Annotated in this window: 214 protein-coding genes, 1 tRNA gene, 1 pseudogene and 1 riboswitch (2 of these 217 cut by a window edge); of the genes and pseudogenes, 127 read left to right on the forward strand and 89 right to left on the reverse strand. The window is 65.0% G+C overall.

What is annotated here, in order from left to right; all coding sequences use genetic code 11:
- Positions 1-87, forward strand: partial view of a hypothetical protein gene (locus EAH75_RS12630; RefSeq protein WP_140805630.1) — the 3' end only. It extends 498 nt beyond the left edge of the window; the window shows 87 of its 585 coding nt (coding positions 499-585); its start codon lies off the left edge, out of view; its stop codon occupies positions 85-87.
- Between the two features lie 61 nt (positions 88-148).
- Here EAH75_RS12630 and EAH75_RS12635 read toward each other — a convergent pair whose 3' ends face one another.
- Positions 149-1,207, reverse strand: a complete 1,059-nt coding sequence (locus EAH75_RS12635; protein ID WP_170212698.1) for a glycerophosphodiester phosphodiesterase — start codon at positions 1,205-1,207, stop codon at positions 149-151.
- Between the two features lie 204 nt (positions 1,208-1,411).
- Between EAH75_RS12635 and EAH75_RS20170 the strand changes: the two genes are divergently transcribed.
- Positions 1,412-1,741 carry an HNH endonuclease gene (locus tag EAH75_RS20170; protein ID WP_428993514.1) on the forward strand — a complete coding sequence of 110 codons (330 nt, stop codon included), beginning with the start codon at positions 1,412-1,414 and terminating at the stop codon, positions 1,739-1,741.
- Between the two features lie 250 nt (positions 1,742-1,991).
- Here the strand turns inward: EAH75_RS20170 and EAH75_RS20055 are convergent, their stop codons facing one another.
- Both EAH75_RS20055 and EAH75_RS12645 read right to left on the reverse strand, forming a co-directional pair.
- Entirely contained in the window at positions 1,992-2,126 is a 135-nt protein-coding gene (locus EAH75_RS20055; RefSeq protein WP_277752537.1) for a hypothetical protein, read from the reverse strand.
- Positions 2,127-2,160: 34 nt separating this feature from the next.
- A protein-coding gene (locus EAH75_RS12645) for an IS3 family transposase (protein ID WP_140805636.1) occupies positions 2,161-3,313 on the reverse strand; the annotation gives its coding sequence in 2 pieces (ribosomal slippage) (positions 2,161-3,073 and positions 3,072-3,313; 1,155 coding nt in all).
- 84 nt (positions 3,314-3,397) lie between these two features.
- Here EAH75_RS12645 and EAH75_RS12650 point away from each other — a divergent pair.
- The gene (locus tag EAH75_RS12650) at positions 3,398-4,396 is read left to right on the forward strand and encodes a hypothetical protein (protein WP_140805638.1); all 999 of its coding nucleotides are present in this window, start codon (positions 3,398-3,400) and stop codon (positions 4,394-4,396) included.
- 184 nt (positions 4,397-4,580) lie between these two features.
- Positions 4,581-5,471: a hypothetical protein gene (locus EAH75_RS12655; RefSeq protein WP_140805640.1), complete on the forward strand. Its 891-nt coding sequence runs from the start codon at positions 4,581-4,583 to the stop codon at positions 5,469-5,471.
- Between the two features lie 169 nt (positions 5,472-5,640).
- Here the strand turns inward: EAH75_RS12655 and EAH75_RS12660 are convergent.
- A tRNA-Arg gene (locus tag EAH75_RS12660) sits at positions 5,641-5,717 on the reverse strand.
- Positions 5,718-5,884: 167 nt separating this feature from the next.
- A complete protein-coding gene (locus tag EAH75_RS12665) occupies positions 5,885-7,783 on the reverse strand; it encodes a M61 family metallopeptidase (protein WP_140805642.1) in 1,899 nt (632 codons plus the stop codon).
- Positions 7,784-8,096: 313 nt separating this feature from the next.
- Here EAH75_RS12665 and EAH75_RS12670 point away from each other — a divergent pair, with 313 nt between their 5' ends.
- Positions 8,097-9,188: a GGDEF domain-containing protein gene (locus tag EAH75_RS12670; protein WP_140805644.1), complete on the forward strand. Its 1,092-nt coding sequence runs from the start codon at positions 8,097-8,099 to the stop codon at positions 9,186-9,188.
- Here EAH75_RS12670 and EAH75_RS12675 read toward each other — a convergent pair.
- The 7 genes from EAH75_RS12675 to EAH75_RS12705 all read right to left on the reverse strand — a co-directional run bounded on the left by EAH75_RS12675 (position 9,170) and on the right by EAH75_RS12705 (position 18,968).
- Entirely contained in the window at positions 9,170-10,171 is a 1,002-nt protein-coding gene (locus EAH75_RS12675) for a DUF3667 domain-containing protein (RefSeq protein WP_161596301.1), read from the reverse strand. The genes EAH75_RS12670 and EAH75_RS12675 overlap by 19 nt on opposite strands.
- Positions 10,172-10,229: 58 nt before the next feature.
- Positions 10,230-11,753, reverse strand: coding sequence for an amino acid permease (locus tag EAH75_RS12680; protein WP_140805648.1), 1,524 nt, complete (start codon positions 11,751-11,753; stop codon positions 10,230-10,232).
- A gap of 117 nt (positions 11,754-11,870) precedes the next feature.
- The gene (locus EAH75_RS12685; protein WP_140805650.1) at positions 11,871-13,133 is read right to left on the reverse strand and encodes a sterol desaturase family protein; all 1,263 of its coding nucleotides are present in this window, start codon (positions 13,131-13,133) and stop codon (positions 11,871-11,873) included.
- On the reverse strand, positions 13,130-13,891 hold the full coding sequence (locus EAH75_RS12690; protein ID WP_140805652.1) for a lysoplasmalogenase: 762 nt from the start codon (positions 13,889-13,891) through the stop codon (positions 13,130-13,132). The genes EAH75_RS12685 and EAH75_RS12690 overlap by 4 nt, the downstream gene beginning before the upstream one ends.
- Positions 13,892-13,971: 80 nt before the next feature.
- Complete coding sequence (locus EAH75_RS12695) at positions 13,972-16,260, reverse strand: TonB-dependent receptor (RefSeq protein WP_140805654.1); 2,289 nt, start codon at positions 16,258-16,260, stop codon at positions 13,972-13,974.
- A gap of 127 nt (positions 16,261-16,387) precedes the next feature.
- Entirely contained in the window at positions 16,388-17,806 is a 1,419-nt protein-coding gene (locus EAH75_RS12700) for an alkaline phosphatase family protein (protein ID WP_140805656.1), read from the reverse strand.
- A gap of 97 nt (positions 17,807-17,903) precedes the next feature.
- A complete protein-coding gene (locus EAH75_RS12705) occupies positions 17,904-18,968 on the reverse strand; it encodes a glycerophosphodiester phosphodiesterase (protein WP_241668938.1) in 1,065 nt (354 codons plus the stop codon).
- 197 nt (positions 18,969-19,165) lie between these two features.
- On the opposite strand from EAH75_RS12705, the gene EAH75_RS12710 reads away from it, so the two are divergent.
- Positions 19,166-21,166, forward strand: a complete 2,001-nt coding sequence (locus EAH75_RS12710) for an alkaline phosphatase family protein (RefSeq protein WP_140805660.1) — start codon at positions 19,166-19,168, stop codon at positions 21,164-21,166.
- Between the two features lie 25 nt (positions 21,167-21,191).
- Here the strand turns inward: EAH75_RS12710 and EAH75_RS12715 are convergent, their stop codons facing one another.
- Positions 21,192-21,443 carry a hypothetical protein gene (locus tag EAH75_RS12715; protein ID WP_140648726.1) on the reverse strand — a complete coding sequence of 84 codons (252 nt, stop codon included), beginning with the start codon at positions 21,441-21,443 and terminating at the stop codon, positions 21,192-21,194.
- A gap of 227 nt (positions 21,444-21,670) precedes the next feature.
- Positions 21,671-23,383: an LTA synthase family protein gene (locus tag EAH75_RS12720; protein ID WP_241668939.1), complete on the reverse strand. Its 1,713-nt coding sequence runs from the start codon at positions 23,381-23,383 to the stop codon at positions 21,671-21,673.
- A 191-nt stretch (positions 23,384-23,574) separates the two neighbouring features.
- Between EAH75_RS12720 and EAH75_RS12725 the strand changes: the two genes are divergently transcribed.
- The 4 genes from EAH75_RS12725 to EAH75_RS12740 all read left to right on the forward strand — a co-directional run bounded on the left by EAH75_RS12725 (position 23,575) and on the right by EAH75_RS12740 (position 28,209).
- A complete protein-coding gene (locus tag EAH75_RS12725) occupies positions 23,575-25,596 on the forward strand; it encodes a bifunctional 2',3'-cyclic-nucleotide 2'-phosphodiesterase/3'-nucleotidase (RefSeq protein WP_140805662.1) in 2,022 nt (673 codons plus the stop codon).
- Positions 25,593-26,732 (forward strand): sensor histidine kinase, encoded by a 1,140-nt coding sequence (locus tag EAH75_RS12730; protein WP_140805664.1) that lies wholly within the window; start codon positions 25,593-25,595, stop codon positions 26,730-26,732. Before EAH75_RS12725 ends, EAH75_RS12730 begins: the two co-directional genes overlap by 4 nt.
- On the forward strand, positions 26,729-27,490 hold the full coding sequence (locus tag EAH75_RS12735; protein WP_140805666.1) for a LytR/AlgR family response regulator transcription factor: 762 nt from the start codon (positions 26,729-26,731) through the stop codon (positions 27,488-27,490). The genes EAH75_RS12730 and EAH75_RS12735 overlap by 4 nt, the downstream gene beginning before the upstream one ends.
- A 206-nt stretch (positions 27,491-27,696) precedes the next feature.
- On the forward strand, positions 27,697-28,209 hold the full coding sequence (locus EAH75_RS12740) for a nuclear transport factor 2 family protein (RefSeq protein WP_140805668.1): 513 nt from the start codon (positions 27,697-27,699) through the stop codon (positions 28,207-28,209).
- Between the two features lie 98 nt (positions 28,210-28,307).
- On the opposite strand, the gene EAH75_RS12745 is transcribed toward EAH75_RS12740, so the two are convergent.
- Together EAH75_RS12745 and EAH75_RS12750 are read right to left on the reverse strand one after the other, a co-directional pair.
- Entirely contained in the window at positions 28,308-29,594 is a 1,287-nt protein-coding gene (locus EAH75_RS12745; protein ID WP_140805670.1) for a cytochrome c, read from the reverse strand.
- Positions 29,591-30,355: a c-type cytochrome gene (locus tag EAH75_RS12750; protein ID WP_140805672.1), complete on the reverse strand. Its 765-nt coding sequence runs from the start codon at positions 30,353-30,355 to the stop codon at positions 29,591-29,593. The genes EAH75_RS12745 and EAH75_RS12750 overlap by 4 nt, the downstream gene beginning before the upstream one ends.
- A 151-nt stretch (positions 30,356-30,506) precedes the next feature.
- Here EAH75_RS12750 and EAH75_RS19635 point away from each other — a divergent pair, with 151 nt between their 5' ends.
- The 4 genes from EAH75_RS19635 (at position 30,507) to thrC (ending at position 34,226) form a co-directional block, all read left to right on the forward strand.
- The gene (locus EAH75_RS19635; protein ID WP_161596302.1) at positions 30,507-30,665 is read left to right on the forward strand and encodes a hypothetical protein; all 159 of its coding nucleotides are present in this window, start codon (positions 30,507-30,509) and stop codon (positions 30,663-30,665) included.
- 104 nt (positions 30,666-30,769) lie between these two features.
- Complete coding sequence (locus EAH75_RS12755) at positions 30,770-31,915, forward strand: homoserine dehydrogenase (protein WP_140805674.1); 1,146 nt, start codon at positions 30,770-30,772, stop codon at positions 31,913-31,915.
- A 38-nt stretch (positions 31,916-31,953) separates the two neighbouring features.
- Entirely contained in the window at positions 31,954-32,919 is a 966-nt protein-coding gene (locus EAH75_RS12760) for a homoserine kinase (RefSeq protein ID WP_194150619.1), read from the forward strand.
- Entirely contained in the window at positions 32,916-34,226 is a 1,311-nt protein-coding gene (gene thrC / locus EAH75_RS12765) for a threonine synthase (RefSeq protein WP_140805678.1), read from the forward strand. Before EAH75_RS12760 ends, thrC begins: the two co-directional genes overlap by 4 nt.
- A gap of 245 nt (positions 34,227-34,471) precedes the next feature.
- Here the strand turns inward: thrC and EAH75_RS12770 are convergent, their stop codons facing one another.
- Positions 34,472-34,666, reverse strand: a complete 195-nt coding sequence (locus EAH75_RS12770; RefSeq protein ID WP_140648707.1) for a hypothetical protein — start codon at positions 34,664-34,666, stop codon at positions 34,472-34,474.
- Positions 34,667-34,771: 105 nt separating this feature from the next.
- Here EAH75_RS12770 and EAH75_RS12775 point away from each other — a divergent pair, with 105 nt between their 5' ends.
- From EAH75_RS12775 to ilvA, 10 genes are all read left to right on the forward strand, one after another.
- The gene (locus EAH75_RS12775; RefSeq protein ID WP_140805680.1) at positions 34,772-36,370 is read left to right on the forward strand and encodes a 2-isopropylmalate synthase; all 1,599 of its coding nucleotides are present in this window, start codon (positions 34,772-34,774) and stop codon (positions 36,368-36,370) included.
- Positions 36,367-37,362 (forward strand): branched-chain amino acid transaminase, encoded by a 996-nt coding sequence (locus EAH75_RS12780; RefSeq protein ID WP_140805682.1) that lies wholly within the window; start codon positions 36,367-36,369, stop codon positions 37,360-37,362. The genes EAH75_RS12775 and EAH75_RS12780 overlap by 4 nt, the downstream gene beginning before the upstream one ends.
- Complete coding sequence (gene leuC / locus EAH75_RS12785; protein WP_194150620.1) at positions 37,362-38,774, forward strand: 3-isopropylmalate dehydratase large subunit; 1,413 nt, start codon at positions 37,362-37,364, stop codon at positions 38,772-38,774. The genes EAH75_RS12780 and leuC overlap by 1 nt, the downstream gene beginning before the upstream one ends.
- Complete coding sequence (gene leuD, locus EAH75_RS12790; RefSeq protein ID WP_140805686.1) at positions 38,771-39,358, forward strand: 3-isopropylmalate dehydratase small subunit; 588 nt, start codon at positions 38,771-38,773, stop codon at positions 39,356-39,358. The genes leuC and leuD overlap by 4 nt, the downstream gene beginning before the upstream one ends.
- On the forward strand, positions 39,355-40,452 hold the full coding sequence (gene leuB / locus EAH75_RS12795; protein WP_140805688.1) for a 3-isopropylmalate dehydrogenase: 1,098 nt from the start codon (positions 39,355-39,357) through the stop codon (positions 40,450-40,452). Before leuD ends, leuB begins: the two co-directional genes overlap by 4 nt.
- A gap of 175 nt (positions 40,453-40,627) precedes the next feature.
- The gene (locus tag EAH75_RS12800; RefSeq protein WP_140805690.1) at positions 40,628-42,334 is read left to right on the forward strand and encodes a dihydroxy-acid dehydratase; all 1,707 of its coding nucleotides are present in this window, start codon (positions 40,628-40,630) and stop codon (positions 42,332-42,334) included.
- A complete protein-coding gene (gene ilvC, locus EAH75_RS12805) occupies positions 42,331-43,341 on the forward strand; it encodes a ketol-acid reductoisomerase (protein ID WP_140805692.1) in 1,011 nt (336 codons plus the stop codon). The genes EAH75_RS12800 and ilvC overlap by 4 nt, the downstream gene beginning before the upstream one ends.
- Before the next feature lie 143 nt (positions 43,342-43,484).
- Positions 43,485-45,341, forward strand: coding sequence for a biosynthetic-type acetolactate synthase large subunit (ilvB, locus tag EAH75_RS12810; protein ID WP_140805710.1), 1,857 nt, complete (start codon positions 43,485-43,487; stop codon positions 45,339-45,341).
- 153 nt (positions 45,342-45,494) lie between these two features.
- Positions 45,495-45,743: an acetolactate synthase small subunit gene (ilvN, locus tag EAH75_RS12815; RefSeq protein WP_140648689.1), complete on the forward strand. Its 249-nt coding sequence runs from the start codon at positions 45,495-45,497 to the stop codon at positions 45,741-45,743.
- Entirely contained in the window at positions 45,740-47,296 is a 1,557-nt protein-coding gene (gene ilvA / locus EAH75_RS12820; RefSeq protein ID WP_140805712.1) for a threonine ammonia-lyase, biosynthetic, read from the forward strand. Before ilvN ends, ilvA begins: the two co-directional genes overlap by 4 nt.
- Positions 47,297-47,304: 8 nt before the next feature.
- Here the strand turns inward: ilvA and EAH75_RS12825 are convergent, their stop codons facing one another.
- Complete coding sequence (locus EAH75_RS12825) at positions 47,305-48,459, reverse strand: GGDEF domain-containing protein (protein ID WP_241668940.1); 1,155 nt, start codon at positions 48,457-48,459, stop codon at positions 47,305-47,307.
- Between the two features lie 375 nt (positions 48,460-48,834).
- On the opposite strand from EAH75_RS12825, the gene ubiA reads away from it, so the two are divergent.
- From ubiA to EAH75_RS12840, 3 genes are all read left to right on the forward strand, one after another.
- Positions 48,835-49,728 carry a 4-hydroxybenzoate octaprenyltransferase gene (gene ubiA, locus EAH75_RS12830; RefSeq protein ID WP_140805891.1) on the forward strand — a complete coding sequence of 298 codons (894 nt, stop codon included), beginning with the start codon at positions 48,835-48,837 and terminating at the stop codon, positions 49,726-49,728.
- A 330-nt stretch (positions 49,729-50,058) separates the two neighbouring features.
- On the forward strand, positions 50,059-52,590 hold the full coding sequence (locus EAH75_RS12835) for a TonB-dependent receptor (protein WP_170212699.1): 2,532 nt from the start codon (positions 50,059-50,061) through the stop codon (positions 52,588-52,590).
- 158 nt (positions 52,591-52,748) lie between these two features.
- Positions 52,749-54,308, forward strand: coding sequence for a CehA/McbA family metallohydrolase (locus EAH75_RS12840; RefSeq protein ID WP_140648685.1), 1,560 nt, complete (start codon positions 52,749-52,751; stop codon positions 54,306-54,308).
- Here the strand turns inward: EAH75_RS12840 and EAH75_RS12845 are convergent.
- Positions 54,289-55,017: a ComF family protein gene (locus EAH75_RS12845; RefSeq protein ID WP_193557764.1), complete on the reverse strand. Its 729-nt coding sequence runs from the start codon at positions 55,015-55,017 to the stop codon at positions 54,289-54,291. The two genes, EAH75_RS12840 and EAH75_RS12845, sit on opposite strands and share 20 nt — an antisense overlap.
- Before the next feature lie 12 nt (positions 55,018-55,029).
- The gene (locus EAH75_RS12850; RefSeq protein WP_140648683.1) at positions 55,030-55,236 is read right to left on the reverse strand and encodes a hypothetical protein; all 207 of its coding nucleotides are present in this window, start codon (positions 55,234-55,236) and stop codon (positions 55,030-55,032) included.
- Between the two features lie 152 nt (positions 55,237-55,388).
- On the opposite strand from EAH75_RS12850, the gene bioB reads away from it, so the two are divergent.
- From bioB to bioC, 5 genes are read left to right on the forward strand one after another with little or no spacing between them, the layout of a single operon-like run.
- Positions 55,389-56,432 carry a biotin synthase BioB gene (gene bioB / locus EAH75_RS12855; protein ID WP_140648682.1) on the forward strand — a complete coding sequence of 348 codons (1,044 nt, stop codon included), beginning with the start codon at positions 55,389-55,391 and terminating at the stop codon, positions 56,430-56,432.
- Positions 56,386-57,624 carry an 8-amino-7-oxononanoate synthase gene (bioF, locus tag EAH75_RS12860; RefSeq protein WP_140648681.1) on the forward strand — a complete coding sequence of 413 codons (1,239 nt, stop codon included), beginning with the start codon at positions 56,386-56,388 and terminating at the stop codon, positions 57,622-57,624. The genes bioB and bioF overlap by 47 nt, the downstream gene beginning before the upstream one ends.
- A 28-nt stretch (positions 57,625-57,652) precedes the next feature.
- The gene (locus tag EAH75_RS12865) at positions 57,653-58,429 is read left to right on the forward strand and encodes a sulfurtransferase (RefSeq protein ID WP_140805714.1); all 777 of its coding nucleotides are present in this window, start codon (positions 57,653-57,655) and stop codon (positions 58,427-58,429) included.
- On the forward strand, positions 58,426-59,214 hold the full coding sequence (gene bioH / locus EAH75_RS12870; RefSeq protein ID WP_140805716.1) for a pimeloyl-ACP methyl ester esterase BioH: 789 nt from the start codon (positions 58,426-58,428) through the stop codon (positions 59,212-59,214). The genes EAH75_RS12865 and bioH overlap by 4 nt, the downstream gene beginning before the upstream one ends.
- Positions 59,215-59,224: 10 nt before the next feature.
- A complete protein-coding gene (gene bioC, locus EAH75_RS12875) occupies positions 59,225-60,106 on the forward strand; it encodes a malonyl-ACP O-methyltransferase BioC (protein WP_140648678.1) in 882 nt (293 codons plus the stop codon).
- Positions 60,107-60,112: 6 nt separating this feature from the next.
- On the opposite strand, the gene EAH75_RS12880 is transcribed toward bioC, so the two are convergent.
- Positions 60,113-60,583 (reverse strand): hypothetical protein, encoded by a 471-nt coding sequence (locus EAH75_RS12880; RefSeq protein WP_140648677.1) that lies wholly within the window; start codon positions 60,581-60,583, stop codon positions 60,113-60,115.
- 228 nt (positions 60,584-60,811) lie between these two features.
- Here EAH75_RS12880 and EAH75_RS12885 point away from each other — a divergent pair, with 228 nt between their 5' ends.
- Together EAH75_RS12885 and EAH75_RS12890 are read left to right on the forward strand one after the other, a co-directional pair.
- A complete protein-coding gene (locus EAH75_RS12885; protein WP_140805718.1) occupies positions 60,812-61,777 on the forward strand; it encodes a hypothetical protein in 966 nt (321 codons plus the stop codon).
- A gap of 161 nt (positions 61,778-61,938) precedes the next feature.
- Positions 61,939-64,161: a glycoside hydrolase family 20 protein gene (locus tag EAH75_RS12890; RefSeq protein WP_140805720.1), complete on the forward strand. Its 2,223-nt coding sequence runs from the start codon at positions 61,939-61,941 to the stop codon at positions 64,159-64,161.
- Between the two features lie 70 nt (positions 64,162-64,231).
- Here EAH75_RS12890 and EAH75_RS12895 read toward each other — a convergent pair whose 3' ends face one another.
- Positions 64,232-64,705 carry an AtaL-like protein gene (locus EAH75_RS12895; protein ID WP_140648674.1) on the reverse strand — a complete coding sequence of 158 codons (474 nt, stop codon included), beginning with the start codon at positions 64,703-64,705 and terminating at the stop codon, positions 64,232-64,234.
- Positions 64,706-64,741: 36 nt separating this feature from the next.
- Complete coding sequence (locus tag EAH75_RS12900; RefSeq protein ID WP_140805722.1) at positions 64,742-65,611, reverse strand: SDR family oxidoreductase; 870 nt, start codon at positions 65,609-65,611, stop codon at positions 64,742-64,744.
- Positions 65,612-65,709: 98 nt separating this feature from the next.
- Here EAH75_RS12900 and EAH75_RS12905 point away from each other — a divergent pair, with 98 nt between their 5' ends.
- A complete protein-coding gene (locus EAH75_RS12905) occupies positions 65,710-66,600 on the forward strand; it encodes a LysR family transcriptional regulator (RefSeq protein WP_140805724.1) in 891 nt (296 codons plus the stop codon).
- A 221-nt stretch (positions 66,601-66,821) separates the two neighbouring features.
- Here EAH75_RS12905 and EAH75_RS12910 read toward each other — a convergent pair whose 3' ends face one another.
- From EAH75_RS12910 to EAH75_RS12925, 5 genes are all read right to left on the reverse strand, one after another.
- Positions 66,822-67,391 carry a YdeI/OmpD-associated family protein gene (locus EAH75_RS12910; protein WP_140805726.1) on the reverse strand — a complete coding sequence of 190 codons (570 nt, stop codon included), beginning with the start codon at positions 67,389-67,391 and terminating at the stop codon, positions 66,822-66,824.
- Between the two features lie 255 nt (positions 67,392-67,646).
- Complete coding sequence (locus EAH75_RS19945) at positions 67,647-67,823, reverse strand: integrase core domain-containing protein (protein ID WP_241668942.1); 177 nt, start codon at positions 67,821-67,823, stop codon at positions 67,647-67,649.
- Positions 67,796-68,248 carry a hypothetical protein gene (locus EAH75_RS12915; protein WP_241668943.1) on the reverse strand — a complete coding sequence of 151 codons (453 nt, stop codon included), beginning with the start codon at positions 68,246-68,248 and terminating at the stop codon, positions 67,796-67,798. Before EAH75_RS12915 ends, EAH75_RS19945 begins: the two co-directional genes overlap by 28 nt.
- Complete coding sequence (locus tag EAH75_RS12920) at positions 68,248-68,562, reverse strand: DUF1153 domain-containing protein (RefSeq protein WP_140648593.1); 315 nt, start codon at positions 68,560-68,562, stop codon at positions 68,248-68,250. The genes EAH75_RS12915 and EAH75_RS12920 overlap by 1 nt, the downstream gene beginning before the upstream one ends.
- Positions 68,559-68,861: a DUF1153 domain-containing protein gene (locus tag EAH75_RS12925; protein WP_140648592.1), complete on the reverse strand. Its 303-nt coding sequence runs from the start codon at positions 68,859-68,861 to the stop codon at positions 68,559-68,561. The genes EAH75_RS12920 and EAH75_RS12925 overlap by 4 nt, the downstream gene beginning before the upstream one ends.
- A 422-nt stretch (positions 68,862-69,283) precedes the next feature.
- Between EAH75_RS12925 and EAH75_RS12930 the strand changes: the two genes are divergently transcribed.
- Entirely contained in the window at positions 69,284-69,793 is a 510-nt protein-coding gene (locus EAH75_RS12930; protein ID WP_140652045.1) for a hypothetical protein, read from the forward strand.
- A 133-nt stretch (positions 69,794-69,926) separates the two neighbouring features.
- Here EAH75_RS12930 and EAH75_RS12935 read toward each other — a convergent pair whose 3' ends face one another.
- The 3 genes from EAH75_RS12935 to EAH75_RS12945 form a co-directional block, all read right to left on the reverse strand.
- Positions 69,927-71,009, reverse strand: coding sequence for an alpha/beta fold hydrolase (locus EAH75_RS12935; RefSeq protein ID WP_140805728.1), 1,083 nt, complete (start codon positions 71,007-71,009; stop codon positions 69,927-69,929).
- Between the two features lie 188 nt (positions 71,010-71,197).
- The gene (locus tag EAH75_RS12940; RefSeq protein WP_140652048.1) at positions 71,198-71,482 is read right to left on the reverse strand and encodes a hypothetical protein; all 285 of its coding nucleotides are present in this window, start codon (positions 71,480-71,482) and stop codon (positions 71,198-71,200) included.
- Between the two features lie 101 nt (positions 71,483-71,583).
- Positions 71,584-71,871, reverse strand: a complete 288-nt coding sequence (locus EAH75_RS12945) for a hypothetical protein (RefSeq protein WP_140805730.1) — start codon at positions 71,869-71,871, stop codon at positions 71,584-71,586.
- A gap of 372 nt (positions 71,872-72,243) precedes the next feature.
- On the opposite strand from EAH75_RS12945, the gene EAH75_RS12950 reads away from it, so the two are divergent.
- Complete coding sequence (locus tag EAH75_RS12950) at positions 72,244-72,822, forward strand: TetR/AcrR family transcriptional regulator (protein ID WP_140652052.1); 579 nt, start codon at positions 72,244-72,246, stop codon at positions 72,820-72,822.
- A gap of 162 nt (positions 72,823-72,984) precedes the next feature.
- Positions 72,985-74,235: a nitrilase-related carbon-nitrogen hydrolase gene (locus tag EAH75_RS12955; RefSeq protein WP_277752538.1), complete on the forward strand. Its 1,251-nt coding sequence runs from the start codon at positions 72,985-72,987 to the stop codon at positions 74,233-74,235.
- Positions 74,236-74,871: 636 nt separating this feature from the next.
- Here EAH75_RS12955 and EAH75_RS12960 read toward each other — a convergent pair.
- On the reverse strand, positions 74,872-75,066 hold the full coding sequence (locus EAH75_RS12960) for a YbdD/YjiX family protein (protein ID WP_140652057.1): 195 nt from the start codon (positions 75,064-75,066) through the stop codon (positions 74,872-74,874).
- A gap of 10 nt (positions 75,067-75,076) precedes the next feature.
- The gene (locus tag EAH75_RS12965) at positions 75,077-77,155 is read right to left on the reverse strand and encodes a carbon starvation CstA family protein (protein ID WP_140652059.1); all 2,079 of its coding nucleotides are present in this window, start codon (positions 77,153-77,155) and stop codon (positions 75,077-75,079) included.
- A 170-nt stretch (positions 77,156-77,325) separates the two neighbouring features.
- Between EAH75_RS12965 and EAH75_RS12970 the strand changes: the two genes are divergently transcribed.
- The 5 genes from EAH75_RS12970 to EAH75_RS12990 all read left to right on the forward strand — a co-directional run bounded on the left by EAH75_RS12970 (position 77,326) and on the right by EAH75_RS12990 (position 80,707).
- A complete protein-coding gene (locus tag EAH75_RS12970; protein WP_140805734.1) occupies positions 77,326-78,129 on the forward strand; it encodes a DUF4197 domain-containing protein in 804 nt (267 codons plus the stop codon).
- A gap of 141 nt (positions 78,130-78,270) precedes the next feature.
- Positions 78,271-78,807 carry a peptide deformylase gene (def, locus tag EAH75_RS12975; RefSeq protein WP_140652064.1) on the forward strand — a complete coding sequence of 179 codons (537 nt, stop codon included), beginning with the start codon at positions 78,271-78,273 and terminating at the stop codon, positions 78,805-78,807.
- Positions 78,807-79,088 (forward strand): DUF427 domain-containing protein, encoded by a 282-nt coding sequence (locus tag EAH75_RS12980; protein ID WP_140652066.1) that lies wholly within the window; start codon positions 78,807-78,809, stop codon positions 79,086-79,088. The genes def and EAH75_RS12980 overlap by 1 nt, the downstream gene beginning before the upstream one ends.
- A 69-nt stretch (positions 79,089-79,157) precedes the next feature.
- Positions 79,158-80,360, forward strand: coding sequence for an acyltransferase family protein (locus tag EAH75_RS12985; protein ID WP_140805736.1), 1,203 nt, complete (start codon positions 79,158-79,160; stop codon positions 80,358-80,360).
- Positions 80,361-80,473: 113 nt separating this feature from the next.
- A complete protein-coding gene (locus EAH75_RS12990; protein ID WP_140652072.1) occupies positions 80,474-80,707 on the forward strand; it encodes a hypothetical protein in 234 nt (77 codons plus the stop codon).
- 34 nt (positions 80,708-80,741) lie between these two features.
- Here EAH75_RS12990 and pyrF read toward each other — a convergent pair whose 3' ends face one another.
- From pyrF to EAH75_RS13015, 5 genes are all read right to left on the reverse strand, one after another.
- Positions 80,742-81,575 (reverse strand): orotidine-5'-phosphate decarboxylase, encoded by an 834-nt coding sequence (gene pyrF / locus EAH75_RS12995; protein WP_140652074.1) that lies wholly within the window; start codon positions 81,573-81,575, stop codon positions 80,742-80,744.
- 217 nt (positions 81,576-81,792) lie between these two features.
- Positions 81,793-83,454 (reverse strand): energy-dependent translational throttle protein EttA, encoded by a 1,662-nt coding sequence (gene ettA, locus EAH75_RS13000; RefSeq protein WP_140805738.1) that lies wholly within the window; start codon positions 83,452-83,454, stop codon positions 81,793-81,795.
- Positions 83,455-83,541: 87 nt separating this feature from the next.
- Positions 83,542-84,159 carry a TetR family transcriptional regulator gene (locus EAH75_RS13005; protein WP_140805740.1) on the reverse strand — a complete coding sequence of 206 codons (618 nt, stop codon included), beginning with the start codon at positions 84,157-84,159 and terminating at the stop codon, positions 83,542-83,544.
- Entirely contained in the window at positions 84,156-85,052 is an 897-nt protein-coding gene (locus tag EAH75_RS13010; RefSeq protein WP_140805742.1) for an NAD(P)H-binding protein, read from the reverse strand. Before EAH75_RS13010 ends, EAH75_RS13005 begins: the two co-directional genes overlap by 4 nt.
- A gap of 35 nt (positions 85,053-85,087) precedes the next feature.
- Positions 85,088-86,092, reverse strand: a complete 1,005-nt coding sequence (locus EAH75_RS13015; protein WP_140652083.1) for an aldo/keto reductase — start codon at positions 86,090-86,092, stop codon at positions 85,088-85,090.
- A 173-nt stretch (positions 86,093-86,265) separates the two neighbouring features.
- Between EAH75_RS13015 and glyA the strand changes: the two genes are divergently transcribed.
- From glyA to EAH75_RS13070, 11 genes are all read left to right on the forward strand, one after another.
- Positions 86,266-87,534 (forward strand): serine hydroxymethyltransferase, encoded by a 1,269-nt coding sequence (gene glyA, locus EAH75_RS13020; protein WP_140652085.1) that lies wholly within the window; start codon positions 86,266-86,268, stop codon positions 87,532-87,534.
- A 9-nt stretch (positions 87,535-87,543) separates the two neighbouring features.
- Entirely contained in the window at positions 87,544-88,242 is a 699-nt protein-coding gene (locus tag EAH75_RS13025) for a CTP synthase C-terminal region-related (seleno)protein (protein WP_140652087.1), read from the forward strand.
- Positions 88,243-88,244: 2 nt separating this feature from the next.
- Positions 88,245-88,766 carry a transcriptional regulator NrdR gene (gene nrdR, locus EAH75_RS13030; protein WP_140652089.1) on the forward strand — a complete coding sequence of 174 codons (522 nt, stop codon included), beginning with the start codon at positions 88,245-88,247 and terminating at the stop codon, positions 88,764-88,766.
- A 92-nt stretch (positions 88,767-88,858) separates the two neighbouring features.
- On the forward strand, positions 88,859-89,920 hold the full coding sequence (gene ribD, locus EAH75_RS13035; RefSeq protein WP_140652467.1) for a bifunctional diaminohydroxyphosphoribosylaminopyrimidine deaminase/5-amino-6-(5-phosphoribosylamino)uracil reductase RibD: 1,062 nt from the start codon (positions 88,859-88,861) through the stop codon (positions 89,918-89,920).
- A 107-nt stretch (positions 89,921-90,027) separates the two neighbouring features.
- Positions 90,028-90,220, forward strand: a riboswitch (FMN riboswitch).
- Positions 90,221-90,350: 130 nt separating this feature from the next.
- Positions 90,351-90,992, forward strand: coding sequence for a riboflavin synthase (locus EAH75_RS13040; RefSeq protein WP_140652091.1), 642 nt, complete (start codon positions 90,351-90,353; stop codon positions 90,990-90,992).
- Between the two features lie 142 nt (positions 90,993-91,134).
- On the forward strand, positions 91,135-92,226 hold the full coding sequence (ribBA, locus tag EAH75_RS13045) for a bifunctional 3,4-dihydroxy-2-butanone-4-phosphate synthase/GTP cyclohydrolase II (RefSeq protein ID WP_140652093.1): 1,092 nt from the start codon (positions 91,135-91,137) through the stop codon (positions 92,224-92,226).
- 83 nt (positions 92,227-92,309) lie between these two features.
- Positions 92,310-93,260: a muramoyltetrapeptide carboxypeptidase gene (gene ldcA, locus EAH75_RS13050; protein ID WP_140652095.1), complete on the forward strand. Its 951-nt coding sequence runs from the start codon at positions 92,310-92,312 to the stop codon at positions 93,258-93,260.
- Between the two features lie 45 nt (positions 93,261-93,305).
- Complete coding sequence (ribH, locus tag EAH75_RS13055) at positions 93,306-93,770, forward strand: 6,7-dimethyl-8-ribityllumazine synthase (protein ID WP_140652097.1); 465 nt, start codon at positions 93,306-93,308, stop codon at positions 93,768-93,770.
- Entirely contained in the window at positions 93,767-94,219 is a 453-nt protein-coding gene (gene nusB, locus EAH75_RS13060; RefSeq protein WP_140652099.1) for a transcription antitermination factor NusB, read from the forward strand. Before ribH ends, nusB begins: the two co-directional genes overlap by 4 nt.
- A gap of 42 nt (positions 94,220-94,261) precedes the next feature.
- Positions 94,262-95,230 carry a thiamine-phosphate kinase gene (gene thiL / locus EAH75_RS13065; RefSeq protein ID WP_140652101.1) on the forward strand — a complete coding sequence of 323 codons (969 nt, stop codon included), beginning with the start codon at positions 94,262-94,264 and terminating at the stop codon, positions 95,228-95,230.
- A complete protein-coding gene (locus EAH75_RS13070; protein ID WP_140652103.1) occupies positions 95,227-95,751 on the forward strand; it encodes a phosphatidylglycerophosphatase A family protein in 525 nt (174 codons plus the stop codon). The genes thiL and EAH75_RS13070 overlap by 4 nt, the downstream gene beginning before the upstream one ends.
- Before the next feature lie 39 nt (positions 95,752-95,790).
- Here EAH75_RS13070 and EAH75_RS13075 read toward each other — a convergent pair whose 3' ends face one another.
- Positions 95,791-96,768 carry an NAD-dependent epimerase/dehydratase family protein gene (locus tag EAH75_RS13075; protein WP_140652105.1) on the reverse strand — a complete coding sequence of 326 codons (978 nt, stop codon included), beginning with the start codon at positions 96,766-96,768 and terminating at the stop codon, positions 95,791-95,793.
- Between the two features lie 91 nt (positions 96,769-96,859).
- Here EAH75_RS13075 and EAH75_RS13080 point away from each other — a divergent pair, with 91 nt between their 5' ends.
- Positions 96,860-97,756, forward strand: coding sequence for a LysR family transcriptional regulator (locus tag EAH75_RS13080; protein WP_140652107.1), 897 nt, complete (start codon positions 96,860-96,862; stop codon positions 97,754-97,756).
- 176 nt (positions 97,757-97,932) lie between these two features.
- On the opposite strand, the gene EAH75_RS13085 is transcribed toward EAH75_RS13080, so the two are convergent.
- Entirely contained in the window at positions 97,933-98,532 is a 600-nt protein-coding gene (locus EAH75_RS13085; RefSeq protein ID WP_161596205.1) for a class I SAM-dependent methyltransferase, read from the reverse strand.
- 21 nt (positions 98,533-98,553) lie between these two features.
- Here EAH75_RS13085 and EAH75_RS13090 point away from each other — a divergent pair, with 21 nt between their 5' ends.
- The gene (locus EAH75_RS13090) at positions 98,554-99,027 is read left to right on the forward strand and encodes a TetR/AcrR family transcriptional regulator (RefSeq protein WP_161596303.1); all 474 of its coding nucleotides are present in this window, start codon (positions 98,554-98,556) and stop codon (positions 99,025-99,027) included.
- On the opposite strand, the gene ahr is transcribed toward EAH75_RS13090, so the two are convergent.
- Positions 99,028-100,044, reverse strand: coding sequence for an NADPH-dependent aldehyde reductase Ahr (gene ahr, locus EAH75_RS13095; protein ID WP_140805746.1), 1,017 nt, complete (start codon positions 100,042-100,044; stop codon positions 99,028-99,030).
- A gap of 136 nt (positions 100,045-100,180) precedes the next feature.
- On the opposite strand from ahr, the gene EAH75_RS13100 reads away from it, so the two are divergent.
- The 20 genes from EAH75_RS13100 (at position 100,181) to EAH75_RS13195 (ending at position 125,109) form a co-directional block, all read left to right on the forward strand.
- Entirely contained in the window at positions 100,181-101,155 is a 975-nt protein-coding gene (locus tag EAH75_RS13100) for a potassium channel beta subunit family protein (RefSeq protein WP_140805748.1), read from the forward strand.
- 217 nt (positions 101,156-101,372) lie between these two features.
- Positions 101,373-102,644, forward strand: a complete 1,272-nt coding sequence (locus tag EAH75_RS13105) for an efflux RND transporter periplasmic adaptor subunit (protein WP_140652469.1) — start codon at positions 101,373-101,375, stop codon at positions 102,642-102,644.
- Between the two features lie 70 nt (positions 102,645-102,714).
- The gene (locus EAH75_RS13110; protein WP_140652117.1) at positions 102,715-103,434 is read left to right on the forward strand and encodes an ABC transporter ATP-binding protein; all 720 of its coding nucleotides are present in this window, start codon (positions 102,715-102,717) and stop codon (positions 103,432-103,434) included.
- Positions 103,435-103,515: 81 nt separating this feature from the next.
- A complete protein-coding gene (locus EAH75_RS13115; RefSeq protein ID WP_140805750.1) occupies positions 103,516-104,823 on the forward strand; it encodes an ABC transporter permease in 1,308 nt (435 codons plus the stop codon).
- Between the two features lie 10 nt (positions 104,824-104,833).
- On the forward strand, positions 104,834-106,066 hold the full coding sequence (locus tag EAH75_RS13120) for an ABC transporter permease (protein WP_140805752.1): 1,233 nt from the start codon (positions 104,834-104,836) through the stop codon (positions 106,064-106,066).
- A gap of 51 nt (positions 106,067-106,117) precedes the next feature.
- Complete coding sequence (locus EAH75_RS13125; protein WP_140805754.1) at positions 106,118-107,431, forward strand: ABC transporter permease; 1,314 nt, start codon at positions 106,118-106,120, stop codon at positions 107,429-107,431.
- Positions 107,432-107,449: 18 nt separating this feature from the next.
- On the forward strand, positions 107,450-108,682 hold the full coding sequence (locus EAH75_RS13130; RefSeq protein ID WP_140805756.1) for an ABC transporter permease: 1,233 nt from the start codon (positions 107,450-107,452) through the stop codon (positions 108,680-108,682).
- A 142-nt stretch (positions 108,683-108,824) separates the two neighbouring features.
- Positions 108,825-110,150: an ABC transporter permease gene (locus EAH75_RS13135; protein ID WP_140652128.1), complete on the forward strand. Its 1,326-nt coding sequence runs from the start codon at positions 108,825-108,827 to the stop codon at positions 110,148-110,150.
- A 10-nt stretch (positions 110,151-110,160) separates the two neighbouring features.
- Positions 110,161-111,420: an ABC transporter permease gene (locus EAH75_RS13140; RefSeq protein ID WP_140805758.1), complete on the forward strand. Its 1,260-nt coding sequence runs from the start codon at positions 110,161-110,163 to the stop codon at positions 111,418-111,420.
- A 73-nt stretch (positions 111,421-111,493) separates the two neighbouring features.
- Positions 111,494-112,801: an ABC transporter permease gene (locus EAH75_RS13145; protein ID WP_140805760.1), complete on the forward strand. Its 1,308-nt coding sequence runs from the start codon at positions 111,494-111,496 to the stop codon at positions 112,799-112,801.
- Positions 112,802-112,808: 7 nt separating this feature from the next.
- A complete protein-coding gene (locus EAH75_RS13150; protein WP_140805762.1) occupies positions 112,809-114,041 on the forward strand; it encodes an ABC transporter permease in 1,233 nt (410 codons plus the stop codon).
- 26 nt (positions 114,042-114,067) lie between these two features.
- Entirely contained in the window at positions 114,068-115,372 is a 1,305-nt protein-coding gene (locus EAH75_RS13155; protein WP_140805764.1) for an ABC transporter permease, read from the forward strand.
- A gap of 7 nt (positions 115,373-115,379) precedes the next feature.
- Positions 115,380-116,609 carry an ABC transporter permease gene (locus EAH75_RS13160; RefSeq protein WP_140805766.1) on the forward strand — a complete coding sequence of 410 codons (1,230 nt, stop codon included), beginning with the start codon at positions 115,380-115,382 and terminating at the stop codon, positions 116,607-116,609.
- A 27-nt stretch (positions 116,610-116,636) separates the two neighbouring features.
- Positions 116,637-117,938: an ABC transporter permease gene (locus tag EAH75_RS13165; RefSeq protein ID WP_140805768.1), complete on the forward strand. Its 1,302-nt coding sequence runs from the start codon at positions 116,637-116,639 to the stop codon at positions 117,936-117,938.
- An 11-nt stretch (positions 117,939-117,949) separates the two neighbouring features.
- Positions 117,950-119,167, forward strand: a complete 1,218-nt coding sequence (locus EAH75_RS13170; protein WP_140805770.1) for an ABC transporter permease — start codon at positions 117,950-117,952, stop codon at positions 119,165-119,167.
- A gap of 67 nt (positions 119,168-119,234) precedes the next feature.
- On the forward strand, positions 119,235-120,548 hold the full coding sequence (locus EAH75_RS13175; protein WP_140805772.1) for an ABC transporter permease: 1,314 nt from the start codon (positions 119,235-119,237) through the stop codon (positions 120,546-120,548).
- 17 nt (positions 120,549-120,565) lie between these two features.
- Positions 120,566-121,819, forward strand: coding sequence for an ABC transporter permease (locus EAH75_RS13180; protein ID WP_140805774.1), 1,254 nt, complete (start codon positions 120,566-120,568; stop codon positions 121,817-121,819).
- An 88-nt stretch (positions 121,820-121,907) separates the two neighbouring features.
- On the forward strand, positions 121,908-123,248 hold the full coding sequence (locus tag EAH75_RS13185) for a sigma-54-dependent transcriptional regulator (RefSeq protein ID WP_140652153.1): 1,341 nt from the start codon (positions 121,908-121,910) through the stop codon (positions 123,246-123,248).
- A gap of 81 nt (positions 123,249-123,329) precedes the next feature.
- Positions 123,330-123,671, forward strand: a complete 342-nt coding sequence (locus EAH75_RS13190) for a hypothetical protein (protein WP_140805776.1) — start codon at positions 123,330-123,332, stop codon at positions 123,669-123,671.
- A gap of 31 nt (positions 123,672-123,702) precedes the next feature.
- A complete protein-coding gene (locus tag EAH75_RS13195; protein WP_140652157.1) occupies positions 123,703-125,109 on the forward strand; it encodes a sensor histidine kinase in 1,407 nt (468 codons plus the stop codon).
- A 213-nt stretch (positions 125,110-125,322) separates the two neighbouring features.
- On the opposite strand, the gene EAH75_RS13200 is transcribed toward EAH75_RS13195, so the two are convergent.
- Positions 125,323-126,390: a DMT family transporter gene (locus tag EAH75_RS13200; RefSeq protein ID WP_140805778.1), complete on the reverse strand. Its 1,068-nt coding sequence runs from the start codon at positions 126,388-126,390 to the stop codon at positions 125,323-125,325.
- Here EAH75_RS13200 and EAH75_RS13205 point away from each other — a divergent pair.
- The 8 genes from EAH75_RS13205 to EAH75_RS13240 all read left to right on the forward strand — a co-directional run bounded on the left by EAH75_RS13205 (position 126,389) and on the right by EAH75_RS13240 (position 135,958).
- The gene (locus EAH75_RS13205) at positions 126,389-126,859 is read left to right on the forward strand and encodes a hypothetical protein (RefSeq protein ID WP_241668944.1); all 471 of its coding nucleotides are present in this window, start codon (positions 126,389-126,391) and stop codon (positions 126,857-126,859) included. The genes EAH75_RS13200 and EAH75_RS13205 overlap by 2 nt on opposite strands.
- Positions 126,860-127,202: 343 nt before the next feature.
- Positions 127,203-128,309 carry an efflux RND transporter periplasmic adaptor subunit gene (locus tag EAH75_RS13210; RefSeq protein WP_140805780.1) on the forward strand — a complete coding sequence of 369 codons (1,107 nt, stop codon included), beginning with the start codon at positions 127,203-127,205 and terminating at the stop codon, positions 128,307-128,309.
- Position 128,310: 1 nt separating this feature from the next.
- The gene (locus tag EAH75_RS13215) at positions 128,311-131,394 is read left to right on the forward strand and encodes an efflux RND transporter permease subunit (protein ID WP_140805782.1); all 3,084 of its coding nucleotides are present in this window, start codon (positions 128,311-128,313) and stop codon (positions 131,392-131,394) included.
- Positions 131,387-131,689, forward strand: a complete 303-nt coding sequence (locus EAH75_RS13220; protein WP_140652170.1) for a DUF3240 family protein — start codon at positions 131,387-131,389, stop codon at positions 131,687-131,689. The genes EAH75_RS13215 and EAH75_RS13220 overlap by 8 nt, the downstream gene beginning before the upstream one ends.
- A complete protein-coding gene (locus EAH75_RS13225) occupies positions 131,686-132,927 on the forward strand; it encodes a TolC family protein (RefSeq protein ID WP_140805785.1) in 1,242 nt (413 codons plus the stop codon). The genes EAH75_RS13220 and EAH75_RS13225 overlap by 4 nt, the downstream gene beginning before the upstream one ends.
- 353 nt (positions 132,928-133,280) lie before the next feature.
- On the forward strand, positions 133,281-134,225 hold the full coding sequence (locus EAH75_RS13230) for an SPFH domain-containing protein (RefSeq protein WP_140652174.1): 945 nt from the start codon (positions 133,281-133,283) through the stop codon (positions 134,223-134,225).
- A gap of 9 nt (positions 134,226-134,234) precedes the next feature.
- Positions 134,235-134,681, forward strand: a complete 447-nt coding sequence (locus tag EAH75_RS13235; protein ID WP_140652176.1) for an NfeD family protein — start codon at positions 134,235-134,237, stop codon at positions 134,679-134,681.
- Positions 134,678-135,958, forward strand: coding sequence for a threonine/serine ThrE exporter family protein (locus EAH75_RS13240; protein WP_140805787.1), 1,281 nt, complete (start codon positions 134,678-134,680; stop codon positions 135,956-135,958). Before EAH75_RS13235 ends, EAH75_RS13240 begins: the two co-directional genes overlap by 4 nt.
- A gap of 103 nt (positions 135,959-136,061) precedes the next feature.
- Here EAH75_RS13240 and EAH75_RS13245 read toward each other — a convergent pair whose 3' ends face one another.
- The 3 genes from EAH75_RS13245 to EAH75_RS13255 all read right to left on the reverse strand — a co-directional run bounded on the left by EAH75_RS13245 (position 136,062) and on the right by EAH75_RS13255 (position 138,912).
- Positions 136,062-136,385, reverse strand: coding sequence for an H-NS family nucleoid-associated regulatory protein (locus tag EAH75_RS13245; protein WP_140652180.1), 324 nt, complete (start codon positions 136,383-136,385; stop codon positions 136,062-136,064).
- Between the two features lie 286 nt (positions 136,386-136,671).
- Positions 136,672-138,369: a proline--tRNA ligase gene (locus tag EAH75_RS13250; protein WP_140805789.1), complete on the reverse strand. Its 1,698-nt coding sequence runs from the start codon at positions 138,367-138,369 to the stop codon at positions 136,672-136,674.
- Between the two features lie 111 nt (positions 138,370-138,480).
- Positions 138,481-138,912, reverse strand: coding sequence for a DUF4124 domain-containing protein (locus EAH75_RS13255; protein ID WP_241668945.1), 432 nt, complete (start codon positions 138,910-138,912; stop codon positions 138,481-138,483).
- Positions 138,913-139,022: 110 nt separating this feature from the next.
- On the opposite strand from EAH75_RS13255, the gene EAH75_RS13260 reads away from it, so the two are divergent.
- The 3 genes from EAH75_RS13260 to rimI are packed head-to-tail and all read left to right on the forward strand — an operon-like array spanning position 139,023 to position 140,772.
- Positions 139,023-139,805 carry a CDP-alcohol phosphatidyltransferase family protein gene (locus EAH75_RS13260; RefSeq protein WP_140805793.1) on the forward strand — a complete coding sequence of 261 codons (783 nt, stop codon included), beginning with the start codon at positions 139,023-139,025 and terminating at the stop codon, positions 139,803-139,805.
- Positions 139,802-140,284 (forward strand): hypothetical protein, encoded by a 483-nt coding sequence (locus EAH75_RS13265; RefSeq protein ID WP_140805795.1) that lies wholly within the window; start codon positions 139,802-139,804, stop codon positions 140,282-140,284. The genes EAH75_RS13260 and EAH75_RS13265 overlap by 4 nt, the downstream gene beginning before the upstream one ends.
- 5 nt (positions 140,285-140,289) lie before the next feature.
- Positions 140,290-140,772 (forward strand): ribosomal protein S18-alanine N-acetyltransferase, encoded by a 483-nt coding sequence (gene rimI / locus EAH75_RS13270; protein WP_140652190.1) that lies wholly within the window; start codon positions 140,290-140,292, stop codon positions 140,770-140,772.
- Positions 140,773-140,850: 78 nt separating this feature from the next.
- Here rimI and EAH75_RS13275 read toward each other — a convergent pair whose 3' ends face one another.
- The 6 genes from EAH75_RS13275 to EAH75_RS13300 all read right to left on the reverse strand — a co-directional run bounded on the left by EAH75_RS13275 (position 140,851) and on the right by EAH75_RS13300 (position 147,583).
- Entirely contained in the window at positions 140,851-143,694 is a 2,844-nt protein-coding gene (locus tag EAH75_RS13275) for a valine--tRNA ligase (RefSeq protein WP_140805797.1), read from the reverse strand.
- A 433-nt stretch (positions 143,695-144,127) separates the two neighbouring features.
- Positions 144,128-144,478 carry a DUF3147 family protein gene (locus EAH75_RS13280; protein WP_140805799.1) on the reverse strand — a complete coding sequence of 117 codons (351 nt, stop codon included), beginning with the start codon at positions 144,476-144,478 and terminating at the stop codon, positions 144,128-144,130.
- Positions 144,479-144,501: 23 nt separating this feature from the next.
- Positions 144,502-145,572 (reverse strand): uroporphyrinogen decarboxylase, encoded by a 1,071-nt coding sequence (hemE, locus tag EAH75_RS13285; RefSeq protein ID WP_140652196.1) that lies wholly within the window; start codon positions 145,570-145,572, stop codon positions 144,502-144,504.
- Positions 145,573-145,576: 4 nt separating this feature from the next.
- Positions 145,577-145,837, reverse strand: coding sequence for a WGR domain-containing protein (locus EAH75_RS13290; RefSeq protein WP_113726054.1), 261 nt, complete (start codon positions 145,835-145,837; stop codon positions 145,577-145,579).
- 94 nt (positions 145,838-145,931) lie between these two features.
- Positions 145,932-147,029 carry a 3-dehydroquinate synthase gene (gene aroB / locus EAH75_RS13295; protein ID WP_140805801.1) on the reverse strand — a complete coding sequence of 366 codons (1,098 nt, stop codon included), beginning with the start codon at positions 147,027-147,029 and terminating at the stop codon, positions 145,932-145,934.
- A complete protein-coding gene (locus EAH75_RS13300; protein ID WP_140652200.1) occupies positions 147,026-147,583 on the reverse strand; it encodes a shikimate kinase in 558 nt (185 codons plus the stop codon). Before EAH75_RS13300 ends, aroB begins: the two co-directional genes overlap by 4 nt.
- A gap of 49 nt (positions 147,584-147,632) precedes the next feature.
- Between EAH75_RS13300 and EAH75_RS13305 the strand changes: the two genes are divergently transcribed.
- From EAH75_RS13305 to EAH75_RS13315, 3 genes are all read left to right on the forward strand, one after another.
- Complete coding sequence (locus tag EAH75_RS13305) at positions 147,633-148,466, forward strand: NAD-dependent epimerase/dehydratase family protein (protein WP_140652202.1); 834 nt, start codon at positions 147,633-147,635, stop codon at positions 148,464-148,466.
- A 37-nt stretch (positions 148,467-148,503) separates the two neighbouring features.
- Positions 148,504-148,848, forward strand: coding sequence for a YbjQ family protein (locus EAH75_RS13310; RefSeq protein WP_140652204.1), 345 nt, complete (start codon positions 148,504-148,506; stop codon positions 148,846-148,848).
- Positions 148,849-148,959: 111 nt separating this feature from the next.
- Entirely contained in the window at positions 148,960-149,163 is a 204-nt protein-coding gene (locus tag EAH75_RS13315) for a dodecin family protein (RefSeq protein WP_140652206.1), read from the forward strand.
- Between the two features lie 50 nt (positions 149,164-149,213).
- Here EAH75_RS13315 and EAH75_RS13320 read toward each other — a convergent pair whose 3' ends face one another.
- Entirely contained in the window at positions 149,214-150,044 is an 831-nt protein-coding gene (locus tag EAH75_RS13320; protein WP_140652208.1) for a kinase, read from the reverse strand.
- A gap of 227 nt (positions 150,045-150,271) precedes the next feature.
- On the opposite strand from EAH75_RS13320, the gene pdxH reads away from it, so the two are divergent.
- Together pdxH and EAH75_RS13330 are read left to right on the forward strand one after the other, a co-directional pair.
- Positions 150,272-150,859, forward strand: a complete 588-nt coding sequence (gene pdxH / locus EAH75_RS13325; protein ID WP_240046225.1) for a pyridoxamine 5'-phosphate oxidase — start codon at positions 150,272-150,274, stop codon at positions 150,857-150,859.
- Positions 150,860-150,870: 11 nt separating this feature from the next.
- Positions 150,871-151,671: a cobalamin-binding protein gene (locus EAH75_RS13330; protein WP_140805897.1), complete on the forward strand. Its 801-nt coding sequence runs from the start codon at positions 150,871-150,873 to the stop codon at positions 151,669-151,671.
- 106 nt (positions 151,672-151,777) lie between these two features.
- On the opposite strand, the gene EAH75_RS13335 is transcribed toward EAH75_RS13330, so the two are convergent.
- Both EAH75_RS13335 and proC read right to left on the reverse strand, forming a co-directional pair.
- Positions 151,778-152,353 carry a YggT family protein gene (locus tag EAH75_RS13335; protein ID WP_140652212.1) on the reverse strand — a complete coding sequence of 192 codons (576 nt, stop codon included), beginning with the start codon at positions 152,351-152,353 and terminating at the stop codon, positions 151,778-151,780.
- Complete coding sequence (gene proC, locus EAH75_RS13340) at positions 152,350-153,174, reverse strand: pyrroline-5-carboxylate reductase (protein WP_140805803.1); 825 nt, start codon at positions 153,172-153,174, stop codon at positions 152,350-152,352. Before proC ends, EAH75_RS13335 begins: the two co-directional genes overlap by 4 nt.
- 383 nt (positions 153,175-153,557) lie before the next feature.
- On the opposite strand from proC, the gene EAH75_RS13345 reads away from it, so the two are divergent.
- A complete protein-coding gene (locus EAH75_RS13345) occupies positions 153,558-154,595 on the forward strand; it encodes a type IV pilus twitching motility protein PilT (RefSeq protein WP_140652216.1) in 1,038 nt (345 codons plus the stop codon).
- 147 nt (positions 154,596-154,742) lie between these two features.
- Positions 154,743-155,912 (forward strand): PilT/PilU family type 4a pilus ATPase, encoded by a 1,170-nt coding sequence (locus EAH75_RS13350; protein ID WP_140652219.1) that lies wholly within the window; start codon positions 154,743-154,745, stop codon positions 155,910-155,912.
- Positions 155,913-155,983: 71 nt separating this feature from the next.
- Here the strand turns inward: EAH75_RS13350 and EAH75_RS13355 are convergent, their stop codons facing one another.
- The 7 genes from EAH75_RS13355 to gshB all read right to left on the reverse strand — a co-directional run bounded on the left by EAH75_RS13355 (position 155,984) and on the right by gshB (position 162,405).
- Entirely contained in the window at positions 155,984-156,361 is a 378-nt protein-coding gene (locus tag EAH75_RS13355) for a BON domain-containing protein (protein WP_140652221.1), read from the reverse strand.
- Positions 156,362-156,618: 257 nt separating this feature from the next.
- Positions 156,619-158,409, reverse strand: a complete 1,791-nt coding sequence (locus EAH75_RS13360) for a hypothetical protein (RefSeq protein WP_140652223.1) — start codon at positions 158,407-158,409, stop codon at positions 156,619-156,621.
- Positions 158,410-158,530: 121 nt separating this feature from the next.
- On the reverse strand, positions 158,531-159,457 hold the full coding sequence (locus EAH75_RS13365) for an aspartate carbamoyltransferase catalytic subunit (RefSeq protein ID WP_140652225.1): 927 nt from the start codon (positions 159,455-159,457) through the stop codon (positions 158,531-158,533).
- A gap of 36 nt (positions 159,458-159,493) precedes the next feature.
- Positions 159,494-159,940: a Holliday junction resolvase RuvX gene (gene ruvX, locus EAH75_RS13370; protein WP_140652227.1), complete on the reverse strand. Its 447-nt coding sequence runs from the start codon at positions 159,938-159,940 to the stop codon at positions 159,494-159,496.
- Complete coding sequence (locus tag EAH75_RS13375) at positions 159,937-160,506, reverse strand: YqgE/AlgH family protein (RefSeq protein ID WP_140652229.1); 570 nt, start codon at positions 160,504-160,506, stop codon at positions 159,937-159,939. The genes ruvX and EAH75_RS13375 overlap by 4 nt, the downstream gene beginning before the upstream one ends.
- A gap of 58 nt (positions 160,507-160,564) precedes the next feature.
- The gene (locus tag EAH75_RS13380) at positions 160,565-161,431 is read right to left on the reverse strand and encodes an energy transducer TonB (protein ID WP_140652231.1); all 867 of its coding nucleotides are present in this window, start codon (positions 161,429-161,431) and stop codon (positions 160,565-160,567) included.
- The gene (gshB, locus tag EAH75_RS13385; protein ID WP_140652474.1) at positions 161,428-162,405 is read right to left on the reverse strand and encodes a glutathione synthase; all 978 of its coding nucleotides are present in this window, start codon (positions 162,403-162,405) and stop codon (positions 161,428-161,430) included. The genes EAH75_RS13380 and gshB overlap by 4 nt, the downstream gene beginning before the upstream one ends.
- A 409-nt stretch (positions 162,406-162,814) precedes the next feature.
- Between gshB and pilG the strand changes: the two genes are divergently transcribed.
- The 7 genes from pilG to EAH75_RS13420 all read left to right on the forward strand — a co-directional run bounded on the left by pilG (position 162,815) and on the right by EAH75_RS13420 (position 174,719).
- A complete protein-coding gene (pilG, locus tag EAH75_RS13390; protein ID WP_189440842.1) occupies positions 162,815-163,180 on the forward strand; it encodes a twitching motility response regulator PilG in 366 nt (121 codons plus the stop codon).
- A 22-nt stretch (positions 163,181-163,202) separates the two neighbouring features.
- Positions 163,203-163,574, forward strand: a complete 372-nt coding sequence (locus EAH75_RS13395; protein ID WP_140652235.1) for a response regulator — start codon at positions 163,203-163,205, stop codon at positions 163,572-163,574.
- Positions 163,571-164,110 carry a chemotaxis protein CheW gene (locus EAH75_RS13400; protein WP_140652238.1) on the forward strand — a complete coding sequence of 180 codons (540 nt, stop codon included), beginning with the start codon at positions 163,571-163,573 and terminating at the stop codon, positions 164,108-164,110. Before EAH75_RS13395 ends, EAH75_RS13400 begins: the two co-directional genes overlap by 4 nt.
- Before the next feature lie 136 nt (positions 164,111-164,246).
- On the forward strand, positions 164,247-166,277 hold the full coding sequence (locus EAH75_RS13405) for a methyl-accepting chemotaxis protein (protein ID WP_140652240.1): 2,031 nt from the start codon (positions 164,247-164,249) through the stop codon (positions 166,275-166,277).
- A gap of 102 nt (positions 166,278-166,379) precedes the next feature.
- Complete coding sequence (locus tag EAH75_RS13410; RefSeq protein ID WP_140652242.1) at positions 166,380-172,427, forward strand: Hpt domain-containing protein; 6,048 nt, start codon at positions 166,380-166,382, stop codon at positions 172,425-172,427.
- Positions 172,420-174,186, forward strand: coding sequence for a chemotaxis protein CheB (locus EAH75_RS13415; protein ID WP_140652244.1), 1,767 nt, complete (start codon positions 172,420-172,422; stop codon positions 174,184-174,186). Before EAH75_RS13410 ends, EAH75_RS13415 begins: the two co-directional genes overlap by 8 nt.
- Positions 174,183-174,719 (forward strand): chemotaxis protein CheW, encoded by a 537-nt coding sequence (locus EAH75_RS13420; protein WP_140652246.1) that lies wholly within the window; start codon positions 174,183-174,185, stop codon positions 174,717-174,719. The genes EAH75_RS13415 and EAH75_RS13420 overlap by 4 nt, the downstream gene beginning before the upstream one ends.
- 23 nt (positions 174,720-174,742) lie before the next feature.
- Here the strand turns inward: EAH75_RS13420 and EAH75_RS13425 are convergent, their stop codons facing one another.
- Together EAH75_RS13425 and EAH75_RS13430 are read right to left on the reverse strand one after the other, a co-directional pair.
- Positions 174,743-175,477, reverse strand: a complete 735-nt coding sequence (locus EAH75_RS13425; protein ID WP_140652248.1) for a 16S rRNA (uracil(1498)-N(3))-methyltransferase — start codon at positions 175,475-175,477, stop codon at positions 174,743-174,745.
- Between the two features lie 30 nt (positions 175,478-175,507).
- The gene (locus tag EAH75_RS13430) at positions 175,508-176,872 is read right to left on the reverse strand and encodes an adenosylmethionine--8-amino-7-oxononanoate transaminase (protein WP_140652251.1); all 1,365 of its coding nucleotides are present in this window, start codon (positions 176,870-176,872) and stop codon (positions 175,508-175,510) included.
- A gap of 67 nt (positions 176,873-176,939) precedes the next feature.
- On the opposite strand from EAH75_RS13430, the gene EAH75_RS13435 reads away from it, so the two are divergent.
- From EAH75_RS13435 to EAH75_RS13460, 6 genes are all read left to right on the forward strand, one after another.
- The gene (locus tag EAH75_RS13435) at positions 176,940-177,725 is read left to right on the forward strand and encodes a type II secretion system protein N (RefSeq protein WP_140652253.1); all 786 of its coding nucleotides are present in this window, start codon (positions 176,940-176,942) and stop codon (positions 177,723-177,725) included.
- A gap of 15 nt (positions 177,726-177,740) precedes the next feature.
- Positions 177,741-178,517 carry an inositol monophosphatase family protein gene (locus tag EAH75_RS13440; protein ID WP_140652255.1) on the forward strand — a complete coding sequence of 259 codons (777 nt, stop codon included), beginning with the start codon at positions 177,741-177,743 and terminating at the stop codon, positions 178,515-178,517.
- Between the two features lie 23 nt (positions 178,518-178,540).
- Positions 178,541-179,098: an ADP compounds hydrolase NudE gene (gene nudE / locus EAH75_RS13445; protein WP_140652258.1), complete on the forward strand. Its 558-nt coding sequence runs from the start codon at positions 178,541-178,543 to the stop codon at positions 179,096-179,098.
- The gene (cysQ, locus tag EAH75_RS13450) at positions 179,095-179,910 is read left to right on the forward strand and encodes a 3'(2'),5'-bisphosphate nucleotidase CysQ (RefSeq protein ID WP_140652260.1); all 816 of its coding nucleotides are present in this window, start codon (positions 179,095-179,097) and stop codon (positions 179,908-179,910) included. The genes nudE and cysQ overlap by 4 nt, the downstream gene beginning before the upstream one ends.
- Before the next feature lie 29 nt (positions 179,911-179,939).
- Positions 179,940-180,752 (forward strand): nucleoside triphosphate pyrophosphohydrolase, encoded by an 813-nt coding sequence (mazG, locus tag EAH75_RS13455; protein ID WP_140652263.1) that lies wholly within the window; start codon positions 179,940-179,942, stop codon positions 180,750-180,752.
- Positions 180,753-180,866: 114 nt separating this feature from the next.
- Complete coding sequence (locus EAH75_RS13460; RefSeq protein ID WP_140652265.1) at positions 180,867-181,658, forward strand: DUF4097 family beta strand repeat-containing protein; 792 nt, start codon at positions 180,867-180,869, stop codon at positions 181,656-181,658.
- A 50-nt stretch (positions 181,659-181,708) separates the two neighbouring features.
- Here the strand turns inward: EAH75_RS13460 and EAH75_RS13465 are convergent, their stop codons facing one another.
- From EAH75_RS13465 to EAH75_RS13480, 4 genes are all read right to left on the reverse strand, one after another.
- Positions 181,709-182,842, reverse strand: coding sequence for an SLC13 family permease (locus tag EAH75_RS13465; protein ID WP_170212230.1), 1,134 nt, complete (start codon positions 182,840-182,842; stop codon positions 181,709-181,711).
- Between the two features lie 127 nt (positions 182,843-182,969).
- Positions 182,970-183,599, reverse strand: a complete 630-nt coding sequence (locus EAH75_RS13470) for a glutathione S-transferase family protein (protein ID WP_140652478.1) — start codon at positions 183,597-183,599, stop codon at positions 182,970-182,972.
- An 85-nt stretch (positions 183,600-183,684) separates the two neighbouring features.
- On the reverse strand, positions 183,685-186,168 hold the full coding sequence (locus tag EAH75_RS13475) for an ABC transporter permease (protein ID WP_140652267.1): 2,484 nt from the start codon (positions 186,166-186,168) through the stop codon (positions 183,685-183,687).
- The gene (locus EAH75_RS13480) at positions 186,165-186,866 is read right to left on the reverse strand and encodes an ABC transporter ATP-binding protein (RefSeq protein WP_140652270.1); all 702 of its coding nucleotides are present in this window, start codon (positions 186,864-186,866) and stop codon (positions 186,165-186,167) included. Before EAH75_RS13480 ends, EAH75_RS13475 begins: the two co-directional genes overlap by 4 nt.
- Between EAH75_RS13480 and EAH75_RS13485 the strand changes: the two genes are divergently transcribed.
- From EAH75_RS13485 to EAH75_RS13495, 3 genes are all read left to right on the forward strand, one after another.
- Positions 186,865-187,491: an arylesterase gene (locus EAH75_RS13485; RefSeq protein ID WP_140652272.1), complete on the forward strand. Its 627-nt coding sequence runs from the start codon at positions 186,865-186,867 to the stop codon at positions 187,489-187,491. The genes EAH75_RS13480 and EAH75_RS13485 overlap by 2 nt on opposite strands.
- Before the next feature lie 106 nt (positions 187,492-187,597).
- Positions 187,598-188,329 carry a response regulator transcription factor gene (locus tag EAH75_RS13490; protein ID WP_140652274.1) on the forward strand — a complete coding sequence of 244 codons (732 nt, stop codon included), beginning with the start codon at positions 187,598-187,600 and terminating at the stop codon, positions 188,327-188,329.
- Between the two features lie 28 nt (positions 188,330-188,357).
- The gene (locus tag EAH75_RS13495; protein ID WP_140652276.1) at positions 188,358-189,368 is read left to right on the forward strand and encodes a sensor histidine kinase; all 1,011 of its coding nucleotides are present in this window, start codon (positions 188,358-188,360) and stop codon (positions 189,366-189,368) included.
- A 32-nt stretch (positions 189,369-189,400) separates the two neighbouring features.
- Here EAH75_RS13495 and EAH75_RS19950 read toward each other — a convergent pair whose 3' ends face one another.
- Together EAH75_RS19950 and EAH75_RS19955 are read right to left on the reverse strand one after the other, a co-directional pair.
- The gene (locus tag EAH75_RS19950) at positions 189,401-190,033 is read right to left on the reverse strand and encodes a 3-oxoacid CoA-transferase subunit B (RefSeq protein ID WP_240046234.1); all 633 of its coding nucleotides are present in this window, start codon (positions 190,031-190,033) and stop codon (positions 189,401-189,403) included.
- 93 nt (positions 190,034-190,126) lie between these two features.
- Positions 190,127-190,762: pseudogene (locus EAH75_RS19955) on the reverse strand (CoA transferase subunit A); the annotation flags it as partial.
- 235 nt (positions 190,763-190,997) lie between these two features.
- Between EAH75_RS19955 and EAH75_RS13505 the strand changes: the two are divergent.
- The 7 genes from EAH75_RS13505 (at position 190,998) to EAH75_RS13535 (ending at position 198,127) form a co-directional block, all read left to right on the forward strand.
- Positions 190,998-191,996 (forward strand): sulfate ABC transporter substrate-binding protein, encoded by a 999-nt coding sequence (locus tag EAH75_RS13505; protein WP_140652280.1) that lies wholly within the window; start codon positions 190,998-191,000, stop codon positions 191,994-191,996.
- Between the two features lie 5 nt (positions 191,997-192,001).
- A complete protein-coding gene (cysT, locus tag EAH75_RS13510; protein WP_140652283.1) occupies positions 192,002-192,826 on the forward strand; it encodes a sulfate ABC transporter permease subunit CysT in 825 nt (274 codons plus the stop codon).
- A complete protein-coding gene (gene cysW / locus EAH75_RS13515) occupies positions 192,823-193,686 on the forward strand; it encodes a sulfate ABC transporter permease subunit CysW (RefSeq protein ID WP_140652285.1) in 864 nt (287 codons plus the stop codon). Before cysT ends, cysW begins: the two co-directional genes overlap by 4 nt.
- Before the next feature lie 10 nt (positions 193,687-193,696).
- Complete coding sequence (locus EAH75_RS13520; protein WP_140652287.1) at positions 193,697-194,857, forward strand: sulfate/molybdate ABC transporter ATP-binding protein; 1,161 nt, start codon at positions 193,697-193,699, stop codon at positions 194,855-194,857.
- Between the two features lie 256 nt (positions 194,858-195,113).
- Positions 195,114-195,482: a BlaI/MecI/CopY family transcriptional regulator gene (locus tag EAH75_RS13525; protein ID WP_140652289.1), complete on the forward strand. Its 369-nt coding sequence runs from the start codon at positions 195,114-195,116 to the stop codon at positions 195,480-195,482.
- On the forward strand, positions 195,472-197,028 hold the full coding sequence (locus tag EAH75_RS13530) for a M56 family metallopeptidase (protein WP_140652291.1): 1,557 nt from the start codon (positions 195,472-195,474) through the stop codon (positions 197,026-197,028). The genes EAH75_RS13525 and EAH75_RS13530 overlap by 11 nt, the downstream gene beginning before the upstream one ends.
- Positions 197,029-197,125: 97 nt before the next feature.
- A complete protein-coding gene (locus EAH75_RS13535) occupies positions 197,126-198,127 on the forward strand; it encodes an isoaspartyl peptidase/L-asparaginase family protein (protein ID WP_140652293.1) in 1,002 nt (333 codons plus the stop codon).
- A 15-nt stretch (positions 198,128-198,142) separates the two neighbouring features.
- Here EAH75_RS13535 and EAH75_RS13540 read toward each other — a convergent pair whose 3' ends face one another.
- The 7 genes from EAH75_RS13540 to EAH75_RS19960 all read right to left on the reverse strand — a co-directional run bounded on the left by EAH75_RS13540 (position 198,143) and on the right by EAH75_RS19960 (position 206,306).
- Complete coding sequence (locus tag EAH75_RS13540; protein ID WP_140652295.1) at positions 198,143-198,601, reverse strand: hypothetical protein; 459 nt, start codon at positions 198,599-198,601, stop codon at positions 198,143-198,145.
- Entirely contained in the window at positions 198,598-199,770 is a 1,173-nt protein-coding gene (locus EAH75_RS13545; protein ID WP_140652297.1) for a sialidase family protein, read from the reverse strand. The genes EAH75_RS13540 and EAH75_RS13545 overlap by 4 nt, the downstream gene beginning before the upstream one ends.
- A 67-nt stretch (positions 199,771-199,837) precedes the next feature.
- Positions 199,838-202,093: a TonB-dependent receptor gene (locus tag EAH75_RS13550; protein ID WP_140652299.1), complete on the reverse strand. Its 2,256-nt coding sequence runs from the start codon at positions 202,091-202,093 to the stop codon at positions 199,838-199,840.
- A gap of 180 nt (positions 202,094-202,273) precedes the next feature.
- The gene (locus tag EAH75_RS13555) at positions 202,274-202,858 is read right to left on the reverse strand and encodes a response regulator transcription factor (protein WP_140652301.1); all 585 of its coding nucleotides are present in this window, start codon (positions 202,856-202,858) and stop codon (positions 202,274-202,276) included.
- Positions 202,859-202,940: 82 nt separating this feature from the next.
- Positions 202,941-204,215 (reverse strand): ATP-binding protein, encoded by a 1,275-nt coding sequence (locus EAH75_RS13560; RefSeq protein WP_140652481.1) that lies wholly within the window; start codon positions 204,213-204,215, stop codon positions 202,941-202,943.
- Between the two features lie 64 nt (positions 204,216-204,279).
- A complete protein-coding gene (locus tag EAH75_RS13565; RefSeq protein ID WP_140652303.1) occupies positions 204,280-205,878 on the reverse strand; it encodes a peptide MFS transporter in 1,599 nt (532 codons plus the stop codon).
- Positions 205,879-206,015: 137 nt separating this feature from the next.
- Positions 206,016-206,306 (reverse strand): hypothetical protein, encoded by a 291-nt coding sequence (locus EAH75_RS19960; protein WP_240046237.1) that lies wholly within the window; start codon positions 206,304-206,306, stop codon positions 206,016-206,018.
- On the opposite strand from EAH75_RS19960, the gene EAH75_RS13570 reads away from it, so the two are divergent.
- From EAH75_RS13570 to EAH75_RS13585, 4 genes are all read left to right on the forward strand, one after another.
- Positions 206,236-206,553: a diacylglycerol kinase gene (locus tag EAH75_RS13570; RefSeq protein ID WP_240046235.1), complete on the forward strand. Its 318-nt coding sequence runs from the start codon at positions 206,236-206,238 to the stop codon at positions 206,551-206,553. The genes EAH75_RS19960 and EAH75_RS13570 overlap by 71 nt on opposite strands.
- 86 nt (positions 206,554-206,639) lie before the next feature.
- Positions 206,640-207,260, forward strand: coding sequence for a LemA family protein (locus EAH75_RS13575; protein ID WP_140652307.1), 621 nt, complete (start codon positions 206,640-206,642; stop codon positions 207,258-207,260).
- A 2-nt stretch (positions 207,261-207,262) separates the two neighbouring features.
- Positions 207,263-208,144, forward strand: a complete 882-nt coding sequence (locus EAH75_RS13580; RefSeq protein WP_170212232.1) for a TPM domain-containing protein — start codon at positions 207,263-207,265, stop codon at positions 208,142-208,144.
- Entirely contained in the window at positions 208,144-208,647 is a 504-nt protein-coding gene (locus EAH75_RS13585; protein ID WP_140652311.1) for a TPM domain-containing protein, read from the forward strand. The genes EAH75_RS13580 and EAH75_RS13585 overlap by 1 nt, the downstream gene beginning before the upstream one ends.
- 76 nt (positions 208,648-208,723) lie before the next feature.
- Here the strand turns inward: EAH75_RS13585 and EAH75_RS13590 are convergent, their stop codons facing one another.
- A complete protein-coding gene (locus EAH75_RS13590) occupies positions 208,724-210,682 on the reverse strand; it encodes an alpha/beta hydrolase family protein (RefSeq protein ID WP_241668946.1) in 1,959 nt (652 codons plus the stop codon).
- 232 nt (positions 210,683-210,914) lie between these two features.
- Between EAH75_RS13590 and lgt the strand changes: the two genes are divergently transcribed.
- The 4 genes from lgt to EAH75_RS13610 all read left to right on the forward strand — a co-directional run bounded on the left by lgt (position 210,915) and on the right by EAH75_RS13610 (position 214,162).
- The gene (lgt, locus tag EAH75_RS13595; RefSeq protein ID WP_140652314.1) at positions 210,915-211,742 is read left to right on the forward strand and encodes a prolipoprotein diacylglyceryl transferase; all 828 of its coding nucleotides are present in this window, start codon (positions 210,915-210,917) and stop codon (positions 211,740-211,742) included.
- Between the two features lie 3 nt (positions 211,743-211,745).
- The gene (locus EAH75_RS13600) at positions 211,746-212,540 is read left to right on the forward strand and encodes a thymidylate synthase (protein ID WP_140652316.1); all 795 of its coding nucleotides are present in this window, start codon (positions 211,746-211,748) and stop codon (positions 212,538-212,540) included.
- A 168-nt stretch (positions 212,541-212,708) separates the two neighbouring features.
- Entirely contained in the window at positions 212,709-213,197 is a 489-nt protein-coding gene (locus tag EAH75_RS13605; RefSeq protein ID WP_140652319.1) for a dihydrofolate reductase, read from the forward strand.
- Positions 213,197-214,162: a Nudix family hydrolase gene (locus tag EAH75_RS13610; protein ID WP_240046227.1), complete on the forward strand. Its 966-nt coding sequence runs from the start codon at positions 213,197-213,199 to the stop codon at positions 214,160-214,162. Before EAH75_RS13605 ends, EAH75_RS13610 begins: the two co-directional genes overlap by 1 nt.
- 25 nt (positions 214,163-214,187) lie before the next feature.
- Here the strand turns inward: EAH75_RS13610 and coaE are convergent, their stop codons facing one another.
- The 5 genes from coaE to pilB all read right to left on the reverse strand — a co-directional run bounded on the left by coaE (position 214,188) and on the right by pilB (position 219,272).
- On the reverse strand, positions 214,188-214,802 hold the full coding sequence (gene coaE / locus EAH75_RS13615; RefSeq protein ID WP_140652321.1) for a dephospho-CoA kinase: 615 nt from the start codon (positions 214,800-214,802) through the stop codon (positions 214,188-214,190).
- Positions 214,799-215,656 (reverse strand): prepilin peptidase, encoded by an 858-nt coding sequence (locus EAH75_RS13620; RefSeq protein ID WP_140652323.1) that lies wholly within the window; start codon positions 215,654-215,656, stop codon positions 214,799-214,801. The genes coaE and EAH75_RS13620 overlap by 4 nt, the downstream gene beginning before the upstream one ends.
- Before the next feature lie 19 nt (positions 215,657-215,675).
- Positions 215,676-216,068, reverse strand: a complete 393-nt coding sequence (locus EAH75_RS13625; RefSeq protein ID WP_140652325.1) for an endonuclease domain-containing protein — start codon at positions 216,066-216,068, stop codon at positions 215,676-215,678.
- 58 nt (positions 216,069-216,126) lie between these two features.
- Positions 216,127-217,407, reverse strand: coding sequence for a type II secretion system F family protein (locus tag EAH75_RS13630; protein ID WP_140652326.1), 1,281 nt, complete (start codon positions 217,405-217,407; stop codon positions 216,127-216,129).
- Between the two features lie 143 nt (positions 217,408-217,550).
- A complete protein-coding gene (pilB, locus tag EAH75_RS13635; protein ID WP_140652328.1) occupies positions 217,551-219,272 on the reverse strand; it encodes a type IV-A pilus assembly ATPase PilB in 1,722 nt (573 codons plus the stop codon).
- 266 nt (positions 219,273-219,538) lie between these two features.
- Between pilB and EAH75_RS13640 the strand changes: the two genes are divergently transcribed.
- Positions 219,539-220,393, forward strand: coding sequence for a glycosyltransferase family 2 protein (locus tag EAH75_RS13640; RefSeq protein ID WP_140652330.1), 855 nt, complete (start codon positions 219,539-219,541; stop codon positions 220,391-220,393).
- 78 nt (positions 220,394-220,471) lie between these two features.
- Positions 220,472-221,587 (forward strand): UDP-N-acetylglucosamine 2-epimerase, encoded by a 1,116-nt coding sequence (locus EAH75_RS13645; protein ID WP_140652332.1) that lies wholly within the window; start codon positions 220,472-220,474, stop codon positions 221,585-221,587.
- Between the two features lie 55 nt (positions 221,588-221,642).
- Here EAH75_RS13645 and EAH75_RS13650 read toward each other — a convergent pair whose 3' ends face one another.
- The 7 genes in view from EAH75_RS13650 to gmd are tightly spaced (at most 40 nt apart) and all read right to left on the reverse strand, a layout consistent with a single transcriptional unit that may run on beyond the window.
- Entirely contained in the window at positions 221,643-222,716 is a 1,074-nt protein-coding gene (locus EAH75_RS13650) for a glycosyltransferase family 4 protein (protein WP_241668947.1), read from the reverse strand.
- 40 nt (positions 222,717-222,756) lie between these two features.
- Complete coding sequence (locus EAH75_RS13655) at positions 222,757-223,545, reverse strand: glycosyltransferase family 2 protein (protein ID WP_140805807.1); 789 nt, start codon at positions 223,543-223,545, stop codon at positions 222,757-222,759.
- On the reverse strand, positions 223,542-224,285 hold the full coding sequence (locus EAH75_RS13660; RefSeq protein ID WP_140805809.1) for an FkbM family methyltransferase: 744 nt from the start codon (positions 224,283-224,285) through the stop codon (positions 223,542-223,544). The genes EAH75_RS13655 and EAH75_RS13660 overlap by 4 nt, the downstream gene beginning before the upstream one ends.
- Positions 224,282-225,205, reverse strand: a complete 924-nt coding sequence (locus tag EAH75_RS13665; protein WP_140805811.1) for a class I SAM-dependent methyltransferase — start codon at positions 225,203-225,205, stop codon at positions 224,282-224,284. The genes EAH75_RS13660 and EAH75_RS13665 overlap by 4 nt, the downstream gene beginning before the upstream one ends.
- Positions 225,202-226,527: a lipopolysaccharide biosynthesis protein gene (locus EAH75_RS13670; RefSeq protein ID WP_140805813.1), complete on the reverse strand. Its 1,326-nt coding sequence runs from the start codon at positions 226,525-226,527 to the stop codon at positions 225,202-225,204. Before EAH75_RS13670 ends, EAH75_RS13665 begins: the two co-directional genes overlap by 4 nt.
- Before the next feature lie 24 nt (positions 226,528-226,551).
- A complete protein-coding gene (gene fcl, locus EAH75_RS13675; protein WP_140805815.1) occupies positions 226,552-227,493 on the reverse strand; it encodes a GDP-L-fucose synthase in 942 nt (313 codons plus the stop codon).
- Between the two features lie 7 nt (positions 227,494-227,500).
- Positions 227,501-228,445: the 3' portion of a GDP-mannose 4,6-dehydratase gene (gene gmd, locus EAH75_RS13680; RefSeq protein ID WP_140805817.1), read on the reverse strand. 174 nt of this gene lie beyond the right edge of the window; only the last 945 of its 1,119 coding nucleotides appear in the window; the start codon falls outside the window, past its right edge; its stop codon occupies positions 227,501-227,503.

Consider the following 228,445-nt stretch of genomic DNA (forward strand, 5'->3'; position numbering starts at 1 on the left):
CTGTGGCCGGCAGGCAAATACAAGGTCGAGATCTCGCTCGATGGCAAGGAGGTGGCCAAGCAGGATTTCGAGATCAAAAAGAGTTGATCGACCCGTTCCGGTGAAGGCAAAAGGCGCCCTGCGGGCGCCTTTTCTTTTCTGTCGTCACTCAGCGCCGGCACAGCGCCTTGCGACCGATGGCCGGGTGATCGGTGAAGAACGCATCGATGCCGGCATCGAGATAGGCGCGGATCTCGACCATCGAACCGGCCTCGTTGAACGTGCGCGGATCGTCGCCCAGCCACAGGTTCTCAGGCTGGAAACAGTTCTCCGGGCGGAACGTGTACGCGTGCACTTCCAGACCTGCCGCATGCGCGTCGTGCACCAGCGGCGTGGGCGGCGCGAGCGCACCGCCGGGCCCGAGCGGAATGATCGTGCGGATATTCGGGCCAATCGCATCCGCATACGCGGCGATATCGCGCAGGCCAACCGACGTCATCATCTGCGCATAACCGAGTCCGCCGCCCGCTGCGATCACGTCACCAGGCTGCTGGTCCGCGTCACCCAGCAACTGCAGCAGCCGGATGTTGCCGTGCCGACCGCCGGCGAGCTTGCTGCGCAGGTATTTCAGGTTGCCGACTTCGAACGACTGGATCTCCACGGGCGCCGCGCTTGTGTAGCTGTGCGCAGTCAGTGTGGCCAGCAACGCGTCCTCCATCGGCAGCCCCAGCGCGCGGAAATACGTGCCGTGCTTGATCTCGGGAATGATCCCGATGACCCGCCCGCACGCGGTCGATTCGAGCGCGACGAAGTCGATGATCTCGTCCAGCGTGGCAACCTGGAACCGGCCGTCGTACAGCGTGCCGCGCAGCTGCGGCAGCCGTTCCCGCGCGCGCAGCGTCTTCAGTTCCGCCAGCGTGAAGTCCTCACTGAACCAGCCGCTGACTGCATGGCCGTCGATGCTCTTGCTGGTCTTGCGCGCGTAAAACTCCGGATGGGCGGCTACATCGGTGGTGCTGCCGATCTCGTTCTCGTGACGCGCCACCATCACGCCGTCCTTCGTCATCACCAGGTCCGGCTCGATGAAGTCGGCGCCATCGGCGATCGCCCGCGCATACGAAGCGAGCGTGTGTTCCGGCAGCAGCGCGCAGGCGCCGCGATGTCCGATCACCAGCACCTTGGCGGCGATCGGCTTCTCGGGAGTATCGGCAGCAGCGGACATGTGCATTCCGGAAGCGATGACGGCCGAAAGAAAGCGGGAGCATGGTCGTCTTGTTTTTGCCAACCACGCATCGGTCGGCACTGGCCCGCGAACTGGTGGGACGTCGGTCAAGCTTCCGTTGTTCCCAAACTGAGTAGCCTCGGATTCAAGATTTTCGCGTTGAATGTTACCGACGCTACCGTTGCCTTGCCGGAGGAGGTTCCTGATTCAATGTGGGAGGGAGGTAAACGCACCGTCTCAGTAAATGCCTATGAGCGCAGTGCTGATGCACGGACTGCATGTATTCAGGCGCGCGGCTGGGGCTGTGCAATCTGCCGCTTTGATTTCGGTCGAGTCTATGGGGTGGAATTTCAAGGATTTATCCATGTTCACCACAAAGTACCCGTCTCGAAGGTCGGAGCGCGGTACAAAGTCGATCCGGCCAGAGATCTCATTCCGCTTTGTCCAAATTGCCATTCCATCGTTCACTATGGCAATAAGACTAGATCGGTCCAAGAGGTAAAAACACTTCTACTGACCGCGAAACGGCAGAATAAATAATGAGCATGCCGCCCAACAAGTCACTGCATCGATCGGTTGAGCCCAGCACCCAAACTGAACAAGGATAGAGATCCAAGAATGTGAGCAATATGCTTTTTCGCGACGGTATACGCAGCAATGCATAGACCGCCTTGAGGGGGTTGTATCAGAGAACGAGCTCCGACAGTTTGTTGACGCCCTCAACCGCCCCGGCCGCGACCGAATCATCAAGCTTTGGGAGGTCGTGGTGCTCGATGCCCTTTCCCGGGTGTCACCGATACAGCATGAACAGCCTTTGCCCGACGGCCAGCGGCCAGATTTTGCATTTTCCCTTCTCGTCGAAGGACAGATGGTCGATGTCATCGGCGATATCAGATGCATCTCCGACAGCGGGCTCGATAGCCAAAATCCGATCCAAAGCTTGTCCGATGTGGTGGGTTCTACCCCGTTTTCACGGACAGTTGAGTTAAGGCCGTGAAGGCCCGATCCCGAACCTCGATTCTGCGTTGCATTCGGGGATTGTGGAAGCGTTCGATGTAGTCAAAGACATCGGACCGTGCCTCGGCCAGAGTCAGGTAGCGGCGGCGACGGACACGTTCGCGTTTGATCATGCCGAAGAAGCCCTCGGCCGCCGCGTTGTCCGCACAGTGGCCGACCGCGCTCATGCTGCTTTGGGTGTTGTGATCAGTGAGGAAGCGCTGGTACTCGCCGCTGGTAAATTGCGTGCCGCGATCCGAATGCAGCACCAGCGGTTCCCGATCAGGACGCTGCCAGCAAGCCATCAGCACGGCCTTGATCACCATATGCCGATCCTGGATATCGGACATCGACCATCCGACGATCTGATGGTTGAACAGGTCGAGCACGGTGCACAAATACAGCCACCCTTCGGCAGTGTGGATGTAGGTGATGTCAGTCACCCACTTCGTGTTGGGCTCCAGCGCCGAGAAGTCGCGTTCCAGGTGATTCCTTACGTGATCCGGTCGTACACCCGTGCGCTTGCGCTGCCACGAACGCTTCTGCGGCACACCGAACAAACCGTCCCTGGCCATCAGCCGGGCGACACGATTACGGCTGGCCGTCTCGCCGGCATAGGACAGATCCTCATGCATGCGCGGCATGCCCATCACGCCATCGCTGGCGGCATGAAACTCCCGTATCCGGGCCAGCAAACGCTGGTTGTCGGTGGCTCGGGCGCTCATCGGCCGTTTGTTCCAGGCATGAAAGCCGCTGGTCGACACCTTCAGGCATCGACACATCAGCTGGACAGGATAGAGACCGCGACAGCGTTGGATCGTCTGATACTTCAGCTCGATTCCCTGGCGAAGAACGCTGCCGCATCGCGCAAAAAATCTCTCTCCTTCTATACCGGGCCAGCTCGCGCTTGAGCGACGCCATCTCCTGGTCGCGCGGCACGCCCGAGCCGGCGAAGGCCTTCGCCTTATCGGTCTCCAACTCACGCCGCCAACGGCCAAGAACCCCCGCACCCACGCCAATGTCGCGGTCCACCTGACTGAGCTGCGCACCTGGCTGACGGGTCAGGCCGACGGCCTCCCGCTTGAACTCTTCGCTGAACTTTCTTCGCTTGGACATGACACTCCTTTTTGACCATGATCGGTCTTCTTGGAAGTGTCCGCGTTAACGGGGTAGAACCCGGTTGTTCGTGCTGCCCGCAAGATGCGCGTCAATCCAGACAGGCTTGACATCCGGGTCCAAGGCAAGACCATCGGCCAGTATCGGGATGCAAAGATGACCCTCAGTCTTCCCGCGAAAAGCGACATCGCCGACTTTGTCCGCACAGAAATCGTCCCGTTCCTGGGAACCGTAAGGAACGCCCCGGGAAGGAGCGCCTCGATAGACATCCAGCGACCGGATGCCGTTCTGACCGTGGCCTACGACCCAGAGCAGATGTTCTTCCGCATGGGCCATCCCAGCTACGACGTGTCATATTCCGTCGACAGAAACCCGCTTTGGTCAGCCCTCAAGGACAAGGCCAACCAGCTCCGCGCGTCCCCCTCCGACAGCATCCGCCTCGTTATAGTCTGCGATGGTGACTGCAAGACACTCAAGGAAAAGTCTCCGATGGGTGGCCACTTCAGCACGAGAGCCATCGTGGAGGACTTTCTGCGTCGGACCTCGACGGTCGATGCCGTGCTTTTGCTCCCTGTGGTCGAGACGCGTCATTTTATGATGCAGAAAAGTGCGATTTCCCTAGTGCCGGACTTCTACGCCAGGAGAGCAGGGGCACGCGTCGTGATGGCCGGGCGGAACGAGATTGCGCTTAGAACCCACTTAAATGCCTTCCTCACCAACATGCCGAAGCCGTGCCTCAGTGCACTAAACGCCGTGAATTGGTGTGAAAAGGAAGGCTTTCTGATCGGCCTTCATGGCGGCTATTCCATATCCGGAAACACGATGAAAATTTCTTCCAGACAGATACTCGAGACACTCGCCGGCATCCCGTCCCACGGCCTTCCACCTCTCGGAAGCCCTCCCGATGCTCCTCTTCCGCCCGCAAACTGGCAGGAGCACTTTCTCAGGTATCTTCAGCACGGGCAGATGATTTCGAAGGTAACAGTCGTCTCGGGTGGAGATGCCGACGACGACACACTTGAATTCGAGTTCGGGCAGTCCGATCCCGCCTTTCATTCCTTCCGGATGCCGAAGGCTCCTTAGAGGTCCCCCTCGCTACAGCGGTTTCCCGGCTACGGATCAGGCAAGCGAGTGGTCACGTAGAAGTCCTCATGACGGGACATGTGCATTCTGCTGATGTAATGAACCGCATATACGAAGTATCCGCTTTCTATGGCGGTCATTTCTTTAGCCCAAGGAAACCCTAACATCCTCGTTGGCCAGGCGTATGACGATACCTATAACGCAGCAAACACTCGAATATTGGGAAGAATTTTTCATAAATCGAGGTGTTGAGATTCCGATTTTTCAACTGGCAGATATAGTCGTTTTGGAAGCGCTCGGGCTGGACTGGTTTGATCGTTTCGAACGTCATCTTACTGAACGCAAGGATCTCCGAGGGCTGCCAGGTGATCTCGCAGATCGAGAACGCGCAGTGTCGCGGATACGTATCGGTCACATGATTTATCTTCTGCAATCTAGCGATGGCTTTGTTGATCGCATTGAAGAGTTTCGCACAGCAGAAATCGAGGCCTCTTTCTTTGAACTGAATTTCGCTTCGCTATTTGTTCAAAATGGCTACACCGTACGATTCGTAAAGCCGAGCGGCCGCAAGCAGGAAGATTATGACTTCGACGTGTTGGTCGATCACAAATGGATCGCCGTTGAGGCAAAGACTCGTCGCAATGGCCCGCTCAAGGACGCGAACACCATCCGGAACGCCCTGAAGAAAGCCCGATCACAGCTGCCAGTCGACAGGCCCGGGGTAATCGGTATTTCGATTGCCTCAGAGTACGAGGGCCACAACCTAGGTGAACACGCGATTCAAGCAATAGAACAAGAGATTCATGAATTCCTGCATAAGACAAGTAGAGTTAACAAGGTGATCGTCTTCCGCCACACCTGGGACGGCCAACCTCCGGCTTGTCGTACCAATGTCAATGAAATTGGGAAGTGCGTTCATTGCAAAAGCATCCCTGCCAGAAAATGGGCTGATCGGCAGTTCTTAATTTCCGACGTCTCCGAGCTAGAGCAACAAGGCGCAGGAACTGCATTCCCATCCTTTGCCCCAAAGTATGGGTATCTGTTGGGTCGGCCGGTTGAGGCCGCCGGACGATAGTGGCCAATTGCCACCAGCTCTCTCGGTACACCTCGCACCGATCCAGAGCCAGACTGGCACGCCGGACCAAGACGGAGGCGGCAAATTTATGCTTAACGTTCAACCATAAATCTGCCAAAACGGCAAATTTATGCTTAAACGCACAGGTGCGCCAGGGATGTACAGAAAATGGTGCGCCCGGCGGGATTCGAACCCACGACCACCGCCTTCGGAGGGCGGTACTCTATCCAGCTGAGCTACGGGCGCATGTATGGCCGCGCGCGATGCCGGGGGCACCGCGGGGAGCACAGTATAGCCGAGATGGTGCGGGGCGGGCATGCGGGTGGGCGAACGTTCCTTTGCATTCCGGCGCGAGCGCCCGCCCCTCACCCACACCCTCTCCCCCGACGGGGGAGAGGGTGCAAGGTGCGGCTTCAACGCGCCTTGAGCAGGGTGCTCAGGGTGTCCGGCTTGCTGCTGTCGCGCACCAGGTGCGGGTACTTCAGGCCGTCGTGGTAGTCGATGCGGATGGTCTGGTACTGGTCGAAGTTCTTCACCAGCAGCTCGACCGGCACGCTCTTGTCCTTGGCCGAGGCGGTGACGGCTTCCTTCAGTGCATCGGCGGAGTAGTCGCGGCCGTTGACCGCGATCACGCTCATGCCCGGCGAGATGCCGGCCTTGAAGGCCGGGCCATCCCACAGCACGTCGCCGATGCCGCCGCCCTTGCCGATCGAAAGGCCGAGCGAATAGGTGAGGTCGACGAAATGCCGACGCGACTCGATCGCCTTCACCGCATCGGACGGCTTGTCGGTGTAGACCAGCTTCCAGCCGTGCGACGCAATGCCGCCGGTCAGCGGGCCATGGCCGTCCAGACGCGTGCGCAGGTATTTCGCCCAGTCATAGGGCGCGATGGCGTTGAGCGTCTTGACCACGTCTTCGAAGACGTAGGTGTTGACGTCCCACTTGCCGTTCTCCATGCCGAAGAACGCCTTGCCGAAATCGTCGATGCTTTTCTTGTTGCCACTCAGCTCGCGCAGCTTGCCGTCCACATCCAGCCAGATCATCTGGCCGGCCGAGTAGTAGTCCTCGCTGGCCTGGTAGTTGCGATACGGCAGCGGTGCGCGCTGCGCGATCACCGGGTCGTTGGTGGTGTCCTGCACATTGCGGAAGCTGGCCAGGCCGGGGCGGCCCCGGTCGTAGGTGGCGGCGGTGAAGGCCCACATGTCGTGCGCCTGCTCGGTGTCCCACAGGCCCGAGCGCGCGGCCATCACCTGGCCCCAGAACTGGGTCTGGCCTTCGTACACCCACAGCAGGCTGTCGCTCATCGGCACGTTGAAGTTGGGCGTGGCCAGATCGGCGCCACGGCGGTACTTGCCGTCCCACGAATGATTGAACTCGTGCGAGAACAGGTCGCGCGCCAGCGCATTCTTCTTCCACTCGGTGAAGAAGTCGGCCGAGGTGCCGTCTTCGCTGGAGCGGTGATGCTCCAGCCCGTTGCCGCTCATCTTGTCGCTGAGCGAGACCAGGAAGTCGTAGTGGTCGTAGTGGTGCGCGCCGTACATCTTGTACATCTGCTGCACCAGGTTCTGGAACAGCTTGATCTGCTCGGGCTTGATCTCCAGGTACTTCGCGTCATCGGCCACGATGTCCATGTGCACCGGGGCCTTGGCACCCGGGTCCAGGTCCACGCGCTTGAAATACTTGCCTGCGTAGATCGGCGAGTCGACCAGATCGTTGTAGTTGATCGGCTTGAAATTGAGCGTGTCGCCGTCTTTCGAGGCCACTTCCAGCGCCGTGCCGGCCTGCCAGCCGGCGGGCAGCTTCACGCTGGCCTCGGTATGGATCTGGCGCGCGTAGTGGCCGGCCGGATACATGGTGACCGCGTTCCACTGCAGGTTGAGCATTTCCGGCGTCATCACCACGCGACCCTGGCGCGGGTTCTGCGGCGACAGGTACTGGAACGTCACCTCCACGCTGGTCGCGCCCTGCGGCACGTCGAGGTGGAAGGCGTAGACATTGAGCGGATCGCGCGTCCACGGCAGCACCTGGCCGTTCGCCTTCACCACCAGGCCCGCCATCTTGTCGATCGGACCGGTCGGCGAGTGATTGCCCGGCAGCCATTGCGGATACAGCAGGGTGAGCGGACCGGCCGCCACCGGCACGGTTTCGTGAACCCGGAAGATGCGGTGCGCCACATCGGTGGCGTCCACGCTGATCTTCAATGTGCCCTGATACGGCACATCCTGCGGCGCCGGGACATCAGCGAGTGCGGCGAAACTGGCCAGCCCGAAGGCAGCGGCGGCAAGGGCGGAAGCGAGACGGGTGACTTTCAATGCGTTCTCCGTGTGGGAAGGTTGGGGTACACAAGCCTTGCCGTACGAACCGAAAAACCTGCGGCGCGAATCGAACAAGACCAGACGGACTCCGGGAATCCATGCCGACGAATGCTGTCGCGACATGAATCCAGACGGCCGATGCTAGACCGGCAGCCCCGCGCTTAACCCATGCCGAAGGTCATGACCGCAGGTTGCCGTCACCTCGATCCGGTCGCCGCACCCGGTCATGGCACCCATCTTGCTCGTATCGGGTTGAAGTCGGCCGGGTTGCAGCCGGCACCGACTCCCACCCCATTCCCCCGAGACCCGCATGCACGTCCTGTTTCCCGAGCACCGACAGCGCACCAGCGACCCCGATCAGCGCCGCGAGTACAGCCACTATCTGGCGCGGCAGATGGGGCCGATGATCCATGCGCTGATGCTGATGGCAACGCTGGCGTATGGGGTGGCGGTAATCGCCAGCATGCTGATCCGCAGCTCGCCGGTGCCGTTGTTGCTGCGACTGACGCTGTTGCTGCCGCTGCTGCTGGTGGCCATGGCCGCCAGGCACGTGTGGCGCCCGCGAGTACTCAGTGGGCTGGCGCTGTTGTGCGTGCTGCTGCTGGAGATCGGCATCAACCTCAACAGCATCGGCCGGCTGCCAGGACAGCCGTGGGTGATGCCCGGCCTGCTGCTGCCGGTAGCCTCGTCGGTCATTTGGCTCGGTCGCTGGGATTTCGCCATTGCCATGGCGCTGTGCGCGCTCGGGCCGCTGCCGATGCTGCTGCTCGGCGCCGCCAGCAGCGTGCAGATCTTCCAGTATCTGGTCTACATGGCGATCGCCATTTCCCTGTCGACGGTGCTGCGCGCGTTCATGGCACGCACGCTGTTCGAACAGTTCCGGCTGGAGCGGCAACTGCGCGAGCAGGCCAGCACCGATGGCCTCACCGGCCTGCTGCTGCGCAACCGTTTTCTCGAACTGGCGCGGCTTGCGCTGGGCGACATCTGCCGCCAGCAGAAGCCGGGATGCATGCTGTACCTGGATGCCGATCACTTCAAGCAGCTCAACGACGATCACGGCCACGCGGCCGGCGATGCGGCGCTCGTCGCACTGGCCGCGGTCCTGCGTTCACAAACGCGCTCGGGCGATTTGATCGGCCGTATTGGCGGCGAGGAGTTTGCGCTGCTGCTGCCCGGCATCGATCAGCCACAGGCCGACCAGCGGGGCGAAAAATTGCGGCTGGCCGTGCGCGCGATCCTGCGCCCGGACGGTCCGCTGACCGTCAGCATCGGCATCGCCGAATGCCGCGATGCCGACGAGACCATCGAGGCCCTGCTGGCGCGCGCGGATCAGGCCATGCGCCAGGCCAAGCGCGACGGACGCGACCGGATCGTCAGCGCCGCTCAGCCGTGCATCACATAAACCGTCACATAGAACAACATGAGGCGATACAGCTGCAGCGACAAATACAGCCCCGCCAGCATCCAGGCGGTCAAGACGGCACACCCGGCGCGCGGGAACTCGAAATATCGCCGCAATGCGCGGTACACGTAGACCATTAGCAGCGCGCCAATCGCCATGCTCGCGAAATTGTCGTTCTGAAACACCGCGGGCACACGGCCTGCCGAGAGCCATCGCGACAGATGGACCACACCCGTCAACAGCCATCCGAACAGAAGCAGGACCAGCAGAAGACCGCTCCACAGATGCGTGGCGAAGATGGCCAGCTCAGGCAGGCCGCGGTGCAACGGCGCCAGCGTGAGCCACAGAAATCCTGCGAGCATGGGCACCAGCACGACCAGCAGGGCGCGTGACAACGCTTCGGTATGCTCGTCGAAGCTCTGTTCGTAGCGCTGCAACGCTGTCAGCTCCGCCGGATGACGGCTCGTGGCGACGCGCTTGGCCACCTCGGCCGTGGCGGATGGACGACCTGCATCAACCTCTGCCTTCAACGACTCGTACAACGCCGAGTAGTCCCCCATCGTCTCGACGCGATCCGTCGCCGAAGCCTTCTCGCCCAGCGCCTTTTTCAGCACCAGCGCCTGCTTCGTCTGCGCCAGCGGCTGCGTGTTCATTTGAAAATACAGCGGCGTGGTGAACGTTCGCACGGTGCCAAGCACGAAGAAAAGCAGGTTCACCGCGAAGAACAGCGCGACGGGCCGCGCATACGGCACCCGGCGGCCGCGGAAATATTCGCAGGTCAACTCGCCCGGCTTCGACATGAGCATGCGCAGCGAGGCCAGCAACCGGCCCTCGCCGTGAGAGAACGCCTCGAACCACTCCGCCACGATGTGCCCCAGCGTGTGCTCGCCCGGCTGCAATCGCCGCTCGCCGCATTGCGCGCAAAAAGCACCCGCCAGCGGCGCGCCGCAGTTCACGCAAACCGGCAGCGGCTCGTCGGGCAAACCGGCTGGCTCATGCATTTCCTGCCTCCGTCCTACTGCCATTCCGCCGCGCCGGACATCACGAACCCGCGCTGCGCCGAGTCTGTCCCGCCATCTTGCTATGCCGGATGCCGTAGGCGAAATAGATCACGCAACCCAGCGCCATCCAGATGATGAAGCGCTCGTAGGTGATCCATGGCAATCCATAGATCAGCACGGCGGAGAACACGATGCCGAGCGGCGCAGTGAACCACACCGCCGGCGTGCGGAAGTTGCGCTGCAGGTCGGGCCGGCGCACGCGCAGCAGCATGATCGAGCCGCAGATGATGATGAAGGCGCTGAGCGTGCCAATGTTGACCAGCTCGGCGACCTCGCCGATCGGCAGCAGCCCGGCGATCAGTGCCGTGAACAGTCCAAGGATGATGGTCGGCCGCGCCGGCGTGCCGAAGCGCGGGCTGACCTTGGCGAACCAGCCCGGCAGCAGGCCGTCGCGCGCCAGCGCAAACCAGATTCGCGCCGCACCCAACATGAAGGCGAACAGCACGCTGGTGACGCCGATCACTGCGGCCGCCGCGATGATGATGCTGAGCCAGTGCAGCCCGATCGACTCGAACGCATCGGATACCGAAGCCTCGCCGCCGAGCGTGCCGTACGGCACGATGCCGGTGAGCACCAGCGACACCGCGATGTACAGCACCATCGCGATCGCCAGCGACAGCAGCACCGCGCGCGGCAGGTCGCGTTGCGGATGTTTCGACTCCTCCGCGGCCGTGGTCAGCGTGTCATAGCCGAACACCGCGAAGAACACCACGCTGGCGCCGGTCAGCACGCCCTGCCAGCCGAAATGGCCCAGTCCGGTCGTTACATCGACCACCCGCGCAGGAATGAACGGATGCCAGTTAGCCGTGTCGATGTAGAACACGCCCACGCCCACCACCAGCAGCACGCCGATCACCTTGATTGCCACCACCATCGTGTTGAAGCGCGCGCCCCATTCGGTGCGCACGGTCAGCAACACGGCGACCGCGACCGATACGGCTGCGGCGATCACGTTGAAGCGATGGCCGTCGCTGGGCCCGGCGATCGCCTGCGCGCCATGCGCACCGAAGACCTGCTGCAGGTAATACTGCATGGTCTGCGCGCTCATGCTCTGCTGCGCCCACTCCGGCAGATGCACGCCGGCGGAGTTCAACAGCACCTGCACATAGCCGGACCAGCCGATCGCCACCACCGCGACTACCAGTGCGTATTCCAGCAGCAGGTCCCAGCCGATGATCCAGGCGACGAATTCGCCGAGCACCGCGTAGCCGTAGGTATAGGCGCTGCCGGTGACCGGGATCAGCCCGGCGAACTCGGCGTAGCACAGTGCCGCGCAGGCGCTGCCGAAGCCGGCGATGATGAAGCTCAGCGCCACCGCCGGGCCGGCATTGGTCGCCGCCTGCTGGCCGGCCAGCACGAAGATGCCGACGCCGATGATGCCGCCGATGCCGATCGCGGTGAGTTGCCACAGGCCCAGCACACGGCGGAAATCGCCACGCGAACCCACCTCTGCCTGCAACTGCTCGATCGTCTTGTGGCGCACCAGCTTGCTGAAGAAACCCATTGCCTGACCCCAAGGAAACCAGCGGCGATCATAGCGAATGCGCGCAGGCACACACAGCGCGGTGCAACACGGGCACATCCGGATCTGTTGTGGGAGCGGCTTCAGCCGCGATGCCCTTCAGTTCGCGGCCGAAGCTAGTCCCGTGAATCGCGATGACTGGTGCAGCCACGGCAACGCCAGCGCACTCAGGCCGAAGACCGCCGTCATGGCCAGCGCGATATGGCCGTCCAGATGGCTGATGCCGAACCATTGGCTGCTCAGCAACGGCACCAGTGCGGTCGCCAGCGCGCGCAGGCTTTCCACCCACCACGCCCAGTGCCGCCCTTCCATCAGCGCACCGAGCACGCACAGGCCGGCCACCAGATAGGCCGCATAGGCCAGCAAGGTCGGCAGGCTCGCCGTGCCGGCCATGCCCAGGAACTGCGTGGCCATCGCCAGCAGCAGGGCAAACTGCAGCAGCACGTAGAACTTCACGGCCGAGGACAGCGGCGGATCGAAACGCGCGCAGGGCATCGCGAACGCCGGTTTCGGGAAGCGCGCCGCCACATCGGCTGGCCGCCAGCCCGGCGGCTTCAACCACACCAGCAGCTTGTCGCGCCAGCGCTGCGCATGCCACGCATCGATCGCCGTGTGCCAGTACACCTCCGCATTCGCCCACAGCGGATTCCAGCTGCGCAGCGGCGCGCGCGTGCCGTACACCGGCGGGTCGTTGTCGTCTTCCTCGACGAAGCTGCCGAACAAGCGGTCCCACACGATCAGGATGCCGCCGTAGTTGCGGTCGAGGTAGCGATCGTTCACCGCGTGATGCGCGCGATGGTTGGACGGCGAGCAGAACACACGGTCGAACCAGCCGAGCCGGCCGATCTGCTCGGTGTGCACCCAGAACTGGTACAGCAGGTCGATCAGCGCCACCACCACGAACACCTTCAGCGGCACGCCCAGCAGCGCCATCGGCAGGTAGAACAGCCAGCCCAGCAACACGCCGCTGCCGGTCTGGCGCAGTGCAGTGGAGAGGTTGTAGTGCTCGCTCTGGTGATGCACCACATGGGCGGCCCACAGGATGTTCACCTCGTGTCCGCAGCGGTGCAGCCAGTAGTAGCAGAAGTCGTACATCAGCAACGCGCCGGCCCATACCCACAGGCTGTCCGCCGGCAGCGTGAACAGTGCCAGGTGCTGCACGCACCAGGCATAGATGCCCAGCGTCAGCAGCTTGCTGAACACGCCCACGATCTGCGAGATCACGCCCAGCCCGATGCTGCTGACCGCGTCGCCGCTGGCATACGCGCGCCGGCCGCGCAGTTTTGCCACCAGCAGTTCGATTCCGATCAACAGGAAGAACACCGGCGTGGCCCAGGTGATGATGAGTTCCTGCGTATTCACTGAAATGCACCTGCCTCGATCGTTCCTGCCTTACTCAGTATGCGGTCGCGCTGCACCGAATGCGCGATCCACCACAGCGCCAGATAATACGTCGACAGCACCCACAGGCCCGACCACGGAATCGCGGCGTGGAAGCGGTTCCACGCCAGCAGGCTGTCGCTGAGCATGAACAGCATCGCACCCACCGCAGCTCGCCGCGCACTGGCCAACTGCGCATCGCCACGCTGCGCAAACACCCGCGCGCGCGCCAGCGCCTGCCCGCCCATGCACGCCAATACCAGCACGTACACGATCACCGGCATACGCAGCGGCGCGCCGATCGAATCCCACAGCAGGGCCAGATTGACCGCGCCGTAGCCGAGGCTGGCCAGCAACAGCCGTGGCCGCGCACCGAAGCGGCTGTCACTCAGCAACGCCGCGATGAAACACAGGTGGCCGAGCAGGAACGCCAGCAGACCCGGCACGAACAGGTCGCCGGGCAACATCAGGAATACGTCGCCGAACAGCGAGCAGGCGATGCCGGCCAGGATCCAGCGCCGGTAGCGCCGCGACACCGGCCAGCGGCTGCGCCAGGCCACCGCCAGGATCAGGATCGTGGCCAGCGGTTTGCACGCCCAGTGCAGCCAGCGCCACGGGCTGGCCGGATCGTGCGCGACGACCAGTCCGCCGGCGATCGCCATGGCCGCAGCCGCCACGATCGCCAGCGTGAGCCGGCCGGCGCCGGCGCGGCGGGTGATGCGAGAACGTATGGCAACCATGCGGACGGCCGGCGGGGTACCGACCGATCATAGCCAAGCCCGCGTCATGTCGCGTGGCGCGGGCCCGGTCGCGGAGCCGCTCAGAACTTCAGCGTGGCCGTCAGCATCGCCGCCCGTGGCGAGCCGGGCAGCAGGGTCTGGAAGCCGCCGGTCGGATCGCTGGCGGTGAAGCCGTTCGAGCCGATGGTGGCGAAGTAGCGTTTGTCGAGCAGGTTGCTGACGTTGAGCGCCAGCCGCAGATCCTGCACCGAGCCGCCGAGCTTGCCGAAGTCGTAGGCGGCTGCGGCGTTGACCACCCAGAACGACGGCACCGACGCGTCATTGGTGTAGGTGTAGTAGCGCTTGCCGGTGTAGTTCGCCGATATCCGCAGATCCCACGCGCCCGGCGTCCACGCCAGCTCGGAGAAGAACAGCTGCTTGGGACTGTCGACCACGGTCTTGCCCTTGGTCGCCACCAGCGTGGTGCCGTTGAGGTAGTCGGAGTAGTAGCGCGAGCGGTTGTACGACAGCGAGTTGGACCAGTGCAGCGTGGGCGACAGCTTCACGTTCACCGCCAGCTCGGCGCCGCGGCTGCTGACCGAACCCACGTTCGCATACGCCGACGGGCAGCCGACGATGCCCGAGCACTGCGCGATCACCAGCAGGCGGTTGTCGAACTTCACGTCGTACAGCGCCAGCGAAGCCTGGTAGCTGTCGGTGACACGGCGCAGGCCGCCTTCGAACGTGCGCGACTGCTCCGGCTTGAGCTGCCGCCCGAACAGGTCGAACGCGGCCTGGGTGGTGGCCAGCGGGCCGGTGATGCCGGCCTGGTAGGCGGCGATGTTTTTCGCGTACGAGCCGAACAGCTCATTGCCGCCGCCGAGCTGGTAGCTGGCGCCCACCTGCGGCAGGAAATTCTTCTTCGCCGTGAGCGAGCCATTGGCGTAGCTGCCGGTGGTGCCGTAGCTGAGCGTACCGGGCATGGCGCGGGCGGTGACCTTGCTGTCCGGCGACTTGAAGCCCACGTCGACGGCGAGCCGGTCGTCGAGCAGCTTGAAGCTGTCCTGCAGGTAGAGCTGCCGTGTCGTCGTTTCGTAGTGCTGGTGAAACAGCCGCAGGTTCGGGTTGCGCAGGAAGAAGGTGTCGTCCAGCGGGCCCGTGATGAAGTAGTAGTTGCGCTGCACGTTGTGATTGCTGTCCTCGTACCAGAAACCGCCTTCCAGGTGATGGATGCCGATGTTCCAGTTGAGCGCCGCGGTGACGCCACCGCGGTCGATGCCGTACTCGGTGGTGCGGATCGAGATCGGGGTCTCCTGCGGCGTGCCCGGATACGACGCCTGGTACGGCGTGAACCAGTGACCCTGGCCGCGATCGTTGTGGTAGTAGGTGGTGGCCTTCAGGCGCAGGTCGTCGGACAGCGCGAAATCGCCGAAGACGCTGGCCACGGTGTCGTCGCGCAGGCCGCGGGCATCGTAGTAGGCGTCGTCCAGCGTGGTCACGCCGCCGCTGTAGATGCCCTTGGCGGCGTTCACCGCGCGGTTCCAGTCCGGCGAGTAGTTGTCCCAGTTCCAGCCCAGCCGCTTCTGCAGCGACAGCGACAGATCCTGGTAGTCGGTCTCGTCACGACTGGAGGTGGTCAGCAGCGCACCGACGCTGCTGTCGCCGAAGTTGTAGATGGCCTTGCCGTTGAACTGCTTCTGCTTCTGCGCGCCATGCCCCTTCCACTTGTCGGTGCTGCTGTAGGCACCGGACAGGTACATCGCGAAGCCGTCGTGATCGCCGGTGTCCAGTCGCGCATAGGTGCGCCGCGCGCTGTCGCTGCCGAAGCCCTGCGCCACGGTGACGCCGAACTCGGACGCCGGATCGGACGAATAGAACTGGATCGTGCCGCCCAGATCGCTGGTCGAGGGCGTGCCCAGCGCGCCGATGCCCTCGGCCAGTTCGGCACCGCCGAGGTTCTCGGCGATCAGCGCGCGGCTGATGTGCAGGCCATTCTGGTTGCCGTAGCTCATGTCGCCCAGCGGGATGCCGTCGAGCGTGAAGCCCAGCCGGTTCTGGTTGAAGCCGCGCAGGCTGATGCGGGTCGACCATTCGTAGTTGCCGAACGGGTCGGCCGACTCGAAATGCACGCCAGGCTTGCTCTGCAGCACCTTCAGCGGACTGGTGCCCGGCGGCAGGATCTTCACGTCCTCGCTGGTGATGCGCTGCACCTGGCGCGATTCGCCCTGGCCGATCACCGAGACCGACTCCAGCGTTTTCGTGGTAACCGCCGCGGCATCGGCGGGGGCGGGGGCCGCGGCATCGACCGCGGCGGCGGCGGTGCCATGCAGTGCGGCAAGCAGCGCCAGCGCCAGACCGGTCCTGCGGAGAGAGAACGTGCGTACGGACATGCGTGTACATCCTTCGCGCGACCACCGCCTGCGCGGAAGGCCACGACATCGTGGGGGAGGAGAGAGATCGGCAGCGGAGTCGCCGCGCCGATCGATGCCAGCATGGCCGGCTTGCATGAAGCCCTTCTTACAGCCGCGTGTCACTGGCCGTATGGACGTCCATATGGGATTTGCGTGACAGCCGACCCGCGACGGCCTGCGAAGCCGTCGCCTGCGTCACGCCCGCCAACGCCATGCCCTGCGCCTGCGGCAGCGACACGCCAAGCAGTGCCGCCAGGGTTGGTGCGATGTCGCGCATGTCGATCGAGCCGAGATCCCTGCCGGCCGGCACGCCCGCGCCGGCGATCAGGAAGGTCGAGCGCATCGCCGGCAGCGCCGGATCGTAGCCGTGCATGCCGAGGTAATGGCCCGGCGCGGGCATCGGCGCATCCGGCTTGATGCCCATTTCATGGCCGGGCTTGAACAGCACGAACCAGCTCGCTTTCGCGGTGGCACCGTGCGCCACCAGCTGCGGATGATCGAGCACGCGTTCGATGCCGTAGGCGGGATCGGCCTGCAGCCGCGCCAGCAGCGCGGCCACCCGCGCTTTCACGGCGACGTCCGCCGGATCCTTCAGCACGATCGCCGCGCTGCCGCCGGCGTTCCATGGCATGGCCTGCCAGCCGCTCACCGCGCCGTCCTTCACGCTGACCAGGCCGGCCTGGATGAAGGGCGCATACAGGTTCACGTCCTGCCGCACCGGTGCGAAACCGTGGTCGGACACCACCGCCACCACGCCGTCCGGATGCACCCGCTGCGCCGCGGCCACCAGCTCGCCGACCAGCGCATCGATGCCTTCCAGCACCTGGTTGGCCGCCGGCGTGCCCGGCCCGGTGGCGTGCTCCTTGTCGTCCAGCGCCGCGAAGTAGACGGTCATGAACTGCGGCCGGTGCAGCTGCAGCAGTTTCACCGCGAAGCGGGCGCGGTTCTGGTCGCCGTCCAGCGCCTCGTTGATGCCGTCGGCGTAGGGGCCAAGGTCTTTTTCCAGCGCGGGCAGCAGGCCCGGCGTGGCCAGCGCCGCCAGCAGCTTGCGGTCGTCCGGCGTGCCGGTGCGCCAGATCTGCGGCAGGTTCCAGTCCACCGGCGCGCCCACGCTCACCGGCCAGTGCACGTTGGCGGTGGTCAGGCCCGCCGCATGTGCCGCGTCCCACAGCGTGGGCACGCGGATGTCGCTGGCGTACCAGTCCCAGCCGAGCTGGTTCTTGTTGGTCGGATCGAAGGTGAGGTTGTTGCTGATGCCATGCAGCGCCGGCGCCACGCCGGTGATCAGGGTGGTGTGCGCCGGATAGGTCAGCGTGGGCAACACGCCGCGCACATCGCTGGCATAGCTGCCGCGGGTGAGGAACGCCTGCAAGTTCGGCAGCTTCAGGCCGCGCTGCTGCGCGTCGATCACGTCAGCCGGACGCAGGCCGTCGATCGAGATCAGCAGCACCGGGCGGGCGATGCTGCCGGTGGCGCCGAACAGCGCGACGACGCCCAGCAGCAGGGCGGGCAGAAAGTGACGCATGCGTGGATCCTGGACAGATGAAGGGTGCGCGCATGCTCGGCGACCCGCGCTGCAGGCTTGTGACAGCCAGCCTTCGTTTGTGCGGCGCGCGCCCCGCTCAGCGCGCGTCGACAGCGCGGCGACCCAGCGCCGGATCGTCGGTGAAGAACGCATCGATACCGGCGTCGAGGTAGACGCGCATCTCGGCCACCGCGCCGTCCGCGTTGAACGTGTGCGGATCGCTGCCGTGCCAGAAATCCCTGGCCAGGAACGTGTTCTCCGGACGGAACGTGTACGGATGCACCTGCAGTCCCGCCGCGTGGGCATCGTGCACCAGCGCGGTGGGCCGGCCCAGCGTGCCGTCGGCGCGATACGGGATGATCGCGTGGTAGTCCGGCCCGATCGCGTCGGCATAGCGTGCGATCCGGCGCAGGCCAGCCGGCGTCATCATTTGCGCGTAGGTGAGCGTGCCGCTCGCGGCGACCACGTCGTACGGCTGCAGCTGCGGCTCGTCGAGCAGCTGCAGCAGGCGGATGTTCGGGTGCCGCTGACGGGCCTGCGCGCCGCCCAGCTTGTCGTGCAGGTACTTGAGGTTGGCGATCTCGAACGACTGGATCTCCACCGGCGCGGTACGCGTATAGGCATGCGCGGCCAGCGTGGCCAGCAGGGCGTCCTCCATCGGCCGCTGGATGCGCTGGAAATACGTGCCGTGCTTGATCTCCGGGATGATCCCGATCGGCCGCCCCAGCGTGGCCGACTCGGCCGCCACGAAATCGATCACCTCGTCCAGCGTGAGGATCTGGAACTGGCCGTCGTAGCGGGTGCCACGCAGTTCGGGCAGGCGCTCGCGGGCACGCAGCGTCTTCAGTTCGGCCAGCGTGAAATCCTCGGTGAACCAGCCGCTCTCGGACTGGCCGTCCACGATCCTGCGGGTCTTGCGGTCGGCGAATTCCGGATGGCTGGACACGTCGGTGGTGCCGCCGATCTCGTTCTCGTGGCGCACCACCATCACCCCGTCCCTGGTCATCACCAGATCCGGCTCGATGAAGTCGGCGCCGTCGGCGATCGCCCGTGCATAGGAGGCCAGCGTGTGCTCCGGCCGCAGCGCGCTGGCGCCGCGATGGCCGATCACCAGCACGCGGGCGGCCAGCGGTTTTTCAGCGGCGTGCACGGGGGCGGACATGCCCAGGGTTCCGATGGCGAACAGAGGAATCCAGCATAGGCGCAACATGGTGCAGACTCCGGGGCAGGCTGAACGCCCAGCATGCGGCGCGCGCATGTACGTTCGTTGACAACGCCGCGACACGCACCGCCGTGGCGACCGCAAACTGCAACATCCGTCGCGCACCATGCCGGGTCTGCTTCCTTCCGGGCCATGCCATGACCGTTACGTTCCGCCGCCACCTGCTGTCGTATCCGTTCGCCCTCGCGCTCGCCTTGCTGGGCGCGCCGCCGGCCGCCCAAGCGGCAGCAGCCGCGCCGGCCGCCCGGCCGCACCGGGTGATCGTGTTCGTGTGGGACGGCATGCGGCCGGACGCGATCAGCGCCGAGGACACGCCGAACCTGCTGGCGCTGGCGCGGCGCGGCGTGGACTTCCGCGACAACCATTCGACCTATCCCACCTTCACCATGGCGAACGCATCGAGCTTCGCCACCGGCGCGTTCCCCGGTCCGATCGGCTTCTACGGCAACAGCTTCTACGCGCCCGGCGGCAGCGGCCTCAACGCGAAGGGCGCGGCGGCCGATTTCCAGAACCCGATCTACACCGAGGATTACGCGGTACTGCGCGACCTCGACGCGCACGAGGACGGCGCCCTGCTGCAGGTGCCGACCCTGCTCGCCACGGCGCACCAGGCCGGCCTCACCACCGCGGTGATCGGCAAGTCCGGCCCGGCCTTCCTGCAGGACTACAAGCTGCCCGACGCCGGCGGCCGCAACGTGTTGCTGGACGAGAACACCGCGCTGCCGCTGGCGTTCGCCAGGGAGCTGCAACAGGCCGGCTACCCGCTGCCGGCCAATACCGTGCACACCTATGCACCCGATCAGCTGCAGCTGGCCGACGACAACGGCGCGCCCACCGCGGCGGGCAAACTGGTCACGCTCAGGGACGGCGTCACCTCCGACGCCAGCGCCGCGGTCGAGACCACGCCGGGGCCGGCCAACGCGTGGATGATGCAGGTGTACCTGGACGAGGTACTGCCGAAGCATCGGCCCGATGTCAGCGTGGTGTGGCTGCGCAATCCGGACACCACCCAGCACCAGTACGGCGTGGGCTCGCCCGAATTCCACCTGGCGCTGCAGGCGCAGGACGCGCTGCTGGGCAAGCTCGAGGCGAAGCTGCGCGAACTGGGCATGGCCGGCGACACCGACCTGATCGTGGTGTCCGACCACGGCCACAGCAACGTGGCCGGCGCGCGCGACCTGTTCCCGCTGCGCACGATCAACGACGGCCGCGTGGGCGGCGTCGACAACGCGTGGGGCTATTCGGTTTCCGGCAGCGTGCGGCTGGCCGACCAGCTCACCCGCGCCGGCTTTCGCGCATTCGACGGCCAGGGCTGCAACTACGCGCCGGTGATGAGCGGCCTGCGCCAGGACGGCAGCCAGTTGCAGCCGACCCGCTACGACGACGACGGCAGCCTCTGCGGCAAGCCCGGCCCGTACACCACGCCAAGCTACACGCTGCCCGACGAATTGCCGAAGGGCTCGCTGGTGCTGGCGCCCAACGACGGCACCGATTACCTGTACCAGCCCGAGCACGATGCGGCACTGGTGAAGCGCACCGTGCGCTTCCTGCAGTCGCGCGAATACGTGGGCGCGATCTTCGTGGCGCGCCGCTACGGCGACCTGCCCGGCACGCTGCCGGCCGAGGACGTGCATCTGGAAAATGCCGCGCGCGGGCCGGACATCATCATCAGCTACGCCTGGGATGCGCACGCGGTGATCCAGGGCTTCCGCGGCACCGAATACGGCACCACCAGCACCGAGCGCGGCCAGCACGGCAGCTTCAGCCCGATCGACGTGCACAACACCCTGCTCGCGGCCGGCCCCGACTTCCGCCGCGGCTTTTCCGATCCGCTGCCCAGCGGCAACGTCGACCTGGCGCCCACCCTCGCGGCCGTGCTGGGGCTGGCCTTGCCCACGGCGCAAGGCCGCGTGCTGCACGAGGCGCTGGCCGGCCAGCTGGCCCGCCCGCTCAGCGCCTACCGGCTCACCCACGCCGCGCTGCGGCCGAAGCAGCCGGCCACCGGCCTGAGCATGCAGCGCATCGACGGCAGTCCGTTGCGTGCCACCCGCTACGACTTCACCGTGCAACTCAAGCGGCTCGGCAGCGGCGGCCGGCAGTGGACCTACTTCGACCAGGCCGCCGCGGAACGGCACTGAGCCGCACGCGGCGGCGCGGGGCGGCTCAGCCGGCCCCGTACATTTCGCGATAGACCCGGATAATCCGCTGTTCCAGTTCGCCGCCCTGGTGGCCCACGTCGAAGGCGTCGTTGAGCTGCTTCTCGGCCACGTGAAGTTCGTGCAGGAAGCGTCGGGTTTCGCTGGACAGCCCCAACTCGCGCATGTGCTGCTCGCGCGCTGCGTCGTCAAGCGCTGGCGGATGGTCTTGCGACGCGGGGGCAACGCTTGCGGGAGGGGCGGGTTTGCGGTGGCTCATGCTGCAATGCAAAGCAAGACGCCTGCCAGCACGCCGACAACATGAACACGGAGAGCCGCCCTCAGGCGAGCCGCCGCGCATGCGGTGCGGGTGTTCGCACCCGAGACCAGCGCGCCCAGGACAACTGCCCGGCCGGGCCATGTGAAGCCGGGCGAAAACCATCGCGGCGTGACCGCCCGGGTCAGAAAGTGGCCCGCGCCTGACCCATTCGGCTCAGCCAGGGTGACTCACTGGTATACGTGCAGCCGGCCGATCGTCCAGGCGTGGTAAGACTCCAGCAGGCCCGGCACGGCACAGTCGTCGTACAGGCCGTTGCAGCGCGTGCGCAACTCGGTCGCCGCGGAGAAGTACGGGTCGGTCGGCACGCCGGCCGCCTGCAGCACCATGCTCGGCAGGAACGCGATATCCAGCATCGGATAGTTCGGTATCGGGGCGCCGACGAAGTTGCTCTTCAACATGTAGTAGGTGAGGTAGTCGTGGTACGACTGCAGCGCTACCGGCAGCCTGCGCTGCAGCTTGCGGATCTGTCCGCCGAACGATGGCTGGTGATCACCGAAGTGCATCAGCACGGTCGGCTCCGGGCGATCGAGGAAATCGTGTTCCAGCCCGCGCATGGCCACGTCGGAATCGTGCAGGCGCGACAGGTAGGTATCGAAGTTCAGCGCCGCGCCGGGCGACAGTCCGCGCAACAGGTTGCGGTACGGCGCGCGCAACTCCGACATCGGGTCGTCATCGTGCGGGCCGTGCTGGTTCAGCGTCAGGATCATCACGAATACCGGCTGGCCCGGCTTCTTCAGCTTGTCGTAAAGGCGCTTGGCCGCCGCGAACATCTGCGCGTCGCTCTCCTCCCACTCTTCCAGCCCCAGCTCTCTGGCGCCGTACAGGTGGTCGAAACCATAGGCCTGATACGCGTTGCTGCCGTTGATGAAACTGGCTTCCGTGGGATAGATCCCGATCGTCTGATAGCCGAGACGGCGTAGCTGCAGCGCCAGCGCGTCGTGCACTTTCGGCGCCAGCACATACGGCGCATACATGCCGCCGGGGCCGAAGATATCCTGCGGCATGCCGGTCAGCGCGGCGAACTCGCTGACCCAGGTGCCGCCGCCAAACGTGTGGACGCGCAGCACGCCGTGCGCACGGGTGCGCGCATCCGGCTGGAACATTTTCACCCGGCATTGCGGCACGTTGCAGGCCGTGTAGATCGACGGGTCGAACGTGCTCTCCTCCAGCACCTGCACGATGTCCGGGTACGACGCATGCGCAACACCCGGCGTACCCGCCGCGGTGGCGCCCCACGCCTGCTCGGCGACGGCATCGCTGGTCATCGCCGGCAGCTGCACATCCGAATCGCGAAAGTTGACGAAGAAATTCGTCAATTGCGCATCGTCGGACAACTTCTCCCACACGTTGCGCGAATGCACTTGCGCGAACAGACCGGTGGGCATCATGCACAGCCAGAACGCCAGCGCACTCAGCGCGATGCCGCCGATGCGCACGCCGGCGGCAACCCGCGGCTGCAGCCTGCCCAGCACGCGCCAGTCCCAGCGCCATACCAGCCACAACAGCGGCGGCAGGATCACGCACAGCCCGATACCCAGCGTGTACAGATGCGGATAGTGCCGCAAGGTGTCGACCAGGCTGGTGCGCACGTAATAGATGAAATCCGACGGCATCAGCTGCGAATCGAGATAACGCAGCTTCAGCACCGAAATGAACTTCAGCGCCACAAACAGCGCGCCGCCGACCAGCAGCGCCGTGGCAAACCGGGCAAACAGGAACAGCAGCGCGCCGAACGTGCACAGCATCAGTCCTGCAATGAAGACCCGCTGCACCAGGAACGGCTCCTGCCATGCCGTGAGCAGGATGCAGCCGGCGAAGAAAATCACCGCGCACAGCGACACCACATGGACCCGGGTAAGGCAAGAAGACAGTCGACGCATGATGGGAAAAGTCCCCCTGTAGGACCCGATGTCACTGAAACGCCATCTTACGGTCTTGCGCCTGCAGCAGACAGGATCTACCGCCACGCCGTTCCACTGGCGTTGGGGATTGCCGCCGCAGGCCGGGCGCAAACGATCGCCCCGATCTGCTAGTTTTCGCCGTCTGAACCTGTACGCCCCACGGAATCGCCATGTCGCCTCGCCTGACCCCGTTCGCCACCCCGCTCGTCGCCCTCGCCATCGCCCTGCTTGCCGGCTGTGTCGCGCTGCCCTGGCAGACCGGCAAGACACCGGACGGCGCTCGCGCGAAGGTGGCGATCCTGGAAACCACCGACGTGCACGCCAACGTGCTGAGCTACGACTACTACAAGCTCAAGCCGGACGACTCGCTCGGCTACGAACGCACCGCCACGCTGATCCGCCGCGCTCGCGCGGAGTTCCCCAACACTCTCCTGTTCGACAGTGGCGACACCATCCAGGGCAGCGTGCTGGCCGACTACCAGGCGCTGGTGAAGCCGGTGGGCTGCGACCAGGAGCTGGCGATCTACCGCGCGATGGATGCGATGGGCTACGACGGCGGCACCGCCGGCAACCATGAATTCAACTACGGCCTGCGCTTCCTGTCGCAGGTCACCGGCACGCCGATGAACGTGGACGGCGGCCATACCGATCACTGTGCGGGCCCGCACTTCCCGCTGGTGCTGGCCAACGTCTACAGCGCGCGCGATGGCGCCCCGATCTTCAAACCGTGGACGATCGTCAGCAAGACCATCGAGGCGTATACCGAGGACGGCAGCAGGATCCGCGTACCGCTGCGAGTCGGCATCATCGGCTTCACCCCGCCGCCGATCATGGATTGGGACAAGCAGAACCTGGCCGGCAAGGTAAGCGTCAGCGGCGTTGTCGAAGCCGCGCACAAATACCTGCCGGAGCTGCAGGCGCAGCATCCCGACCTGATCGTGGCGATCCTGCACGGCGGCCTCGACACCTCGCCGTACACCCCGCAGATGGAAAACGCCGGCTGGTACCTGGCTGGCGTGCCCGGCATCGACGCGCTGCTGCTGGGCCACTCGCATACCGAATTCCCCGGCCCGCACTATGCCGGCATGAAGGACGTCGACGCGCACCGTGGCTTCGTGCGCAACGTGCCGGCCGTGATGGGCGGCTTCTTCGGCCGGGATCTTGGCGTGATCCAGCTGGTGCTGAATCGTCAGCAGGGTCGCTGGGTGGTCGACCTCGACAATACGCACAGCGAGGTGCGCCCGATCTGCCCGCGCGGATCGGCCGACGCTGTGGCGAAGAAGCTGGCCTGCGTGCCGGCCGATCCCGCCATCGCGCCGCTGGTGCAGCAGGCGCACGAGGCCGCGATCACCTACGTCAACACGCCGATCGGCAGCAGCACGTTGCGCATGAGCAGCTACTTCGCCGACGAGGGCAACATGACCGCGCTGGCGCCGATCAATGCGGCGCAGGCCGACTACGTGCGCACCGAACTGCCGCGGCTGCGTCCGGAACTGGCCGACGTGCCGGTGCTGTCCGCCGCCGCCGCGTTCCGCACCGGCTTCGGCGGCCCCGACGACTACACCGACGTGGCCGCCGGCCCGCTCACCCTGCGCAGTGCCGCCGACCTGTACTTCTATCCGAACACGCTGTCCGCCGTGAAAACCGACGGCGCCGGCCTCAAGGCGTGGCTGGAGAAATCCGCGCAGCGCTTCAACCGCATCGATCCGGCCAAGGCCGGCGAACAGGCGCTGATCAACAGCCACTACACCGGCTACAACTTCGACCAGATCCAGGGCGGCATCCACTACGTCATCGACGTGTCGAAGGCGGTCGGCCAGCGCATCACCACGCTGACCTGGCAGGGCAAGCCGGTCACTCCGGATCAACCCTTCATCGTCGTCACCAACAACTACCGCGCCAGCGGCGGCGGCCACTTCCCCGGCCTCGACGGCAACAACATCGTGCTCGCCGCCCCCGACGGCACCCGCGAGATCCTGGTGCAATGGCTGGAGCGCCAGAAGACCATCGGCATCAAGAATCTCGAACCCACCTCATGGCAATTCGCGCCGCTGAAGACCCGCGGCCCGGTGGTGTTCACCGGCGCCAGCGGCAAGCAGGGTGTGGCCCATGATGCCGGCCTCGACAACATCCGCCAGTTGAAGGATCACGGCGACGGCACGGCGACTTACGCGATCGATCTATCGCGGTGAGCCACCTGCGCGAGCCGAGCCTGCCGATGACTGTCGCGCGGCGGCTGCCGTCATTCTGGCTGACGATGCTGATCGGCTGGGCGCCGATCGTGCTGGGTACCGTCGTCGCCGCGGCGACCGTGCTGGGCGACCCGAACCAGCTGGCCCAGCACGCGATGCTGCTGATCACCTGCCTGCTGCCCTCCATCCCGCTCTGCCTCGTGCAGCGCACCCTGTGGCGACGCCGCACATCGTGGCGCCGCTGCGTCGCCGCGTTGCTGCCCCTCTCCTTCTTGCTGGCCTTCGTCAGCACCGCAGGCATCGTTGGTCTGGCCACCCAGCTCGGCAGTCATGTCGGCGCCCTGCACGGCGCGTTCCGCTGGAGCTTTGTCTTCGCCAGCATGGACATCGTCTGGTTCGTGCTGATCGCGCTGTGTGCGGTTTACATGGTGATCGGCTACTACATCTCCACGCAGGAGGAACGCTTGCGCGCGATGGCCGCCGCCGGGCTGGCGCGCGATGCCGAACTGCGCGCGCTGCGCTATCAGCTGCAGCCGCATTTCCTGTTCAACACGCTCAACGCGATCTCGACCCTGGTGGTGGAGCGGCGCACCCAGGACGCCACACGAATGATCGCGCGCCTCGGTGATTTTTTGCGTGCCACTCTCGAAGGCGATGGCGGCCATGAAGTTGCACTGGCCGACGAACTCTCGCTCACCGAGCACTACCTCGACATCGAGAAAGCCCGGCTCGGCGAGCGGCTGGCGATCGGTTTGCAGGTAGGTCCCGATACCTTGCGGGCCGCAGTGCCCTGCCTGCTGCTGCAGCCGCTGGTGGAAAACGCCATCCGCCACGGCATCGCGCCACGTCGCGATGGGGGTCGTCTGGATATCCAAGTGAATCGCACTGCGGAACGTCTGCAAATCCATTTGCGCAATGACGGCTTGATCGCCGCACCGACCGACTCATCGTCCAGTCCCACCGGTTCGGCAGCAATCGGCTTGCGCAATGTGCGCGAACGGTTGCAGCACCTGTACGCGAACGACCATGCGTTCGAGTTGACACTGGCCGGCGACGGCAGCTGCCAGGTGCGCATCGATCTGCCGTTTCGCCGCATGTCGGCAGCGCCGATCGAACCGCCGGCGGCGTCGGCATGACCGTTCGGGTGCTGGTGGTCGATGATGAGCCGCTGGCCCGCCGCGGCGTCACCCAACGCCTGTCTGCCCACACCGACATGCAGGTGATCGGCGAAGCCGGCGACGGCGAAACGGCGCTTTCCGCCATCGTCGACACAACGCCGGATCTGGTCTTCATGGACGTGCAGATGCCGGGCATGGGCGGACTGGAAGCACTCGGACTGCTGTCGCCGCGCGAACGGCCGATGACGATCTTCCTTACCGCCTACGACCAGTTCGCCTTGCGCGCCTTCGAGGTGCATGCGCTGGACTACCTGCTCAAGCCGATCGACGACGAACGCTTTGCCGAGGCGCTAGATCGGGCCCGCGAGACGCTGGCCACGCGCCGTGACCGCGACCTTTCATCGGGCCTGCAAGCGTTGCTGGCGACGCAGGGAAATACCCCAAGCCACGCGTCGCGCTTTGCCGTCCGCATCGGCCACCGCGTCGCCTTCATCGCCGCTGCCGACGTCGACTGGATCGAAGCGATGGGTGACTACGCCGGGCTGCACGTCGGCGGCAAGGTGCACCTGCTGCGCGAACGGCTGCACCAGCTGGCACACCGGCTCGACCCGGCTCAGTTCATGCGTATCCACCGCTCGACCATCGTGCGAGTGGATCGCATCGCGGAAATGGAAGTACTGTCCAACCGCGACAGTCTGCTGCGACTGCGCGATGGCACCCCGCTACGCGCCAGCCGCACCTATGGCGACGCCCTGCGCGCGGCACTTGCCGGATAGCCTGCCGTGACGGGCTGCCGTTGACACGGCTTCCGCATCGGCCATGCACGGTTCATCGCATCGATCTACCGGTTCGACGCATCGCACAGCCGCAGCGCGGCAAGCCAACCTTATAGTCGGGGCAAGTCGGGCGATCGCCGCCTGCCCCGCCGCCACGCTCCACGCCGTATCCGATCGTGGCCGTTTCCGCCTTCAGGAGTTGCTGTATGAAGACTCTGCTTCTCGCCATCGTCAGCCTCGCCCTGATGACTGGATCGGCGCACGCCGCCACCGCCTCGAACAACCCCGCCAGCGATGCCCGGAGCCAGATCGAACAGGTGATCGCACGCTTCCAGACCGCCATCATCAAGAAGGACAAGGCCGGCCTGAGCGAGTTGTTCCTGCCCACGAACAACTCGTGGATCGCCGTGCCGACGGAAGCGACGTATCGCATCGTGCATGCCAAACATCCCAAGGCGCGGCGCTTCATGCCGGGCAGTTACACCGAGTTCGTCGACTTCATCAGCACCAGCACCGAGCGCATGGAGGAGAAGTTCTCCAACGTGAAGATCGAAACCGATGGTGCCGTCGCTTCGGTGTATTTCGATTTCGTCTTTCTCGGCAACGGCAAGCAGCAGAATCGTGGCAGCGAAACCTGGCAGCTCATCGACACCGGCAGCGGCTGGAAGATCAATGCCTTGGTCTATAGCATCAATGTAGACCCCGCCCAGGTGAAGTGAGCGGCGAGGGCCACCTTGGTCCGGAGCAGGGGAAACGCATGCAGAACGACAGGGAAAGCGAGGCTGGCGAATGATGCGCCGATCCGGACTGAGGCAGCTCAATCAACCGGCGTATTTCGGAACCTGCCCACGTTTTCCGGCGTTGCCGCCGAGGCCCGGTTCGACCACGACTGGCGGATGTAGCTGACCACCGCGGCGACGTCCTCGTCGTTCAGCTGTTGCGCGAATGGCGGCATCGAGTACGGCTTGGGATTGCCGGCGGTGGCCGGGGCGAAGCCACCGAGCAGCACGCTGCGGATTGCGTTGATGCCGGTCGGTTCGGTGACCGAGGTGTTGCCGTTGAGCGGCGGATAGACGCCGGCCACGCCGCGACCGTCCGCGCCGTGGCAGTCGGCGCAGCGCTGCGCGTAGAGCTTGCCGCCCTGCTCGTGGCTGGCCGCCTGCTTGAACGGTGCCGGTGCGGGTTGTGCGCGCGGCGGCAGCGACTGCAGGTAGCTCGCCACCGCCTGCAGGTCGGCGTCCGTCATGTGCTGGGTGCTCTTGCGCACCACGTCGGCCATCGGCCCGAACGCGCTGCCCCTGGTCGACTGGCCGGTCTTCAGCAGGTCGACGATGTCCTGCGTGCGCCAGCCATCGAGGCCGCCGCCGGGTTGCGTGCTGAGGTCGGGCGCGTACCAGTCCAGTTGCGGGATCTGGCCACCGGTGAGGTGGCGGCCCTGCTCGATGCCGCCGAGCGCGTCGCGCGTGGTGTGGCATTCGTTGCAGTGGCCCAGGCCCTGCACCAGGTAGGCGCCACGATTCCACTGTTCGGACTTCGCCGGGTCGGGCCGGTACTCGCCCGGCTTGAAGTACAACGCGCGCCACGCCACCAGGCTGCTGCGCACGTTGTAGGGGAACTCCAGCCCCAGCGCCGTGTCGGGCCGCTGCACCGGCGGCAGCGACTTCAGGTAGGCGAAGATCGCCAGCGCGTCGTCGCGGCTCACCTTGGTGAACGAGGTGTACGAGAACACCGGATACAGCAGCTCGCCCTGGCGGCCCTTGCCCTGATGCAATGCATTCCAGAAATCGTCGAAGCTCCACTGGCCGATGCCGGTTTCCGGATCGGGCGTGATGTTCGGTGCCGGCACGTCGCCGAACGGCGTGCCCAGCGAGCGGCCGCCGGCGTAGCGCTGGCCGTCCCGCGCGGTGTGGCAGGCGGCGCAGTCGCCGACCGTGGCCAGGTATTCGCCGCGCGCGATCAACGCCGGATCCTGCAGCGCGGCGACATCCGCCTCGCGCTGCACGGGCGACGACGCCTGCCGATCATCGCGTCCGACGTACCGCCAGCCCAGCACGACGATCGCCAGCAACACCAGCAGCCACCATCCACGTCGCCACAGTTTCATTGAGCCGCTCCGCTCTTGCCCATCACGCACCAGCCCGGCAACGGTTCGGTCTGCGCACTGGCCGGTTCCGGACGCATGTCGGCCGGCGGCTCGTGGCTGGCCAGCCACGCGGACACCGCGGCGATGTCCGATTCGCGCATGCGGTTGGCGACCACGCCCATGCAGTAGGGCCCTTCGGCCGCGCGCTGGCGCGTGCGCCACGACACCAGCTGGGTGTTCAGATAGTCGTACGACAGGCCCATCAGGCCCGGCATCATCGGCTCCACGCCGGTGAGCTTGCCGCCGTGGCAGCTGACGCACGACGGCACGCCGCGGGTCGAGTCGCCGCGCATTACCAACTGCTCGCCGCGCCGCAGGGTCTCCGCGGACACCGCCGGCACCGGCAGCTTCCGGTAGGACACGTCCTGCTGCGCAAAATAATCGGCGATGTCGCGCAGGTATGCCGGGCTCAGCTGGCGCACCACGTATTCCATCGGCGCGTGCCGGCGCTGGCCGGTCTGGAAATACTCGAGCTGCTGGACCAGATAGCCCGCCGGCTTGCCGGCCAGGCGCGGAATCGCCACGCTGTCCGGCGAACCCTCGCCGTGCACGCCATGGCAGCTGGTGCATGCGGCCACGCGCTGCTGCATGGTGTCGGGTACCGCCGGCGCCGCGCCGGTCTGGGCGGCTGCCGCACCGCACGCGCCGAAGGCGAACAGCACGAGGGCCACGCGCAGCACATGCCTGCGCAGCCGCTGGCGCAATGAATCCAACCTGATCATCCGCGAATTGTAGGCTGGCCGAACCGCGTCGACCGGCGGCAAATGGCCTATCGCGACAACCTGCCGCAGCTTGACGATCCGCACCCGCCACCCGAAAAGTTGCAAATGAATCTGTTGACCACAGCGCAGCCTTCCCTCTAAGGTCGAGCGCATGTTGCCGCTTTCCACGCCAGCACGCACGCATTTCGCCCCGGTTTCCGCCGGACGTGCGCCGTTGCCGGCCGGCGACATCAACCGTTCCTTCGCCACCACCACCACCACCACGACCACGATTACCACTCGGTCGGGGTGGGTGTCCGTGCGCGACTAGGTTCTTCACTACGCAACGGCCCCGCCCTCGACAGAGGCGGGCCGGTGCACTCCCCAAGCACAAGCCGATCCGCCAGCGAGCACGGGCCTCAACAGGAGGTCATCGTGAACATCTGTGCGCCACAACTTGCCGAACTGCCGCCGTCATGCGGTTTCGCCGTGCCGACCACGCGGCGGCAACGCGTGCTGGCAGTGGGCGTGATCGGCCCCGGCCGCGTCGGCAGCGCCTTGCTGGAGCAGTTGCGGGCCGCGCAGCCGCGACTGCTCCGCGACAGCGGACTGGAGCTGAAACTCTGCGGCGTGGTGGCCAGCAGGCGCATGTGGCTGGACTGCGACGACACCGAACTCAACGGTCGCCACGGCGGCGCGCAGATCTGGCGACCGAACGATCTGGACGCGTTTGCCGAACACGTGCGCGGCAACGATGGTCGGCATGCGCTGTTGATCGACTGCAGCGCGAACGATGACGTAGCCGCGCACTATCCGCGCTGGCTGGCAGCCGGCCTGCATGTGGTGACGCCGAACAAGCTCGCCGGCAGCGGACCGTTGGCGCGCTGGCAGGCGATCCGCGCGGCCTGCGCCAGCGGCGCGCGCTTCCGCTACGAGGCCACGGTGTGCGCCGGCCTGCCGGTGGTGCAGACGCTGCGCGACCTGCTCGATACCGGCGACGCGTTGCTCGCGGTGGAAGGCATGTTCTCCGGCACGCTGGCCTGGCTGTGCAACCGCCACGATGGCCGCCAGCCGTTCTCGGCACTGGTGCGCGAGGCGCACGCGCTGGGCTATACCGAGCCCGATCCACGCGACGACCTGTCCGGCCTCGACGTGGCGCGCAAGCTGGTGATCCTGGCGCGCGAGGCGGGCTGGCCGCTGTCGCTGGAAGATGTCGACCTGCAGGGCCTGGTGCCGTCCGCACTGGCCGCGTTGCCACTGGACGACTTCATGCAACGACTCGATGAGCTGGATGCACCGATGGCGGCGAAACTGGCCGAGGCGCACGCCGATGGCGGCGTGCTGCGCCATGTGGCGCATCTGGACCGGCGTGGCCATGCCAGCGTGCGGCTGATGGTGCTGCCGACGACGCACGCGTTCGCGCATACCCGGCTGACCGACAACATCGTGCAGTTCACCACCCGCCGCTACTGCGATAATCCGCTGTCGGTGCAAGGCCCCGGCGCCGGTCCGGAGGTGACCGCCGCCGGCGTGTTCACCGACCTGCTGCGCATCGCCGAGTCGCTGGAGGCACGCGCATGAACTCTGCTCTCACATGTACCGACTTGCTGGAACCCGTCATGGCTTCACCGCGCCGCGCCAAACCCCCGCAAGTCGCCTGCGCCTTCGCACCTGCCAGCGTCGGCAATGTCGGCGTCGGCTTCGACCTGCTCGGCCACAGCGTGACCGGCGCCGGCGATCGCGCCGAAGTGCGCCGCATCGACGAACCGGGGGTGCGCATCGCGGCGATCCGCGGTTGCGTCACCGATCTGCCGACCGACCCGCGCCAGAACACCGCCGGCACCGCGCTGCTCTCGTTGCGCAAGGCGCTCGGCCTGCAGCACGGTTTCGAGCTGGTGCTGCACAAAGGCATCGCGCTGGGCTCGGGCATGGGCGGCTCGGCCGCCTCGTGCGTGGCTGCTCTGGTCGCCGCAAATGCATTGCTGGTGCAGCCGCTGCAGCGTGAATCGCTGTACGGATTCGCATTGGACGGCGAGGCGGTGGCCAGCGGCAGCCGCCACGGCGACAACCTCGGCTCGATGCTGCTCGGCGGCCTGGTGCTGGCCACCCACGAACGGCTGCTGCGCATCGAGGTGCCGGCTGCATGGCACTGCGCGCTGGTGCATCCGCACGTGGTGCTGGAAACGCGCAAGGCACGCGCCGCGCTGGCCGGCCATTACGAACTCGGCGAGTTCGTGGCGCAAAGCTCGAACCTCGCCCTGGTGCTGGCCGGCTGCTACCGCGGCGACGCGTCACTGGTGCGCGAAGGGTTGAAGGATGTGCTGGTCGAGCCACGCCGCGCGCCGTTGATCCCGAACTTCGCGCGAGTGAAGCAGGCCGCGCTGGACCACCACGCACTTGGCGCCAGCATCTCCGGCGCTGGCCCCAGCGTGTTCGGCTGGTACGACAACCGCGCCGACGCCGAAGCGGCCAGCGTGGCGATGCAGGCCGCGTTCGCCGACGCCGGACTGGACAGCGATGCGTGGGTGTCGCCGATCGACGGCCCGGCCGCCGCACTGATCGAATCGCTGGAAGCCGACGCATGAGTCGGCCCAGGCCGTTGCGCTATCACAGCACCCGCAGCCTCGGTCCGACCGTGCCGATCAGCCAGGCGATTGCCGCGGGCCTGGCGCCGGACGGCGGCCTGTACGTGCCCGAGGCGCTGCCCACGATCGATCCGACCGCGTTCGATCCGCACGGTACGCTGGCCGATACCGCGGCCACCCTGCTGGCGCCGTTCTTCGCGGGCGATGCGCTGGCCGACCAGTTGCCTGCGATCTGCGCCGAAGCATTCACCTTCGACGCACCGCTGCGCGCGCTGCCGGCCCACCCGCACAGCATGATGCTGGAGCTGTTCCACGGCCCCACCTCGGCGTTCAAGGATTTCGGCGCACGTTTCCTCGCGGCCTGCCTGCGCCGGTTGCCGCATGCCGATGCGCGGTCGCTGACGATCCTGGTCGCTACCTCGGGCGACACCGGCGCCGCGGTGGCGGCCGCGTTCCACCGCCAGCCGAACGTGCGGGTGGTGATCCTGTATCCCGACGGATTGGTGTCGCCGCGACAGGCGCACCAGCTGGGCTGCTTCGGCGACAACGTCAGCGCGCTGCGCGTGGCCGGCCGCTTCGACGATTGCCAGCGAATGGTGAAAGCCGCGCTCAACGATACGGCGCTGCAGGCGCAGCTGCCGCTGTCCTCGGCCAACAGCATCAGCCTGGGTCGTCTGCTGCCGCAGATGAGCTACCACGCGCACGCGGCGCTGGGCTGGTGGCGCGCACACGGCACGCCGCTGAATTTCATCGTGCCCACCGGCAATCTCGGCAACGCGCTCGCCTGCCTGTGGGCACGCGAGCTGGGCCTGCCGATCGGTGAAGTGCGGCTGGCCTGCAACGCCAACGCCACCCTGCCCGACTACTTCGCCGGCGCCGACTACGCGCCGCGCGAAGCGATCGCCACGCTGGCCAATGCGATGGACGTGGGCGCGCCGAGCAACTTCGAGCGACTGCACTGGACGTTCCCCGACGAAGCCCGACTGCGCCAACTACTGCAGGCGCGCAGTGTCGACGACGCCGCCATCCGCCGCACCATTACCGATCATGCGCAAGGGCATCGCGAAGTATTCTGCCCGCACACTGCCACCGCGATGCACCTTCTCGACCGATTGCGCGCTGACGGCGACGACGCACCATGGGCGGTGGTCGCCACCGCGCACCCGGCCAAATTCGAAAGCGTGGTGGAGCCGCTGGTAGGCCACCCGGTCGAGGTGCCGCCCGCCCTGGCCGCGATGCTGGCTCGCGGCACCAGCGCCGAGCCGCTGGCCGCCAGCGACGCCGCACTGCGTGACCGGCTCTTGTAGGGGGCACTGCCCACGCTGCGAAGCTCGACTTCCATCCGCGGGAAATCGGAAACACGGTGAGGAAGAACGGCATTCCCTCTCCCGTCGCGCGCCTGATGTGCAACGAAATATGCTGGCACGCCGCCTTTCTCTGACTCGTGGCGTGCGGGCCCGCCGCCGGAGCATGAACATTCCATATGGTTTCATCTGTATCTATATGGATGGATAGCCGTCCAAATCACATTCCGTCTCCATAGAAGATTTTTTCATAAGGTTTCTGTTGACAGACCGTAGCGAACTGCTTTACGGTCGATCACATGTCGCAGCGCAACAGCCACCGCAGCATCGCCAAGGGAAACCGTCTCACGACGGTTGCCGGGCTGCTGCAGGCTCGCGGCACGCTCCTTCTTGCCCTCGTACTCGTACTCCTTATTACCAACGGAGGTGCGGGCTGAGGGCATGTGTCCAGGTAGCTAGAAAAACCTGAAAACACCCAAAGAACCCCGCACCCGGAAACGGATGCGGGGTTTTTTTGTGCCTTCGGCGCCGCCCACAGCGGAGCCATGATGAAAAATCCCGACCAGCAGAACGCCCCGAGCAGCGACGACGACGTAGTCGCCGAACGCGTGCGGATCTTCGACACCACCTTGCGCGACGGCGAGCAGGCGCCCGGTTTCTCGATGGACCGGCGCGCGAAACTGCGCATGGCGCAGCAGCTCGAGGCGCTCGGCGTGGACATCCTCGAAGCGGGCTTTCCGCAGGCTTCGCCGGACGATTTTGCTGCAGTTGCGGAAATCGCCGGCGCGCTGAAACACACCACGGTGTGCGCGCTGGCGCGCTGCCAGGACGGCGATATCGACAGCGCCGCGCGTGCGCTGAAGGCGGCACGCCATTCGCGCATCCACCTGTTCCTGTCGACCAGCCCGCTGCATCGCGAGCACAAGTTGGGCATGAGCAAGGCGCAGGTGCTGGACACCGCAGTGCGGGCGATCGAACGAGCCCGCGGCTTCTGCGACGAGGTCGAATTTTCCGCCGAGGATGCGCTGCGCACCGAACCCGAATTCCTCGCCGAAGTCTTCAGCGCCGCAGTCGCCGCCGGTGCCAGCACGCTCAACGCGCCGGACACGGTGGGCTACACCACGCCGACCGAGATCGTCGAGCTGTTCCGCTACCTGCGCCAGCACGTGCGCGGCGCGGACAAGGTGATCTTCTCCAGTCATTGCCACGACGACCTCGGCATGGCGGTGGCGAACAGCCTGGCTGCGGTGAGCGCCGGTGCGCGCCAGGTGGAGTGCACCATCAACGGCATCGGCGAGCGCGCTGGCAACGCCGCGCTGGAAGAGGTGGTGATGGCGCTGAAGGTGCGCGCGCCGCACTTCGGCGTCGACACCCGCATCGATACCCGCCAGCTGTACCCGAGCTCGCGCCTGCTGACCGAGCTGACCGGCCAGGCGGTGCCGCGCAACAAGGCGATCGTGGGTGCCAACGCGTTCGCGCACGAGTCGGGCATCCACCAGCACGGCATGCTCAAGCATCGCGGCACCTACGAAATCATGCGGCCGCAGGACGTCGGCATCGCCGCGACCAGCCTGGTGATGGGCAAGCACTCCGGCCGCGCCGCGCTGCGCCAGCGGCTGCAGGCGCTCGGCCACACGCCGGACGACGCCGCGCTGGACGACATCTTCATCCGCTTCAAGACGCTGGCCGACCATGGCCGCGAGCTGCACGACGAGGACCTGGAAGCGCTGGCGCTGGGCCACGACCCGCACGCCGGCGGCCCGTGGCACCTGGTGCAGTTGCACACCAGCTCGCACCTGGGCGGCAGCGCGTCGGCCTCGGTGAGGCTGGCCCACGACGACGGCCACGAGATCGGCGAGGCGGCGATCGGCGACGGCCCGGTCGACGCGGTGCTGCGCGCGATCGAGCGCGCCACCGGCACGCCGCTGGAACTCACCCGTTTCCAGATCGACGCGATGGGCGAAGGCGGCGATGCACAAGGCCACGCGCAGCTGAGCGCACGCCACGCCGCCCGCGACTGGCGCGGCCACGGCACCAGCACCGACATCGTCGAGGCCACCGCGCTGGCTGCGCTGGTCATCGTCAACCGGATCGAACGAACCACGCCAACCGCTGCCGTCGCGCACATCAAGGGAGCCATCGCATGAGCACGCCATTCCTGTGGCACAACGGCCAGATCAAGCCGTGGGCCGAGGCCACCGTCCACGTCAGCGCACACGCGCTGCATTACGGCTCGTCGGTGTTCGAGGGCGAACGCGTCTACGCCACGCCGCGCGGGCCGGCGTATTTCCGCCTGGCCGAGCACACCCGCCGCCTGTTCGAGTCGGCGCGCGTCTACGAGATCGAGATCGGCTACAGCGAGGACGAGATCAACGCCGCCTGCCTCGAGCTGATCCGCGCGAACCGGATGCCCTCGGCCTACGTGCGGCCGATCGTGTTCCGTGGCGCCGGCGGGCTGGGCGTGCTGGCGAAGCGGGATGACCCGGTGGAGGTGTCAATCATCGCGCTGAACTGGGGCGCGTATCTCGGCGACGCAGCCGTACGCGGCGCGGATGTCTGCGTGTCGTCATGGCATCGCCCCGCGCCGAACACCCTCCCCAGCTGGGCCAAGGCAGGCGGCAATTATCTGTCCAGCCAGCTGATCGGTCTGGAAGCGCGCCGCAACGGCTACGACGAGGGCATCGCACTGGGCCACAACGGCCTGCTCAGCGAAGGCGCCGGCGAGAATCTTTTCCTGGTGAAGCGCGGCCGGTTGCTCACGCCGCCGTCCAGCGCCGGCATCCTGGCCGGCATTACCCGCGATGCGGTGATCACGCTGGCCGCCGATCTCGGCATCGCGGTGGAAGAGCGCGACCTGCCGCGCGAGGCGCTGTATTCCGCCGACGAAGTGTTCATGACCGGCACCGCCGCCGAGATCACCCCGGTGCGTTCGGTCGATCGCAAGGCAATCGGCAAGGGCACGCCCGGCCCGATTACCAAGGCTTTGCAACAGGCGTTCTTCGGCCTGTTCGACGGCCGCACGGAAGATCGCCGGTCCTGGCTGAGCCTGGTCAATGCGGCCCCTTCCGACAGCGAACCAGCGCCAGTTGATGACCGCGCTCAGGGACGAGCGCACGAAATGACGGAGGTCTCGGCGTGATGGCAAAGACCCTGTTCGAAAAAGTGTGGGACGCCCACATCGTCGCCGCGGAAACCGCCGACACACCGGCGATCCTCTACGTCGATCTGCACCTGGTGCACGAGGTCACCTCGCCGCAGGCGTTCAGCGAACTGCGTGAGCGTGGACTGAAACTGCGCCGACCCGACCGCATGCTGGCCACGCTGGATCATTCCACGCCGACCCTGCCGACGAATGCCGATGGCAGCCGGCCGTATGCAAATGCCGACGCGCAGGCGCAGGTCGCGCAGCTGGAGTCCAACTGCCGCGAGTTTGGCGTGGAGCTGCACGGCTGGGACAGCGCCGACCGCGGCATCGTGCACGTGATCGGCCCGGAGTTGGGCGCGACCCAGCCCGGCATGACCATCGTCTGCGGCGACAGCCACACCTCCACGCATGGTGCTTTTGGAGCCTTGGCGTTCGGCATCGGCACCACCGAGGTCGGTCACGTGATGGCCACGCAATGCCTGCTGCAGCGCAAGCCGAAAACCATGGCGATCCATGTGGATGGTCACACACCCGCCGGTATCAGTGCGAAGGACCTGATCCTGCACATCATCGGCACGATCGGCGTCGATGGTGGCACCGGCTACGTGCTGGAGTACCGCGGCGCCGCGATCGAGGCGCTGTCGATGGACGAGCGCATGACCGTCTGCAACATGTCGATCGAGGCCGGCGCACGCGCCGGACTGATCGCGCCGGACGAGACCACGTTCGAATGGCTGAAAGGTCGTCCGCGCGTGCCGCAGGGCGCGGCATGGGATGTGGCAGTGGCGACGTGGCGCGCGCTGCGCAGCGACGACGGCGCGCGCTACGACCGTGAAGTACGCATCGACGCCGGCGCGGTGAAACCCACCGTCACCTACGGCACCCATCCGGGCATGGCGATCGCCATGGATGCGCCGGTACCGGCGGCGACCAATGCGCAGGAACGCCGCGCGCTCGACTACATGCAGAGCAAGCCCGGCCAGCCGATGCAGGGTACGCCGGTCGATGTGGTGTTCGTCGGCAGCTGCACCAACTCGCGCCTGTCCGACCTGCGCGAAGCGGCGCGCGTGCTGCATGGCCGACGCATCGCGCAGGGTGTACGCATGCTGGTGGTGCCGGGCTCCGAGGCGGTGCGCCGCGACGCCGAGCGCGAAGGCCTGCACCACGTGTTCACCGACGCCGGCGCCGAGTGGCGCGTGCCCGGCTGCTCGATGTGCATCGCGATGAACGGCGACCTGGCGCAGCCGGGCCAGCTGGTGGTGAGCACCTCCAACCGCAACTTCGAAGGCCGCCAGGGCAAGGGCGCACGCACCGTGCTGGCCAGCCCGGCCACCGCCGCGGCATCGGCGATCGCCGGGCGCATCGCCGATCCGCGCGAGTACGCAACGCAGGAGCAAGCTGCATGAAACCGATCACCCGCCTCCACTCCCGCACCGCCGTGCTGGCCGACGAGAACATCGACACCGACCGCATCATCCCGGCGCGCTTCCTCACCACCACCACGCGCGAGGGGCTGGGCAAGCTGTGCTTCCACGACTGGCGCTACCAGACCGACGGCAGCGACAACCCCGCCTTTCCGTTGAACCGGCCCGAAGCGCGCGGCTGCTCGATCCTCATTGCCGGGCGCAATTTCGGTTGCGGCTCCTCGCGCGAGCATGCGCCGTGGGCGCTGCTGGATTACGGCATCCAGGCGGTGCTGTGCAGCGAGATCGCGGACATCTTCCGCGGCAACGCGCTGAAGAACGGCCTGCTCGCCATCGTCATCGACGAGCTGGAACACCGCTGGTTGCTCAAGCATCCCGGCATCGAGCTGGCGATCGACGTGCGCGAACAATTCATCGCACTGCCCGACGGCGGCCGCATCCCGTTCGCGCTGGAGCCATTTGCGCGGCACTGCCTGCTCCACGGCGTCGACCAGCTCGGCTATCTGCTGCAGCACAGCGATGGGATCACCTTTTACGAACAACACCACCAGGAGCAAGCGGCATGAAGGCACGCATCGTTACCCTGCCCGGCGATGGCGTCGGTCCCGAAGTCACGGCCGCCGCGGTGGCCGTGTTGAAGACCGTGGCCGCGCGCTACGAACACGTGTTCGCGTTCGAGGAGCAGCTGATCGGTGGCATCGCGATCGATGCCACCGGCGAACCGCTGCCGGCCGCCTCGCTGGCGGCGTGCCGGTCCGCCGATGCGGTGTTGCTGGGTGCCGTCGGTGGCCCGAAGTGGTCCGATCCGAACGCGCCGGTGCGCCCCGAGCAGGGCCTGCTGGCGCTGCGTGCCGCGCTCGGCGTTTACGCCAACCTGCGCCCGCTGCAGGTGCATCCGGCGCTGGCCAACCTGTCGCCGCTGAAGAACGAGAAGCTGAAGAACATCGACGTGCTGTTCGTGCGCGAACTCACCGGTGGTGCCTACTTCGGCGCCAAGACACGCACTGACGAGGCCGCCACCGACGAGTGCAGGTACACCGTGGCCGAGATCGAACGCGTGGTGCGCCGCGCGTTCGAGCTGGCGCGCGGCCGTCGTCGTCACGTCACCTCGGTGGACAAGGCCAACGTGCTGGAAACCTCACGCCTGTGGCGCAGCACGGTGCAGCGCATCGCCGCCGAGTATCCCGACGTGAAGCTCGAGCACCAGCTGGTCGACTCGATGGCGATGCTGCTGCTGACCCAGCCGAACCGCTACGACGTGGTGGTCACCGAGAACCTGTTCGGCGACATCCTCACCGACGAGGCCGCTGCGCTGGCCGGCTCGCTGGGCCTGCTGCCGTCGGCGTCACTGGGTGATGGCAAGGCCGGCCTGTACGAACCGATCCACGGCTCGGCACCGGACATCGCCGGGCGGGGCGTGGCCAATCCGGTCGGCGCGATCCTTTCCGCCGCGCTGCTGCTGCGCCATTCGCTGGGCCTGGAAACCGAGGCCGTGGCGATCGAATCGGCGGTCGAGCAGGTGCTGCGCCACGGCCCGCACAGCCGCGATATCGGCGGCCACGCCGGCACCGACGAAGTGCGCGATGCCGTGCTCGCCGCGATCGAGGATCACGCCGACAACGCTGCCGCATTCTTCTGCGGAGCACGCGCGTGCGGCTGACACAAGAAGGTTCCCGACGGCCACAGGGACGTGTCCGTATTTCCTGCCGCCCCCTGCGTGCTTCCGGCACCGGATGGACTGCGCGCGCCCCGTTGCCGCCAGCACTTGTCCGCCTCGCCAACCTCCCTGGCACGCAGGGGGCGCTTTTTCTTTTCATCCAGCCGACGGAATACCCATGCGCAGTGACCTGATCAAGAGCGGCCCCGACCGCGCACCCGCGCGCGCCATGCTGCGTGCCACCGGCCTCGACGACGAGGCGATTGCGCGGCCATTGGTGGCGGTGGTGCATACCTGGTCGAACGTGAGTCCGTGCAACCTCAACCTGCGCGAACTGGCGGTCGAAGCCGCGGCCGGCATCCGTGCCGCCGGCGGCACGCCGATCGAGTTCAACACGATCGCAGTAACCGATGGCATCGCGATGGGTACGCCGGGCATGCGTGCCTCGCTGATCAGCCGCGAGGTGATCACCGACTCGATCGAACTGGCGGTGGACGGCCACTGCCTCGATGCGATGGTGGTGCTGTGCGGCTGCGACAAGACCATTCCCGCGGCGGCGATGGCGATGGCGCGATTGAACATTCCCGCGGTCGCACTGTACGGCGGCAGCATCGCGCACGGCACCCACGACAACCATCCGATCACCATCCAGCAGGTGTTCGAGGCGGTCGGCGCGCACGGCGCGGGCAAGATCAGCGACGAGGAACTGACCGCGGTCGAGCGCGACGCCTGCCCCGGTGCCGGTGCCTGCGGCGGCCAGTTCACCGCGAACACGATGGCGATGGTGCTCTCCACGCTGGGACTGTCGCCGATGGGCTACAACGACATCCCCGCCACCCATCCGGCCAAGGGCGCGGCCGCGTTCCGCTGCGGCGAGCTGGTGATGGAATGCCTGCGCGAGAACCGTACGCCGCGCGAGCTGATCACGCGCACCTCGATGCGCAACGCGGCACGCATGGTCGCCGCCACCGCCGGCTCCACCAACGCGGTGCTGCACCTGCTGGCGATCGCGCGCGAAGCCGGCGTCACATGGTCGCTGGAAGATTTCGAACCCGCCTCGGCACATACCCCGGTGATCGCCGACCTGCTGCCCGGCGGCCGTTACACCGCGGTCGAGCTGTTCGGCGCCGGCGGCAGCGCGCGGGTGGCGCAGGAATTGATCGCCGCCGGCATGCTGGAGGACACGCCCACCGTCACCGGCCGCTCGCTGTTCGCCGAAGCCGAAGCCGCGCCGCGCGCCGAAGCGCAGGACGTGGTGCATCCGGTCGGCGCGCCACTGAAGCCGCGTGGCGGCTACTCGATCCTCTACGGCAACCTCGCGCCGGAAGGCTGCATTTTGAAACTCGCCGGCAAGGGCGCCAGCCACTTCGAAGGCCGCGCCCGCGTGTACGAAAGCGAGGAGCATGCGTTCGCCGCGGTGCAGGCCGGTGACATCGTCAAGGGCGACGTCATCGTGATCCGCAACGAAGGTCCGGCCGGCGGCCCCGGCATGCGCGAGATGCTCGGCGTCACCGCCGCGCTGATCGGCCGCGACCTCGGCGATGACGTGGCACTGATCACCGATGGCCGTTTCAGCGGCGCCACCCACGGCTTCATGGTCGGCCACATCGCGCCGGAAGCCGCACGCGGCGGCCCGATCGCACTGCTGCACGAAGGCGACCGCATCGTGATCGATGCCGCCCGCCGCGAGATCACCACCGACGCCGACCTCGTCGCACGCCGCGCCAGCTGGCAACCGCCCGCACCGAAGCTCAGTCGCGGCGCGCTGGCCAAATACGCCTTGCTGGTCGGCTCCGCCTCCGACGGCGCCACTACCCATCCCGAAACCTCCGTGTCCGTACCCAAACACATCCACACCGACATCAACCAGGGAGTCACCGCATGAGCAGCAACAACACCCTCGCCTCATCCCGCATCGCCGTGCTCGGCTACGGCAGCCAGGGCCGCGCGCATGCGCTGAACCTGCGCGACTCCGGCCTCGACGTGGTGGTCGGCCTGCGCCCGAACGGGCCGACCTGGCACAAGGCGAAAGCCGACGGTTTCAAGGTGGCCGAGCCGGCCGAGGCCGTGAAGGGCGCCGACCTCGTCGCCGTGCTGACGCCGGACATGGTGCAGCCGACGCTGTACAAGGAGTCGATCGAGCCGAACATCAAGCCCGGCGCGGCGCTGCTGTTCGCGCACGGCTTCAATGTGCATTTCAAGCAGATCGAACCGCGCGCCGACATCGACGTGATCCTGGTTGCGCCGAAGGGCCCTGGCGCGCTGGTGCGCAGCGAGTACGAACGCGGCCGCGGCGTGCCGTGCATCTGGGCCGTGCACCAGGACGTCAGCGGCCTGGCCGAGGCGAAGACCAAGGCGTATGCCGACGGCATCGGCGGCGGCCGCGCGATGATCATCAAGACCGACTTCAAGGAAGAGACCGAGACCGACCTGTTCGGCGAGCAGGCGGTGCTGTGCGGCGGCGCCAGCGAGCTGGTGATCAAGGGTTTCGAAACCCTGGTCGAGGCCGGCTACCAACCGGAGATCGCCTATTACGAGGTGATGCACGAGCTGAAGCTGATCGTCGACCTGTTCTACGAGGGCGGCCTGGCGAAGATGCTGCAATTCGTCTCCGAGACCGCGCAGTACGGCGACTACGTCAGTGGCCCGCGGATTGTCGACGCCGGCACCAAGGCGCGCATGAAGGAAGTGCTCACCGACATCCAGGACGGCACCTTCGCGCGCAACTGGACGGCCGAATACGCCGCCGGCCTGCCGAACTACAAGCGCCTCAAGCAGGCCGACCTCGACCATCCGATCGAAGTGGTTGGCGCGAAGCTGCGCGCGCAGATGCCGTGGCTGCAGCCGACCACCGCACCCGCCGCTGTCGCGCCGTTGAAGAAAACCGGCTGACTGCATCTGCCCCTCCCCCTGCAACGCGGGAGAGGTCGGGAGGGGATGCCGCTTTTGACTTTCGAGCAACAGCGCCCCTCTCCAAACCTCCCCTGCTTTGCTGGGGAGGAAGCACAGCATCGAATCCTCTGGGAATTTATTTTGTGAATGCGCAACCACTGAAAGCCGAAACCGCGACAGACCGGCATCCGCTCGCCGGCCAGGCCATGAGCGGCGCCGAGGTGATCGTGCAGGTATTCGCCGGCGAAGGCGTCGAGGTGATGTTCGGCTATTCCGGCGGCGCGATCCTGCCGGTATACGACGCGGTGTTCCGCTACAACGCCGAACATCCGCGCGCCAATGGTGGCGAGGCGATGCCGCTGATCGTACCGGCCAACGAACAGGGCGCAGGTTTCATGGCCGCCGGCTATGCGCGCGCGTCCGGCAAGGTCGGCGTGGCGGTAGTCACCTCCGGCCCCGGCGCCACCAACATGGTCACGCCGGTGCGCGACTCGATGGCCGACTCGATCCCGCTGGTGGTGATCTGCGGCCAGGTCGGCACCGCGGCGATCGGCAGCGACGCGTTCCAGGAGGCGCCGATCAGCAACATCATGGGTGCCTGTGCCAAACACGTGTTCCTGGTCACCGATGCGGCGCAGCTCGAAGCGACCATGCGCACCGCGTTCACGCTCGCCCGCAGCGGCCGGCCCGGTCCGGTGGTGGTGGACGTGCCCAAGGACGTGCAGAACACCGCACTCGCCTGGCGCGGCAGCGGCGAGCTGGCCCTGAGTGGTTACCGCACGCGATTGCGCACGGTGGAACAGGCGACGCTGAGCGACACCGACTGCGCTGCGTTGTTCACCGCGCTGATGCGGGCGCAGCGCCCGCTGATCTACGCCGGCGGCGGCGTGATCGCGGCCGAGGCGGCGGACGCGCTGCGCGCGTTCGTCGACGCATTCGGCCTGCCGGTGACCACCACCTTGATGGGCCTGGGCGGATTCGACAGCACCGACCCGCTGGCGCTGCACCTGCTCGGCATGCACGGCACCGCGTATGCGAATTACGCGGTGGAGGATTGCGACTTCGTGCTGGCGCTGGGCGCGCGCTTCGATGACCGCGTGGCCGGCGTGCCGGACAAGTTCGCCCCGCGTGCGAAGTTCATCGCCCAGGTCGACATCGACCCGTCCGAGATCGGCAAGGTGAAAGCCGTCGACTGGCATCACGTCGGCCCGCTCACCCGCGCGCTGGATCGGTTGACCGCCTATGGTCGCGCGCACGGCCTGCATCCGCAGCTGACCGCGTGGCATGCGCGCGTGGCCGAACTGAAGCGCGCGCACGCGATGAACTATGACCGCGCCAGTGCGCTGGTCCAGCCGTACGCCGTGCTGGAAGCGATCAACCGGCACACGCAGGGCCGCGCGATTGTCAGCACCGGCGTCGGCCAGCACCAGATGTGGGCGGCGCAGTACTTCGACTTCCGCGCGCCGCGGCATTGGCTCACCTCCGGCTCGATGGGCACGATGGGCTTCGGTCTGCCGGCGGCGATCGGCGCGCAGTTTGCGCATCCCGACAAGCTGGTCATCGACATCGATGGCGACGCCAGCATCCGCATGAACATCGGCGAGCTGGAAACCGTCACCACCTACAACCTGCCGGTGAAGGTGGTCGTGCTCAACAACGTCGGCGACGGCATGGTGCGGCAGTGGCAGAAGCTGTACTTCAAGGGACGTTTCGCCGCCTCCGACAAGAGCCTGCACAAGAAGGACTTCGTGCTCGCCGCACAGGCCGACGGATTTGCATGGGCTCAGCGGCTGGAGCGCACGGAGGAGCTGGAGGCGACGATCGCCGCGTTCCTCGCGTTCGAAGGTCCGGCCTTCCTCGAAGTGATGATCGATCCGGATGCCGGCGTGTATCCGATGGTCGGACCCGGCGCCAGTTACGCGCAGATGATCACCGGCGACTTCATTCCCTCTCGGGCGGCGCCGGTCGCGCACGAGGACTCACCGTCCCACATGTTCTGAGCTTTTGACTTTCCCTTCTCCCTTAGGGAGAAGGTGGCCCAAAGGGCCGGATGAGGGTACGGGCGAGCCTTGGCGCCTCGCTCCGCCTGAACCCTCACCCGCCTGTCGGCACCCTCTCCCGAAGGGAGAGGGATTCACCTCTGGAGTCCCGCCATGAACCACACCCTGTCCATCCTGTTGCAGAACGAAGCCGGCGCGCTGGTGCGCGTGGCCGGGCTGTTCGCCGCGCGCGGCTACAACATCGACACGCTGACGGTGGCGGCGACGCACGACCCGGCGGTGTCGCGGCTGACCCTGAGCCTGCAATGCGACGATGCCTCCCTCAGCCAGATCCTGCAGCAGACCCGCAAGCTGGTCGATGTACTGCAGGTCGCACATCCGGCGACGGCACTGGCCGCATGAGTGCACTCGCCGTCGCTGACGATGAACCGGTGGCGATCGACTTGCTGGCGCAGATACATGCCGCGCGCGTCTACGAGGTGGCACGTGAATCGGCGCTGGAATCGGCACCGCTGCTGAGTGCGCGGCTGGGCCAGCGCGTACTGTTCAAGCGCGAGGATCAGCAACCGGTGTTCTCGTTCAAGCTGCGCGGCGCCTACAACTGCATGGTGCAGCTGGACGCTGCGCAACGCGCGCGCGGAGTGGTCGCCGCCTCCGCCGGCAATCATGCGCAGGGCGTGGCGCTGGCCGCGGCGAAGCTGGGCATCCACGCCACCATCGTGATGCCGGTCACCGCGCCGCAGCTGAAGGTGGACGCGGTGCGACGCTTCGGCGGTGCGATGGTCGACGTGGTGCTGGCCGGGGATTCGTACAGCGATGCGCAAGCCGCCGCCGCGCAGCTGCAGGCCGGGCACGGCGCGGTGTTCGTGCACCCGTTCGACGATCTGGCAGTGATCGCCGGCCAGGGCACCATCGCGCTGGAAATCCTGCGCCAGCATCCGGGTCCGCTGCAGGCGGTGTTCGTACCGGTCGGCGGCGGCGGGTTGCTCGCGGGCGTGGCGGCGTGCATCAAGGCGCTGCGACCGGAGGTGCAGGTGATCGGCGTGCAGGCCGCGGACTCGGACGCGATGGCAAGCTCGCTCGAGGCCGACGCTCGCATCGTGCTGGACGAGGTCGGCCTGTTCGCCGACGGCACCGCGGTGAAGCAGGTCGGCGCGCTGACGTTTGAGCTATGTCGCCGGCATGTGGACGCGATGCTGCGGGTGGACACCGACGCGATCTGTGCGGCGATCCGCGACATCTACCAGGAAACTCGCAGTGTGCCGGAGCCGTCTGGCGCGCTGGCGCTGGCCGGGTTGAAGCAGTACGTCGCCACACACGGCACCGGTGCCGGCGCGCTGGTGGCGATCGTCTCCGGCGCCAACATGAATTTCGACCGCCTGCGCTTCGTCGCCGAACGCGCCGAGGTCGGCGAGCAGCGCGAGGCGGTGTTCGCCGTGACCATCCCGGAAGAACGCGGCAGCTTCCGCCGCTTCTGCGCCGCGCTAGGCAAGCACGGCATCACCGAGTTCAACTACCGCATCGGCGATGCCCGCTCGGCACATATCTTCGTGGGCATACAGATCGCCGACCGCGCCGAGCGCGAAGCACTGGCGGGAGCCTTCCGCGCGCAGCAGTTCGACGTGCTCGACCTCACCGACGACGAGCTGGCCAAGTTGCACCTGCGGCACATGATCGGCGGCCGTTCGCCACTGGCCCGGCACGAAGTGCTGTATCGCTTCGAGTTTCCCGAGCGTCCCGGCGCGCTGGTGCGCTTTCTCGACCAGCTGCATCCGGACTGGAACATCAGCCTGTTCCACTACCGCAGTCATGGCGCCGACTACGGCCGCATCCTGGTCGGCATCCAGGTGCCGCCGCACGAGCGAGCGCTGTTCCAGCGCTTCCTCGAAACGCTGGGTTATCCGCATGTCGATGAAAGCGGGCACCCCGCCTATCGGCTGTTGTTGCAGGGTTGAGAAGCCGCTCAGAACAGGTCGATGCTGCCGGGCGCCATCGCCTGGGCCAGCAGACCCTGGGCGGCCAGGCTCTCGTAGCCGTGGGTGCGGTCGCGGCCGTTTTTCTTGGCGAAGTACAGCGCCTTGTCGGCGCGGTCCAGCACCGTGGCCGGATAATCGCTGTCGCCGATGCGCGCATAGCCGATGCTGACGGTGACGTGCTCGACCTGCGGAAAAACCTGCGCGGCAACCCGTCGGCGAAAGCGCTCCAGCGCCGCATGCACGGTTGACTCGTCGCTCGCACTCAGCAGCACCACGAACTCTTCACCGCCGAAGCGGAACAGCACGTCGCCCTGACGGAAGCTGGCACGCATCTGCTGCGCCAGCAACAGGATCACCTCGTCACCGTAGATGTGCCCATAGCTGTCGTTGATCCGCTTGAAGTGGTCGATGTCGAGGATCGCCAGCCACACCTGCACCGGCGCGGCAGCACCGCGGCGGTCGACCGCGAGTTCATCGGCACGGGCCGGGCTGTCATGCCGGCTCAGCAGTCGCTGCAGGTGACGTTCGAACGTGCGCCGGTTGTACAGGCCAGTCAGCTTGTCGCGCTCGCTCTCGTTGAGCAGCGCGGTGTAATTGGCGTAGATGCGTGCAAAGCCTTCCACCAGCGACCGGCTGGCGCTGGGCGGCACTTCGCTGTCGAGCTGCAAGGCGCCGATCGCGCGGCCTTCGCAGAGAATCGGCGCCACCAGTCGGTGCATGCCCGGGCCAATGATTTCGGCAAGCACCTCGGGCCGCTCGATGCACTGGCGCATCGAGGCCAGCGCAGGATCGGCCTGATCCGGCTCGATCACCTGCAGCTGGTAGTGACCCTGCGCATCGGGCGTGCAATGCACCACGCTCTCCAGTTCGCCGCAACCGCCAGCCGCGCGTTTGGCCAGCGACACGCTGCGCGCCAAGGCCAGTTCGGCCAGTGACAGCACCAGGCTGTGATCGAGCGCATCGATGTCACGGTGATGGGTGAACGCGGCCACCGAATCGAGCAGGCGCGAATGCGCCAGCATGCCGGCGGCACTGGTCGAAGGCGGCACACGCAGCACCGGCACGGCGCCAGCCACTGGTGCACCAGGTTCGGTGTGCAGTGGTGTGGGGCAGTCACGCTGGGTGATTTCGGACTTGACCATCGGGATTCCGGGTGGCGTCGACACTTGCCGTCGACGCCCCATGCAGGGGCTACCCAATTGGGAAGTCCTGCCAGCGTATCGGCCGCCACGCGCCGGGCTTTAGCGCGCACTGGGCGGATAGCTCCGAGAAACCCGCCGCCGAGGCGCTGCGGGTGCCCGGGAACGTGTCGTGATCGACGCTATCGCGATGGCATCGGCGGGCACGCCATCGGCTGCAGCCACTCACGCTAAACTTGGCCAATGGCCACTTCCTCGCGTAAACGCCAACCGCGCAAGCCCGCTCCCTCGCCCGCCACGCGTCCACGACCCGGTGCATCGAAGCCCTCCGGCAAGAACCCGGCCGGACCGGCAGACAGCTCCACCCGCGCCACCCGGGTGCTGGCCTGGCTTTTGCGCAAGCTGCCGGCGCGCCATCGCGAAAAGGCGCTGGATTATCTGGTGCTGACCCGCATGGATCGTCCGATCGGTGCATTGCTGCTGCTGTGGCCGACCTGGTGGGCGCTGTGGCTGGCCGCCGGTGATTTCCCGCCGTGGAAGCCGTTGATCATCTTCACCGTGGGCGTGTTCGCGATGCGCGCGGCCGGCTGCGCCATCAACGACTACGCCGACCGCAAGCTTGATCCACTGGTGGCGCGCACCGCCGGACGGCCGATCGCCAGCGGCCGGGTGACCCCGCGCGAAGCATTGATCGTGTTCGCCGCGTTACTGGTGTTCGCGTTCGTGCTGGTGCTGTTCACCAACCGGCTGACCATTGAGCTGTCGTTCGCCGGCGCCGCGCTGGCGGCGCTGTATCCGTTCACCAAACGCTATACCTACATGCCGCAGGTGGTGCTCGGCGCCGCGTTCGGATGGTCGATCCCGATGGCGTTTGCCGCGGTGATGAACACCGTGCCGCCGGTGGGCTGGCTGCTGTTCATCGGCAACATCATCTGGTCGGTGGTGTACGACACCGAATACGCGATGGTCGACCGCGAGGACGACATCAAGGCCGGCGCGAAATCCACTGCCGTGCTGTTCGGCGACGCCGATCTTCCGATCCTCGGCGTGCTGATGGGCACGTTCCTGCTGACCATGCTGTTCGTCGGCCAGCGCGCCGCGCTGGGCTGGCCGTACTGGCTCGGCCTGCTGGTGGCTGCCGGATTGTTCGGCTATCAGCACTGGCTGATCCGCGACCGGCTGCGCGGCGCCTGTCTCGCCGCATTCCGCCACAACAACTGGCTCGGCCTGGCAGTGTGGATCGGCATTGTGCTGGCGCTGGCGTTGCGCTGAGAAAATCGCGTTGCGCGGCGAGGCAACCCATCTTGCGATTTGCAGGTGCGCGGCTGCGATCCTCACATGACGATCTGCTTGCCATGATGCGTGGTTTAGACGTCTAAATTTCAGCCTTGTCATGCCACGGCCTACCTAACTGTCACAAGGCGACCTTAGGCTGCATGTTCGCTAGAGCCTGTGACGGAAATCGGAAATCCACAGGCAGGGACGCTTCTGTACGAAACCTGCGCCGACGATGCCGATCATTCCAGCTGGAAGGCGCCGGCGTCATTTCGTACGTACTTCCCGCACGGCTCCGCGATCTCCCCATCCCCCGGAGCATTCAACTTGCGTACTTCCCTTATCAGCCGTTCCATCGGCACGGCTCTGCTCGGCAGCCTGACACTTGGCTTCGCTCTCTCCGCACACGCCCAGGACAGCGCTGCTGCCGAACCAGGCACTACCACGCCCGCCATCGAAAAGGCCAAGACGCTCAACAGCGTCGTCGTCACCGCCCGTTCCGGCGTGGAGACGCGCACCAAGGCCGAGACCAGCTATTCGATCACCACCATCGACGAGGATCGGCTGCGCATGCAGGCGCCGACCTCGGTCACCGAAGCGATGAAGTCGGTGCCCGGCTTCTGGGTCGAGGCTTCCGGCGGCGAGGCCAGTGGCAATATCCGCGCGCGCGGCATCCCGGTCGACGGCTTCGGCTCGGTGACCCTGCTCGAGGACGGCATCCCGGTGCAGCACGACCCGGCGCTGGGTTACCTCAACGCCGATCAGGCGTTCCGCCTGGACGAGACGATCGAGCGGATCGAAGTGGTGCGTGGCGGCCCCTCGTCGGTGTTCTATTCGAACGCGCCGGCCGGCGCGATCAACTTCATCCCGCGCCGGGTCGGCGACACGCCGGACGGCCTGTTCAAATACACCGTCGGCGACTACGGGCTGAACCGCGCCGACTTCTGGTACGGCACCCCGGTCGGCAATGGCTGGAAGCTCGGCGTGGGCGGTTTCTATCGCCAGGACAACGGTATCCGCGATCCCGGTTTCGACGCCAACAAGGGCGGCCAGATCCGCCTGAACCTGTCGAAGGATTTCGAGCACGGCCGCTTCAGCGTCGACTACAAGCACATGGACGACAAGGTCGCGCTGTTCCTGGGCATCCCGATGCGCACCGACCCGAACGGCAAGATCAAGGCGGTGCCCGGCTTCGACGGCAACTTCGGCACCCTGGCCGGGCCGGAGACCGAGCACGCGATGATGAAGCAAGGCGACAGCAGCCTGTACGACTTCGACAACAGCGAGGGCACGCACGTGAAGCGCGACCAGCTGACGCTGAAATTCGACTACGACCTCGGTGCGGACTGGAAGCTGGCCGAGTCGATGCGCTACGACGACACCAAGACCCAGCGCAACGGCATGTTCCCCAATACGCTGATGAGCGCCGACAGCTTCCTGGGCTCGGCGGCGAACCTCGCCGCGTGGCAGCCGTACCTGCCGGCCGGCACCGCCGGCGTGCAGCTGCGCTATGCGAACAACCCCTCGCAGGTGTTCGACAACAAGAACCAGAACGGCAACGGACTGATGGTGATCGGCGGCCTGCGCGGCGTCACCATGCCGCCGCAGGAGTTCATCAACGATACCCGGCTGCTGCGCAAGTTCGACCTCGGCGGGCAGACCCACGACATTTCACTGGGCTACTACTACGCCCACTTCAACCAGGGCTTCAGCCGCTATTCCTCCACCGCGCTGCTCGACGTGCAGGACAGGGCGAAGCTGCTCGACCTGGTCGCGGTGGACGCCGCCGGCAACCCGCTGGGCACGCTCACCGACAACGGCATCTACCACTACGGCTACGAGTGGGAAAACGCCAACGGCAGCTCGGCGACGAACGCGCTCTACCTGTCCGACGAGTGGCAGGTCACCGATGCCCTGCGCATCGATGGCGGCGTGCGCTGGGAGCATGTCAACACCCAGGGCTGGGTCGAGCAGAAGCAGACGCTGAACCAGGGCACGCTGCCCACCTCGTCGATCCAGACCGGCACCGGCCAGACCGTCTCCTACGACCACAACTTCCACAAGCTGGGCTGGACGCTGGGCACGAACTACCAGTTCTCCGAGCGCTCCGGCGTGTTCGCGCGCTGGACCTCGGCGTTCCGCCTGCCCAACCTGAGCAGCTACATCACCAGTCCCACGGCCACGCCGATCATCCAGACCATGAAGCTGGGCGAGGCCGGCTACAAGTTCTCCAACCGCTCGCTCGATTTGTACGCCACCGCGTTCTACACCAAGTACGACAACGTCGGCTTCAACAACTACGTGTTCGACCCCAACAACGGCACCTCGACCGCGCAGCAGGGCTACGCCACCACCAAGACCACCGGCATCGAGCTGGAAAGCACCTGGTACCCGGTGGACTGGTTCGACGTGCAGGTCACCGCCACCTGGGAGGACCCGCAGTACAAGGGCCTGAGCTACACCGACAAGAGCAGCACCGGCCCGGTGCTCATTAACTACACCGGCAACCAGCTGATCCGCGTGCCGAAGACGAGCTACCGCGTGGTGCCCGGGCTGAACCTGCTGGGCGGCAAGCTGCGCCTGCAGCTGGCCTACGAGCACGAGGGTGCGCGTTTCGTCGACACCGCCAACTCGGTGCGGCTGCCGGCCTACAAGGTGGTCAGCGCCAGCGCGCGCTACGACGTCTCGCCGGCGTTCTCGCTGTTCCTGTACGCCGACAACCTCACCAACTCGCTGGGCCTGACCGAGGGCAACCCGCGCGCCGGCGAGCTGCAGAGTGCCGATGCGGGGGCGAACACCTTCATCGCCCGTCCGCTGCTGGGCCGCGCCTACCGCGCCGCCGTTATGTACCGGTTCTGAGCGTGCGGGGAGACGGCGTTCGCCAGCGCTGCTCAATACATTTCCGTCGACTACCTCGAACCCCGATCGCGCGTTTCGGCAGCTGCGTGCAGCTGCCGAACGCCGCCAGCGCGCGCTGCAATCTGCGCCCGCCATGTCTCCACTCCCGGAAGTCCGCCATGAATCCTTGTCTGCGCCATCGCTTGGTTCACTTGTTCGCCGGCTTGCTGCTGGCTGGCCTGATGCTGCTGTGCGGCGTCGTCCAGGCCACCGACCACCCCGCCGGGCACGAGCAACCCGATCTCGTGCTGCACGGCGAACTGGACGGCACGGACAACCAGACCTATCGCACGCTCCCGTTCGACGTGCCCGCCGGCAGCAGCCGGATCACCGTGCAGTTCGACTACAGCGGGCATGATGACGAGCACACCACGATCGATCTGGGCCTGCTCGGGCCGGACGGCTTCCACGGCCAGGACGGCTTTCGCGGCTGGAGCGGCGGATCGAAGAAGCTGTTCACCGTTTCCGCCACCGATGCCACGCCATCGTTCCTGCCAGGAGCGATCCGGGCAGGCCGCTGGAGCTTGCTGCTCGGCGTCCCGAATATCCGCAAGGGCAGCCGTTCGCGCTACACCGCGAAGCTGTGGTTTGGCCGTCCAGATGACCCGGCATGGGAACCGGCCGTGCTGAACCCGCCGCTGCGCCGCGAAGCCGGATGGTACCGGGGCGACCTGCACATGCACACCGCGCACAGCGACGGCAGTTGCCCCAGCCAGAACGGACAGCGCGTTCCCTGCCCGCTATTTCTCACCGTCGAGGCGGCGGTGAAGCAGGGCCTGGATTTCATCGCGATCACCGACCACAACACGGTGTCGCAGGCGAACGCGATGCGCGAGCTGCAGCCGTATTTTGACCGCATGTTATTGATCCCCGGCCGTGAGATCACCACCTTCAGCGGCCATGCCAACCTGTTCGGCAGCACCGCGCCGGTGGATTTCCGCATCGACGGCCGCCAGGTGAAGGACTGGAACGCCTTGTTGAAGCAGATCGCGCCGCTGCATGGACTGCTCTCGATCAATCACGCGATCCGACCCAGCGGCGAGAGCTGCATGGGCTGCGGCTGGACGGCCAAGCCACCGATAGACATGGCCGGAGTGCAGGCCGTCGAGATCGTCAACGATGGCGATGCCGGCACGCCGCTCTCCGGCATGCCGTTCTGGGAGCAGCAGCTGGCCCGCGGCTACCGGCTCACCGGCATCGGCGGCAGCGACAACCACGATGCCTCACTGACCGTGGCGCGGCCCGGCTCCAGCCTGATCGGCCGGCCGACCACGGTGGTGCATGCCGCGCAGCTGTCGATGCCGGCGATCCTGGCCGGCATCCGCGCCGGCCATGTGTTCGTCGACGTGGAAGGCAGCCGCGACCGCCTGCTTGAACTCGCCGCAAGCAGCGGCCAGCAGCGGGCCGTGATGGGCGAGATCCTGCGTGCCGCCGCCGGCGTGCGCGTGCACTTCGAGGCGCATGTCGTCCATGTGCCGGCGGCGCGTCTGCAAGTGCTGCTCGACGGCCAACCCTTCGCATCCGCGGTCGATGCCGCCATCGACGGCGCCGACCAGCGCATCGGCTTCGATTGGAACAGCGATGGTCGACCGCACCGGCTGCGGGTGGAAGTCCGCGACCCCAGCGGCAAGCCGTTGCTGATCGGCAATCCGGTCTATCTCAATCTCCCGGGCCACTGACCCGCGGCGACGGTGCGCGCGCCAGCGCCCACACATCCACCCGCTGCACGCCGGCGCGCCGAACCACGCGAGCGCATTCGGCCAGGGTGGCACCGGTGGTCATCACATCGTCGAGGATCGCTACGTGCGCGGGCAGCGCGACGTCCGCACCAAGGACAAACGCGCCACGCATGTTGCGGCGGCGGCCGCGCGCATCGAGCTCGGTTTGCGCGGCGGTCCGGCGAACGCGTTGCAGCGCATCCTGGCGCAGCGGCAACGCAAGTTCGCGCGCCAGCGGACGGGCGAGCTCCAAGGCCTGGTTGTAACCACGCTGGCGCAGCCGGCTGCGATGCAAGGGCACCGTCAGCAGCAACTGCGGCAGTTCGACCGGACAAGGCTCGCATCGCCACAGCGTCGACAGCACGCGGCCGGCGGCCAGGTCGGCGCCGAACTTGTAGCGCGCTTCCAGGCGATCCAGCGGCCAGCCATAGCGGAACGGTGCCCACGCCGCTTCCCACGGCGGCGTGCGGCGCTGGCACTCGCCGCAGCACGCTGCCGGTGTCGCCAGCGGCAAGGCGCAGCGCGCGCAGCAACTGCGGTTGCGCGGCAGCTCGGCCGCGCAATCGGCACACAGGTCGAGACCCTCGGTGCCGGCGGCGCCGCACAGCAGGCAGCGCCAGGGCAGCACGAAATGCCGCAACCGGCGCCACGATGTCATCAGCGCATCCATGCGCATCTCCGCTCAGGGCCGCGGCTTGTACAGCGCAGCGTCGAGGATCGACCACAGGTGGATCAACCAGCCCAGCAGCACGATCCACAGCACGGCGGCCAGCACGAACATGACGATCGCCATCAGCAGTCGCCCCTGCACCAGCTGGCCGAGTCCCGGGATAAAGAAACTGCAGATGGCCGCGAGCACGTTGCCGCTGCTGCCTTGTCCTTCACTCATGCTGGTCTGCTCCATGTCGCCGTCGTCGATGGGGCGATGGTAATGGTTAGGCTGCGTTTCCGCCTTCGTCAACTTGATATCAACACATCGAGTTGACACTACCCTGAGCGACTTCCACACTCTCGCGCTTCATGCACCGGAGTTGCCGTTCCATGCCCGACACTGCCACCCGCCACGACTGGACCCGCGCCGAAGTGGCTGCCCTGTTCGCGTTGCCGTTCAACGAGCTGCTGCATCGCGCGCACTCGGTGCATCGCGAACATCACGATCCGAACGCGGTGCAGGTATCCACCCTGCTGTCGATCAAGACCGGCGGCTGCCCCGAGGACTGCGCCTACTGCCCGCAGGCGGCGCGCTACGACACCGGCGTGCAGGCGCAAAAGCTGATGAGCGTGGAGGCGGTGCTGGAACGCGCGCAGGCGGCGAAGGATGCCGGCGCCAGCCGCTTCTGCATGGGCGCGGCGTGGCGCGGGCCGAAGGATCGCGACGTGCTGAAGGTGGCCGAGATCGTCCGCGCGGTGAAGGGCCTCGGCCTGGAAACCTGCGCCACGCTGGGCATGCTGAGCGGCGCGCAGGCCGACACCTTGAAGTCCGCCGGGCTCGATTACTACAACCACAACCTCGACACCGCACCGGAGTTCTACGGCGAAGTGATCCATACCCGCCAGTACCAGGATCGACTCGACACGCTGGAGCACGTGCGCCACGCCGGCATGAAGACCTGCTGCGGCGGCATCGTCGGCATGGGCGAATCGCGCGACCAGCGCGCCGGTCTGTTGCAGACGCTGGCCACGCTGCCGGAGCACCCGCAGTCGGTGCCGATCAACCAGCTGGTGCAGGTCGAAGGCACGCCGCTCAATGGCATCGAGGCGCTGGATCCATTCGAGTTCGTGCGCACGATCGCGGTGGCGCGACTGCTGATGCCGGCCTCGATGGTGCGGCTGTCGGCCGGCCGCCAGCAGATGGACGATGCGGTGCAGGCGCTGTGCTTCTTCGCCGGTGCCAACTCGATCTTCTACGGCGAAAAGCTGTTGACCACCGGCAACCCCGACGTGGAACACGATCGCGCGCTGTTCCGCCGGCTCGACCTGCATCCGCTGCAAGTGGTCGAGGAAAGCAGCACCGTGCATGCGGATATCCTCGAAACGGATGCGGCTGGCTGTGGGCAAGGCTGTGGTTGCAGCGCCGCGGCCTGACCTGCTCGAACGCCTGGCCGTCCAGACGGCCAAACGTTCCGGCGATCACCTGTTGCGCCGGCTGCGCACGATCGATCGCGCCGACGGGCCGTGGCTCGACGTCGGCAACGGGCGCCTGCTGTCGTTCTGCAGCAACGACTACCTGGGACTGGCGCAGCATCCGCAGCTGGTCGCCGCGCTCACTCGCGCCGCCAGGGAACACGGCGTGGGCAGCACCTCGGCCCATCTGATCTGCGGCCACCGCGCCGAACATGCCGAACTGGAGGAAGCGCTGGCGGTGTGGACCGGGCGCGAACGCGCGCTGCTGTTCTCCACCGGCTACATGGCCAACCTCGGCGTGCTGCAGGCGTTGCTGGCGCGCGGCGATATCTGCGTGCAGGACAAGCTCAACCACGCCTGCCTGCTCGATGGCGCGAAACTCAGCGGCGCCGAACTGAAGCGCTATCCGCATGCGGACGTTGAAGCTGCCACGCGACAACTGGCCGCCAGCCCCGATGCCGCCGCATTGCTGGCCACCGATGGCGTGTTCAGCATGGATGGCGATGTCGCGCCGCTGCGTGAACTGGCGGCCTTGTGTGCCCGTGAGCGCGCCACCTTGCTGGTCGATGATGCGCACGGTCTCGGCGTGCTCGGCGAGCATGGTGCCGGCAGCGTTAGCGCCGCCGACCTCGGCCAGCATGAAGTACCGTTGCTGATGGCCACACTGGGCAAGGCGCTCGGCTGCATGGGCGCCTTCGTGGCCGGCCCGGCCGCGCTGATCGAGGGCCTGATCCAGTTCGCACGTCCCTACATCTACACCACCGCGATGCCGCCGGCGCTGGCCGCCGCCGCACTGGAGGCGGTGCAGTTGGCGCAGGTCGAGGGGTGGCGTCGCGAGAAGCTGTTCGCACTGATAGCGCGCTTCCGCCGCGGCGCCACTGAACTGGGCCTGCCACTGGCCGTATCCGCCAGCGCGATCCAGCCATTGCTGCTGGGCAGTGCCGATGCGGCGCTGGCTGCGGCGCAGGCGCTGGAGCGGCACGGGCTGCTGGTCAGCGCGATCCGCCCACCCACCGTGCCGCCGGGCCAGGCGCGCTTGCGCATCACGCTGTCCGCGGCGCACGAGGAAGCCCATGTCGACCGCTTGCTGGGAGCGCTGGAAACACTGCGTCTGCCGACAGCACACCAGGCCACGCCGGGCGACCACGTATAATCGCCGCCTGCTCCGCCGATTCTCCCGCATGTCGATCGTCAACATCTCCGCCTACAAGTTCATCAGCCTGGACGACCTGCCCGCGCTGCGCGATCGGCTGCGCGAACGCTGCGAGTCGCTGGCGCTGAAGGGCACGATCCTGCTGGCACCGGAAGGCATCAACCTGTTCCTCGTCGGCAGCCGCGCAGCCATCGACGGCTTCATGACCGTGCTGCATGGGGATCCGCGCTTCGCCGATATCGAGCCGAAGGAGTCGCTGTCCGACGAGGTGCCGTTCGGCCGCATGCGGGTGCGCCTGAAGCAGGAAATCATCACCATGCGGCTGCCGACGATTCGGCCCGAAGGAGGTCGCGCACCGGCGGTGGACGCACCCACGCTGCAGCGCTGGCTGGATCAGGGCCACGATGACGACGGTCGCGAAGTCGTGTTGCTGGATACACGCAACGACTACGAAGTCGACGTGGGCAAGTTCCCGCAGGCGGTGGATTACCACATCGCCAGCTTCACCGAGTTTCCCGCCGCGATCGCCGCCGACCGCGCGCGCTACGAGGGCAAGACCATCGTGTCGTACTGCACCGGCGGCATTCGCTGCGAGAAGGCCGCGCTGCACATGCAGGATCTCGGCATGCCGCACGTCTACCAGCTCGAAGGCGGCATCCTGAAATATCTGGAACAGACTGACGGCACGCACTGGCACGGCGATTGTTTCGTGTTCGACGGACGCGTTGCGGTGGACAGCGCGCTGACGCCGGCCGGCATCCCGATGCCCGCACCACGCGCCAGGGACAAGGATTCCGGCGCATGAGCCTGTACATGGAGACGCGTGGCCACGGCCCGGTGCCGATGGTGCTGCTGCACGGCTGGGCGATGCACGGCGGCGTACTGGCGCCGCTGGTCGAGGCGCTGGAAGAACACTGCACGATGTACGTGGTCGACCTGCCCGGCCATGGCTACTCGCGCGATTGCGGGCTGCCGCTGGAACCGCACGCGTGTGCCGCGGCGATTGCCAGGATCACGCCACCGGCAATCTGGCTCGGCTGGTCGCTGGGTGGGATCGTCGCGCTGACCGCCGCGCTGGAGATGCCGCAGCAGGTGCGTGGCCTGGCGATGCTGTGCGCCACACCGAAGTTCGTGCGCGACGCCGGCTGGTCGTTCGGCGCCGACGGCAAGCTGGTGCATCAGCTCGCCACCGACCTGGAAACCGATTATCACGCCACCATCGAGCGCTTCCTCGCGCTGGAGGCGATGGGCAGTGCCGATCCACGTGCCGAACTGCGCCATCTGCGCACGCTGGTGTTTGCCCGCGGCGAACCGGATCTGCGCGTGTTGCAGGAAGGCATCCGTATCCTCGAAAACGCCGATCGCCGCGCCGCGTTGCCCGACCTCCGTGTGCCGAGCGCGTGGATCAGCGGCCGACGCGACCGGCTGGTACCGCCGCAGGCCATGCAGTGGTCGGCCAGTCAGTGCGACGGCAGCCATGCCGAAATTCAGCAGGCCGGTCACGCACCGTTCTTCGGCCATGCCGACGCGGTCGTGCAAGCACTGCAACCCTTGCTGGCATCCACCCACGCGATGAGCCCGCTACGATGAGCCCGACCTGATGGATACGTTCCACCTCGATCAACAGCTGGTGCGCCGTCACTTCGGCCGCGCCGCCAAAAGCTACGAACAACATGACGTGTTGCAACGTGAAGTGCAGGCGGCCCTGCTCGAGCGTCTGGACTTCTATACGCAGACACCGCAGCGCGTGATCGACGTGGGCGCCGGCACCGGCCGCGGCAGCGCGTTGCTCAAGCAACGCTATGCGAAGGCCGAAGTAATCGCCGTCGATCTGGCGCTGCCGATGCTGCGCACGGCGAAGCAGCACAGCAGCTGGCTGAAACCGTTCATCCGCATCTGCGCCGAAGCGACATCACTGCCGCTGGCCGACCACAGCGTGGACGTGCTGCATTCCAACCTGTGCTTCCAGTGGATCGACGACCTGCCCGGGCTGTTCGGTGAATGCGTGCGCGTGCTGAAGCCGGGCGGCCTGCTGGCGTTCTCGACGTTCGGCCCGGACACCTTGAAAGAGCTGCGCGCCGCCTGGGCCGAGGCCGACCAGCAGCCGCACGTCAGCCGCTTCCTCGACATGCACGACGTCGGCGACGCCATGCTCAACGCCGGCCTGCGCGATCCGGTGCTGGACGTGTTCCGCTACACGCTGACCTACAGCGAACCGCGCAAGCTGCTCGAAGAGCTGCAGGGTCTGGGCGCCACCAACGCCGACCGCGCGCGCGAACGCGGCCTCACCGGCAAGTCACGCTACCAGCGCATGCTCGCCGCCTACGAGGCGATGCGCGTGGACGAGCGCATTCCGGCAACGTGGGAAGTCGTCACCGCGCATGCCTGGGGTCCGCCTGTCGGCCAGCCGCGGCGGGGTTCCGACGGCGGCGAGATCGCCAGCTTCTCGATCGACAGCCTGCGCGGATCGCGACGCAAATAGCGGGGTTCATTCCGTCGCGGCAACGAAGATCTTCGGCACGTTGGCATCGATCCAGCCGGTGATGAACACCTCCAGCCCCACCCGCGGCGGCACCGCGATGCCCGCGTCACGAACAAACGCGGCGGCCGCCGTGATGAATGACTGCTTCGACTGGCTGGACGCCCGCCGGGCCGCTGCCTGCTGCTGCCGTAGTTGAACGATATGCGGCGATGGCTGACCCGGCCGGGCGAACTTCTGGTAACGACGCAGCTCATCAGCCACCACGCCCGTATCGAACGATGCCTGCCACACGGCCTGTCGCGCCTGCAGCAGCTGGATCAATGACGCCGTCGCCAGCTGGCCGGTTTCGTCCACGGCCATCAGCACACGTGCCAGCGGCGCCGGCAACGGCGGCCGTGCGCCGACGCAGACAGATGCACCAAGCGACTCCAGCTGGCTGAGGAAGCCCGCGTGGGGGAAGGACTTCGGTGCGTCCATGGGTTGCCTGAGGTTGGGGAGCGCTGACGATACGTCCTTCACCGTCGGCATGCCATGACGCCGCGCATGCGCCGCCATTGACCCCGGCAACGATGCTGCCCACGCAACCCGATTCACCATAGAATTCCCGCACATCGCGGACGTCCTCCGCTGCAGGTCATGGCCTGCGCGCGGCAACGGGCGTCTCCCACATCATGGTGTTCCACCGGCCTTGCCTGCAGGAGACTGATGATCGAGCTGGAAATCCAGGGCCTCTCGCCAACTCGGGAAGGCCTGCTGATCGAAGTCGGCCGGTTCGTGATGGCCCACGGATTCACCCTGCAGCGGCAACGGCTGGTGCAGGACCACCACGGGATTCTGCTGACGATGGTCGTGCGCGGCCCGTCGCGTGGAAGGAAAGCACTGGAAGCCGCACTGGGCGCGTACGAGCGCTTCATCAGCTTCCAGATGTTCCCCTTTGTCGACGGCGAGCCGAAGCCGCATTTCGCAGCGTCGCTGCCGCGGATGGCGTACACGCCGCCGCCGGCACCACCCGTGGCTGCGCCCGCACCGCCGCCCGTCACCGCGTCCGCGACATCGCCGACAGACACTCCGACAAAGGCCGCCGCAAGCGCGTCGCCCGACGCGCCGGAACCGCGGCAAGCACCAGCCGCGGAGCCGGACTTCGAATTCATCCAGCCCACACCGCGACCACCCGCAGCGGCGCCCGCCGCCGTGGCCGCGACACCGTTCGTCGACTTGGTTCCACTGGGACCGGACGAGCCAGCCGTCGAAAAAGTGCTGCGCGCGCTGGAATACGACTACCCGAAGATCGTGCCGCAGCTGCTGGCACTGCAGCAGTCCGTGGCCGAGGCGGCGCGCGAGTCATCGCTGGCGCTGGCAGGCAAGCGCACGGGGAGCTGGGTATTCCGGAGCGAATACCTGCTGGATGATGGCCTCGACCTGCGCGAAGCGATCGAACGCATCGGCGTACCTGCATTGCACGCGCTGGTCGAAGTCGATCAGCAGGGCACCCAGCTGCACATCCACGACAGCCCGCTGTGCGCCCAGGATGGGCATTCCGGCTGCAGCTTCTTCGGCGGCTTCCTGGAGGGTTTGCTGGGACCTGCCATCGCGCCGGGCAGCATGTCGATCTTCCCGGTGTGTTGCCGCAGCTACGGTGCCGACGCATGCGTGTTGGAACTGTCGGATTGAGTGGCTTGGCGTCGCTGCGAAAGGCGCAGGACAAACATTGCTCGCGAATAGGCCGACGGCTTTGCTGTATTGATTGGGGCCTGGTTGCTTGAATTATTCGAAGCCTCGCCCGAGCATCGTTTCCATCGTACGAACAGCCGCATCCTCCAGGAACATCGGCCATGCCCAGACATCTCGTTGTCCTGATGCTCCTTGCATTCCCGCTGTTCGCCCAGGCAGCGCAAGCGCAAGCGGCGCTCATCCCGCAGCCGAGCCGGATCGAGGCAGGCCACGGCAGCTTCGTGTTGGACCGCAACGTGCGCATCGATGCGCCGGCCGGACGACGCGCGCAGGAAATCGCCGCCTTCCTGCGCGATCGCATCCGTGAGGACAGCGGCATCGCGCTGCGGATAGGCGCCGCCACCAGACAGCCGCGCATCCAACTGCGCATCGACCCTTCCGTGCAAGGCGAGGAGGCCTACCGGCTGACCGTGACGCCGCAGCGCGTCGTGATCGCGGCGGCCGACGATCGCGGCCTGTTCTGGGGCGTGCAGACGCTGTGGCAGCTGCTGCCGCCCGGGCATCACGCCACCACGCTCGCCATCCCCGCCGTGCACATCGACGACGCACCGCGCTACGCCTGGCGCGGCGTGATGCTGGACGCGGCACGGCACTTCATCCCGGTGGCGCTGGTCAAGCAGCAGATCGACCTGCTCTCGCGCTACAAGCTCAACGTGCTGCACTGGCATCTGACCGACGACCAGGGCTGGCGCATCGAGATACGCAAGTACCCCAAGCTCACCAGCGTCGGCGCGTGGCGCACCGAGGCCGACGGCAGTCGCAGCGGCGGCTTCTACACGCAGCAGGACATCCGCGACGTGGTCGAGTACGCGCGCCAGCGCAACGTGATGGTGGTGCCGGAGATCGAGATGCCGGGACACGCCTCGGCAGCGGTCGTCGCCTATCCGTCGCTGTCCTGTCCGAAGCAGCCGATCGTGGTGCCCGCCACCTGGGGCGTCTTTACCGACATTTATTGCGCCGGCGACGAGGCGACCTTCGCCTTCCTGCACGACGTGCTCGACGAAGTAGCCGCGCTGTTCCCCGCGCCGTACATCCACATTGGCGGCGACGAGGTGCCCAAGCAGCAGTGGACGCAGAGCACGTCGTCGCAGCAGCGCATGCATGACGAACACTTGGCCGACGTCGAGGCGCTGCAGAGCTGGTTCGTCCAGCGCATCCAGCGCGACCTCGAAGCGCGCGGCAAGACCCTGGTCGGCTGGGACGAGATCCTCGAAGGCGGCGCCGACCGCAACGCGGTGGTGGAAATGTGGCGCGGCGATGCCGAGGCGGCCAAGGCACTGGCCAACGGCAACCGGCTGATCGTCGCCGGGCCGTTCTACCTGGACACGCCGATCGAAGAGCTCACCACGCAGGACATCTACCGCATCAATCCGTTTGCATCGCCGGCTTTTGCGGGACACCAGGACCAGGTGCTCGGCGCCGAGGCGCCGCTGTGGAGCGAATACGTCACCCCGCGCAATCTGGAAGCGATGCTGTATCCGCGCGTGCTCGCGCTGGCCGAACGCCTGTGGAACCCCGACGTCCACGACTACGCCGATTTCCAGCGGCGACTGCGCGCGCAGTACCCGTGGCTGGACGCGCAGCACATTGCCTACGGCCCGGAAGACCGCGACCTGGTCGATTACAAGCTCGACTACAACCCGGTACAACACCGCTGGCGCCTGCGCGCCGCGCGCGGCTTCGACGACATCGCGCTGCACTACACGACCGACGGCAGCGAACCGAATGCCCAGTCGCCCACGTTCGGCGACGTGCTGGATCGCTATACCGCGGCCACGCTCAAGGTCACGCCTTATCGTCATGGCGTGCCTTATCTGACCAGCCGGATGTTCCCGATGGTGGACAACAAGGCGCTCGGCAAACCGGTGACTTATCTCACCGCTCCCGATGCGCACTACGCCGGCACTGCAACCCAGCTGGTCGACGGCGTCATTGGCAGCAGCGACGACTACAACGACGGCTTGTGGGTCGGCTGGCGCGGCAGCGACCTCGCCGCCACCATCGACCTGCTGCCTGCTACACCGTTCCACAGCATCCAGGTGCGCTTCCTGCAGCAAAGCGGTTCCTGGGCGCTGCTTCCCAGGCTCGTCACCTTCGCCGTGTCGGATGACGGCAAGAGCTGGCGCACGCTGCAGTCCACGCCGATTGACGTCCAGCCGATGGATCTTCGCGTGATGGTCCGCACCGTGCGCTTCGACGCCGCCACGCCGGTGACCGCCCGCTACCTGCGCGTCACCGCGCAGAACTACGGTCTGCTTCCCGTGGGCCACGAGGGCGCGGGGAAGCCGGCGTTCCTGTTCACCGACGAGATCCTGGTGCAGTGAAACTCGCGAATGGCTTTCGCTGGCGCGGTGATGATGGCCCAGGCGCAGGGAGCCGTGGGCGCTCAGCCCATCAGACCTTTCCCTCATCCAGCAGCTCACGGATGCGCTTCAGCGTCGACTGAATTGCAGCCTTGAACCCTTGGTCGCTGTCCATCCACGCCTGGGCGGCCTGTTCCTCGGGGCCATGGGCTGCCTTGCCACGCAGACCCAGATAGCAATAGAAGCGGAGTTGCAGATCGCCGTTCTCGTCCTCGAAGAGTTCGTTGATGATCACGCCCTCTCGCGGGCTCGTCACCTGGAAGAAGGTGATCTTCGTTTCTGCGTCGAAGGTGATGATCTCGGTAACGTCGTCGCCCAGGATGGTCGCCTCGCGCAGCCAGTGCGAGTCGCTCTCTTCGACGATCTCGCAGCGAGTGCACTCATCGGGCGGGAAGAAGAGTTTCGCGTCACGGGCCTTTTGACCCAATCCTTCCCACACCTGGGCGCGGGTCAGCCGAGTCTGGCCGGGAGCATTTACCGGCAGCGTGGCAGTTGAGTAAATCATGATGGGTTCCTTGAGCAGGGTGAAGTGGAGGCCGCGTCAGACGGCAGCCGCGATTTCTGCGGCGAAGTCGCGATAGGAGCGCAAGGGACGACCCAGCAGCCGGCTCAGTTGCTCGACGTTGCCGGTCTCGGGAACCATGCCGTCGGTGAGAAAGCGCTCGGCCATCTGGCGCATGTCGTAGGCCATCCACGCAGGCATGAACTGGCGCAGGTTCTGCTCGAAGCCGGCCGTGTCATCGCCGCCGTAGGCAATCGTGCGGTTGAGGGCTTCCGTCCAGATGGCTGCCACTTGCGTGCCGGTCAGCGTGTCCGGGCCGACCAGGTTCATGCGGGTCAGCGCGCTGCCATCCGGTGCCTGGTCGCGGTTGAGCAGCTCGATGGCCGCGATCTCGCCGATATCGCGTGCATCGATCATGGCAAGCCCCTTGCTGCCGATGGGCATGGGATACACGCCGTGCCCCAGCACCACGTCCTTGATCGTCACGTCGTTGTTCATGAAGTAGGCCGGCCGCAGGATGGTAGCGTTGAAACCCATCTGCTCAATCATGCGCTCCACGCCAAACTTGCCCGCGAAGTGCGGCACGTTCACATAGTGGTCGCTGTGGATGACCGAGAGGTAGACGACCCGCTTGACGCCGGCTTCGCGCGCCACGTTGAGGGTGATCAGCGCCTGGGTGAACTCATCGGCCACCACCGCGTTGAGCAGAAAAAGCGTGGAGATGCCCTGGAAGGCACGGCGCAAGGCATCGACATCGAGCAGGTCGCCCTGGACGACCTCCACCCCATCGGGCAGGTTGGCAGCGGCTGGATCGCGGACCAGGGCGCGCACCTTGGCGCCACGCTGGGTGAGTTGCTGGATGACGTGCCGGCCGACATTGCCGGTGGCGCCAGTTACGAGAATGGTCATGGGACTGCTCCGGGTTGGTTTGGAGGCCCTATGGTTGATGATTCGCTGCTGAGCCGATAGCCCATATACTTGGACCACCTGTCTCGCTGGTGGAACACATGGACTTGCTGGCTTTGGCTGACTTCAACCTGGTGGCACGCCATGGCGGCTTCGGCCGGGCGGCCAGGGCGGCTGACCGGCCCAAGGCCACGTTGTCACGGCGGGTAACGGACCTGGAGGCCAGCCTGGGGGTGCGTCTGTTCGAACGTGGCTCCCACGCCCTGAAGCTGACCCAGGAGGGCCGAGCCTTGTTCGAGCGCACCGAAAGCTTGCTCACCGAGGTGGCCGAAGCGGCTACCGCGATCGCTTCGGGAGGCGACAAGCCCCGCGGCAGGCTGCGCGTCAGCGCACCGTTGCTGTTCTCCCAGACCGCCTTGGGCAAACTGTCGGCCGAGTTCGCGCTGCGTTATCCAGAAGTGCGCCTGGAAATTACGACCGAAGATCGGGGTGTGGACATGGTGGAAGAAGGGTATGACCTGGTGATCCGGGTCAATCCTGATCCCAACGAAAATCTGGTCGGGCGCATCCTGCTTCGCGATCGCCTGGTGGCGGTAGCCCGTCCTGATTTGCCAAGGCCGGTGGCAGATGCACCGGTGCCGGCGGTGGTGCGCGTATCCAGCAATCAGTCAGGCTGGGACCTGCGGACCGAAGAGGGTGATGTCCGTGTATCCATTGACCCGATCCTGCGACTGGCTTCACTCATCATGATCCGCGATGCGGTGCGCACCGGGATAGGTGCAGCCATGCTTCCTCTCTCACTGGTGGCCAGCGACCTGCATGCAGGGACGCTTGTGTGCTGGGGCGATGGCAAGGGCCCGCCGATAGAGATCTGGACGCTCTATCCTTCGCGCCGCTTGCTGAGCTCGCGCGTCTCGGCCTTCCTGGAATTCCTGAAAGAGGCCTTTCCGCTGGGACAGCCCGAAGAGCTGGCCGCTTACATCAAAGGCTGAGGATCGTCATCTTGCAGCCCGGCACTCATCTCACCTGGACGTACACCTTCGGTCCCCTTTGATCGGCCGACAACAAGGCGCCGGGCAAACCGGTCACCTACCTCACCGCGCCCGATCCGCACTACGCCGGCACCGCCACGCAACTGGTCGACGGCGTGATCGGCGACGACAACTTCAACGACGGCCTATGGGTGGGCTGGCCTTGTTGGGCCGGCTTACGTTTATGGATGAATTTTTTCGCCACGACTCAGCATGTCGATGAACTGGGAGATCTTCCGTGCACGCGTTTCAGCTCGTTTCACATGCTGAACCCTGAAAAGAATGGCGTACCGGTTTTGGCTATCGAGGGTCGCAAAGAACTGCTTCGCCTTCGGATTCATGTCGAGAGCCTGCTGCAGATCGTCAGGCACCGTCGATGTGCTTGCGGATGAATAGGCGGCATCCCAGCGTCCATCCTGCTTGGCACGATCGACTTCGCGAAGCCCGGTGGGTTGCATCCTTCCGGCCGAAATCAACGCCTCGGCCTTTGCCTTGTTGATCTTCGACCAGAGGCTTTTTGCAGTCCTGGGGGTGAACCGCTGAAGCCAATAGTGCTCGCTTTCAGCTTGCTTTTGGCCATCTATCCAGCCATGACAAAGGGCGCCTTCCACTGCCTGGGCATAAGTAAGCGTTGGCTGCTCCGCAGTTTTTTTAGCCAGGCGCAGCCAGACGCCAGCGACAACCTCTCCATATGAGCCAAGCCATGCTTCCCAGTCTTCCTGACTGGCGAACGTGATCTTGCGGTCGTTCATGCCATACCTGTGTGCGGCTTAGCGCCAGGATTTAAACGTGCCGCGAAGCGGCTTCGGCTTGATGGAATTGTCAGGCCCCTTCGAGCGATACGCCAGCAGGCCATGCTGCCAGCCATTGCAGTGCGGGCCATGCGATGGCGCCATGAACGAACTGTGCGCCATCGTGGTGGTCGACGATTCCGTCAAAGTAGTTGCCCCCACTGGGGTACGACAAGATGGCGCGTTGATGTAATGACCCAGCACTTCCTGCACAGGTCAGGCCGCTAAAGCATAAGCCTCGGCGGGGGTCTTCATGCCCAGCGCCTGATGGGGGCGCCGGTGGTTGTAGAACTGGATCCAGTCGCCAATCACGCGCATCGCGTGCTGCTGTGTTTCGAAGCGATGCCGATGCGCGCACTGCTCCTTCAACGTGCGGATGACACGCTCCACCATGCCGTTCTGCTGTGGGCAATGTGGTGTGATGAATTCCTGCCGCAGGCCATAGCTGCGTACCAGTCGCGTGTAGTGTCGGCTGGTAAAGACCAACGCTGGTCCGGTGCGCTCGCTACCGATGGCAACGCTTCGATGCGCGGCCGCTTGCCCACCGCCCGCTTGCGCACTTGCCAGCCCTGGAGCTGGAAGATCCGTTGCACCGTGTTCTTGTTCATCCGCAACAGGCCGGCCACCGTGCGGTAGCCGAATGATGGCTCCGCTTCGATTAACGCCTTGATCGGTTCAGCCAGTGCCGGCTTGACCTTCGCCGGCGCTTTGGTTGGCCGATAGTAGACGCTGCGCCGCGCCACCCCGAACCAGCGGCACAGCTTCAMCATCGACACGATAAACCCGTCCTCACGCAGTCCCTGCTGGATCGTGACCATCAGGTCTCGTCCTTGCCCAACAGGGACGCCAATTTTTTTCGCGCGCGCAGCTCCAGCATCGCTTCGCCGTAGGCTTCTTGCAGATCCTTCAGCTGCCGCTCGTACTGCTCGCGCACGTCCTCGGGCTTGGCACGAAGGGCGTTTTCCATGCCCCGCTTGCCATCCTCGACCCAGCTCTCGATCTCCGACGGCGGCAGGTCGAACTGACGACTCGCCTCCGATAGCGTGGTCTTGCCCTGGATAATTTCCAGCACCAGCGCCGACTTCCGTCGCGCTGTCCAGCGTTTGATCTCTTCGTCCATTACTGCGCTCATCTGTGTCTCCTCGGAAAGGTAACACCTGAGCAGGAATTCACTGGGTCATTACANTAGGCTTCTTGCAGATCCTTCAGCTGCCGCTCGTACTGCTCGCGCACGTCCTCGGGCTTGGCACGAAGGGCGTTTTCCATGCCCCGCTTGCCATCCTCGACCCAGCTCTCGATCTCCGACGGCGGCAGGTCGAACTGACGACTCGCCTCCGATAGCGTGGTCTTGCCCTGGATAATTTCCAGCACCAGCGCCGACTTCCGTCGCGCTGTCCAGCGTTTGATCTCTTCGTCCATTACTGCGCTCATCTGTGTCTCCTCGGAAAGGTAACACCTGAGCAGGAATTCACTGGGTCATTACACAACAGATATCGAGCTAGTGTCCGCTTCGAAGTCCGCCGGTCGACTTCCGCTGCAGGCGAGCCTGGCCGGGTTCCACTGGCGGCGGCGGTCAGGCTCGATGTCAGGAATTGGCAACGTGGTCGCTGGCCGTGGTCAGTTTCGGCGGCGAGACTGGTCACTTGCTGTGGCGAAGGTGGGCAAGTGGCTGGTGTTTTGCAGCCACGCGATAAATCAAGCAGCGACTGTAAGCGAACCCGACCCCGGTTTCTCAACTAGATGTCCGCCTTCGGCCAGAAGCAGACGTTTGATATCCATCTGAATCTGGAACTCTCTTCTCTCATGGTGGTCGTTCGTATTGCGGCGTGCTCGCCGCTTCTAGGGGGGCGCCCGTGATAAAGATCTTTGCTGCATTCGCAGTGGCCGCAGTCTTCTCAGCGTCGGCCGAGCTGAGCGCCGCCCACGTACCATCGGTTGAAAAGAGCGTCATTGAGCTTCACCAACTGTTTGACCAGTACCAGCATGCCGTTGCCGCAAAGAATTCCAAGGAGTTGCTTGGATACTTTTTGAACGAAACTGTCCCTTTCGTGGGCGCATTTGCTCCTGCGTCGTATGACTTGATTTCCAGCACCAACAAGCAGCAGGTGCCGCGAACATTGTCCTCGAACGCGAAAGAGGATGCGGACAGCGAGATCAAGCTCCCTCCTGATCAGATCAAGAATCTATCCATCCAGACCGATGGTGAGGTAGGGACTGTCTCCTGGGACTATTACGCAAAGATTGGTCATGGCCGAATTATCTGGTCGACTGTACTGACCAATGACGGATGGAAGATCGCGTCCGTGACTTACTCGATAAACATGCCCGCTGCAGCCAAAAAAGGCGGCAGCCAGATGAACTGAGACGACCTATATTTAGTCGGCTCCGGGTCGAAACCGAACCTTGAGTGCTGACCGGAGCGGGGCGTACCACGTTACTTAACAGTCCGTCGCTCGCTTCGGTAAGCGAGGCGTGGTGACTCAGATGGCGACCAAGTTATTTTGTGGCCGTTGTCGATGGAGGAGTCGCCTGTTCCGCAGCAACAGCCAAAGCCTGACGGATGGCGTCAATGACGATCTCAGGTCGGTCATAGTTGATGAGATGACCCGCGCGCGGCACGATCTCGTTGACGCCATGGGTGGACATGGCAGCGACCTCGTTGTGCATCTGCTCCCACGTAGCGGTTCGCTGGTCTTGCTCCCGCTGGGTCAACGTCTTGTAGCGGGGATAGGGGGCATGCGTGAGCACGATGATCGGTATGTCACCGAAATCCCGCCGGGTTGCGCGGGTCTGGTCGGCGCTTGCACCGTAAAAGCTCTGGAACTCCGAGGCCCTGGCCGCCTGGTACTTCAGCTTGGCTTGGTATTCCAGCATCGTATCGTTGATCGCCTGGCTGAAGCGCGGATCCGGTTTACCAACACACTTCTCGTACGCGGGGGAGTCCTTGGCAATCGCGCCACCCTTCGCGGCGTCCATGCAGGTTGTGTCTTTCAGGTCATCACCCCAGTGTGCCTGGACCTCTGGCTTCGCAATGGCCTTCATACGGCTCGATTGATCTTCGTGCGAGCCGTCGACGATGACCATGCCGACCACTTCGTCGCGATAGCGATCGGCGAAGACGCGAACCGCCATGCCGCCAGCCGAGTGCCCCACGAGGATATAGGGCGGCTTGATGTGGGCAACTTGCAGGGCTTTGTGAATGTCATCGACATCGTTAGCTGCCGTTCCCGGTCGGGAGGCAGCGTCACTGAAACCCATCCCCGCACGGTCATACGAGCAGCTCGCATTCGTCTTGCTGATGGCCGGCTGGACGAGTGCCCACGCGATCGACGAGTCATTGAGGCCTGAGTCGAAGATAACTGCGGGTGACCCTGACCCACGGCAATGAAGGTTCAGGCGTCGGCCACCGCCGACATCCACGAGCTGATCAGGCTTCGTGTAGACCGAGTCGGTGATGTGTGGCCCGGCGGGTGCCGGTTGCGCGGTAGCCAGCGTAGCAATGGATAGACAGCTGATCCCCAGCGTCACGGCCAAAGTCTTTCTGCTCATCTTTTTCCCCTGTGCTTGCAACTTCGGCATGACCGATACGGCCGGTCAGAACTTTCGCGAAGCTTGCCAGCAAGACTCCATCCCCGCCAATCATGCTGGTGCGCCCCGCCATTTTAGGCACACATGTCCGCTTCGGGTCGCACCGCTACCATCGGACAACTACTACCGACCGGCGACACCAAAGTTCGCTATCGGCCACGAGCAGACGTTTAGGGAGACTATTCCAACAGGTGATTTCGCCATCGCAGCAGTGCCTCTACTACCTCCGCGTCGCGACTAGGGTCGGATCCCATACCGATATGTTCCGTGCCTAGCCAATTGAGATAGTCGGCGACATCCTTGCCGTCCACAGTCCCTTTGAGCAGCTGAAACACCTGTGGAACATAACTTTCGTACTCGTCGCTAGCCTGCGGAACGCCAGCAACTCCGATGGGATCCCACCGGTAGTGAAGCACTTCATCGATCCTACGAAGTAGCTCTTTGTCTTGTGGCGAAAGATTCACGGTGTCATCCCAAGCCAGTTGTTGGCGATATCCGCGATAAGTCGAACTTGGATCTTGTTAACGCCTCATTGGCGCTGCTCTTAGTTAGCCGAAATGGCCTTCTAGCCGAAGTAGATCTGGACACCAAAAGCTACAAGGCAAGCAAGCATCGCGAGTATCGATCGCCATCTTGCCGCGACGAAGCTGTATCCGGATAACCAAATCGAACAAAGGATGAGCAAGTATCCGGCGCACTCGATTGCCAGGGCCAAGTGGCGCGTTGCCTCGATCTCGGCGCTAGGTGTTCCTGGCCTCGGATCAGCGATCAAAAGAGTAGCGCCAGAGAACAGAGCCATCCATGCCAATGCTGCGAACAAGACAGCCAAATTTGCTGCGGTGGCTTGCTTCATCAATCGCTCCCCCAGTGAACTCATGAAAACCCACCTATCGCCGCGGCCACGATAGGCGCCAGCGGAGTCGCAATCGTTATTTGGGATATCGGCTTCAAAGCGCTCGCTGCACCAAGCGCGCTTAGGATCCAAGTTTGGTCGCGTCGAGCGACTTAGTGGTGGCGAGAGTATGTCCGCTTCGGGTCGACAAGCGGCCTTCAGTAGGATCGTCAACTGGCTGACGATGCCGGTTAAGTTGTCCGGCGCGCCTGATCAACTGTGTTGGCATGGATTACTTAGAACAATGGCATGAACCTGAGCACCTCGGATGCCTGGGACTATGGCCGCGAGATTAGCTTGTGTACTTAATACACATTAGTGTACAACGTACGCATGACCAAGGACCGCATACTCTCCGCTGCGAAAGCAGTGCTCGAATCCGCAGGCTTCGAGGGGCTGACCATCCGCAGGGTCGCCGAGCGGGCGGGCCTTTCGCCGATGGCGCTCTACCGCCATTTCAAGAACAAGGACGAGCTGGTCAACGCTCTCATGCAGGACGGTATCTCCGCATGGGAGACGATCGTTCGCGGCATCCGCGCCCAAGACCCGGTGAAGTGGCTGGAGGCGCTCATGAAGGCCTATCTCGATTTCGCGCTCACGCAGCCGCACAGGTTCGACGCGGCGTTCTTCCTGCCCGCACCAGCGGCGCGCCGGTTCCCCGATGATTTCGCCGCGGGCCGCTCGCCGGCGATTGCGCTGGTGATGGCTCGCATCGATCAGGCGAAGGCCGATGGCCGGTTCCGCGACGAGCCTACATTCGGGATCGCCATGGCGCTCGTGGCCTACGGACAGGGATTCGTGTCCATGCAGCGCGCCAGGCGTTTCGCTAGCGACAAACAGTTCAAGGCGCTGTACCGCGCGGCGCAGCGCCAGTTCCTCGATTCCCTCAAACCGTCCGGAAAAAACGAATGATCACCCTGCTGGCCGCCGTGCTGAGCGGCATCATGTTTTATCTCTCACAGGGATACGACCACATCTGGGCCCTGGTCTGGCTCGCGCCCGTGCCGCTATTGTGGCTCGCCTATGGCAATGCGCGCACGTGGCAAGTGATTGGGGCAAGCGCCATCGCGCTCCTTGGCGGCGCAGGCTACATGTTGCAATCACCCTACCTCCCTCATACCGCCGCTCGTCCTCACGTCGGTTCTGGTGGTCGACATCGGGCTGTTTTGCGTCGCGGTATGGTTCGCGCGCTTCGTGCAGCACCGGGTATCACCGCTCCTCACGCTGTTTGCGTTTCCGGCTTGTTGGACAGCCTTCGAGTTCCTGATTGAACTGCAGTCCCCGAACGGCACCTACGGATCGCTCGCCTACAGCACGATGTCCGCGCCCGTCCTGATCCAGAGCGCATCGCTCCTGGGGATGTACGCCGTTACGTTCCTGATCTGCCTCTTTGCCAATACCCTCGCCATGGCGCCGTGGCTCAAACGGAACACGGCCGCGGTCGGCCTCGGCCTGACGATCTGTGCGGCCAACTTGGTGTTCGGTATCGTGCGGCTCGCACACCCGCAGCCCGACGTGCTGCGGGTGGCGGGAATCGTCGATGAGACGGCCGTATCGGATTCCTGGCGGGCGAAGACCGTGTCCGCTCAGACGGCGGTGACCGAAACCTATGCGCGCGAGATCCGTGCAGCCGCCCGGGAAGGCGCCAGATTCGTGGTTACGCCGGAAGGCGGAATGGCATCGACCCCTGCCGGACAGAGCACGATCGTTGCGCCGCTCGTTGCCGCCGCCAGGGACACGGGTGTGCAGATCATTGCCGGCGTCCATTCCGAGACGCCAGCCGCCGACTTCGCGCTTGCGATCACGCCCGATGGCAGGATTCAGCGCTACGACAAGCGCCACCCGGTGCCTGGCATCGAAGATGATTTCACGCCGGGTCATGTCCCGGGCTGGTTGGGCGATGGGCGTGCCGTGGATATCTGCAAGGACATGGATTTCCCCGACACCATTCGTTCCGATGCCGCCAGGGGCGTCCGCCTGATGGGCGTGCCCGCGGGCGACATGGGCATCGATGGCTGGCAGCACGGGATCATGTCCGTGATGCGGGGCGTCGAAGGCGGATTTTCGATCGTGCGGGCTGCCCATGACGGCCTGGTGTTCGCCAGCGACGCGCAAGGGCGTCTGGTCGCTCTCAAGAAGGATGCGCCTACAGGCCTGACCATGATCGTCGCCGACCTGCCGCTGGGATCCGGGCCAACGCTCTATACGCGGATCGGCAACGCCTTCCCGTGGCTCTGCGGGATCTTCGCTCTCGCGCTTGGCGCAGGGCTGCCGGCCTGGCGGCGGCTGCGAAGCGCCGCCCTGTTGCCGAGCGTTGAAAATTGACCAGAAAGGCGAGGTCCTGCGCACTGAAGATTGACCACGGAATTCCAACTTGGTCTGCGGGATTTTTGGCCCAGCAAGTACTCGCAGGGCGGTCGGCCTTCGACACGCAGAGGTGGTCAGTTTTCAGCGAGCGCCAACAGGGCGTGACGTTGCCGGGTGAAACCCCTGCTTCGGCGGACAACTCGCTCCGACTGAAATCGTACGACATGCGCGCACGGCAATCGATACATTACGCGATAGTGGACAGATCGGTGACGATGCCTATCGCCAGGTGGAACAGGAGCTCGACTGGCTTGAGCTGAGCACGCATTGATAGCTCGCCGCGCCAATGGTTGACGTGTCCGAGCGACCACTTTTGGCCGTACAGCGACGATAGGGCGACAGGTGCCAACCAGTGGTCGCCCTATCGCGCAACTCCAAACATTCGCCTGTTCAACTTGGCAGCCGCAAAACAGACGGTCGTGGACGTCGCCTTCGGGTCGACCTCTGCCGGTCACGACCTGCGCGGCAATCATCGGGCCGCGACGGTAGATGTGGTGCAGGCATTCGGCGGCTGAGCCTGATTGGCTGAACGAGCACAGATTCAGATACTGCAGCAGTCGCCTCGGGTTGAAGGCAGCCCGTCGTAGTCGCCCTTCAACAACACCTCCCGCCACCGCCCTTGTACCGCGCCTCCTGCCGCTCGCGGAAGAACTCGTCGTAGCTGGGCACTTTCCGTTCGGGATGGTGCTCGCGCAGGTGCTTCAGGTAGACGTCGTAGTCGGGGATGCCGCAGCACAAGCGGGCGGTTTGTACCGCCCACTTGCGTACGGACTGGAAGGTCGTGGTCATCACGGTCTCCTCAGTTGGCGACGCTGCTCAGCGCCACGTACGGTTCTTCGTGTGCGGTCGGGTGGTTGGTCTGCCAGGCCTGAATCAGGGCGCGCAGGCAGAACAGCACCATCGCCACGATCAGCAACATGAACAGGCCGGTCAGCGCCATGTCGACGTAGTTGTTGGTGACGATGCGCTGCATCTCCGCCGCCGTCTTGGCCGGCGCCAGCAACTGGCCCTGCTGCATCGCGGCCGAGTACTTGTTCGCGGCGGCGGTGAAGCTGATCGGGCCGGTGAGCTTCTGCCAGCCGGCGGTCAGCGTGCAGATGATCAGCCACAGCGCCGGGATGCCCGGCACCAGCACGTAACGCTCGCGTTTCAACTTCACCACCACCACGGTGCACAGCATCAGCGCGATCGCGGCCAGCATCTGATTGGCGATGCCGAACAACGGCCATAGCGTGTTGATGCCGCCGAGCGGATCGACCGCACCCTGGTACAGGAAGTAGCCCCAGATGAAGACGCAGATCGCAGTGGCCAGCAGGTTGCCGGTCCACGATTCGGTTTCCTGCAGCGGCTTGTGGATCAGGCCGGCAATCTCCTGGATCATGAAGCGGCCGACGCGGGTACCGGCGTCCACCGTGGTGAGGATGAACAGCGCCTCGAACAGGATCGCGTAGTGGTACCAGAACGCCATCATGCCGCCCCCGGGGATGATGTTGTGCAGCAGCTGCGCCATGCCCACGGCCAGCGTCGGTGCGCCACCGGCGCGGCTGAGGATGCTGTTCTCGCCGATATTCTTGGCCGTCTGAATCAATTCGTCCGGCGTCACCACGAAGCCCCACTGGCTGATCGTGGTGGCGGCGTCCTGCACGCTGGTGCCGATTATCGCGCTGGGTGAATTCATCGCGAAGTAGACGCCAGGGTGCAGCGAGGCGGCGGCGACCAGCGCCATGATCGCCACGAACGCTTCCATCAGCATGCCGCCGTAGCCGACCAGGCGTGCCTGGCCTTCATTGGCGAGCAGCTTGGGCGTGGTGCCGGAAGCGATGATCGAGTGCCAGCCCGAGACCGCGCCGCAGGCGATCGTGATGAACAGGAACGGGAACAGGTTGCCGGCGAATACCGGGCCGCTGCCGTCGATGAACCGGGTCACGGCCGGCATCTGCAACATCGGCGCGGACAGGAAGATCGCCAGCGCCAGCAGCGCGATGGTGCCGATCTTGAGGAAGGTGGACAGGTAGTCGCGCGGCGCCAGCAGCAGCCATACCGGCAGCACCGACGCGCAAAAACCATAGGCGATCAGCAGCCAGGCCAGGGCCTTGGCGTCGAAGTCGAACAGCGGCGCCAGCGTGGCCGATTCGGCCACGTAGCGACCCAGCCAGATCGAGACCAGCAGCAGCACCAGGCCGATGATCGACACTTCGAGAATCCGCCCCGGCCGGAACCAGCGAAGGTAGCCGCCCATCAGCAGCGCGATCGGAATCGTGGCGGCCACGGTGAAGGTACCCCAGGGGCTGTGCGTGAGCGCTTTCACCACCACCAGCGCGAGCACCGCCAGCACGATCATCATCAGCACCAGCACGCCGATCATCGCCACGATGCCGGGCAGCGGCCCCAGCTCTTCGCGCAGCATGTGGCCGAGCGAGCGGGCGTCGCGGCGCAGCGAGAGTCCCAGGATCATGAAGTCCTGCACCGCGCCGGCGAACACCACGCCGAACAGGATCCAGATGGTGCCGGGCAGGTAGCCCATCTGTGCGGCCAGCACCGGGCCGACCAGCGGACCGGCGCCGGCGATCGCGGCGAAGTGGTGGCCGAACACCACCCACTTGTCGGTGGGCACGTAGTCGAGCCCGTCGTTGCGCAACACCGAGGGCGGCGCGCGAGTGGGATCGAGTTGCAGCACGGAGTGCTCGATGAACTTGCCGTAGAAGCGGTAGCCGATCACGAAGATCGCGATCGACGCGGCGACCAGCCAGATCGCGTTGATCGGCTCGCCGCGGCGCAGCGCCACCACGCCCAGGCAGAACGCGCCGACGATGGCGATGGCGACCCACATGATCTTGCTGGCCGGACTGGGCTTGGGGATGGCTGCTTGCGCTTGCATTGAGTGGCTCCTCGGCAATGCCGCAAGGGTCGCCCCGTCGGCGGCGAGGGTCAATGCCAAAACAGGCCTGCCGGCATTAGCCATTGGTCGAATAGTCCGGTGCGGGCAGGCGCCACGGCGGTTTGCCGCAGGGGTACACTGGCCACCCTGCCGGCTACAAGGAGTTTGTCATGCGTATTTCGGTTCGCCATGGCCTGCTGGGCCTTGCTCTCGTCGTTGCCACGTTGCCGGTGATTGCGGCCGGTTCCGGCCAGTTCAAGGACCTGCTGAACAAGGTCAAGTCGTCGGCACACGGCTCGAATTCCTCGCTCGGCAGCAACCTGCCGGACAGCGACATCGCTTCCGGCCTCAAGGAAGCGCTGGCCAAGGGCACCACCAATGCGATCAACAGTCTCGGTCGCGACGGCGGTTTCTGGAACAACAGCAAGGTGCGCATTCCCTTGCCCGGCAAACTTGAACAGGCCGGCAAGCTGGCGAAACAGCTGGGGCAGGGCGCCAAGGTCGACGCGTTCGAGCTGAGCATGAATCGTGCGGCGGAGAAAGCGGTGCCGCAGGTGGCGCAGATCTTCGGTGACGCAATCCGCAAGATGAGCCTCAGCGACGCGCGCGGCATCCTCACCGGCGGGGATCATGCCGCCACCGATTTCTTCCGCCGCGTCGCCGGCGATGCACTGACCGCACGTATCCATCCGATCGTGGCCAAGGCCACCGAAAGGGTCGGCGTTACCCAGAAATACAAGGCGTTCACCTCCGGCAGCGGCAGCGGAGCGCTCGGTGGCGCGCTCGGTTCGCTGGGCTCGCTCGGTGGCGGCCACAAGGCGGGCAACGGCAACAGCCCGCTGGATCTTGACGATTACGTGACGTCGAAGACGCTGGACGGCCTGTTTACCGAAATCGGCGACCAGGAGCAGTCGATCCGGCACAATCCGGGCGCGCGCACCACCGATCTGCTGAAGAAGGTGTTCGGCGGTTGAACCCGCTTGCGGGTTCAACAAAATCAGCATGGCGCTCTGGCTCTGTGCTTCTTGCGGTTGAAGCGCTGAATCATGCGGCTTGCATTGACCCGCATCGATCCTAAATCACCAGGAGATGGCGATTCCACGTCGAGGCTCCACATGATCCGCGAAATCCTGAAAATGGGCGACCCGCGCCTGCTGCGCATCGCCCCTCTGGTGCCCGCTGCGATGCTCGGCAGCGCGGAACTCGACGCATTGATCGTCGACATGTTCGAGACCATGCACGCCGCCGATGGGGTGGGCCTCGCCGCGCCGCAGATCGGCGTGGACCTGCAGCTGGTGATCTTCGGCTTCGACAGCAACGAACGTTATCCCGATGCGCCCGCGGTGCCGCGCACGATCCTGCTCAACCCGGTGATCACGCCGCTGTCGCAGGACATGGAAGAGGGCTGGGAAGGTTGCCTGTCGGTGCCAGGCCTGCGCGGCGCGGTGAGCCGCTACTCACTGATCCGCTACGAAGGCATCGACCCGCATGGCGCGCGCATCGAACGCACCGCCGAGGGTTTCCACGCCCGCGTGGTGCAGCACGAATGCGATCACCTGATCGGCCGGCTGTACCCCACCCGCATCACCGATTTCAGCAAGTTCGGTTATACCGACGTGCTGTTTCCTGGCCAGGACATGGGAGACGACTGATGCGCGCGATGTGGCGGGGCGCCGTGCTGGCGCAGAGCGATGACACCGTGGTGGTCGAGGGTAACCACTACTTTCCCGCGGCCTCGCTCCAGCGCGAACATTTTCGCGACAGCGAACATCACACCACCTGTCCCTGGAAAGGCACGGCCAGTTATCTGGACGTGGTCGTCGGCGATGAGGTGAATGCCAACGCGGCCTGGTACTACGCGACGCCTTCGGCGGCCGCCGCGCAGATCAGGGACAGGGTGGCGTTCTGGCGCGGGGTCGACGTGGTGGATTGAGCGACGATGCCGGTTGCCGCCCGCGCTGCGCTCGCCGATGATGCAGCCTCCCCGAGCGAGTGCCACTCGATGCAGCCTGCGGAATCGACCCCGCCCGTTCACGTACATGCCGCCGCCCGCAACCCCGGCATCGACCTGCTGCGCGGGCTGGCGATCGTGCTGGTGGTGTTCAACCACATCGGCCTGCGTATCCCGTTGAAGAAAACCGCGCTGGCCGATGTGCTGCCGACGTGGTTGTTGAGCCGGCTGAACTACAACGGTTATGAAGCGGTGTTCGTGTTCTTCGTGATCTCGGGGTTCCTGATCGCGGGCAATGCACTGCGCCGCTGGGGCAGCCTCGGGCAGATCGACATGCGCGCGTTCTATGCGCGGCGTTTCGCCCGCATCATGCCGTGCCTGCTGGCATTGGTTGGCGTGCTAAGCGTGCTGCATCTGCTGGGCGTGCAGGACTACACGATCACCCGCGCGGGCCAGTCGCTGCCACGCGCAATCGTCGCGGCGCTTGGCCTGCATCTGAACTGGTACGAGGGGCAGACCGGTTATCTGCCGGGCAACTGGGATGTGTTGTGGTCGCTGTCGATCGAGGAAGTGTTCTATCTCGCGTTTCCGGTCGTGTGCCTGCTCACCCGGCGCCGCAGGGTGCTGGTACCGATGCTGGCGCTGCTCGCGCTGTCGATGCCATGGACGCACGCGGCGTTGAGCGGCAACGAGATCTGGCAGGAGAAGGCGTATCTGCCCGGCATGTCGGCGATCGCCATCGGCGTGCTCGGCGCCTTGCTGGCATCGCGTTGGCAGGCGCCGCCGCGCACGCTCACCCTGCTGGCCTGGCTTGGCGCAATTGGCCTGGTGGCGGTGATGCTGGATGGCGCCGTGCTGTGGCATCTGCTGCACGATGGCTACCTGCTGGTACTGACGCTGTCGACGCTGTGCCTGGTGCTGGTCAGTCAGCAGCGACAATCGCACGGTGCAGGCAGGCCGGTGCGTGGTCTGGGCTGGCTGCGCTCATGGGGGCGCCTGAGTTACGAGATCTATCTCAGCCACATGTTCGTGGTGTTCGCGGTCGTGCGGCTGTTCAGGCTCAGTGGCGCCGACCAGCGCCTGGGTTTCCTGTGGTATCTGCTGGCATTGCCATTGTGCTGGCTGCTGGGCGCGGCGGTGGAACGCTGGTTGTCGACACCGTGTGAACGCTGGCTGCGCCATCGGCTGGCGAAGTCGGGGTACATCGACACAACGGCCTTCAATGCGGCCGGCGAGTCGGGCGCCACGCCGTGAATCGCCGGCCGCGGTGATGCAGGCAACGCCCGCTGAACTCCCGGTAGCGTAAGCTGTACACGGGCGGCTATCCGCCCGGGAGAGGTTCGGTGAAGAAAGAAGACGAAACGCACATGCAGATTGTTTCCGCGGATATCAGTTCGGAATCACTCACCGGCATGGTAATTTTCCGGCCGCACTGCGTGTCCCGCGCGGGCCGCAAGGTGCCCGAAGCCAGCAAGACCGGCAACTGGTATGCCCTGCGTCCCGCCGAGGTGCGCAGCTTTGCGCGAGCACTGTTGGACGCCGCCGATTCGATGGATCTGAAAGCGAAGATGCTGCAGGCAGCCAAGCCCGCCCTGGGCTGATGTTGTACGGGCGCAGGACTGCTGCGCAGGGCGCTCAACCGTGCCGGTACCGATTGATCGTGTCGCGCAATGTCTGCGTGGCGGTGCGGGCAGCCTGGGCGAAATCCTCGCCGCTGCCGGCGTAGAGGATCGCGCGTGACGAGCTGATCATCAGGCCGCTGCCGTCAATCGTGCGGCCGTTGCGTACCACCGCTTCGACGTCGCCGCCCTGGGCGCCGACACCTGGCACCAGCAGTGGCACATCGCCGACCAAGGCGCGTACTTCGGCCAGTTGCTCCGGCCAGGTGGCGCCTGTCACCAGTGCACAGTTGCCGTGGGTGTTCCATTCGCGCGCGACGATCTGCGCCACATGCTGGTACAGCGGCTTGCCACCGCCGCTCTCATCCGACACGAAGAGCTCCTGCAGGTCGGCGGCGCCGGCGTTGGAGGTGTGGCACAACAGGATCACGCCCTTGTCGGCGCGATCGAGGAACGGTTGCACCGAATCGCGGCCGAGGTACGGGTTCAGGGTGACTGCATCGGCGCCGTAACGATCGAACGCTTCGCTGACGTAATGCTGCGCGGTGCTGCCGATATCGCCACGCTTGGCATCGAGAATCACCGGCACGCCGGGATGTTTTTCATGGATGTGCGCGATCAGCCGCTCGAGCGCGTCTTCGGCACGCAGGGCGGCGAAGTGGGCGATCTGCGGCTTGAACGCACACACCAGGTCGGCGGTGGCGTCGACGATCGCGCGGCAGAACTCGAATACTGCATCGGGCTTGTCGCGCAGGTGCGCGGGGAACTTCGATGGCTCGGGGTCGAGGCCTACGCAGACCAGCGAGTTGTTGCGGGTCCATGCCTGCTGCAGTGACTGCATGAAACTCATCGTGGTCTCCGCGCCTTTTCAGTGAAACCCCTCTCCCTTCGGGAGAAGGGAAGGAATGAGGGTTCGGTCACAACGAAATACTTTGCAAGCCCGATCCCCCATCCGCCCTGCGGGCACCTTCATTCGGCACATCCATGTGCCTCATCCTTCGGGCGGCTTTCGCCGCGCAAATCGGCAATCCTGCCGATTTGTCTCCGAAGGGAGAAGGAAACCGCTGTTACGCCAGCTTCTTGTACTTCACCCGATGCGGCTTGGCGCCTTCCTCGCCGAGGCGGCGCTTCTTGTCGGCCTCGTACTCGTTGTAATTGCCGGGGAAGAACTCGACGTGCGAATCGCCTTCGAACGCGATGATGTGGGTGGCGACGCGGTCGAGGAACCAGCGGTCATGCGAGATCACCATCACGCAGCCGGGGAATTCCAGCATCGCGTCTTCCAGCGCGCGCAGCGTTTCGACGTCCAGATCGTTGGACGGTTCATCGAGCAGCAGCACGTTGCCGCCCTGCATCAGGGTCTTGGCCAGGTGCAGGCGGCCACGTTCGCCACCGGAGAGGCTGCCCACCAGCTTCTGCTGGTCGGTGCCCTTGAAGTTGAAGCGGCCGATGTATGCGCGAGACTGCAGCTCGTAGCGGCCGATGGTGATGATGTCGGCACCGCCGGAGACTTCCTGCCACACGTTCTTCTTCGCATCGAGGTTGTCGCGCGACTGGTCGACGTAAGCCAGCTGCACGGTGTGGCCGAGCTTCACCTCGCCCTGGTCCGGTTTTTCCACACCGGTGATCAGCTTCATCAAGGTGGACTTGCCGGCGCCGTTCGGGCCGATCACGCCGACGATCGCGCCTGGCGGCACCTTGAACGACAGGTCGTCGATCAGCAGGCGATCGCCGAACGATTTGCTGACGTTCTTGAACTCGATCACTTCCTGGCCCAGGCGCTCGCCCGGCGGAATGTAGAGTTCGTTGGTCTCGTTGCGCTTCTGGTACTCGACCGAGTTCAGCTCCTCGAAGCGGTTGATACGCGCCTTGCCCTTGGATTGACGTCCCTTGGCGGCCGAACGCACCCATTCCAGCTCGCGTGCGAGTGCCTTCTGGCGACCCTTTTCGGAAGCTTCCTCGCGGGCCAGCCGCTCGCCTTTCTGTTCCAGCCATTCGGTGTAGTTGCCCTTCCACGGAATGCCGCGGCCGCGGTCGAGTTCGAGGATCCACTCGGCCGCGTTGTCGAGGAAGTAGCGGTCATGCGTGACCGCGACCACGGTGCCCGGGTAGTCGTGCAGGAACTGTTCCAGCCAGTCGACCGATTCCGCATCCAGATGGTTGGTCGGCTCGTCCAGCAGCAGCATGTCGGGCTTGGACAGCAGCAGGCGGCACAGCGCCACGCGGCGCTTCTCGCCACCGGACAGCGGCCCGATCTTGGCATCCCACGGCGGCAGGCGCAGCGCGTCGGCGGCGACTTCCAGCTGGCGCTCCAGCGCATGCGCATCGTTGGCGGCCAGCAGGTTCTCCAGCTTCTGCTGTTCGATCGCGAGCTTGTCGAAATCGGCGCCTTCCTCGGCGTACGCGGCATAGACTTCTTCGAGGCGTTTCTGCGCATCGAGGATCTCGGCAACGCCTTCCTCGACCGCTTCGCGCACGGTCTTCTCCGGATCGAGCTGTGGCTCCTGCGCCAGGTAACCGATCTTGGTGCCCGGCTGTGCGCGTGCTTCACCCTGGAAGTCGGTGTCCACGCCGGCCATGATCTTCAGCACGGTGGACTTGCCCGCGCCGTTCACGCCGAGCAGGCCGATCTTCGCGCCCGGAAAGAAGGACAGCGAGATGTCCTTGATGATCTGGCGCTTCGGCGGGACGATCTTGCTGACCCCGTTCATGGTGTAGATGTATTGCATGTCGACTCCGGGAAGATGTGCCGCGGCAGACGCCCGTCGGGCGCCCGCAAACCCCGCATTATAGCGGTTGCGCCAGCGTCCCGCGGCTCAGCTCGCCGATTTGCGGCGCCGGGGCGGTGCGGTTGTCGGCGTCAGGCCGGCCAGTAGCAGGTCGAGCAACTGGGCAAACGCGGCATCCTCGCCCGGCGTGTTCCACAAGTGGGCCATGCCGGGGTAGTGGAAGCGCGAGGTGGCGTCGAAGATCGCCAGCGCGGTGGCCTGCGCATCCACCTTGCGGAAGTCGCCGCTTTTCACGCCGGCGGCGACGATCGTTTCGATCTGCCCCAGCAGGTGTTCGACATGCTCGCCGACCACCTCGCGCGCGTCGGCCGCCAGCGCGCTATAGGTGGCGAACAGTTCGGGTTCGCCCAGAACCTTGTTGCGCTTGATGTCGCGCAGCGCAGTCAGCCATTGACGAAGCCGGGCCGGTGGCGCGGTACGACTGGTGGCGATGGCATCAAGCGGCGCCATGACCCGTTCCAGCCAGCCGCGCAGCACCGCATCGCGCAGTGCCACCTTGCTGGCGAAATGGCGATACACGCTGCCGTGGCTGACTCCGAGTGCCTGCGCCACATCGACCACGGTGGCCTTGCCGGGACCGTAGCGGCGCAACACCTCCTCGGCCGCGGCGAGGATGCGTTCGGGAGTCAGTGCGGAGTCGTTCATGCTGCTGATTCAAGCACGTCGAGACCGGCGCTGACGAGTTCGTCGACCACGTAGCCCAGCGGAATGCGGCCGCGTACGTGCTCCGTCGTGCCGTTTTCGAAACCGATCCAGCCGCTGTTGAAGCCATCCAGCATGGCGATGCGCGGGCCGGTGCGGTCGGCCGGCATGCCCTCGTCCTCGAAGCGCGCCGCCCACTGTTCGCGCTGCACCGTGGCCGTCTCGACGTCATGCTCAAGCACCGCCGCCAGCGCCTGCGCCATGTCGAGCGGGCTGTAGCGCCGCGGCCCTTCCAGTTCGATCACCCGGCGACCGAACCATGTTTCGACGAGCGTGCTGGCGATGGTGCGGCCTATGTCGTCGGTGGAAACCATCGGTATCGCGCGATCGAGCGGTTGCAGATGACTGACGAGGCGACCTTGGTGTTGCGCCAACGCCACGTCCCAGCGGATGTTCTCCATGAACCACGCAGCGCGCACGTGGGCGCGCGGGAGCGGCAGCGTGTCGAGCGCGCTTTCCAGCAGATGCAGCTGGGTGATCAGGCCCAGGTCCCGATCATGCTGGGCGCCGATCGACGACAGTGCCACGACCTTCGGCGGCTGCGCCTGGCGCAGTGCCGCGATCAGTGTCTGCACCAGCGCGCGCGGTTCGGCGAAATCGGGGCTGGGCGCGAAGTTGGCCGGCAACATGGCGAACACGCCGTCGACGTCGCTGAACGCGGCGGCCAGTGCATGCGCGTCGGACCAGTCGGCGACGGCGATCTCGGCGCCGCGCGCGGCCCAGGTCGCAGCCTTCGCCTTGTCGCGCACGATGGCGCGCACGCGCTGGCCGTTGTCCAGCAAATGCCTAGCGGTGGCGCTGCCGACCTGGCCGGTGATGCCCATGATGGCGTACATGTGATGCTCCTTGGAAAGGGGGAGAGGTGTCTGCTTCAGCGTGCGTCGCGTTCGCTGTCGAGCATGGCCATTTGCGCGGTGGCGTAACGATCGCCCGCCGCTGCATCGGGCGGTACGGCGCGCTCGATCGTGGCAAGGTCGTCGCCGGTGAGGGTTACCTGCAATGCGCCCAGTGCTTCGTTCAATCGTTCGCGCGTGCGGGCGCCGACCAGCGGCACGATGTCGTCGCCACGCGCCAGCACCCAGGCGATCGCCAGCTGCGCCACGCTGCAGCCGCGTGCGTCGGCGAGTCCGCGCAGCACGTCGACCAGTTGCAGGTTGTGTTCGAGGTTGTCGCCCTGGAAGCGTGGGCTGTGCTGGCGGAAGTCGCGTGCGTCGGTGCCGTGGTTCTTCGTCCAGTGGCCGCTGATCAGTCCGCGCGACAGCACGCCGTAGGCGGTGACGGCGATGCCCAGTTCGCGGCAGGCGGGCAGGATCGCGTCCTCGATGCCGCGCGAAATCAGCGAGTACTCGATCTGCAGGTCGGCCACCGGCAGCACGGCATGCGCGCGGCGGATGGTTTCTGCGCCCACTTCTGACAGGCCCAGGTGGCGCACGTAACCGGCCTGCACCAGCTCGGCAATCGCGCCTACGGTGTCCTCGATCGACACATTCGGATCCAGCCGGGCCGGGCGGTAGACGTCGATGTAGTCGGTACGCAGGCGTTTCAGCGAATACGCCAGCGCGGTCTTCACCGCGGCGGGGCGGGAGTCGTAGCCCAGCCAGGCGCCATCCGGGCCGCGCTGGGCACCGAACTTCACGCTGAGCTGGTAGCTGTCGCGCGGCCGGCCGGCCAGCGCCTCGCCCAGCAGCAGTTCGTTGTCGCCCATGCCGTAGAAATCGCCGGTGTCGAGCAGGGTGATGCCGGCATCCAGCGCGGCATGCACGGTGGCGATGCCTTCGCTGCGGTCGGCCTTGCCGTAGAGATCGGACATGCCCATGCAGCCGAGGCCGAGGGCGGAAACCTGCGGGCCGTTATGGCCCAGGGTGTGATGTTTCATGGTGGCTCGCCTGCGTGGGGTTGGAAGTTGATAGTAGATATTTGAATGACAGATTTCAATATCTGTCATTCAAATATCTGCGTGAGCGCCCTGCCGGGCACCCCATCGGTGGTCCGGAGTGCCCGTCGGGGCTACACTTCGGGACTTCCCCGCCCGCCCTTTACGAGGTCAGAATGTTCCCCAAGGACTGCACGATTGCCGGTTATGACGACGAACTGGCCAGGGCCATCGCCGATGAAGGCCAGCGCCAGGAAGATCACGTCGAGCTGATCGCCTCGGAGAACTACGCCAGCCCGCGGGTGATGGAAGCGCAGGGCTCCAAGCTCACCAACAAGTACGCCGAAGGCTATCCGGGCAAGCGCTACTACGGCGGCTGCGAGTACGTGGACATCGCCGAGAAGCTCGCGATCGAACGGCTGAAGCAGCTGTTCGATTGCGATTACGCCAACGTGCAGCCGCACTCCGGCTCGCAGGCTAACCAGGCGGTGTACCTGGCGCTGCTGCAGCCGGGCGACACGATCCTCGGCATGAGTCTCGCGCATGGCGGCCATCTCACCCACGGTGCCAAGGTCAATATTTCCGGCAAGCTGTTCAACGCGGTGCAGTACGGCGTCGACGAGAACGGCTTGATCGATTATGACGAAGTGCAGCGCCTGGCCACCGAGCACCAGCCGAAGATGCTGGTCGGCGGCTTCAGCGCCTACTCGCAGGTGGTGGACTGGGCGCGCATGCGCCAGATCGCCGATTCGGTCGGCGCGCTGTTCTTCGTCGACATGGCCCATGTCGCCGGTCTGGTCGCCGCCGGCGTGTACCCGAGCCCGCTGCCGCACGCGCACGTGGTCACCTCGACCACGCACAAGACGCTGCGCGGCCCGCGCGGCGGCATCATCGTGGCCAGCCATGCCGGAATGGGGCCGGCGGGCGAAGAGATCGAGAAGAAGCTGCAGTCGATCGTGTTCCCCGGCATCCAGGGCGGCCCGTTGATGCACGTGATCGCAGCCAAGGCTGTCGCGTTCAAAGAAGCGCTGGAGCCGGCGTTTACCACTTACCAGACCCAGGTGGTGAAGAACGCCAAGGCGATGGCCAAGACTTTCATGGCACGCGGCTACAAGATCGTCTCCGGTGGCACCGAGAACCATCTGATGCTGGTCGACATGATCGGCAAGGACGTCACCGGCAAAGCCGCCGAGGAGGCGCTCGGCAAGGCGCATATCACCGTCAACAAGAATGCGGTGCCGAACGACCCGCGCAAGCCCTTCGTCACCTCCGGCCTGCGCGTGGGTACGCCGGCCGTCACCACCCGCGGCTACATGGAAACGGACGTGACCGAGTTGGCCAACTGGATCTGCGACGTGCTGGATGCACCGGGTGACGAGGCGGTGATCGCCCGTGTTCGCGACGCGGTGACGGCGCAGTGCAAGAAATTCCCGGTTTACGGCTGAGTCGCCGGCATGCACGCCCTGCAGGTCGGATTGATCGGCGACCACAGCGATGAGGTGGTCGCCCATCGCGCCATTCCGTTGGCGTTGGACATGGCGGCCGCTGCCTGCGGCGTGACGGTCGAGCCGGTCTGGATACCGACCGACCAGGTCGGTGATGGCGCTGCGCTGGCGGAGTTCGACGGACTCTGGTGCGTGCCGGCCAGTCCGTATCGCAGCATGGAAGGCGCTCTCGCGGCGATCCGTGTGGCGCGCGAGCGGCACGTCCCGTTCCTGGGCACCTGCGGCGGTTTCCAGCATGCCGTGATCGAATATGCGCGCAACGTGCTTGGCTGGGCCGACGCCGAGCATGCCGAGACGGCACCACAAGCTCGGCGCCAGGTGATTGTGCCGCTGCTGTGCGCGCTGGTCGAGGTGACCGATGCGGTGCATCTGGTCGAGGGCTCCCGGCTGGCGCGGGCCTATGGCGTCGATGCGATCACCGAGGGTTATCACTGCAGCTACGGCTTGAGTCCCGACTTCCGTGAGGCGCTTGCGGATGGTCCGCTGCGGATCTGTGCCGTGGACGATGCGGGCGATGTACGTGGTGTCGAACTGGAGGGCCACCCGTTCTTCGTCGCCACCCTGTTCCAGCATGAGCGAGGTGCCTTGCAGGGGCGGTTGCCGCCTGCTGTGCGTGCTTTCGTGCAGACGATGGTTGACACTTACTGACCATGCATTGCCCCTTCTGCCAGCACGAAGACACCCGCGTGATCGACTCACGGCTGACCGAGGATGGCAGCAGCGTGCGTCGTCGGCGTGAATGCGAGCAGTGTGGCGAGCGCTTCAACACGTTCGAGACGGCGGAGCTGAAGTTGCCGACGATCGTGAAGAGTGGTGAGCGGCGCGAGGTGTTCGACGAGCGCAAGCTGCGGGTGAGTTTCGAGCGTGCCTTGCAGAAGCGGCCGGTGGCCAGCGAAAACGTCGATGCCTCCGTGCGCGCCATCATCAACGACCTGCGGCGCAGCGGCGAGCGCGAAGTACCGTCGCGCCAGCTCGGCGAACTGGTGATGCGTGAGCTGAAGAATCTCGACCAGGTTGCCTACGTGCGCTTCGCTTCTGTCTACCGCAAATTCGAGGACGTGCAGGCGTTCCGCGAGGAGATCGAGAAGCTGGAGCGTGATCTGCCGGGGCTGGAGAGCCTGCAGCTTTCGCTGCTCGGCGAAGGCGACGCAAGGCGCGGCAAGAAGAACTGATTCCTGCGGCGTCACCTCATTCGGGCGCATCTGCCAGAATGTTGCGCATGTCCACGACCCCGCCATTTTTCAGCGCACTCGATCACCAGCACATGGCGCACGCCCTGCGTCTGGCCGAGCGTGGCTTCTACACGACCCAGCCGAATCCGCGCGTCGGTTGCGTGATCGCACAGGGTGACGAGGTCGTCGGTATGGGCTTCCATCAGCGTGCCGGCGAGCCGCATGCCGAGGTGTACGCGTTGCGTGAAGCCGGCGCGCGTGCACGGGACGCCACGGCTTACGTCACGCTGGAACCGTGTGCGCATCACGGGCGCACGCCGCCGTGTGCGGAGGCGCTGATTGCCGCGGGCGTGGCGCGTGTCGTGGTCGCGGCGGAGGATCCATTTCCGCAGGTCGATGGTCGTGGCACGGCCAGGTTGCGTGCCGCCGGCATCACTGTCGACATCGGCCTGCTGCGCGATGCTGCGCGCGAGTTGAACATCGGTTTCTTCAGCCGGATCGAGCGCGGCCGTCCGTTCGTGCGGGTGAAACTGGCGATGAGTCTGGACGGCCGCACTGCACTGGCCAACGGCGAGTCGAAGTGGATCACCGGCGAAGCCGCACGCGCCGACGTACAGCGCTGGCGCGCGCGCAGCTCGGCGATCCTCAGCGGCAACGGCACCGTGCTGGCCGACGACCCGCGGCTCACCGTGCGGCTGCTGCAAGACGAGGAGTTCACGCCGCCGCTGCGGGTGATCCTCGATCGCCAGCTGCGTACGCAGGCCGGCAGCCAGGTGCTGGATGGCTCGACACCGACGCTGGTGCTGCATGGTGCAGCCGGATTCTGTGCCGACAACCGTTTCGAGCGGGTTGAACGGATGGCGGTGGCCACGCAGAACGATGCGCTCGACCTGCGCGCCGTACTTGCCCTGCTGGCGGGCCGCGGCTGCAACGAGGTGCATGTGGAAGCCGGTCCGACTTTGTGCGGCGCGCTGTTTGCGGCCGGTCTGGTCGACGAATTGCTGCTGTACATCGCACCATTGCTGCTGGGCGACAGTGCGCGCCCGTTGTTGCACCTGCCCACGCTCAGCGACATGGCGAGGCGCTGGCAGTTGCGGGTGATCGACCAGCGCCAGCTCGGTGCGGACTGGCGGCTGCAACTGCGTCCCGCCTGAGTCTGGCGTTGTGCGCACTGGCGAACGCTGCATTCCCCCGATGGCGGTCGGCTGTCTCGCGTGTCGGTGCTAGACTGCGCCAGCCGGCCAAACCGGCAAACATCACATAGCGTCTTCAGGGCGGGGCGAAACTCCCCACCGGCGGTAGGTTGAAGGGTCAACGCCCGACAACGAGCCCGCGAGCGCCCCGGTCGATTCCGCGAGGAGAAGCCGGGGGTCAGCAGATCCGGTCAGATGCCGGAGCCGACGGTTGGAAGCTGGCGACAGTTTCCTCACAGTCCGGATAAAGAGAAGACGGCGGGGTGGACGCCATACGGCGTATGCCTGGCCTCATGCCTTGGGGCGTTTTTCGCAGTTTCTGACGCGGGAAACGTTTCATGAAATCGATTCTGAGCATTGCGAACGTCCCCCTCCTGCCGGAGGTGCGCTGATGTTTACCGGCATCATTCAGTCCGTTGGCCGCATCGCGCGGCTTGAGCCGCGTGGCGGCGACGTGCGGCTGGTCGTCGATACGGCCGGTCTCGACATTGCCGACGTGCAGCTGGGTGACTCGATCGCCGTGTCCGGCGTGTGCCTCACCGCGGTTACGCTGGAACCGCGCGGGTTCAGCGCAGACGTTTCCAACGAGACGCTGTCGCTCACGTCGCTGGGCAAGTTGAAGGCTGGCGATCCGGTGAATCTCGAGAAGGCGCTGCGCCTGGCCGACCGCCTCGGCGGCCATCTGGTCTCCGGCCATGTCGACGGTCTCGGCAAGGTGGTGTCGATCGCGCCCGATGGTCGTTCGCAGCGCTGGACGTTCGAGGTGACCGCTGCGATCTCACGCTATATCGCGGCGAAGGGCTCGGTCTGCATCGACGGCACCAGCCTCACCGTCAACGAGGTCGTCGGCCATCGCTTCGGCGTCAACCTGATTCCGCATACGGTCGAGCACACTGCGTTCCACGCGCGCCGCGTGGGTGACGCGGTGAACATCGAGGTGGACGTGATTGCACGCTACATCGAGCGACTGCTTTCCAGCGGCGAGACACCGCGGCTGGACGAGGCGTTTCTCAAGCAGCATGGCTTCGCCTGACTGGAACCCCTCTCCCGACGGGAGAGGGGCAGGGGTGAGGGTTCGGGCGAAACATGCTGCCCGGCTCCGCCCGAATCCTCATCCGCCCCTTCGGGGCACCTTCTCCCAAAGGGAGAAGGGAACCACAGAACGGACCTGCATCATGCCTTTCAACACCATCCCCGAAATCCTCGAAGACATCCGCGCCGGCCGCATGGTCGTCATCCTCGACGACGAGGATCGCGAAAACGAAGGCGACCTGATCATGGCCGCCGAGAAGGTGCGCGCCGAGGACATCAACTTCATGGTGCGCGAGGCGCGCGGCCTGGTCTGCGTCACGCTGACCGAACAGCGCACGCGCCAGCTCGGCCTGCGCCCGATGGTCAGCGACAACACCTCGTCCTACCACACCAACTTCACCGTCTCGATCGAGGCGGCCGAGGGGGTTACCACCGGCATCTCGGCGCACGATCGCGCGCGCACGATCCAGGTGGCGGTGAAGGCCGATGCGAAGCCGCAGGATCTGGCGCAACCCGGCCACATCTTTCCGCTCACCGCGCAGCCGGGCGGTGTGCTGACTCGCGCCGGTCATACCGAGGCCGGTTGCGATCTGGCCGCGCTGGCCGGGCTGGAGCCGTCGGCGGTACTGATCGAAGTGCTGCACGAGGACGGCTCGATGGCGCGCCGTCCGGAGCTGGAAATCTTCGCAGCGAAACATGGCCTGAAGATCGGCTCGATCGCCGACCTGATCCGCTACCGGCTGGAAACCGAAAAGACCGTGCAGCGCGTGCACGAGGAAGAGGTGCAGACCGAGTTCGGCACGTTCCGGCTGTACGCGTATCGCGACGCGATCCGCCGCGGCCTGCACTTCGCGCTGGTGCGCGGCACGGTCGACGATGGCGCACCGGTGCTGTCGCGCGTGCACGTGCGCAACACCCTGTCCGACGTGCTGCATCTGCAGCGCGACGACCTTGGCCTCACCGTGACATCGGCATTGCGCCGGATCGCCGACGAGGATCGTGGCGTGCTGCTGGTGCTGTCCGGCGAGGACACACCCGAAGCGCTGCTGGCCCGGCTGCAGCGCCAGCCCAGCACCCAGGCGCCGGAAGATGCGCAGCAGCAGGAGTGGCGCCAGCTGGGCCTCGGCGCGCAGATGCTGGCCGATCTGGGCGTGCATCGGCTGCGCGTGCTCGGTACGCCGCGCAAGCTGGTCGGCCTGGCCGGCTTCGGGCTGGAAGTAGTCGAATACGTCTGATCCGCCACTCCCGCGCCACCACGGTGCCATGCGGTGGTGGCTCCGTCACCGCATAATCCGCTGACTTCCTGTCGACCAAGCCCATGCCTGAAACCCGTATCCGCCTGATCGCCCCTTCCGGCTATCCGCACGACCGCGCCGCCATGACGCGCGGGGTGGAGCGGTTGCGTGAAGCGGGATGCGTGGTGGAGGGCCTGGAGGTGCTCGAACGAACCGAGCTGCGTTTCGCTGGCAGCGATCTTGAGCGCGCAGCCGACATCAATGCGCTGGCCGCCATCGGCACGCTGCCGGATGTGGCGCTGGTAACCCGTGGTGGTTACGGGGCCTCGCGCCTGCTGCAGCATCTGCACTACGACGCCTTGCGCGAACGTCTGGCCGATGAGCCCGTCCTGCTGGTCGGGCATAGCGATTTCACGGCCCTGCAGCTGGCGCTCTACGCAAAGAGCGGCCTGCGCACGTTCAGCGGGCCGTTGCTGGCGGATCTGGGGGCGGAATCGTGCACGGCCTACACCTGGCATCATTTCTGGGGCACGCTGACGTCGTCGGCGTCGACGGCAACGTGGTCGGCCACGACAACGGCCGAGGTGGATGTGCAGGGCCCGCTGTGGGGCGGCAATCTCGCTGTGCTGTGCAGCCTGCTCGGCACGCCGTATTTCCCGCAGATCGAGGGCGGCATCCTGTTCGTCGAGGATGTCGGCGAACCGCCGTTCCGCATCGAGCGTCTGCTGTATCAGCTGCATCTGTCCGGCGTGCTCGCCCGCCAGCGCGCGCTGGTGCTGGGCGATTTCAGTCATTGCCGGCCCGGTGCGCGTGACAACGGCTACGATCTGGCCGCGGCGTTCGCGCAGGTCCGCGCCGTGGCGAACATTCCGGTGGTCGATGGCATGCCGCACGGACACGCCGCCAAGCAGCTCACCTTGCCGTTCGCTGCACCGGCACGGTTGCGCGTGGCGGATGGTCAGGCGCGGCTGGATTTCACCGGTTATCCGCACCTGGATCGTGCCGTGCCGGTCAGCACTGCCGAAAACCCGTAAAATGGACGGTCAGCATGGGCCGAGTGTCCGCCGAGGAAGAACGCAATGAAGATCATCGAAGGCGATTTCGCCACGCCGAAAGGCCGTTTTGCCATAGTCGCCGGCCGTTTCAACGGCTTCGTTGTCGAGCCGCTGGTGGCTGGTGCGCGGGATGTGCTGGTGCGCCACGGCGTGAAGGACGACGCGATCGATCTGATCCGCGTGCCGGGCGCGTGGGAGATCGCGCTGGCCGCGCACAAACTGGCGAACTCCGGCAAGTACGCGGCGGTGATCGCGCTGGGCGCGGTGATTCGCGGTTCCACGCCGCATTTCGATTTCGTCGCCGGCGAGTGCGCCAAGGGCCTGGCGAAAGCCGCGCTGGATTCCGGCGTGCCGGTGGCATTCGGCGTGCTCACCACCGACAGCATCGAGCAGGCGATCGAGCGCTCCGGCACCAAGGCCGGCAACAAGGGCGCGGATGCCGCCATCGCCGCGCTGGAAATGGTCAACCTGTACGGGAAGCTGGCATGAGCCAGCATCCGCAGGGTTTCGACATGCAGGCACGTTCGCGTGCCCGCCGCCGCGCATTGCAGGCGCTGTACGCGTGGCAGATGAGCGGCAGCCACATGAACGCGGTGATCGATCAGTTCCGCCACGAGCAGGACATGGAAGTGGCCGACCTCGAATATTTCGAGGATCTGCTGCACGGCGTGGAGACCAACGTCGATGCACTCGACGAAGCCCTGCGTCCGCACATCGACCGCGAAGTGGCACAGATCGATCCGATCGAGCGCGCCGCGCTGCGCCTCGCTGCCTACGAACTGAAATTCCGCCCCGATGTGCCGTACCGGGTGGTGATCAACGAGGCGATCGAAGTCACCAAGCGCTTCGGCGCCGATCATGGCCACAGTTACGTCAACGGCGTGCTGGACAAGCTGGCCGACACCCTGCGCGCGATCGAGAAACAGCACGGCCGCTGAGCTGCGGTTCCGTTTGCGGATTCATTGCCAGCCCGGAGCGTCATGGAATTCCGACTGATTGAGCGCATCCGCGAACTCACCGCGCAACCGCGTGACGACGTGCGCATCGGCATCGGCGATGACGCCGCCGTGCTGGCGGTGCCGGCCGGACAGGAGCTCGCCGTCGCGATCGACACGCTGGTCGAGGGTGTGCATTTTCCACGCGGCACCGCTGCCGCCGACATCGGCTGGAAAGCGCTGGCGGTAAACCTGTCCGACCTGGCGGCGATGGGTGCAAGCCCGGCGTGGGCGCTGCTGGCACTGACCTTGCCTGATGCCGACGCCGCTTTCGTCGAAGGCCTTGCCGAAGGTTTTGCGAAGCTGGCGCAGCCACATCGGCTGGCACTGGTCGGCGGTGACACCACGCGGGGACCGCTGAGCATCAGCGTGGCCGTGCATGGTTTCGTGCCGCCGGGCAAGGCGCTTGTGCGCAGCGGCGCGCGCGTCGGCGACGCGGTGCTGGTTACTGGCACGCTCGGCGATGCCGCCGCCGGCCTGCACGCGCTGCAGCCGCCGCTGCGCGATGACGACCCTCGCGCCAGCCTGCGCGAGTTCCTGATCGAGCGGCTCAACCGTCCGACACCGCGGCTGGCGGCGGGTACCGCCTTGCGTGGGCAGGCGAGTGCCTGCATCGATATCTCCGATGGCCTGCTTGCCGATCTCGGCCATGTCTGTGTGGCCAGCGGCGTGGGCGCGGAGATCGACGCCGCCTTGTTGCCGCGTTCGTCGGCGCTGATGGCGCTGTACGACGAAGCCGGCGCGCTGCAGTTCGCGCTCAGCGGCGGCGACGATTACGAATTGTGCTTCACCGTGCCCGCGCAGCGACTGGCCGATGTGCAGGCCGATCTGTCGCGACTGGGCTGCGGCGTGACCCGGATCGGGCGCATCGTGGAAGGCGCCGGTGTGCGCGTGCGCGGCACCGATGGCGAGTGGCTGACCACGGATCGGGCGGGTTGGGAGCATTTCGCATGAACGCGAAGAAAAGCCTCAGTGGCGATCAGCGCCGCGTCTTGCTGGCCACGCCGGCCGGCTGGCTCGCCTGCGGCTTCGGTTCGGGCCTGGCTCCTGTTGCACAAGGCACGTTCGGTTCGCTGGCGGCGCTGCTGCCATGGCTGCTGCTGCGCGAATTGTCAGGGCCGCTGTACGTGGCCGTGTTGCTGATCGGTTTCGGCATCGGCGTGTGGGCATGCGACGTGGCCGGTCGCGCGCTCGGCGTGGACGATCACCGCAGCCTGGTGTGGGACGAATTCATCGGCCAGTGGACCGCGCTGCTCCCCTTGCTGGTTCCCGCATTGCTGCCGGCCAGCGGTTTCCGGTGGTGGATGCTGGCCGCCGGCTTCGCACTGTTCCGCCTGTTCGACGTGTGGAAGCCGTGGCCGATCAGCTGGCTCGACCGGCGCGTGAAAGGCGGCATGGGTGTGATGATCGACGACGTGGTTGCCGGTATCTTCGCCGCCGTGGTGCTGGCATGCGGACTGCATTTTCTGTCGTAGCATCGCGCACAGGATGTGCTCCCGCCTGGACGAGTGGGTTCACGTCGATGCCGGGCTTCCCGCGGCGGCGCTGATGCAGCGCAGCCCGCGCAGAGTCGTTTCGACCGCCCGATCCAGTCCGGTATGCGGCTCGCTACCGAGGAACGCAACCAGCCTGCCATTGTCCAGCTGCAGCGGCTGCCGCCACAGATAGCGCATCTCGCGCAGTTCGCGAAATAGCGTCACGAACGGGGAGGCGAGTGTCGCCAGCCACCAGGGGAAGGCACGAGCCGGAAGCGTCGGATTGTCCACGGCGCGGCGGACAGCATCGGTCATGGCGTTGCCATCGATCCAGTGGCCAGCGAAGTGGAAGCGTTCGAACACGGCCAGTTCGTTCTCGCGTTCCAGCAGACGCGCCACGGTTTCGCCGACGTCGGGCAGGTAGGCCCAGGCGTGGCGCAGCTCGCGCTCGCCCGGATAACTCATCGAGTGCGCCGGCTGGCCCGGCTTTACCATGGCTGCGAACCAGTTGTTGCCGGCGTGCGGGCCGAAGAAGTCGCCGCAACGCAGGATCAGCGAGCGCACGCCGTCGGCCGACGCCTGTTGCAGACGACGTTCCAGCTCCACCCGGATCGCGCCCTTGCGGGTCAGCGGATGCTGCGGCGAATCCTCGCGCAGCAGCGGCAGCGCGTCGGGGCCGTAGTTGTAGACGGTGCCGGGCAGCACGATCCGCGCACCGGCGGTGCGCGCAGCCGCGATGGTGTTGTCCAGCATCGGCAGCACCAGCTTGTGCCAGTCGCGATAGCCCGGCGGATTGACCGCGTGAACGATCACGTCGACACCGCGCGCTGCCTGTGTCACGTCGGCGGCGTTCATGGCGTCACCCGTGCGCCATTCGATGTCCGTCGATAGCCGTGGCTGCGCGGCATTGCGCACCAATGCGCGCACTTCCCAGCCGCGGCGCAGCAGGGCGGCGGCGATCTCGCCGCCGGCGCCGCCGGTGGCTCCCAGGATCAAAGCAATACGTGGCTTGTTCATGGACGTTCTCCTTTCTAAGGTGGGTCCAGCATGACCTTGGCGTGGCTCGATGAAAATTCGCCATGATCGAACTTCTGCTATACATAAATGCATGACGACGAACGAACCCGGATGGGACCTGTATCGCTCTTTTCTCGCGGTCATGCGCGAGGGCAGCCTGTCCGCCGCCGCACGCGCGCTGGGCATGACCCAGCCCAGCCTTGGGCGGCATATGCGGCAGCTGGAAACGGAGCTGGGCGTGGCGTTGTTCGCTCGTTCGCCGCAGGGTCTTGCGCCAACCGAAAACGCGCACGAACTGGTGCCGCACGCGCAGGCGATGGCCGCGGCTTCGGCAGCGCTGCGGCGCGTGGCATCCGCCAGCAATCATGAAATCCGCGGCGTGGTGCGCCTGACCTGCAGCGAAGTGGTGGGTGCCGAAGTGTTGCCGCCGATGCTGGCGGCGTTCCGGCGGCAGCATCCCGGCATCGTCATCGAGCTGTCGCTGTCCAACCAGTCCGAGGATCTGCTGCGCAAGGATGCGGACATCGCCGTGCGCATGCTGCGCCCCGCACAGACTGCCCTGGTCGCGCGCCGCATCGGCGGCATTCCGCTAGGCCTGCACGCGCATCGCTCCTACCTCAAGACGTACGGCCGCCCCCTGACGGTGGCGGATCTGCAGCAGCATGCCCTGATCGGCTTCGATCGCGAAACGCCCGCACTGCGTGCCTTGCGCAGCCGGTTGCCGTTCTCGCGCGAGGACTTCGCCCTGCGCACCGACAACGACCTCGCCCAGCTGGCAGCGATCCGCGCCGGCTTCGGCATCGGCGTCTGCCAGTGCCCAATTGCTAGGCGCGATCGTGAGCTGGTGCACTTGCTGCCGGACGCGTTTGCGCTCGAACTCGACACCTGGTTGGTGATGCATGAGGACCTGCGTGCGAGTCGACGAGTGCGATTGCTTTACGACTATTTGGTGCAGGCGCTTGGTGCTTACGTGGGTGGTCAGGCTTGACGGGTATCGGGAACGGGTCGAGGTGTTAGGCGACGATAACCAGCGCAGCCACGCCTAGCGCGTCGCCCATCGTTAGCATGTGCCCAGGCGAAGGGACTGCGCGACGTGTACGGCAATGGCCAGGGCGATCCCGATGGCAAGCAGCCAGGTGGGGAGTTTCTGCAGGTGGTGCCTCATCAATTGCTTTCCCATGTCGCCAGGGTGAAATGCAGGTCGCCTACGCCGACGTCACCGCTCTCCAGCATGCGGAAACCGGTGCTGACCAGAAGCTCGTGCACTTCTTCCACCTTGACGGAGCCATGGCGATGAAGATGCGCCACCCACCCCATGCGCCGGCGTGCCGGCGGATGGAAGTCGGTTATGAGAACGCGTCCGCCGGGCTTGAGCACTCGTGCTATCTCGCTTGCACATGCGCGCCGAAGTGGCCGCGGCAGATGATGGAGCATCAAGGTGCTGAACACGACGTCGAAGCTGCGTTCCTGAAACGGTAGCGCTTCCACCGTGGCGATCCGGAAGTCCACCGGTACGCGGCGCCTTTGCGCCTTGCGCGAGGCTTGCTCGATCATTTCCTTCGATGCATCGATACCGTGTACCGTGCCGCCCGCGTCCACGCGGGCCTTCGCGGCGAGCGCAAGAGAGCCCGTTCCGCAGCCCACATCGAGGATCGTCTCGTCGGGAGCCAACCTCGCCAGCTCGATGAACCGCTCGTGCAATGCGCCCCCATGTCCGAGCGTCAGCAGTCGCGCGACGAAGTCGTAGTAGCGCGGTTGATCCACGAGAAGAGTTATGACGCCATCGTGGTGAAGGAGATCCTTGCGCGTGCGAACGTGGCGCGATCGACCTTCTATGCACATTTCGACGGCAAGGAGGAACTTCTGCTCAGCAGCATCCGGTACGTGCTTGCCGCTGCACGCGATCAGTTGTCCGAATTGTCCGATCCGGTCGACCAGCTGCTTTATTTCAGCCTGCCTGTTCTGCAGCATATCGAGGCACGCCGCCAGCAGGCACCCGCCGATGCCCCGCGGTCTGGCCATCGGCAAGTTCATCGGCGTCTTGAAAGGCTACTGCTCGAACGGGTCGAAGCCGATATCCGGCGATCGTCGCTCGATCGGGCCATGCCGCCCGAACTGGTGGCGAAACACCTTGTCACCACGTTCCTCGGGGTCATCGACTGGTGGCTGCACCGCCGGCCGGCCCCGAGTGCGTGCGAAGCCGATGACGCATACCGAGCACTGGTGGAGCCCGTCCTGCGCAAGAACCGCTGTGCTTGATCAGTGGCTTTGAGCTTCCAGCACGATGCGGTAGCGCGCCTTGCCGTCCGCGAGGTGCTTCAGCGCCTCGTTGACCTTCGCCATCGGGAACATTTCGACTTGCGGGCGGATGTCGTGGCGTGCGGCGAAGTCCAGCATGCGGGCGATGTCGACCGGGGAGCCGGTGGGCGAGCCGGAGACTTCCCGCTGCTTGCCGATCAGGCTGAATGCCGGTACCGGGATCGGTTCCAGCACCACGCCGACCACGTGCATGCGACCCTTCGGCGCCAGCGTATTGAGCAGCGCGCTCCAGTCCATCGATACGTTGACGGTGATCAGCAGCAGGTCGAGCGAGCCGGCGATGGCCTTGATCGCCGCCGCGTCGCGGCTGGCGACCACCTGATGCGCGCCGAAGCTGCGCGCCTCGTCGGCCTTGGCCGCGGTGGAAGTGAACGCGGTGACTTCGCAACCCCATGCGGCAGCAAACTTCACTGCCATGTGACCGAGCCCGCCGATACCGACTACGCCGATGCGCGCGGTGGGTTTGATGTCGTAGGCAAGAAACGGTTTCAGCACGGTGATGCCGCCGCACAGCAGTGGGCCGGCGCTGGCCAGGTCGATGCCTTCGGGCAGCGGAATCGTCCATGCCCAGTGTGCGCGCAGCTTGTCGGCGAAGCCGCCGTGGCGGCCGCCGATGGTCGCCACCGATTGTGCGCACAGGTTCTGGTCGCCGGACAGGCACGGGCGGCAGTGCATGCAGCTTTCGGCGGTCCAGCCGATGCCGACGCGCTGTCCGATCGTCAGGCCCTTCGCCTGTGCACCCAGGGCGGTGACCCGGCCGACTACCTCGTGGCCGGGGATGAACGGGTAAGCCGAGCCGCCCCATTCGTTGTTGATCATCGACAAGTCGGAATGGCAGACGCCGCAGTAGTCGACCGCCACCTCGACTTCCTCGACGCCCAGTTCGCCCACGTCGAACGTGGTCAGCTCGAGCGGTTTCCCGGCGGCAGTGGCGGCCCAGCCTGTAATCGTGGACATGTTGAACTCCGTGGTTGGGGGGGATGCCAGATTACGCCGATGCATCGACGACGGCAGCCGCGCATGGTTCCGGCATTGGACGCGGCAACATGACTGTTGGCATGCTGGTGGTCTTCCCCAGCACAGGAGCATCCCCATGCAATACCGCCGTCTTGGCAAATCCGGCCTACAACTGTCTGCGCTGTCGTTCGGCGCCTGGGTCACCTTTGGCAAACAAGTGGCCCGTACGCAGGCGCGCGAGCTGCTGGCGCTGGCGCACGATCGCGGCGTCAACTTTTTCGACAACGCCGAGACCTACAACAACGGCGTGGCCGAGCAGGTGATGGGTGACGTACTGGCCGACCTGCGCTTCGCGCGCGACAGCTACTGCGTTTCCAGCAAGGTGTTCTTCGGTGCGTATGACAAGCCGCTGCCGACCCAGCGCGGGTTGTCGCGCAAGCATGTGATGGAGGCCTGCCAGCAGGCACTGCAGCGGTTGCGTGTCGACTATCTGGACCTGTATTTCTGCCATCGCCCCGATCCGGATACGCCGATCGAGGAAACCGTGGCGGCGATGGATACGCTGATCCGACAGGGCAAGGTGCTGTACTGGGGCACCAGCGAATGGCCGGCCGAGTCGATCCATGAAGCGCATCGCGTCGCCCGCGAGAACCACCTGTACGCACCCGTGATGGAGCAGCCGCAGTACAACTTGCTGCATCGCGAGCGGATGGAGGTGGAATATGCGTCGCTGTATGAGGCCTACGGCATGGGCACCACGATCTGGTCGCCGCTGGCGTCCGGTCTGCTCAGCGGCAAGTACAACGGCGGCGTGCCGGCCGACTCGCGGCTGGCCCAGCCCGGCTACGAGTGGCTGCGCGAGAGCGTGCTGGGCCACGGCGACGAACGCCTGGGCAAGGTACGCGCGCTGCAGCCGATCGCCGCGGAGCTGGGCACCAGCCTGGCGCAGCTGGCGATCGCCTGGTGCCTGCTCAATCCACACGTCTCCACGGTGATGCTCGGTGCCAGCCGGCGCGAGCAGCTGGAGCAGAACCTGGACGCACTGGATCTTGTGCCGCGACTCGATGCCGGGATCGTTCAACGCATCCGGCAGGTCGTGGAAGCGTCCTGAGGGATCGGCGCGCACGCTGCCGCTGCGACCGGCGGCCGGCGGCGAGCGGTTGAGCTTGCGCGTCCGGATGTCCGTGGGCTGTCCGCGGACAGTGGCGCGTCGGGCAGGGCGCGCCTCAAGTTGCTGAAAAGCATGGAATCATCTGGAAGTTTTCTTGTGGCACGCGGATTGCAGAGATCCTCGTGCAACCGCGCTGTACGCGGTCAGGAACGGCATGATGATTCGCGACACTTCCGCACAAGACCGCCTGGTCGAAGTCAAACCCAATCGCAAGCGCCAGCTGATCATGCTCGGTGCCGGCGTGATCGTGCTCGGCCTGCTGGCCTGGCTGGCGCCGGGGATCGGACGGCTGTTTTCAGCGTCGGCCTCGGTGAGCAGTTCGCGGCTGGCGTTCGCCACCGTCGAGCGCGGCCTATTCGTCAACGACATCGCGGCCGAAGGCAAGGTCGTTGCCGCGGTCAGCCCCACCTTGTATGCCACTTCCGGTGGCGCGGTGACGCTTAAGGTGCATGCCGGCGACACGGTGAAAATCGACCAGGTACTGGCCACCATCGTTAGCCCCGAGCTGACCAACAAGCTGGCGCAGGAACAAAGCAACGCCGACGCGATGGAAGTGGATTACCAGCGCGCGCAGATCGACGCGCGCAAGAAGCGCGGCGAACTGCAGAAGGCGTTCGACAACGCCAGGATCGACCTGCAGGCCGCCGAGCGCGACCTGGACCGCAACGAGAAAGCGTTCGCCAAGGGCGCGGTGCCGAACATGGACGTGGACCGTTCCAAGGACACCCTGCAGAAGGCGAAGATCACCCTGCAGCATGCGCAGGCGGATCTGGGCATGGACAACGCCAGCCTCAACTTCGACATCCAGTCCAAGAAGCTCGCGCATGAGCGCCAGCTGCTGCTGGTCAAGGATCTGCAGCGCCAGGTGGACGACCTCAACGTGAAGTCGCCGGTCGATGGCCAGGTCGGCCAGCTGTTCATCGCCGAACGCGCCACCGTGGCCAAGGACGCTCAGTTGCTCAGCGTGATCGACCTGTCGGCCCTGCAAGTGGAAATGCAGGTGCCGGAAAGCTTTGCGCGCTCGCTCGGCATCGGCATGACTGGCGAGATCAGCGGCAACGGGCATGTCTGGAAAGGCCTGGTCAGCGCGATCTCGCCGGAAGTGGTCAACGGCCAGGTGGCGGCGCGGTTGCGCTTCGACGGCGAGACACCGAAGCAGCTGCGGCAGAACCAGCGCCTGTCGGTGCGCGTGCTGCTGGACAAGCGCGACAACGTGCTGACCGTGCAGCGCGGCTCGTTCGTCGATGAATCCGGCGGCAGCTATGCCTACCTGGTGCGCGACGGCATCGCCACCAAGACCCCGATCCGCGTCGGTACCTCGAGCATCGACAAGGTGGAGATCCTCGACGGCCTCAAGGAAGGCGACCGCATCGTGATCTCCGGTACCGACAGCTTCAAGGGCGCGGCGACCGTCGCGATCAGCAACTGACGCAGTTTCACTCCCTCCCCCTGCCTGCAGGGGGAGGAGCAAAGACCATCACCACCACCGAGGAACAACCATGCTGAAGATGACCCACCTGTCCAAGGTCTACCGCACCGAAGTGGTGGAGACCTATGCGCTGCGCGATTTCAACATCGACGTGAAAGAGGGCGAATTCGTTGCCGTCACCGGCCCGTCCGGCTCCGGCAAGACCACCTTCCTGACCATCGCCGGTCTGCTGGAAACCTTCAGCGGCGGTGAGTATCACCTCGACGGCATCGAGGTGAGCAACCTCAACGACAACGCCCGCTCGAAGATCCGCAACGAGAAGATCGGCTTCATCTTCCAGGCATTCAACCTGATCCCCGACCTCAACGTGTTCGACAACATCGAGGTGCCGCTGCGCTACCGCGGCATGAAGGCCGCCGAGCGCAAGCAGCGGATCATGGATTCGCTCGAGCGCGTCGGCCTGGCCTCGCGCGCCAAGCACTACCCGGCCGAACTGTCCGGCGGTCAGCAGCAACGTGTGGCGATCGCCCGCGCGCTGGCCGGCTCGCCGCGTCTGCTGCTGGCGGATGAACCGACCGGCAACCTGGATACGCAGATGGCGCGCAGCGTGCTGGAGCTGCTCGAAGACATCCATCGCGAGGGCGCCACCATCGTGATGGTCACGCATGACCCGGAGCTGGCCGCGCGCGCGCAGCGCAACGTGCACATCATCGACGGCCAGGTGGTGGACCTGTCGGAGGATCCGCGCTTCCACACCGTGCACGCAGAGCACACCGGCACGACTGCCTGAGCCGGGCGCCACAAGGCGCCATGAAAACGCCCTCGGCACCGCCGAGGGCGCCGCAACCATCTCCGGAGAGTCACCGCCGCAATGTTCGCCTATTACCTCCAGCTTGGTCTGCGCAGCCTCCAGCGCAACCCCGTGCTTACCGCGCTGATGGTGATGGCGATCGGTTTCGGCGTGGCGGCGTCGATGACGACGTATTCGGTGTTCCTGGCCACCTCCAGCAATCCGATCCCGCAAAAGTCGTCGCAGCTGTATGCCGTGCAGGTCGACAACTGGGGGCCGGAGGATTCCGACAAGGGCGAGCCGCCGGACTCGCTCAACTACACCGACGCCATGGCGCTGATGGCTGCCCATCGCGCTCCCAGGCAGACGGCGTTGTATCCGGTCGGCGTCTCGGTGGTGCCGGATGACCAGAGCCAGCTGCCATCGCCGGAGAGTACGTACGCCACCTACGGCGACGCGTTTGCGATGTTCGATGTGCCGTTTCTCCACGGTAGCGGCTGGGGTGCGGCCGAGGACGATGCGCACGCCGCTGTGGCGGTGATCAGCCGCGTGCTCAACGACAAGCTTTTTCGCGGCGCCAACAGCGTGGGTCGCCAGATCAACCTGGATGGCCGCAACTACCGCATCACCGGCGTGATGGACAGCTGGGACCCGCAGCCGCTGTTCTTCGATGCGGTCAACACGTCCGGTTTCAGCGACCCGGTGCAGATCTTCATTCCCTTCACCCGCGCGGTGGAGCTGAAGATGGCCACCGCCGGCAACAACAACTGCAACCGGGATCCCGGTTTGGGCTGGGACGCCTGGCTGCATTCGGAGTGCATCTGGATCCAGTACTGGGCCGAGCTGCCGGATCGTGCGCAGGCCGTGGCCTATCGCCAGTACCTGCATGGCTACGCCGCCGAGCAGCAACGGGCCGGTCGCTTTCGCTGGGCGCCCAATGTGCGCCTGAGCAATGTCGAGCAATGGATGGACCATCTGAAGGTGGTGCCGCCGGAGGCGAAGATTTCACTGCTGGTCGCGCTCGGCTTCCTGCTGATCTGCCTGGTCAACACAGTCGGCCTGCTGCTGGCCAAGTTCATGCGCCGGGCGCCGGAAATCGGTGTGCGCCGGGCGCTGGGAGCGTCGCGCAAGACGGTTTATGCGCAGTTCCTGATCGAGGCGGCAACCGTCGGCTTGGCCGGTGGCGCGCTGGGGCTGCTGCTGACCGGCGTGGGCGTGCTGTGCGTTGGCCTGGTGTTCGATCCGCAGATCGCGCGCCTGGCCACGCTGGACCTGTCGCTGATTGCGCTGACGTTGCTGGTGGCGGTGCTGTCGACCGTGCTGGCGGCGTTCTACCCCACCTGGCGGGCGGCGCAAGTGCAGCCCGCCTGGCAACTGAAGTCCAACTGAGACGACCGCCATGCTGCACATCAAGCCCATCGTGGTCGCGCTCAAGAGGCACAAGGCCGGCACCGTCCTGATTGCGCTGCAGATCGCGCTGACCCTGGCGATCGTCTGCAACGCGCTGTTCATCATCCAGCAGCGGATCGGGCGGCTGTCCCGGCCCACCGGCATGGTGGAAAGCAATCTGCTGGCCATTCAGAACCGCTGGGTTGGTGTGGACGACAATGCCACGGGGCCGCTGATCAAGTCCGACCTGCAGGCCCTGCGACAGCTGGCCGGTGTCGAGGACGCGATTTCCACCAACTCCTTTCCGCTGCGCGGCGGTGGCTGGTCGATGGGGGTTCGCCATGATCCCGATGCCAAGAAGCCGGTCTCGTCCGCCGCCATCTATGCCGTCGACGATCATGCGCTGTCGACCATGGGGGCCAAGCTGATCGCCGGCCGCAATTTCCGCAGCGACGAGATCGTCTGGGTCGAACAGAAGGCCTACGCGGCATCACCGCAGATCATCATTACCAAGGCGCTGTCGGACAAGCTGTACCCGAACGGATCCGCGCTGGGCAAAACGGTCTACATCACCGACACGGCCAGGCCGAGCACGGTGATTGGCATCGTCGAGCATCTGCAGGTGCCATGGTCGGGCACCTGGAGCGACAGTTTCAGCGATTGCGTCGTGCTGGTACCCACCCAGCTCACCGGCAACTTCGGCAGCTATCTGATCCGCAGCAAGCCGGGCCAGCTCGCCGCCATCACCGCGACGGCGCCCAGGCTGCTGATCAAGAACAACCGCTTGCGCACCTTCAGCCGGGATCGTGGCGTGCGCACCTTCGAGACGGTGCGCGCGCAGGCTTACAAAAGTGACCGCGGCATCGCGCTGCTGATGGGTGTGGTGTGCGCGATGCTGCTGGCGATCACCGCCGCGGGCATCGTGGGCCTGACCAGTTTCTGGGTCGGCCAGCGGCGCCGCCAGATCGGCGTGCGCCGCGCGCTCGGCGCCACGCGGCACGACATCCTCGGCTACTTCCTCACCGAGAACCTGTTGATCGGTATCGCCGGCGTGGTGATCGGCGCGCTGCTGGCGATCGGCATCAACTTGTGGATGGTGACCCAGTTCGAAATGGCAAGGCTGTCGATGACGTATGTGGCTGCCGGGGTGGTGGCATTGCTGCTGCTGGGCCAGGGCGCGGTGCTGGCGCCGGCGTTGCGGGCATCGCGGGTATCGCCGGTAGAGGCAACGCGGTCGGTGTGAATGCTTTCCCCTGCTGGCGGCAGGGGGCTCGAACAAACGGAGTGCCGGAACATGTTCAGCTACTACCTGGAATTGGCGATGCGCAGCCTCAGGCGCAGCCCCGGCTTGACCTTGCTGATGGTCCTGGCGATCGGTTTCGGCGTGGCGGCATCGATGATCACCTGGTCGGTGTTCCGCGCGGTGTCGGGTGATCCGATTCCTGGCAAGTCCTCGCAGCTGTACACGGTGCTGGTCGACAACCGCGGCCCGCAATACAACGACGAGGGCGAGCCGCCGGAAGCGCTCACCTATACCGACGCCACCGCGCTGGTCGCGGCACGCAAGGCCGCGCATCAGACGCTGCTCTTCGATGTGGCGCCGTCGGTGCTGCCGGAGGGCAACCAGAGCATTCCGTTCATCGCCGACGGGTACGCCACCAACGCGGATTTCTTCGGCATGTTCGAGGTGCCGTTCGAGTACGGTGGCCCCTGGCACGCGAGCGACGACGAGGGGCGCGCCGCGGTGGCCGTGATCAGCCACGAACTCAACCAGCAGCTTTTCAACGGCGCCGACAGCGTGGGCCGCGAGATCACCATGGATCGGCATACGTACCGCGTCGTCGGCGTGACGGCGCACTGGGATCCGCAACCGCGCTACTACGACGTGTTCAGCGGCAACCAGTTCGGCGATCCGGTGCAGTTGTACCTGCCATTCACCCGTGCGGTCGACGTGGCGATGGATACCTCCGGACGCAACAACTGCGGCAGCAACGTGGATTTCGGCACCGGCCGTGATGCCTGGCTGCACGGCGAATGCGTGTGGGTGCCGGTATGGGTGGAGCTCGCCGATCAGGCCGCGGCGACAAGCTATCGCGAATTCCTCACCCGCTATGCCGCCGAGCAGCAACGTGCCGGCCGCTTTCACTGGGCACCGAACGTACGCCTGCGCGACGTCAACAACTGGCTCGACCACATGCATGTGGTGCCGCCGGAAAGCCGCATCTCGCTGATGGTCGCGCTGGGTTTCTTCGTGATCTGCCTGGTCAACACCATCGGCCTGTTGCTGGCCAAGTTCATGCGTCGCGCGGCGGAGATCGGGGTGCGTCGTGCACTCGGTGCGCCGCGCCGCGAGATATATCGCCAGTTCCTGATCGAGGCGGCCACGGTGGGCCTGGTCGGCGGCGTGCTCGGTCTGCTGCTGACGGCGCTGGGCATGTTCGGTGTCGGGCTGCTGTTCGAACCGGAGATCGCCCGGCTTGCGCATCTCGATTTCTCGCTGGTCGCGATGACCCTGCTGGTGGCGGTCGTGGCCACCGTGCTGGCTGCTTTCTACCCCACCTGGCGCGCCGCGAAAGTGCAGCCGGCGTGGCAGCTGAAATCCAACTGAGAGGAGGGCCGGACCATCATGCAGATCAAACCCATCCTCGCCGCGATGCGCCACCACAAGGCCGGCACCGTGCTGATTGCGTTGCAGATCGCGCTGACCCTGGCGATCGTCTGCAATGCGCTGTTCATCATCCACCAGCGCATGGCGCGGATGGCACGCCCAAGTGGCGTGGAGGAAACCAATCTGTTCGTGATCCGCAGCGACTGGGCCGACAAATCCGATCCGCAGCGCATCGACGTGCAGATGCAGGCCGACCTGATCGCCCTGCGCCAGCTCGGCAGCGTGCAGGATGCCGCGCCGGCCAACAGCTTTCCGCTGCACGGTACCGGCTGGGACAACTTCATCAAGCTGCAGCCCGACCAGGTCAAGATGACGACCGACTCGGCGATCTATTTCTCCGATGACCACACCTTGGCGACACTGGGCACGCACCTGATCGCCGGGCGCAATTTCACCGCGAGCGAGATCGGTGCCCAGCAACCACGTGACGCGATGCATTCCGCGCAGGTGATCATCAGCAAGGACCTGGCGCAGCGGCTGTATCCCGATGGTTCGGCGCTGGGCAAGACCATTTATGTGTCGATGGGAAACAAGCCATCCACCGTCATCGGCGTCACCGATACCTTGCAGGCGCACATGGTCGGCAGCTGGGCCGGTCCCTACGCGTACAACGCCGTGCTGGTACCGGCGCGACTGTTGAACGATTACACGTACTACCTGGTGCGCGCGCGGCCCAGCCAGCTTGCCGCCGCGCTGCGCGATGCGCCGAAGGCCCTGTATGCGCAAAGCCGTATGCGCATCATCGACCGCAAGGACGGCGTGATGACTTTCGCCCAGGTGCGCCAGCACGCCTACGAACGTGACGTTGGCATGGCGATCCTGATGGGCATCATCAGCGTGGTGCTGCTGGCGATTACCGCCGCCGGCATCGTCGGTCTGACCAGTTTCTGGGTCGGTCAGCGGCGCAAGCAGATCGGCGTGCGCCGCGCACTCGGCGCCACGCGTGGCGACATCCTCAACTACTTCCTCACCGAGAACCTGCTGATCGGCATCGGCGGCGTGCTGGTGGGTGCGGTGCTGGCGATCGGCATCAACCTGTGGATGGTGACCCAGTTCGAAATGGCGCGGTTGTCGCTGGGCTATGTCGTGGTCGGCGTGATCGCGTTGCTGTTGCTTGGCCAGGGCGCGGTGCTGGCGCCGGCGTTGCGTGCCTCGCACGTGTCGCCGGTGGAGGCGACGCGCTCGGTGTGATGCTCTTTCCTTCTCCCCTTTGGGAGAAGGTGCCCCGCGGGGTGGATGTGGGTTCCGATGGAGTGGATGTCCGCTCACACCGAACCCTCACCCCAACCCCTCTCCCGGTGGGAGAGGGGCTCAAATAACGGAGTACCGGAACATGTTCAGCTACTACCTCGAATTGGCATTGCGCAGCCTCAGGCGCAGCCCTGGCCTTACCGCGCTGATGGTGCTGGCGATCGGCTTCGGCGTGGCCGCGTCGATGACCACCTGGTCGGTGTTTCGCGCCGTGTCGGGTGACCCGATCCCGTGGAAATCGTCGCAGCTGTTCGTGCCGCAGATCGACATGTGGGGGCCGAAAGGTCGTGGCCCGAACAACAGTGACAATGAGCCGCCGGATGCGCTGGATTACACCGACGCGATGGCGTTGATGCGCGCGCATCGCGGCAAGCTGCAGTCGGCGATGTACCAGATCTCGCCGTCGGTGGTGCCGGCCGATGCCAGCAAGCATCCGATCAATGTCAGCGGGCACGCGGTCTACAGCGAATTTTTCCCGATGCTCGACGTGCCGTTTCTCTACGGCAATGGCTGGAGCGCGGACGACGATACCCAGCGCGCCGCCGTCGCCGTGATCAGCGGCAAACTCAACGACAAGTTGTTCGGCGGCGCCAACAGCGTGGGTCGCACGGTCAGCATCGAAGGCAAGGACTATCGGGTGGTCGGCGTGCTGGGCAACTGGAACCCGCAGCCGCGCTTCTACGACGTGGTCAACACCGGCGGCTTCTCCACCGGTGTGGAAGACGTGTTCATTCCCTTCGAGCGTGCCATCGCAATGAGCATCTCCAACGACGGCAATACCAATTGTAGCGAGACGCCTGCCGAATCGGGCTTCGTCGGCCTGCAGCGCTCCAGCTGCATCTGGCTCGCCTATATGGTCCAGCTCGATGACGCCGCCGCGGTCAGCGCCTATCGCTCCTGGCTGGACGGCTACGCGAAGGATCAGCAGAAAGCGGGCCGCTTCGGCTGGGCGCCGAACAACCGGCTGCGCGACGTGCCGGCCTTCCTCGACCACGAGCAGGTGGTGCCCAGCGACACCAAGGTATCGCTGTTGGTGGCGCTTGGCTTGCTGATCGTCTGCCTGGTCAACACTGCCGGGCTGCTGCTGGCAAAATTCCTGCGTCGCAGCAGCGAGATCGGCGTGCGCCGCGCCCTGGGTGCGCCGCGGCTGGCGATCTATGCGCAGTTCCTCACCGAGGCCGGCATGATCGGACTGGCCGGTGGCGTGCTGGGCCTGCTGCTGACCGGCGTCGGCGTGGCCAGCGTGAGCTGGGTGCTGCCCAAGGACATCGCGTCGCTGGCGCGGCTGGATTTCTCGCTGCTCGCGCTCACCCTGCTGGTCGCCGTCATCGCGACCACGCTGGCGGGGCTCTATCCCACTTTCCGTGCCTCACGCGTGCAACCCGCGTGGCAGCTCAAGAGCAATTGAGGATTACGTCATGACTCTGCATCCCATGATCGCGGCATTGCGCCGGCACAAGGCGGGCGTGGTGCTGATCGCACTGCAGATCGCGCTGACCCTGGCGATCGTCTGCAACGCGGTGTTCATCATCGGCCAGCGCATCGAGCGGGTGCATCGCCCGACCGGCCTGGACGAAAACAATCTGTTCCTGGTCAGCCAGCAATGGGTGGGTGCACCCAGCGGCGACGATCCAGGCAGCGTGGAAAAGCTCGACAGCATGCAGCAGGCCGATCTTGCCGCGTTGCGCGGGCTGCCGGACGTGGCTTCGGTGGCACCGATCAATTCGCTGCCGTTGCTCAATTCGTCATGGAACGGTGCGGTCGACCTCAAGCCGGGAGATAAGGGCCAGGGCAGCTTTCGTGGCACGCGCACGACCTATTACTTCAGTGACGAGCAGGCACTCTCCACCCTTGGCCTGCGCCTGGTAGCCGGCCGCAACTTCACCGCGGCCGACGTTGGGCACCAGGGTTTTCGCGACCAGGGCGAGCCGACGCAGGTGATCCTGACCAAGGCGCTCGGCGACAAGCTGTTTCCGAAGGGAGATGCGCTGGGCAAGGTGATCTTTCTCAATGGTGCGACGACGCCCACCACGATCATCGGCCTGGTGGAGCGGATGCAGGTGCCGGGCACCGGCAGCTGGACCAACGCGTTCGTGTGGAACGCGACGCTGGCGCCGACCCGGCTGGATGCCAATTTCGCGCGTTACGCCATCCGTGCCAAACCGGGCCGGCTGGACGCGGCGATGCGTGCGGTGACGCCCGCGCTGTATGCGACGAACCCGCTGCGCGTGCTCGACGACGACAGCGTCAAGTCGTTCGCCGACATCCGTGCCGAGGCTTATCGCGCCGACGTCGGCATGGCGATCCTGATGGGCGTGGTGTGTCTGATCCTGCTGGCGGTCACCGCCGCCGGCATCGTCGGCCTCACCAGCTTCTGGGTCGGCCAGCGGCATCGGCAGATCGGCGTGCGGCGTGCGCTGGGCGCACGCAAGATCGACATCCTGCATTACTTCCAGATCGAGAACCTGGTGATCGCCAGCGTCGGCGCGGTGATCGGATTGATGCTGGCGGTCGGTCTCAACCTGCTGCTCATGAAGAGTTTCGAGATGGACCGCCTGCCGGCGGCCTATGTACTGATCGGCATCGTCGTGGTGCTGGCGCTGGGGCAGGGTGCGGTGTTCGTGCCGGCGCGGCGCGCCTCCAACGTGCCGCCGGTGGTGGCGACGCGCGCGGCGTGATTGCTTGAACCCTCTCCCCAGCGATTGCATCGTCGGGGGAGAGGGAGTTCGGCACCTTCATGGAGTCAATGCAATGTTCGCCTACTACCTGGATCTTGCCCTGCACAGCCTGGCGCGCAACAAGGCGCTCACTGCGCTGATGGTGCTGGCGATCGCGCTGGGTATCGGCGCGAGCATGACCACGCTGACCGTGCTGCACGTGCTGTCGGGCGATCCGCTGCCGGGCAAGAGTGCGCAGCTGTATTACCCGCAAATCGACCCGCAGGACATCAAGGGGATGATGCCGAGCAAGGAGCCGCCGGAACAGGTCACGCTGATCGACGGTCTGAACCTGCTGCATGCGGCGCGCGCAGATCGCCAGGCGCTGATGTCTGGCGGATCGGCACCGCTGGATCCGGAAAAGGCCAACGTGGATCCGTTTTACGTGGAAACACGCTACACCACGACGGATTTCTTCCCGATGTTCGACGCACCGTTTCTGTTCGGTCACGCGTGGACGGCGGCGGACGATGAGGCGAAGGCGCGCGAGGTGGTGATCGCGCGCGCGCTCAACGACAAGTTGTTCGGCGGTGCCAACAGCGTGGGCCGCACGTTGCGCATGGCCGGCGTCGATTGGCGTGTCGTCGGCGTGCTCGACAAGTGGCAGCCAAATCCGCATTTCTATGATCTCAACACCGGCTCCTACGCTTATGGCGAGCAGGTGTTCCTGCCGCTGCAGACCATGCTGGAGCTGGGGCTGGATCGAAATGGATCGACCGATTGCTGGGGCAATGGTGGCGGTGGCGTCGGCAGCATCCTGCCTTCGGACACCTGCGTGTGGCTGCAGTTCTGGGCGCAACTGGACAGCCCCGCGAAAGCAGCCGCATACAAGGAGTTTCTGGTGCACTACTCGCAGGACCAGAAGGCGCTGGGTCGTTTTCAGCGCGCGCCGAACGTGCGCTTGCGCAACGTGATGCAGTGGCTCGATTACCAGATGGTGGTACCCGACGACGTGCGCTTGCAGAACGGACTGGCGTTCGGCTTCCTGCTGGTGTGCCTGGTGAACACGGTGGGGCTGATGCTGGCCAAGTTCATGCGCCGGGCGGGCGAGCTCGGCGTGCGCCGCGCGCTGGGTGCGTCGCGGCGTGCGCTGTTCACGCAGCTGTTGATCGAATCTGGCGTGATCGGTCTGGTCGGCGGCATCGGTGGCCTGCTGCTGGCGCTGTTCGGGCTGTGGCTGGTGCGGCAGCGACCGTCTGCCTATGCCGCGCTTGCACACCTGGATCTGAGCATGCTGTTCATCACCTTCGTGCTGGCGCTGTGCGCCACCGTGCTGGCCGGCCTGCTGCCCGCCTGGCGCGCCTGCCAGATCGCACCCGCGCTGCAATTGAAGAGCAACTGAGGTGAGCATGGACATTCTTCCGATCCTTTCCACGCTGCGCCGGCACAAGCTCACGTCCTGGCTGCTGATCCTGGAAATCGCGCTGACCTGCGCCATCGTCTGCAATGCGGTGTTTCTGATTGGTCAGCGTCTGCAGCGCATGGACATGCCCAGCGGCGTGGCCGAGCACGAGTTGCTGCAGATCCAGGTTGCCGATGTGACCGCGCCATCCAATCCATACGCCCGCATGGCGGAGGACGTGGCGGTGCTCAGGCAGGTGCCGGGGGTGATCTCGGTGGCTTCCTCCAACCAGGTACCGTTCGGCACTTCGTCGTCGAACGGCAACATCCGGCTCGACCCGGCGCAGCCCGAGCGCACACTCTTCGCCACCACCTACTTCGGCGAAAACCTGGTGCAGACGCTGGGCACACGGCTGGTGTCCGGGCGCGACCTGAAGCCTGATGATTTCGTCGACGTGGAGACAGCGATGAAGGGGCTCGGCAACGGCGACAGCAAGAGCCTGCCGCACGTGACCTTGATCACTCGGACCCTCGCCGAGCGCTTATGGCCGGGACAGAACCCGCTGGGTCGTGTCATCTACCTCACTCCCGTGGTGGGCCTGCGCGTGGTCGGCGTGGTGGACAGCCTGGTGCGACCGAATGCCTACGACAAGGCCAAGGCGCAGTACACCATGGTGGTGCCGATACGCATGGGAGCGAACAAAGACCAGAGCTACCTGATCCGCACCCGCCCGGAAGATCGCGCGAGCGTCATGGCCGCCGTGCTGGTTGCGCTGAAGAAGGCCGATCCGCAGCGCGGGGTCACCACCAAGCGCAGCTTCGATGACGTGCGCCGGAAGTTTTTTCAGGACGACCGCGCGATGGCCGGCATGCTGGTCGGCGTGATCGCAGCATTGCTGATCGTCACTGCGCTGGGCATCGTCGGCCTGGCCAGCTTCTGGGTAGCGCAGCGCCGCCGCACCATCGGCGTGCGTCGCGCGCTCGGTGCCACCCGCCGCGACATCCTCAACTACTTCCAGACCGAGAACTTCCTGCTCGCCACCATCGGCATCGCGCTCGGCATGCTGCTGGCCTACGGCATCAACCTGTTCCTGATGCTGCACTACGAATTGCCCAGACTTCCAGCCGTCTATTTCCCGGTCGGCGCGATCTCGCTGTGGCTGATCGGGCAGCTGGCAGTGCTAGGCCCTGCGCTGCGCGCCGCGGCGGTGCCGCCGGTGGTGGCGACGAGGTCGGTGTGATGCAACCCATGATTGGAGTCTGACGGATGTTTGCCTATTACCTCGACCTGGCCTTGCGCAGTCTCAGGCGCAACAAGGTCCTCACCACGCTGATGGTGCTGGCGCTCGCGCTGGGCATCGGCGCCACGATCACCACGCTGACCGTGCTACGGCTGCTCTCCGGCGATCCGCTGCCACAAAAGAGCGCGCAGCTGTTCTACCCGCAACTCGATCCGAATGAGAAGGACGGCTACATCGCCGGACAGACCGAGCCGGCGCCGACGATGACCTATGTCGATGCGATGAACCTGTTGCACGCGCACCGCGCCACCCGCCAGGTGGCGATGGCGCTGAGCCAGGCGAAGGTTCTGCCGCAGCAGGGTGGCGACCATCCGTTCTTCAGCGACGCGGTGATGACCACGGCGGATTTCTTTGCGATGTTCGATGCTCCGTTCCAGTACGGCAACGGATGGGCCGCCGCGGACGACGACAGCGGCGCGCAACTGGTGGTGATCGCCGGCTTCCTCAATGACAAGCTGTTCGGTGGTGCCAACAGCGTGGGCAAGACCATTCGCCTGAACGATCGTGACTTCCGCATCGTGGGCGTGCTGAAACCGTGGGCGCCGCAGCCGCGCTTCTACGCGCAGGACCTGGGCGGCCGCAGTTACGGCGACGGCGATGCGGTGTTCCTGCCGTTGCGGACTGCGCGCGCGGTCGACATGGGCCCGCAGGACACCGAATGCTACGCGGCCGTCACCGACATCAAGCACCTGGAAACGGCACCCTGCATGTGGCTCGGTGTCTGGGTGGAGCTGGTCGATGACGCCGCCGTGGCCGGCTACAAATCCTTCCTGTCCAGCTACGCGCAGCAGCAGATCGCGCAGGGCCGCTTCCAGCGACCCGAGACGGCGCTGCTCGATCTGATGGGATGGCTGCGCGACCAGCAGGTGGTGCCCGACGATGTGCGCCTGCAGGCCGGGCTGGCATTCGGCTTCCTGCTGATCTGCGTGGTCAACACGGTCGGCCTGCTGCTGGCCAAATGCCTGCGCCGCTCGCAGGAGATCGGCGTGCGTCGTGCGCTGGGCGCCACCCGGCGCGAGATCTTCACCCAGTTCATGGTCGAGGCGGCCATCGTCGGCATGGCCGGCGGCGTGCTGGGCCTGCTGTTCGCCGAGCTCGGCCTGTTGGGCATCCGTCACCAGCCGGCGGAATACGCCAGCCTCGCCCATCTCGATCTGGGCATGTTCCTTTTCACCTTCGTCGTCGCCCTGGGCGCCAGCCTGATCGCCGGCATCCTGCCGGCCTGGCGCGCGTGCGTGCTGGCGCCGGCCCCGCAACTGAAAGCTGCCTGAGGTGGCCATGGAAATCCGTCCCATCTTCGCCAGCCTGCGCAAGCATCGCATTCCCGCCTGCCTGATCGTGCTGGAGATCGCGCTGGCCTGCGCGGTGCTGTGCAACGCCGTGTTCATGATCAGCCAGCGCGTGTCCGACATCCATCTCGGCAATGCGATCGACGAGCAGGGCACCGCCACGGTGGTCCTTCGCGGCACCGACGACAAGCTGGTCGGCAGCGACATTCCGCGCAACCTTGCCGCGCTGCGTGGCATCGCCGGCGTGCAGGCGGTGGCGGTGACCAGCACGCTGCCGCTCAGCCACAACAACTGGGGCTGGAGTTTCGGCCTCGATCCCGACGCCACTATCAGCGACCAGAAGAGCCACAACGTCTCGCTGTACTTCGTCGGTGAGGGTGCCGACCAGGCGCTGGGCTTGCGCCTGCTGCAGGGGCGTTTCTTCAACGGCGATGAATACGCCGGCAGCAAGTTCGACACGGCGCCGTTGCCGGAAACCCACGTGGTCGTGATCACCCAGAGCCTGGCCAAGAAGCTGTGGCCGGGGCAGTCGGCGCTGGGCAAGACGCTGTATTCGATGCCGCACTACTACGCCGTGATCGGCGTGGTGGCCGACGTGCTGCGCCCGGCGATCGGCACCCACTCCGGGCCGTACACCTACGACAGCACGTATTACCCGATCAGCGCCGGCGGCTCCAAGGGCGTGCTGGCCTACTATGTGATCCGCAGCGCGCCGCAGGATCGCGAGCGCATCCTGCGCGAGGCCGAGCAGAAGCTGGCCAGTCTCAATCCTGGCGCAGTCACCAAGGCCCAGACCTACAGCGACATCCGCGAGAAGTACTTCGCCGACATGAGCAGCATGGCCTGGATGCTGGTGCTGGTGTGCGTGGTGATGCTGGCGGTGACGGCCTTCGGCATCGTCGGCCTGACCAGCTTCTGGGTCGGCCAGCGACGCCGACAGATCGGCATCCGCCGTGCGGTGGGCGCCACGCGCGGACACATCATGCAGTACTTCCAGACCGAGAACCTGCTGCTGACCAGCGTCGGCGTGGTCGTTGGCATGGCGCTGGCCTTCGGCATCAATCTTTATCTGATGCAGCACTACGAAATGTCGCGCATGCCCTGGTACTACCTGCCGGGCGGTGCGCTGGCGCTATGGCTGCTGGGCCAGGCGTCGGTATTCGGGCCGGCGCAGAAAGCGGCCTCCGTACCACCGGTGGTGGCGACGAGGTCGGTGTGATGCAAATCGTTATTGGAGCCTGAAAAAATGTTTGCCTATTACCTCGACCTGGCCTTGCGCAGCCTCAAGCGCAACAAGGTACTCACCGCGCTGATGGTGCTAGCCATTGCCGTAGGCATCGGCGCCAGCATGACCACGCTGACGGTGGTGCACCTGTTGTCCGGCGACCCGATACCCGGCAAGAGCGGCGTGCTGTTTTTCCCGCAGGTCGATCCGGAGAATCCCGCCAGGGCGGACCACACTGAACCCTATCCCGCCATGGACTATCGCTCGGCGACGGACCTGTGGAACGCGCACCGCGCCGACCGTCAGGCTCTCGTCACCAGCAGTCCCGTGAAAGTGCGGGCGCCGGAAACGGGGCGCCCGCCGCTGATCCTGAGCATGCTTTCCACGACTGCGGATTTCTTCCCGATGTTCGAGGTGCCGTTCCAGTACGGCTCCGGCTGGAGTGCTCAGGACGATGCGAGCCACGCTCGCGTGGCCGTGATCTCGGCCGATCTGAACGCCAAGCTGTTCGGCGGCGCCAACAGCGTCGGCCGCAGCCTGCGGGTGCGCGACACCGACGTGCGCATTGTCGGCGTGCTCAAGCCGTGGCGGCCCACACCGCTGTTCTACGACCCGTGGAGCCAGAACTTCAGCAAGACGGAAGACGTATTCGCGCCTTTCGCCAGCAGTATGGAAATCAACGAGGGCAACTTCCAGGCCTATACCTGCTGGCATGTGCCGGACGACACGCACCATCTGCAGAACTCGGATTGCGTGTGGGTATGGCTGTGGGTGGAACTGGACAGCCCAGCGAAGGCCAACTCCTACGCGCGCTTCGTGACCGATTACGCGGAGCAGCAGAAGGCGATGGGGCGTTTTGCGATAGGCAAGGAGCACGTCCGGGTGCGCGATGTGATGACGATGCTGACTGCCCGCGGCATGGTGCCGGACGACGTGCGCCTGCAGGCGTGGCTGGCATCCGCATTTCTCGCCATCTGCCTGTTCAACGCGGTGGGTCTGCTGCTGGCGAAATTCCTGCGCCGAAGCGGCGAGATCGGCGTGCGCCGCGCGCTTGGTGCAAGCCGCCGCGCGATTTTCTCGCAGTGTCTGGTCGAAGCTGGCGTGATCGGTCTGCTGGGTGGCTTCTTCGGCTGGCTGCTGACCCTGACCGGCTTGTGGCTGGTGCGTCAGCAGCCGGTGGATTACGCGCATCTCGCGCATGTGGATACCGTCATGTTCCTAACTACGTTTGTGACGGCGGTCGCGACCAGCCTGCTGGCCGGGCTGATCCCCGCGTTGCGGGCCAGTCGCGTGGTTCCCGCCTGGCAACTCAAGGCGCTGTGAGGAGAACGCATATGCAGATTCGACCCATACTCGCCGCCCTGCGCCGCCACCGGCTTGCCACGTTGCTGATCGCGATGGAGGTCGCGTTGGCCTGCGCAGTGCTGTGCAACGCCTGCTTCTTGGTGGCCCAGCGCTGGAAGTTGATCCAGACGCAGAGTGGCGTCGACGAAAACTCGCTGGCCGTATTGACTGTAAATGGCTTCGAGCCGACCCAGGCCGCGGATGTCAACGCCCGCATGCTGGCTGGCCTGCGTGCGATACCAGGCATGCAAGCGGTCACCCTGATCAGCCAGGTGCCGTTCGGACCGCAAGCAGGCGCTGCGGGCATTTCGCGCGATGCCGACAGTTTCAAGAACACGATTGGTATCGTGGATTTCGTGCTGGCCGAGCCGGGTACGTTCCAGGTCTTGGGCCTGAAACTGGTCGAGGGCCGCATGCCGCAGGCGGACGATTATCGTCCCGCCACCAATTTCGCTCCCATGGACGCGCAGGTGCTGGTGAGCCGCGCGCTGGCAGAACACGCCTGGCCGGGAGAAAGCCCGATCGGCAAGGAATTCTGGTGCGACAAGCTTCACTTCCGCGTGATGGGCGTGGTCGACCATTTTGCGCGTGCGCATCCGCGCGAATGGGGCGCGCAGGCGGCGGAGTGGACGGTGTTCACCCCGACGCTGCCCGGAGGTTCACTGGCCGGCACGTATCTGCTGCGGGCCAGTCCGGCCGATCTGCCGCGCGTGCTGCGCACCGCGCGCGATGCCGTGGCGAAGATCGCGCCGGACGTGGTGCTCGATCAGGAAAACAGCCAGACCATCACCGATCTGCGCACGGACTACTTCAAGTCCGACCGCATCATGATCGACCTGCTGATCGGCGTGATCGTCACCATGCTTGGCGTCACCGCGCTGGGCATCGTCGGCCTGGCCAGTTTCTGGGTGCAGCAGAGACGCCGGCAGATCGGCGTGCGGCGTGCGCTGGGCGCCACCCGCGGCGACATCCTGCGCTATTTCCAGACCGAGAATTTTCTGATCGTCACCGGCGGCATCCTGCTCGGCATGCTGCTGGCATTCGCGTTGAACCTGGCGCTGATGACGCACTACGAGCTGCCGCGCCTGCCGCTGTACTACCTGCCGATCGGCGCGCTGGTGCTGTGGGGTCTGGGCCAGCTGGCGGTGCTCGGCCCCGCGCTGCGCGCGGCCGCAGTGCCGCCGGTGGTGGCGACACGGTCGGTGTGATTGCTTGAAGCCCTCTCCCTCGACGTTGCCGGGGAGAGGGAGTTTGAAGCTCAATGGAGTACACGGAATGTTCGGTTATTACCTCGACATCGCACTGCGCAGCCTCAGGCGCAACCCGGTGCTCACCGCACTGATGGTGCTGGCGATCGGTCTGGGCATTGGCGCCAGCATGACGATGATCACCGTGCTGCACGTGATGACGGACGATCCCATGCCGAGGCGCAGTGGACAGTTGTTCTATCCGCATTTGAATCCGCTGCCGCTGGATTACAGGCAGAGTGGCGATGGCCCCGATCCCAGTGACAACCTTACTTGGCCGGACGCGGTGGCCTTGCTTAAGGCGCACCGGGCGGAAAGGCAGGCGGCGATGGCCGGCGCAGAGCTGTTGTTGCGCCCGGGGCGACCGGGTACGCGGCCGTTCAATATCCACGGCCGTTATGCCACGGCGGATTTCTTTGCGATGTTCGGGGTGCAGTTCGCGCAAGGTCAGGGCTGGACCGCGGCGGACGATGATGCGCGCGCACACGTGGTGGTGCTCGGCAACACGCTCAGTCGCAAGCTGTTCGGCGGCGCCGACGGTATCGGTCAGAGCGTGCGGCTGGGCGAGCATGATTTCCGCGTGGTCGGCGTGGTCGGCGACTGGCAGCCACAGCCGGTGTTCTACACCGACGCTGCGGCCAACCGCTTCGGCGAGGCCGACCAGTTCTTCCTGCCGCTGTCCACGGCGGTGGACCTGAAGCTGGATGTGAACGGCAATTTCAGCAGCTGGGGCGAGGACCAGGCCGACACCCGGATGGTCAGCGCCAGCACGACCTGGCTGCAATTCTGGGTGCAGTTGCGGGATCCGGCGCAGGTCGCGGCCTATCACCAGTTCATGGTCGATTATTCTGCGCAGCAGAATGCGCTGGGCCGTTTCCAGCGGCCGCCGACCGATGCGAAACTCTATGGCCTGATGGCATGGCTCGGGCATCAGGATCTGGTGCCGAACGACGTGCGCCTGCAGCTGTGGCTGGCGCTGGGCTTTCTGCTGGTGTGCATGACCAACATCGTGGCGCTGCTGCTGGCTAAGTTCCTGCGCCGCAGCGGCGAGATCAGCGTGCGCCGTGCACTGGGCGCGCGGCGGCGCGATATCTTCCTGCAGCTGGGCATCGAGTCGGCGGTCATCGGCTTGGCGGGTGGAGTGCTCGGACTGCTGATCGCACAGCTTGGATTGTGGAGCGTGCGACATCGTCCCGACGATTACGCACAGCTGGCGCAGATGGACGTCTCCATGTTGCTCGGCACGTTCGTATTGGCGATTGCCGCCAGTGTGCTGGCCGGCCTGTTGCCGGCATGGCGCGCGTGCCGCGTGGCCCCGGCGCTGCAACTGAAGACCCTGTGACGCGGACGGATAACGACATGCAACTGCGCCCGATTCTTTCCAGCCTGCGTCACCACAAGCTCACCGCATTGCTGCTGATGCTGCAGGTGGCCCTCACCTGCGCCATCGTCTGCAACGTGGTGTTCATGATCGCCAACCGCGTGGGCCAGGTCACCCTGCCTAGCGGGCTGGCCGAGAGCGAGCTGTCGATGGTGCAGGTTATCGGTATCGACAAGAACGAAAACGCACAGGCGCGGCATGCTGCGGATCTTGCCGCACTGCGAGCGATACCCGGAGTGACTGCCGCAGTGGCGGTCGATTCGCTGCCGCTGAGCCGCAGCGATTCCAGCTATGGCACCTGTGACAGCCTGGAAACCTTCATCCGTGCCATGGCCGCCCGGTCAATGGAAGACAACAGCGGCTGCGTGCAGCCGAGCGTCTACAGCGGTACGCCGGGCGAACTGGCAGCATTGGGCCTGAAGCTGGTCGGCGGGCGTGATTTCCTTGCAGACGAATATGCGCAGGCAGCTCCCGGCTGGACCGTGGCGAATGTGCCCAGTGCCATCATCAGTCGAGCGCTGGCCGAGCGGCTGTACCACGGACGGGATGCGCTGGGTCGCAGTCTCTACATGGGCGGTCGTCCGCCGATGCGGGTGGTCGGCGTTGTTGATACCTTGCTGCGTCCGCGCCTGCGCACGCCGGACGTCAACCAGTACAGCGTGCTGGTGCCGTCGGTGCCCGGCGATAACGAGGTGACCTACGTACTACGCAGTACGCCAAAGGATCGCGAGCGGGTGTTGGCTGCTGCCGCCAATGCATTGACTGGGCTCGATCCCGACCGCCTCATCCCACCCGACAGGATGCGCACTTATGCAGAGATGCGCGAGCAGTACTTCCGGCACGACACTACCATGATCAGCCTGCTGCTGGCATCGGCGCTCGGGCTGCTGTTCGTCACGGCGCTGGGTATTACCGGACTGGCGAATTTCTGGGTGCAGCAGCGTCGTCGCAGCATCGGCATTCGCCGCGCTATCGGTGCCAGCCGCGGTGACATCTTGCGCTACTTCCAGGCCGAGAACTTCCTGATCGTCGGCGGCGGCATCGTGCTGGGCATGCTGCTGGCGTTCGCATTGAACCTGATCCTCATGCAGCACTACGAATTGCCGCGACTGCCGCTGTACTACCTGCCGATCGGCGCACTGCTGCTGTGGGCGCTTGGTCAGCTGGCGGTGCTCGGCCCCGCGCTGCGCGCGGCGGCGGTACCGCCGGTGGTGGCGACGAGATCGGTATGAATAGTGAGTTTTCGGGTATACGCATGACGATAGTCATGGCAACCTTTATGGTCGGAGCGGCATCCATGTCCGCATGTGCAGAAGAAAGATGCGAACCGTACTGATCATCGACGACAACCCGGCCGTGGGCGAGGCGCTCTCGCTGGCGTTGTCGTTGCACGAGATCCGCCCGCTCACCGCGCTGACGCCGGATGAGGGCCTCGCCACGCTGCGGCGTGAGGCGGTCGACGTGGTGATCCAGGACATGAACTTCACCGCCGACACCACCTCGGGCGAAGAGGGCGTGGCGCTGTTCCGGGCCATCCGCGAGCAGCATCCGGACCTGCCGGTGGTCCTGCTCACCGCGTGGACGCACCTGGAAACCGCGGTGGAGCTGGTCAAGGCCGGTGCCGCCGACTACCTGGCCAAGCCGTGGGACGACAACAAGCTGCTGGCCACGGTGGAGAACCTGCTGGAGCTGTCCGAGTCCACCCGCGAAGTGACGCGTGGCCGGCGTGAGCGACGCCAGCGGCGCGAAGAATTGCAGCGCAAGTACGACCTCGATGGCCTGGTGTTCGCCTCCGAGGCAATGGCGCGCACGCTCGACCTGGCCTGCCAGATCGCCCGCTCGGATGTGCCGGTGTTGATCACCGGGCCGAACGGCACCGGCAAGGAGCGCATCGCGGCGATCGTGCATGCGAACTCGGCGGTGAAGCGCGGCGCGTTTGTCGCGGTGAATTGCGGCGCGTTGCCCGGCGAACTGATCGAGGCCGAACTGTTTGGTGCCGATGCCGGTGCCTACACCGGTGCGAACAAGGCGCGAGAGGGCCGCTTCGAACTGGCTGACGGCGGCACACTGTTCCTCGACGAGATCGGCAATCTGCCGCTGCCCGGCCAGATGAAACTGCTGCGCGTACTGGAGACCGGCCAGTTCGAACGGCTCGGTTCCGGCCGCACGCGCCAGGTCAAGGTTCGCGTGTTGAGCGCGACCAACGCCGACCTCAAGGCGATGATCCGCGCCGGCACCTTCCGCGAGGATCTGTACTACCGGCTCAACGTGATCGAGGTGAACCTGCCATCGCTGGCCGAGCGCAGCGACGACATCCTGCCGCTGGCCGAATTCTTCCTGGATGGTCGTGCGGAGCTTGGCGATGTCGCACGCGAAGCGCTGCTGGCTTATCCGTGGCCGGGCAACGTGCGCGAACTGAAGAATGCGATCGAACGCGCCGCGCTGCTGGCCGGCGGCAACCCGATCACGCCGGAACTGCTCAACCTGCCGGCGCATACCGCCGTGGCGGCCCGCAATCTCGACGAGCCCAGCCGCGAGACGGTGGAGGCGGCGCTGCACAAGGCCGACGGCGTGGTCAGTCGCGCCGCGCAGAACCTCGGACTGTCGCGGCAGGCGCTGTATCGGCGGATGGAGCGCTACGGTCTGGCGACGCCGGCGTGACCTCATAGGCCTGTTGTCAGGCTTGCCGTTGCGAACATGGCGTACAAAGATGGCCATACCCGAAACAGCTGGAGTGGTGCCATGCGATATCGACTTGTCCTGACTGCTTCGACATGGCTGATGGCCGCGGTGGCGATGGCGCAGACGGCGCCGACGACACTGTCGAACCAGAGCGACAGCTGGACGGCGCATCCGGCTGCTGCCAGTTCATCCAGCTATCGCAGTCATCCGTCGACCGAGTCGACGAGCAAAAGCCATTTCAAGTTCAAGGATCGCCGGCGGGACGATCCGTCGAATCCGTTGAACCAGCCACCGCCCAGTGCGAACGACAAGGCTGCGGTAATGGGCAAGGACCGCGCCTGGCAGAACGGGCGCCCGCCAGTCGACTGTGCGAGCGCACCGATGGATCCTGCATGCCATTGAGCCGGGTCTTCTTCGTGTCGGGAAATAGCTGATGTGGCGTCTGCTGAACTCGCTGCAGGGCCGGCTTACGCTGCTGCTGGGTTTCGCCAGCGTCGCTGGCGCGCTGATCTATGCCGGTGTCACGCAATGGCCACTGCCGCAGCTGTTGTTGTGGCTGCAGACCGCGTTGGCGGCAAAACCAGCGACGGCGGTGATCAAGGCGCCGCCCGCGCCTCATCTGGGCATCTACGGTGGCCTGGGCGTCTGTGCCGTGCTGTTGTTGCTGCTGGCGTTCTGGCTGGCGGGTCGCGCGATGTCACCGGTGAGTCGTCTGCTGCGTGCGCTCGAGGGAGCGGTGGCGAGCTACCGCGACGGCGATTTCAGTTTCTCGATCGCGATCAACCGGCGTGACGAACTGGGCGAGCTGATCCACATGCACAACGCGCTGGGGCAGACCCTGCGCGAGCAACGCCAGCATCTGGTGCAGCGTGAATTGCTGCTCGACACGGTGGTGCAGAACACGCCGGTGGCGCTGGTGCTGACCGACTCGATCGGTCGGGTCGCCTACGCCAACATCGCCTCGCGCCACCTGTTCAACGAAGGGCGCAACCTGGTCGGGCTGGATTTCGCCGCGTTGCTGGCCGATGCGCCCGAGGCACTGCGCAAGGCGGTGGAAAGTGGCGAGGATGCGCTGCTCAGCGTGGAGATGGACGGCAGCGAGGAAACCTTCCATCTGTCGCAGCGTGCGTTCCGCCTGCAGGGCCGGCCGCATCGGCTGCAACTGTTCCGACGCATGACGCGCGAACTGTCGCGACAGGAAGTGGCGACGTGGAAAAGGGTGATCCGGGTGATCAGCCACGAGCTCAACAATTCGCTGGCGCCAATTTCCTCGTTGGCGCATTCCGGCGCCGAGCTGGCGCGGCGTGGCCAGCTCGACCGCCTGCCCAGCGTGTTCGCCACCATCAGCGAACGTGCGTTGCACCTGCACGGTTTCATCGCCGGCTATGCCAGCTTTGCCAAGCTGCCTACACCGCAGCCGGTGGCGGTCCAATGGGCGCGGTTTCTTGAGGGCCTGTCACTGCATTGCCGTTATCGGCTGGCAGCACCGCCGCCGGAGCAGCCCGGACTTTTCGATGCGATCCAGATCGAACAGGTGCTGATCAACCTGATCAAGAACGCGCATGAATCGGGCAGTGCGGAAGATGAAGTCACGCTGTCGATTCTGGAGGTCGGCAACGAGCTGCGCATCGAAGTGGCCGATCGTGGCCCCGGCATGAGCGAGACCGTGCTGGCGCAAGCGCTGCTGCCGTTCTATTCGACCAAGCGCTCCGGCACCGGCCTGGGCCTGGCACTGGCGCGCGAAATCACCGAGGCGCACGGCGGCCGCGTACTGCTGGCCAATCGCGAAGGCGGTGGCTTGAGGGTGAGCCTGCGGCTGCCGCAGGTGTTGAGCCGGTGACGCAAGATCAGGCCTGCTCTCGGGTCGCGTGAAGCGGCGTGGCCGTAGCGCTGTCGCTGTCGACGGTTCTCACCCCGCGCTGATCGAACTTGTCTGGTCCAAATGAACCGCCACCGACATCGCTCGTGGCGGCATGGCGATCTGACGTGACCTGTTCGATCAGGGCAAGCGACCTGTCCCCATGCGGCCGCTGCCAACGGGTTGCATCGGCGGTCAGTGCCCGTGGCGATGGTGCAGATCCGGATAGTGCGGGTGACAGTGCGCCATGGGTTCGTGTACATGCGGATGGGTGTGCGGCTCCTCGCCGTCCCACGGGAAATCGTGCGTGTGCTGATGATGGTCGTCGTGGTGATGGCGGTGGTTGTGTGCCAGCGCCTCATGCGCGTGCTCATGCTCGTGGCGCTCGCTTACGTGCAGCCAGACACCGATGGCCATCAAGGCGCCCGCCAACCAGAAGGCCGGGCCAGCGTGTTCGGCAAACAACGCCAGCGAGAGCGTGGCACCCAGAAAAGGCGCCGTGGAAAAATAGGCGCCGGTTCGCGCCGTGCCCAGGTTGCGCAGGGCCAGCACGAACAGCACCAGACTCAAGCCATAACCGAAGAAGCCGAGCACGCCGGTGGCCAGCAAGGGGCCGATGTGGGGAAAACGGTAGCCGATGGCGAGCGCGATGGTGATGTTGATCGCCCCGGCCACGCCGCCCTTGATCGCTGCGATCTGGACCGGGTCGCCACCGGCCACCGGGCGGGTCAGATTGTTGTCGATAGCCCAGCACAGGCAGGCTCCTGCCACCGCCAACGCTCCCCACGGCATCGTGTGCGCGCTCTGCCGTTGCCACGACAGCAGCAAGGCGCCGGCGACAATCGCCAGCATGCCCAGAAACACGCGCCGATCCACGTTCTCGCGAAACACCACCCAGGCCAGCACGGCGGTGAGCACGCTTTCCAGATTGAGCAACAGCGTCGCCGTCGAGGCTGCGGTGTACACCAGACCCAGCATCAGCAGGATGGGGCCAAGCACGCCGCCAAACAGCACGGCACCGGCCAGCCACGGCGCATCCCGCCGCGTCAATGCCGCCTCGGTGATCGCATGTCCGCGCAGGCGACGCAGCAGCATCCACACCGACAGGCCGATACCCGATCCGGCATACAGCAAACCCGCCAGCAACAGCGGCGGCATGCTGCCCAGCAGCATCTTGGCAAGCGGCGTGCTGATGCCAAACAGCGCAGCCGCTGCGAGCGCCTGGAGAATACCGTGGGTGTGGTCGGAATTCGTGAGTTTCATGAGCGCATCTTACGCGGCCCACAAGCAACTCCGGCCGGCAATGCAATTGTCTAACACGTCGATGTTTGCTTACGATGATCGAATGATCCGTACCACCTCACCCCTGCTGACCCGTCTGCGCCGCCACCGCGGCCTGTGGGTGTTGGCTGTTGCGGTGTTGCTGATCAAGCTGGTCGCGGGCTCGATCTGCCTGGGTGACAACCCCGCCGCAACGGCGCTGGCCGATGTGCAGGCGACCACCAGCGTGCTCACCGCCATGGACTCGGCGACCGCCGCCACGCCGGACGACAACGCATGCCTGCTGGGTGAAGCCGGTGGCTGCCATTGCGCGTGTGCCCACGCGCTGACCCTGGTGAGCAGCGTGACGCTCTCCGTCGCGCTCATCGAGACGAGCGCGGAATCTTCCCGCCTCCCTCCGGGCATGATTCCGGAGACGACCGGCTCGTTGCTGCGTCCCCCTATCGCCTGAAACCGTTCCGTTCCGCGATGAAACCGCCTGTGCGGTTCGTTGCCTCGTGATCGTTTTCAGGAGATGGCTTCATGTCTGTTCCACGTTCGGTGCCGATTGGCGCCGTGTGTCTGTTGCATGCGGCGCTGCCCGGCGCCGTACCTCTTTCCGGTCCATCGCCAACGGCAGTTGAGCTACCGGCGTCGCCCCTGTTGCGCGCCGCGCCGCGCCGCATCCGGGAAGCCAGTCCGGACCTGCGGGTCGCCCAGGTGGATTCCGGCTGTATGCGCACCCCCGTGTCTGCGCGGAGCGCTGATGTCCATCGATGCATCACCAAGCTGAGCCTTTTTCCGGGAGCTTTTGCATGAATTTTTCCATCCGGCGCGCGCTCGGCGCGTTTGCCCTGCTTTGCCTTGCTCCATCTTCAGTTCTATATGCGGCTGATACTTTTCCGGTCACCGCCGCGCAGATGAAGGCGCTCGGGATAACCGTGCAGCGCCTGGACCGTCCCGTCGACATCCGTGGGCCGATCTATCCGGCGCGCGTGGTGCTGCCGTTGCAGCAAGAGCAGGTCATCAGCGCACCGATGGCCGGCCTGGTCGATCAGCTGCTGGTGGACGAACACCAGACCATTGTCCGTGGCCAGCCGCTGCTGCACCTCAATAGCCCCGAGTATGGAGAACAGCAGCTCCGTGCGCTGGAGGCAGCCAGCAAGAGTCGGCTCGCACAAGCGGCCGTGGTGCGCGAGCGCAAGCTGTTTGCCGAGGGCATCATTCCGCAGCGGCGGGTGTTCGAGGCCGAAGCGGCCGCCAGCGATGCGCAGGCCCGCGTGCGGCAGGCCAGCGGGGCATTGCGGCTGGCTGGCGTGGACGGCGCTGCCATCGCCCAGCTGATCCAGAGCGGGGTGCTCAAGGACGCCCTGGTACTGCACAGCAAGGGCGCCGGCGTGGTGGTCAGCATCGAGGCCAAGCCGGGCCAACGGGTAGCTGCTGCGGATCCACTCATACGGGTGGCGGACATGAGTCGGCTCTGGCTGGATATCCAGATCCCGGCCGAGCGTGCGAACGCATGGGCCAGGAATGGGCAGATCGTCGTGGTCGGCCGCAAGGCAACGGCCAAACCGCTGAGCCTGGGTGCGGTAGTCGGCGAAGGCCAGATGCTCATCTTGCGGGCCGAGGTGACTGCCGGCGCCGATCAGTTGCGTCCCGGCGAATTCGTGCAGGCGCAGGTGCCGCTCGCCGGCACCCGGGGCGCGTGGACGCTGCCGCTTGCCGCGGTGGTGCGCCAAGGCGGGCAGGCCTACGTCTTCGTTCGCACCGCGCAGGGGTTTGTAGCGCAGCCGGTCGAGGTGGTTGCCAGCTCGGGGCCATCGGTCAGCGTGGCAGGGCCGCTGAAGGCCGGCGACCAGATCGCGATCAGCAGCGTGATTGCGCTGAAAGCGGCCTGGCTCGGCGAAAGCGGAGGCGAATGAGATGCTTGATCGCCTGATTCAGTTCGCGCTGGCGCAGCGCCTCTTCATTCTTTTGTCGGCCGTGTTGCTCGCTGGCGCAGGTTGGTATGCCTTCCGCCATTTGCCGATCGATGCCTTCCCCGACGTATCCAGCACGCAGGTCAAGATCATCATGAAGGCTCCCGGCATGACGCCGGAAGAGGTCGAGAGCCGGATCGCCCTGCCGATCGAAGTGGAGATGCTCGGCATTCCGCACCAGCGGATCCTGCGCTCGGTCTCCAAGTACGGTCTGGTCGACGTCACCATCGACTTCGTGGATGGCACGGACATCTACTGGGCGCGCCAGCAAGTCGCCGAGCGCCTGGGCGGGATTGCCGGCGATCTGCCGCCCGGCATCAGCGGTGGCATGGCACCGGTCACCACGCCGCTCGGCGAAATGTTCATGTTCACCGTGGAGGGCGGCGGGCTTTCGCTGGACGAACGTCGCAGCCTGCTCGACTGGGTGATCCGGCCCGCGCTGCGCGCGGTTCCCGGTGTGGCCGACGTCAATGCGCTCGGCGGCGCGGTGCGCAGCTTCGAAGTCGTTCCCGATGCTACCCGGCTGGCGGCCGTGGGGTTATCCACGGCGGACATCCAGCGCGCCATCGAGGCGAACAATCGCAACGACGGTGCCGGTCGGCTCGGCGAAGGCGACGAGGTGCTGCTGGTGCGCAGCGAGGGCAACGTGCAAACCATGGATGACTTGCGTGCCATCGTGTTGGGGCGCAAGGGCACTGCGCCGGTTCGCCTGGGCGATGTGGCGCAAGTGCGCATGGGCGCGCTGACCCGCTACGGCGTGGTGACCAAGGACGGGCGCGGCGAAGCCGTCGAAGGGCTGGTGCTTGGCCTGGCCGGTGCCAACGCCCGTGACGTGGTGGAAGGCGTCACCGCGAAACTCGATGAGCTCAAGCCCAGCCTTCCTCCCGGCGTCGCGTTGAAGGTCTTCTACAACCGCGCCCAGCTCGTCGACAACGCGGTGGGAACGGTGGCGAAAGCCCTGATCGAAGCCACCGTGCTGGTGCTGATCCTGCTGGGTGCGTTTCTGGGCAATCTTCGTGCGGCCGTCACGGTGGCGGTAGTGTTGCCGCTGTCGGCGCTGGCCACCTTCATCCTGATGCGCGTGGCGGGGATGTCAGCCAACCTGATGAGCCTCGGTGGACTCGCCATTGCGATCGGCATGCTGGTGGATGCGGCGATCGTGGTCGTCGAGAACGTGGTGCAGCATCTGGGGCACGATCAGGTCCGCGGCAAGCTGCCCCGACTGCACATCGTGTTTCGCGCACTGCGTGAGGTTGCCGTGCCGGTCGCCGCCGGCGTGCTGATCATCATCACGGTCTTTCTGCCGTTGCTTACCCTGGAAGGTCTGGAAGGCAAGCTGTTCGTGCCCGTCGCCCTGACCATCGTGTTCGCGCTGACCAGTTCGCTGGTGCTTTCGCTGACGGTCATTCCGGTCCTCGCGTCATTCCTGCTGAAGAAGGTGTCTCACCAGGAGCCGTGGTTGCCGCGCCAGCTGCTGCGTCGATACCAGCCGGCACTGGCATGGACACTGGCCCACCAGCGCATCGTGATCATCGCGGCGGTCGTCATGCTGGTGTTCGCCGGTGGCGTGTACGCCATGGTGGGCAAGACCTTCATGCCGACCATGGATGAGGGCGACATTATCGTCGGTATCGAGAAGCTGCCCTCGGTCAGCCTGGAGGAGACCGCCGCGCTGGATCTGAAGATCCAGCAGGCACTGATGGCACAGATTCCGGAGATCACCGGCGTTGTGGCCCGCGCCGGTTCGGATGAGATCGGACTGGATCCGATGGGTCTGAACCAGACGGATACATTTCTGGTGCTGAAGCCGCGGGCGGACTGGGCCGTGAAGAACAAGGACGCGCTGATCGACAAGATCCGGGGCGTGCTCGATCAGCTGCCCGGCATCAAGTACAGCTTTACCCAGCCGATAGACATGCGTGTGCAGGAAATGATCATCGGGGTGCGCGGCGATCTGGCGATCAAGGTCTTCGGGCCGGATCTGGCGATCCTCAACCAGCTCGCCGGTCAGATCGAGGCGTTGGTGAAAACCGTACCGGGCAACCAGGATGTCTATACCGTCCAGAACGACGGCGTGCAGTACCTGCGGGTAATCGTCGATCGCCTGGCCAGCGGACGCTTCGGCCTGTCGGTGGAAGACGTGCAGGATGCACTGCGCGCACAGATCGAGGGCCTGCGCGTCGGTACGGTGATCGAAGGGAACAAGCGCGTGCCGATCCTCGTGCGCGGTCCGGACAGCGTGAAGGTATCCCCCGCCGAGTTCGCCGCGCTGCGCATCACCACCGCCGACGGTGTCAGCGTGCCGCTGGAAACCGTCGCGCACCTGCAGCGCGACAGCGGCCCGGTAAAGATCGATCGCGAGATGGGTAGTCGCTACAGCGTCGTCATCGCCAACGTCGCCGGTCGCGATCTGGTCGGTTTCGTGACCGAGGCGAAGGCGAAGATCGCCCAAGCCGTGAAGCTGCCGACAGGCTATCGGATCAGCTGGGGTGGACAGTTCGAGAATCAGCAACGGGCCGCGGCAAGGCTCTCGTTGGTGGTTCCGCTGGCGCTGGGACTGATCTTCCTGATCCTGTTCTCCACCTTCGGCTCGGTGCGCCAGTCGCTGCTGGTCCTCAGCAATATTCCCTTCGCGCTCGTCGGTGGCATCGTCGCGCTGTGGATCACCGGCGAATACCTCTCGGTACCGGCCTCGGTGGGGTTCATCGCCTTGCTCGGCATCGCGGTGCTCAACGGCGTGGTGCTGGTGAGTTATTTCAACAAGCTCCACGCCGAAGGCTTCGATCCGGTCACCTGCGTGGTGCAGGGTGCCCATCGCCGCTTGCGACCGGTGCTGATGACTGCCTCGATCACGGCCTTCGGTCTGGTTCCGTTGCTGTTTGCCAGCGGGCCGGGATCGGAGGTGCAGCGGCCTCTGGCGATCGTGGTCATCGGCGGCCTGGTTACGGCGACTGCGCTGACACTCTTCCTTTTGCCCATTCTCTATCTGCGCTTCGCGCACGCACGCGTGGAGGTGCGCCATGGATAAGTACTGTTTCTCGTTGGTCTGCGTGCCAGACGTGGAAGAAAAACTTCTGGACGCCCTGTTGACCGCCTTCAACGAGGAGGTCTTCACCAGTACGCCTACCTGCAGTCATGGCACCGCGATGGGGCGGCTGAGCCCTGCCGAGCAGGTCATGGGGCGCAGCCGTTCGGTTCTGGTGCAGATCCTGGTGAGCGATCCTGAAATGCAGACACTGCTGACTCTGCTGGCGGATGACTTCGCGGGTACGGGCATCCGCTACTGGGCCACACCGCTTACCCTCGAAGGAGAAGTCGCATGAGGACCATCCTGTTCGTACTGCTGATGGGTCTTTGCACGGTGGGCCATGCCATGGAGGAAGTTCCCACACCAGCGGACCTGCCGTCGGCCATCGCGGCGAAAACCTGGATCGCGCAGGATCCGGCGGTGGTCGAGGCGCAGAGTGGGCGGATGGGGGCGGGGCATGCGGCGGGGATGCTTGCAGCCTCTCCCAATGAGTGGACCGTGAAAGGCTCCACGCAGCGCAGGAATTACACCAGCGGTCCCGCCTCGCGGGAATGGACGGCGGGGCTTGAGCGCACGGTGCGGCTGCCCGGCAAGAAGAAGCTGGACCGGCAACTCGGCGATGCCGGTATCGCACTGGCTGACGCGCAACTCGGTGAAGCCATTCAAGAAGCCGCGCGTGGGTTGGTCGATCTCTGGATGGGACGCCTGAGTGCGCGTCAGGCGCGCGCCTTCATGACGGAGCAGGTGCAACTGGCGAGGAGCAACCTCCAGGCGGTGCAGAAGCGCCACAAGGCAGGTGATGCGGCGGCGCTCGACGTGAATGTGGCCGCGGCCGACCTCGCCGAGGTCGAGCAGGGCATGAGCGAGGCACTGGCCAGCGAAACCAAGGCCCAGGCACGACTCAACGTCCGGTTTCCCGGTGCCGCCGATGCCGAGCCGCCCATGCTCGGCCAGCCGGTCAAGCTGGAGGAGTCCGAGGCGGTCTGGAAGGATCGGGTACTGGCAGCCAGCGATCCGCTTCGGATGGCACAACTGCGCCTGGAGCAGGCGGAGCTCGCGGCCTCGCGCGCACGCGCGGACCGGTTGCCGGATCCCACGATCGGTCTGTATGCCGCGTCGGAAGCATTCAGCCGCGAGCGTATCGTTGGCGTCAGTGTCTCGATGCCCTTGCCAGGCAGCTACCGGACCGAGCGGCTGGGGCAAGCGCTGACGGAAGTGGATGCCGCGCGTGCGGCGCGTGATCGTCGGCAGCGTGAGCTCGAATCGGAAATCGCGGACAGCTATACCGATGCGACGAGCAACTACGACCGCTGGAAACTGGCGGAAGAGGGGGCGTCGAGAACCCGCCAGAATGCCCAGCTGACACAGCGCGCCTATGGCCTTGGCGAGGCCGATCTGCAGACGCTTCTGCTGGCCCGGCGCCAATCGGTGGATGCCATGCACTCGGCCCTGGACGCACGTACTGCCGCACTCCGCTCCTACTACCGGCTGCTCGTCGACGCCCGTCTGATATGGGGCCTTGCGCGCGAATGAAGGCAGGGCGGCGTACGGCGCCGCCCCTGATTTCGGCGTCCTTCCTTCAGCATCCACGGAAAGGACTCCACGGTACCGGCGCATGCCCGAGGTATGGCCGGTCATGTCCACTCAGGCCGGTAATCAGTCGTGACCCATCAGCGGCCGTGTGGACAACCGCCGATGGTTGGGCTCGTTCCCGACGGTCATTCCCGATGTCAGTACATGATGCTGTGGCGGTCGCATAAGGTAGCCGCCGCGAAGGCGACTTCGATGGGCATTTCAGAGCCATGCAAGCACGACACCTCGATCACGACGTGACAGGCGCCGGCTCGCCTATACTCAAGGCTTCTTCAGGGAATCAGGGGTAGGCAATGGGACAGCTTCTCGCGTTGGTCATCGTGTTTTTCGTCGTGGTCGGCGTGGCCAAACTGGTGCGCATCGTGCCGCAGGGCTTCGAGTGGACGGTGGAGACGTTCGGCAAGTACACCCGCACGCTCAGCCCCGGCCTGCATTTCCTGATTCCGATCTACCAGGCGGTCGGGCGCAAGATCAACATGATGGAGCAGGTGCTGGACGTGCCGTCGCAGGACGTGATCACCAAGGACAACGCGGTGGTGCGCGTCGACGGCGTGGTGTTCTACCAGGTGCTGGACGCGTCCAAGGCCGCGTATGAAGTTTCCAATCTGGAGCAGGCCTCGCTGGCGCTGATCATGACCAATATCCGTACCGTGCTCGGCTCGATGGACCTGGATGAATCGCTGAGCCAGCGCGACGCGATCAACGCCAAGCTGCTGCGCGTGGTCGACGAGGCGACCCATCCGTGGGGCGTCAAGGTCAACCGCATCGAGATCAAGGACATCGCGCCGCCGCGCGACCTTATCGACGCGATGGCGCGGCAGATGAAGGCCGAGCGCGAGAAGCGCGCGAACATTCTCGACGCCGAGGGCTTCCGTCAGGCCGCGATCCTCAAGGCCGAGGGCGAGAAGCAGTCGGTGATCCTCGCTGCCGAAGGCGAGAAGGAAGCCGCATTCCGTGCCGCCGAGGCGCGCGAGCGTTCGGCCGAGGCCGAGGCGAAGGCGACCACGATGGTCTCCGACGCGATCTCCGGCGGCAACGTCAACGCGTTGAACTATTTCGTCGCCAACAACTATGTCGAGGCGCTGAAGGAAATGGCGAAGTCGCCGAACCAGAAGATGTTGCTGCTGCCGATCGAGGCTACCGGCATCCTCGGTTCGCTGGCCGGCATTGCCGAGCTGGCCAAGGAGTCGCTGGGCCAGCAGCAGAAGTCGGCGGCGATCCAGCCGCCGCTGCGCTGAGGCCGGGCCATGTGGGATCTCTCAGTGCATTACCTGTGGTGGATTCTCGCGTTGCTGCTGATCGCCGGCGAAGTGTTGCTGCCGGGCTATTTCATGCTGTGGATCGGCCTGGCCGCCGCCGCGATGGGTGTGGTGTTGTGGGCCGTGCCGACGCTGGGCCTGCTGACGCAGGCGGTATGGTTCGCACTGCTCGCATTCGCTTTCTGCGTCGGTTACGCGCGCTGGCTGCGGCCGCGGCTGGAGCGCAGCGCGCCCGGCGACGAGCGGCTGAACCGTCGCGGCGAACAGATGATCGGCCAGCGTTACGTGCTGGTCGAGCCGATCGTCAACGGTCGCGGCAAGGCGCGCGTGGGTGATGGCCAGTGGCTGGTCAGCGGGCCGGACCTGCCGCTGGGCAGCACGGTGGAAGTGGTGGCCGTCGAAGGCACCACCTTGCAGGTGCGCGCAGCGGCATGAGCACGGGCGACACCATCAGCCGGCAGCAGTTCGCCACCACGGCGCTGACGACACGGATCGCGTTTCTGCTGGAGCTGGCGCGGCGGCTGCACCAGTACGGCACCTCGGCGCCGCGACTGGAGATGGCGGTGGCCGGCGCGGCGCAACGGCTGGGGCTTGTCGCCGATGTATGGTCCAGCCCCACCGCGATCATCATTTCCTTCGCCGACCTGGCCCAGGGCGAGGAAGGCGTGGCGCAGACCACGCAGGTGATGCGGCTGGCGCCGGGTGAGGTGAATCTGGAGCGCCTGTGCGAGGTCGACGCGATTGCCGATCGCGCCATCGCCGGCGAGCTGGACCTGCGCGAAGGCTTTCGCCTGCTGCGCGTGCTGGGTCTGCCCGACACGCGCCGCGAAAAGATCGGCTCGATCGCCAGTTATGGCCTGTCCGCTGCCAGCATTGCGGCGCTGTTCCTGCACAGTTCGTGGGTGGATCTGCTGGTGGCCGGCGTGATCGGCGTGATCATCGGCAGCATTACCCTGCTGGCCGCCAGTCGGCCGCGATTGGCGGTGGCCAGCGATGCGATCTGTGCGCTGGTGGCCACCGCGGTGACGATCGTGGTGAGCGCGTTCGTGGTGCCGCTGGCGATCAAGTCGGTAGTGCTGGCCAGTTTGATCATCCTGATACCGGGTATGTCGCTGACCACCGCGGTGCGTGAGATTTCCAGCCAGCACCTGGTGTCCGGCATGGCGCGCATGGGCGGCGCGATGGCGACCCTGCTCAAGCTTACCTTCGGCACCATCGCCGCCACCCAGCTGTGTGCTGCGCTGGGGATTACGGCCCGCGATTTTGCCTTGCCCGCGTTGCCGACATGGACGGATTATCCGGCGCTGCTGGTCGCGGCCATAGCGTTCGCGATCCTGTTCCGTGCCGCACGCCGCGACTGGCCGGTGGTGATCGCGGCCGTCATCGTGGGTTATCTGGCCACGCGCTGGGGTGGTGCCATTTCCGGGTCACTGCCGGGTGCGCCGTTTGGCGTATTCCTCGGCGGGCTGTTGCTGGGTGCCTTTGCAAATATCTATGCGCGATTCGCGCACCGGCCGGGTGCAGTAATCCGCGAGCCGGGTATTCTGTTGCTGGTGCCGGGCAGTGTCGGTTTTCGCAGCATGTCCTTTCTGCTCGAACGGGATACTTCATTGGGCATGGATACCGGCCTGCTGTTGCTGACTCTGCTGGTTTCCCTGGTGGCCGGACTGATGTTCGGCGATCTACTGGTTTCGCCACGCCGGTCGCTTTGACCCGTGCGTTGACTGCGCATCGGCTGCGTCTGCCGCGAACAGTAAAACGCCGGCGCGAGGCCGGCGTTCTTCATGCGGGATAATGCGGCTTGAGCATCCGGGGTCAGATGGTCAGATCCTTTTCCTTCTTGCCGGCCTTCAATGCGTCGTTGAACCAGTGCGGGCGCTTGCCGCGGCCGGACCAGGTTTGCGCCGGATTGGCCGGGTTGCGGTACTTCGGTGCCACCGTGCCGGTGGTGCGCTTGGCCTTGCCGCGTGTGCTGCCGAAAATGTCCTCGAAGGCATAACCCTCGGCCTTGAGCAGCGCGTGCACCTTCTCGCGCAGCTTGACGACCTTTTCCTTGCGCAACTCGTTCTGGCGAACCTGTGCCTTGTTGATCAGGTCGTTGAGCTGGGTATGATTGAGATTCTTGATATCGACGGCCATGATTGACTCCGGGGTGAGTATCGACGATTAAACGGTCTGACCAGGATCTGATTATTATCGGGGAGCAGAGCCAGGTGCATGAAAACTTGTTGCAGTTCGGATTCTCGCTGATATGCGGAATATTTGTAAAGCGCAGTTCATCTTTTGAAGCATGCATTCACATTAAGCGCAATTAATAGAGTTGCGACTGATTTGAATAATCGGCTTTCCGGATTTCGTCGCGCCGGATAAAGAAACGGCCGCACAGGGCGGCCGTTTCGGTTAACACGGTGTTATGCCGCGGGACTCAGTCCAGCAAGGCAAACAATTCGTCCTGACTGAGTGCACGGCTTTCGCTTTCTTCGCGGGCGCGATATTCCAGCGTGCCGGCGGCCAGCCCGCGTTCGCTGACCACGACACGGTGCGGAATGCCGATCAGTTCCATGTCGGCAAACATGCCGCCCGGACGCAGGCCACGGTCATCGAGTACTGCCTCGATGCCATGCTGGGCCAGTGACTGGTACAGCGCTTCGGCGGCAGCGCTCACTTCGGGCAGGTTCTTGGGATTGATCACGCAAACCACAATGCGCCATGGCGCCATCGCCTCCGGCCACAGAATGCCGGCGTCGTCGTGGCGCTGCTCGATCGCGGCTGCAACGATGCGACTGACGCCGATGCCATAGCAGCCCATGGTCATCAGCTGCGCCTTGCCGGTTTCGTCGATCACGGTCGCGTCGAGCGCCTCGGCATACTTCTGGCCGAGTTGGAACACATGACCCACCTCGATGCCGCGGGCGATGTGCAGCACGCCGTTGCCGTCGGGTGACAGATCGCCCTCGACCACGTTGCGCAGATCGACGACGCGGGTGATGCGTGCATCGCGATCCCAGTTCGCGCCGGTGTAATGGCTGCCATCGGTGTTGCCGCCACAGACGAAATCGGCGAGCACGGCGGCATCGCGGTCGACGATGACGGGAATCGAGTCCGGCAGCCCGACCGGGCCGATGAAGCCGGGGCGGGCGCCGGTGGCGGCGAGAATTTCCTCTTCGCTGGCGAGCACCGACTGATCCGGCAGTTCGGCCAGCTTGCCGGCCTTGACCTCGTTGATCTCGTGGTCGCCGCGCAGGCACAGCGCCACCAGGCCATCGCGGCCGCGCACCAGCAGGGTCTTCACGCACTGCTGCGGCGAGACCTTGAGGAAGCCGCTGACATCAGTGATGGTTTTCTGGGTCGGTGTATCGACCCGCTGCAACGACGAAGCGGGAGCGGGGCGCGCGATAGTCGGCGCCAGCGCCTCGGCCTTTTCCAGATTCGCGGCGTAATCGGAGCCATCGGAAAACGCGATCGCGTCTTCGCCCGAATCGGCCAGCACCTGGAACTCGTGGCTGGCATTGCCGCCGATCGCGCCGGTATCGGCCTGCACCGCGCGGAAGGTCAACCCAAGCCGGGTGAAAATACGCACATAGGCCTGATACATCGCTGCGTAGGTCTCGGCCAGCGACTCCTGGGTCAGGTGAAACGAATAGGCATCCTTCATCAGGAATTCGCGTGCGCGCATTACGCCGAAACGCGGACGGATTTCGTCGCGAAACTTGGTCTGGATCTGATAGAAGTTGACCGGCAGCTGCTTGTAGCTTTTCAGCTCGTTGCGGGCAAAGTCGGTAACCACTTCCTCATGGGTCGGGCCATAGCAGTACTCCTGCTGCTTGCGATCCTTGATTTTCAGCAGCTGACCGCCGAACTTTTCCCAGCGGCCGGTTTCTTCCCACAGCTCTTTCGGCTGGATCGAGGGCATCAGCATTTCGATCGCACCGGCGCGATTCATTTCCTCGCGCACGATGTGCTCCACCTTGCGCAGCACGCGCAGGCCCAGCGGGCTCCAGGTGTACAGCCCCGATGCGAGCCGGCGGATCATGCCGGCGCGCAGCATCAGCCGGTGGCTGGCGATCTCGGCGTCGGCGGGGACTTCCTTGACGGTGGCCAGATGAAATTGGCTGAGGCGCATGTGGGTGTGTCCGGCGTGAATGAAGACACCCATTGTAGCGGCCTGCCGTCGCCGTCGCTGATGGCGTGCGACGACGGCAGGCCGGAGCTGCCGTCGGCATGCAACGGGCGACTATTTGGTTTGGCAGTACTGGTCGTACTGGCTCTGCGCCGCACTGACCTGCTGCTTGCGCTGGTCGGTGTCCAGCGCCGTGGCCTTGCCGTCCTGCTGCATGACCACCGGGCCGCTGCCCTGCAATGTGGCGAGATTGGCTTTCAACGATTCGCACAGCTTGGCGCGGTTTTCCGGGGTGTCGGCCACCGGCTTGGCTGGTTCCGGCGACGGCTCGCTGTTGCCGTTGCCGTCGCCCTCGCCGGTGTTTCGGGTCGGTGCAGCCAGTGGCGCCACCGTGCCGGTGGTCTTCACTTCCTTGTAGTTCGTGCCCTGTACCGGAGGCGCTTCGGAGTAGTGCACGGTGCCGCTGGCGTCGGTCCATTTGTAGACCTGGGCGGTGGCCAGCGGGGCCAGCAGCAGCAGCGCCACGGCAATCAGCGAACGATGCATGATGTTCTCCATTTCATGGGGATTCGGCAGCTACCTTGTTATCACTCCGGCGGTCCGGACTCAAGCAGCCTATGGTTTACACTGCGCGCATCCTGTCACGGTCCTGATACATGAGCGAGTCCACGCCCGTCCGGCCGCCCCGTCACCGGGGCATTTACCTGCTGCCGAACCTGTTCACTACCGCGGCGATGTTTGCGGGTTTCTACGCGATCATCGCCAGTATCGGCGGTCGTTATACCGAGGCGGCGGTGGCAGTGTTCATTGCCGCGGTGCTCGATGGCATGGACGGGCGCGTGGCGCGGATGACCGGTACCCAGACCGAATTCGGCGTGCAGTACGACTCGCTGTCCGACCTGGTCAGCTTCGGGCTGGCGCCGGCGCTGGTGATGTATACGTGGTCGCTGTCGTCGTTGCGCGATTTCGGTCCGCTGTGGGGCAAGCTGGGCTGGGCCGCCGCGTTCATCTATGCCGCCTGCGCCGCGCTGCGGCTGGCGCGCTTCAACACCCAGGTCGGCGTGGCCGACAAACGCTATTTCCAGGGACTGGCCAGCCCGGCTGCGGCGGCGGTGTGCATGTCGTTCGTGTGGAGCGTGGACAAGTTCGGCCTGGCCGGCAGCGATTTCTGCTTCATCACGCCGGTGATCGCGGTGGTCGTCGGTTTGCTGATGGTCAGCCGGTTCCGCTATTTCAGCTTCAAGTCCTTGCCCACCGGCGAGCGCCAGCGCGTGCCGTTCGGTTGGATGGTCGGCGCCGTGCTGTTGCTGGCGCTGTTGATCCTGGATACCGCGCGGGTGCTGTTCGCCGGCTTCACGATCTATCTGTTGTCCGGGCCCGTACTGACGATCTGGGGACTGGCCACGCATCGGCGCCGGACCCGGCGCAACCCGGCATGAATGCGGGCCTGCGCCAGCACGTGACGGCCAGCCATCGCGACCGTGTGTTGCGCGCGCTGGGTGTGACGCCATGGGTGCGGCGTGTGCCGGCGGATATTGCCGAACCCGCACCGCCTGCAACGGATCCGGACGAGGGAGTTGCCTGCGTGGTGGTTTTGCCGGAAGGCTGCAGCACGCGCGAACTCGATCTGCTGGGGCGCGCGCTCAACGCGTGCGGAGCCACGCTGGCGCGCGCGGCGCGCGTCACGGTGCGTGGCGGCCAACTCGCCGCAGGCGTGCCCGAGGCACGCGCCTATCTGGTGTTCGGCGAGGCGCAGGCGCATGCGCTGGGGCGCACGCTGCCGGCTGCGGCGATGCATCAGGCGCAGATCGTGCTGGCCGATGAACCGGCTCTGGTGCTGACCAGCGCTGGCGCCAAACGACGTCTGTGGAGCGCGTTGCGCAGCTTGCGCCGCACGCTGGCCACAGCGGGCAGCTAGCCGCGATGGTCGCGGTCATCAAGCCGGTGATCCAGGTGCGCGGCATGCGCACCGAGGATCTGGCCACGGTCAGCACCATGGAAAACATCTCCTACGACTTCCCGTGGTCGGCCGGCATCTTCAGCGACTGCGTGAAAGCAGGGCATCCGTGCTGGGTACTTTGTGTCGATTCGGTGGTTGCCGGGTACGGCATTCTGTCGATGGGTGCAGGCGAGGCGCACGTACTGAACCTCTGCATCGGGCCGGATTATCGCGGCCGCGGGCTGGGCCGGCACCTGCTGGTCCGGCTGCTGGACATCGCGCGCTGGAATGGCGCGGAGCGGGTATTTCTCGAAGTACGCCCGTCCAATCCGCTGGCTAAGGCGCTGTATGAGTCGGTGGGGTTCAGCGAGATCGGGCGGCGGCCGCGGTATTACCCGGCGCGGAATGGACGCGAAGATGCGATCGTGATGGCCCTCGATATGGCCGAAGGCCATATCGAGAAATAGGTAAAGGCGCCCTTGATCTTTCGCTCCGGACGCGGCAGGGCGGAACGTGTAGTCGGCAAATCCGCGAGATACCGAACGTCAGCCCAGCTTCTGCGCCTGCTCACGCAGTGCCATCAAGGTGGTGTTCCAGTCGGTGATGCGTTGACGTTCCTGGACGACGACCTCGGCGGGAGCGTTGGCGACGAAGTTGGCGTTGCCCAGTTTGCCTTCGCACTTCTTGATCTCGACTTCGATGCGGCTGATTTCCTTGGCCAGACGCGTCTTCTCGGCGCCGAGGTCGATCAGGCCGGCGAGCGGGATCATCACGCGCAGCGTGCCGACCACGGCCGCGGCGGCGGCCGGTTCGTCGGTGCCGGCTTCGATCCATTGCGGGGCTTCGGTGCGGGCGAGGAAGGCGATCTGGGCGGCGAATTTCGCCACGCGGGCGCGATCGCTGGCGTCGCCGTCGGCGAGCAGCAACGGGATCGTCCTGGCGGGCGAGATGTTCATCTCGGAGCGGATCTTGCGAATGCCGCTCAGCACGTTCTTGAACCACTCGATTTCGGCTGTCGCCGCGTCATCGGCAGCGATCTCGTCGGCACACGGCCACGGCCGCTGCATCAAGCTGTTTTCGGTGAGGGCGAGTTTGGGTGCCACCGACTGCCAGATCTCTTCGGTGATGAACGGGATCACGGGGTGCAGCGCGCGCAGCACACTTTCCAGCACCACCAGCAAGGTGTGTCGCGTCGATGCGGCGGCGACGGCATCCTCACCGTTCAAGGCCGGCTTGGCCAGTTCGAGGAACCAGTCGCACAGCTCGTTCCAGGTGAACTCATAGAGCGCTTGTGCGAGGTGATCGAAGCGATAGCTGATGAAATGCTTTTCGACTTCGCCGAGCGTCTGTTTCAAACGAGTGAGAATCCAGCGTTCCGCCTCGGTCACTGGCGCACCAGTGGGTGCCGCGACCTCACCTTCCGGTCCGCTCTCGTCCGGCATGTTCATCAACACAAATCGCGCCGCGTTCCACAGCTTGTTGCAGAACGCCTTGTAGCCTTCGGCGCGCTTGATGTCGAAGTTGATCGTGCGGCTGTAGCTGGCCAGCGCGGCGAAGGTGAAGCGCAGCGCGTCGGTACCGATCGCCGGGATGCCGTCGGGGTAATCCTTGCGCACGCGCTTCTCGACCTTCTCGCGCACTTGCGGAATCAGCAGCGACTTGGTGGATTTCGCCACCAGCGGCTCCAGCTCGATGCCGTCGATCAGGTCCAGCGGGTCCAGCGTGTTGCCCTTGGACTTGGACATCTTCTGGCCTTCCGCATCGCGCACGATCGCGTTGATGTAGACCTCACGGAACGGTACCTGGCCGGTGAAATACTTGGTCGCCATCACCATGCGCGCGACCCAGAAGAAGATGATGTCGAAACCGGTGACCAGCACCGCGCTGGGCAGGAATATCTTGTCCTGCTCCCAGTTCGCCACAACTTCGCCGCGCTCGTTCTTCACTGGACCATTCGCCGGCCAGCCCAACGTGGAGAACGGCCACAGCGCCGAGCTGAACCAGGTGTCGAGCACGTCGTCGTCCTGGCGCAGCGCGCCGACCGGCGCGGCAGTGGCGGACTTGCGTGCATCGGCCTCGTCCTCGCCCACGAAGATATTGCCGGCCTCGTCGTACCACGCCGGAATGCGATGCCCCCACCACAGCTGGCGGCTGATGCACCAGTCCTGGATGTTGTCCAGCCACTGCGTGTAGGTGGTGGCCCAGTTCTCCGGCACGAAGGTGATTTCGCCCGAACGCACCGCATCCAGCGCCGGCTGGGTGATCGCCTGGCGGCCGCCCGGACGTCCATCGGCCAGCGTGTCGGAGGTGAGGTCGACGAACCACTGGTCGGTCAGCATCGGCTCGATCACCGCGTCCGAGCGATCGCTCACCGGCACCTGCAATTTGTGCGGTTTGGTCTCGACCAGCAGGCCGGCGGCTTCGAGATCGGCCAGCACGCGCTTGCGCGCGTCGTAGCGGTCCAGCCCGCGATACTTTTCTGGTGCGTTGTCGTTGACCTTGGCGGCCAGCGTGAAGATGGTGATCGGTGCCAGCTTGTGGCGCTGGCCGATCGCGTAGTCGTTGAAATCGTGTGCCGGGGTGATTTTCACGCAGCCGGTGCCGAAATCCTTGTCGACATAGTCGTCGGCAATGACGGGAACAAGCCGGTCGGTGAGCGGCAGCATCAGCATCTTGCCGACCAGATGCGCGTAACGCTCGTCTTCCGGATGCACCGCCACGGCGACGTCGCCCAGCATGGTCTCGGGACGCGTGGTGGCCACAACCATGCTCTCGTCGCTGCCCACGACCGGGTAGCGGATCGACCACATATGCCCGTCGCGCTCGACGTTGTTCACTTCCAGATCGGACACGGCAGTACCCAGCACCGGGTCCCAGTTCACCAGCCGGTTGCCGCGATAGATCAGCCCCGCGCGATACCAGTCGATGAAGACCTTTTGCACCGCGGCGGACAGACCCGGATCCATGGTGAAGCGCTCGCGCGACCAGTCGGCGGCGGCGCCGATGCGGCGCATCTGGTTGGTGATGGTGGAGCCGGACTCCTCCTTCCATTTCCACACGCGCTCGACGAACGCATCGCGCCCGAGGTCATGCCGCGTCTTGTCCTCGACCGCCAGCTGGTTCTCCACGATCTTCTGCGTGGCGATGCCGGCATGATCGGTGCCGACCTGCCACAGGGTGTTCATGCCGCGCATGCGCTGGTAGCGCACCAGCATGTCCATCACCGTCTGCTGGAACGCATGGCCCATGTGCAGCGTGCCGGTGACATTCGGCGGCGGCAGCAGGATGCAATACGGCTCGCCCTTGCCCGACGGCTGGAACGCGCCGCTGGCTTCCCAGCGCTCGTACCACTTCGACTCGATCTGGGCGGGTTCGAAACTCTTTTCCATCAGGGGCTCGCGATGGCGCGCCATGGGCGCGCGCGGTGGTTGGTGGCGTGAACGGGGAATTGTACGGGGAGGGGCCGCGAGGCCCAAGCGGCAGGCGGCGAAGACGGCTTGCCACACGGAAAGACCCGTCCGTCGCGAAAAAAGACCCATGCGCGGGACGGTGGTGCCCCAAACGCCGCTCCATTCGAGTCACGCCCGCGCCGAGCAGCCCCAATCGCGGGTCTTTTTGCATGGCGTGTGGGTCATGCCGCTTCGAGCGCGGGACTTTTTCGTCGCCGCCTGGGGCTCCGGGGAGTCGTGCGTGGGTCTTTTTGGGCGGTGCGTGGGTCTTTCTTGTCGGAGGCCGGGTCTTTTTGTCGCGCGGTCGGGACTCCGGAGGCGGCTGCTGCGATCTGTCCGCCTGCGCAGCCCGCAGCCGTAGCCCGGCCTCGGCCTAGAGCAACTCGATGCCGAACCGTCGCACCACCAGCGCAAACAGCCAGAAACACACCACGGTGATCACCACGCAAGCCAGCAGCGTCGGCCAGAAGCCCAGGCGCGGCAGCAGCACGGGAAAGGCCAGGAACATCGGCAGCGTCGGCACCACGTACCAGAACGTGTACCAGGCGTGATTGGCGATCTTCACCTGCGGCTGGCGTTCGACGTACAGCCAGATCAGCGCCAGCACGGTGACCAGCGGCAGCGCCGCGAACAGGCCGCCGAGACGGTCGCTGCGTTTGGCGACTTCGGAGACGAGCACGACGACGGCCGCGGTGATCAGGTACTTGGTGACTAGCCATCCCATCGGTCGACTCCCTGGAGCGTTGCTCAGTTGCCGCGCAGGATGCGCCCGTAGGCGTGCACTTCGTCCACCAGCACTTTGACATGCTCCGGATCGACTTCCGGCGTGATGCCGTGACCGAGGTTGAACACGTGGCCGGGGTGGTTGCCGTAGCTGTCGAGCACGGCGCGGGCCTCGCGGCGGATCACATCGGGGCTGGCGCGCATCACCGCCGGGTCGAGGTTGCCTTGCAAGGCGACCTTGCCTGCCACGGCGCGACGGGCATCGGCCAGATCCATCGTCCAGTCGACGCCGAGCGCGGTGCAGCCGGTGTCGGCCATTTCCGCCAGATGCTGGCCGGCGCCCTTGGAGAACAGGATTACCGGCAGCTCGCGGGCGTGCGGGTCGGCCTTCAGCGCCTCGACCACGCGCGCCATGTAGCGCAGCGAGAATTCGCGGAACGCCGCGGGGCCGAGCAGGCCGCCCCAGGTGTCGAAGATCATCAGCGCCTGCGCGCCGGCGGCGGCCTGGGCGATCAGGTAGTGCGCGACGGACTGCGCCAGCGTGTCGAGTAGCTGATGCGCAAGTTTCGGTTCGTTCCAGCACATCGCCTTGAGCGTGGCGAAATCCTTCGAGCCCTGGCCTTCGACCATGTAGCAGGCCAGCGTCCACGGGCTGCCGGAGAAGCCGATCAACGGCACGCGGCCGTGCAGCTCCCGACGGATCAGGCGCACGGCGTCCATCACGTAGCGCAGTTCGCCGTCCATGTCGGGCACGGCAAGCTTGGCAATATCGGCTGCCGTGCGTACCGGATGCGCGAACTGCGGGCCTTCGCCCTGCGCAAACGACAGGCCCAGCCCCATCGCATCGGGAATGGTGAGGATGTCGGAGAACAGGATCGCCGCATCGAGCTCGAAGCGTTCCAGCGGCTGCAGGGTGACCTCGCAGGCGAACTCGGGGTTCTGCGCCAGGCCCATGAAGCTGCCGGCGCGCTCGCGCGTAGCGCGGTATTCCGGCAGATAGCGGCCGGCCTGGCGCATCACCCAGATCGGCGTGGTGTCGGTGGGTTCGCGGCGCAGCGCGCGCAGGAAGCGATCATTCTTCAGCGGGGTATTCATCAAATCAACGTCCGTACGGGCCTTCGAGGCCTTGGGCAAACATCAGGCGGAAACCGCGCTTGAGCTGGGCATCGCGTGCTTTCTCGAACGCACTGACCGCCTCGTCGCGTTCCAGGAACTGCTCGCGCTTCATCGTCGCGCGGCCGCCCTGGGTGCCGGATTCGCGATACAGCGTCCAGCCGCCGAGCAGATCCTGCTCCAGCGTGATCTGGACGTAGCGGGGTGCCTCGGTGCTGCCGGGCACGGTTTGCAGATAGAGGCGCATGGGTTCCGGAGGGACTGTGCGGCACGCCGCAAACTTGGGCATTCTAGAAGGCTGGCGGCCGGGTAGCGAGGGCGCCGGTGACGCAGGGGATCGATCAGTGCCCGGTGGCCGCCTGCAGCACGGCCAGTACATCGGCTTCAGCGACGCCCGCGACAATCTCGGCGCGACCGATGCCGCGCCACAGGATCAGCCGCAACACGCCGGCGGTGTTCTTCTTGTCCAGCCGCATCAGCGCAAGCAATTGCTGCGCCTCCATGCCGGGCGGAATCGCTGTGGGCAAGCCGAGTTTTTCCAGCAGTCGCTGCAATCGTGAAGTGTCGGCGGCAACGCTCATGCCCAGCCGCTCGGACAACTGTGCGGCCAGCCGCATGCCGATCGCCACGCCTTCGCCGTGCAGCAGGGTGGTGTAGTGGCCGGCAGTCTCGAGCGCATGACCGAAGGTGTGGCCGAGATTGAGCAGGGCGCGTTCGCCCTGTTCGGTTTCGTCGCGGGCGACCACGCCGGCCTTGTAGCGCACCTTGCGCGCGATCGCTTCCAGCACGGCGGCGGGGTCGCGTGCGGCAAGTGCATCGGCGTGCTGTTCCAGCCAGACGAAGAATGGCTCGTCGCCGATCGCCGCGCCCTTGATCACTTCGGCTAAACCGGCGTGGTATTCGCGCTCGGGCAGGGTGGCCAGGGTGTCGATGTCCGCGATCACCGCGCGCGGCTGATGGAACGCGCCGGCGAGGTTCTTGCCGACGGGCAGGTTGACGCCGGTCTTGCCGCCGACCGAGGAGTCGACCATCGCCAGCAAGGTGGTCGGCATCTGGATGAAGTCGATGCCGCGCATCCAGCACGCCGCACTGAAGCCGGCCAGGTCACCGACCACGCCGCCGCCGAGCGCGATCACGCAGGCGTCGCGGGTGGCGCCGAGCTGGCCCAGCGCTTCCAGTGCGCGGCCGACGTTGGCGAAACTCTTGTGCGCCTCACCATCGTCGAGCAGGAACGACGACCACTTCAGACCGTCCAGTCCTGCCTCGATGCACGGCAGGTACAGCGGCGCCACCGTGGTGTTGCTGATCACCAGCGCGTGCCGGCCGCGCAGCATCGCGCGCCAGCGTGCGTGGTCGGCGAGCAGGCCGCTGCCGATCCACACCGGATAGCTGCGCTGGCCGAGCGCGACGGTGATGGTCTGGAGTGCGGGGTTGTTCATGCGTTCTGCCGGGGCCATGCGGTGGGTTGGCGCTGCCAGTGACGGTCGATCAGCGCGATGCAGCGTTCGCTGGCGGCGGCGACGCTGCCGTGCTCGCCGGGCACGGCGAGGTCGGCGAGTTCGCGATAGATCGGCTCGCGGACCTGCGCCATCGCCTGCAATCGCTCGTGCCGGTTCGGTACCGCCAGTAGCGGACGGCGATGGTCGCGTTCCAGCCGTTCCAGCTGTTGCTCGATCGTGGTCTGCAGCCACACCACGTAGCCGCGCTCGCCCAACTGCTGGCGATTGTGCTCGGCCAGCACGGCGCCGGCGCCGGTGGCCAGCAGCACGCCGCGACGGCTGCTGAACTCGTCCAGCAGCGCACTTTCGCGCTGGCGGAAACCGGCCTCACCCTCGATCTCGAACACGGTGTTCACGTCCACTCCGCAATGGCGTTCGATCTCCTGATCGAGATCGACGAACGGGAGTCCATAATGCGTGGCAAGACGACGTCCGATCGAGGTCTTGCCGGCACCGGTCGGACCGATGATGAACAGGTTGAGCGACGGATTCATGGGCAAATGCTAACAGGGCGGGTATGGCGCCTGTGGGGAGTATGCGGTGGTGAGCGAACGGGTGTTGCTGGCAGGCTGTGGCGACCTCGGTCGGCGCGTGGCGCAGCGACTGCTGGCGCGTGGCGATGAGGTATGGGCACTGCGGCGTACGCCGCCAGCGCAGGATGACAGCGGCATCCGCTGGCTGCGTGGCGACCTGACCCTACCGGACAGCCTGGGCAGCCTGCCGCGCGGGATCACGCAATTGGTTTATTTGCCGACGCCGGATCGGCGCGAGCCGGCGGCGTACCGAGCCACGTTTCTGGACGGGCTGCGTCAGCTGCTCGATGCGCTCGGGCGAGCCACCTTGCAACGGGTATTGCTGGTGTCGTCCAGTGCGGTCTACGGCGAGCACGGCGGCGACTGGGTGGATGAAGGCACGCCGCCGGCGCCGCCCGGGTTCAATGGTGCGGTGTTGCTGGAGGCGGAACAATGGCTGGTCGCACAACCGGTCGCTTCAATCGTGTTGCGGCTGGCCGGGCTGTATGGCCCCGGCCGCACGCAACTGCTTGAGCGCCTGCGCGCGGGGCAGCTCAAGGTGCCGCGCCGCGTGCCGCACTGGGCCAATCGCATCCATGTCGACGATGCCGCTGCCGCGATCGTGCATCTGCTGTCACTGGCCGCCCCGCTGCCACTGTATGTCGGCGTGGACAGCATGCCGTTGCCGCTTGATGCGCTATACGACCATCTGGCCGGCTTGATCGGCGCCCCGCTGGCCGGCGACGGCCCCGCGCCGGCCGGGATCGGCAGCAAGCGGCTCAGCAATGCGCGGCTGCGCGCGAGCGGATTTGTGCCGCAATGGCAGGATGCACGCGATGGTTACGCGGCGCTGCTCGCTACCTGAATCACCACCGTTGAATCACTCACCATGGAGAACTGATATGAGTCGCGCCGTTCCACATCATCAGGTCAGCACCAGCAACGAGATTCCCGGCTGCCGCATCGTGCGTTCGCTGGGTATCGTGCGTGGCATCACCGTGCGTTCGCGCAGCGTGGTCGGCAATCTCGGCGCAGCACTGCAGACCATCGTCGGCGGCAACATCTCGATCTACACCGAGCTGTGCGAGAAGGCACGCGAGGAAGCGTTCGAGCTGATGCTGCAGCACGCCGCCGCCATGGGTGCAAACGGCGTGGTGGCGATGCGCTACGACGCCAACGAGGTCGCCCAGGGCGTCACCGAGGTACTCGCCTACGGCACGGCGGTGCAGGTCGAAGCGTCAACGTGATGTGATTTTGCAGTGCGGCTTGTCCTGGCGCATGGCAGCGGGCCAGACTCGGCTTTCGGGGCGGGGGAAGCGCTGCGTGCCGCTTGCACGATTCCACAGGAGATTGACGCCATGTCGGTAGCCAAGGTCATCGAAATCAATGCTTCGTCCGCCAAGGGCGTTGAAGATGCCGTGCAACACGGTTTGCGCAAGGCCGCGGAGTCGGTGAAGAACATCAAGGGCGCCTGGGTCAACGAGATCAAGGTGGTCACGAAGGACGACGGCACGGTGACCGAGTGGCGCGTCAACATGAAGGTGAACTTCGTCGTCGATTGAGCAGGCAGGGGAGCGGGGCGCAGGAGTGCGAGGTTCCCCGTTCCCCGACTTCAGCCGTGGCTGAGTCCGGTCACGTGGCGATCGTCGTCGTATTCCACACAGGTGTCGGCCAGTGCCGGCAAGGTGGCCAGCGCGTGTCGACTGAGCCGCTCGAAATGTGCCAGGAACCGCTCCATCGCCGGCGCATCCATCGCCAGCGGCGCATGCCGCGCCAGCAGGTCCTGTTCCTGCTCGCCACGCCAGCGTCGCACGATCTCCCAGCCTGGCGCCTGCAGCACGATCAAGGCATCGAACTTGCGCCATAACGGCTGATAGCCGCGCAGCTGCTTGTTGACCCAGTGCCGCCAGCTGCCGTCCGGATCCTCCTTGAGCTCCAGCGCGTTGACCGGCCTGGCCAGTGCGGCCTGCAGCTGCGGGCGGATGCCCAGCGCCCAGCCCTCCACGATCACCAGCTTTGGCGGCCGTGTGATTCGCGGCCAGCGCGAGGGCGAAAAACGGGTGTCGCGGCCCTTGTCGAAACGCGGGTGCGATACCGGCAGCTTGTCCGAGGCGTGCGGCAGCGCAGCCAGCACCGACATCATCAACTCGATCTCGTGCGTGCCCGGAACGCCACGGCTGCGGAGCAGCGGATGCACGTCGCGCGCCAGTGCCTCGCGGTCGCTGCGGGCGTAATAGAAGTCATCCAGCGAGAGCACCTCGGTGGCCCAGCCGCGGGCTTCGGCCTGGCCTTTCATCACCCGCGCCAGCGTGCTCTTGCCACTGCCCTGCAGGCCGGACAGGCCGAGGATGTAGGGGCGTCGCGAGCGGGCAATGCGCCCGGCGTACTGGTCGAGCAGATGACCGGCGAGCGCCTCGTTCTGCATGTCGGCGTGAGACATCATCCGCGGGATACCCTGGTTCCGGGAAGGATTTCCGCTACCGGCAGGTGGCGGTCACGCAGTATCCCGCAAACGGATGCGCCGCGTTCACGTTTCATGGCGGGGAATGGGGTCGCCAGCGGCGCTGCCGTGGTACTGGATGAATGGGGCATTGCACTATCATCTGTCAGGTTCATCTGCGCCATGATGGCGCGTGTCGGCCACGATGCAAAAGGAAAGTTTCAAACATCATGCTCAACTCCGAGATCCTGGACACCTTCCTGCGACTGCTGGACGAGGCCAAGGCCAGCGGCGACCGCGAGCCGACGGCGATGAACCTGGCCACCGTCGACAGCTCCGGCCGGGTTGCCTCGCGCATCGTGCTGCTCAAGGGCGTCGACGAGCGCGGTTTCCGTTTCCACACCAACTACCAGAGCGACAAGGGTAGCCAGCTTGAGGCGCATCCGCAGGTCGCCCTGTGCTTCCATTGGAAGCAGCTGCGCGACGGTGTGCAGGTGCGCGTGGAAGGTGCCTCGCGCAAATTGCAGGACGAGGAGTCAGACGCGTACTTCGCCAGCCGCCCGCGCCAGAGCCAGATCGGCGCATGGGCGTCGCTGCAGTCGCAGACGTTGCCCGACCGCGACGCGTTCGAGCAACGGGTGGCACGCTACGAACACGAGTTCGATGGGCGCGACGTGACCCGGCCGCCGCACTGGGGCGGCTACGTGGTGGAGCCGGACATGCTGGAGTTCTGGTACGGCGCCGAGTTCCGCCTGCATGAACGCGTACGCTGGAGCCGACACGGCCAGACCTGGACGAGCCGGTTGCTGTACCCGTGAGTCCCGGCGCGATGCCGGGTGACGCGTACCCGCAACGCATCGTCTGCCTCACCGAGGAGCCGACCGAGGTGCTGTACGCACTCGGCGAGGATCACCGCATCGTCGGCATCTCCGGTTTCACCGTGCGGCCGCCGCGGGCGCGCAAGGAGAAGCCGAAGGTTTCTGCGTTCACCAGCGCAAAGATCGGCGAGATCCTGAAACTGGAGCCCGACCTGGCGATCGGCTTCTCAGATATCCAGGCGGACATTGCCCGCGAGTTGATCAAGGCCGGCGTCGAGGTGTGGATCAGCAATCATCGCAGCGTCGATGGCATCCTCGCCTATATCCGCCGGCTCGGTGCGATGGTGGGCGCTTACGAAAAAGCCGAGGCTTACGCCCAGCGCGCCGAGCGGCACATCGCCGACATCCGCGCCGCCGTCGCGCAGTTGCCGCGGCGTCCGAAGGTGTATTTCGAGGAGTGGGACGAACCGATCATCACCGGCATCCGCTGGGTCGCCGAGATCATCGGCATCGCTGGCGGCGATGACTGCTTCCCCGAACTCGCGCGCGAGCCGCTGGCGAAACAGCGCATCCTTGCCAACGGTGATGAGGTGGTGCGGCGCGCGCCGGACATCATTCTCGGCTCCTGGTGCGGCAAACGCTTCCGGCCGGAACGCATGGTGGCGAGGCCTGGCTGGGACACCATCCCGGCGGTGCGCCACGGCGACCTGCATGAGATCAAGTCGCCGATCATCCTGCAGCCGGGGCCGGCGGCGTTGTTCGACGGGTTGGACGAGATCCATCGGATCATTGCCGACTGGGCGCTGCGCTGATCCTTTTTGATTTTTGCGGGAGCGGCTTCGGCCGCGATGCCGTTTCTCTTCGCAGTACAAACAGATCCGAGCATTGCGGCCGAAGCTGCTCCCACAACGACGCGGCTCAGCCGCTCATGGCCAGCCGGGCGCCCAGGTCGAGCAGCGGTGCGGCGAGCAACAGGCGCGCAAGCAGCAGCACGAGCATCACGACCATCGGGGCGAAGTCGATGTTGCCGGCGACCAGCTTGCCGTGCAGGGGTCGCAGCAGCGGAGCGACGATGCTGCCGGCCAGCCGCAGGAGCGGTTGCCGGCGATCGACGGCGAACATGCTCAGCAGGGACCAGCCGAAGATCAACACCAGATAGAACAGCAGCACGAAGTCGAGCAGTTCGGCCAGCGCCAGTACCACGGCGCCGACCGGGTGCGGCATCACGCCGAGCAGGGCGAACAGCAACAGGCGCTTGACCAGCATCGCCAGCCACGCCAGCAACAGAGCGGCCAGATTGATCCGGCGCCAGTTCGGCAGCACGCGGCGGATCGGCGCCAGCACCGGGTTGGTGTAGCGGTAGACGAACTGGCTGAGCGGATTGTTGAAGTCCGCGCGGCAGGCTTCGGCCAATACGCGCAACAACAGCAGCGTGACGACGGCGTCGAATGCCAGCTCGATCAGCATGGACAGTGCATTCAGCAGATAGCTCACGAGACCTTGTCCAGTTCGGCGGCGAGTTCCACGCCACGTTGGGTGGCGGCGGCGATGGCGCGGGCCACGATGCGTGGCAGGTCATCGGCGCTGAAGCTTTCCAGGGCAGCCTGAGTGGTGCCATGGGGCGAGGTGACGCGTTGGCGCAGTACGGCAGGATCCTCACCGCCTTCGGCCAGCATGCGGCCGGCGCCGAGGCAGGTCTGGGCGGCGAGCGCGCGGGCGGTATCGCGTGGCAGGCCCTGGGCGACGGCGGCGGTTTCCAGTGCTTCGACCAGGGCGAAGAAATACGCCGGGCCGGAGCCGGACACAGCGGTGACGGTGTCCATCAGTGCCTCGTCGTCGATCCAGCGGGTGATGCCGGCGGCGTCCAGGATGTGCTGCGCCTGCGCCTTCTGAGACGGGCTGACCCGGCTGTTCGCGCACAGGCCGGTGGCGCCGGCGCCGATCAGCGCCGGCGTGTTCGGCATGCAGCGAACGATCGGCAGGCCGCTGCCAAACCAGCGCTCCAGCTGGTCCAGCCGCACACCGGCGGCGATCGAGATCAGCAGTGGCCGATTGCGTTGCAGGATGTCGCGCAGTTCGAGGTGGATCGCCGGCATGATCTGCGGCTTGACCGCGAGCAGGATGACTTCAGCCTCGGCAGCGGCGAGGCGGTTCTCGGCATAGCACGCGATGCCGAATTCGCGGCCGAGCGCTTGCCTGGCTTCAGCCAGCGGTTCGGCCACGTTGATCGTGGCCGGGGCCACGCCGGTTTTCAGCAAGCCGCCGATCAGGCTGCGCGCCATGTTGCCGCCGCCGATGAAGGCAAGTCGTGTCATGCAGGGTTCCTCAAGCCATCCAGACTGCATACCTTACCGGAGCCGGCGTCACCGCGAAGGAGTTTCGTGGACGCGTCGACCCTTGGCGGTTCGGCCGGTCCCGGGCGATCGCCCAATGCCGTGATGCGGGTCGAAGGACGATTTATCGGGCGGGTACGCAAACCGGTCGACAGTTTCCGTGCCGAGGTTTGGAAAGACTGGCCGCACAGCCGGTTGCACGAGTAGTATCGACGCGGCTACAGGGGGATTCGGGTAGTTCGTTCAGGTGGTTCATGGCGCCTGCGCCATGCGCTGCGGCATACCACGCCGGCGAATGCCATCGGTCCCCTGATGTGGCATACGAATTCATGCCATCCAGACGATCGGTTGAGGGGAACGACAAGATGGACATTGCCGAACTGCTTGCTTTCTCGGTGAAGAACAAGGCCTCGGACTTGCATTTGTCCGCCGGGCTGCCGCCGATGATCCGCGTTGACGGCGATGTCCGCCGAATCAACATTCCCGCGCTTGAGCACAAGCAGGTGCATTCGCTGATCTACGACATCATGTCGGACAAGCAGCGGCGCGATTACGAGGAGTTCTACGAAACCGACTTCTCGTTCGAGATTCCCGGGCTGGCGCGTTTCCGCGTCAACGCGTTCAACCAGAACCGCGGCGCCGGTGCGGTGTTCCGTACGATTCCGTCCGAGGTGCTGACGCTGGAAGACCTCGGTTGCCCGCGCATCTTCAAGGAGTTGATCGAGCAGCCGCAGGGCCTGATCCTGGTGACCGGCCCGACCGGCTCGGGCAAGTCGACCACGCTGGCGGCGATGGTCGACCACATCAACAAGAACGAATACGGGCACATGCTCACGATCGAGGATCCGATCGAATTCGTGCACACCTCGCAGAAGTGCTTGGTGAACCAGCGCGAGATCCATCGCGACACGCTGGGTTTCAACGAGGCGCTGCGCTCGGCGTTGCGCGAGGATCCTGACTTCATCCTGGTCGGCGAGTTGCGCGATCTGGAAACCATTCGGCTGGCGCTGACCGCGGCGGAAACCGGTCACTTGGTGTTCGCCACCGTGCATACCAGCTCGGCGGCCAAGACCATCGACCGCATCATCGACGTGTTCCCCGCCGGCGAGAAGCCGATGGTGCGCTCGATGCTGTCCGAGTCGTTGCGCGCGGTGGTGTCGCAGTCGCTGCTGAAGAAGGTCGGCGGCGGGCGCATCGCGGCGCACGAGATCATGGTCGGCATCCCGGCGATCCGCAACCTGATCCGCGAGGACAAGGTTGCGCAGATGTATTCGTCGATCCAGACCGGCCAGCAGTTCGGCATGCAGACGCTGGATCAGTGCCTGCAGGATCTGGTCAAGCGTGGCCTGGTGACGCGCCAGCAGGCGTCCAGCTACGCCAAGAACAAGGACAGCTTCAAGTGAAGCCGGGAATCGGGAATGGGGAACCGGGGATCGTTGAAAAGCGGGGGGGCGTCCATGCTTCCGGCTTGACGGCGCCGGGATCCTGCAACCGATTCGCAGCGTGCACCGATTCCCTATTCCCCATTCCCGATTCCCAGGGGTAGAGCCATGAGCGATTTCGATTTCACCTCGTTCCTGAAACTGATGGTGCACAAGAAGGCATCGGATCTGTTCATCACGGCCGGTGTGGCGCCTTCGATGAAGGTGCAGGGCCGGATCGTGCCGATCACGCAGAGCCCGCTCAGTGTGCAGCAATCGCGCGACATGGTGCTCAACGTGATGACGCCAGGGCAGCGCGAGGAATTCGAGAAAACCCACGAATGCCAATTCGCGATTTCCGCACAGGGCGTGGGCCGCTTCCGCGTATCGTGCTTCTACCAGCGCAACTGCGTCGGCATGGTGCTGCGCCGGATCGAGTCGAAGATTCCGACGCCCGAGGAACTGAACCTGCCGCCGGTGATCAAGCAATTGGCGATGACGAAGCGTGGCATCATCGTTTTCGTCGGCGCCACCGGTTCGGGCAAGTCGACCTCGCTGGCGGCAATGGTCGGCTATCGCAATCTGAATTCGACCGGTCACATCATCACGATCGAGGACCCGATCGAGTACGTGCACAAGCACGAGGGCTGCATCATCACCCAGCGCGAAGTCGGCATCGATACCGATAGCTGGGACAATGCGCTGAAGAACACGCTGCGCCAGGCGCCTGACGTGATCATGATCGGCGAGGTGCGCACGCGCGAGGGCATGGATCACGCGATCGCGTTTGCCGAAACCGGCCATCTGGTGCTGTGCACTCTGCACGCCAACAATGCGAACCAGGCGATGGACCGCATCCTGCATTTCTTCCCGGAGGATCGTCGCCAGCAATTGCTGATGGATCTGTCGCTGAACCTGAAGGGCATCGTGGCGCAGATGCTGATCCCCACGCCCGACGGCAAGGCGCGCCGAGTCGCGGTGGAAGTGTTGCTGGGTACGCCGTTGGCGCAGGATTACATCCGTCAAGGCGAGATCCACAAGCTCAAGGAGTTGATGAAGGAATCGACCCTGCTCGGCATGAAGACGTTCGACCAGAGCCTGGTCGAGCTGTACCACGCCGGCGAGATCAGCTACGAGGACGCGCTGCGCCACGCCGACAGTTCCAACGAGGTGCGTCTGCGCATCAAGCTGGCACAAGGCGGTGACGCGCATACCTTGTCGCAAGGGCTGGACGGCGTGGAGCTGGAGGAAACCCGCGACACGCAGAACTTCGGCGGCAGCAATTTGCTGAACCGCTGAAACGTTCTCCCGCGCGATGAAATAAGGAAGGCGCCCGATGGGCGCCTTCCTTATTTCATTACAGCCCGTTGCTATTTCTCGGCTGGCGGCATGCCACCGACCATCAAGCCGCTGGTATCGACGCTTTTCACGCCCTTGACCAACTGGGCCACGCGCTGCGCCCGCATCTTCTCGTCCTGGGTGGAGACGGTACCGGTGAGCGTCACCACGCCATCATTGGTGGACACCGAGATATCGCTGGCCGAGACACCCTTGGTGGTGCCGAACTCGGATTTCACCTTGGTGGTGATCCACGCGTCGGCAGCCTTGTCCGGGACGGTCTGATTGTCAGTCGATTTCTGCATCGGCTGGCTGGCGCCTTGTGCGATGGCCTGACTGAGTGGCAGGGCGAAGGCAAGCGCAAGGCCGGCGGCGAACATGCTGGTGCGGATCTTCGTATAGGTATGCATGGCTATCTCCTTGCTGGATGAAGGTCTGTCGGCGATAGCAGCCGTTGTCGCTGATCGCCGGCTTCCGGGTGTCCATGGCAACAGCCACGCCGTGAACGCCGGGTGGTTGTGGCCGCGGCGGTTCAGCGGGTGATTACGAAGGCGAAGACCAGGTCATGCCAATGTTGTCTTGATGTTGTGATGCATGGCGTGCCGTGAAGCGCGCCCATAAAAAAACCGGGACGCCGCGGCGTCCCGGTTTTTTTAACGATGAATCTTTACTTCAGGACGGTGTGGCTGGTGATCACCGCGCCACCGTCGTCGATGTGCATTTCGGCGTCGATACTCTCGACACGTTCGGCTTGGGATTTCATGGCTGCGAATTGCGTTTTCGAGCGAGCGGCATCGGCAGCGGCCTGGGTGCTGCTGTCCTCGCCATCGGCGCCATCGATCGACGGCTCGTCGCTCTTGCTGATCGCGGCGGTTGCGGCGGCCAGGCTGTCGACCTTCTGCTCCATCAGCTGCAGCCAGCTCAGGTACATCGCGCCGGTCAGATGCATGCGGGTCATCTGCCCGGCATCGCCGACCGGATCCTTCAGGGTATCGCCGAGCTTGCCGTCTTCGCCCGCGCCCACGCCAAGCGCGAGCGCCTTGTCGCTCATGGCGAGCCATGCCGGGTGGCCCAGCATGCTGGTCATGTCCTTGGGCAGCGGTAGCGGCTTGCTGTCGTTGGTGGGTTTCAACTGGGTCAGTGCGGGCACCATCATCTGGCCCATCGCAAGCAGGCCGGCGGGGTTGTTGGTACCGAGCACGAGGCGACCGCTGAATGTCGGCAGGCTGGAGTTCTGGCCGGGCACGAGCGAATCGAGTGCAATGCGCAGGCCGAGCATGTCGCCGAACGGCGGAATCGCCGCCTTCTGCATGGCCGGCCCCAGTTTGGCGAAACTGTCGTTGAGATCGGTCAGACTCGGGCAGGTGAAGGGCTTGGCGGCCACCGCATCGGCCTGGGCCGACCAGAACGTGCGCAGCTGTGCAACTGGCAGGGCCAGGCTCAGATCGAATGGTGCGGCGCTGCTGCGTCCCAATCCGGGCAGGCTCACCTTGAGACTGGCGAAGGCTTTGCTGATGTCTTCAGCCAGCGCCACGTCGAAACGCACATCCTGATGTTTTGCATCGAGCTGGGTGTAACCGAAGCTCAGCGTCGGCACGCGCGCAGCGATGCGCGCGGCGTCGGTCGCGCAACTTGGCGAGGACTGCAGCTGGTTGGCCACCGGCTCGCCGGTCTTGAGCGATTCGGCCTCGGCGTGTGCTTTCTGGATCGCGCCGATCAGCGGGTCCTTGCCGCTGACGGCCAACGGCAGTGCGCGGGTCAGGTCCAGGTCGCCGACCAGCCATTTCTGGTAGCCCTTGGCCTTGGCCAGCGCGGCCAGGCGACCGTCGTCCTGCAGGTTCTTCTGCGGCCGGTCCAGACCCAGTGCCTGGCGCAGCAGCGCTGGTGACGCATCGGCCGGCAGCAGCGCCGCCACGGCCTGCTTGCCGACCATGGCCAGAATCATCTCGGTGCCCGAAGCAGCAAATACGTACTTGCGGTAACTCTGCTTGTCGGCGTTGGCGAGATCGAGCTTCTTGCCGTAGGCGGTTTCGAGCCGGCTGATGAAACCCTCGAACGCCTTGGGGTCGCTCAGCTGGAAGCGCAGGACTGGGGCCAGACCCAGACCATAGAGGGCGGAGTAGCCCTTGAGGTCCAGCCCGGCACCCTGGGCGAACGTCTCGATGGTCTTGCCATTGAACTCGGTATGCAGCGCACGCAGCAGGCGAGCACCGTCGGGATCCTTCGCGGCCAGGCGGTCAGCCGCGGCGTCGAGCTGGGTCAGCTGCGACGGCAACTGTGCGTCTGCCTGGGCCAGCAGCGCCGTGCGGGTGCTGTCGTCCATGATGTCCAGATTGGCCACCACGTATGGCGTGTCCGCCGGCACGAAAGCCAGCGGCGCGTCCTTGTCCTTGTGTGCGCAGGCCGCCAGCATGACGCCGGCAAAGCCCAGCGCGATGTATCGCGTTGTCGATCGCATGGTGATCCCCAGAGGTGATGAATGGTGCGCGGTTCATTATGCCCGCTTGCGCATGGCGACGTTGCAACAGAAGGCTGGCGATTCGACGCGGCGCCAACGCCCGCAGCCGCTGGCAGGCGGCTCAGCGGGCCAGCACTTCGTTCAGTACGGCCATGCGCACGAATACGCCGTTGCCCACCTGTTCGAGAATGCGGGATTGCGCGCCGTCGGCAATGTCCGAGGCGATCTCGATGCCGCGGTTGATCGGCCCCGGATGCATCACCAGACACCCTTTGGCGGCGAGCGCAAGTCGGCGTCGATCGAGCCCGAAATGGGTGAAATACGCCGCTTCGTCGGGCAGGTCGATGGACGCCATGCGCTCCTTTTGCAGGCGCAGCATGATGACGGCATCGGCGTCCTTGATAGCCTGGTCGAAATCATCGACGCGGCGGCCTTGCGGAACGTCCTCCGTCGTCGGCATCAGTTCGGCTGGCCCGCACAGGCGAATTTCCTTGACGCCAAGCGTGCTCAACGCGTTGATGTCCGAACGCGCCACCCGCGAATGCTTGATGTCGCCGCAGATCACCACGCTGAGGTTCTCGAAATCCGGCCGGTGCTGACGGATGGTCAGCGCATCCAGCAGACCCTGGGTGGGATGCGCGTGGTTGCCGTCGCCGGCGTTGATCACCGACACGCCGCTCATCGCGTGGCGCACCAGTTCATCCGGCGTACCCGATTGCTTGTGGCGCACGATGATCGCGTCCATGTGCATCGCTTCCAGCGTATGCAGGGTGTCGAACAGTTCCTCGCCCTTGCTGGTGGAGGACAGGCCGATATCGAAGTTGATCACGTCGGCGCCAAGCCGCCGGGCGGCCAGTTCGAACGACGTGCGGGTGCGCGTGGAGGGTTCGAAGAACAAATTCAGCACGGTGCGCCCAACCAGCACGTCGAGCTTGCGGGTTCCGTGGGCGCACGCGTCGCGCAGCGCCTCGGCGCGGTCAAGCAGGCGCTCGATCGTTTCGCGCGGGAGGTTTTCCAGGGTAGTCAGGTGGCGCAGGCGAGGGCTCATGGCGGCAGGTCTGAGGGTAGAGGGAAGTGACGTGTTTCAGTGCCCGATGTCGGCTGACGGCAAAGCGTCTCCGCTCAACCAGCGCTCGAGAATGACCGCAGCGGCTTCGGCGTCGATGCTGGCCGCGTCACGGCGACGCTTGAGTCCGGCGGCGCGCGCGGCGGCAAATCGCTGCGCGGCTTCGCGCGAGCTGTGGCGCTCATCGACGAAGATCACCGGCAGGCTGTAGCGCTGTTGCAACTGGGCGGCAAAACGGCGTGCGCGGCGACTGGCGGGCTGCTCGGCGCCTTCGAGGGTCAGTGGCAGGCCGACCACCAGGGTGTCGGGTAGCCACTCCTGGCGCAAGGCGTCGAGCCGGCTCCAGTCCGGGCCATCATCATGGACCGTGACGGTGGCCAAGGCCCGCGCACTGGCGGTGAAGGTATTGCCGATCGCCACGCCGGTAAACCGGCTGCCGACGTCGAAGCCGAACGCACAGCTCATGCGTGGCCCGCGTAGCCGGACAACTGGCGCGGGTCGACCCCGACCAGTCCGGCGGCAGCACTCCAGCGCTCTTCCAGCGGCGTGTCGAACACCACCCGGCCGCAGGCCTCGGTGGTGAGCCACGCGTTCGCCATCAGTTCCTGCTCCAGCTGGCCGGCATCCCATCCAGCGTAGCCGAGTACCATGACGGCCTGGCGCGGGCCTTCGCCGGCGGCCATCGCGACCAGGATGTCGCGCGAGGTAGTGACCGACCAGTCGGGATTGATGCGGTAGCTGGATTCCCAGTCGCCAGGTTCGTGATGCAGCACGAAACCGCGTTCCTGTTGCACCGGACCGCCAATCAATACCGGTGAGTCGGCCAACTCGCTATCCATGCATTCGAGTTTCATCTGGGCCAGCACGTCACCAAGCCGGTACTCGGACAGCTGATTCACCAGCAGGCCGACCGCACCATCCTCATCGTGCTGGCACAGCAGTGCCACGCCACGCGAGAACGGTGGATCGGCCAGGTTCGGCATGGCGATCAGGAAATGCCCGGTGAGGGTGTTCGGTGCGGTGGTGACCATGGCGTCATTGTAAGCCCGACTGGCGCCGGGACGCGCGCGAATCCCGAGTGAAAGGAGCCTATTTGTTGCGCAAGACGTCGCCAGGCAGGAATTGCCAGGTACGGGTGATGTAGAGCTCGTCCACGTTGGCGTCTTTGGGCAGCGGCGGGAATGGCGCGGCCAGCCGCACGATGCGCTCGGCGGCGGCGTCCAGCAACGGGTGGCCGGAACTCTTGATGATCGTGATGTTCTTGATGCCGCCGTCGCGATTGAGCCCGACGGTGAGCAGCAGATCGCCATACAGCCGGCGCCGGCGCGCCTCGTCCGGGTAATTGAGGTTGCCGATCCGCTGCACCCGGTCCGACCAGCCGCGCATGTAGCTGGCGTAGACGTACTCCTTGGTGTTGGCCGAGATGAATTTCTTCTTCGGCCGCTTGGCCAGGGCTTCGGTTTGCTGGCGCAGTTCGGCGGCCAGCTGGGCGATCGCCTGCTGGCGCTTCAGCTCGGCTGCGGTCGGGGTGTGATCCTGCGGATCGATTTCGGTCTGTGCAGTGTCACTGGACACGGTGAAATCGGTGGCGCCGCTGGTGGTGACCATCCGCGTCGGCGTGGCCTCGCGCGGTTGCGGGGTCGCGGCATCGACCGGTTGAGCGGCGATGCCCGGATCGGGCTTGGGCAGCGCGCCGGAGAACATCTGTGACGGCCGTGCAGCACGATCGCTCTGACCGCCGCCGCGGTTGTTGGCCTGGGCCAGGAAATCCGCCTTGTCGGGCGCTTCCTGGTTTGCCACGTTGACCAGTGTTACATCCAGCGTGGGCAGGCTGGGGGTGGGTTTCACAAACTGGAAGGTGATGCCCAGCAGCAGCACGCCGTGCAGCAGCAACGAGAACAGCAGGGTGGCACCGATGGGGTTCGGTGCAGAGGAAACAGTGGCAGTGGTGCTCACGCGGCGCGGGTTCCGATGACGTGCTGCTCGATGACGTCGAACAGCTGGCCGGCAATGTTAAGCCCGAACTGCGCATCGAGCTCACGCACGCAGGTCGGGGATGTGACGTTGATCTCGGTCAGGTAGTCGCCGATCACGTCCAGCCCCACAAACAGCAGCCCACGGCGGCGCAGTTCCGGTGCCACCTGGGCCACGATCCAGCGGTCGCGCTCGGACAGCGGTATGCCGACGCCGCGGCCGCCGGCCGCGAGATTGCCGCGGAAATCGTCGCCCTGCGGGATGCGCGCGAGCGCATACGGCACGGGATTGCCGTCGATGACCAGGATGCGCTTGTCGCCGGCGCTGATCTCCGGGATGTATTTCTGCGCGACCACCAATTGCCGCCCCTTGCCGTAGGCATTGCCGCCGAGCAGGGTCTCCAGCATCGAATTGAGGTTGCTGTCGCCAGCCTTGACCCGGAAGATGCCGCGTCCGCCCATGCCGTCCAGTGGTTTCAGCACCACCTCGCCGTGTTCGGCAGTGAATCGACGCAGCTCGCCCACATCACGTGCGACCAGGGCCGGCGCGATGCACTGCGGAAAGGCCAGCGTGAACAACTTTTCGTTGCAGTCGCGCAGTGATCGCGGGTCGTTGACCACCATGACGCCACCACGCTGGGCCGCTTCCAGCACCATGGTGTCGTAGATGAACTGCGCATCGACGGGCGGATCCTTGCGCATCAGCACGACGTCGAGTTCGCGCAGGTCGCGCCACTGCGGCTGCCCCAGCGTGAACCAGTGCTGCGGATCCTCGCGCACGTCGAGCGGGGCGATCCGTGCCCACGGTGCACCGTCGCGCAACGCCAGGTCGCCCTGCTCGAGGTAATGCAGCGAGTGGCCGCGGCGCTGGGCCTCCAGCAGCATCGCAAAGCTGGTGTCCTTGGCAATCTTGATCGTGTTGATGGGGTCCATCAGCACGCCGACCGAAAGGGTCATCATGGTTCTCCATTGGTGGCCTGATCCGTACATCATGCGGGCAGGCGTGAATCGTCAGATGGCTATACTAAAGTGGATGGTCGCTGGACCCTATCGCCATCGACAACCTGATGCGAGCTGCTGCTGTCGCCAGTGGCCAGATGGTGCCAATATGGGTCATCTTGTGCGGGTGGCAGGTAGCAACGGTGATTATCGCTTGACAGTCTCGGCGGGCAGGCAGTAAACAACAAAGCCTGGGATGACCGCCGTAGAGCGGGTGTCGGATGGTTCGTTTTCGGTATTTTTTTATATGCGCACTACACGGCATGGCTGTTGCATGTCTTGGTGCCTATCCTGAGCTCGGGGCGGGCCGCAGGGGGAGTAAGTGAATTTGAACGTGAGCGCTAACGACTTGGCTGGTCTCAAGGTCATGGTGATTGATGACTCGAAGACCATCCGCCGCACCGCGGAAACCCTGCTGAAGAAAGAGGGTTGCGAGGTGCTGACCGCCGTCGATGGGTTCGAGGCACTGGCCAAGATCTCCGACCAGAAGCCTGCCATCATCTTTGTCGACATCATGATGCCGCGGCTGGATGGTTATCAGACCTGCGCGCTGATCAAGAACAATCCCCAGTTCCGCGCCACGCCGGTGATCATGTTGAGCTCGAAGGATGGCCTGTTCGACAAGGCGCGTGGACGTATCGTGGGTGCCGAGCAGTATCTGACCAAGCCGTTCACCCGCGACGAGTTGCTTGGTGCCATTCATCGCCATGTCAGCACGGTATCGAACCACTGACTGCAGATTCTGAGGGGGACCTGTGGCCACTATTCTCATTATCGACGACTCGCCGACCGACGTGCGCGTGTTTACCACGCTGCTCGAAAGGGCAGGGCATCAGGTTGTCGCCGTCAGCACCGCTGAAGAAGGCATCGAACGCGTTCGCGCCGAGCTGCCCGACCTTGTCATCATGGATGTGATCATGCCTGGCATGAATGGCTTCCAGGCGACCCGCACCCTGACCCGTGATCCGGTCACGGCGGTGGTGCCGATTGTGATGATCACCACCAAGTCGATGGAAACCGACCGCGTATGGGGCCTGCGCCAGGGTGCCCGCGCGTTCATCACCAAGCCGGTGAACGAGAAGGAACTGCTGGCCTGCATCAACGATTTGTTGCCGAGCAAGACATGAACCAGTCCGTCAACCGTACCCCTTTCGAAATTCTGGCTCGCTACGAGCGGTTGTCGCTGGCGCACGCGTCCGACACGCAGGACAAGCTGGAGGCTCCGGGGCTGTGGCGTGGCATCGGTTTTCGGGTTGGTTCGCGCTTGCTGGTCAGTGGCATCGACGAAATCAACGAATTGCTGGCGGTGCCCGTGCTTACTCCTGTGCCGGGTACCCAGCCCTGGCTGCTTGGCGTAGCCAACGTGCGCGGCAACCTGGTACCAGTGATCGACTTTGCCCGCTTCCTGTTTGGCGAGCGCACGCAACACTCCGATCGCACCCGCCTGCTGGTAGTGCGCCAGGGCGGCGGCAGCGTGGCGCTGCTGGTGGACGAGGTGTTCGGTCAGCGGACCGTAGATGAGGAACAGCGCCGCGAGGCCGGACACGAAGATGATCCGCGCCTCACCCGGTTCGTCGAGAGCAGGGTGGGCGAACAGCAATTGGCGATTTTCAGCATGAACCGGCTGGTACGCGCACCAGATTTTCGGCACGCCGCGGCCTGATGCCAGGTCGGACTGCAGCAATGTGAAGGGCCGGCGCCGGTTGGGGCCGGAAACTTGGGACCGCAATTCCCTGGCCAGTACTCGCGTCCGATGGATGCTGAGCCGGCAACGTATTAGTTAGACGGATGAGGTGAACATGAGTACTACAGGGGGCGTCAGCAGGGAACGCGGTTACACCGCACTCATTGTCCTGCTGCTGGTTGCGATCGGCTTTGCGGCACTGGACTTCTTCCTGCTCAACCAGAAGAACGGTGAGGATCGCCAGGCGATCGCGCTGACCACGCAGATTCAGGTGCTGTCGCAGCAGACGGCGAAATTCGCGCTGGAATCGGCAGACGGCAACACCGACTCCTTCAAGGAGCTCGAAAGCACCCGGAACAGCATCGACTCGGCGGTGCAGCGGTTGAACAAGGGTGACCCGAAGAGCGGCATGCAGCCCTATGCAGACAACAATGCCACGCCTGCCGGCCGCGCGGTAAGCGCGCTTGACGCCTCTTGGAAACAGCTCGACACCGATATCGGCAAGATCCTCTCCAACAAGGCCGTCGTGCTCGATTCCGGGCAGCGTGCCAACACGCTGTCGCAGCAGATGCCCTTGCTCAACTCGAGCATGGAACAGGTGGTCAACATCCTGCAGCAGCGCAATGGCAGTTCCGAACAGATGCTGGGTACCTCCCGCCAGATGCTGTCTGCTGACCGCATCATCCGCCGCGTGCAGGAGGTGTTGCAGGGTGGCGATTCCGCCCAGTCGGCAGCCGATGGCCTTTCCCGCGATGCGCAGTTGTATGGCAGCGTTCTGAAGGGACTGATCGCGGGCAATCCCGATAGCGGCGTGAAGCCGATCGGCGACGCCAATGCACGCAAGATTCTTACGGACATGGACGCCAGCTGGACCACCCTGGCCGACCCGGTGGCCAAACTGGTAGCCGCCGCCGGCAACCTGGCCGACGTGAAGCACGCCGGCAACCAGGCTTCGCTGGATTCGCAGACCGTGCTGCTGCGTGCAAACGACCTGTCCGAGCAGATCGGCAAGTTGCCGCTGCGTCGGCTGTTCCCGAACGTCTGGTGGGGCCTGCTCGGCGCGATCGCTGCCGTGGCCTTCGCACTTTTGCTGGTCATCACGCTGGTGCGCGATCAGCGCCGCCGGTTCGCCAGCAGTACCGAGCTCAACCAGCGCAACCAGGAGGCGATCATGCGCCTGCTGGACGAGATGGGCTCGCTCGCCGAAGGTGACCTGACCGTAAAGACGACGGTATCGGAGGACATCACCGGCGCGATCGCCGACTCGGTGAACTACGCCATCGACGAGCTGCGTTCACTGGTAACCACCATCAACGAGACCTCCGAACAGGTGTCGTCGTCGGCCCAGGAGACCCAGACTACCGCCCGCCATCTGGCCGATGCGGCCGAGCAGCAGGCGCAGCAGATCAGTTCGGCGACCTCGGCGATCAACCAGATCGTGAGCTCGATGGATATCGTGTCGAAGGACTCCGCCGAATCGGCCGACGTGGCCGAGCGCTCGGTGAAGATCGCCTCGCACGGCGCCGAAGTGGTGCGCGAGACGATCTCGGGCATGGATTCGATCCGCGACCAGATCCAGGAGACCTCCAAGCGCATCAAGCGGCTGGGCGAATCCTCGCAGGAGATCGGCTCGATCGTGGAACTGATCAACGACATTGCCGAACAGACCAACATCCTCGCGTTGAACGCGGCGATCCAGGCGGCTTCGGCCGGTGAGGCGGGTCGCGGTTTCGCGGTGGTGGCGGACGAAGTGCAGCGACTGGCGGAACGTTCGACCAGCGCGACCAAGCGCATCGAGACGCTGGTGCAGACGATTCAGTCCGATACCAATGAAGCGGTGAACTCGATGGAGCAGACCACCGCCGAGGTGGTCGCCGGTGCGCGTCTGGCGGAAGACGCCGGCAGCGCGCTGGGTGACATCGAGCGCGTTTCGCACGATCTTTCCGCACTGATTCAGAACATCTCCACGGCGGCGCGCGAGCAGTCCGCAGCGGCGACGGATGTCTCGCATTCGATGAACGCGATTCAGGAAATTACCTCGCAGACCTCGCAGGGCGCGAGCCAGACAGCCGACTCGATCGGTACGTTGGCGCAACTGGCGAGCGACCTGCGGCGCTCGGTGGCGCATTTCAAGTTACCGGGTTGATATCGGCCGGGCTGATGTCAGCCCGATTGAGACAAGCACAAGACAGGGGGCAGTCTCGCTGGTTGCGTGATGCTTGCATGATGCAACCGCTGAGAGAGGCGCATGAGACTTCAAGACCACATCGATTTCACCACGCTGCAGTGGGTCAAGCCGGAGCTCGACGATACGTTGTCGATCGCCCGCGAGGCGCTGGAGTCCTACGTCGACAACCCGGGCAAGCGCGACTTCATGCGCACCTGCGCGGATCATCTGCATCAGGTGCATGGCACCTTGAAGATGGTCGAGCTGTATGGTGCCGCGATGGTGACCGCGGAGATGGAAGCGCTTGCGATTGCGCTGCTCGAAGATCACATCACCTATCGCGAGGAAGCGTATGCCGCGCTGATGCGTGGCCTGATGCAGTTGCCCGATTACCTCGAGCGGTTGTCCAGCGGCCATCGCGATGTGCCGGTGGTATTGCTGCCGCTGCTCAACGACCTGCGTGCCAGTCGCGAGCAGGAGCCGCTGACCGAGTCAGCGATGTTCCACCCCAATCTGGACGCGTTCCTGCCCGAGCAGGCGCCCGCCGCGATGAGCGAGGCGTATGCCGAAGCGCACCGTGGCGAGTTGGTGGACCTGCGTCTGCGCTTCCAGCAGCAGCTTCTCGGCTGGTTCCGCGGGCAGAATGCGGCGCAGCAGCTGATCGGCATGCGCAAGACCCTGTTGGCGATCAGTGCGCGTTGCTATCACGTGCATGGCCGGCGCCTCTGGTGGATTGCCGCCGGTGTGCTGGAAGGCCTCGAACAGGGTGCACTCAAGGGTTACGCCGGTGAAGTGCGCCAGCTGATCGGCAAGGTCGACCGCAACATCCGCCTGCTGATCGAGCAGGGTGAGGTCGCCCTGCGCGGTGGCGAGGCGGACGATGTGGCGTGCAAGCTGCTCTACATCGTGGCTCAGGCCAAGCAGCGTAGTCCGCAGATGGAACTGCTGCGGACCACCTATGCACTGGACAGCCTGTTGCCGGATGCCGGTGAGCTGGAGCATGCCCGTGGCTCGATGGCCGGGCACAACCGCGCGCTGCTCGATTCAGTATCGCGCGCGTTGAAGGACGATCTGTTGCGGGTCAAGGAAGCGCTGGATCTGTTCCTGCGCCAGCAGGACGGTGATCCAGCACAACTGTCGGCGCAAGGCGAAGTGCTCGAGCGCGTCGGCGACACACTGGGGATGCTCGCGTTGGCCGTGCCGCGCCGAGTGGTCACCGAACAGCGCAGAGTGCTCGACGAGATCGCCAACCGCATGCGCGCCGCCGACGAGGAGACCTTGCTCGACGTGGCTGGTGCGTTGTTGTACGTCGAGGCATCGCTGGACGATCACATCGAGAGCCTCGGTTCCGAGGACGAATCAGGCGCCGGCGGCGCCATGCATGGTTTGCCACGCAGCGAAGCGCTGGGCGTGGTCACCACTTTGATGCAGGAAGCGATTGGCAATACCGGCAGGGTGAAGGAGGCGATCGTCGCGTTCGTCGAGTCCGGTTGGGAACACGACCGTCTCGCCGGTGCGCAGTCTCTGATGGACGAGGTTGCCGGCGCCATGCGGATGTTGTCGTCGCCGCGGCCCGCAGAATTGGCCCAGGGTGTCGGCCGTTTCATTGGCTATGAGCTGCTGGATGATCGACGCGTTCCCAGCGGTACGCAGATGGATCACCTGGCGGATGCGCTGGCGGCGCTCGAGTATTACCTCGAAGCCGCACGCGAACACCGCGGTGGTCTGGAACATATCCTTGACGTGGCCGAGCACAGCCTTGGCCAGCTCGGTTACTGGCCGGTGCCAGCCGCGCGCGCGGTATCCACGACGGAAACGGTCGAAACGCCAAAAATGGCGCCGCAGGCCACTGCCGGCCCCGGGATCGAGTACGAAGAGCATCCGGAACTGTCCGAGTCCGTCAGCCTGCTTCCTGGCAGCGATCTGGGCCACCTGTTCGTGGGCGACACCGAGCCGCATGTCGCGTCCGCCCACGATCTGGATGGATTGCGCCTGACCCAGACCGAGGCGACCGCGCCCGCCATGCTGGAGGACCATGCGTCGGATCTTCAGGAAGGCGACTGGACTGAGGTCGAGGAAGAAGTTTTCGAGCAGGTGGCCGTGCGCGATGCGCTGGCCGCAAATACCAGCTTCAACATCAACGCGGAGGGCATCGACGACGATATCCGCGAGATCTTCCTGGAAGAGATGCAGGAGGAAATCGACAACCTGCGCGGCGCCGAGCAGCTCTGGCTGGCGGATCCGGCGCAGACCTCGTCACTGATCAGCATCCGCCGTTCGTTCCACACGCTGAAGGGTTCGGGCCGCCTGGTCGGTGCCGGTGTGCTCGGCGAGTTTGCGTGGAAAGTGGAGGACATGCTCAACCGTGTGCTCGACAACACGATCGAGCCGAATCAGAACGTGCAGGCACTGGTGCGGCACGCGATCGAGGCGCTACCGCCATTGCTGGCTGCGCTCAAGGGCGAGGGCACGCCTGCAGTACCGCTCAGTGCAATCATGCATACCGCCGAGCAGCTGGCCGCGGGCAATCAGTTGCGTCTGGAAGATCACGCACCGCTGGCCACTGAAACGGTTCGTCGTATCGTGCGCCGCCGTGTGCCGCGCCTGGATGCCATGGCGGATGCTGTTCCGGAAGCCAGTCTGACCGATGCGCAAGCCGCTGCCGCAGCGCCTCAATGGACCGAGTCCGAGCCGGCGATTGCCCTGCCGGTGATGCCGCCAGTAGATCCGGTGCTGCTGGAGATCCTGCGCAGCGAAGTGGCGCAGTATCTGCAGACCATTCGCGCCGCCATCCAGCGCAGCGGAAACGAGCTGCCGATTGGTGAAGAACTGCTGCGCGCCGTACACACTCTGCATGGCGCGATCGCCATGGTCGACATTCCGTTGCTGACCCAACTGTTGTCGCCGCTGGAGGGGCTGTTCAAGCGTCTGCGTGCAGCCAACCTGCCGCTGCCATCCGATGGCGTGCACCTGCTCGGCCAGTCGGTCGACATGGTCGATCACGTGATGGGTCAGTTCGATGCCGCCGAACCGCAGCTGCCGAACGCGGATGCGCTGACCGCACAGATCATCGAGATGCGCGACCACTACCCCGAGTCGCAGGTGGCGCACGTTGTTTACGAGCCGCGCGCCGACGAGGTGGAGCAAGCGGATGCTGTGGCGACGGAGGATATCGATACTGGCGAAGCGGCCATGGCCGCCTCGCTGGATGCAAGCATGCTGGAAGCCGAGGCGCAGGCAGGGCAGTCTGCTGTCGAGGCCTTGTCCGATAACGGCCGGCCGCAGGAGATCAGTCCGGACGATGCGCATCACGCCGAGGTGGCAGCTGAGTTGGTAGCTGCACTGGACGCGTTTGAACCTGCGGAAGCCAGTGCGGCACGGGCAGCCGCCGAGCAGGCCGCCGCGGAACTCGTTGCTGCCGAGAAGCTGGCAGCCGAGCAGGCCGCCGCGGAACTCGCTGCCGCCGAGAAGCTGGCAGCGGAGCAGGCTGCCGCGGAACTCGCTGCCGCCGAGAAGCTGGCAGCGGACCGGGCCGCCGCGGAACTCGCTGCCGCCGAGAAGCTGGCAGCCGAGCGGGCTGCCGCGGAACTCGCTGCCGCCGAGAAGCTGGCAGCCGAGCGGGCTGCCGCGGAACTTGCCACCGCCGAGAAGCTGGCCGCCGAACAAGCTGCATCCGATGAGGAAGCGGATGAAATCGGCGCCGAAGCAACCCGGGAGCCGGCCTATGCATTGGCAGGTTCCGGCCAGATCGACGCCGATTTGCTGGAAGTATTCATTGACGAGGCGCGCGAAATCCTCGACCACGCCGACAGTGTGCTGGCGCAATGGCATGCTGAGCCGACCGAGCTGTCACACGTGGCCGAGTTGCAGCGCGACCTGCATACCCTCAAGGGTGGCGCGCGAATCGCGGGGTTGGTGCCGGTGGGCGATCTCTCCCACGCGATCGAAACCCTCCTCGAGAAGCCGATTCGCGACAAGACAAAAACCGGCGCGCTGATCCCCGCGCTGGAGGCAAGTTTCGACCAGCTGCACTCGCTGGTGCAGCAGATATCCCAGGGCCAGACGCCGGATTACCCGCAGGCCATGATCAATCATCTGCTGATACTGGCTGGTGAAACGACCTTGACCGACGATGCGATATTGGCTGCCGTTGCCATGCCGGAGTCGGACATCGCACCTACGCGGGTCACCGCGTTGCCAGTGACGCCGTTGCCGATCAATGCACTCGATCTGCCCGAGCTGCTGCCGGAGATGGAAGAGGAAGTACGCTCCTCGCAGGAACAGATCCGCGTCCGCGCCGATCTGCTCGACAGTCTGGTCAACCATGCCGGCGAGGTGGCGATCTACCGTTCGCGACTGGAGCAGCAGGTTGCCGGCTACCGCTTCAACCTGGTGGAACTCGAGCAGACCGTGGCACGCCTGCGCAGCCAGTTGCGCATGCTGGAAATCGAAACCGAGGCGCAGATCATCGCGCGCTTCCAGCGCGAGCATCGCGAAGCGGGTCTGACCGTGTTCGATCCGCTCGAACTCGATCGTTACTCGCAGCTGCAGCAGTATTCGCGTGCGCTGGCCGAGTCGGTCTCCGATCTGGTGTCCATCCAGAACATGCTGGACGAGCTGACGCGTCAGGCCGAGACACTGCTGATCCAGCAATCGCGGGTAAGTACCGAACTGCAGGACGGCCTGCTGCGTACGCGCATGCTGCCGTTCGACACGATGGTGCCGAATCTGCGCCGCACGTTGCGTCAGGCTGCGCAGGAGCAGGGCAAGAACGCCCAGCTCTACGTGGACGGTGCCCACGGCGAAATGGATCGCAACCTGCTCGACCGCATCAAGGCGCCGTTCGAACACATGCTGCGCAACGCGATCGCGCACGGCGTCGAGACTCCGGCCGAACGCCGCAAGGCTGGCAAGCCGGCCGAAGGTGCCGTGCATATCCAGGTTGCGCGCGAAGCCACCGAAGTGGTCATCAGGGTGAGCGATGACGGTCGCGGGCTGAATCGTGAAGCTATCCGCAAGCGCGGCATCGAGCGCGGCCTGCTGCGTGCCGAGACCAAGCCAACCGACAACCAACTGCTCTCGCTGATCACCCAGACCGGTTTCTCCACGGCAAGCAAGGTCACCCAGCTGGCCGGTCGTGGCGTCGGCATGGACGTGGTGGCGAACGAGATCAAGCAGCTTGGCGGTTCGCTCTCGATCGAGTCGGAGGAGGGCAAGGGCACCACGTTCGTGCTGCGCCTGCCATTCACTCTTGCGGTGACCCAGGCGATCCTGGTGCGCATCGGTGAGGCGACGTTCGCGATCCCGATGACCTCGGTGCAAGGTGTTGCGCGGGTCAGTCCGGATGACCTGACCGTCCTGCTTAGCGCCGATGAGCCGTCGTTCCAATACGGCAACGAAGAGTACGGCATCCACGATCTGGCCGAGTTGCTGGGCCTGCCGCCGGGGCTCCCGGCCGAGGGCGAACAGCAGCCGCTGCTGCTGACCCGCGCGGGCGACCTGCGTGCGGCGATCCGGATCGACGCCGTGCTCGGCTCACGCGAGATCGTGGTCAAGTCGGTCGGCCCACAGATCAGTTCGGTGCCAGGCCTGCTTGGCGCGACCATCATGGGCGACGGCTCGGTGCTGATCATTCTGGATCTGGCACCGCTGGTCCGTCACGGCATCATCCGTCGCGACCAGCGTCTTGCCGAAGGCCTCAGTGCCGTGCAGGCACCGATCATCGAGGAAGTGCAGGTGCGGCCGCTGGTGATGGTGGTGGATGACTCGATCACCATGCGCAAGGTCACCGGCCGTGTGCTGGAACGTCACGAATACGAGGTCAGCACGGCAAAGGACGGTGTCGACGCACTGGAGAAGCTGCACGAGCGTGTACCGGATCTGATGCTGCTCGACATCGAGATGCCGCGCATGGACGGCTACGAGTTGGCTACCCACATGAAGGCCGATCCGCGGTTGCGCGATGTGCCGATCATCATGATCACCTCGCGCAGCGGCGACAAGCACCGCCAGCGGGCATTCGACATCGGGGTGGATCGTTATCTCGGCAAGCCGTATCAGGAAGCCGAGCTGTTGGTGCAGATCAGTGAAGTACTGGAGCAGCGCGCGGCGGAGCTGGTTCATGACTGATACGGCTCCGGCAGTCGCTCTGCTGTTTGACGACACCGAACTGGGCGCGCAATTGCGCGAGGCGCTGCACGAGCGCGGTGCACGCATTGTCCATGAAGGCGGTGTGTCCAGCATTACCCGCGAATTGCTGCAGCAGGTGGGCGCTGATGTGCTGGTGGTCAACCTGGACGACAGCGCCGACGATGCGCTCGACCAACTGTATGAGGTGATCGATGGCAATCGGCCACGCGTGGTCTTCAACGATGCGCATGCCAGCCGTACGCTGGTCGGCTGGGACCGCGCCCGCTGGGCACGTCACCTGGCGGTCAAGGTCCTGGCGGTGGGCGATGTCGACCCGCCACGGCCCGAGGATGCCCGAGTCGTCGAAGCGCCGCAGACAGCCGTGCTGGAATCGGTGCCGCGCGATACCGTACCGGTAGAAGTGCCGGTCACGATCGTCGAGGTTGCTGCTGCCAGCCAACCGCCGGTCGAGCCGTACGCGGAGCCCGCGGCCATGGAAATGGAATCGGAGCCGGAGCCGGAGCCGGAACCGGAACCGGAATCGGAATCGGAACCCGATTTCCTCATGCACGACGACCCGGAGCAGCACGAGCAAACCGCCACCGCCGAGTCGGAAAACCTGGCGGCTGAACTGGAGGCATTGCTGGCTTCCGGCGAACTGCCTTCCGACGAGGAGGAAGGCGCCGGCTCCGGTCTGCTCTATCTCGATGACGAGGAGTTGCCGCCACTGCATGACGGCAATTTCGGCGCGGCGTTGGCAATGCCGGAGTCCGAGGCGTCGCTGGCCCAGTCCTGGTCCGTGTCGAACGCCGAAACCCTGCCGGACATGCCGACATCGTCGTTCGAGACCGCTCATCTGCAGCTCTCCACGCCGACTGATTCATCGATCACGACCATACCCGCCACGGCAGCTGAGCCGGTTCTGCGCGATGTAGCTTCGTCCGCGCGCGCGCCCGAAGGTTGGGCGCTGCTGGACGACGCTGTTCCGCCTGCGGCAGTGGCAGCTGGAAGGCCCGATGCCGCAGCATTCGGCATCGAAAAATTGAGCGCTGCCGACTTCCTTGCGCCGGATGTCGAGCCGATGGCAGCCGGGGTCGAAGCGGTAATGAGCCTGGAGCTGGTATCGATGGAAGAGGCGATCGCGCCGCAGGCCTATGTGCATGACCATGAGATGCTGCTCGATGATCTCGGTACGGCGCTGAGCCGGATCGTGGTGCTTGGTGCGGCGGTCAGCGGAACCGACTCCGTCTGCGATTTTCTGGCAGCGCTGCCGGCGACCACGCGGCTGACCTTCCTGCATACACAGCACCTGGGCGAGCAATCGGACGTGGCGCTGGTGGAACGGTTTGCTGCGTCTTGCGCCTTGCCGGTTCGCCTGGCCGAACAGGGTGGGCGCGCCGGAGTCGGCGAGTTTCTGGTCGTGCCAGCCGGGCATCAGGTGCGGGTGCGTCGCGATGGCAAGATCGAGCTGCTGGCAAACGGCGCCGATGCGTCTCCGGATCCCTCGATCGACGCCAGCCTGACCATGGCGGCCAATGCCTTCGGTCGCGATGCGCTGGCGATCATTTTTGCCGGGCGCGGCAACGACGCCGTTGCTGGTGCGCAGGCGATCCATGATCGCGGCGGCCGGGTCTGGGTAGAGTCGTCGTCCGGTGAACATTTTGCCGACATGGTCAGCGGAATATTCGCCGAACGACTGGTCAGTTTTTCCGGTACGCCGCCTGAGTTGGCGGCGCATCTGATCGAGGTGTTTCCATGAGTGATCCGTTGCCGCGTGAAATCCGCTGCGTTCTGGTGCCCGTAGGCAACCTGCGTCTGCTGTTGCCCAATGCCACCATCGCCGAGGTGATCACTCAGAGCAAACCCGAGCCGGTGGCCGACGCGCCGGACTGGCTGCTTGGACGCATTGCCTGGCGTGGCTGGCGCGTGCCGCTGGTGTCGTTCACGAAGCTGGCGGGAACCGAGGAAGGCGATGCGGAGTTGAGTGTGCGCGTGGCCGTGCTCAAGGCGCTTGGCGGCAATCCCAGGTTGCCGTTCATCGCCGTGCTGACCCAGGGTTTTCCACGTCTGACCACGTTGAATGCCGAGCTGATCATTCCCACTCACGACGGCAGTGCGCTGCCGCCGGGTGTGCGTGCCCAAGTGCTGGTGCGCGATGACGTGGCGATGATCCCCGACCTGGAATGGCTCGAAGCCGAGCTGCTGGACCTGCTCGATGATGCGAATCTGACCGCGGCGACGGAATCCGGCGAGTCTGCCGAGGTTTCGGAACCCTTCGACACCGAAGACTGAGGTCGGTTGCAACAGGCGACGGTCTAACCGTCGCCGTGCAATGCTTGCAGGGCCGCGAGGGCGGCCAGCCCGGCGGTCTCCGTGCGCAGGATGCGCGGCCCCAGTCGCAAGCCTTCGAAGCCCGCGGCGGTCAGCGCCGATGTATCACGCTCGCCCAGCCCTCCTTCCGGTCCGACTACCAGCACGCCGCCGCTTGCCGCGAAACGCAGTTCGCGGGATGAGTGTGTGGCTTCGGGCAGCAGCGCAAGACGCAGTGCGCCGTCCGTGGCAAGGCTGTCCAGCCAGATCGGCAGCGGCAATGCCGGGGTGATCTCGGGCAAGCATGCGCGGCCACTCTGCTCGCAGGCGCTGGCCGCTACCGCGCGCCAGTGCGCCAAGCGCTTCTCGGCCCGTGCGGCATCCAGCTTCACTTCCGAGCGCTCGGTCAGCAGCGGTACGATGCGCACGACACCCAGCTCGGTCGCTTTCTGCACGATCAGATCCATCTTCTCGCCGCGCGCCACGCCTTGCGCCAAGGTCAGCGACAGTGGCGACTCGTTGTGCAGCTGTTGTCTTGAATCGATCCGTACCGTGACCTCGCGCTTGCCTACCGCGAGAATGCTGGCCGGGTAGTCGCTGCCGTCGCCGTTGAACAGGGTCAGCGGATCTCCTGCCACCAGTCGCAACACGCGGGCAACGTGCTCGCCGGCCTGCGCCGGCAGTGACAGTTCAGCGCCCGGAATGAGCGGTAGATCGGCGTGGATGCGAATGGTGCGCATGAGTATCGTGTTCCGCAGTGTCGGGTGAGGTCAGCCGGTCACAGCGCGTTCGATGCCGGCGATCGCGGTGTCGACCAGCAGATCGATTTCCGCTTCTGTGACTACGTAAGGTGGCATGAAATACACCACGTTGCCGAGCGGGCGCAGCAGCACGCCCTGCTGCAGGCCATGCAGGTACACGCGCAGACCGCGGCGCTCGTCTGCCGGAAACGGACGTCGGCTGGCTTTGTCGGCGACCAGCTCGATCGCTGCGATCATGCCGGTCTGGCGCACGTCGGCGACATGCGGGTGGTCACGCAGTGGTTCGAGCCGACGGGCCAGATGCGTGGCGAGCTGACGATTGCGTTCGAGCACCGGCTCATCGCGGAAGATCGCCAGTGTTTCCAGCGCTACCCGGCAGGCCAGCGGGTTGCCGGTATAGCTGTGCGAATGCAGGAACGCCTTGCCGGCGCTGTATTCCGCGTAGAACGCCTCATAGACGCCGGTGGTGGTGAGCACCGCCGACAACGGCAGGAAACCGCCAGTGAGGCCTTTCGACAGGCACATGAAATCCGGGGTCACGTCGGCCTGCTCGCAGGCGAACAAGCTGCCGGTACGGCCGAAGCCCACCGCGATCTCGTCGGCGATGAAGTGCACCGCAAACTCATCGCATAGTGCACGCAGGCCGGCCAGGTAACTCGGGTGATACATGCGCATGCCGCCGGCGCATTGCACCAGCGGCTCGACGATCACGGCGCAGGTTTCATGCGCATGACGTTCGAGCAGCGCGCGTAGTTCGGCGAGTCGGCGTTTGGCCGTCTGTTCGGGCGACTCACCCGGCTCGCCCTCATACGTGTCCGGGGATGGCGCCAGAAACGGCGTCAGCAGCAGCGGCGCATAGGTCTTGCGGTACAGCGCCACGTCGCTTACCGACAACGCACCCAGCGTCTCGCCGTGATAGCTGCCGCTGAGCGCGATGAAGCGGGTCTTCTCGCCATGACCCTGGTTGAGCCAGTAATGGAAGCTCATCTTCAGCGCCACTTCGATCGCCGCCGAGCCGTTGTCGGCGTAGAACACGCGATCGAGTCCGGGCGGCGTGACACGCACCAGTTCCTCGGCCAGCTCGATCGCCGGTGCATGGGTGAAGCCGGCAAAGATCACATGCTCCAGCGTGCGTGCCTGCTCGGCCAGTGCGGCGGCGATGCGCGGATTGGTGTGGCCGAACAGGTTGGTCCACCACGAGCTGATGCCGTCCAGGTAGCGGCGACCGTCGGCGTCGACCAGCCACGCGCCTTCGCCGCGCACGATCGGTACCATCGGCACGCTTTCATGGTCGTGCATCTGCGTGCAGGGATGCCACAGGTGTTTCAGGTCGCGCGTGGCGAGTGCGGCGTTGCTGCTTGCGGGCTTGCTCATCCGGCTATCATCGGCGTTGCGCCATGGACGCTCAAGTCCGCGCATGAATCATCCCGGAACTCGACGCTTGAAGTACTTGCGAAAACACCTGCTCGGTCTCGGCGTGGTGCTGCTGGCCGCGGCTTTATTGCTGTGGTTTCTGCCGGCGCGCTGGGCGATGCTGTGGCTCGAGCCGCAACTGCATGGACTGCGTCTGCAGCAGGTGCAGGGGCTGCTGTGGGATGGCCGCGCCGGTCAGGTCGTGGCCACCGATGGCCATGTGCTGGGGCAGGTGCAATGGCACATATCGCGGCGTGCACTGCTGGGAGAGCTGCAGCTGCACCTGGACTTCGATGGGCCGCAACTCGCCTTCTCCGGCGGGGTGCAACGACTGCCCGACAATCAGGTCGCATGGCGCGAAGTGAGCCTGCGGGCCGATCTGGCTGCGCTGGATCCCTACGTGAAGTCGCCGTTGGACCAGCCCCGTGGCGAGCTGCTGGTGACGATCGACCATGCGTTGTTGCAAGGTGGCTGGCCGCTGCAACTGCAGGCGCAGGCGCACTGGCGGCATGCCGTCATGCACACGCATGGCGGCGACGTGGCGCTCGGCGAACTGCAGTGGCAGGCGCAGGCGCATGGCGGCGTGATTCAGGCGCAAGTACATGATGACGGGAACGGACCATTGCATGCGAACGGTCAGTTGCAGCTCAGTCCGCTCGGCTGGCGACTGGACGCGACGCTGCGTCCCCGACAGACTGATCCGGCACTGCGCCGATGGCTGGCCGGGTTGGGGCAACCAGCCGCTGACGGCAGCGTGCATATCCAGCGCAGTGGTGGGCTGGCTGGCACCCTGCCGGCGGCGCCATCGAAATGAGGACACGAGACCCACATGAATCCTGACATCACCGCATTAGCGCTGACTGCCGCACGCGAGGCCGCCGAAGCCGCTGCCGAAGTGATCCGGCATTACTGGCGTCGCGGCGTCGAGGTCGAGCTGAAGTCCGATGCGACGCCGGTGACCATCGCCGACCGCGAGGCCGAGCAGGCGATCCGGAGAATCCTGCAAGCCGCCTTGCCGCAGGCGTCCATCTACGGTGAGGAATTCGGTCTGGAGGGTGAGCGCGGCGGGCTGCTGTGGCTGGTCGATCCGCTCGATGGCACCAAGAGTTTCGTGCGGCGCACGCCGTTCTTCTCGACCCAGATTGCGCTGATGGATGGCGATGAACTGGTGCTCGGTGTATCCAGTGCGCCGATTTACGGTGAGACGATGTGGGCAAGCGCCGGCAACGGCGCGTGGCTCGATGGCGAACGCGTGCAAGTGGCTGCCACCAGCACGATCGGCGAGACATCCATTTCCATCGGCAACGTCAAGACGCTCACCGCCGATGCCCGCTGGGACGCACTGGGGGCATTGATCCGCGACAGCAACCGTATCCGCGGTTACGGTGATTTCTGCCATTACCACCTGCTGGCACGTGGCTCGCTGGACCTGGTGATCGAGTCGGACGTGAACATCCTCGACATCGCGGCGCTGGCGGTGATCGTGCGCGAAGCCAGCGGCGTGTTCACCGATCTTGATGGCGCGCCGCTGACGCTGGAGACGCGCAGCGTGCTGGCCGGCACGTCGGCTGTCCACCCGCAGGCGCTGCAGCGCCTGCGGCGTTGAGCGACGCGCGCTAGAATGTGCAGATGCCAAAATTACCCATCATCCATGCCATGCGGGACGTCAGCGACAGCCGGTTCCTGCAGGTCGAACAGCTCGATCTGGAATTCTCCAACGGCGTACGGCGTACGTATGAACGATTGAAAGGCAGCGGCCTGGGCGCGGTGATCATCGTGCCGATGCTCGATGATGAAACCGTGCTGCTGGTGCGCGAATACGGCGGTGGTGTGGGCCGCTATGAACTGGGCCTGCCGAAGGGCCGGCTGGATCAGGACGAGACCGCCGAACAGGGCGCCGAGCGCGAGTTGAAGGAAGAGATCGGTTACGGCGCGCACAAGCTGAAGATTCTGCACAACCTGTCGCTGTCGCCCTCGTACATGACGCATATGGCGCACGTGGTGCTGGCGCAGGATTTGTATCCCGAAAAGCTGGTCGGCGACGAACCGGAAGAGCTCGAAGTGGTGCCGTGGAAGATGGCCGAGCTGCACACCCTGCTCGGTCGCGATGACGTGACCGAAGGGCGCTCGATTGCCGCGTTGTTCATGGCCCGCGAATACCTTGCTGGGCGCTTCCAGCGCACATGAGTACCGCCCCCGACCTTGCCCGGCAGATTGGCGATATCGCACGTGCCGCCGGCGCGGCGATCCTGTCGATTTACCACAGCGACTTCGCGGTGCAGACCAAGGCCGATGAGTCGCCGCTGACCGCCGCGGACCTGGCCGCTCAGCAGGTCATCCTGGCCGGCCTGAGCAGCCTCGATCCGCTGTTGCCGATATTGTCGGAAGAAGCAAAGGCGCTGCCGTGGTCCGAACGCCGGCACTGGTCACGCTACTGGTTGGTGGACCCGCTCGATGGCACCCGCGAGTTCGTCAAGCGCAACGGTGAGTTCACCGTCAATATCGCGCTGATCGACGAGCGCCAGCCCGTGCTCGGCGTGGTGCTGGCGCCGGTCACCGGGGAGTTGTACATCGCCGCACACGGGCAGGGCGCGTGGCTGCAGATCCAGGCCGATGGTGACTGGCAACGCATCCGCACCCGCCCACTGGGGCAGTCACCGCTGGTGGCGGGCAGCCGTTCGCATGGCGGCTCGCAGAGCAGCTTGCTGCAGCAGTTGATCGGTAACGATTACGAATTGGTACCGCTCGGCTCGTCGCTGAAATTCTGCCTGATCGCACGCGGTGCGGCGGACGTCTATCTGCGCCTTGGCCTCACCAGCGAGTGGGACACCGCCGCCGCGCAATGCGTGCTGGACGAGGCTGGTGGCGCGGTACTGGATCTGTCCGGCCAGCCGTTCCGCTACAACCGTGGCGAGTCGTTGCTGAATCCCGAATTCATCGCCGTCGGCGATATGGCCGTCGATTGGGCGGCACGACTGCAGGCGGCGATACAACGCTGATTCGATGCATTGATGGGATCTGGCACGGCATGAGCGATTCACCCCGATACAGCCTCGACGACCTGCTTGCAATCATGGCGCGCCTGCGCGATCCCCAGCGGGGTTGCCCGTGGGACGTGCAGCAGGATTTCGCGTCGATCGCGGCGTACACGATCGAGGAGGCCTACGAAGTGGCCGACGCGATCGACCGCCGCGACTGGCCAGATCTGCGCGACGAACTGGGCGATCTGCTGCTGCAGGTGGTATTCCATTCGCAGATGGCGCAGGAGCAGGGGCTGTTTGATTTCGCCGATGTCGCCCATGCGATCAGCGCGAAGATGCAGCGGCGCCATCCGCATGTATTCGGCGACGTGCGTTACGCGGATCTAGACGAACAGAAGCGTGCGTGGGAAGACATCAAGACCCGCGAACGCGCGGATAAGGGGGAGTCTGCCGACGACAGCGCGCTGGCCGGTATCTCGGCCGGTCTGCCGGAATGGAAGCGCGCGCTGAAACTGCAGCAACGCGCGGCCAGCACCGGTTTCGAATGGACCGATCCGCAGCCGGTACTGGCCAAGCTGGTCGAGGAAGTGGACGAGGTGCGTGCCGAGTTCGCCAACGGCGCCGATCCGGCGCGACTGCAAGACGAAATCGGCGACGTGCTGTTCGTGACGGTGAATCTGGCACGCCATGCCGGCATCGATTTCTCGCAGGCGCTGCGGCATGCCAATGCGAAATTCGAACGGCGTTTCCGGCAGATGGAGCAACTGGCTGCTGCCGAAGGTGCGGTATTCGGGGAACGCACGCTCGCCGAACAGGAACAACTATGGCAGCGTGCCAAAGCGATCGAGCGCGAGCCTTGACCACGAACGTCGAGGCGCGGCACCCCATCGGGGCATCCGCCGGCGTTGGAGTGGCATGCAACCCTTTTGCGCCGAGCTGCATCTCAAGCCTGTTGCCAACCCGAGGAGTTCATCATGCGCCGTCTTTTCACCGCCGCCCTGTTGCTTGCGCCGTTCGCTGCCTTCGCCGCCACGCCGTGCAAGTACGAAGCGCCGCGAAACCTCCAGCTTGATCTGGCCGGCGTGCGTGCCGTGCAGATCGAAGTGCACAGCCAGGACCTGCACCTGACCGGTAGCGACAGCGCCAGGGGCCTTACCGTTACGGGGCGCGCCTGTGCTTCGGAGAAGGCCGCGCTGGACGATCTGCAGGTCACCCAGCAGCGCGAAGGCGATCAACTGCTGCTCGACATCGGTGGCAGCAACAACCATTTCTCGCTAAGCCTGTTCGGCAACTCTTACGCGAATCTCGAGGTCACCGTGCAGCTGCCGGCGAACCTGCCGGTAACCCTCAGCGTGGGCTCCGGCGACGCCGACGTCAGTGGCGTGCAACAGCTGCAGAGCAACGTCGGCTCGGGTGATCTGCACGTACGCAAGGTGTCCGGCAAGTTCGGTACCAGCGTGGGTTCGGGTGATGTCGACGCGACCGATATCGGCAGCCTGGAGCTGGGCTCAGTCGGCTCCGGCGACTTCAAGGCCGATGGCATCAAGGGCGATGCCAGGGTCGGCAGCATCGGCTCGGGTGATGTCACGCTGCGCAATGTCGGCGGCAGCGTGCATGCCGATACGCTGGGTTCCGGCGATCTCACGGTGAGCGATGTGGCCGGCGATTTCAGTCTCGGTGCGAAGGGCAGCGGCGACGTCAATCATTCCGGGGTGAAGGGCAAGGTCAGTGTGCCGCACGATAACGACGACGGCGATGACGATTGAGATGGCTTGAACTCCTGCCCGCGCTTCGCGTGGGCAGGAGCGGCCGGATATCAGCCCAGCCAGCGCCAGGCCAGGTACACCAGCGGCGCGCACACCAGCAGGAACGGAATCGATACCAGGTGTAGCAGCCGCAGGCCGCGCGGCTGTTTCGCCAGACGCAGTGCGATCAGGTTCGCCAGTGAGCCGATCGCCACGCCGAAGCCACCCACGTTCACCGCCACTGCCAGCGCGATCGCGTCTGGAGTGCGATCCAGCAGCAGCACCGTGGCCGGCACGTTGCTGATCAGCTGCGAGGCGACGATGCCGCTGGCATACAAAGTCAGCGATTGGCTGAAATCGAGCCGGTCCAGCGCATCGCGCACCAGCGGCAGCTCGGCGAAGTGGCCCAGCCCCAGAAAGATCGCGGCGAACGTCAACAGCAGCAGCCAGTCGATCCGCGCCAGACTCGATCGCGCCAGCAGCGCGAACAGCCCCAGCAGTAGCGCGGCACCCAGCGGCGCCTGGTGATATTCCATCAACAGCACCATGCCGGCCAGCGCGACCATCGACCATGCGCCGAGCCGGTTCGATGTCACCTGACCATCGATCTTGTCCGGAGTCAGTTCGACCCGATCGCGCGGCAACCACAGCAGGGTGAATGCCGCCACCAGCACGAACATCACCGCCGCCGCCGGCAGCATCGCTGCCGCGAAATGCAGGAACGGCAACGACGAGTGCTGCCACAACAGCAGGTTCTGCGGGTTGCCGATCGGGCTCAGGGTGGAACCCGCATTCACCGCCAGCGCCTCCAGCACCACCATGCGCAGCACCGGCAGGTTCGACATGCTGCCGATCGCCAGCGTCAACGGCACGATCAGGAACAGGCTCACGTCGTTGGTCAGCACCATCGACAACAACGCCGTCGCGATTACCAGCAGCAAGCCGAGACTGCGCAATGAATGTGCTTTCGCCACCACGGCGACCGCTGCGTGCTGCACCAGTCCGCTGTCGCGGATGCCCTGGATCGCGATCAGCAGCCCCATCAGGCCGGCCAGCGTCGGCAACTGCAACCAGTGCTGATATTTCGTCAGCGGTTGCGGGTCGAGCAGGGCCAGCGCGATCGTCAATGCGGCGAACAGCAGCAACAGCCATTCGGCCCAAAGCTTTGCGCGCCAGTCGGTGCGCGAGTGTGCGAGCTCGTTCACCACCGGACGATGCGTTGGTGTTGTGGGAGCGGCTTCAGCCGCGATGGTGTTGCAGAGCTGCCTGTGCCGATCGCGACTGAAGTCGCTCCCAGCCGCTTGTCGACACGCGCGGCCCGAACGCCGTAGTTCACCACTCGCTCAGTCCCTCGATCTCGTACAGCTTCTGCCAGCTCGGGCGCGCACGGACCAGATCGGCCAGCCGCTTCAGTGCCGGCCATTCGGTGACCGGACGCGGCATGTTGCGCGACCAGCGCATCAGCATGGTCAGCAGCAGGTCGGCGCCGGAGAATTCCCTGCCCAGCAGGTAGGGGCCGTTCGCGTTGAGTTGCGCATCCAGCAGATCCCACACACTTTCGACCTTGCGCTGCAGGGCGGCATGCACTTCCGGCGTGTGCTCCGGTGCGCCCAGCTCCGACGGATAGAACCAGAAGCGGTACGTCGACATCAGCGTATTGCTGAGATAGACGATCCACTGCTGCCACGCCTCGCGTTCGGGCGTACCCGGTGCTGGCGCCAGCTTCGCTTCCGGGTGACGCTCGGCCAGCACCATCAACAACGCCGCCGACTCCGACAACGGCCGACCATCGATCACCAGCGTCGGCACCACGCCACGCGGATTGAGTTTCAGATAGGCCGGATCGTGCTGTGCGTCGGTGTCGAAGTCGACCAGCCGCAATTCATGCAGCGCACCGATTTCCAACAGGGCCAGGTGCACCACCATGCTGGCGGTGCCGGGGGAGTAGTACAGCGTGTACATGGGAGTCATCGATCCTCTAAGTGCAAGCGCGGGCGACACATTTTACCCACACCGGTGATCGCTTCCTGCCGCCGTGCAACGCGACTCAGCCTTCGCGCAGCAATCGCATCGGCGGCGTGCGCGTCACCTTGCGCGTGCCGACCAGACCCAGCAGCATCACCACGAAGCCTGCGCCGAGTGCTGCGAATACCAGTGGCCACAGCGGCGGCACGAAGCCTTCGATGTGGAACACCGCATGACCCAGCCATAGGCCGGCACCCGCGGCACCGAGCGCGGCGGTAAGGCCCGCGACCAGCCCGAGCAGGGCGAATTCGCAGGCGGCGGCGACGCGCAGCTGGTTGCGGCGTGCGCCCAGCGTGCGCAGCAGCGCGGCCTCGTGCCGGCGTTCGGCCGCGCTGGCGGCGAGTGCGGCAGCCAGCACCAGCGCGCCGGCGAGCAGGCTGAAGCCGAGGATCCAGCGCACCGCGTTGCCGACCCGGTCGACGATTTCGCGCACGCGGTCGAGCAGCGAGTCCACGTCGACCAGGCTGAGGTTGGAATAGTCGCGCGACAGCTGCGCCAGTTGCGTGGCGTGGCCGCGCGGCAAATGGAAACTGGCCAGCCAGGTATGCGGCAGGTTGCCGGCGTGGGCCGGATCGAGCAGCAGGAAGAAGTTGACCCGGAACGAACTCCAGTCGACCTTGCGGATGCTGCCGACCTTCGCATCGAGGCTGCCTTCGCCGACATTGAAACTCAGCGTATCACCCACCTTCAGCGCAAACATGTCGCGCCACATGGTGTCGATCGACACTTCGGCCTGGGCCGGATGCGCACCTTGCCACTGACCGGCGATCACCTGGTTCGACGGTGGCAAGGCATCGGCCCACGACAGGCGCAGTTGCCGGTCGGCCCAATCCTTCGCTCGCTCGTCCTCGAAATGCAGCTGGTCGATCGGCGCGCCGTTGATCGCGGTGAGCTTGCCCACCGCCAGCGGCAGCATGTTGAGCTGGTCGCCACCGATGCCGGCCAGCGCGTGCTCGAAGCCGGTGCGCTGGTCATCCTGCAGGTTCAGCGCGAACCAGTTCGGCGTATCCGCCGGCAATTCCTGGCGCCAGCCCTGCAGCAGGGCTGGCGCGACGATCGCCAGCAACAACAGCGCGCACAGGCCAAGGCTGAGCGCGGTGGCCTGGATCAGGCTCAGCGTGCGCCGCCGCGCCAGCGCGGCAAGACCCAGCCGCAGCGCCGGATGTGCGCCGGGTGCGATGCGCCGCGCCAGCCACAGCAGCAAGGCGGCCAGCAAGGCGGCCACCACCGCTACGCCGAGCAGGCTGGCGGCAAGGATGCCGGCCAGCTGCAGCGAACTGCTCTGGCTCCAGATCAGGCCCAGCGCGACCAGCGCGGGGATCAGATACAACACGTCGAAACGGCGTACCCGCCGCGTCACGCTCTGACGGAATACCGCCACCGGCGACACCTCGGCCAGCCGTACCAGCGGCGGCAGTGCAAAGCCGGCCAGCACGGCAATGCCCATCGCGGCAGCAGCGAACGATGGTGCCAGCGGCAGCACGGTCGGCAGGCTGCCGAACAACTGGCTGGCGAACAGCCATGCCAGCTGCGACAGCCCCAGTGCCAGCAACAGGCCGAGTGCTGCCGCCGGCAGCGCGAGTGCGCCGAGCGTGCCGAGCAACAGGCCCAGCACGCGCCGGCGTGAGGTGCCCAGCGCGCGCAGCAGGGCAACTTCGGAAGTCTTGCGTCGTGCATAGCGTTGCGCGGACAGCGCAATCGCGATGCCGGCCAGCAGCGCCGACAGCAACGCGGTCAGGCGCAGGAACGCGCCCGCCCGGTCGAACGACGTGCGCATGCGTTCCTGGGTCTGTTCCGGCGTGATCAACTGCGCGCCCTGCGGCAGCGTCGTCGCTTGCGCCCAGTCGCGCCAGCGCTGTACCGCGTCGGGAGCGCCCGCCAGCAGCAGCTGGTGACGGGCGCGACTGCCGACGCCGAGCAGGCCGGCCTGTTCGGCATCGGCCAGATTCATCAACGCGCGCGGCGCCAGCGCAAACAGCTGGCCGCCGTCGGGCTGGCGCACGAGTTCGGCAGCAATGGTCAATTCACGGCCGCCCAGCTGCAGCGGCTGGCCGACCTCGAGGTTCAACGCGACCAGCGCACGATGATCGAGATAGACCTCGCCCGCGGTCGGTGCGTGACCCTTGCGGGTGTGGCCTGCTGCGTCCGCCAGCTCCAGCGTGCCGCGCAACGGATAGTTCGGCCCGCTGGCCAGCACGTCGAGCAACTGGGTCTGCTGGTGGGCGAACGCCACGCTGGGAAAGCTTGCCGTGCGCGCGATCTGCAGGTCGTATTGACGGGCCTTGTCGACAAAGGCGTCCGGTGCGGCTTGTGGCGACGACACGCCGATGTCGCCGCCGATCAGTTCGGCCGCACTGGCCAGCATGCCGCGCTCGATCCGCGTTGCCAGTGTGGCGACCACGCCGAGCGCGACCACCGCCAGCACCAGCGACGCGGCCAGCGTGCGCAGTTCGGGCAGGTGCCATTCGCGGCGCAGGCTGCGCAGGGCGAGCAGCAGCATCTTCATGCGTGTGCGCTCACATCGTGCGGCACCACGCGGCCTTCCTCCAGTTCGATCCGCCGATCGCAACGCGCGGCCAGCGTGGCGTCGTGAGTCACCAGCACCAGCGTGGTGTGATGATCGCGGTTCAGCGCAAACAGCAAGTCGCAGACATGGTGGCCGGTGCGTTGGTCCAGATTGCCGGTGGGCTCGTCGGCAAACAGCACGCGCGGGCCATGCACGAACGCTCGGGCGATCGCCACGCGCTGCTGCTCGCCACCGGAAAGCTGAGCCGGATAGTGCCGCCGACGGGAACTCAGCCCGACCGCGTCGAGCGCTGCGCGCGCGCGTTCGCGTGCCGCGCTGACGCCTTCCAGCTCCAGCGGCAGCATCACGTTTTCCTCGGCGGTGAGCGCGGGCAGCAGATGGAACGACTGGAACACGAAGCCGACCAGCCGCCGGCGCAGGTCCGCGCGCGCTTCCTCGTCCAGCTGCTGCAGTGCATGCCCGTCCAGTTCGATGCTGCCGGTATCGGGGGTGTCCAGCCCGGCCAGCAGGCCGAGCAGGGTGGTCTTGCCGGAACCGGAGGCACCGACGATGGCGAAGCTCTCGCCCGGCCGGATCTGCAGGCTGACCTGACTGAGGATCTCCAGTCGTCCCTCGGGGCCGCTGACCGACTTGCTAACATCGCAGGCCTGAAGAAGAGGACGGGAAGAATCACTCATGCGTCGATGCCTTGATTGGTTGTTGTGGAGCGGGTTGGTTTTTCTGTGCGGCAGCGGCGGCGCCTTGGCGGCGACGCCGAAAACCGTACTGGTACTGGGTGATTCGCTGTCCGCGGCGCACAACATACCGGTCGAGTCCGGCTGGGTGCACCTGCTGGATGCGCGTCTTGGCAAGATGGTGCCGAAGTGGGCCGCGATCAATGCCAGCATCAGTGGCGAGACCTCGTTGAGCGGACGCAACCGCCTGCCGGCGCTGCTGGCGAAATATCGACCCGCCGTACTGGTGCTGGAGCTGGGCGCCAACGACGGATTGCGTGGCCTGCCGTTGCCGGCGCTGCGAGACAACCTGGCTGCGATGATCGATCAGGCACAGCGGGCGAAAGTGCGGGTGTTGCTGGTGGGCATCGAGCTGCCGGTGAATTACGGGCCGCAGTATCGCGATGGCCTGCGTGCGATCTACGCCGAGCTGGCGCGCAGCCGGCACACCGCGCTGGTGCCGTTTCTGCTCGATGGCGTCGCGCTCGATCCCGCGCTGATGCAGGACGATGGCCTTCACCCCGTGGCGAGGGCGGAACCGACGGTACTCGAAACCGTATGGCGCGCTCTGAAGCCGCTGCTGCGTTGAGTTCAAACCGAACGATCTCTGAATCGCCGGTCACTGTTTCACACAACACTCACCTGCCAGCCGGTTAGATCTTCACATATGTGAAACCAACGGAAGTGGGGACGATATGACCGTACATGACGAGCAAGCAGGGCTGATCCTTCTGGTCGAGGACAATCGCCAGATCGCCGAGATGGTGGGCGAGTTTCTCGAACGCCGCGGCTATTCGGTCGACTATGCCGCCGACGGTGTCAGTGGGCTGCATCTGGCGGTGTCTAACAGCTACGACGTGATCGTGCTGGACCTGATGCTGCCGGGCCTGGACGGGCTGGAAGTGTGTCGCAAGCTGCGCAAGGAGGCGAAGAAATCCACGCCGGTGCTGATGTTGACCGCGCGCGACACGCTGGAAGACAAACTGGTGGGTCTCGAAGCGGGCGCCGACGACTACCTGGTGAAACCCTTTGAGGTGCGCGAGCTGGAGGCGCGCCTGCGCGCGCTGATCCGCCGCGACCGCCGCCAGGTATCGACCGAAGTGCTCACGGTCGGCGATATGACACTGGATACCGCCACGCTGCGCCTGACCCGCGAAGGGCAGGAGCTCACCGTGTCGCCGATCGGGCTGAAGCTGCTGGCGATCCTGATGCGTGAATCGCCGCGGGTGGTCAGCCGGCGCGATATCGAGCGCGAGATATGGGGCGATACGTTGCCCGACTCGGACACCTTGCGTTCGCATCTTTATAATTTGCGTCGGGTCATAGACAAGCCCTTCGCGCGGCCCCTGCTACACACCATCCATTCGGCCGGCTATCGTCTGGCGGATCTGGAATCAGAAGTGGCGTCAACGACACAGACGGCCTGACATCACATCGACATGACACAAACATGTAATGGATAGCAGGGTCAAAGCAGTCACATTTCGTGTGGGTGCCTTCCGGCGGCGGATTGCGTGGGTATTCGGGTTGCAGTTTGTGATCGTTGCGATCGTCTGCATCCTTGGCATCTACAACGTCATGCCGACAGCGGTGGTGATTGCGGTGATCGTGATCACCACCGCCATCGCCTGGTTGACCACCCGCCGGGAATGGCGGCCGGTGCGTGCGCTGGCGCGACTGGTCAATCACTGGGATGGTCAGCAACTCGATCCGGAATCCCTGCATCTGGATCAATTGTCCACGCATACCGATGCCGACGTGGCCTCGCTGGTGCACGGGCTGCACGGTTTCGCCACGCGTATCGCCGGCTACAACCAGCGCGAGCGCAACTTCACCCGCGATGCCAGCCACGAATTGCGCAGCCCGCTGACCGTGATCAAGATGTCGGTGGACATGCTGACCGAAGAAGAGGGCCTCAGCGAGTTCGGCGCGCGCTCGGTACGCCGGATCAAGCGCGCCACGCGCGAGATGGAGGTGCTGGTGGAGGCTTTGCTGCTGCTCGCCCGCGAGACGGATGCCACGGACAGCGAACGCTTCGTCGTCAACGACGTGCTGCACACGGAGCTGGCATCCGCCCGGGAATTGCTGACCGGCCGCCCCATCGAACTGCTGCTGGAAGAGCCGGCCAGCTTCGCCTTGCGCGGCTCGGCGCAGGCTTTTTCAGTGCTTTGCTGGCAGTTGATCCGCAACGCCTGCCAGCAGACCGAGCAGGGCAGTGTGGTGATCACCGTGATGCCTGGCGTCGTGAGCGTGAGCAATCATGCCGACCCCCACATACCCGGCGACAGCTCGCGCCCAGTGCGTGTGCACGGCGCCGACCGGCATGGATTCGAGCTGGCCATTGCCCAGCGCATCAGCGACCGTTTTGGCTGGCCGCTGGAATTGCAGACGCGCGTCGGCCGGGAAAACATCGCCCGCATCCGTTTTTCGCATCCCCTGCCGGTTGAGGCGTCCGACAAGAGTTGATCGCAGCGGTATCGGATGCGCTCGCGCGCGAATCAGCCGTTTTTCAGTGCAGGGTCGATCGCGAACCCGCAGCCGGTTCTGGCCTTCACGTCGTCGAGGCTGACGCCGTCGTTGAGTTCGATCAGCACCAGTCCCTCGCCCTTGTTGACCTTGAACACGCACAGGTCGGTGATGATCAGGTCGACGACCTGCTTGCCGGTCAGCGGCAGGTCGCAGTCGGTCTTGATCTTCGGGCTGCCGTCCTTCGCGCTGTGTTCCATCAGCACCACCACGCGCTTGACGCCGCTGACCAGGTCCATCGCGCCGCCCGGGCCCTTGACCATCTTGCCCGGCACCATCCAGTTCGCCAGATCACCGTTGCATGACACTTCCAGGCCGCCGAGGATCGACAAGTCGATGTGGCCGCCGCGGATCATCGCGAACGACTCCGCGCTGGAGAAGAAGCTGGAACCGGGCAGGGTGGTGATGGTCTGTTTGCCGGCGTTGATCAGGTCGGGATCGATGTTGTCTTCGCTCGGGAATGGGCCGATGCCGAGCAGGCCGTTCTCCGATTGCAAAGTGACATTGACGCCGTCGGGAATGTAATTCGCCACCATGGTGGGGATGCCGATGCCGAGGTTCACGTAGAAGCCGTCCTGCAGCTCCTGCGCGGCACGTTTGGCCATCGCCACGCGGATCGGGCTTTCCTTGCCGCCGGCCACGCCGGCAATCGTGCGGAACTCGATCCGCTTCTCGTACTTCGCGCCCTGCACGATGCGGTCGACGTAGATGCCCGGCACGTGCACCTGGTCCGGATCGATCGAACCGACCGGTACCAGTTGCTCGACTTCGGCCACGCAGATCTTGCCGCAGGTGGCGATCATCGGGTTGAAATTGCGCGCGGTCTCGTGGAACACCAGGTTGCCGTGCGCATCGCCCTTCCACGCCTTGACGATCGACAGGTCGGCGTGGATCGCCTCTTCCAGCACGTATTCCTTGTCGCCGAAGACCTTGGTTTCCTTACCCTCGGCCAGCTTGGTGCCGAACGCGGTGCGTGTGTAGAAGCCGGGGATGCCGGCGCCGCCGGCGCGCAGCTTCTCGGCCAGCGTGCCCTGCGGGGTCAGATGCAGTTCGAGTTCACCGGCCAGCACCTGCCGCTCGAATTCCTTGTTCTCGCCCACGTAGGACGCGTAGACGCGCTTGACCTGATGCGTCTTCAGCAACGGACCCATGCCGAAGTCGTCCACGCCGGCATTGTTGCCGACGATCGTCAGGCCCTTGGTGCCGGCTTCCAGCAGCGCGCCGATCAGGTTCTCGGGAATGCCGCACAGGCCGAAGCCGCCCGCGGCGATGGTCATATTGTCGACCAGCAGCCCATCAAGTGCTTTCGCCGCGCTCGGGTAAACCTTGTTCATTGCTGTGCCTTCCTGCAGGGAGAGTCAGCTGCCAAGGATACGACGGATCGACCGTGGCCGGCCCTGTACCAAGGTCGCAAGCCGGCGCCGGGAGCAGCAGGAACCTCGGCCAGCCTGCACACAATCGGCTCGCCGTGGCGTTGCCAGCGCTCATAACGTTATGCGATTTCGCAAGTTCGCAGCGCAGTGACCAGTCGATAGGCTGATCGTCTCCCTGTCGAAACCGGACGCATCGATGAAGAAACTCCCCGTGTTGCTGGCACTCGTCGCTACCCTGGTGACGGCGACGACGGCCGCCAGGGACGTGACCGTGCTCAATGTGTCCTACGACCCCACGCGCGAGCTCTACCGCGACGTGAATGCAGCATTCGCCGCGCAATGGAAGGCACGGCACGGCGACAACGTCACCATCCAGATGTCGCACGGTGGCTCCGGCAAGCAGGCGCGCTCGGTGGTCGATGGGCTGTCGGCCGACGTGGTGACGCTCGCGCTGGCCTGGGACATCGATGCCATCGCCGATCACGGGTTGCTGGCGAAGGACTGGCAGCAGCGGTTGCCGCAGAACTCCTCGCCGTATACCTCGACCATCGTGTTCCTGGTGCGCAAGGGCAATCCCAAGGGCATCAAGGACTGGCCCGACCTGATCAAGCCCGGCGTGCAGGTGATCACGCCGAACCCGAAGACCTCCGGCGGCGCGCGCTGGACCTTCCTGGCGGCGTGGGGCTATGCGCTGAAGCAGCCCGGCGGCAACGAGGCGAAGGCGCGGGCATTCACGCAGGAGCTGTTCAAGCACATGCCGGTGCTGGATGCCGGCGCGCGCGGCGCCACCAACACGTTCGCTCAGCGCGGCGTCGGCGATGTGCTGCTGGCGTGGGAAAACGAGGCGCTGCTGGCCAGGCAGGAGCTGGGCAAGGATGCGTTCGAGGTCGTGGTGCCCTCGGTGACCATCCTGGCCGAACCGCCGGTCGCGGTGGTCGACGGCAACGCCGACAAGCACGGCACGCGCGCGATTGCCGAGGCTTATCTGAAGTTCCTGTATTCGCCGCAGGGGCAGGCGATCGAGGCCGGGCATTTCTACCGGCCGCGCTCGCCGGACGTGGCGCAGCAGTTCGCCGCGCAGTTTCCCAGGGTGAACACGTTCACGATCAAGGATGTCTTCGGCACGTGGCGCCAGGTACAGGCGAAGTTCTTTGCCGACGGCGCGATCTTCGACCAGATCGGCCCCGGCAACTGAGCATCATGCGGCGTCACGTCCTTCCGGGATTCGGCATCAGTCTGGGCTACGCACTGACGTATCTCGGACTGATCGTGCTACTGCCGCTGGCGGCACTGGCCTGGAAAGCCTCCGGCATCGGCGTCGCCGGACTGCTGCACCTGCTGTCGTCGCCACGCACGCTGGCCGCGCTCAGGCTGAGTTTCGGCGGTGCGCTGCTGGCCGCGGCGGTCAACGCGGTGATCGGGTTGCTGGTGGCGTGGGTGCTGGTGCGCTATCGCTTTCCCGGTCGGCGCCTGTTCGACGCGCTGGTCGATCTGCCGTTCGCCTTGCCGACGGCGGTGGCGGGCATCGCACTCACCACGCTGTATGCGCCGAATGGCTGGCTGGGCGGCTGGCTCGCGACATGGAGTATCAAGGTCGCCTACGCGCCGCTGGGAGTGCTGCTCGCGATGGTGTTCGTCGGTTTTCCATTCGTCGTACGCACGCTGCAGCCGGTGCTCGAATCGCTCGACCGCGACGTCGAGGACGCCGCCGAGAGCCTCGGCGCCCGACGCTGGCAGACGTTCGTGCGCGTGATCCTTCCGATGCTGGCGCCGACCCTGCTGACCGGTTTCGCGCTGGCGCTGGCGCGGGCGGTCGGCGAATACGGTTCGGTCATTTTCATCGCCGGCAATATCCCGATGCGCTCGGAGATCGCGCCGTTGCTGATCGTGCAGAAGCTTGAGCAGTTCGACTACGCCGGCGCGGCGGCACTGGGGGTGGTGATGCTGCTGTTCTCGTTCGTGCTGCTGGTGGTGGTTGCGTTGCTGCAACGCTGGAGCGTCCGCTGGACGGAGTCGGGACGATGAGCGCACTCGTGTCCGCCCGTCCGGTGGCCTGGTCGCGGCGTCTCGTGCGTGGGGCGCTGGTGCTGCTGGCGGTCGGCTTCCTGGCGCTGTTCCTGTTGCTGCCCCTGGCGACGGTATTCGTCGAGGCATTCCGCCAGGGCGCGGCCATCTACCTGACCAGCATCCGGCAGCATGAATCGCTGGCGGCGATCCGACTGACCCTGCTGGTGGCGGCGATCGCGGTACCGCTCAACCTGGTGTTCGGCGTGATGGCGGCATGGGCGATAACGCGTTTCGATTTCCGCGGCAAGGCCTTGCTCGGTGCATTCATCGATCTGCCGTTCTCGGTCTCGCCGGTGATTTCGGGCCTGGTCTACGTGCTGCTGTTCGGTGCGCAGGGTTGGTTCGGCCCGTGGCTGGATGCGCACGGGGTCAGGATCATCTTTGCCGTGCCGGGGCTGGTGCTGGCGACGATCTTCATCACGTTGCCGTTCGTCGCGCGCGAGTTGATCCCGCTGATGCAGTCGCAGGGCAGCGAGGAAGAGGAAGCCGCCCGCGTGCTTGGCGCGAGCGGCTGGCAGATGTTCTTCCGGGTGACCTTGCCCAACATTCGCTGGGCGCTGCTGTATGGCGTGCTGCTGTGCAATGCCCGTGCGATGGGCGAGTTCGGCGCGGTGTCGGTGGTATCCGGTCACATCCGCGGACTGACCACCACGATGCCGCTGGAAGTGGAGATGCGCTACAACGAATACGACTTTGCCGGCGCGTTCGCCGTCGCCTCGCTGCTGGCCCTGCTGGCACTGATGACGATGGCGCTGAAGACCTTGCTGGAGTGGCGTTATGGCAACGAGATCGCGGCGCATGCGCCCGGCGGCCACTGAAGGACATCGCATGAATCTGGAACTGTCTCACCTGAGCCGTCGCTTCACCGACTTCGCCGCGCTGAAGGACGTCAGCCTGACGGTCGCACCGGGCGAATTCATCGCGCTGCTGGGACCCTCCGGATCCGGCAAGACGACCCTGCTGCGCATCCTGGCCGGGCTGGACTATCCCGACAGCGGCAGCGTGCTGCGCGACGGCGAGGATTTCCTGGCAATCCACACACGCGAGCGCCGGGTCGGTCTGGTGTTCCAGCACTACGCGCTGTTCCGCCACCTGACCGTGACCGAGAACATTGCCTTCGGCCTGCGCGTGCGTCCGTGGCGTTCACGGCCTGCACGCGCCGAGGTCAGGGAACGGGTGGAACGCCTGCTGAAGCGCGTCCAGCTGGAAGGCCTCGGCGGCCGTTATCCGGCGCAACTGTCCGGTGGCCAATGCCAGCGTGTCGCGCTGGCCCGCGCGCTGGCAGTCGAGCCCGACCTGTTGCTGCTCGACGAGCCGTTCGGTGCGCTGGATGCGCAGGTGCGTGTGACCCTGCGCCGCTGGTTGCGCGAGCTGCATGAAGAGCTGAAGTTGACCACGCTGTTCGTCACCCACGACCAGGAGGAGGCGCTGGAGCTGGCCGACCGCATCGTGGTGATGAACAACGGGCGCATCGAGCAGGTCGGTTCGCCCGAGATCATCTATCAACAGCCGGCCACGCCGTTCGTGTGCGAGTTCATCGGCAAGGCCAACCGGCTGACCTTGCGCCGCGACGGCAACCATTTTTCGGCGGCCGAATGGACGCTGCCCGGTGATCCCTGGGGCGGTCGCCATGCGCAGGCCGTGGCCTACGTGAGGCCGGAACATCTGTCGCTGGCGGTGCCCGCTTCGCAGCCGGTGCCCGCTTCGCAGCCGGCGTGGACGGCGCGGTTGCGCCACATCTACCTCGCCGGCAGCGTGGCGCATCTGGAGCTGCATGTCGCCGCATTCGACCAGACGCTCGAAGCCGATGTTGCCAGCGAAGATCTGGCCCGTCTCGACCTGCAGCCGGGCAGCCTGCTGCGGGTGGCGCCGCGCAGTGCGGTGGTCTTCCCGCTGGATGATCACAGCGGAGATGCCGTCGCTGGTGATCGCTGGGCGTGGCACGATTCCGAGCGCAAGGAGCCGGGTCGCCTGCGCTCCTGTCGATAGGGACTTCAGCTCGCCTGCAGCAAACGCTCACGTCATAGCGACAGTGGCCGCTTCGAGGACGCGCAGGCCAACCGGCGCAAGGAGCCAGGTGCCTATCTGAAGTTGTCCCGAAGCCGCACACGGCGTGGCTTCGTGGCGATCGGCCTTTGCCATCTTCATGATGTGACGAGGCGCCAGGACAATGAATGCATCGAGGCTTGACGGCATCATTTACGCGTGTAAACATAATTGCACTTACACGCGTAAACGGTGACGCATGGCAATCAGCGAAGCGGAAGCGGTGGTGATGGATGTGCTGTGGCGCGAGGCACCGCTCAGTGCGGAGGAGATCCTCGCCGAGGTCGGTCCGGCACAGAACTGGCAGGAGGGTACGGTGAAATCCCTGCTCAACCGGCTGCTGCGCAAGACGGCCGTGCATGCCGAGCGCGACGGTCGCCGCTACCTGTACACACCGCTGCTGACTCGCGAGAACTACGTGCAGCAGGAGAGCAAGGGTCTGCTCGATCGCCTGTTCGGCGGTCGCGTGGCGCCGCTGGTCGCGCACTTTTCCGAGCAGCGCAAGTTGTCGAAGAAGGACATCGCCGAGTTGCGCAAGCTGCTGCAGGAGCTCGACGATGAACATTGATCTGGCAAGCATCGACTGGATCGGGCGCGGTTGGTTGCTGATCCTCGCGTTTACCGCGGCTGCCATCTGCGTGGCGCTGCTGCGCAAGCCTTGCCGCCGCGCGTTCGGCGCCGAACACGCATTTCAGTTGTGGCTGCTTGTGCCGCTGGCGATGCTGGCCAGCCAGTTGCCGCACATCGCCGGCACGGATCGCGCGCCGCTGCCATCGCTGGTGTACATGATCACCTCGGTGGTCGGTGCGTCGCCCATCCATGCCAGCGCATCGACAAGTATCGGCTGGCGCAGCTGTGCCGGACTGGTCTGGCTTGCCGGCATCGTGGCGAGCCTGGCGCTGGCCGCGATGGCGCAGTCGCGCTATCGCTCCCGCCTGCGTGGAGCCACACCGATGGCCCACGCACCATCGCGCTGGCCGGTGCTGCGTGCTGCCAACGCCGATGTCGGACCGGCGCTGGTCGGTGCGTGGCAAGCCCGTATCGTGCTGCCCGCCGATTTCGAGCGTCGCTACGGCGCCATCGAGCGGGCGTTGATCCTTGCCCACGAAGCGATGCATGCTCGCCGGCGCGATGGCTGGTGGTGTCTGCTGGCGCAGATCGTCTCTGCGATGTTCTGGTTTCATCCGCTGGCGTGGTGGGCACTCGGTGCGCTGCGCCACGACCAGGAACTGGCCTGCGACGCCGCCGTATTGCGCGAACACGGCGCGCAGCGGCGCAGCTATGCGAATGCGATGTTGAAGACCCAGTCGGCGCTGTTTGCGCTGCCGGTGGGTTGTCCCTGGTCACCTCGTCACCCACTCACGGAGCGTATTGCCATGTTGAAATTGCCCTTGCCTGGTCGTCTTCGTCGCAGTACGGGCAGCATGGTGGTTGTCATGCTCGCCTGCGTCGTGGCCGGCTCTGTCTATGCCGCCAGTGCACCATCCGGACAGCGCCACGGAACTGTCCAAGGGTCTGCTGCTGTCGACGAATACCAGCTGGACATGATGGTTGAACTCACCACCGGCGACGCGCATGCCAGCCCTGCCGAACGGATGACGCTTGCGTTGTGCATGGCCCCCGGCAAGAGCGGGACGGTAAGCACCCATGGCTGGACGATTGAAGCCACGCCGTCGCCCGAAGGCGAAAGCCGGTTGCGCATCGATCTTGCAGTGACCGGTGCCGGCGGCGAGCCTGTGGCCCATACCCAGCTGCATGGCGCGCTCGGTGAAGCCGTGCATGCCGAAGGCAGGGGCGAGGACGGCAAACATGGGTATGCCGTCGATATAACGTCGCTCGCTGGCTGTCCGGCGCGTACCGCCACGACCGCCGACACCGGCGCCCGCCTGCGCCTGATCAGCCAGGCGGTACGCAATGAATCCGCGCGTGCCGTCGCCGTCTCGGTGGCATTGGGCGCGGGGCTGACCCTGGTCAATCCGGAAGCGCTGGACAATCGTCTGGTCACGCTGAATTTCGACAAGATTCCGGCTGAGCGCGCGATGCAGCTGATTGCCGATGTCGACGGCGCGAAAGCGGTGTTCGACGGAAACCGGGTGCACTTCGAGCCGAAGTGATCGACGGGCTGGCTATACTCGCCCCGTCACGCATCCGGAGAGTGAAGTGAAGCCGCACCACGTGTTACTTGCCCTTGCTGCCCTCGGAATCTCCGCCATGAGCCACGCCGCCGTCTCACCCGTACTGGTGATCCACGGCGGAGCCGGGGTGATCAAGCGGGAGATGACGCCGGCGAGGGAGCAGGCGGTGCGTGCCGCAATGAGCCAGGCGCTGCACGACGGTTACGCCCAGCTCAAGGCGGGCAAGAGTGCGCTGGACGCAGTGGCCGTCGCGATCGCCGTGCTGGAGGATGACGCGAACTTCAACGCGGGCAGAGGCGCGGTGTTCACCCACGACGGAACCAACGAACTGGACGCGGCCATCATGGACGGCTATACGCTGCGTGCCGGTTCGGTGGCCGGGGTGCGGCGGATCAGGAATCCGATCCTGCTGGCGCGTGCGGTGATGGAACAGTCGCCGCATGTGATGTTGTCCGGCGATGGCGCCGAGGCGTTCGCGCAGAGCATCGGCATGCCGCTGGTCGATCCGTCGTATTTCCGCACCGACGAGCGCTGGCAGCAGCTGCAGAAGGCGTTGAAGGAAGACGCTGCGAAGAAGCCGCATGCGGACGTCGAGACGGCCAGACACTTCGGTACGGTCGGCGCGGTGGCGCTGGATGCGCAGGGGCACCTGGCCGCGGGCACATCCACCGGCGGCATGACCGACAAGCGCTGGGGGCGCATTGGCGACTCGCCGATCATCGGCGCCGGCACCTACGCCAACTCCGGCTGCGCGGTATCCGGCACGGGCTGGGGCGAGTTCTACATGCGCACCGTGGCGGCGCATGCGATCTGCATGAAGGTCACCGAGATGCGCGTGCCGCTGAAGCGCGCCGCCGCCGAGGTAATCAACCAGGACATCCCTTCGATGGGTGGCAACGGCGGCGCGATCGCGCTGGATGCCGGCGGCCACATCTCGATCCCGTTCAATACCGATGGCATGTACCGTGGCTGGATGGGTGCCGACGGTGTGGCGCACGTGGCGCTCTACGGCGACGAGGACGACGGCACTGCCGAGCTGCCGGTGCCGGCTCCAGCGGAAAGTTCGGCGCAGCCCTGAGCACCCTTCGCGCGGTTACCGAATCCTTTGCAGTTGTGCGGCTGTCAGCGCGCCGCTGATGCCGAGCCGGCTGCCGTCCGCACGGATCACCAGCACGCGGGGTGTTTCGCCACCCCAGTGGGGATCGAGCAAAAAGCTGATCCGTTCGGGAGACGCTTCGGCATAGGCGCGGGCTGGATATGCGGCCATCTTCATGCCGCGCAAACGGGCTTCGATCGCATCGCGCTGTTCGACGCTGTCGGTCGCCAGCGTGATCAGTTCAATGTCCCGCGGATGAGCGCGCTGCAAGGCAGCCAGTGCCGCGAGGTTCGGCTCGCAGTAGGCGCAATCGAGCGACCACAGCGCAATGATCCGCTCGCCATGCGCCGGCGGCTGCAGCAGTGCCGGCACCTCGGCCGCGGTCAATGGTTGCACGGGGCCGGCGAATGCCGAAGCCGGCAACAGCAGCGCGAACGCGAGCAGCAGGCGGTTCATCGCGGGGCCTCCACGGGGATCACCCGAAAGCCGGCCGCGGTGTTCCAGGCCACCACGGCGCGCCCCTGCCTGTGCAGCAACTGCGGTGAACCGGCGGCGCCGCGGCTGCGGGCGATCTCGCGGGCGGCATCAAAGTGCACGCCGTCGTCGGCGGAGTGGCGGGCCATCAGCGCATAACCATCAGCGCTGACCTGGTTCCAGACCACCCACACCGTGTGGTCATGCACGGCCACATCGGCATGGCTGGCGCCGGCGGCGGCGATGGCCAGCGGATGTTGCGGTGGACGGGTGGGATCGAGCTGTCCGTACCAGATCGTCGGCGGGCCCTTGGCTTCGTACCACACCGCATGGCGAATGCCGTCGTTGCCGATCGCCAGGCCTGGGCCGTGGTGCGGACAGCCGGCGATCTGCCATTCGCTGAAAGTGGCACGCTCGGCATGACTCGTCTGGCCACCCACATGCAGCACGGCATAGGCGTGGTCGCGGATGTTGTCGCCGTAGATGCTGCGAAAGAACGCGGCTATTTCGCCACCGGGCGTGCGCGCCAGGGCAATGCGGCAGCATTCGCAGCTCTGGTCGATCAGCTTTTGTTCGGGTACGAAGCTGACACCGCCGTCGTTGGACCAGCTGTAGTACACGGCGGCGCCCAGATACGGTTTGCCCTGCGCCGTGGCGGCGATCACGTCGCGCTTGTCGATCCACGCGATCACGATGCGGCCGCCGCCGTCCACGGCCAGCGCGTCGAAGCGGTGGGTGATCTCGGCGCGATCCTGATGCACGGTTAGCGGTTCGCTGAAATGTTCGCCCCGATCCAGCGAGCGGGCGAAGCGCACGAAGCCGGTCCACGGTTTGGCGCGCGGCTGCGACCAGCTCACGTAGATTTCGTCGTGCGGGCCGAGCGCGATTTTCGGTCGATTCTCGCCTTCGGCGTAGATGCGCTCGGCCAGCGTGTTCACCTCGATCGGTGCGCTCAGCGTACGGCCGTCGTCATCCGAATGGCGCAGCCGCACATGGCCATCGGCCGCGTCCACCAGCCACAGGCGGCCATGACTGTCGAACGCGGCACTGGCACCGAGTTCGGGGCCCTTGGGCATGTCCATGTGCATGCCGTCATGCGCCATCAGCACGGGCGACAACAGGCAGAGCAGGCTGATCAGCAGGCGACGCATCGCAATTCCTCGGGTTAATCTGCGGCCTTGCCCGCTGCCTTCAGGGGGAGCAGCAAAGCCGCGTTGTTCACAACTCCCAGCGCAGCTCGCCGAACCAGGTGCGGCCGGCATAGGGATGGTAGACCCAGTACTGCTCGTTGGTGAGGTTGTCCACGCCAAGCGAGGCGCTCCAGCCCGGCGAGAACTTCCAGCGCAGCCTGGCGTCGGCCACGGTGAAGCTGCTCACCGCGCCATAGGTGTCCACGTAGTCGCTGTTGTCCAGTGAGCCGTACTGGCGACCGGAGTGGCGTACGCCCAGCGAAGCATCCCACTGTGGCGCGAAGCGGTAGTCGGCGAACACGCTGGTGCGCAGTTTGGGAATGCGCGGAAAATATTTACCGTTGGCAAGCGGGTATTGGCGGTCGTCCAGCGTCCTGGCGTTGTTGAACGCGACGCTGGCCTGCAGGTCGAGTCCGGCCGTCCAGACGTCCGTCAGGCCGATCTCGCCCTCGATGCCGCGGTTGCGCATGCGGTCGATGTTCTGCACGCTGGTGATGCTGGGGGTGACGGTGATGTCGGTTTGCGAGTAGAGCGAGTCGGCGATGCGGTCCTGGAACAGCGATACGCGCCAGTGCCCGTTGGCGAGTTGGCGGGTGAGCGTGAGGTCGGTGGACTCGTCGCGCTCGGGCTTGAGGTCGGGGTTGTTGTTGACGATCGCATTGGCCGAGATGCTGCCCTGGAACAACTCCGCCACGGTGGGGTAACGCACCGCCTTGCCATCGGCCAGACGCAGTTCCCAGCCATCGGCGAAATCCCAGCTCAGCGCTGCCTTCGGTGAAAAATCGGTGCGCTGGCGATCGGCATAACGCAACGTGTGGCTCGCGTTGGCCAGCAGGCCGCCGTAGGCGCGCCACTGCTCCAGCCGCCCACCGAGGGTGAGCGACCATGCATTCGCAAAGCTCCACACGTCCTGCAGATAGGCGGCGCGGGTCTGGCTGCGTCCGGCGAACGCGCTGACCGGCGTGCCGTCGGCCGCATCGCGCCAGTCGCTGGCATTGCGCACACGGGTCTCCAGCACGTAGCGGTCGCCATGCACGCCGGCGTACAGCATGTGCTGTTCGCCGAGCGGGCCGGAACTGCGCAGGTCGAAGGTGTCCCAGCCGGAGCCCGCCTTGTTCGCGATCGTGCCGGGGCCACCACGCGGCGAGCCGGGCTCGGGCAGGCTGGCTGTGCTCGCCAGCGAACGCAGGAAATCGTAATGGCTGGCCACCGCGGTCCAGCGCCAGCCGTTGTCGAGGTGGCCATTCAACTCGACGCCGTAGAGCATGTGCGTGTCGCGGGCCGACGTGGGCGCCAGGCCGCTGGCCGGCAGGGTCCAGGTCCGACCGCCGACGCTGATGACGCCGCCGCTCACCGGCTGACCGGCGCCATCGCGGATCAGGCTGCGGGTGCGGTCGTCGGCGCGGTTATGCCACCGGCCCACGCTGAACAACGCGGCGACATGGTCGGTGACGTCGACGCCGACTTTCAGCTTGGCCTGGTTCTGTACGGTGTGTTCGATGCTGTTGGCGCCATACACCAGCCGCGATGTGCCGTTCGGATTGCGGTCGGGCGTGGCGCCGGTTACGGCGATCGCCGTGGCCGGATCGCCGCCGGCCTTCGCGCTGGCGTACTGCATCGGCTGGCCGCGGTTGTCGAGCTGGCTGATCGCCAGCAGCCAGCTCCAGCGACCCTGCCGGTCGCCCAGCGTGGCGGCCGCCTGGTGGCCGTTGTAATGGCCGCCTGCACCGTAGGCATCGCGATAGTCCTGGCTGAAGAACTGGCTGCTGACGCTGGCCGTCAGCCGTTGCGGCAGCACAGTGTGGATCAGCACCGTGGTGCCCAGCGAATTGCCCGGATACAGCGCGGAATACGGGCCGTACAGGATGTCGACGGCGCCGATTTCCTGCGGCGCCACCATGCCCCAGCGCGGCGCGCCGTCATAGCCGTTGGTCATCAGGTTGGAGAGCAGCAGGCCGTCTGCATAGACCAGGCTGCGCGCACTCTGCAGGGTGCCGGCATTGCGGCCGCTGATCACTGCATTCGGATCGCCGACGTAGCGTTTGCGCACCATCATGTTCGGCGCGTACTTGAGGGCATCGGCGCTTTCGGTGACGTTCTGTTGCTGCAGCTTCAGGCGGCTGACGCGTACCTGCACGCTGGGCGTTTCCATCACCATGGTGTCGCTGGCGTGCACCGAGACCGGTGCAAGCGTCGTTGTGGCAGGGGCAGGATCAGTCGCCCACAGCGGGCTGGTGGACAGCGCAAGTGCGACTGCACAAAGGCCGATTGGAAAGGCGTTCAAGCGACACTCTGGATGGGGGTCTAGGGTTGCAAGGATAGTCCGCTGTCGCGCGCGCAACAGATGGCGCGTTGTCGCAGCGGGAGTGCAGGCGGATGCACAACGGCATCGTCCGGCGTGCATGGGACGCCGGTATGCGGTGAAAGGTGCCCGCCGACGTTGCGACGGCGGCTGACTGCCGGATCAGTCGTCCCGTTCGGGACGCTCGCGCACCGGGTGCTTGCTCAGTTTGCGCTGCAGGGTGCGGCGGTGCATGCCGAGGCGGCGCGCGGTCTCGGAAATGTTGCCGTCGCATTCGGTGAGTACGCGCTGGATGTGTTCCCACTCCAGCCGGCGCAGCGCCAGCGGCTGCTCGGGGGCGTCCGGCGGATCGTAGTCATCGGCATCGTTGTCGCCATCGAGCAGCGCTCGCACTACGGCATCGGCATCGACCGGCTTGGCCAGGTAGTCGTGGGCGCCGCGCTTGATCGCTTCCACCGCGGTGGCGATCGAGGCGTAGCCGGTCAGCAGCAGTACGCGCAGGTCCGGCACCAGCGCGTGCAGTTCGGGAATCAGGCGCAGGCCGTTGTCCTCGCCCAGCTTGAGGTCGAGCACGCAGTAGCGCGGCTGATGCCGACGCGTGAGCGTGCGCGCTTCGTCGAAACTGGTTGCGGTGATGATCTCGAAGCCGCGCGAGCCGAGCGCACGCGCCAGCACGCGCAGGAACGTGGCGTCGTCGTCGACCAGCAGCAGCGGGCGCACGGTAGCGGCGTGGGGCAACTCGGTCATTGCGATGTTTCCTGAAGTGGAGCAATGCCCATTCTTGCCGGAAGCGACGACGCTTGCACGCCTGCCGGGCCGAAGGGCGGGGCTATTTTTCGGCGATCACCGCCAGCGGCAGGCGCAGGCACACTTCTGCACCGTGTTCGGTATTGCCGGCGATCAGCTCGCCGTTCAATCGTTCGGCGGTGGCTTCGGCCAGGGCCAGGCCAAGGCCGAGCCCGGTCTGCTTTTGCGAATGACCCAGCAAGGTCAGCTCGCCGGTGGCGTCAATGCCGGGACCGTGATCGCGCACGTTCAACTGCAGCCAACCACCTTCGCGCGATACCTGCAGCGCCACCGCGTGCGAGTGGTTGCCGGCCGAGGCATCGGCAGCGTTGTTGAGCAGGTTGATGAGCGCATGGCGCAGTCCCGGCGGTGTGCGCAGCACGGTCTGTGCGGTGGCTTCGTCCAGTTCGAGGGTCAATTCGGCCTCCGGACGCAGCAGCTGGAAACGCTCCAGGCAGCCGTGGATGAACTGCTCCACGTTGAGTCGTTCCGGCTCCTGCGACAGCTGTGCCTTGCCGAAGGCGACCATCTCGCGAAGGATCGTGCGGCAGCGGTCGACCTGGCCCTCCAGCAGTTCCAGGTCTTCGGCCAGCGAGGTGTCGCCGGCATGTTCGCGACGCAATTCGGGCAACAGGGTGCGCATCGTCGACAGCGGCGTATTGAGTTCGTGCGCGGCACCGGCGGCCTGGGTGGCGATCGCCAGGATGCCCTCGTCGCGCAACGCACGTTCGCGCACGCGCTGTACTTCAAGCTGTTGTACGCGTAGTGCGTAGGCCAGCCGGTTGATGAAGAAGCCGAGCAGCAAGGCACTGATCACGAAGTTCACGCCCATGCCGGCCACGTGCAGTGAAAAACGGCCAGGCGGGCCGTCGTGTGTCGGCATCGGCAGCGGCACGTGCCAGTACAACAGGATCACGTAGGCGACACCGGCCAGTGCCGCTACCGCCAGAATCGCGCGTGCCGACAATGCCGCTGCGCTGAGTGCGATCGGCACCAGCAGCAAGGTGATGAACGGGTTGCTGGCACCGCCGGTGAAATACAGCAGGTAACCGAGTACCAGGGTATCGGCGGCGATGTGCCCGATCGCCTCCCATTCGCGCAGTGGCCACGGCTGGCGCAATCGCCAGGCGGCGAACACCGAGAACACGGCGAGCAGGCCGATGCCCAGCAGCAGCGGCAGCAGCGGAATCTCCAGCCGCATCCACCACGCGCACACCAGCACGGCCACGCTCTGCCCGGCGATGGCACACAGGCGCAGCCAGGCCAGCGTGCGGGCGAGAGCGAACGGGCCGATTCGGGTGGTGCTGCGATGGGACATCGCGTTCATGGGCTGATCAGAAAGCCTTTGGAGCCCGCCGTCGCTGGCGGCGGATTCCTCGAACTCACGGGTTGTTGAATTCCTCGCTGCGTACGGCGGGCAGCGGCGTGTGGTTGTTCGCGGGATCGGAGTGGCTGGCCGACAGCTTGTTCATCAGCGGCAGCATGGCCAGCGCGATCAGCACGCAGGCGATACCGACGAAACCGAGCTTGTTGAACAGGCTCACGTAGATCGTCAGCGACTGCACCGGATCGGTGATGTTGTCGGGGATGTGCGCATAGTTGGCCACGATGCTGCCGAGGTATTGCGACAGGCCCACCGCCACGTAGTACGCGCCCATCATGAAGCCGCCCATGCGCGAAGGCACGTAGCGCGCGATCATCGCCAGGCCCAGGCCGCTGACCAGCAACTCACCCAGCGAGTACCAGCCATAGCCCCAGATCATCGTCCACGACGATACCTGGCCGGCCACCGCTGAGCTTGCGCCCACGCCATACATGAAGAAACCCACGGCGACGGCGGCAAACCCCAGCGCGAACTTCAGTGCGATCGAAGGATCCTTGCCGATCCGGCCGAGCGAGTTGTAGGCGAATACCAGCACCGGGCTCAGGACGACGATCCAGATCGCATTGAGGTTCTGGTATTGCTCGGGAATCCAGTTGAACAGGTGTACCCCGAATACGTTGAACGACAGGTCCACGTTGTGCTGCGCGAACAGGTTCAGCGACGTCGCCATCTGCGAGTAGAAGATGAAGAAGAAGATCGTCTGCACGGTCAGCACCAGTGCGGCGATCAGGCCGGCGCGCTCGCTGGGCTGGCTGCTGCGGATCAGGTGGGCAAACACACCCAGGATCAGCACGCCGGCTGCGTAGACGCAGACCCTCGCCACGGCTTCGCTCTGCAGGATGAACGCGACAACGAAGATCAACAGAAACGCCGTGCCGAACACCGGCAACGCCCGGCGCATGTTCATCGGCAGGTCGTCCGCAGGCGAGCCGATGTCCCGTAAGGCGCGACGCATGAAAAAATAGATGATCAAACCGAGGACCAGGCCCACCGCGCAGCAGCCGAATGCGGTATGCCAGCCGATCGAATCGCCGTATCGCGCTCCGATATAGTCGCGGATCCACGGCGTGGCCGTCATCGAGAGCATCGAACCGACGTTCACCGCCATGTAGTAGATGGTGAAGGCGCTGTCGATCTTGGTGTCGTCGCCTTCGTAGATCTTGCGTACCAGATTGCCCGCGTTGGGCTTGAAGAAGCCGTTGCCGACCACGATCACGCCGAGCGCGAAATAGGTGAGGTTGGCCGGGGTCAGCAACGCCATCAGGCCGCTGCCGCCATCGGTCAGACCCAGCGTCTCCGGCGGGATCCACAGGATGCTGTAGCCGATCGCCAGCACCGTCGCGCCGATCAGCATGGTGCGTCGCGTACCCAGCAGCTTGTCGCCGACCCAGCCACCGATTGCCGGCGTGGCGTAGATCAGCGCCGCCGCCGCACCCCAGACGAGGTTGGCCCTGGTGTCGACGAAGCCAAGCTTCTTCATCAGAAACGTGACCATCAACACCTGCATGCCGTAGAAGCCGAAGCGCTCCCACATCTCGATCATGAAGACGGTGGTGAAGGAGCGCGTCTGCGAGACGGGCGGATTCTGGATAGCCATACTCTTTTCCGTGGGATTCAAACTGTGGCGACGCCAAAGCGCCCTATGACATGCGAGCCTGAACGGATCACAACCGTCGAAGCGTAACCTATTCGCCATCGGGGTGTAGCTGCACTGCGACATTGCAAAAGCCTGCGTCAGGCGCTCGCGATGGGTGCCTGTGGCATCATGACCGCCTGAATCAACCTGTTTGAAGGGAAGTTGTCACCCATGCCGATTGTCGGGATATCGCCGTTCGTGCCAGCCCTCATAACCGTTGCCAGGTCGCCGTTATCGGCGGCAGCCTGAAGGCGCGTCGCGATGGCCGCCGAAGGTTTTCGTGGTCCGAAGCAGCTCTGGAATGCGTTCCAGTGGTCGATGAAGGGTTTCAGGGCCGCTTGGCGCCACGAGGCATCATTCCGGCTGGAAGCCTGTCTGGTGATCATCATGGTGCCGCTTGGCCTGTGGCTCGGTGACGGCGGCCTGGAGAAATTCGCGTTGATCCTGGCGCCGTTGCTGGTGCTCTCGGCCGAATTGCTCAATTCGGCCATCGAGGCGGTGGTCGACAAGGTCAGCCCCGAGTTCCATGAACTGGCCGGGCGCGCCAAGGACATGGGCTCGGCGGCGGTGTTTGTGCTGCTGGTCATGGTGGCACTGAGCTGGGGCCTGATCCTCGGGCCACGCCTGTTCGGCTGAGCTGCGCGTTTTCACCCCGCGGCGACACGATTGCGTCGCTTCGCATGGGATGATGGAATGACTTTCCACCGGAGCGGAGCGACCCCATGAAACTTCTGCGAAATCTCGTGCTGTTGCTGCTCGCCGTCAGCCTGACCGGCTGCGGTTACAACACCATCCAGAAGCAGGACGAAGCGGTCAAGGCAGCCTGGTCCGAAGTGCTCAACCAGTATCAACGTCGCGCCGATCTGGTGCCGAACCTGGTCAACACGGTCAAGGGTTATGCCCAGCATGAGGAAAAGGTCTTCGTCGAGGTGACCAATGCGCGCGCCAAGGTCGGCAGCCTGCAGGTCAACGCCGACTCGCTCAACGATCCGCAGAAACTGCAGCAGTTCCAGGCCGCGCAGGGCGAACTGGGCAGCGCGCTGTCGCGACTGATGGTGGTCAGCGAAAACTATCCGCAGCTGAAGGCCGACGGCCTGTTCCAGAACCTGCAGGCGCAACTGGAAGGCACCGAGAACCGGGTTACCGTGGCGCGCAACCGCTATGTGCAGGCGGTGCAGGAATACAACGGGATGATCCGCACCTTCCCCAACAACATGACCGCGAAGATCTTCGGCTACAAGGTCAAGCCGAATTTCAGCGTGGATAACGAGAAGGCGATCTCCACTGCACCGACGGTTGACTTCGGCACCGGCACGCCGGCCTCCGCCACCTCGACGCATTGATGATGTTTCGGTGCTTGCCGCGCCTGTGCCTGATGCTGGCGATGGCGTTGCTGTTGCCTGCCCTGTTGCATGCCGCCGATGCTCCGCCGACGCTGACGCGTCACGTCACCGACCTTAGCGGCACGCTGACGGCGCAACAGGTCGATCAGCTGGATGGGCAACTGGTTGCGCTGGAAAACGCCAAGGGTGCGCAACTGACCGTGCTGATGGTCGGCAGCACATCCGGGCAGGACATCGAGAGCTATTCGCTGGCCGTGGCCGAGGCGAACAAGGTCGGTCGCAAGGGTATCGACGATGGCGTGCTGCTGCTGATCGCGAAGAACGATCACCGCGTGCGCATCGAGGTCGGTTACGGCCTGGAGGGCGCGATTCCCGACGCGGCCACCGCGCGGATCATCCGCGAATACATCGCGCCAAAGTTTCGCGGCAACGATTATTTCGGCGGCATCAGCGACGCGGTTGGCGCGCTGACCCTGCTTATCAATGGCGAACCATTGCCGCCACCGGTGCAGGGTTCGCCCGCCGACGAGCGCTCCGGCCCGGGATTGCAGAACAGCCTGATGATTGGCGTGTTCGCGGCGCTGTTCCTGCGCAGCGTGTTCGGCCGCGCCCGGCCCTGGTTGCGCGCGCCCGTGGGCGCCGCGCTGGTCGGCGGCCTGTTGTGGCTGCTGGTATCGATGGGCGCAGGCATGCTCGGCGCGCTGATCGGCGGCGTGTTGATGCTGCTGCCGGGCGGCGCCGGGCGCTCGATCGGCGGCGGTGGCTGGGGCGGCTTCGGCGGTGGTGGCTGGGGTGGCGGCAGTAGCGGCGGAAGCTTTGGTGGCGGCGGTTTCAGCGGCGGTGGCGGCAGCTTCGGTGGCGGCGGTTCTTCGGGGAGCTGGTGATGACACGCATGCGGCGACTTCTGGCCAACCTGTTCGGCGGCTGGTTCCAGCTGCCACGGCGATTTCCCGCGGCACTGCTGGACGACATGGCCACCGCCGTAGCGGCCGGCGAGCGCACCCACCGTGGGGAAATCTGTTTCGCAATCGAATCGCGATTGTCCCCGCTGGCGGTGCTGGATGGCCTCGATGCGCCTGCGCGTGCGCAGCAGGTATTCGCCCAGTTGCGGGTATGGGATACCGAGTGCAACAGCGGCGTGCTGTTCTACGTGCTGATGGCCGAACACCGTATCGAGATCGTCGCCGACCGCGGCATCGCGGCGAAGGTGGCGGCAGGCGAATGGGATGCGATCTGTGCGCACATGCGCGAGTGCTATGCGCGCGGGGAGTGGCGCAACGGCAGCGTTGCCGGCATAGCCGCCGCGAACGTGCTGTTGCAGCGGCACTTTCCCGACGGCGGCGAACCCCGTCCAGACGAGTTGCGCGATCGCCCGATACTGCTCTGAACAGCGCGCGGCGGCTGGCGACGGAGCGAAACGGCCACCGTGAAGGTGGCCGTTCGTTTATCACGTGCGACGCGGGCTACACACCCTTGCCGATGTGCTTTTCCAGGAACGCCTGCAACAGGTTGTAGAACTCGACGGTGTTCTTCTCGTCGTAGAAACCGTGGCCTTCGCCCGGCTTGCTCATCCATTCGTACGGTTTGTGCGCGGCATCGAGTGCTGCACGCATCGCCTTGGCCTGCGCGAACGGCGCACGCTTGTCATCCTCACCGTGGATCAACAGTACCGGTACGTCGATCTTGTCGGCCAGCTTGTCAGGCGAGTTGGCAGCGAGATCGGCATCGTCCTTGCCGATGACCGTGTTCAGATAGCTGCGGCCGGACTTGCTTGTTTTGATGTCGCCCTTCTTGTACATCATGGCCAGGTCGTAGACGCCGGCATAGCCCACCGCGCACTTGAACATGCCCGGGGCGCGGATCGTTGTCATCATTGCCGAGTAGCCGCCGAAGCTGCCGCCGTAGACGCAAACGCGCTTCGGATCGGCGTAGTTTTCCGCGATAGCCCATTTCACGCCGTCGATCAGATCCTGCTGGATGCGGGTGCCCCATTTCAGATAGCCGGCTTCCTGGAAGTCCTCGCCGCGGCCACTGGAGCCGCGGTAATTCACCTGCAGCACGAGGTAGCCGCGGCTGGCGAGGAACTGGGCGTCGTGGTCGTAGTCCCAGTTGTCCCGTATGCCGATCGGCCCGCCGTGCGGCAACAGGATCATCGGCAGGTTGGCCAGGTTGGTGCCGTTCGGAATCGTCAGGATCGCCTCCAGCTCCATGCCGTCGCTGGTCTTGAAGTGCAGAGGGCGGCGCTCAGCCATCTTTGCTGGATCGATCCACGGCGCCGTGGCGAACAGCTTGATCACTTTGTAGGTATGCGTGTCGATCAGGTAGTAGGTGCCCGGATCGCGGTCGCTGTTGACCGAGAACAGCAGCTTGCCGCCATCCTCGCTGAAGTCGATGAAATGGACGTAGCTGCCGGGGAATTTCAGGCTCAACGCGCGATGCAGTTTCGCCGTGGGAAGATTCGGATCGATATAGGTGAATGTCGGCATGCCGGTGGCAGGCACGGTGGCGAACGGCTGGTTCGGAAACGGTGTCCATTCGACGTTGCCGATACTGCTGAAGCTGTCACTGGCGAGCACCTTGCGGTTGCCCCCGTTCTCGTCCTGTTCCACCAGTTCGGTAGGGCCGCCGCCAGCATTGTATTCGGCGTAGATGCGTTGTTTGTCCGGGGCGAAAGAGCGCGGTGTAAAGCTGCCGCCGATCTGGGCGGGCGTCATCTTGGCCCAGCCCGCTGCCTGCTGGTGATAGACGACATAGTCGTAGTCGTCGTTTCGGCCGTAGGCAAAATGGGCCTTGCCATCGGCGCCGACCATGAAACTCATGCCGCCTACTCCGATCTGGCCGATCAGATGGCGGGTGTTCTTGCCTGCGTCGACGTCATACAGCGTGCTGGTATCGGTCTCCTCCCAACTCTGCGTGCCCATGTAAAAGTGGCCGTTGGTCGGTTGCGGCAGGTCGTCGACATAGCCCCAGCCGCGATCGGTGCCGCGCGTACCCGCACGTGTGCCGTACTTCATGCTGTCGCGGCCGTAGAGATAGTCCTGATTCTTTCCGTCCAGATCCGTGGCGATCACTTCACCGGTCAGGAAGGGTTTGTCGATCGAGCCGTACATTTTGCCTTTGTCCACCACGAGTCTGGTATTGCTGACCCAGGTGATATTTGCGGCAATCTCATATTTGGGTAGACGCAACATGCTCACCGGCTGGCTCATGTCGTCCACCTTGTAGATGGCCAGCAGGTGCGATTCGCCATCGGGGTCATTCATGTTGACGGCGAGGTATTCGCCATTCGGCGAGAGCCGTGGCATCGTCAACAGCGGATGGTGCGCGAAATCTTCCACCGGGATCAGATCGGCCGCTGCGGCGGCCGCAGGCAATAACAGACAGGCAGCGGACAGCATGGTCCGCGCGAAACGGTAGGACATCGGATTTCCCCCTGACACGCTCCGTGTGATGAGCCGGCCTCGCCTGGAGCGCACGACGGGCTGACTGGATGTGGATATCGCTGGCGGTGACGACGGCTGCCTGGTTCCCGTCCCCCGGTGCAGACAGCGTCAACGGCGATTCTAGCGCCGGCGCAGCCGCGATCGAAAGGGCTGCTGACGCCATGCATTCCCGGCCCGCTACACTTGCACTTTGTCAGCCAGCCTTGTCCTCATGTCCCAGCCCTTCGTTGTCGATATCAACCCCGTCGCTTTCCAGCTCGGCCCAGTCCAGGTGCACTGGTACGGGCTGATGTACCTGCTCGGTTTTTTCTTCGTCGCCGTGCTGGGCGAGTACCGGCGCCGGCGCGGGCGCCTGCCGGTCAGCCGCGATGCGCTGGGCGATCTGCTGTTCTACGGCATGCTGGGCGTGATTGCCGGCGGACGGATCTGGTACATGCTGTTCTATGCCGACATCGACTGGATCTGGACTGCGCCGCAAACGCTGTTCAAGGTGTGGGACGGTGGCATGAGCTTCCACGGCGGCTTGCTCGGCGTGCTGGTTGCCGGCTGGTGGTGGTCGCGCCGGCAGAAGCTGCATTTTTTCGACACCATCGATTTCGTGGCGCCGCTGGTGCCGCTTGGGTTGGGCCTGGGGCGGCTCGGCAATTTCATCAACGGCGAGCTGTGGGGAAAGCCCAGCGATGTGGCGTGGGCGATGATCTTTCCGCAAGCGCCGGATCGGCTGCCGCGGCATCCCTCGCAGCTGTACGAGATGCTGCTCGAAGGCGTGTTGATGTTCGTGGTGCTGTGGCTGGTGTCGCTGAAACCGCGCCCGCGTTACCTCGTGTCGGGCCTGTTCGCGCTGCTGTACGGCTGTTTCCGCTTCGCGGTGGAATTCGTGCGCGTGCCCGATCCGCAGCTCGGCTATCTGTTCGGCACGCAGTGGGTGACGATGGGGCAGATGCAGTCGCTGCCGTTGATCGTGGTGGGATTGCTGCTGATCGCGCTGTCGCGACGGGCGCCCACGCTGCCGCTGGTACCCGCTGCCGCAAAGGCTTGAAACATGCGCGCCTATCTCGATCTGCTTCGTCATGTTCTCGATCACGGCACCGAAAAAACCGACCGCACCGGCACCGGCACGCGCAGCGTGTTCGGCTGGCAGCTGCGCTTCGATCTCAGCCAGGGTTTTCCGCTGGTCACCACCAAGAAGCTGCACCTGAAGTCGATCGTGCACGAGCTGATCTGGTTCCTGCGCGGCGACACCAACATCGCTTACCTGAAAGAACACGGTGTGCGCATCTGGGACGAGTGGGCCGATGCGAATGGCGATCTCGGCCCGGTCTATGGCCAGCAATGGCGTGCTTGGCCTACCGCCGATGGCGGTGTGGTCGATCAGATCGCATGGGTGATCGATGAGATCAAGCGCAACCCGGATTCGCGCCGGCTGATCGTCAGCGCGTGGAACGTGGGCGAGCTGCCGAAGATGGCATTGCTGCCTTGCCACAGCCTGTTCCAGTTCTACGTGGCCGATGGCAAGCTGAGTTGCCAGCTGTACCAGCGTTCGGGCGACATCTTCCTTGGTGTGCCATTCAACATCGCCAGCTATGCGTTGCTCACCCATATGGTTGCGCAGGTATGCGGGCTGGGCGTGGGCGATTTCGTGCACACGCTGGGCGATGCGCATCTGTACAACAACCATGTGGAACAGGCGCGACTTCAGCTGACCCGTGAGCCGCGGCCGTTGCCGTGGTTGAAGCTCAATCCCGAGATCCGTTCGATCTTCGATTTTCGCTATGAGGACATCGCGATCGATGGCTACCAGCCGCATCCGGCGATCAAGGCGGACGTGGCCGTCTAGCCGTTTTGCCGTGCGCGGGAGCCGACAGCCGAAGCCTCTCGCAAGTACCTGCGAGGCGCCCGGTTTGCCGTCGCGACATAGCACCATCCTGTTAAGATTCGATGCCATCGGTGGCGCCATTTGCAGGCGCCGGCCACCTCACCGACCAACGCCTTTCAAGGATCCGTTATGGCTATTTCGCTGATTGCCGCGCTCGACGAAAACTTCGCCATTGGCCGCAAGGGCCAGTTGCCCTGGCATCTGCCGGATGACTTGCGCTGGTTCAAGCAGCTGACCACCGGCAAGAATGTCCTGATGGGTTACAACACCGCTTTGTCGATCGGGCGCGCGCTGCCGGATCGGGTCAATCTGGTGTTGTCGCGTCGGCACGAGGCGCCGTTCCCCGGCCAGATCACGGTGCGTTCGGTGGAAGAGGCGCAGGCGCGCACCGACAATACCGGGCTGATGGTGATTGGTGGCGGCATGGTGTTTTCCGAAGCCTTGCCGCGGGCCCGTCGCATGTATCTGACCTGGGTAAGCGCCGCGATCGATGGTGCCGATGCGTTTTTCCCGGGCGTGCATTTCAGTGATTGGACCGAGGTTTCCCGCGTGCATCACAAGGCCGATGCCGAGCATGCGTACGACTTCGACATGGTCGAATACCTGCGCAACAGCTGATGCCGGCGCCGATCGCGCCAAGGCCGGTCATGCATGTGATGGCCGGAGTGATGCATGACGCCGAGGGGCGCGTGCTGCTGGCGCAGCGACCCGCCGGCAAGCATCTGGCCGGCATGTGGGAGTTTCCCGGCGGCAAACTTGAACGCGACGAAGCGCCGCTGGCGGGACTGGCGCGCGAGCTTCACGAAGAACTCGGTATCACCCTGCAGCGTGCCGAACCGCTGATCCGGGTGCCGTGTCATTACGTCGACCGCGAGTTGCTGCTGGATGCGTGGCAGACCGATCAATGGGAAGGTGTGCCGCAATCGCTGGAAGGACAGGCATTGCAGTGGCTCACGCCGGCACAGATCGATCCGTCGATCCTGACTCCTGCCGATCGCTCGATCCTGCAGGCATGGCGGCTACCCCGCCGCTACCCGATCACGCCGCCCGGCGTGAAACCGGATCAACGCGGCGTCTGGTTCGAGCGCATCGGTCGGGCGATCGAGCGCGGCGAGCGACTGGTCCAGTTGCGGTTGCCGTTATGGCCGCGTGAACTGGTTCGCGAACTGGCTGCTGCCTTGCTGCCGCTGGCCCGTCGGCGTGGCACCCAGTTGCTGCTCAATGGCGATATCGAAGGCGCGCTGGCGCTGGGTATCGGCGTGCAACTGAAAAGCACACAACTGGCTGCCCTGACCGCGCGACCGCTGCCGCTGGCGCAACTGGTCGGCGCCAGCTGCCACGATGCGGCGCACCTGACGCAGGCGTCGAGTATTGCCGCGGACTTCGCCACGCTGTCGCCGGTTGCGGCTACACGCAACCTGCCGCAGCGGCCGCCACTGGGCTGGCCCCGATTCCACAGATTGGCCGAGGCTGCCGCATTGCCGGTATACGCGCTCGGTGGCATGGCGCCCTCGCATATCATGCAGGCCCGTCAATGCAGCGGGCAGGGCGTGGCTGGCATTCGTGAGTTCTGGCTGATCTAGACACTTGGGCGCAGGCAGGGTCTGCCTACGAAGCCAGGGCCAGATAGCGCTGATGCAAGGTGGCTACCGCGTCATCCAGGGCAGCTTCGTCGCCGTCGTTCTCGATGACGTCGTCGGCCAGCGCGAGTCGTTCGGCACGGCTCGCCTGATGGGCCAGCATGCGCCGGGCCAGTGTCTGGTCGATGCCGTCACGGGCGATCAGGCGAGTGATCTGCACCGACTCGGGTACATCGACCAGCAGCACGCGGTCGACCCAGCGGTAGTGCTCGATGTTTTCAGCCAGCAGTGGAATCGCCAGCAGGCAATACGGCCCTTGTTCGGCCAGCACACGCTCGCGCAGCCATTGACGCACCCCTGGATGGATGATCGCTTCCAACTTCTTCCGCGCTGCAGGATCGGCAAACACGCGCTGACGCATGGCGGGGCGATCCAGCCGCCCCGAGGCATCCAGTACCTCGGGACCAAACACGCCGACGACGGCAGCCAGGCCGGGCGTACCCGGCTCGATCACCTCGCGCGCCGCCACGTCGGCGTCGTGCACATGCACACCCAGCGCCTCGAAGCGCCGCGCCACCGCCGTCTTGCCGGCAGCGATGCCGCCGGTCAGCGCGATGGTCAGGGCGTGCGTGCGTGCGCTCATCGCAGGCCGGTCAGCTGCATGTAGCCCTGCAGCAAGCCGTGTCCGGCGACGAACCACACCCAGCCCGCGGCGGCGATGAATGGTCCGAACGGCATCGGGATATCACGTTCGTGCTTGCGCAATGCGATCAAGGTGCCGCCGACCAGGGCACCAATCAGTGACGACAGCAGGATCATCGGCAGCAGCGATACCGGCCCCATCCATGCGCCCAACGCAGCGAGCAACTTGAAATCGCCGTGGCCCATGCCTTCCTTGCCGGTGAGCAGCTTGAATACCCAGTACACGCTCCACAGGCTCAGATAACCGATGGCAGCCCCGATGATCGCCGAAGGCGCGGTCACGAACATCGGCAGCAACGCCAGCACCAGGCCCAGCCACAACAATGGAAAGGTCAACTGGTCGGGCAGCAGCTGGGTACGGAAATCGATACCGGACAACGCAATCAGGGTCCAGGTCAGCACCAGCCCCGCCAGTGCTGCCCACGATGGCCCGAATTTCCACACGATCACCGCGCTCAGCACGCCGCTGAGCAACTCCACCAGCGGATACTGGATCGAGATCTTCGCCTGGCAGTAACGGCAGCGTCCCCGCAGCAGCAGCCAGCCGAACAACGGAATATTGTCCATCGCCGACAGCGGGTGCTTGCAGTGCGGACAATGCGAAGGTTCACGCACGATCCCCGGCGGCAGCGGCGTCACATCGGCCTCAAGTTCCAGCACCTCGCGTGCTTCCTGCCGCCAGCCTGCCGCCATGCGTTCGGGCAATCGCAGGATCACCACGTTGAGGAAGCTGCCCACCAGCAGACCGAGCACGCCGGCAAGGGCAATCCACAGGACGAGAGGAAGTTCGGGCATCGGTAGGCCTGGGCTTTTTTTAAAGCCCCTCTCCCATCGGGAGAGGGGTTGGGGAGAGGGTACGGTCTCGCGCAATACTCAAAATCACCTCAAGCACCGCGTCAATCTCCTGCAACACCTGATTGTCCCAGAATCTCAGGACAAGCAAACCTTGCCTTTCGAGAGCGTTTGTCCTTGTGCTGTCGACCTGTTCATTATGTTGCGAACCGTCGAGTTCGATGACAAGGCGAAGTTCTTCGCAATAGAAGTCCGCGATATAAGGCGGAATGGAATGCTGGCGGCGGAATTTGAATCCGCCCAGGCGGCGGGCGCGCACGTGGTACCAGAGTTTGGATTCGGCGTCGGTGCTGGTGGTGCGCAGGGCTTTTGCTGTGGTCAAGGTGCGGGTGGGTAGCGGCGGTTTGTGACGCATGGCTTCGACCGGACCCTCACCCCAACCCCTCTCCCGATGGGAGAGGGGCATTCAAGTGCTAGAACGTGCCAGCGAGCTTGAAGATGGGCAGATACAGGGCGATCACCATGCCGCCGACCAGGGTACCCAGCACCACCATGATGATCGGTTCGAGCAAGGTGGACAGGGTGTCGACCGCGTTGCTGACCTCTTCCTCGTAGAACTCGGCAACCTTGAACAACATGTTGTCCAGCGAGCCGGACTCCTCGCCGATGGCAGTCATCTGCACCACCATGTTGGGGAACAGGCCAGTCTGCTTCATCGCCAGTTGCAACTGGTGGCCGACCGAGATGTCGTCGCGCATCTGGCGCACGGCATCGCCGTAAACCACGCTGCCGGTGGCGCCGGCCACCGCGTCCAGCGCCTCGACCAGCGGCACACCGGCGCGGAACGTCACGCCGAGCGTGCGGGCGAAACGGGCGATTGCCGAGTTGCGCACGATATTGCCCATCACCGGCATCTTCAGCGCCATCCGGTCGAGGAAGTGCGCGAATTTCACCGAACGCTTCTTCGCGATGATCAGCGCGGCGATGCTGCCGCCGATCACGCCGATCACCACCCACCAGTAGCTCTGCATGAACTCCGAGGCGGTGACCAGCAGCTGGGTGGGCGCGGGCAGCTGCGCACCGGCATCCTGGAAGGTCTTGGCGAACACCGGCACCACGAACAGCAGCATGATCAGGCAGACCATGAACACCACGGCCAGCACCATCATCGGGTAGAACAGCGCCTTCTTGATCTTCTTCTTGATCGCTTCCGTGCGCTCCTTGTAGGTGGCGACGGTGTCCAGTACGGTATCCAGCACACCCGACGTCTCGCCGGCATGTACCAGGTTGCAGTAGAGCTCGTCGAACTGCACCGGATAGCGGGCCAGCGCTTCATGCAGCGCCGCGCCGCCTTCGATGTTCTGTTTCACGTCGAGCAGGATGTTCTTGAAGCGGATGTTCTTCTGGCCATCGGCAATGATGTCGAACGACTGCACCATGGGTACGCCGGAGGCCATCATGGTGGCGATCTGGCGGCTGAACACGGCAACGTCACCGGGCTTGACCGTGCTGCCGGTGGCGCCGAACAGCGGCTTGGAGCGCTCCCGCACGGTTTGCGGGTTCATGCCCTGGCGACGCAGCTCGGCCTTGACCAGCGAGGCGTTCTTCGACGCCATGTCGCCCTTCATGCGCTTGCCACGCTTGTCCAGCGCGACCCACTCGTAGGTGGTCAGGCGGCTGACTTCGGCACGTTGCGCACCGAGCGCACGCGTCTTGTCTGCGTTTGCGTTTAGCTTTGCGGTAGCCGTGGCCATGCGCATGTTCCCCCAGTGGTTCAGTGCCGAAGCCGTCCAAGTAGGCGGCTGACAAGGTATTTGTACAGCTTATGTCATTTCTGTCGTGCCAAACCGTGGCGCCGGACGCAAGTTCGATGCTACGGGCGTCCCAGATCCATGCCTCATTCCTTGGTCACGCGGTCGATCTCGGTCAGGCTGGTCAAGCCTTGCTTGACCTTGAGCAGGGCCGACGCGCGCAGGTCATTCACTCCGGCGGCCTTGGCCACCTCGCTGATCTGCATTGCATTGCCGCCTTGCAGGATGATTTTCTGGATGTCCTCCAGCATCGGCATCACCTGATAGATACCCACGCGGCCCTTGTAGCCCTCATTGCAACCGTCGCAGCCGCCGGCCTCGTAGATGGTCAACCCGGCGTCGATGTCGGTCTGGCTGAAACCGGCGGCCAGCAGTACCGGTGGCGGCAGGTTCTGCGGCTTCTTGCAATCGTGCAGGCGCCGAGCCAGGCGCTGGGCAATGATCAGCGTCACCGACGAGGTGATGTTGTACGGCGCGATGCCCATGTTCATCAGGCGCGAGATGGTCTGCGCGGCGTCGTTGGTATGCAGGGTGGACAGCACCATGTGGCCGGTCTGCGCCGCCTTGATCGCGATCTCGGCGGTTTCCAGGTCGCGGATCTCGCCGACCATGATCACGTCCGGATCCTGGCGCAGGAACGAGCGCAGCGCGCTGGCGAAGGTCATGCCGCGCTTCACGTTCTGCTGTACCTGATTGATGCCCTCGACACGGATTTCCACCGGATCTTCCACCGTCGAGATATTGCGCTCGGCGGTGTTGAGGATATTCAGGCCGGTATACAGCGACACGGTCTTGCCCGAGCCGGTGGGGCCGGTGACCAGCACCATGCCGTAGGGCTTCTGGATAGCATCGAGGTAGAGCTTCTGCTGCTCCGGCTCGTAGCCGAGCTTCTCGATGCCGATCTTGGCCGACGAGCCGTCCAGGATACGCAGCACGATCTTTTCGCCGAACAGCGTGGGCAGCGTGCTTACGCGAAAGTCGATCGCACGGGTCTTGGACAGGTTGAGCTTGATGCGGCCGTCCTGCGGCACCCGTTTCTCGGCAATATCCAGCTGCGCCATCACCTTGATGCGCGAGGAGATGCGATTGGCCATCTTCATCGGCGGACTGGCCACGGCCTTCAGCATGCCGTCCATGCGCAGGCGCACCCGATACTGGGTTTCGAACGGCTCGAAATGAATATCCGAGGCACCCCGGCGGATCGCGTCGACCAGGATCTTGTTGACGAACTTCACCACCGGTGCGTCGTCGAGTGCATTGGCATCAATGCCGGTTGCCTCGGCCTCGTCGTCGCCAACCTCCAGCTCCAGCCCGTCCAGCTCGCCGCCCCCCATGTCGGGCATGGTGTCGCGCATGCTGTTGAGCAAACCCTCGATCACCCGCTGCAGCGAGCCCCGCTCAACCAGGATCGGCTCCACCATGCAGTTGGAGTGGAACTTGATCTCGTCCAGCGCATGCGACTGCATCGGATCGGCAATGCCGACAAACAACCGCTTGCCGCGACGGAACAGCGGCAAGGCCTGATGCTTGTTGATCAGTGCCTCGCTGATCAGGTCCAAAGGCATGGTCGCGGGATTCAGCGAAGCCACATCCATCATCGGCATGCCGAACTCGGCCGAGGCGATTTGCGTCAGCTTGCCGCTGTCGACCAGATTGTGATCGAGCAGCCAGGCACCCAGCGTGGCCTTCTGCTGACCGCTGTCCGCCATCGCCTTGCGTACATCCGACTCCGGCAGCACGCCTTCGGACACCAGTCGGCGCGCCATGCCGGACAGACCTGCGAGCGACGGTTGCAATTGAGATGACATAACCAGATTCGACCTTTCCTCTGTATGTGGTTGAATCTACCGCAGTCCAGCCCGCAGGTCATCCCTTTCCCTGCAATCCGGAACCCGCGGGGTGATGCCGTGCGCAGGCTTTTCGTACGCGTTCTGTTCCTTTCCTGCTGGCAGGAAAAGGTCGCGATGGGGTAGCTGTTTGGACTCGGAGGGGGAAAGCCCCAAAACCCAATCCCTTCCTCAACCACCATCCGCCCTTCACGCTATGATCCCCCTTCACCCAGGGGAGCCACCTGTTGAACCGTCTGAGCATCATCCTGCCTGCCAAGAATGAGGCGCCCGCGCTGGCCGTACTGCTGCCGCGCCTGCGCGCTGCCCAACCCGAGGCCGAGATCATCGTGGTCGACGACGGCTCCATCGACGACACCCGCAGCGTCTGCAAGGGCAGCGGCGTCGAATGCCTGTCCTCGCCGTATTCGATGGGCAATGGCGCGGCGATCAAGCGCGGTGCACGTGCCGCCACCGGCGACATCCTGGTCTTCATGGACGGCGACGGCCAGCACGATCCAGCCGACGTCGCCCGACTGCTCGACCAACTGAACCGCGGCTACGACATGGTCGTTGGCGCCCGCGACTGGGGCAGCCAGGCCGGCGTCGGCCGCGGCCTCGCCAATACGCTGTACAACTGGCTGGCCACCCGCATGACCGGCCATCCGGTGCTCGACCTCACCTCCGGCTTCCGCGCCGTACGCGCAGACAAGTTCCGTGAATTCCTGCACTTGCTGCCGAACGGCTTCAGCTACCCCACCACCAGCACCATGGCGTTCTTCCGCAGCGCCTACCCGGTTGCTTACGTGCCGATCAAGGCAGCCCAGCGCATCGGCAAGAGCCACATCAAGCCGCTGCGGGATGGCGTGCGGTTCCTGCTGATCATCTTCAAGATCGCCACGTTGTACTCGCCGTTGAAGTTGTTTGTGCCGGCCAGCGTGGTGTTCTTTCTGATGGGCTGCGTCAACTACGCATGGACTTTCATTCACGAAGGGCGCCTCACCAACATGAGCACGCTGTTATGGAGCGCTGCAGTAATCGTGTTCCTCATTGGGCTGGTGTCCGAGCAGATCACGGCGCTGACGTATCGCCGGGATCAATAAATTGGATAACCACTGGTTCGGATACGCTCGGCACCACGGGTGACACAGATTCAGGATCTACATGGTTAATACGTCGAGATGAAACGCATATCACCGAAGTCAAAAGCAACGGCAAATTTCTTCGTCTTCGTCATAGGGACGCGTGCTCAGTTGATCAAGGTGGCTCCGGTCATAGTTCTGTGCGAGAGCAAGGGGTTGCCCATATGTCTGCTGATGACTGGCCAGCATCTGGAAACGATTCAGGATCTGGTTGACGAATTTGGCATTCGTACACCGCTCACTCGAACCGTCGAGGCGATGGAGCGGTCGACTGTGGGTTCATTGTTGTGGTGGTTGCCGTCGGCATATTTTGGTCTTCGCAAGAGCCTGCAGAAAATCAAGGCGGAAAACGCCAATTTCGATGTGATTGTCCACGGGGATACGCTGTCGACGCTAATTGGGGCCTTCGCAGGCTGGCGCGTAGGCGCTCGCGTGGTGCACCTGGAAAGCGGTCTGAGTTCCGGCAAACTCTTCGACCCCTTCCCGGAAGAGCTGTCTCGACGCATCGTTTTTAGGCTGATCGACTTGGCCATGTGTCCAAACGACGAGGCGGCGGCATACATGAGAAGCAGACATCGCTGCAGGGTGGAGGATACGAGAGGCAATACGATTCTTGACGCCGTCGCGATGGTTGGAGCGATGGATGTTGCCCGCGATCAGAAGCCAGCCTACCTGGTGGTCTCACTGCATCGATTTCAAAATATCTACGACTCGTCGCGCTTGTTGGAACTGGTGGTGTTGCTGGAGGCGGCTGCGTCGAGATACCCAATTCATTTTGTGTTGCATCCCGCGACCCGCAAACGTCTGGTTCACGAAAAGCTGTTCGACCGACTGGCTGCGGCTCCCGGCATGGTCCTTTCACCAAGGTTGGGGTATGGCGACTTTTTGCGCCTCGCCGCAGGTGCGGCTTGCGTAATGACCGATGGTGGCTCGAATCAGGAGGAACTGGCAGCCTTGGGAGTCCCGACCATCATCATGCGCAAGGCCACGGAGCGGCCTGATGGCTTGGGCGGCAATGCCGTAATGGAAGCGGATATATCCGAAGGGGTGCGGTCGTTTCTTTTGAAAGGTGATTTTGGGAGATTGCTTGCCAGCCCCATTAAACTGGAGGCTGATGGACCTTCGGAGCGAGTGGTGAGATCGCTTTTGAAATGATGGAAGATGACTTGGTGGGTATTCATTCCGAAACCATCAGGCAGCCGCCGTTCAATCAACGCAAGCCGTTCAGAAGGCTCTCCAATTTTTCCCCTTGCATTTGCCAGGTCAGGCGATCGCCGTAATCGGCGCTGGGTCTGGCAAGCATTTCAAGAATTCCCTTGGAAAGAGCCTCGGAACTGTCGGGAACCACGAGATGTTCTCGGCTTTCAGCGAGCATCCAGCGAACCGGTTCCGTCGCTGTGGCAATCACAGGCACCTCACAAGCCATGGCTTCGCACAATTTGGCCGGATAGCTGTAACGGCCGAAGCTGGTATCGGCGGTGATCACACATGAAATGTCGAGCGCATTGATCAGCCTGGGCAACTGTGCGTCAGCGACGTAACCCGTGCCGATGACCCCCGGTTCGTTCAATGCGTGTTGGGGGGGGCTGCCACTGAGCACCAGGCGAAGCCCCGGTTTTGCAAGTCGCGCCTGACGAAACGCTTCGAGAAGAACTTCCGTTCCGCGGCTCTGAGACCAGCTGCCGATATAGCCGATCAATGATGCATCGATCGGCAAGCCCAGCGTCTTGCGACATGCGACTTTGTCCAAAGGAACAAACTCTGGATCCGCCGCCATGGGCAGCATCTCGACCGGATGTCCCGTTGGTCGCAGCGATTGCAGTCTCTGCGCCAGCTGCGGGCCGGCTGCTGTTACCAGGTCGGCAGCACGGATGGATCGTCGCCACAGTGCGTGCAGCGGCAGGTTCCATGGCATGTAGGCTTCGTAGTTGTCATAGGCATCGATGGCGAGCCGCGCCCCCGTGCTTCTGGCCAGCTTCTGGGCCAGCCATCCATAGTAGGTATCGGAAACGCCGATTACCCAGTCGGGCTGGAACGCACGCGCATCTTGATCGAACTTTCGATAGATCCTTCTGGGTCCTAGTGTTCGCACATCATCACTGGTCCATTCCACACCGGCGAAGCGTCGCTGCGTTGAGGGCAGGTGTGTGTGGCTGCATAAATGCACTTGCACCTCATGGCCGAAGGCAGCCAACGCAGCTGGTAAATAATGGAAACGGCCATAGGGGCGCTCGATCAGATCGCGCTGTTGAGGGTGGCGTTTTGACAGAAAAAGAAGGCGCAAGCGTGGCATCCATTTGCGTGAAGAGCCTTAATGAGCACTTTCAGTGTGAGATATTGAACAGGCGCGCGATCGGGTATCGCCAGAGCTTGTCTAGCCAACAGAGATAGGCGCGGAACGTTCCATAGCGTTTGCACCGTGCCAGAATTTCGCGCTGTTCACGCAATCGTGCAAGTACATTCTTGCGGCTTATTCCCGCCGCCTCGATCAGGACGCTGGTGACATCTAAATGTATAGCGCGCGTTTCGACCGGAAGACGCAGCAGGAAATCGAGATCGCCGGCGATTCGGTACTGGGTGTTGAAAGATCCATAGCGTTCGAACAGGGAACGCCGGTGCAGCAGTCCTGGGTGACACACAACCATGTGGCGACCGATGCGTCGATAGTTCCATGCCGATCCATAATGCATCTCTTTGGAAGTCGCAGGATCGAAGATGAGCCCCTGCGATGTCACCAGGTCATATTCTTGCGTACGGGCAGCGGTAATCAGTCTTGCCAATGCGTCGCTATCAGCCCACGCATCGTCGGCGCCGAGGAAGCAGACATACTCGCCTTGAGCGTGCGTCAGTGCCTGATTCCACGCATCGTATATGCCGCCATCCTTTTTGCTCTGCCACCAAGCGATGTGCGATTCATGCTTGCGGATCAAGTCGACAGTTCCGTCGGTGGAAGCGCCATCCGCGATCAACAGCTCCCAATTTGTGAAGCTTTGCTCGTCGATTGACTTCAGGCAGCGTTCGAAAGTTCGCGCTGCATTCCAAGTCGCGACGATGATCGAGAGTTGTGGAGTGGCTGTATGGAACTGTTCTATAGCAGGAGTCATTGCGCTCATTGATAAGGATCAGTTGCGAAAAAGGTTGCATCAACCTGCAGCATGCGACCTGAGCGAGGGTCGCAAAAGCCTGGCCAGATGGCCCAGATCGAAAATCCCAACGTGCGCAGACGCTCGATGAGGTCATTGAACAATTTTTGCCCCTCATACAATGGTACGAACGACAGTTCCAATTGTAGTCCTCTGGCTTTGTGGAGAAGTTCGGTCGCACCGTCCAGCACGCGATCCTCGTAACCCTGCGTGTCAATTTTGACAAAGGATCGCGTTCCAGGCTTCAGATAATTGCGCGCCACTGTGTCCAGTTGCGACAGTGGTACGCGTTCGCTACCTATGTAAGCCGAACCCGGTGCAGCAGCGGTATGACTGTCTAACATCTGAAGTGCCGAACTACTGACGGAATTGCCGGCGATGTGTATTTCGATCTCACCATCGCGATCGCCAATTGCGGCTCTTGGGGCAATGTCCCATTTCGAGTCGTTTCGGCTGGCCCGTAATAGTTGCGCATGTGCGATCGACAGCGGCTCAAAAGAGATCAATCGTTGCGTATAGCCTGCTTTTCGCAATGACTTCGCGAACTGGCCGGTATTGGCGCCGACGTCGAATACAAGATCAATCTTCTGTTCTGCGAGCATGAGCGATAACCGACCCATGTCGGATTTTTCTGGACGGTGGCGGTGTATATCAATGCCGAGTCGGTTCGCAGTTTGTCGAATCAGGCTCTCGAAACTACCAGTGCTCATGGATACTTTCCATTCCGAACCAGGACAATAAACAAATGGTCAGCGCTGACCCCGTTTCCCGGAACGCTAGTCACATCCGGACGACTCAACATACTCCTAAGCATATTCCTTAAATACAAGTATGCAGAAGGAAAATAGCCGTAAATATAGGTGAGTGCAGTCGCAAGACAGCGATGCCAAATTGAAAGGTGGCAGTAACGAAATTTGTCGCAGTGTTCGATGGAAAGACCACGCGCGTTTGAAAAATGGCCAAGCCAGTCTCTTGAAAGAAAGGAGATATGTTCGGGATAGAAGCAGTACCACCAATTGGCGTGGAAGCGATTCCATAAATAGTTGTCCGCATCGCCAGTGGTGATGATCAAGGCACCGCCGGCAGCGAGTTGGGTGAAAAGCTTGTCGATCAGGCAACCCGGGTTAGGCATATGCTCGATGACATCGGACGCGATGATGATATCGAAGCGCAATTCGCCTGGGATATCGTCGAGCGATGACCAGATCTGTGCGAGTTGTTTGTCAGTCGCGAAGGCGGCGGCAGCTTTGTTGATTTCGACTCCGTGTCGTTCGTAGCTGGGACTCAGTCGCGCTAGTAAGCCGCCTGTGTAACAGCCGAAATCAAGAATCCGGCCGCACAGCGGCAGGCGCTGGAGAATGTAATCGATGATCAGCTCCCAGTCCTGTCTGATAGCATCTACCGGCCAAGTCGAGACGGCAGTGTTGTCATATAGTCGACGGTAGACATCCGCGTCATGCAACGGATACCTGAATTTCAGTCGACAACTACAACAGCGGTATAGAGCTCCCCCTGGCAATTGCTTTTCGAGGTGCTTTCCAGCGAACCAGCGGCTATCTGGAAGCTTGCCCAATAGACGAAGCTCATGAGCGGCACAGTAGGGGCAGGTGATATCTGAATTGTCGTTCATGGTAGAGATCCGTCGCCCGATGCGAGAGAACTTCGCCGGCCGACGCGACGAGTACGATTCTCTTGAAAAAAGTGTCTGGCCAACGGAAAAACCAATGCAAGTGACAGGAGTGCATAGATGCCCCTGCCCGCGGGCGCACCGATCAGCCCTTCGCGGGTAATTGCAAAGTACATGGTCGTTATGGCGATGATGCCGCAAGACAGGACAGTAAGGCCGACAAAACGCATTCGCCCCATGCCGAGCAGGATGTAGTAAGGAACGACGTTCAGCGCCAATATCCAATAGGCAATTACTAGCCAAGGCAATATTTTCGCTGTTGAAGCAGCCGAATCTGCGCCGATCCAGCTTCGAAGGATCATCGGGCCAAGCAGAAGCAACACCAAGGCAAGGAAACTGCTCAGTAGCAGGTTCCCTGCCACGGTCAGCTTGGTTACTCGCCAAAGCGAGAAATGCCCTTGCCCTTCCAATTTGCGACTTATCTTCGGGAAGATCACGCTAAGACCAGCGGCGGAAACGGCATGAATCTGCATCGCGAGTTGCGAGGCGATCGAATAGTAGGTGAGGCTCGAAGCGCCGAGCAGTGAGCCCACCAGCATCCGATCGGCGACGCCGAACAGCATGCCACCTACGCCCTGCAACCAGCCCCACTTGGCGAAATGCAGAATGGTGTTGGCACCAATCAATGTAGGACGCAGGTTGGCCAAACCAAGCAGTCGCCTTGCAATGATTGATTTGGCAATCAATCGGAGCACTGCAACTACCAAGAGCGCCATATACAACGCCCACAGCATTGGCCACACCCATAGAACCAGCCCGGCGCCAATGATTTGCGTGGTCTTGCTTGCAATTTCGATTCGGGCAGCTTGACCAAAATGCTCGGCGCCCTTTATCGAAGAACTGAACACATTGTCCACCTGCTCCAGCCAGATCAGGGCAGCAGCCGCGACGCCGGTTAGCCGTATCAGTGCGGGATCGCCCATGCGGCTGAGCAAGACTGGCCCTGCAAGCCAAAAGACAGCAAGCACCAACAACGCAAGAGCACCACCACCCAACGAAGCGATGGCGAGTGAAATTTTCACCGCATGCTCAATATCGCAACCATCGCTGCGACCGATTCCGGCTGAGACTGCCTTGATCGTTGCTGCGCCGGTCCCGGCGTTGAGCACGCCGCCGAATCCCACCGTTGCAGTGAGCAGCATCCAGTGCCCATAGCCCCCGGTGCCGAGCTGATGGAGAAACCACGGCGTGGCGATGAACAACAACAAGGGGTAGGAGCCGTACTCCAGCATCGCCCAGGCTGGGCTGGCGAGCTTTCTCAACATCACGGCGTGCTCATCGACAAGAACTCATGCACGGGAATGAGTCTGAGATGCCTTGAACCAACGATAGGTATCATCTATGCCTGCGCTAAGTCCAAGTTGGGCTCTCCAGCCCAGTCTTCCAAGCTTGCCGATGTCTAGCAATTTGCGGGGCGTTCCATCGGGCTTGCTGCGATCGAACGTCAATTCGCCTTGATAGCCGATTACATCGGAGACGAGATGCGCAAGATTTGAAATACTGAGTTCCTGGCCAGAGCCGACGTTGATAATGCTGCCATTGCTGTAGTTATTCATAAGAAACATTAGCGCATCGGCCAGATCGTCGACGTGCAAAAATTCTCGCAACGGTTGCCCACTGCCCCAAATGACAACTTCCGAAGAGTCGACCAGCTTCGCTTCATGGATGCGCCGGATCAGTGCAGGCATGACATGCGAGTTTTCTGGATGGAAATTGTCACCGGGCCCATACAAGTTTGTCGGCATCGCGCAGACTGCGTCGAAACCGTATTGTTGGCGATACGCTTGGCACATTTTCAGGCCGGCAATCTTGGCAATGGCATACCACTCGTTGGTGGATTCCAGCGGACCGGTCAGCAGATACTCTTCCTTGATCGGCTGAGGGCAGTCGCGCGGATAGATGCAGGACGACCCTAGGAACAGCAGTTTCTTGGCGCCGTGTTTCCATGCGCTATGGATCACATTCGTCTGAATCGCGAGATTGTCGCGAATGAATTCGGCGGGATAGGTGCTGTTGGCATGGATGCCGCCGACCCTGGCGGCAGCCAGGAATACGTATTCCGGCTTCTCAGTGGTGAAGAACTCTTCAACCTGTGCTTGATGAGTCAGATCGAGTTCCTGATGCGTACGCAGTAGAAGGTTGTCGGCGCCTTCGGCAAGGAGACGCCGCACGATGGCTGAACCAACCAGTCCGCGATGCCCGGCAACGTAGATGCGTGCGTGTATGTCCATGGTCGAATTATTCGTGATAGTTGGGCGAGGCATAGCCGGCGCTGCGGACCAACGCATCACGCCGGGCCAGCTGCAGATCGGCCTGCATCATCTCACGCACCAGTTCATTGAAATCGGTGCGGGCGCGCCATCCGAGTTGCTGACGCGCCTTGCTCGGATCGCCCAGCAATGTCTCGACTTCTGCCGGACGGAAATAGCGGGGGTCGATGGCCACGATCCGCTGCCCAGGTTTGACGGCACTTTCGGTGGGCGCGCTGGCGACGATGCCGTGCTCTTCGATACCACTACCGATCCACTCGATGCGAATGCCCAGTTCGCCGGCGGCGCCGTCCACGAACTCCCGCACCGAATGCTGGACTCCGGTGGCAATCACGAAATCTTCCGGGCTGTCCTGTTGAAGCATCAGCCATTGGGCTTCGACGAAGTCGCGTGCATGGCCCCAGTCACGGCGTGCATCGAGATTGCCCAGGTAGAGGCAATCCTCTTGTCCTAGGTGGATGCGCGCAAGGGCGCGGGTGATCTTGCGGGTGACGAAGGTTTCGCCGCGCCGCGGCGATTCATGGTTGAACAGGATGCCGTTGCAGGCGTACAGGCCGTAAGCCTCGCGATAGTTCACCGTGATCCAGTAAGCGTACAGTTTGGCCACGCCGTACGGCGAGCGGGGATAGAACGGCGTAGCTTCCGACTGCGGGACCTGTTGCACCTTGCCGTAGAGTTCGGAGGTGGAGGCTTGGTAGAAACGCGTCTTGCGCTCCATTCCCAGGATGCGGATCGCTTCCAGTATCCGCAGCGTACCCATGGCATCGGTGTTGGCGGTGTATTCAGGCGTCTCGAACGACACCTGTACATGGCTTTGCGCGCCGAGGTTGTAGATCTCGTCTGGCTGTACCTGCTGGATGATCCGGATCAGGTTGGTGGCATCGGTCAGGTCGCCGTAGTGCAAGAAAAACCG

Source organism: Rhodanobacter glycinis (assembly GCF_006438785.1).
GTDB classification, from domain to species: Bacteria; Pseudomonadota; Gammaproteobacteria; order Xanthomonadales; family Rhodanobacteraceae; genus Rhodanobacter; species Rhodanobacter glycinis_A.

Bases quoted from the DNA above. Each gene is read 5' to 3' on its own strand.
- EAH75_RS12970 (WP_140805734.1), top strand. From the start codon at position 77,326: ATGCGTATTTCGGTTCGCCATGGCCTGCTGGGCCTTGCTCTCGTCGTT.
- EAH75_RS13360 (WP_140652223.1), bottom strand. From the start codon at position 158,409: ATGCGATCGACAACGCGATACATCGCGCTGGGCTTTGCCGGCGTCATG.
- EAH75_RS13400 (WP_140652238.1), top strand. From the start codon at position 163,571: ATGAACCAGTCCGTCAACCGTACCCCTTTCGAAATTCTGGCTCGCTAC.
- EAH75_RS13410 (WP_140652242.1), top strand. From the start codon at position 166,380: ATGAGACTTCAAGACCACATCGATTTCACCACGCTGCAGTGGGTCAAG.
- EAH75_RS12990 (WP_140652072.1), top strand. From the start codon at position 80,474: ATGCAGATTGTTTCCGCGGATATCAGTTCGGAATCACTCACCGGCATG.
- EAH75_RS13170 (WP_140805770.1), top strand. From the start codon at position 117,950: ATGCAGATTCGACCCATACTCGCCGCCCTGCGCCGCCACCGGCTTGCC.
- EAH75_RS12705 (WP_241668938.1), bottom strand. From the start codon at position 18,968: ATGTCCGCCCCCGTGCACGCCGCTGAAAAACCGCTGGCCGCCCGCGTG.
- EAH75_RS12745 (WP_140805670.1), bottom strand. From the start codon at position 29,594: ATGAAACTGTGGCGACGTGGATGGTGGCTGCTGGTGTTGCTGGCGATC.
- EAH75_RS13220 (WP_140652170.1), top strand. From the start codon at position 131,387: ATGGATAAGTACTGTTTCTCGTTGGTCTGCGTGCCAGACGTGGAAGAA.
- EAH75_RS13620 (WP_140652323.1), bottom strand. From the start codon at position 215,656: ATGCCCGAACTTCCTCTCGTCCTGTGGATTGCCCTTGCCGGCGTGCTC.
- EAH75_RS20170 (WP_428993514.1), top strand. From the start codon at position 1,412: ATGTGGGAGGGAGGTAAACGCACCGTCTCAGTAAATGCCTATGAGCGC.
- lgt (WP_140652314.1), top strand. From the start codon at position 210,915: ATGTCCCAGCCCTTCGTTGTCGATATCAACCCCGTCGCTTTCCAGCTC.
- ribBA (WP_140652093.1), top strand. From the start codon at position 91,135: ATGCCTTTCAACACCATCCCCGAAATCCTCGAAGACATCCGCGCCGGC.
- EAH75_RS12880 (WP_140648677.1), bottom strand. From the start codon at position 60,583: ATGGACGCACCGAAGTCCTTCCCCCACGCGGGCTTCCTCAGCCAGCTG.
- EAH75_RS13175 (WP_140805772.1), top strand. From the start codon at position 119,235: ATGTTCGGTTATTACCTCGACATCGCACTGCGCAGCCTCAGGCGCAAC.
- EAH75_RS13355 (WP_140652221.1), bottom strand. From the start codon at position 156,361: ATGCATACCTATACGAAGATCCGCACCAGCATGTTCGCCGCCGGCCTT.
- EAH75_RS12715 (WP_140648726.1), bottom strand. From the start codon at position 21,443: ATGAGCCACCGCAAACCCGCCCCTCCCGCAAGCGTTGCCCCCGCGTCG.
- coaE (WP_140652321.1), bottom strand. From the start codon at position 214,802: ATGAGCGCACGCACGCACGCCCTGACCATCGCGCTGACCGGCGGCATC.
- EAH75_RS13330 (WP_140805897.1), top strand. From the start codon at position 150,871: ATGCCGGGTGACGCGTACCCGCAACGCATCGTCTGCCTCACCGAGGAG.
- aroB (WP_140805801.1), bottom strand. From the start codon at position 147,029: ATGAACAACCCCGCACTCCAGACCATCACCGTCGCGCTCGGCCAGCGC.
- EAH75_RS13160 (WP_140805766.1), top strand. From the start codon at position 115,380: ATGGAAATCCGTCCCATCTTCGCCAGCCTGCGCAAGCATCGCATTCCC.
- EAH75_RS13075 (WP_140652105.1), bottom strand. From the start codon at position 96,768: ATGAACAAGCCACGTATTGCTTTGATCCTGGGAGCCACCGGCGGCGCC.
- EAH75_RS13475 (WP_140652267.1), bottom strand. From the start codon at position 186,168: ATGAAGATGCTGCTGCTCGCCCTGCGCAGCCTGCGCCGCGAATGGCAC.
- EAH75_RS13320 (WP_140652208.1), bottom strand. From the start codon at position 150,044: ATGATGTCTCACGCCGACATGCAGAACGAGGCGCTCGCCGGTCATCTG.
- EAH75_RS12650 (WP_140805638.1), top strand. From the start codon at position 3,398: ATGCGCGTCAATCCAGACAGGCTTGACATCCGGGTCCAAGGCAAGACC.
- bioB (WP_140648682.1), top strand. From the start codon at position 55,389: ATGCCCGACACTGCCACCCGCCACGACTGGACCCGCGCCGAAGTGGCT.
- EAH75_RS13490 (WP_140652274.1), top strand. From the start codon at position 187,598: ATGACCGTACATGACGAGCAAGCAGGGCTGATCCTTCTGGTCGAGGAC.
- EAH75_RS12945 (WP_140805730.1), bottom strand. From the start codon at position 71,871: ATGAAGCAAGCCACCGCAGCAAATTTGGCTGTCTTGTTCGCAGCATTG.
- def (WP_140652064.1), top strand. From the start codon at position 78,271: ATGATCCGCGAAATCCTGAAAATGGGCGACCCGCGCCTGCTGCGCATC.
- EAH75_RS12935 (WP_140805728.1), bottom strand. From the start codon at position 71,009: ATGCCGAAGTTGCAAGCACAGGGGAAAAAGATGAGCAGAAAGACTTTG.
- EAH75_RS13630 (WP_140652326.1), bottom strand. From the start codon at position 217,407: ATGGCCACGGCTACCGCAAAGCTAAACGCAAACGCAGACAAGACGCGT.
- EAH75_RS19960 (WP_240046237.1), bottom strand. From the start codon at position 206,306: ATGATGATCACCAGACAGGCTTCCAGCCGGAATGATGCCTCGTGGCGC.
- ribD (WP_140652467.1), top strand. From the start codon at position 88,859: ATGGCGCACGCCCTGCGTCTGGCCGAGCGTGGCTTCTACACGACCCAG.
- EAH75_RS13140 (WP_140805758.1), top strand. From the start codon at position 110,161: ATGACTCTGCATCCCATGATCGCGGCATTGCGCCGGCACAAGGCGGGC.
- EAH75_RS12655 (WP_140805640.1), top strand. From the start codon at position 4,581: ATGACGATACCTATAACGCAGCAAACACTCGAATATTGGGAAGAATTT.
- EAH75_RS12760 (WP_194150619.1), top strand. From the start codon at position 31,954: ATGGCTTCACCGCGCCGCGCCAAACCCCCGCAAGTCGCCTGCGCCTTC.
- EAH75_RS13275 (WP_140805797.1), bottom strand. From the start codon at position 143,694: ATGGAAAAGAGTTTCGAACCCGCCCAGATCGAGTCGAAGTGGTACGAG.
- EAH75_RS13290 (WP_113726054.1), bottom strand. From the start codon at position 145,837: ATGCGCCTCTATCTGCAAACCGTGCCCGGCAGCACCGAGGCACCCCGC.
- EAH75_RS13010 (WP_140805742.1), bottom strand. From the start codon at position 85,052: ATGTACGCCATCATGGGCATCACCGGCCAGGTCGGCAGCGCCACCGCT.
- pilB (WP_140652328.1), bottom strand. From the start codon at position 219,272: ATGTCATCTCAATTGCAACCGTCGCTCGCAGGTCTGTCCGGCATGGCG.
- EAH75_RS13470 (WP_140652478.1), bottom strand. From the start codon at position 183,599: ATGTACACGCTGTACTACTCCCCCGGCACCGCCAGCATGGTGGTGCAC.
- EAH75_RS13480 (WP_140652270.1), bottom strand. From the start codon at position 186,866: ATGAGTGATTCTTCCCGTCCTCTTCTTCAGGCCTGCGATGTTAGCAAG.
- EAH75_RS13405 (WP_140652240.1), top strand. From the start codon at position 164,247: ATGAGTACTACAGGGGGCGTCAGCAGGGAACGCGGTTACACCGCACTC.
- gshB (WP_140652474.1), bottom strand. From the start codon at position 162,405: ATGACCCTTTCGGTCGGCGTGCTGATGGACCCCATCAACACGATCAAG.
- EAH75_RS13280 (WP_140805799.1), bottom strand. From the start codon at position 144,478: ATGGGATGGCTAGTCACCAAGTACCTGATCACCGCGGCCGTCGTCGTG.
- EAH75_RS12770 (WP_140648707.1), bottom strand. From the start codon at position 34,666: ATGCCCTCAGCCCGCACCTCCGTTGGTAATAAGGAGTACGAGTACGAG.
- EAH75_RS19635 (WP_161596302.1), top strand. From the start codon at position 30,507: ATGTTGCCGCTTTCCACGCCAGCACGCACGCATTTCGCCCCGGTTTCC.
- EAH75_RS12635 (WP_170212698.1), bottom strand. From the start codon at position 1,207: ATGCACATGTCCGCTGCTGCCGATACTCCCGAGAAGCCGATCGCCGCC.
- EAH75_RS13120 (WP_140805752.1), top strand. From the start codon at position 104,834: ATGCTGCACATCAAGCCCATCGTGGTCGCGCTCAAGAGGCACAAGGCC.
- thiL (WP_140652101.1), top strand. From the start codon at position 94,262: ATGGAATTCCGACTGATTGAGCGCATCCGCGAACTCACCGCGCAACCG.
- leuD (WP_140805686.1), top strand. From the start codon at position 38,771: ATGAAACCGATCACCCGCCTCCACTCCCGCACCGCCGTGCTGGCCGAC.
- EAH75_RS13610 (WP_240046227.1), top strand. From the start codon at position 213,197: ATGCCGGCGCCGATCGCGCCAAGGCCGGTCATGCATGTGATGGCCGGA.
- EAH75_RS13200 (WP_140805778.1), bottom strand. From the start codon at position 126,390: ATGAAACTCACGAATTCCGACCACACCCACGGTATTCTCCAGGCGCTC.
- EAH75_RS13165 (WP_140805768.1), top strand. From the start codon at position 116,637: ATGTTTGCCTATTACCTCGACCTGGCCTTGCGCAGCCTCAAGCGCAAC.
- EAH75_RS13025 (WP_140652087.1), top strand. From the start codon at position 87,544: ATGCACGCCCTGCAGGTCGGATTGATCGGCGACCACAGCGATGAGGTG.
- ilvC (WP_140805692.1), top strand. From the start codon at position 42,331: ATGAGCAGCAACAACACCCTCGCCTCATCCCGCATCGCCGTGCTCGGC.
- EAH75_RS13135 (WP_140652128.1), top strand. From the start codon at position 108,825: ATGTTCAGCTACTACCTCGAATTGGCATTGCGCAGCCTCAGGCGCAGC.
- ldcA (WP_140652095.1), top strand. From the start codon at position 92,310: ATGCCTGAAACCCGTATCCGCCTGATCGCCCCTTCCGGCTATCCGCAC.
- EAH75_RS13350 (WP_140652219.1), top strand. From the start codon at position 154,743: ATGAGCGATTTCGATTTCACCTCGTTCCTGAAACTGATGGTGCACAAG.
- EAH75_RS13460 (WP_140652265.1), top strand. From the start codon at position 180,867: ATGCGCCGTCTTTTCACCGCCGCCCTGTTGCTTGCGCCGTTCGCTGCC.
- EAH75_RS12670 (WP_140805644.1), top strand. From the start codon at position 8,097: ATGCACGTCCTGTTTCCCGAGCACCGACAGCGCACCAGCGACCCCGAT.
- EAH75_RS13210 (WP_140805780.1), top strand. From the start codon at position 127,203: ATGAATTTTTCCATCCGGCGCGCGCTCGGCGCGTTTGCCCTGCTTTGC.
- EAH75_RS13495 (WP_140652276.1), top strand. From the start codon at position 188,358: ATGGATAGCAGGGTCAAAGCAGTCACATTTCGTGTGGGTGCCTTCCGG.
- EAH75_RS13570 (WP_240046235.1), top strand. From the start codon at position 206,236: ATGAAGGGTTTCAGGGCCGCTTGGCGCCACGAGGCATCATTCCGGCTG.
- EAH75_RS12750 (WP_140805672.1), bottom strand. From the start codon at position 30,355: ATGATCAGGTTGGATTCATTGCGCCAGCGGCTGCGCAGGCATGTGCTG.
- EAH75_RS12890 (WP_140805720.1), top strand. From the start codon at position 61,939: ATGCCCAGACATCTCGTTGTCCTGATGCTCCTTGCATTCCCGCTGTTC.
- EAH75_RS13215 (WP_140805782.1), top strand. From the start codon at position 128,311: ATGCTTGATCGCCTGATTCAGTTCGCGCTGGCGCAGCGCCTCTTCATT.
- EAH75_RS13110 (WP_140652117.1), top strand. From the start codon at position 102,715: ATGCTGAAGATGACCCACCTGTCCAAGGTCTACCGCACCGAAGTGGTG.
- nusB (WP_140652099.1), top strand. From the start codon at position 93,767: ATGAGCCAGCATCCGCAGGGTTTCGACATGCAGGCACGTTCGCGTGCC.
- EAH75_RS13310 (WP_140652204.1), top strand. From the start codon at position 148,504: ATGAGTCGCGCCGTTCCACATCATCAGGTCAGCACCAGCAACGAGATT.
- EAH75_RS13015 (WP_140652083.1), bottom strand. From the start codon at position 86,092: ATGAAACATCACACCCTGGGCCATAACGGCCCGCAGGTTTCCGCCCTC.
- EAH75_RS13040 (WP_140652091.1), top strand. From the start codon at position 90,351: ATGTTTACCGGCATCATTCAGTCCGTTGGCCGCATCGCGCGGCTTGAG.
- EAH75_RS13505 (WP_140652280.1), top strand. From the start codon at position 190,998: ATGAAGAAACTCCCCGTGTTGCTGGCACTCGTCGCTACCCTGGTGACG.
- EAH75_RS13415 (WP_140652244.1), top strand. From the start codon at position 172,420: ATGACTGATACGGCTCCGGCAGTCGCTCTGCTGTTTGACGACACCGAA.
- EAH75_RS12720 (WP_241668939.1), bottom strand. From the start codon at position 23,383: ATGCGTCGACTGTCTTCTTGCCTTACCCGGGTCCATGTGGTGTCGCTG.
- EAH75_RS13540 (WP_140652295.1), bottom strand. From the start codon at position 198,601: ATGAACCGCCTGCTGCTCGCGTTCGCGCTGCTGTTGCCGGCTTCGGCA.
- EAH75_RS13105 (WP_140652469.1), top strand. From the start codon at position 101,373: ATGATTCGCGACACTTCCGCACAAGACCGCCTGGTCGAAGTCAAACCC.
- EAH75_RS13560 (WP_140652481.1), bottom strand. From the start codon at position 204,215: ATGTCCCATCGCAGCACCACCCGAATCGGCCCGTTCGCTCTCGCCCGC.
- EAH75_RS13190 (WP_140805776.1), top strand. From the start codon at position 123,330: ATGCGATATCGACTTGTCCTGACTGCTTCGACATGGCTGATGGCCGCG.
- thrC (WP_140805678.1), top strand. From the start codon at position 32,916: ATGAGTCGGCCCAGGCCGTTGCGCTATCACAGCACCCGCAGCCTCGGT.
- ribH (WP_140652097.1), top strand. From the start codon at position 93,306: ATGAAGATCATCGAAGGCGATTTCGCCACGCCGAAAGGCCGTTTTGCC.
- EAH75_RS13590 (WP_241668946.1), bottom strand. From the start codon at position 210,682: ATGTCCTACCGTTTCGCGCGGACCATGCTGTCCGCTGCCTGTCTGTTA.
- EAH75_RS13235 (WP_140652176.1), top strand. From the start codon at position 134,235: ATGTGGGATCTCTCAGTGCATTACCTGTGGTGGATTCTCGCGTTGCTG.
- EAH75_RS13555 (WP_140652301.1), bottom strand. From the start codon at position 202,858: ATGACCGAGTTGCCCCACGCCGCTACCGTGCGCCCGCTGCTGCTGGTC.
- EAH75_RS12740 (WP_140805668.1), top strand. From the start codon at position 27,697: ATGAAGACTCTGCTTCTCGCCATCGTCAGCCTCGCCCTGATGACTGGA.
- EAH75_RS13145 (WP_140805760.1), top strand. From the start codon at position 111,494: ATGTTCGCCTACTACCTGGATCTTGCCCTGCACAGCCTGGCGCGCAAC.
- EAH75_RS13150 (WP_140805762.1), top strand. From the start codon at position 112,809: ATGGACATTCTTCCGATCCTTTCCACGCTGCGCCGGCACAAGCTCACG.
- EAH75_RS12960 (WP_140652057.1), bottom strand. From the start codon at position 75,066: ATGACCACGACCTTCCAGTCCGTACGCAAGTGGGCGGTACAAACCGCC.
- leuC (WP_194150620.1), top strand. From the start codon at position 37,362: ATGGCAAAGACCCTGTTCGAAAAAGTGTGGGACGCCCACATCGTCGCC.
- EAH75_RS12845 (WP_193557764.1), bottom strand. From the start codon at position 55,017: ATGGATGCGCTGATGACATCGTGGCGCCGGTTGCGGCATTTCGTGCTG.
- ahr (WP_140805746.1), bottom strand. From the start codon at position 100,044: ATGTCCACGATTACAGGCTGGGCCGCCACTGCCGCCGGGAAACCGCTC.
- EAH75_RS13440 (WP_140652255.1), top strand. From the start codon at position 177,741: ATGAATCCTGACATCACCGCATTAGCGCTGACTGCCGCACGCGAGGCC.
- EAH75_RS13070 (WP_140652103.1), top strand. From the start codon at position 95,227: ATGAACGCGAAGAAAAGCCTCAGTGGCGATCAGCGCCGCGTCTTGCTG.
- ilvN (WP_140648689.1), top strand. From the start codon at position 45,495: ATGAACCACACCCTGTCCATCCTGTTGCAGAACGAAGCCGGCGCGCTG.
- EAH75_RS13300 (WP_140652200.1), bottom strand. From the start codon at position 147,583: ATGAATCCGTCGCTCAACCTGTTCATCATCGGTCCGACCGGTGCCGGC.
- EAH75_RS12985 (WP_140805736.1), top strand. From the start codon at position 79,158: ATGCAGCCTGCGGAATCGACCCCGCCCGTTCACGTACATGCCGCCGCC.
- EAH75_RS13580 (WP_170212232.1), top strand. From the start codon at position 207,263: ATGTTTCGGTGCTTGCCGCGCCTGTGCCTGATGCTGGCGATGGCGTTG.
- EAH75_RS13180 (WP_140805774.1), top strand. From the start codon at position 120,566: ATGCAACTGCGCCCGATTCTTTCCAGCCTGCGTCACCACAAGCTCACC.
- EAH75_RS13665 (WP_140805811.1), bottom strand. From the start codon at position 225,205: ATGAACGACAATTCAGATATCACCTGCCCCTACTGTGCCGCTCATGAG.
- EAH75_RS12910 (WP_140805726.1), bottom strand. From the start codon at position 67,391: ATGAACGACCGCAAGATCACGTTCGCCAGTCAGGAAGACTGGGAAGCA.
- EAH75_RS13265 (WP_140805795.1), top strand. From the start codon at position 139,802: ATGAATGCGGGCCTGCGCCAGCACGTGACGGCCAGCCATCGCGACCGT.
- EAH75_RS12965 (WP_140652059.1), bottom strand. From the start codon at position 77,155: ATGCAAGCGCAAGCAGCCATCCCCAAGCCCAGTCCGGCCAGCAAGATC.
- EAH75_RS13545 (WP_140652297.1), bottom strand. From the start codon at position 199,770: ATGCGTCGCCTGCTGATCAGCCTGCTCTGCCTGTTGTCGCCCGTGCTG.
- cysQ (WP_140652260.1), top strand. From the start codon at position 179,095: ATGAGTACCGCCCCCGACCTTGCCCGGCAGATTGGCGATATCGCACGT.
- EAH75_RS12895 (WP_140648674.1), bottom strand. From the start codon at position 64,705: ATGATTTACTCAACTGCCACGCTGCCGGTAAATGCTCCCGGCCAGACT.
- EAH75_RS13600 (WP_140652316.1), top strand. From the start codon at position 211,746: ATGCGCGCCTATCTCGATCTGCTTCGTCATGTTCTCGATCACGGCACC.
- bioC (WP_140648678.1), top strand. From the start codon at position 59,225: ATGGATACGTTCCACCTCGATCAACAGCTGGTGCGCCGTCACTTCGGC.
- fcl (WP_140805815.1), bottom strand. From the start codon at position 227,493: ATGGACATACACGCACGCATCTACGTTGCCGGGCATCGCGGACTGGTT.
- EAH75_RS13420 (WP_140652246.1), top strand. From the start codon at position 174,183: ATGAGTGATCCGTTGCCGCGTGAAATCCGCTGCGTTCTGGTGCCCGTA.
- EAH75_RS13605 (WP_140652319.1), top strand. From the start codon at position 212,709: ATGGCTATTTCGCTGATTGCCGCGCTCGACGAAAACTTCGCCATTGGC.
- EAH75_RS19945 (WP_241668942.1), bottom strand. From the start codon at position 67,823: ATGGTGGAGCGTGTCATCCGCACGTTGAAGGAGCAGTGCGCGCATCGG.
- EAH75_RS13080 (WP_140652107.1), top strand. From the start codon at position 96,860: ATGACGACGAACGAACCCGGATGGGACCTGTATCGCTCTTTTCTCGCG.
- pdxH (WP_240046225.1), top strand. From the start codon at position 150,272: ATGCTCAACTCCGAGATCCTGGACACCTTCCTGCGACTGCTGGACGAG.
- EAH75_RS12980 (WP_140652066.1), top strand. From the start codon at position 78,807: ATGCGCGCGATGTGGCGGGGCGCCGTGCTGGCGCAGAGCGATGACACC.
- EAH75_RS13485 (WP_140652272.1), top strand. From the start codon at position 186,865: ATGCGTCGATGCCTTGATTGGTTGTTGTGGAGCGGGTTGGTTTTTCTG.
- ettA (WP_140805738.1), bottom strand. From the start codon at position 83,454: ATGCAATACATCTACACCATGAACGGGGTCAGCAAGATCGTCCCGCCG.
- EAH75_RS13530 (WP_140652291.1), top strand. From the start codon at position 195,472: ATGAACATTGATCTGGCAAGCATCGACTGGATCGGGCGCGGTTGGTTG.
- EAH75_RS12900 (WP_140805722.1), bottom strand. From the start codon at position 65,611: ATGACCATTCTCGTAACTGGCGCCACCGGCAATGTCGGCCGGCACGTC.
- mazG (WP_140652263.1), top strand. From the start codon at position 179,940: ATGAGCGATTCACCCCGATACAGCCTCGACGACCTGCTTGCAATCATG.
- EAH75_RS13520 (WP_140652287.1), top strand. From the start codon at position 193,697: ATGAATCTGGAACTGTCTCACCTGAGCCGTCGCTTCACCGACTTCGCC.
- hemE (WP_140652196.1), bottom strand. From the start codon at position 145,572: ATGAATACCCCGCTGAAGAATGATCGCTTCCTGCGCGCGCTGCGCCGC.
- EAH75_RS12800 (WP_140805690.1), top strand. From the start codon at position 40,628: ATGCGCAGTGACCTGATCAAGAGCGGCCCCGACCGCGCACCCGCGCGC.
- EAH75_RS13670 (WP_140805813.1), bottom strand. From the start codon at position 226,527: ATGTTGAGAAAGCTCGCCAGCCCAGCCTGGGCGATGCTGGAGTACGGC.
- EAH75_RS13425 (WP_140652248.1), bottom strand. From the start codon at position 175,477: ATGCGCACCATTCGCATCCACGCCGATCTACCGCTCATTCCGGGCGCT.
- EAH75_RS13205 (WP_241668944.1), top strand. From the start codon at position 126,389: ATGAGCGCATCTTACGCGGCCCACAAGCAACTCCGGCCGGCAATGCAA.
- EAH75_RS13430 (WP_140652251.1), bottom strand. From the start codon at position 176,872: ATGAGCAAGCCCGCAAGCAGCAACGCCGCACTCGCCACGCGCGACCTG.
- glyA (WP_140652085.1), top strand. From the start codon at position 86,266: ATGTTCCCCAAGGACTGCACGATTGCCGGTTATGACGACGAACTGGCC.
- EAH75_RS13535 (WP_140652293.1), top strand. From the start codon at position 197,126: ATGAGCCACGCCGCCGTCTCACCCGTACTGGTGATCCACGGCGGAGCC.
- EAH75_RS13660 (WP_140805809.1), bottom strand. From the start codon at position 224,285: ATGAGCACTGGTAGTTTCGAGAGCCTGATTCGACAAACTGCGAACCGA.
- EAH75_RS13625 (WP_140652325.1), bottom strand. From the start codon at position 216,068: ATGCGTCACAAACCGCCGCTACCCACCCGCACCTTGACCACAGCAAAA.
- ruvX (WP_140652227.1), bottom strand. From the start codon at position 159,940: ATGAGCTGTGCGTTCGGCTTCGACGTCGGCAGCCGGTTTACCGGCGTG.
- EAH75_RS19950 (WP_240046234.1), bottom strand. From the start codon at position 190,033: ATGGCCAAACGTGCCGCGCAGGAGCTGCAGGACGGCTTCTACGTGAAC.
- EAH75_RS13185 (WP_140652153.1), top strand. From the start codon at position 121,908: ATGCGAACCGTACTGATCATCGACGACAACCCGGCCGTGGGCGAGGCG.
- EAH75_RS13155 (WP_140805764.1), top strand. From the start codon at position 114,068: ATGTTTGCCTATTACCTCGACCTGGCCTTGCGCAGTCTCAGGCGCAAC.
- EAH75_RS12825 (WP_241668940.1), bottom strand. From the start codon at position 48,459: ATGGTCAAGTCCGAAATCACCCAGCGTGACTGCCCCACACCACTGCAC.
- EAH75_RS13565 (WP_140652303.1), bottom strand. From the start codon at position 205,878: ATGGCTATCCAGAATCCGCCCGTCTCGCAGACGCGCTCCTTCACCACC.
- EAH75_RS12735 (WP_140805666.1), top strand. From the start codon at position 26,729: ATGACCGTTCGGGTGCTGGTGGTCGATGATGAGCCGCTGGCCCGCCGC.
- EAH75_RS13225 (WP_140805785.1), top strand. From the start codon at position 131,686: ATGAGGACCATCCTGTTCGTACTGCTGATGGGTCTTTGCACGGTGGGC.
- EAH75_RS12710 (WP_140805660.1), top strand. From the start codon at position 19,166: ATGACCGTTACGTTCCGCCGCCACCTGCTGTCGTATCCGTTCGCCCTC.
- EAH75_RS12775 (WP_140805680.1), top strand. From the start codon at position 34,772: ATGAAAAATCCCGACCAGCAGAACGCCCCGAGCAGCGACGACGACGTA.
- EAH75_RS12920 (WP_140648593.1), bottom strand. From the start codon at position 68,562: ATGAGCGCAGTAATGGACGAAGAGATCAAACGCTGGACAGCGCGACGG.
- bioH (WP_140805716.1), top strand. From the start codon at position 58,426: ATGAGCCTGTACATGGAGACGCGTGGCCACGGCCCGGTGCCGATGGTG.
- pyrF (WP_140652074.1), bottom strand. From the start codon at position 81,575: ATGAGTTTCATGCAGTCACTGCAGCAGGCATGGACCCGCAACAACTCG.
- EAH75_RS13130 (WP_140805756.1), top strand. From the start codon at position 107,450: ATGCAGATCAAACCCATCCTCGCCGCGATGCGCCACCACAAGGCCGGC.
- EAH75_RS13525 (WP_140652289.1), top strand. From the start codon at position 195,114: ATGGCAATCAGCGAAGCGGAAGCGGTGGTGATGGATGTGCTGTGGCGC.
- EAH75_RS12840 (WP_140648685.1), top strand. From the start codon at position 52,749: ATGAATCCTTGTCTGCGCCATCGCTTGGTTCACTTGTTCGCCGGCTTG.
- rimI (WP_140652190.1), top strand. From the start codon at position 140,290: ATGGTCGCGGTCATCAAGCCGGTGATCCAGGTGCGCGGCATGCGCACC.
- EAH75_RS12780 (WP_140805682.1), top strand. From the start codon at position 36,367: ATGAGCACGCCATTCCTGTGGCACAACGGCCAGATCAAGCCGTGGGCC.
- EAH75_RS13250 (WP_140805789.1), bottom strand. From the start codon at position 138,369: ATGCGCCTCAGCCAATTTCATCTGGCCACCGTCAAGGAAGTCCCCGCC.
- ilvA (WP_140805712.1), top strand. From the start codon at position 45,740: ATGAGTGCACTCGCCGTCGCTGACGATGAACCGGTGGCGATCGACTTG.
- EAH75_RS13115 (WP_140805750.1), top strand. From the start codon at position 103,516: ATGTTCGCCTATTACCTCCAGCTTGGTCTGCGCAGCCTCCAGCGCAAC.
- nudE (WP_140652258.1), top strand. From the start codon at position 178,541: ATGCCAAAATTACCCATCATCCATGCCATGCGGGACGTCAGCGACAGC.
- EAH75_RS13375 (WP_140652229.1), bottom strand. From the start codon at position 160,506: ATGGTCACCACCGCACCGAACACCCTCACCGGGCATTTCCTGATCGCC.
- EAH75_RS13255 (WP_241668945.1), bottom strand. From the start codon at position 138,912: ATGCATCGTTCGCTGATTGCCGTGGCGCTGCTGCTGCTGGCCCCGCTG.
- proC (WP_140805803.1), bottom strand. From the start codon at position 153,174: ATGACACGACTTGCCTTCATCGGCGGCGGCAACATGGCGCGCAGCCTG.
- EAH75_RS12725 (WP_140805662.1), top strand. From the start codon at position 23,575: ATGTCGCCTCGCCTGACCCCGTTCGCCACCCCGCTCGTCGCCCTCGCC.
- EAH75_RS13100 (WP_140805748.1), top strand. From the start codon at position 100,181: ATGCAATACCGCCGTCTTGGCAAATCCGGCCTACAACTGTCTGCGCTG.
- EAH75_RS13230 (WP_140652174.1), top strand. From the start codon at position 133,281: ATGGGACAGCTTCTCGCGTTGGTCATCGTGTTTTTCGTCGTGGTCGGC.
- EAH75_RS13195 (WP_140652157.1), top strand. From the start codon at position 123,703: ATGTGGCGTCTGCTGAACTCGCTGCAGGGCCGGCTTACGCTGCTGCTG.
- EAH75_RS12690 (WP_140805652.1), bottom strand. From the start codon at position 13,891: ATGGTTGCCATACGTTCTCGCATCACCCGCCGCGCCGGCGCCGGCCGG.
- EAH75_RS13260 (WP_140805793.1), top strand. From the start codon at position 139,023: ATGAGCGAGTCCACGCCCGTCCGGCCGCCCCGTCACCGGGGCATTTAC.
- EAH75_RS13005 (WP_140805740.1), bottom strand. From the start codon at position 84,159: ATGAACGACTCCGCACTGACTCCCGAACGCATCCTCGCCGCGGCCGAG.
- EAH75_RS13365 (WP_140652225.1), bottom strand. From the start codon at position 159,457: ATGAGCCCTCGCCTGCGCCACCTGACTACCCTGGAAAACCTCCCGCGC.
- EAH75_RS12850 (WP_140648683.1), bottom strand. From the start codon at position 55,236: ATGAGTGAAGGACAAGGCAGCAGCGGCAACGTGCTCGCGGCCATCTGC.
- EAH75_RS12950 (WP_140652052.1), top strand. From the start codon at position 72,244: ATGACCAAGGACCGCATACTCTCCGCTGCGAAAGCAGTGCTCGAATCC.
- nrdR (WP_140652089.1), top strand. From the start codon at position 88,245: ATGCATTGCCCCTTCTGCCAGCACGAAGACACCCGCGTGATCGACTCA.
- EAH75_RS12695 (WP_140805654.1), bottom strand. From the start codon at position 16,260: ATGTCCGTACGCACGTTCTCTCTCCGCAGGACCGGTCTGGCGCTGGCG.
- EAH75_RS13245 (WP_140652180.1), bottom strand. From the start codon at position 136,385: ATGGCCGTCGATATCAAGAATCTCAATCATACCCAGCTCAACGACCTG.
- EAH75_RS12905 (WP_140805724.1), top strand. From the start codon at position 65,710: ATGGACTTGCTGGCTTTGGCTGACTTCAACCTGGTGGCACGCCATGGC.
- pilG (WP_189440842.1), top strand. From the start codon at position 162,815: ATGGTGATTGATGACTCGAAGACCATCCGCCGCACCGCGGAAACCCTG.
- EAH75_RS13645 (WP_140652332.1), top strand. From the start codon at position 220,472: ATGAAACGCATATCACCGAAGTCAAAAGCAACGGCAAATTTCTTCGTC.
- EAH75_RS13585 (WP_140652311.1), top strand. From the start codon at position 208,144: ATGACACGCATGCGGCGACTTCTGGCCAACCTGTTCGGCGGCTGGTTC.
- EAH75_RS13315 (WP_140652206.1), top strand. From the start codon at position 148,960: ATGTCGGTAGCCAAGGTCATCGAAATCAATGCTTCGTCCGCCAAGGGC.
- EAH75_RS12700 (WP_140805656.1), bottom strand. From the start codon at position 17,806: ATGCGTCACTTTCTGCCCGCCCTGCTGCTGGGCGTCGTCGCGCTGTTC.
- EAH75_RS12865 (WP_140805714.1), top strand. From the start codon at position 57,653: ATGTCGATCGTCAACATCTCCGCCTACAAGTTCATCAGCCTGGACGAC.
- EAH75_RS12680 (WP_140805648.1), bottom strand. From the start codon at position 11,753: ATGGGTTTCTTCAGCAAGCTGGTGCGCCACAAGACGATCGAGCAGTTG.
- leuB (WP_140805688.1), top strand. From the start codon at position 39,355: ATGAAGGCACGCATCGTTACCCTGCCCGGCGATGGCGTCGGTCCCGAA.
- EAH75_RS12885 (WP_140805718.1), top strand. From the start codon at position 60,812: ATGATCGAGCTGGAAATCCAGGGCCTCTCGCCAACTCGGGAAGGCCTG.
- EAH75_RS13655 (WP_140805807.1), bottom strand. From the start codon at position 223,545: ATGAGCGCAATGACTCCTGCTATAGAACAGTTCCATACAGCCACTCCA.
- EAH75_RS13575 (WP_140652307.1), top strand. From the start codon at position 206,640: ATGAAACTTCTGCGAAATCTCGTGCTGTTGCTGCTCGCCGTCAGCCTG.
- cysT (WP_140652283.1), top strand. From the start codon at position 192,002: ATGCGGCGTCACGTCCTTCCGGGATTCGGCATCAGTCTGGGCTACGCA.
- EAH75_RS13345 (WP_140652216.1), top strand. From the start codon at position 153,558: ATGGACATTGCCGAACTGCTTGCTTTCTCGGTGAAGAACAAGGCCTCG.
- bioF (WP_140648681.1), top strand. From the start codon at position 56,386: ATGCGGCTGGCTGTGGGCAAGGCTGTGGTTGCAGCGCCGCGGCCTGAC.
- EAH75_RS13125 (WP_140805754.1), top strand. From the start codon at position 106,118: ATGTTCAGCTACTACCTGGAATTGGCGATGCGCAGCCTCAGGCGCAGC.
- EAH75_RS13240 (WP_140805787.1), top strand. From the start codon at position 134,678: ATGAGCACGGGCGACACCATCAGCCGGCAGCAGTTCGCCACCACGGCG.
- cysW (WP_140652285.1), top strand. From the start codon at position 192,823: ATGAGCGCACTCGTGTCCGCCCGTCCGGTGGCCTGGTCGCGGCGTCTC.